The organism is Franzmannia qiaohouensis (genome assembly GCF_031451695.1).
GTDB lineage: Bacteria > Pseudomonadota > Gammaproteobacteria > Pseudomonadales > Halomonadaceae > Franzmannia > Franzmannia qiaohouensis.
On record NZ_JARWAM010000003.1, the window covers coordinates 113015 to 341204 of the forward strand.

Annotated in this window: 206 protein-coding genes, 11 tRNA genes and 1 pseudogene (2 of these 218 cut by a window edge); 71 read left to right on the forward strand and 147 right to left on the reverse strand. The window is 65.7% G+C overall.

Annotated features, from left to right (window positions below; all coding sequences use genetic code 11):
* Window positions 1-767 carry the 5' portion of a formate dehydrogenase subunit alpha gene (gene fdhF, locus QC821_RS04695; protein ID WP_309717692.1) on the reverse strand. 2074 nt of this gene lie to the left of the window's left edge, so the window shows 767 of its 2841 coding nt (coding positions 1-767); its start codon is at window positions 765-767; the stop codon falls past the left edge of the window.
* Between the two features lie 11 nt (window positions 768-778).
* The gene (locus tag QC821_RS04700; RefSeq protein WP_309717695.1) at window positions 779-2497 is read right to left on the reverse strand and encodes an NADH-ubiquinone oxidoreductase-F iron-sulfur binding region domain-containing protein; all 1719 of its coding nucleotides are present in this window, start codon (window positions 2495-2497) and stop codon (window positions 779-781) included.
* A gap of 273 nt (window positions 2498-2770) precedes the next feature.
* Between QC821_RS04700 and QC821_RS04705 the strand changes: the two genes are divergently transcribed.
* From QC821_RS04705 to QC821_RS04715, 3 genes are all read left to right on the forward strand, one after another.
* Window positions 2771-2968 (forward strand): CsbD family protein, encoded by a 198-nt coding sequence (locus QC821_RS04705; protein WP_309717698.1) that lies wholly within the window; start codon window positions 2771-2773, stop codon window positions 2966-2968.
* A gap of 50 nt (window positions 2969-3018) precedes the next feature.
* The gene (locus QC821_RS04710; RefSeq protein ID WP_309717702.1) at window positions 3019-3525 is read left to right on the forward strand and encodes a PRC-barrel domain-containing protein; all 507 of its coding nucleotides are present in this window, start codon (window positions 3019-3021) and stop codon (window positions 3523-3525) included.
* 248 nt (window positions 3526-3773) lie between these two features.
* Window positions 3774-5426: a BCCT family transporter gene (locus QC821_RS04715; RefSeq protein WP_309717705.1), complete on the forward strand. Its 1653-nt coding sequence runs from the start codon at window positions 3774-3776 to the stop codon at window positions 5424-5426.
* Window positions 5427-5486: 60 nt separating this feature from the next.
* Here QC821_RS04715 and QC821_RS04720 read toward each other — a convergent pair whose 3' ends face one another.
* From QC821_RS04720 to QC821_RS04730, 3 genes are all read right to left on the reverse strand, one after another.
* Window positions 5487-6209: a 3'-5' exonuclease gene (locus QC821_RS04720; protein WP_309717708.1), complete on the reverse strand. Its 723-nt coding sequence runs from the start codon at window positions 6207-6209 to the stop codon at window positions 5487-5489.
* A 5-nt stretch (window positions 6210-6214) separates the two neighbouring features.
* Entirely contained in the window at window positions 6215-8116 is a 1902-nt protein-coding gene (locus QC821_RS04725) for a DUF294 nucleotidyltransferase-like domain-containing protein (RefSeq protein ID WP_309717710.1), read from the reverse strand.
* Between the two features lie 178 nt (window positions 8117-8294).
* Window positions 8295-8699 (reverse strand): DUF4168 domain-containing protein, encoded by a 405-nt coding sequence (locus tag QC821_RS04730; protein ID WP_309717713.1) that lies wholly within the window; start codon window positions 8697-8699, stop codon window positions 8295-8297.
* Window positions 8700-9029: 330 nt separating this feature from the next.
* Between QC821_RS04730 and QC821_RS04735 the strand changes: the two genes are divergently transcribed.
* The 3 genes from QC821_RS04735 to QC821_RS04745 all read left to right on the forward strand — a co-directional run bounded on the left by QC821_RS04735 (window position 9030) and on the right by QC821_RS04745 (window position 12832).
* Entirely contained in the window at window positions 9030-9965 is a 936-nt protein-coding gene (locus tag QC821_RS04735; protein WP_309717715.1) for a DMT family transporter, read from the forward strand.
* 64 nt (window positions 9966-10029) lie between these two features.
* Entirely contained in the window at window positions 10030-10836 is an 807-nt protein-coding gene (locus QC821_RS04740; RefSeq protein ID WP_309717718.1) for an EAL domain-containing protein, read from the forward strand.
* A gap of 421 nt (window positions 10837-11257) precedes the next feature.
* Window positions 11258-12832 carry a BCCT family transporter gene (locus tag QC821_RS04745; protein ID WP_309717721.1) on the forward strand — a complete coding sequence of 525 codons (1575 nt, stop codon included), beginning with the start codon at window positions 11258-11260 and terminating at the stop codon, window positions 12830-12832.
* A gap of 177 nt (window positions 12833-13009) precedes the next feature.
* Here QC821_RS04745 and etfB read toward each other — a convergent pair whose 3' ends face one another.
* The 10 genes from etfB to QC821_RS04795 all read right to left on the reverse strand — a co-directional run bounded on the left by etfB (window position 13010) and on the right by QC821_RS04795 (window position 25687).
* Window positions 13010-13816, reverse strand: coding sequence for an electron transfer flavoprotein subunit beta (gene etfB / locus QC821_RS04750; RefSeq protein WP_309717724.1), 807 nt, complete (start codon window positions 13814-13816; stop codon window positions 13010-13012).
* Window positions 13806-15092 carry an electron transfer flavoprotein subunit alpha gene (gene etfA / locus QC821_RS04755; RefSeq protein ID WP_309717727.1) on the reverse strand — a complete coding sequence of 429 codons (1287 nt, stop codon included), beginning with the start codon at window positions 15090-15092 and terminating at the stop codon, window positions 13806-13808. Before etfA ends, etfB begins: the two co-directional genes overlap by 11 nt.
* Window positions 15092-17095, reverse strand: coding sequence for a (Fe-S)-binding protein (locus tag QC821_RS04760; protein ID WP_309717730.1), 2004 nt, complete (start codon window positions 17093-17095; stop codon window positions 15092-15094). Before QC821_RS04760 ends, etfA begins: the two co-directional genes overlap by 1 nt.
* 289 nt (window positions 17096-17384) lie before the next feature.
* A complete protein-coding gene (dgcA, locus tag QC821_RS04765; RefSeq protein ID WP_309717733.1) occupies window positions 17385-19460 on the reverse strand; it encodes a dimethylglycine demethylation protein DgcA in 2076 nt (691 codons plus the stop codon).
* Between the two features lie 24 nt (window positions 19461-19484).
* The gene (locus QC821_RS04770; protein WP_309717736.1) at window positions 19485-20030 is read right to left on the reverse strand and encodes a DUF5943 domain-containing protein; all 546 of its coding nucleotides are present in this window, start codon (window positions 20028-20030) and stop codon (window positions 19485-19487) included.
* Window positions 20031-20224: 194 nt separating this feature from the next.
* The gene (locus tag QC821_RS04775) at window positions 20225-21202 is read right to left on the reverse strand and encodes a dipeptidase (RefSeq protein ID WP_309717739.1); all 978 of its coding nucleotides are present in this window, start codon (window positions 21200-21202) and stop codon (window positions 20225-20227) included.
* Window positions 21203-21328: 126 nt separating this feature from the next.
* Window positions 21329-22048: a monofunctional biosynthetic peptidoglycan transglycosylase gene (gene mtgA / locus QC821_RS04780; RefSeq protein ID WP_309717741.1), complete on the reverse strand. Its 720-nt coding sequence runs from the start codon at window positions 22046-22048 to the stop codon at window positions 21329-21331.
* Between the two features lie 121 nt (window positions 22049-22169).
* Window positions 22170-23285: a choline metabolism transcriptional regulator GbdR gene (gene gbdR / locus QC821_RS04785; protein WP_309717744.1), complete on the reverse strand. Its 1116-nt coding sequence runs from the start codon at window positions 23283-23285 to the stop codon at window positions 22170-22172.
* A gap of 282 nt (window positions 23286-23567) precedes the next feature.
* Window positions 23568-24425, reverse strand: a complete 858-nt coding sequence (gene fghA / locus QC821_RS04790) for an S-formylglutathione hydrolase (protein ID WP_309717747.1) — start codon at window positions 24423-24425, stop codon at window positions 23568-23570.
* Between the two features lie 152 nt (window positions 24426-24577).
* Window positions 24578-25687: an S-(hydroxymethyl)glutathione dehydrogenase/class III alcohol dehydrogenase gene (locus QC821_RS04795; RefSeq protein ID WP_309717750.1), complete on the reverse strand. Its 1110-nt coding sequence runs from the start codon at window positions 25685-25687 to the stop codon at window positions 24578-24580.
* Window positions 25688-25849: 162 nt separating this feature from the next.
* On the opposite strand from QC821_RS04795, the gene QC821_RS04800 reads away from it, so the two are divergent.
* The gene (locus QC821_RS04800) at window positions 25850-26776 is read left to right on the forward strand and encodes a LysR family transcriptional regulator (protein WP_309717754.1); all 927 of its coding nucleotides are present in this window, start codon (window positions 25850-25852) and stop codon (window positions 26774-26776) included.
* On the opposite strand, the gene QC821_RS04805 is transcribed toward QC821_RS04800, so the two are convergent.
* Window positions 26773-27516, reverse strand: a complete 744-nt coding sequence (locus tag QC821_RS04805) for a Crp/Fnr family transcriptional regulator (protein WP_309717757.1) — start codon at window positions 27514-27516, stop codon at window positions 26773-26775. The genes QC821_RS04800 and QC821_RS04805 overlap by 4 nt on opposite strands.
* A 198-nt stretch (window positions 27517-27714) precedes the next feature.
* On the opposite strand from QC821_RS04805, the gene thpD reads away from it, so the two are divergent.
* Window positions 27715-28644 carry an ectoine hydroxylase gene (thpD, locus tag QC821_RS04810; protein ID WP_309717760.1) on the forward strand — a complete coding sequence of 310 codons (930 nt, stop codon included), beginning with the start codon at window positions 27715-27717 and terminating at the stop codon, window positions 28642-28644.
* Between the two features lie 42 nt (window positions 28645-28686).
* On the opposite strand, the gene QC821_RS04815 is transcribed toward thpD, so the two are convergent.
* A complete protein-coding gene (locus QC821_RS04815) occupies window positions 28687-30066 on the reverse strand; it encodes an L-serine ammonia-lyase (protein WP_309717763.1) in 1380 nt (459 codons plus the stop codon).
* Between the two features lie 167 nt (window positions 30067-30233).
* Between QC821_RS04815 and QC821_RS04820 the strand changes: the two genes are divergently transcribed.
* Window positions 30234-31163, forward strand: coding sequence for a LysR substrate-binding domain-containing protein (locus QC821_RS04820; protein ID WP_309717766.1), 930 nt, complete (start codon window positions 30234-30236; stop codon window positions 31161-31163).
* 73 nt (window positions 31164-31236) lie between these two features.
* On the opposite strand, the gene rpoD is transcribed toward QC821_RS04820, so the two are convergent.
* From rpoD to rpsU, 3 genes are all read right to left on the reverse strand, one after another.
* On the reverse strand, window positions 31237-33072 hold the full coding sequence (gene rpoD, locus QC821_RS04825) for an RNA polymerase sigma factor RpoD (protein WP_309717769.1): 1836 nt from the start codon (window positions 33070-33072) through the stop codon (window positions 31237-31239).
* 232 nt (window positions 33073-33304) lie between these two features.
* A complete protein-coding gene (dnaG, locus tag QC821_RS04830; protein ID WP_309717771.1) occupies window positions 33305-35110 on the reverse strand; it encodes a DNA primase in 1806 nt (601 codons plus the stop codon).
* Window positions 35111-35256: 146 nt separating this feature from the next.
* Complete coding sequence (gene rpsU / locus QC821_RS04835) at window positions 35257-35472, reverse strand: 30S ribosomal protein S21 (protein WP_016416934.1); 216 nt, start codon at window positions 35470-35472, stop codon at window positions 35257-35259.
* Window positions 35473-35758: 286 nt separating this feature from the next.
* Between rpsU and tsaD the strand changes: the two genes are divergently transcribed.
* A complete protein-coding gene (tsaD, locus tag QC821_RS04840) occupies window positions 35759-36805 on the forward strand; it encodes a tRNA (adenosine(37)-N6)-threonylcarbamoyltransferase complex transferase subunit TsaD (protein WP_309717774.1) in 1047 nt (348 codons plus the stop codon).
* A 93-nt stretch (window positions 36806-36898) separates the two neighbouring features.
* On the opposite strand, the gene plsY is transcribed toward tsaD, so the two are convergent.
* Window positions 36899-37519, reverse strand: coding sequence for a glycerol-3-phosphate 1-O-acyltransferase PlsY (gene plsY, locus QC821_RS04845; RefSeq protein WP_309717777.1), 621 nt, complete (start codon window positions 37517-37519; stop codon window positions 36899-36901).
* 138 nt (window positions 37520-37657) lie between these two features.
* On the opposite strand from plsY, the gene folB reads away from it, so the two are divergent.
* Both folB and folK read left to right on the forward strand, forming a co-directional pair.
* Window positions 37658-38017 carry a dihydroneopterin aldolase gene (gene folB, locus QC821_RS04850; RefSeq protein WP_309717780.1) on the forward strand — a complete coding sequence of 120 codons (360 nt, stop codon included), beginning with the start codon at window positions 37658-37660 and terminating at the stop codon, window positions 38015-38017.
* A complete protein-coding gene (gene folK / locus QC821_RS04855; protein ID WP_309717783.1) occupies window positions 38017-38547 on the forward strand; it encodes a 2-amino-4-hydroxy-6-hydroxymethyldihydropteridine diphosphokinase in 531 nt (176 codons plus the stop codon). Before folB ends, folK begins: the two co-directional genes overlap by 1 nt.
* Before the next feature lie 16 nt (window positions 38548-38563).
* On the opposite strand, the gene QC821_RS04860 is transcribed toward folK, so the two are convergent.
* The 8 genes from QC821_RS04860 to QC821_RS04895 form a co-directional block, all read right to left on the reverse strand.
* Window positions 38564-39706, reverse strand: coding sequence for a tRNA nucleotidyltransferase/poly(A) polymerase-related protein (locus tag QC821_RS04860; protein WP_309717786.1), 1143 nt, complete (start codon window positions 39704-39706; stop codon window positions 38564-38566).
* 2 nt (window positions 39707-39708) lie between these two features.
* The gene (gene glpE / locus QC821_RS04865; RefSeq protein WP_309717789.1) at window positions 39709-40038 is read right to left on the reverse strand and encodes a thiosulfate sulfurtransferase GlpE; all 330 of its coding nucleotides are present in this window, start codon (window positions 40036-40038) and stop codon (window positions 39709-39711) included.
* 31 nt (window positions 40039-40069) lie between these two features.
* Complete coding sequence (locus QC821_RS04870; protein ID WP_309717792.1) at window positions 40070-40879, reverse strand: symmetrical bis(5'-nucleosyl)-tetraphosphatase; 810 nt, start codon at window positions 40877-40879, stop codon at window positions 40070-40072.
* Between the two features lie 50 nt (window positions 40880-40929).
* Entirely contained in the window at window positions 40930-41319 is a 390-nt protein-coding gene (gene apaG, locus QC821_RS04875) for a Co2+/Mg2+ efflux protein ApaG (protein ID WP_309717795.1), read from the reverse strand.
* Window positions 41316-42122, reverse strand: a complete 807-nt coding sequence (gene rsmA, locus QC821_RS04880; protein ID WP_309717798.1) for a 16S rRNA (adenine(1518)-N(6)/adenine(1519)-N(6))-dimethyltransferase RsmA — start codon at window positions 42120-42122, stop codon at window positions 41316-41318. Before rsmA ends, apaG begins: the two co-directional genes overlap by 4 nt.
* A gap of 40 nt (window positions 42123-42162) precedes the next feature.
* Window positions 42163-43200, reverse strand: a complete 1038-nt coding sequence (gene pdxA, locus QC821_RS04885; protein WP_309717802.1) for a 4-hydroxythreonine-4-phosphate dehydrogenase PdxA — start codon at window positions 43198-43200, stop codon at window positions 42163-42165.
* Window positions 43201-43202: 2 nt separating this feature from the next.
* The gene (locus QC821_RS04890) at window positions 43203-44192 is read right to left on the reverse strand and encodes a peptidylprolyl isomerase (protein WP_309717805.1); all 990 of its coding nucleotides are present in this window, start codon (window positions 44190-44192) and stop codon (window positions 43203-43205) included.
* 102 nt (window positions 44193-44294) lie between these two features.
* Window positions 44295-46727, reverse strand: a complete 2433-nt coding sequence (locus QC821_RS04895) for an LPS-assembly protein LptD (protein WP_309717808.1) — start codon at window positions 46725-46727, stop codon at window positions 44295-44297.
* Window positions 46728-46890: 163 nt separating this feature from the next.
* Between QC821_RS04895 and QC821_RS04900 the strand changes: the two genes are divergently transcribed.
* The 3 genes from QC821_RS04900 to QC821_RS04910 are packed head-to-tail and all read left to right on the forward strand — an operon-like array spanning window position 46891 to window position 49015.
* On the forward strand, window positions 46891-47904 hold the full coding sequence (locus QC821_RS04900) for an aminoglycoside phosphotransferase family protein (RefSeq protein ID WP_309717810.1): 1014 nt from the start codon (window positions 46891-46893) through the stop codon (window positions 47902-47904).
* Window positions 47901-48578 (forward strand): N-acetylmuramate alpha-1-phosphate uridylyltransferase MurU, encoded by a 678-nt coding sequence (murU, locus tag QC821_RS04905; RefSeq protein ID WP_309717813.1) that lies wholly within the window; start codon window positions 47901-47903, stop codon window positions 48576-48578. Before QC821_RS04900 ends, murU begins: the two co-directional genes overlap by 4 nt.
* Before the next feature lie 17 nt (window positions 48579-48595).
* On the forward strand, window positions 48596-49015 hold the full coding sequence (locus QC821_RS04910) for an OsmC family protein (protein ID WP_076746554.1): 420 nt from the start codon (window positions 48596-48598) through the stop codon (window positions 49013-49015).
* 41 nt (window positions 49016-49056) lie between these two features.
* Here the strand turns inward: QC821_RS04910 and coq7 are convergent, their stop codons facing one another.
* The 5 genes from coq7 to phaR form a co-directional block, all read right to left on the reverse strand.
* Window positions 49057-49698, reverse strand: a complete 642-nt coding sequence (coq7, locus tag QC821_RS04915) for a 2-polyprenyl-3-methyl-6-methoxy-1,4-benzoquinone monooxygenase (RefSeq protein WP_309717820.1) — start codon at window positions 49696-49698, stop codon at window positions 49057-49059.
* 144 nt (window positions 49699-49842) lie between these two features.
* Window positions 49843-50184: a histidine triad nucleotide-binding protein gene (locus QC821_RS04920; protein WP_309717823.1), complete on the reverse strand. Its 342-nt coding sequence runs from the start codon at window positions 50182-50184 to the stop codon at window positions 49843-49845.
* Window positions 50185-50208: 24 nt separating this feature from the next.
* Entirely contained in the window at window positions 50209-51081 is an 873-nt protein-coding gene (locus QC821_RS04925; protein WP_095621737.1) for a phosphoribulokinase, read from the reverse strand.
* A gap of 126 nt (window positions 51082-51207) precedes the next feature.
* Window positions 51208-52494, reverse strand: coding sequence for a phosphoribosylamine--glycine ligase (purD, locus tag QC821_RS04930; protein WP_309717829.1), 1287 nt, complete (start codon window positions 52492-52494; stop codon window positions 51208-51210).
* A gap of 90 nt (window positions 52495-52584) precedes the next feature.
* Complete coding sequence (gene phaR / locus QC821_RS04935) at window positions 52585-53034, reverse strand: polyhydroxyalkanoate synthesis repressor PhaR (protein WP_076746549.1); 450 nt, start codon at window positions 53032-53034, stop codon at window positions 52585-52587.
* A gap of 120 nt (window positions 53035-53154) precedes the next feature.
* Between phaR and QC821_RS04940 the strand changes: the two genes are divergently transcribed.
* Window positions 53155-53868, forward strand: coding sequence for a 16S rRNA (uracil(1498)-N(3))-methyltransferase (locus QC821_RS04940; protein WP_309717836.1), 714 nt, complete (start codon window positions 53155-53157; stop codon window positions 53866-53868).
* Window positions 53869-53896: 28 nt separating this feature from the next.
* Here QC821_RS04940 and QC821_RS04945 read toward each other — a convergent pair whose 3' ends face one another.
* From QC821_RS04945 to QC821_RS04995, 11 genes are all read right to left on the reverse strand, one after another.
* A complete protein-coding gene (locus tag QC821_RS04945) occupies window positions 53897-55195 on the reverse strand; it encodes a lytic murein transglycosylase (RefSeq protein WP_309717838.1) in 1299 nt (432 codons plus the stop codon).
* A 92-nt stretch (window positions 55196-55287) separates the two neighbouring features.
* A complete protein-coding gene (locus tag QC821_RS04950; protein WP_309717841.1) occupies window positions 55288-55737 on the reverse strand; it encodes a DUF3429 domain-containing protein in 450 nt (149 codons plus the stop codon).
* 10 nt (window positions 55738-55747) lie between these two features.
* Window positions 55748-57163, reverse strand: coding sequence for a DASH family cryptochrome (locus tag QC821_RS04955; protein ID WP_309717844.1), 1416 nt, complete (start codon window positions 57161-57163; stop codon window positions 55748-55750).
* Window positions 57160-57312: a DUF2256 domain-containing protein gene (locus QC821_RS04960; protein WP_309717847.1), complete on the reverse strand. Its 153-nt coding sequence runs from the start codon at window positions 57310-57312 to the stop codon at window positions 57160-57162. Before QC821_RS04960 ends, QC821_RS04955 begins: the two co-directional genes overlap by 4 nt.
* A gap of 196 nt (window positions 57313-57508) precedes the next feature.
* Window positions 57509-57913, reverse strand: a complete 405-nt coding sequence (gene mnhG / locus QC821_RS04965; protein WP_309717850.1) for a monovalent cation/H(+) antiporter subunit G — start codon at window positions 57911-57913, stop codon at window positions 57509-57511.
* Window positions 57906-58175 (reverse strand): MrpF/PhaF family protein, encoded by a 270-nt coding sequence (locus QC821_RS04970; protein ID WP_076746542.1) that lies wholly within the window; start codon window positions 58173-58175, stop codon window positions 57906-57908. The genes mnhG and QC821_RS04970 overlap by 8 nt, the downstream gene beginning before the upstream one ends.
* A 28-nt stretch (window positions 58176-58203) precedes the next feature.
* On the reverse strand, window positions 58204-58677 hold the full coding sequence (locus tag QC821_RS04975; protein ID WP_309717859.1) for a Na+/H+ antiporter subunit E: 474 nt from the start codon (window positions 58675-58677) through the stop codon (window positions 58204-58206).
* On the reverse strand, window positions 58674-60236 hold the full coding sequence (locus tag QC821_RS04980; protein WP_309717861.1) for a Na+/H+ antiporter subunit D: 1563 nt from the start codon (window positions 60234-60236) through the stop codon (window positions 58674-58676). The genes QC821_RS04975 and QC821_RS04980 overlap by 4 nt, the downstream gene beginning before the upstream one ends.
* Window positions 60233-60580 carry a Na+/H+ antiporter subunit C gene (locus QC821_RS04985; protein ID WP_076746539.1) on the reverse strand — a complete coding sequence of 116 codons (348 nt, stop codon included), beginning with the start codon at window positions 60578-60580 and terminating at the stop codon, window positions 60233-60235. Before QC821_RS04985 ends, QC821_RS04980 begins: the two co-directional genes overlap by 4 nt.
* Before the next feature lie 60 nt (window positions 60581-60640).
* Window positions 60641-61072 carry a Na+/H+ antiporter subunit B gene (locus tag QC821_RS04990; protein ID WP_309717866.1) on the reverse strand — a complete coding sequence of 144 codons (432 nt, stop codon included), beginning with the start codon at window positions 61070-61072 and terminating at the stop codon, window positions 60641-60643.
* Window positions 61065-63401: a putative monovalent cation/H+ antiporter subunit A gene (locus tag QC821_RS04995; protein ID WP_309717869.1), complete on the reverse strand. Its 2337-nt coding sequence runs from the start codon at window positions 63399-63401 to the stop codon at window positions 61065-61067. The genes QC821_RS04990 and QC821_RS04995 overlap by 8 nt, the downstream gene beginning before the upstream one ends.
* A 325-nt stretch (window positions 63402-63726) precedes the next feature.
* Here QC821_RS04995 and QC821_RS05000 point away from each other — a divergent pair, with 325 nt between their 5' ends.
* Genes QC821_RS05000 through QC821_RS05025 form a run of 6 tightly spaced genes read left to right on the forward strand, consistent with a single transcriptional unit; the run spans window position 63727 to window position 69565 of the window.
* Window positions 63727-66519 (forward strand): monovalent cation/H+ antiporter subunit A, encoded by a 2793-nt coding sequence (locus tag QC821_RS05000; protein WP_309717872.1) that lies wholly within the window; start codon window positions 63727-63729, stop codon window positions 66517-66519.
* Window positions 66519-66860, forward strand: coding sequence for a Na+/H+ antiporter subunit C (locus QC821_RS05005; RefSeq protein ID WP_095621724.1), 342 nt, complete (start codon window positions 66519-66521; stop codon window positions 66858-66860). The genes QC821_RS05000 and QC821_RS05005 overlap by 1 nt, the downstream gene beginning before the upstream one ends.
* Entirely contained in the window at window positions 66857-68362 is a 1506-nt protein-coding gene (locus QC821_RS05010) for a monovalent cation/H+ antiporter subunit D (protein WP_422719865.1), read from the forward strand. Before QC821_RS05005 ends, QC821_RS05010 begins: the two co-directional genes overlap by 4 nt.
* Window positions 68359-68856, forward strand: coding sequence for a Na+/H+ antiporter subunit E (locus tag QC821_RS05015; protein WP_309717878.1), 498 nt, complete (start codon window positions 68359-68361; stop codon window positions 68854-68856). Before QC821_RS05010 ends, QC821_RS05015 begins: the two co-directional genes overlap by 4 nt.
* On the forward strand, window positions 68850-69119 hold the full coding sequence (locus QC821_RS05020; RefSeq protein ID WP_095621722.1) for a K+/H+ antiporter subunit F: 270 nt from the start codon (window positions 68850-68852) through the stop codon (window positions 69117-69119). The genes QC821_RS05015 and QC821_RS05020 overlap by 7 nt, the downstream gene beginning before the upstream one ends.
* 11 nt (window positions 69120-69130) lie before the next feature.
* Window positions 69131-69565 carry a Na+/H+ antiporter subunit G gene (locus tag QC821_RS05025; RefSeq protein WP_163500765.1) on the forward strand — a complete coding sequence of 145 codons (435 nt, stop codon included), beginning with the start codon at window positions 69131-69133 and terminating at the stop codon, window positions 69563-69565.
* Window positions 69566-69572: 7 nt separating this feature from the next.
* Here QC821_RS05025 and hemH read toward each other — a convergent pair whose 3' ends face one another.
* Window positions 69573-70646 carry a ferrochelatase gene (hemH, locus tag QC821_RS05030; RefSeq protein ID WP_309717886.1) on the reverse strand — a complete coding sequence of 358 codons (1074 nt, stop codon included), beginning with the start codon at window positions 70644-70646 and terminating at the stop codon, window positions 69573-69575.
* Between the two features lie 182 nt (window positions 70647-70828).
* Between hemH and QC821_RS05035 the strand changes: the two genes are divergently transcribed.
* The gene (locus QC821_RS05035; RefSeq protein WP_309717889.1) at window positions 70829-72418 is read left to right on the forward strand and encodes a cryptochrome/photolyase family protein; all 1590 of its coding nucleotides are present in this window, start codon (window positions 70829-70831) and stop codon (window positions 72416-72418) included.
* A complete protein-coding gene (locus tag QC821_RS05040) occupies window positions 72418-72816 on the forward strand; it encodes a thiol-disulfide oxidoreductase DCC family protein (protein ID WP_309717892.1) in 399 nt (132 codons plus the stop codon). Before QC821_RS05035 ends, QC821_RS05040 begins: the two co-directional genes overlap by 1 nt.
* Before the next feature lie 4 nt (window positions 72817-72820).
* Here the strand turns inward: QC821_RS05040 and QC821_RS05045 are convergent, their stop codons facing one another.
* The 15 genes from QC821_RS05045 to rnr all read right to left on the reverse strand — a co-directional run bounded on the left by QC821_RS05045 (window position 72821) and on the right by rnr (window position 87211).
* Complete coding sequence (locus tag QC821_RS05045; protein WP_095621717.1) at window positions 72821-73123, reverse strand: DUF6482 family protein; 303 nt, start codon at window positions 73121-73123, stop codon at window positions 72821-72823.
* A gap of 149 nt (window positions 73124-73272) precedes the next feature.
* Window positions 73273-73566 carry a hypothetical protein gene (locus QC821_RS05050; RefSeq protein ID WP_309717896.1) on the reverse strand — a complete coding sequence of 98 codons (294 nt, stop codon included), beginning with the start codon at window positions 73564-73566 and terminating at the stop codon, window positions 73273-73275.
* 71 nt (window positions 73567-73637) lie between these two features.
* Window positions 73638-75026, reverse strand: coding sequence for a replicative DNA helicase (dnaB, locus tag QC821_RS05055; protein ID WP_309717899.1), 1389 nt, complete (start codon window positions 75024-75026; stop codon window positions 73638-73640).
* A gap of 162 nt (window positions 75027-75188) precedes the next feature.
* A complete protein-coding gene (locus QC821_RS05060; protein WP_309717901.1) occupies window positions 75189-76697 on the reverse strand; it encodes a carbohydrate porin in 1509 nt (502 codons plus the stop codon).
* A gap of 293 nt (window positions 76698-76990) precedes the next feature.
* A complete protein-coding gene (locus QC821_RS05065; protein ID WP_309717905.1) occupies window positions 76991-77881 on the reverse strand; it encodes an SMP-30/gluconolactonase/LRE family protein in 891 nt (296 codons plus the stop codon).
* Window positions 77878-78483 carry a 2-dehydro-3-deoxy-6-phosphogalactonate aldolase gene (locus tag QC821_RS05070; protein WP_309717908.1) on the reverse strand — a complete coding sequence of 202 codons (606 nt, stop codon included), beginning with the start codon at window positions 78481-78483 and terminating at the stop codon, window positions 77878-77880. The genes QC821_RS05065 and QC821_RS05070 overlap by 4 nt, the downstream gene beginning before the upstream one ends.
* A 33-nt stretch (window positions 78484-78516) precedes the next feature.
* Window positions 78517-79464 carry a 2-dehydro-3-deoxygalactonokinase gene (locus tag QC821_RS05075; protein WP_309717910.1) on the reverse strand — a complete coding sequence of 316 codons (948 nt, stop codon included), beginning with the start codon at window positions 79462-79464 and terminating at the stop codon, window positions 78517-78519.
* Between the two features lie 5 nt (window positions 79465-79469).
* On the reverse strand, window positions 79470-80618 hold the full coding sequence (gene dgoD, locus QC821_RS05080) for a galactonate dehydratase (RefSeq protein WP_309717912.1): 1149 nt from the start codon (window positions 80616-80618) through the stop codon (window positions 79470-79472).
* Window positions 80619-80628: 10 nt separating this feature from the next.
* A complete protein-coding gene (locus tag QC821_RS05085) occupies window positions 80629-81378 on the reverse strand; it encodes a FadR/GntR family transcriptional regulator (protein WP_309717913.1) in 750 nt (249 codons plus the stop codon).
* Window positions 81379-81569: 191 nt separating this feature from the next.
* Complete coding sequence (gene rplI / locus QC821_RS05090; protein ID WP_076746522.1) at window positions 81570-82016, reverse strand: 50S ribosomal protein L9; 447 nt, start codon at window positions 82014-82016, stop codon at window positions 81570-81572.
* A gap of 15 nt (window positions 82017-82031) precedes the next feature.
* Window positions 82032-82883, reverse strand: coding sequence for a YybS family protein (locus QC821_RS05095; RefSeq protein ID WP_309717916.1), 852 nt, complete (start codon window positions 82881-82883; stop codon window positions 82032-82034).
* A 12-nt stretch (window positions 82884-82895) separates the two neighbouring features.
* The gene (gene rpsR / locus QC821_RS05100) at window positions 82896-83123 is read right to left on the reverse strand and encodes a 30S ribosomal protein S18 (protein WP_076746520.1); all 228 of its coding nucleotides are present in this window, start codon (window positions 83121-83123) and stop codon (window positions 82896-82898) included.
* Window positions 83124-83150: 27 nt separating this feature from the next.
* A complete protein-coding gene (rpsF, locus tag QC821_RS05105; protein ID WP_309717920.1) occupies window positions 83151-83558 on the reverse strand; it encodes a 30S ribosomal protein S6 in 408 nt (135 codons plus the stop codon).
* Between the two features lie 429 nt (window positions 83559-83987).
* The gene (gene rlmB / locus QC821_RS05110; RefSeq protein WP_309717923.1) at window positions 83988-84806 is read right to left on the reverse strand and encodes a 23S rRNA (guanosine(2251)-2'-O)-methyltransferase RlmB; all 819 of its coding nucleotides are present in this window, start codon (window positions 84804-84806) and stop codon (window positions 83988-83990) included.
* Window positions 84806-87211, reverse strand: a complete 2406-nt coding sequence (gene rnr, locus QC821_RS05115) for a ribonuclease R (protein ID WP_309717926.1) — start codon at window positions 87209-87211, stop codon at window positions 84806-84808. The genes rlmB and rnr overlap by 1 nt, the downstream gene beginning before the upstream one ends.
* A gap of 212 nt (window positions 87212-87423) precedes the next feature.
* On the opposite strand from rnr, the gene QC821_RS05120 reads away from it, so the two are divergent.
* The 4 genes from QC821_RS05120 to QC821_RS05135 all read left to right on the forward strand — a co-directional run bounded on the left by QC821_RS05120 (window position 87424) and on the right by QC821_RS05135 (window position 87899).
* A tRNA-Leu gene (locus QC821_RS05120) sits at window positions 87424-87510 on the forward strand.
* Window positions 87511-87576: 66 nt separating this feature from the next.
* A tRNA-Leu gene (locus tag QC821_RS05125) sits at window positions 87577-87663 on the forward strand.
* Between the two features lie 22 nt (window positions 87664-87685).
* Window positions 87686-87772 (forward strand) — tRNA-Leu (locus QC821_RS05130).
* Between the two features lie 40 nt (window positions 87773-87812).
* Window positions 87813-87899, forward strand: a tRNA-Leu gene (locus tag QC821_RS05135).
* A 106-nt stretch (window positions 87900-88005) separates the two neighbouring features.
* On the opposite strand, the gene QC821_RS05140 is transcribed toward QC821_RS05135, so the two are convergent.
* The 5 genes from QC821_RS05140 to coxB form a co-directional block, all read right to left on the reverse strand.
* The gene (locus tag QC821_RS05140) at window positions 88006-88863 is read right to left on the reverse strand and encodes a DNA/RNA non-specific endonuclease (RefSeq protein WP_309717929.1); all 858 of its coding nucleotides are present in this window, start codon (window positions 88861-88863) and stop codon (window positions 88006-88008) included.
* An 87-nt stretch (window positions 88864-88950) separates the two neighbouring features.
* Window positions 88951-89226 carry an Lrp/AsnC family transcriptional regulator gene (locus tag QC821_RS05145; RefSeq protein ID WP_076746515.1) on the reverse strand — a complete coding sequence of 92 codons (276 nt, stop codon included), beginning with the start codon at window positions 89224-89226 and terminating at the stop codon, window positions 88951-88953.
* 317 nt (window positions 89227-89543) lie between these two features.
* A complete protein-coding gene (locus QC821_RS05150) occupies window positions 89544-89888 on the reverse strand; it encodes a hypothetical protein (RefSeq protein ID WP_309717932.1) in 345 nt (114 codons plus the stop codon).
* Window positions 89885-92416, reverse strand: coding sequence for a cytochrome c oxidase subunit I (gene ctaD, locus QC821_RS05155; RefSeq protein WP_309717935.1), 2532 nt, complete (start codon window positions 92414-92416; stop codon window positions 89885-89887). The genes QC821_RS05150 and ctaD overlap by 4 nt, the downstream gene beginning before the upstream one ends.
* The gene (gene coxB / locus QC821_RS05160) at window positions 92413-93372 is read right to left on the reverse strand and encodes a cytochrome c oxidase subunit II (RefSeq protein WP_309717937.1); all 960 of its coding nucleotides are present in this window, start codon (window positions 93370-93372) and stop codon (window positions 92413-92415) included. The genes ctaD and coxB overlap by 4 nt, the downstream gene beginning before the upstream one ends.
* Before the next feature lie 108 nt (window positions 93373-93480).
* Between coxB and QC821_RS05165 the strand changes: the two genes are divergently transcribed.
* Window positions 93481-93957, forward strand: coding sequence for a DUF2231 domain-containing protein (locus tag QC821_RS05165; protein ID WP_309717940.1), 477 nt, complete (start codon window positions 93481-93483; stop codon window positions 93955-93957).
* A gap of 55 nt (window positions 93958-94012) precedes the next feature.
* Here QC821_RS05165 and QC821_RS05170 read toward each other — a convergent pair whose 3' ends face one another.
* On the reverse strand, window positions 94013-94432 hold the full coding sequence (locus QC821_RS05170) for a CopD family protein (RefSeq protein ID WP_309717943.1): 420 nt from the start codon (window positions 94430-94432) through the stop codon (window positions 94013-94015).
* Window positions 94433-94524: 92 nt separating this feature from the next.
* Window positions 94525-94995 (reverse strand): methylated-DNA--[protein]-cysteine S-methyltransferase, encoded by a 471-nt coding sequence (locus QC821_RS05175; protein WP_309717946.1) that lies wholly within the window; start codon window positions 94993-94995, stop codon window positions 94525-94527.
* 341 nt (window positions 94996-95336) lie between these two features.
* Here QC821_RS05175 and QC821_RS05180 point away from each other — a divergent pair, with 341 nt between their 5' ends.
* A complete protein-coding gene (locus QC821_RS05180) occupies window positions 95337-95651 on the forward strand; it encodes a high-potential iron-sulfur protein (RefSeq protein ID WP_309717949.1) in 315 nt (104 codons plus the stop codon).
* A 78-nt stretch (window positions 95652-95729) separates the two neighbouring features.
* Here the strand turns inward: QC821_RS05180 and QC821_RS05185 are convergent, their stop codons facing one another.
* From QC821_RS05185 to QC821_RS05200, 4 genes are all read right to left on the reverse strand, one after another.
* On the reverse strand, window positions 95730-97286 hold the full coding sequence (locus tag QC821_RS05185; protein ID WP_309717951.1) for a SpoVR family protein: 1557 nt from the start codon (window positions 97284-97286) through the stop codon (window positions 95730-95732).
* Window positions 97287-97309: 23 nt separating this feature from the next.
* The gene (locus tag QC821_RS05190) at window positions 97310-98590 is read right to left on the reverse strand and encodes a YeaH/YhbH family protein (protein WP_309717953.1); all 1281 of its coding nucleotides are present in this window, start codon (window positions 98588-98590) and stop codon (window positions 97310-97312) included.
* Window positions 98591-98605: 15 nt separating this feature from the next.
* Window positions 98606-100528 (reverse strand): PrkA family serine protein kinase, encoded by a 1923-nt coding sequence (locus tag QC821_RS05195; protein ID WP_309717954.1) that lies wholly within the window; start codon window positions 100526-100528, stop codon window positions 98606-98608.
* Window positions 100529-100725: 197 nt separating this feature from the next.
* On the reverse strand, window positions 100726-102738 hold the full coding sequence (locus tag QC821_RS05200; RefSeq protein ID WP_309717956.1) for an FAD-dependent oxidoreductase: 2013 nt from the start codon (window positions 102736-102738) through the stop codon (window positions 100726-100728).
* A 275-nt stretch (window positions 102739-103013) separates the two neighbouring features.
* Here QC821_RS05200 and QC821_RS05205 point away from each other — a divergent pair, with 275 nt between their 5' ends.
* Entirely contained in the window at window positions 103014-103922 is a 909-nt protein-coding gene (locus tag QC821_RS05205; RefSeq protein ID WP_309717959.1) for an alpha/beta fold hydrolase, read from the forward strand.
* Between the two features lie 55 nt (window positions 103923-103977).
* Here QC821_RS05205 and QC821_RS05210 read toward each other — a convergent pair.
* The 6 genes from QC821_RS05210 to QC821_RS05235 all read right to left on the reverse strand — a co-directional run bounded on the left by QC821_RS05210 (window position 103978) and on the right by QC821_RS05235 (window position 105357).
* Window positions 103978-104054: transfer RNA gene (locus QC821_RS05210), tRNA-Asp, on the reverse strand.
* Between the two features lie 4 nt (window positions 104055-104058).
* Window positions 104059-104135, reverse strand: a tRNA-Val gene (locus tag QC821_RS05215).
* Window positions 104136-104164: 29 nt separating this feature from the next.
* A tRNA-Asp gene (locus QC821_RS05220) sits at window positions 104165-104241 on the reverse strand.
* Window positions 104242-104318: 77 nt separating this feature from the next.
* Window positions 104319-104395, reverse strand: a tRNA-Asp gene (locus QC821_RS05225).
* Window positions 104396-104448: 53 nt separating this feature from the next.
* A tRNA-Val gene (locus QC821_RS05230) sits at window positions 104449-104524 on the reverse strand.
* Window positions 104525-104634: 110 nt separating this feature from the next.
* A complete protein-coding gene (locus QC821_RS05235; protein ID WP_309717961.1) occupies window positions 104635-105357 on the reverse strand; it encodes an alpha/beta family hydrolase in 723 nt (240 codons plus the stop codon).
* A 172-nt stretch (window positions 105358-105529) separates the two neighbouring features.
* Here QC821_RS05235 and ccoN point away from each other — a divergent pair, with 172 nt between their 5' ends.
* The 11 genes from ccoN to fnr all read left to right on the forward strand — a co-directional run bounded on the left by ccoN (window position 105530) and on the right by fnr (window position 116835).
* Window positions 105530-106954 carry a cytochrome-c oxidase, cbb3-type subunit I gene (ccoN, locus tag QC821_RS05240; RefSeq protein ID WP_309717963.1) on the forward strand — a complete coding sequence of 475 codons (1425 nt, stop codon included), beginning with the start codon at window positions 105530-105532 and terminating at the stop codon, window positions 106952-106954.
* A gap of 22 nt (window positions 106955-106976) precedes the next feature.
* Entirely contained in the window at window positions 106977-107585 is a 609-nt protein-coding gene (gene ccoO, locus QC821_RS05245; protein ID WP_095621681.1) for a cytochrome-c oxidase, cbb3-type subunit II, read from the forward strand.
* Between the two features lie 2 nt (window positions 107586-107587).
* On the forward strand, window positions 107588-107815 hold the full coding sequence (locus tag QC821_RS05250; RefSeq protein ID WP_309717966.1) for a cbb3-type cytochrome oxidase subunit 3: 228 nt from the start codon (window positions 107588-107590) through the stop codon (window positions 107813-107815).
* Window positions 107812-108750: a cytochrome-c oxidase, cbb3-type subunit III gene (gene ccoP / locus QC821_RS05255; RefSeq protein ID WP_309717968.1), complete on the forward strand. Its 939-nt coding sequence runs from the start codon at window positions 107812-107814 to the stop codon at window positions 108748-108750. Before QC821_RS05250 ends, ccoP begins: the two co-directional genes overlap by 4 nt.
* Window positions 108751-108906: 156 nt before the next feature.
* Complete coding sequence (ccoG, locus tag QC821_RS05260) at window positions 108907-110340, forward strand: cytochrome c oxidase accessory protein CcoG (protein WP_309717969.1); 1434 nt, start codon at window positions 108907-108909, stop codon at window positions 110338-110340.
* 2 nt (window positions 110341-110342) lie between these two features.
* Window positions 110343-110852: a FixH family protein gene (locus QC821_RS05265; RefSeq protein WP_309717971.1), complete on the forward strand. Its 510-nt coding sequence runs from the start codon at window positions 110343-110345 to the stop codon at window positions 110850-110852.
* Window positions 110853-110859: 7 nt separating this feature from the next.
* The gene (locus QC821_RS05270) at window positions 110860-113322 is read left to right on the forward strand and encodes a heavy metal translocating P-type ATPase (RefSeq protein ID WP_309717973.1); all 2463 of its coding nucleotides are present in this window, start codon (window positions 110860-110862) and stop codon (window positions 113320-113322) included.
* On the forward strand, window positions 113319-113549 hold the full coding sequence (gene ccoS / locus QC821_RS05275) for a cbb3-type cytochrome oxidase assembly protein CcoS (protein WP_163500790.1): 231 nt from the start codon (window positions 113319-113321) through the stop codon (window positions 113547-113549). Before QC821_RS05270 ends, ccoS begins: the two co-directional genes overlap by 4 nt.
* Window positions 113549-114250, forward strand: coding sequence for a sulfite exporter TauE/SafE family protein (locus QC821_RS05280; protein WP_309717976.1), 702 nt, complete (start codon window positions 113549-113551; stop codon window positions 114248-114250). Before ccoS ends, QC821_RS05280 begins: the two co-directional genes overlap by 1 nt.
* Before the next feature lie 348 nt (window positions 114251-114598).
* Window positions 114599-116014: an oxygen-independent coproporphyrinogen III oxidase gene (gene hemN, locus QC821_RS05285; protein ID WP_309717977.1), complete on the forward strand. Its 1416-nt coding sequence runs from the start codon at window positions 114599-114601 to the stop codon at window positions 116012-116014.
* 77 nt (window positions 116015-116091) lie between these two features.
* Complete coding sequence (fnr, locus tag QC821_RS05290) at window positions 116092-116835, forward strand: fumarate/nitrate reduction transcriptional regulator Fnr (protein WP_309717979.1); 744 nt, start codon at window positions 116092-116094, stop codon at window positions 116833-116835.
* An 81-nt stretch (window positions 116836-116916) separates the two neighbouring features.
* Here fnr and ttcA read toward each other — a convergent pair whose 3' ends face one another.
* From ttcA to QC821_RS05305, 3 genes are read right to left on the reverse strand one after another with little or no spacing between them, the layout of a single operon-like run.
* Window positions 116917-117795 (reverse strand): tRNA 2-thiocytidine(32) synthetase TtcA, encoded by an 879-nt coding sequence (gene ttcA / locus QC821_RS05295; RefSeq protein WP_309717981.1) that lies wholly within the window; start codon window positions 117793-117795, stop codon window positions 116917-116919.
* A gap of 57 nt (window positions 117796-117852) precedes the next feature.
* Window positions 117853-118470 (reverse strand): 3'-5' exonuclease, encoded by a 618-nt coding sequence (locus tag QC821_RS05300; RefSeq protein ID WP_309717983.1) that lies wholly within the window; start codon window positions 118468-118470, stop codon window positions 117853-117855.
* A 50-nt stretch (window positions 118471-118520) separates the two neighbouring features.
* On the reverse strand, window positions 118521-120332 hold the full coding sequence (locus tag QC821_RS05305; protein ID WP_309717985.1) for a putative nucleotidyltransferase substrate binding domain-containing protein: 1812 nt from the start codon (window positions 120330-120332) through the stop codon (window positions 118521-118523).
* A 496-nt stretch (window positions 120333-120828) separates the two neighbouring features.
* Here QC821_RS05305 and QC821_RS05310 point away from each other — a divergent pair, with 496 nt between their 5' ends.
* The 4 genes from QC821_RS05310 to QC821_RS05325 all read left to right on the forward strand — a co-directional run bounded on the left by QC821_RS05310 (window position 120829) and on the right by QC821_RS05325 (window position 127522).
* Window positions 120829-121089: a DUF4212 domain-containing protein gene (locus QC821_RS05310; protein WP_076746483.1), complete on the forward strand. Its 261-nt coding sequence runs from the start codon at window positions 120829-120831 to the stop codon at window positions 121087-121089.
* Between the two features lie 6 nt (window positions 121090-121095).
* Window positions 121096-122892: a sodium:solute symporter family protein gene (locus QC821_RS05315; RefSeq protein ID WP_309717989.1), complete on the forward strand. Its 1797-nt coding sequence runs from the start codon at window positions 121096-121098 to the stop codon at window positions 122890-122892.
* 108 nt (window positions 122893-123000) lie between these two features.
* The gene (locus tag QC821_RS05320) at window positions 123001-123504 is read left to right on the forward strand and encodes a hypothetical protein (RefSeq protein WP_309717991.1); all 504 of its coding nucleotides are present in this window, start codon (window positions 123001-123003) and stop codon (window positions 123502-123504) included.
* Window positions 123505-123577: 73 nt separating this feature from the next.
* Complete coding sequence (locus tag QC821_RS05325; protein WP_309717994.1) at window positions 123578-127522, forward strand: hybrid sensor histidine kinase/response regulator; 3945 nt, start codon at window positions 123578-123580, stop codon at window positions 127520-127522.
* A 226-nt stretch (window positions 127523-127748) separates the two neighbouring features.
* On the opposite strand, the gene QC821_RS05330 is transcribed toward QC821_RS05325, so the two are convergent.
* The 3 genes from QC821_RS05330 to QC821_RS05340 all read right to left on the reverse strand — a co-directional run bounded on the left by QC821_RS05330 (window position 127749) and on the right by QC821_RS05340 (window position 131339).
* A complete protein-coding gene (locus QC821_RS05330) occupies window positions 127749-128411 on the reverse strand; it encodes a LuxR C-terminal-related transcriptional regulator (RefSeq protein WP_076746479.1) in 663 nt (220 codons plus the stop codon).
* A 259-nt stretch (window positions 128412-128670) separates the two neighbouring features.
* The gene (gene acs / locus QC821_RS05335) at window positions 128671-130620 is read right to left on the reverse strand and encodes an acetate--CoA ligase (protein ID WP_309717998.1); all 1950 of its coding nucleotides are present in this window, start codon (window positions 130618-130620) and stop codon (window positions 128671-128673) included.
* 158 nt (window positions 130621-130778) lie between these two features.
* Window positions 130779-131339 (reverse strand): SprT family zinc-dependent metalloprotease, encoded by a 561-nt coding sequence (locus QC821_RS05340; protein WP_309718001.1) that lies wholly within the window; start codon window positions 131337-131339, stop codon window positions 130779-130781.
* A gap of 50 nt (window positions 131340-131389) precedes the next feature.
* Between QC821_RS05340 and QC821_RS05345 the strand changes: the two genes are divergently transcribed.
* Entirely contained in the window at window positions 131390-132025 is a 636-nt protein-coding gene (locus QC821_RS05345) for a YecA/YgfB family protein (RefSeq protein ID WP_309718003.1), read from the forward strand.
* 177 nt (window positions 132026-132202) lie between these two features.
* Here the strand turns inward: QC821_RS05345 and QC821_RS05350 are convergent, their stop codons facing one another.
* Entirely contained in the window at window positions 132203-133324 is a 1122-nt protein-coding gene (locus QC821_RS05350; RefSeq protein WP_309718006.1) for a phospholipase D-like domain-containing protein, read from the reverse strand.
* A gap of 116 nt (window positions 133325-133440) precedes the next feature.
* On the opposite strand from QC821_RS05350, the gene plsB reads away from it, so the two are divergent.
* Entirely contained in the window at window positions 133441-135861 is a 2421-nt protein-coding gene (plsB, locus tag QC821_RS05355) for a glycerol-3-phosphate 1-O-acyltransferase PlsB (protein WP_309718009.1), read from the forward strand.
* Here the strand turns inward: plsB and QC821_RS05360 are convergent.
* The 6 genes from QC821_RS05360 to ampD form a co-directional block, all read right to left on the reverse strand.
* Entirely contained in the window at window positions 135840-136607 is a 768-nt protein-coding gene (locus QC821_RS05360; RefSeq protein WP_309718012.1) for a class I SAM-dependent methyltransferase, read from the reverse strand. The two genes, plsB and QC821_RS05360, sit on opposite strands and share 22 nt — an antisense overlap.
* Before the next feature lie 5 nt (window positions 136608-136612).
* Window positions 136613-137317 (reverse strand): tRNA (adenosine(37)-N6)-threonylcarbamoyltransferase complex dimerization subunit type 1 TsaB, encoded by a 705-nt coding sequence (gene tsaB, locus QC821_RS05365; protein ID WP_309718015.1) that lies wholly within the window; start codon window positions 137315-137317, stop codon window positions 136613-136615.
* Window positions 137318-137411: 94 nt separating this feature from the next.
* Window positions 137412-138068, reverse strand: a complete 657-nt coding sequence (adk, locus tag QC821_RS05370; protein WP_309718016.1) for an adenylate kinase — start codon at window positions 138066-138068, stop codon at window positions 137412-137414.
* Between the two features lie 269 nt (window positions 138069-138337).
* Window positions 138338-140344 carry a pyruvate dehydrogenase complex dihydrolipoyllysine-residue acetyltransferase gene (aceF, locus tag QC821_RS05375; protein WP_309718019.1) on the reverse strand — a complete coding sequence of 669 codons (2007 nt, stop codon included), beginning with the start codon at window positions 140342-140344 and terminating at the stop codon, window positions 138338-138340.
* Window positions 140345-140426: 82 nt separating this feature from the next.
* On the reverse strand, window positions 140427-143099 hold the full coding sequence (aceE, locus tag QC821_RS05380; protein WP_309718021.1) for a pyruvate dehydrogenase (acetyl-transferring), homodimeric type: 2673 nt from the start codon (window positions 143097-143099) through the stop codon (window positions 140427-140429).
* Between the two features lie 306 nt (window positions 143100-143405).
* The gene (ampD, locus tag QC821_RS05385; protein ID WP_309718022.1) at window positions 143406-143984 is read right to left on the reverse strand and encodes a 1,6-anhydro-N-acetylmuramyl-L-alanine amidase AmpD; all 579 of its coding nucleotides are present in this window, start codon (window positions 143982-143984) and stop codon (window positions 143406-143408) included.
* 87 nt (window positions 143985-144071) lie between these two features.
* On the opposite strand from ampD, the gene nadC reads away from it, so the two are divergent.
* Window positions 144072-144926, forward strand: a complete 855-nt coding sequence (nadC, locus tag QC821_RS05390; RefSeq protein WP_309718025.1) for a carboxylating nicotinate-nucleotide diphosphorylase — start codon at window positions 144072-144074, stop codon at window positions 144924-144926.
* A gap of 1 nt (window position 144927) precedes the next feature.
* Window positions 144928-145647 (forward strand): tRNA (N6-threonylcarbamoyladenosine(37)-N6)-methyltransferase TrmO, encoded by a 720-nt coding sequence (tsaA, locus tag QC821_RS05395; protein WP_309718027.1) that lies wholly within the window; start codon window positions 144928-144930, stop codon window positions 145645-145647.
* A 28-nt stretch (window positions 145648-145675) separates the two neighbouring features.
* On the opposite strand, the gene QC821_RS05400 is transcribed toward tsaA, so the two are convergent.
* From QC821_RS05400 to dapA, 13 genes are all read right to left on the reverse strand, one after another.
* A complete protein-coding gene (locus QC821_RS05400) occupies window positions 145676-146539 on the reverse strand; it encodes a helix-turn-helix transcriptional regulator (RefSeq protein ID WP_309718029.1) in 864 nt (287 codons plus the stop codon).
* 245 nt (window positions 146540-146784) lie between these two features.
* Window positions 146785-147255: a nucleotidyltransferase family protein gene (locus tag QC821_RS05405; protein WP_309718031.1), complete on the reverse strand. Its 471-nt coding sequence runs from the start codon at window positions 147253-147255 to the stop codon at window positions 146785-146787.
* Complete coding sequence (locus QC821_RS05410) at window positions 147230-148210, reverse strand: XdhC family protein (RefSeq protein ID WP_309718035.1); 981 nt, start codon at window positions 148208-148210, stop codon at window positions 147230-147232. Before QC821_RS05410 ends, QC821_RS05405 begins: the two co-directional genes overlap by 26 nt.
* 39 nt (window positions 148211-148249) lie before the next feature.
* Window positions 148250-149527: a benzoate/H(+) symporter BenE family transporter gene (locus QC821_RS05415; protein WP_309718038.1), complete on the reverse strand. Its 1278-nt coding sequence runs from the start codon at window positions 149525-149527 to the stop codon at window positions 148250-148252.
* A 41-nt stretch (window positions 149528-149568) separates the two neighbouring features.
* The gene (locus QC821_RS05420; protein WP_263582807.1) at window positions 149569-150372 is read right to left on the reverse strand and encodes an enoyl-CoA hydratase/isomerase family protein; all 804 of its coding nucleotides are present in this window, start codon (window positions 150370-150372) and stop codon (window positions 149569-149571) included.
* A 26-nt stretch (window positions 150373-150398) separates the two neighbouring features.
* Window positions 150399-151928 (reverse strand): AMP-binding protein, encoded by a 1530-nt coding sequence (locus tag QC821_RS05425; protein WP_309718041.1) that lies wholly within the window; start codon window positions 151926-151928, stop codon window positions 150399-150401.
* Window positions 151921-152448, reverse strand: a complete 528-nt coding sequence (locus QC821_RS05430) for a (2Fe-2S)-binding protein (protein WP_309718044.1) — start codon at window positions 152446-152448, stop codon at window positions 151921-151923. Before QC821_RS05430 ends, QC821_RS05425 begins: the two co-directional genes overlap by 8 nt.
* Window positions 152432-153277, reverse strand: coding sequence for an FAD binding domain-containing protein (locus QC821_RS05435; protein ID WP_309718045.1), 846 nt, complete (start codon window positions 153275-153277; stop codon window positions 152432-152434). Before QC821_RS05435 ends, QC821_RS05430 begins: the two co-directional genes overlap by 17 nt.
* Window positions 153274-156264, reverse strand: a complete 2991-nt coding sequence (locus tag QC821_RS05440; RefSeq protein WP_309718047.1) for a xanthine dehydrogenase family protein molybdopterin-binding subunit — start codon at window positions 156262-156264, stop codon at window positions 153274-153276. The genes QC821_RS05435 and QC821_RS05440 overlap by 4 nt, the downstream gene beginning before the upstream one ends.
* Window positions 156265-156518: 254 nt before the next feature.
* Window positions 156519-157232: a phosphoribosylaminoimidazolesuccinocarboxamide synthase gene (purC, locus tag QC821_RS05445; RefSeq protein WP_309718049.1), complete on the reverse strand. Its 714-nt coding sequence runs from the start codon at window positions 157230-157232 to the stop codon at window positions 156519-156521.
* A gap of 44 nt (window positions 157233-157276) precedes the next feature.
* On the reverse strand, window positions 157277-158083 hold the full coding sequence (locus QC821_RS05450; RefSeq protein WP_309718051.1) for an MBL fold metallo-hydrolase: 807 nt from the start codon (window positions 158081-158083) through the stop codon (window positions 157277-157279).
* Complete coding sequence (locus QC821_RS05455; protein ID WP_309718053.1) at window positions 158083-159048, reverse strand: lipoprotein, NlpB; 966 nt, start codon at window positions 159046-159048, stop codon at window positions 158083-158085. The genes QC821_RS05450 and QC821_RS05455 overlap by 1 nt, the downstream gene beginning before the upstream one ends.
* A gap of 47 nt (window positions 159049-159095) precedes the next feature.
* Window positions 159096-159980, reverse strand: a complete 885-nt coding sequence (dapA, locus tag QC821_RS05460; RefSeq protein WP_309718055.1) for a 4-hydroxy-tetrahydrodipicolinate synthase — start codon at window positions 159978-159980, stop codon at window positions 159096-159098.
* A gap of 214 nt (window positions 159981-160194) precedes the next feature.
* Between dapA and QC821_RS05465 the strand changes: the two genes are divergently transcribed.
* On the forward strand, window positions 160195-160668 hold the full coding sequence (locus tag QC821_RS05465; protein ID WP_309718058.1) for a peroxiredoxin: 474 nt from the start codon (window positions 160195-160197) through the stop codon (window positions 160666-160668).
* A gap of 26 nt (window positions 160669-160694) precedes the next feature.
* On the opposite strand, the gene QC821_RS05470 is transcribed toward QC821_RS05465, so the two are convergent.
* Window positions 160695-161795: an AI-2E family transporter gene (locus QC821_RS05470; RefSeq protein ID WP_309718060.1), complete on the reverse strand. Its 1101-nt coding sequence runs from the start codon at window positions 161793-161795 to the stop codon at window positions 160695-160697.
* On the reverse strand, window positions 161792-162043 hold the full coding sequence (locus QC821_RS05475; protein ID WP_309718062.1) for a sulfurtransferase TusA family protein: 252 nt from the start codon (window positions 162041-162043) through the stop codon (window positions 161792-161794). Before QC821_RS05475 ends, QC821_RS05470 begins: the two co-directional genes overlap by 4 nt.
* A 108-nt stretch (window positions 162044-162151) precedes the next feature.
* On the opposite strand from QC821_RS05475, the gene QC821_RS05480 reads away from it, so the two are divergent.
* Window positions 162152-163603 carry a M48 family metalloprotease gene (locus QC821_RS05480; protein ID WP_309718065.1) on the forward strand — a complete coding sequence of 484 codons (1452 nt, stop codon included), beginning with the start codon at window positions 162152-162154 and terminating at the stop codon, window positions 163601-163603.
* On the opposite strand, the gene nadA is transcribed toward QC821_RS05480, so the two are convergent.
* From nadA to purL, 8 genes are all read right to left on the reverse strand, one after another.
* Window positions 163600-164628: a quinolinate synthase NadA gene (nadA, locus tag QC821_RS05485; protein ID WP_309718068.1), complete on the reverse strand. Its 1029-nt coding sequence runs from the start codon at window positions 164626-164628 to the stop codon at window positions 163600-163602. The genes QC821_RS05480 and nadA overlap by 4 nt on opposite strands.
* A 235-nt stretch (window positions 164629-164863) precedes the next feature.
* Window positions 164864-164939, reverse strand: a tRNA-Lys gene (locus QC821_RS05490).
* Between the two features lie 38 nt (window positions 164940-164977).
* Window positions 164978-165053 (reverse strand) — tRNA-Lys (locus tag QC821_RS05495).
* 121 nt (window positions 165054-165174) lie between these two features.
* The gene (rluB, locus tag QC821_RS05500; RefSeq protein ID WP_309718071.1) at window positions 165175-166032 is read right to left on the reverse strand and encodes a 23S rRNA pseudouridine(2605) synthase RluB; all 858 of its coding nucleotides are present in this window, start codon (window positions 166030-166032) and stop codon (window positions 165175-165177) included.
* The gene (gene scpB / locus QC821_RS05505; RefSeq protein WP_309718073.1) at window positions 166029-166832 is read right to left on the reverse strand and encodes an SMC-Scp complex subunit ScpB; all 804 of its coding nucleotides are present in this window, start codon (window positions 166830-166832) and stop codon (window positions 166029-166031) included. The genes rluB and scpB overlap by 4 nt, the downstream gene beginning before the upstream one ends.
* Window positions 166829-167743: a segregation and condensation protein A gene (locus QC821_RS05510; RefSeq protein ID WP_309718075.1), complete on the reverse strand. Its 915-nt coding sequence runs from the start codon at window positions 167741-167743 to the stop codon at window positions 166829-166831. Before QC821_RS05510 ends, scpB begins: the two co-directional genes overlap by 4 nt.
* Before the next feature lie 78 nt (window positions 167744-167821).
* Window positions 167822-169702 (reverse strand): DNA repair helicase RadD, encoded by a 1881-nt coding sequence (radD, locus tag QC821_RS05515; protein ID WP_422719912.1) that lies wholly within the window; start codon window positions 169700-169702, stop codon window positions 167822-167824.
* 8 nt (window positions 169703-169710) lie between these two features.
* Complete coding sequence (gene purL / locus QC821_RS05520; RefSeq protein WP_309718077.1) at window positions 169711-173640, reverse strand: phosphoribosylformylglycinamidine synthase; 3930 nt, start codon at window positions 173638-173640, stop codon at window positions 169711-169713.
* 157 nt (window positions 173641-173797) lie between these two features.
* Here purL and mltF point away from each other — a divergent pair, with 157 nt between their 5' ends.
* Window positions 173798-175267, forward strand: a complete 1470-nt coding sequence (gene mltF / locus QC821_RS05525; RefSeq protein ID WP_309718079.1) for a membrane-bound lytic murein transglycosylase MltF — start codon at window positions 173798-173800, stop codon at window positions 175265-175267.
* 24 nt (window positions 175268-175291) lie between these two features.
* On the forward strand, window positions 175292-177265 hold the full coding sequence (locus QC821_RS05530; RefSeq protein WP_309718081.1) for a GGDEF domain-containing protein: 1974 nt from the start codon (window positions 175292-175294) through the stop codon (window positions 177263-177265).
* Here QC821_RS05530 and tadA read toward each other — a convergent pair.
* Window positions 177262-177729, reverse strand: a complete 468-nt coding sequence (tadA, locus tag QC821_RS05535) for a tRNA adenosine(34) deaminase TadA (protein WP_309718286.1) — start codon at window positions 177727-177729, stop codon at window positions 177262-177264. The genes QC821_RS05530 and tadA overlap by 4 nt on opposite strands.
* Window positions 177730-177825: 96 nt before the next feature.
* On the opposite strand from tadA, the gene QC821_RS05540 reads away from it, so the two are divergent.
* On the forward strand, window positions 177826-178638 hold the full coding sequence (locus tag QC821_RS05540; RefSeq protein WP_309718083.1) for an acyl-CoA thioesterase: 813 nt from the start codon (window positions 177826-177828) through the stop codon (window positions 178636-178638).
* A gap of 146 nt (window positions 178639-178784) precedes the next feature.
* Here QC821_RS05540 and QC821_RS05545 read toward each other — a convergent pair whose 3' ends face one another.
* Complete coding sequence (locus QC821_RS05545; protein WP_309718289.1) at window positions 178785-179522, reverse strand: sulfite exporter TauE/SafE family protein; 738 nt, start codon at window positions 179520-179522, stop codon at window positions 178785-178787.
* A gap of 119 nt (window positions 179523-179641) precedes the next feature.
* The gene (locus QC821_RS05550; protein WP_309718085.1) at window positions 179642-180520 is read right to left on the reverse strand and encodes a bifunctional nuclease domain-containing protein; all 879 of its coding nucleotides are present in this window, start codon (window positions 180518-180520) and stop codon (window positions 179642-179644) included.
* Window positions 180521-180687: 167 nt separating this feature from the next.
* Between QC821_RS05550 and QC821_RS05555 the strand changes: the two genes are divergently transcribed.
* Window positions 180688-181416, forward strand: a complete 729-nt coding sequence (locus tag QC821_RS05555) for a YebC/PmpR family DNA-binding transcriptional regulator (RefSeq protein ID WP_309718091.1) — start codon at window positions 180688-180690, stop codon at window positions 181414-181416.
* Between the two features lie 19 nt (window positions 181417-181435).
* Here QC821_RS05555 and QC821_RS05560 read toward each other — a convergent pair whose 3' ends face one another.
* The 9 genes from QC821_RS05560 to QC821_RS05600 all read right to left on the reverse strand — a co-directional run bounded on the left by QC821_RS05560 (window position 181436) and on the right by QC821_RS05600 (window position 190363).
* Window positions 181436-182623: a M24 family metallopeptidase gene (locus tag QC821_RS05560; RefSeq protein ID WP_309718093.1), complete on the reverse strand. Its 1188-nt coding sequence runs from the start codon at window positions 182621-182623 to the stop codon at window positions 181436-181438.
* 49 nt (window positions 182624-182672) lie between these two features.
* Entirely contained in the window at window positions 182673-183512 is an 840-nt protein-coding gene (locus QC821_RS05565) for an alpha/beta hydrolase (RefSeq protein WP_309718096.1), read from the reverse strand.
* Window positions 183512-184093: a rhomboid family intramembrane serine protease gene (locus QC821_RS05570; RefSeq protein ID WP_309718099.1), complete on the reverse strand. Its 582-nt coding sequence runs from the start codon at window positions 184091-184093 to the stop codon at window positions 183512-183514. Before QC821_RS05570 ends, QC821_RS05565 begins: the two co-directional genes overlap by 1 nt.
* Window positions 184094-184157: 64 nt before the next feature.
* Window positions 184158-184349 carry a tautomerase family protein gene (locus QC821_RS05575; protein WP_309718102.1) on the reverse strand — a complete coding sequence of 64 codons (192 nt, stop codon included), beginning with the start codon at window positions 184347-184349 and terminating at the stop codon, window positions 184158-184160.
* A gap of 66 nt (window positions 184350-184415) precedes the next feature.
* Window positions 184416-185153: a creatininase family protein gene (locus QC821_RS05580; protein ID WP_309718105.1), complete on the reverse strand. Its 738-nt coding sequence runs from the start codon at window positions 185151-185153 to the stop codon at window positions 184416-184418.
* 243 nt (window positions 185154-185396) lie between these two features.
* Window positions 185397-187349, reverse strand: a complete 1953-nt coding sequence (locus QC821_RS05585) for a methyl-accepting chemotaxis protein (RefSeq protein ID WP_309718108.1) — start codon at window positions 187347-187349, stop codon at window positions 185397-185399.
* Between the two features lie 261 nt (window positions 187350-187610).
* The gene (locus tag QC821_RS05590) at window positions 187611-188471 is read right to left on the reverse strand and encodes a PA4780 family RIO1-like protein kinase (RefSeq protein WP_309718111.1); all 861 of its coding nucleotides are present in this window, start codon (window positions 188469-188471) and stop codon (window positions 187611-187613) included.
* Window positions 188472-188489: 18 nt separating this feature from the next.
* Window positions 188490-189890 carry an ATP-dependent RNA helicase DbpA gene (gene dbpA / locus QC821_RS05595; protein ID WP_309718113.1) on the reverse strand — a complete coding sequence of 467 codons (1401 nt, stop codon included), beginning with the start codon at window positions 189888-189890 and terminating at the stop codon, window positions 188490-188492.
* A gap of 101 nt (window positions 189891-189991) precedes the next feature.
* Window positions 189992-190363: a hypothetical protein gene (locus QC821_RS05600; protein WP_309718116.1), complete on the reverse strand. Its 372-nt coding sequence runs from the start codon at window positions 190361-190363 to the stop codon at window positions 189992-189994.
* Window positions 190364-190710: 347 nt separating this feature from the next.
* Here QC821_RS05600 and QC821_RS05605 point away from each other — a divergent pair, with 347 nt between their 5' ends.
* The 5 genes from QC821_RS05605 (at window position 190711) to QC821_RS05625 (ending at window position 195430) form a co-directional block, all read left to right on the forward strand.
* The gene (locus QC821_RS05605; protein ID WP_309718119.1) at window positions 190711-191022 is read left to right on the forward strand and encodes a hypothetical protein; all 312 of its coding nucleotides are present in this window, start codon (window positions 190711-190713) and stop codon (window positions 191020-191022) included.
* 188 nt (window positions 191023-191210) lie between these two features.
* The gene (locus QC821_RS05610; RefSeq protein WP_309718121.1) at window positions 191211-193037 is read left to right on the forward strand and encodes a 7TM diverse intracellular signaling domain-containing protein; all 1827 of its coding nucleotides are present in this window, start codon (window positions 191211-191213) and stop codon (window positions 193035-193037) included.
* 125 nt (window positions 193038-193162) lie between these two features.
* Complete coding sequence (locus QC821_RS05615; RefSeq protein WP_309718124.1) at window positions 193163-193429, forward strand: hypothetical protein; 267 nt, start codon at window positions 193163-193165, stop codon at window positions 193427-193429.
* Between the two features lie 593 nt (window positions 193430-194022).
* Window positions 194023-194814 (forward strand): diguanylate cyclase, encoded by a 792-nt coding sequence (locus QC821_RS05620; RefSeq protein ID WP_309718127.1) that lies wholly within the window; start codon window positions 194023-194025, stop codon window positions 194812-194814.
* A 226-nt stretch (window positions 194815-195040) separates the two neighbouring features.
* Complete coding sequence (locus QC821_RS05625; RefSeq protein ID WP_309718129.1) at window positions 195041-195430, forward strand: septal ring lytic transglycosylase RlpA family protein; 390 nt, start codon at window positions 195041-195043, stop codon at window positions 195428-195430.
* Between the two features lie 70 nt (window positions 195431-195500).
* Here the strand turns inward: QC821_RS05625 and yghU are convergent, their stop codons facing one another.
* Window positions 195501-196376 (reverse strand): glutathione-dependent disulfide-bond oxidoreductase, encoded by an 876-nt coding sequence (yghU, locus tag QC821_RS05630; RefSeq protein WP_309718131.1) that lies wholly within the window; start codon window positions 196374-196376, stop codon window positions 195501-195503.
* Window positions 196377-196691: 315 nt separating this feature from the next.
* Between yghU and QC821_RS05635 the strand changes: the two genes are divergently transcribed.
* Complete coding sequence (locus tag QC821_RS05635; protein ID WP_095621609.1) at window positions 196692-196898, forward strand: cold-shock protein; 207 nt, start codon at window positions 196692-196694, stop codon at window positions 196896-196898.
* A gap of 84 nt (window positions 196899-196982) precedes the next feature.
* Here the strand turns inward: QC821_RS05635 and QC821_RS05640 are convergent, their stop codons facing one another.
* Window positions 196983-198710, reverse strand: a complete 1728-nt coding sequence (locus tag QC821_RS05640) for a mechanosensitive ion channel family protein (protein WP_309718136.1) — start codon at window positions 198708-198710, stop codon at window positions 196983-196985.
* Between the two features lie 327 nt (window positions 198711-199037).
* On the opposite strand from QC821_RS05640, the gene QC821_RS05645 reads away from it, so the two are divergent.
* Entirely contained in the window at window positions 199038-199244 is a 207-nt protein-coding gene (locus QC821_RS05645; RefSeq protein WP_076746423.1) for a cold-shock protein, read from the forward strand.
* A gap of 147 nt (window positions 199245-199391) precedes the next feature.
* Here the strand turns inward: QC821_RS05645 and QC821_RS05650 are convergent, their stop codons facing one another.
* The 3 genes from QC821_RS05650 to QC821_RS05660 all read right to left on the reverse strand — a co-directional run bounded on the left by QC821_RS05650 (window position 199392) and on the right by QC821_RS05660 (window position 201047).
* Window positions 199392-199826: a hypothetical protein gene (locus QC821_RS05650; RefSeq protein WP_309718140.1), complete on the reverse strand. Its 435-nt coding sequence runs from the start codon at window positions 199824-199826 to the stop codon at window positions 199392-199394.
* A gap of 462 nt (window positions 199827-200288) precedes the next feature.
* Window positions 200289-200441: a metallothionein gene (locus tag QC821_RS05655; protein WP_309718143.1), complete on the reverse strand. Its 153-nt coding sequence runs from the start codon at window positions 200439-200441 to the stop codon at window positions 200289-200291.
* A 258-nt stretch (window positions 200442-200699) separates the two neighbouring features.
* Window positions 200700-201047, reverse strand: a complete 348-nt coding sequence (locus QC821_RS05660) for a helix-turn-helix domain-containing protein (protein ID WP_309718147.1) — start codon at window positions 201045-201047, stop codon at window positions 200700-200702.
* A gap of 635 nt (window positions 201048-201682) precedes the next feature.
* Between QC821_RS05660 and QC821_RS05665 the strand changes: the two genes are divergently transcribed.
* Window positions 201683-203470 carry a putative bifunctional diguanylate cyclase/phosphodiesterase gene (locus QC821_RS05665; RefSeq protein ID WP_309718150.1) on the forward strand — a complete coding sequence of 596 codons (1788 nt, stop codon included), beginning with the start codon at window positions 201683-201685 and terminating at the stop codon, window positions 203468-203470.
* 76 nt (window positions 203471-203546) lie between these two features.
* Here QC821_RS05665 and QC821_RS05670 read toward each other — a convergent pair whose 3' ends face one another.
* The 9 genes and pseudogenes from QC821_RS05670 to QC821_RS05710 all read right to left on the reverse strand — a co-directional run bounded on the left by QC821_RS05670 (window position 203547) and on the right by QC821_RS05710 (window position 210667).
* The gene (locus tag QC821_RS05670) at window positions 203547-204083 is read right to left on the reverse strand and encodes a GDYXXLXY domain-containing protein (protein ID WP_309718153.1); all 537 of its coding nucleotides are present in this window, start codon (window positions 204081-204083) and stop codon (window positions 203547-203549) included.
* Complete coding sequence (locus QC821_RS05675; RefSeq protein WP_309718156.1) at window positions 204080-205144, reverse strand: DUF4401 domain-containing protein; 1065 nt, start codon at window positions 205142-205144, stop codon at window positions 204080-204082. The genes QC821_RS05670 and QC821_RS05675 overlap by 4 nt, the downstream gene beginning before the upstream one ends.
* Complete coding sequence (locus tag QC821_RS05680; RefSeq protein ID WP_309718159.1) at window positions 205141-206124, reverse strand: DUF2157 domain-containing protein; 984 nt, start codon at window positions 206122-206124, stop codon at window positions 205141-205143. Before QC821_RS05680 ends, QC821_RS05675 begins: the two co-directional genes overlap by 4 nt.
* A 349-nt stretch (window positions 206125-206473) precedes the next feature.
* Window positions 206474-206737: pseudogene (locus tag QC821_RS05685) on the reverse strand (TGS domain-containing protein); the annotation flags it as partial.
* Window positions 206738-206862: 125 nt separating this feature from the next.
* The gene (locus tag QC821_RS05690; protein ID WP_309718162.1) at window positions 206863-208026 is read right to left on the reverse strand and encodes a CobW family GTP-binding protein; all 1164 of its coding nucleotides are present in this window, start codon (window positions 208024-208026) and stop codon (window positions 206863-206865) included.
* On the reverse strand, window positions 208023-208442 hold the full coding sequence (locus tag QC821_RS05695) for a Fur family transcriptional regulator (protein WP_309718165.1): 420 nt from the start codon (window positions 208440-208442) through the stop codon (window positions 208023-208025). The genes QC821_RS05690 and QC821_RS05695 overlap by 4 nt, the downstream gene beginning before the upstream one ends.
* A gap of 120 nt (window positions 208443-208562) precedes the next feature.
* The gene (locus QC821_RS05700; RefSeq protein ID WP_309718167.1) at window positions 208563-209462 is read right to left on the reverse strand and encodes an NAD(P)/FAD-dependent oxidoreductase; all 900 of its coding nucleotides are present in this window, start codon (window positions 209460-209462) and stop codon (window positions 208563-208565) included.
* Between the two features lie 83 nt (window positions 209463-209545).
* Complete coding sequence (locus QC821_RS05705) at window positions 209546-209995, reverse strand: Rrf2 family transcriptional regulator (RefSeq protein WP_309718170.1); 450 nt, start codon at window positions 209993-209995, stop codon at window positions 209546-209548.
* A 195-nt stretch (window positions 209996-210190) separates the two neighbouring features.
* Entirely contained in the window at window positions 210191-210667 is a 477-nt protein-coding gene (locus QC821_RS05710; RefSeq protein ID WP_309718173.1) for a phosphate-starvation-inducible PsiE family protein, read from the reverse strand.
* A gap of 157 nt (window positions 210668-210824) precedes the next feature.
* On the opposite strand from QC821_RS05710, the gene QC821_RS05715 reads away from it, so the two are divergent.
* Window positions 210825-211823: an NADP-dependent oxidoreductase gene (locus tag QC821_RS05715; protein ID WP_309718176.1), complete on the forward strand. Its 999-nt coding sequence runs from the start codon at window positions 210825-210827 to the stop codon at window positions 211821-211823.
* 149 nt (window positions 211824-211972) lie between these two features.
* Entirely contained in the window at window positions 211973-213733 is a 1761-nt protein-coding gene (locus QC821_RS05720; protein WP_309718178.1) for a sensor domain-containing phosphodiesterase, read from the forward strand.
* 27 nt (window positions 213734-213760) lie between these two features.
* On the opposite strand, the gene QC821_RS05725 is transcribed toward QC821_RS05720, so the two are convergent.
* The 5 genes from QC821_RS05725 to QC821_RS05745 form a co-directional block, all read right to left on the reverse strand.
* Window positions 213761-214147 (reverse strand): nuclear transport factor 2 family protein, encoded by a 387-nt coding sequence (locus tag QC821_RS05725; RefSeq protein ID WP_309718181.1) that lies wholly within the window; start codon window positions 214145-214147, stop codon window positions 213761-213763.
* Between the two features lie 209 nt (window positions 214148-214356).
* Entirely contained in the window at window positions 214357-215751 is a 1395-nt protein-coding gene (locus QC821_RS05730; protein WP_309718184.1) for a sensor histidine kinase, read from the reverse strand.
* A 74-nt stretch (window positions 215752-215825) separates the two neighbouring features.
* A complete protein-coding gene (locus QC821_RS05735; RefSeq protein WP_309718186.1) occupies window positions 215826-216980 on the reverse strand; it encodes an alpha/beta hydrolase in 1155 nt (384 codons plus the stop codon).
* A gap of 71 nt (window positions 216981-217051) precedes the next feature.
* On the reverse strand, window positions 217052-217750 hold the full coding sequence (locus QC821_RS05740; RefSeq protein ID WP_309718189.1) for a response regulator transcription factor: 699 nt from the start codon (window positions 217748-217750) through the stop codon (window positions 217052-217054).
* Window positions 217750-218571, reverse strand: a complete 822-nt coding sequence (locus tag QC821_RS05745; protein WP_309718192.1) for a MipA/OmpV family protein — start codon at window positions 218569-218571, stop codon at window positions 217750-217752. Before QC821_RS05745 ends, QC821_RS05740 begins: the two co-directional genes overlap by 1 nt.
* Before the next feature lie 155 nt (window positions 218572-218726).
* Here QC821_RS05745 and QC821_RS05750 point away from each other — a divergent pair, with 155 nt between their 5' ends.
* The 4 genes from QC821_RS05750 (at window position 218727) to QC821_RS05765 (ending at window position 225782) form a co-directional block, all read left to right on the forward strand.
* A complete protein-coding gene (locus QC821_RS05750; RefSeq protein ID WP_309718195.1) occupies window positions 218727-220256 on the forward strand; it encodes an efflux transporter outer membrane subunit in 1530 nt (509 codons plus the stop codon).
* 20 nt (window positions 220257-220276) lie between these two features.
* Window positions 220277-221437, forward strand: a complete 1161-nt coding sequence (locus tag QC821_RS05755) for an efflux RND transporter periplasmic adaptor subunit (RefSeq protein WP_309718198.1) — start codon at window positions 220277-220279, stop codon at window positions 221435-221437.
* Window positions 221434-224532, forward strand: a complete 3099-nt coding sequence (locus tag QC821_RS05760) for an efflux RND transporter permease subunit (RefSeq protein WP_309718200.1) — start codon at window positions 221434-221436, stop codon at window positions 224530-224532. The genes QC821_RS05755 and QC821_RS05760 overlap by 4 nt, the downstream gene beginning before the upstream one ends.
* 359 nt (window positions 224533-224891) lie before the next feature.
* Window positions 224892-225782: a LysR family transcriptional regulator gene (locus QC821_RS05765; protein WP_309718203.1), complete on the forward strand. Its 891-nt coding sequence runs from the start codon at window positions 224892-224894 to the stop codon at window positions 225780-225782.
* A 38-nt stretch (window positions 225783-225820) separates the two neighbouring features.
* On the opposite strand, the gene QC821_RS05770 is transcribed toward QC821_RS05765, so the two are convergent.
* Window positions 225821-226222 (reverse strand): RidA family protein, encoded by a 402-nt coding sequence (locus QC821_RS05770; RefSeq protein WP_309718205.1) that lies wholly within the window; start codon window positions 226220-226222, stop codon window positions 225821-225823.
* Between the two features lie 146 nt (window positions 226223-226368).
* Complete coding sequence (locus tag QC821_RS05775) at window positions 226369-227127, reverse strand: alpha/beta hydrolase family protein (protein ID WP_309718207.1); 759 nt, start codon at window positions 227125-227127, stop codon at window positions 226369-226371.
* Window positions 227128-227383: 256 nt separating this feature from the next.
* Here QC821_RS05775 and pdxR point away from each other — a divergent pair, with 256 nt between their 5' ends.
* A protein-coding gene (gene pdxR / locus QC821_RS05780; RefSeq protein ID WP_309718210.1) for a MocR-like pyridoxine biosynthesis transcription factor PdxR crosses the window boundary here: on the forward strand, window positions 227384-228190 show its 5' portion. It continues 669 nt past the right edge of the window; 807 of the gene's 1476 nt are visible here — the first part of the coding sequence; it begins with the start codon at window positions 227384-227386; its stop codon lies off the right edge, out of view.

A 228190-nucleotide genomic window follows, 5' to 3' on the forward strand; every position in this document is an offset into this window, starting at 1 on the left:
CACACCGAGTCGACCTGTCGGTCGGCCACGTGAGAGTCGCCGCGGCCCTGGGCGTCGATCAGCGTGGCCGGCATCAGCGCGCCGGTGGGACAGGCCTGGACGCATTCGCCGCAGGCCACGCAGGTGCTTTCGCCCATCGGGTCGTCGAAGTCGAAGACGATCTTGGAGGCCGCGCCGCGATGGGCGAGACCGATCACGTCGTTGACCTGCACCTCGCGACAGGCGCGCACGCACAGGTTGCACTCGATGCAGGCGTCGAGATTGACGTGCATCGCCGAGTGCGTGGCGTCATGGCCCTCGGCGTGCGGCAAGGCGTCGTCCCGCGCGGCGACATGATGCACCGTGGGCGCATCGCGCGCGCTGCGCGGCGGCAGCCACTCGCGCACCGCCGCGGCATCGATGGCCAGCTGGTCGGCCATGGCCCAGAAGTGGCTGGCGCGGTCTGGGCTCTGCTCACGCTCGGGCTGGTCGGCGATCAGCAGCTCCATGACCGCTTCGCGGGAGATTCGCGCGCGCTCGGAGCTGGCACTCTTGACCACCATGCCCGGCGCAGCCTGACGCAGGCAGCTCGCCGCCAGCGCCCGCTCGCCGTCGATCTCGACCATGCAGGCGCGGCAGTTGCCGTCGGCGCGGTAGCCGTGGGCATCCTTGTAGCACAGGTGAGGAATGGTCTCCCCGGCGCGCTTGGCTACCTGCCACAGCGTCTCGCCGGGATGGGCGATGACCTCGACGCCGTCGAGCGTCAGGCTGAAATTCTGTTCGCTCATGCTCATCTCCCTTAGCCCTTGACGATCACGTGCTGGGCGGCAAGCTCGTTGCGAAAATCCTTGAGCAGGCCCAGCACCGGATTGGGCGCCGCCTGGCCGAGGCCGCAGATCGAGGCGTCCATCATCACCTGGGACAGCCGCTCGAGGTCGGCGACATGCCACTCGTCGCGCTCGAGCAGGGTCAACATCTTCTCGGTGCCGACCCGGCACGGCGTGCACTGCCCGCAGGACTCGTCGGCGAAGAACCCCAGCAGGTTGGCGGCCGCGCCGCGCAGGTCGTCCCGGTCCGAGAGCACGATCACCGCCGCCGAGCCGATAAAGCAGCCCTCGGCCTGCAGGGTGTCGAAGTCCAGCGGGATATCCGCCTTGCTGGCCGGCAGGATGCCGCCGGAGGCGCCTCCCGGCAGGTAGGCAGCGAGGCGATGGCCGTCGGCCATGCCGCCGCCGTACTCCTCGACCAGCTCATTCAGGGTGATGCCCGCCGGGGCCAGGTGCACGCCGGGGCGCTTGACCCGCCCGGAGAGCGAGAAGCTGCGCAGGCCGCTGCGTCCGTGTCGGCCGTGGCCGGCGAACCACTCGGCGCCGCGCTGCCAGATCAGCGGGATCCAGTAGACGGTCTCGACGTTGTTGACCAGGGTCGGCCGGTCGAACAGGCCGCGCTGGGCGACGAACGGCGGCCGGTGGCGTGGCTTGCCGGGCTTGCCCTCCAGCGACTCGATCATTGCCGACTCTTCGCCACAGATATAGGCGCCGGCGCCGCGCCGCATCACCACGTAGCCGGGACTGATCAGGCCGACGGCCTCGAGCTCGGCGATCGCCTCGTGCAGCACGCGGTGCAGGCCGGGGTATTCGTCACGCAGGTAGATGTAGAGCGCCTCGGCGTCCACCGCCCAGGCGCTGACCAACGCGCCCTCGAGGAAGCGGTGTGGCGCCTGCTCCATGTAGTAACGGTCCTTGAAGGTGCCCGGCTCGCCCTCGTCGGCGTTGATCGCGCAGTAGCGCGGCCCCGGCTCCTGGCGCACGAAGTACCACTTCTTGAAGGTCGGGAAGCCGGCCCCGCCCAAGCCGCGCAGATTGGCCGCCTCGAGGGTCTGCATCAAGCTCTCGACCGTCACCTCACCATCGCGGCAGGCCTCAAGCAGCCGGTAGCCACCCTCGTCGCGGTAGGCATCGAGCCGCTGCCAGTCGACGGCCTCGGGATGGAAATGGCCGGTGTCGACCACAGTCTCCACCGCCTCGCGACTGGCGTGCAGCACATGGCGGTGGCCGACCTCGACCACCGGCGCGCTCTCGCAGCGGCCCATGCAGGGCGCACGACGCACGCGCACCTGGGCCGGGTCGGCGCCGGCCTCAAGCTCGCTCTGCAACGCCGCGGCGCCAGCCAGCTGACAGGACAGCGAGTCGCAGACACGAATGGTCACCGCCGGCGGCGGCGCCTGGTCGTCGTGGACCACATCGAAGTGTGCGTAGAAGGTGGCGGTCTCATACAGCGTCGCCATCGGCAGGTTCATGTAGGCGGCCAGGGCGCGCAGGTTGGCCATCGACAAGTGGCCGTGGTGGTCCTGGATCAGGTGCAGGTGCTCGATCAGCAGATCGCGGCGCTGTAGCGAGGGGGCGTCGCGCTCGTCGCCAAGCAGCACTCGCAGCGCCGTCAGCGCCTCGGGGGCCAGCTCGCGGCCGCGGGGCGTGCCGCGGAAGCGGCGCACGGGGGTCACGGGGGTCTCGGTCATGGGCGTGCTCGTTGTCGTTGAATCACTCATCGTCGTGGCAATGGCACCGGCCAAAAATGAAACAATTTGTTATCGTTGCATTGAAGTTCTATAAATCGGCATTATCTTTAGGGGTGCACGTCGCAGAAAGGATGCGCTGTCACAGCCAGTCTGCCATATAGCATAGCCGCTATGTTCGCCACACACGGCGAACGCCTCCCTGAAAACGACGTCAGGGTCGCGGGCAGGTCACGCTGCGGATACGGATCATGGTAACCACAAGGAGGAGCCACCATGAATTGGGACCAGATAGAAGGACGCTGGAAGGAATTTCAAGGCAAGGCCCGCGAGAGCTGGGGCGAGCTGACCGACGATGAGCTCGACCAGATCGCCGGCAAGAAGGATCGAATGATCGGTAAACTGCAGACCAAGTACGGCATTACCAAGGAAGAAGCGGAAAAACGCGCCAACGACTGGGCCGCCAAGCTGTAAACGGCACCCACACAGTGACACCACGAAAGGACTATCGAGGAGATCACAGCATGCGCAAGACCACTCTCGCACTCAGCATTTCTCTCGCCGCTGGCGGCATGGCACTGGCGAGTACCGCCCAGGCCGACGTCGAAGGCCTCTACTCGGCCGATGCGATCATGGATGCCGATGTTTATCTGGACAGCGATCCGGACGAGAACGTCGGCGACGTCGAGGATATCCTGCTCGACGACGACATGAGCGTTCAGGCCATCGTCATCGAAACAGGTGCCACCCTGGGTCTTGGCGGCCGCGATGTGGTGCTCGACAACGACCACTACCGGCTGGAAACCGAGACCGACGAAGACGGTGACACCGTGCACCGTGTGTATGTCGATGCCACCGCAGAAGAGTTCGCCGATCTTCCCGAGTACGATAGTGACTGGTGGGATCAGGCCCGCGAGAACGCTGCCGAGGCCTGGGAAGCCACTCGCGAGGGCGCCCAGAGCGCCTGGCAGCGCACCCGAGAAGGTGCCGAAAGCATCGGCGATACGGTCGGCGAAACCGTCAATAACTGATGTGATCCCGACCGACGCCGCTGTTAGGCGCCGCGCAACAGGCCCGCCATTTGGCGGGCCTGTCTTCGTGGGATAGTGGTCAGATATGGCGAGGTCGCTTAGGCGATATCGGCGCTGCGCGACCTGTCCAATAATGGCTCAGGTGTCGAATTCGTCTGAATCTTATCGGCCACTTGCCTGGCAATTCACTGGTAAAGCGTCACAATAACCCTGAGCCATCACAACATACGCACAAGGGAGATTTCGCAGTGGAAAAGAATTCTCAAGATCCCTCTTCCCAGGAGCGGCAAGAAGGCTCCGAAGGCATTCCCGCACCAGAAGGCCCCGCCAACCTGATCGATACCGACTATGTGATCGGTCAGGATAATACCAAGGCGTCGCCGATGGGTTTCAACGTCGACCTCCACGGCAAGGTATTCGGGATCTCCTCCCTCGTGGTGGTGTTCTTCGTGATCATCACCATGGCCCTGCAGGAGCAAGTGGCACCGCTCTTCAACGCCACCTTCGGCTTCCTGACCAGCAACATGGCCTGGTTCTTCCTGCTGGCCGCCAACATCTTCGTGCTCCTCTCGATCACGCTGATTTTCACGCCACTCGGCAAGGTGCGTCTCGGCGGACAAGATGCAACGCCGGACTTCAGCTATGCGGGCTGGTTTGCCATGCTGTTTGCCGCCGGCATGGGCATCGGCCTGATGTACTTCGGCGTCTCTGAACCCATGGACCACTTCCAGGCCGCACTCGGGGGCGTCGCTAGCGAGAACGGCGCGCGCACCGACTGGGCTCCGCTGGGCGGCGCCGAAGGCGACGAGGCCGGCGCCGTAGCGCTGGGCATGGCCGCCACCATCTTCCACTGGGGCCTGCACCCCTGGGGCATCTACGCCGTGGTGGCGCTGGCCCTGGCGCTGTTCTCCTTCAACAAGGGCCTGCCGCTGACCATGCGCTCGATCTTCTACCCGATCCTGGGGGAGCGCGTATGGGGCTGGCCGGGGCATTTGATCGATATCCTGGCGGTGTTCGCTACCCTGTTCGGCCTGGCCACCTCCCTCGGGCTGGGCGCCGAGCAGGCCACCAACGGCCTCAACGACCTGTTTGGCATTCCCAACACCAACACCACCATGGTGCTGTTGATCATGGGCATCACCGTCATCGCCATGGGCTCCATCCTGCTCGGCGTCGACAAGGGTGTGCAGCGCCTCTCCCAGCTCAATATGGGCCTGGCCTTCCTGCTGCTGGCCTTCGTGATCATCGTCGGCCCGACGCTGATGATCGCCACCGGCTTCTTCCAGAACCTGCTGGGTTACCTGACCAACCTGCCGGCGCTGTCCAATCCCTTCGGCCGTGAAGACGCCAACTTCAGCCAGGGCTGGACCGCCTTCTACTGGGCCTGGTGGATCTCCTGGTCACCGTTCGTCGGCATGTTCATTGCCCGGGTCTCGCGCGGGCGCACCGTGCGCGAGTTCCTGATCGCCGTGCTGCTGGTGCCGTCGCTGGTCTCGGTGCTGTGGATGACCTCCTTCGGTAGCGCCGGTATCGACCAGCTGCTCACCGGGACCTTCGATGGCGAGGCGGATGCGCTGTTCGTGATGCTGGCCGGCCTGCCGCTGACCGAGATCACCTCCTTCATCGCTATCGTGCTGGTGATCGTGTTCTTCATCACCTCGTCGGACTCCGGCTCGCTGGTGATCGACTCCATCACCGCCGGGGGCAAGGTCGACGCGCCCAAGCCGCAGCGTATCTTCTGGGCGATCATCGAAGGCGCCATCGCCATCGCACTGCTGCTCGGAGGCGGCCTGGCGGCGCTGCAGGCGGCGGTGATCTCCACCGGTCTGCCCTTCACCCTGGTACTACTGGTCGCTTGCTACGCCATCGTCAAGGGACTGATGAGCGAACCCCGCGGCTGACCCTCATCGACTAGCGCGAAAAAAAGGCGGCCCACGGGCCGCCTTTTTCATGCCTGACATTCAACTCCAGAGCTGGCCGATTGGCGTGCCCGGCTGATGCCGGGCAGCGATCTGCGCCTGCAGCAGCTCGGCGGTGGCCAGCGCGTCGATCAGCGCATGATGCCCCTGATACGGCGGCAGGCCGTAGCGCTCGCGGCTGTTGTGCAGGCGAATCGATACCGGCGGGCGTCCCATCCAGCGGCGAAAGCGCGCCCACAGCGACTGACGATGAATACGTGCTTCCAGCGACATGGTATCGATCATCGGGAAACGCAGGCTTTCTCTGCGCCGCGACTGCATCGCAGCGTCGAGGAACGGCCGCTCGATGTGCCGGTAGTGGACCACCACCAGACGCCCCGCCAGGGCGGCCAGCAGCTCATCGATGATCTCGTCGAGGTCCGGGGCATCGACGATCTCTGAGTCGGTGATGTGGTGAAAGGCCACCGATTGGCGCAACAGCGGACGCGGCGGACGCACCACCCAATAGCGGCGCTCGGCCAGGCGGATGCGGCTCAGGCTAAAGGGCACCAGGCCGATACTGACGATGGCATGGCGCCGTTCATCGAGACCGGTGGTTTCCATGTCCATGGCCACCAGCGGCGCTTCACCGATCGGCGTTTCCGGCGCCAGCTGGCTGGAGGCGAAGAAATCGGCCACGCAGGGGTCGCGGGCCTCACCGGCACGCCGTGCCAGGTAGTCGGGCCAGCTGGGAGTCGAGGGCTTTAGCGAACGCAACGAGAGCATGCCGATCAGCGCCGCGACGGCATGGGGTAGCGGAATTTGAGAAACTTCTGCGCATTGCTGAGCAGCTGGAAGGCGTCCTTGAGATGGTGACGCTCGCTGTCAGAGACATTGCTGGGCGCGATGTTGTTGTCGGGCTCCTGGTCCTCGCGCAGATCGATGGCCTGGTGGCGAATGCGCACCATCGACAGGAACTCGAAGGCGTAGCGGATCTTGTCGCCGGTGCCGGCCGGCAGCAGCTGGGTTTTGGAAATATCGTCAAGACGCTCGAAACTGTTCTGTGCCCGCGAGCCGCAGGCCAGGGCGTGCGCACGAATCAGGTCGACCATCGGCGCCGTGCCGCGGCGCTTGATATTGATGGTGTTGTTCTGCTTGCCGTCCTTCTCCATCACGAAGGTGCGGAAGAAGCCCAGCGGCGGCGTCCGGCCCAGGGCATTACGCGCCATGGCAGCGAGAAACAGCGGGCTCTCGGACGCCTTGCGGGCCACCAGGTCCTGCAGCTGCTCGACGAAGGCCTCTTCGCCATGCACGCTATCGAGATCGAAGAAGATCGAGCTGTGCAGCAGGTGCTCCGGATTGGGGTTATCGATCCAGTCGCTGAAGTAGCCCTTCCATACCGCCAGCGGCTGACGCCACTGGCGGTTGGTGGCCATGACGTCACCCTTGCAGTAGGTGTAGCCGCAGGCGTCGAGACCATCGCTGACGCGCTTGGCAAGGGTCGCGAAGTAGTCGTCATGCTGGGCCGGGTCGAAGCGGTCGTCGAGGATCAGGGCGTTGTCCTGGTCGGTGACGATACTCTGCTCGTTGCGCGCCATCGAGCCCAGCGCCATGAAGCAGTACGGCACCGGCGGTGGCCCCAGCTCCTCTTCGGCGAGTTCGAGCAGGCGGCGGGTAAAGCTGCGGCCGATGGTCGACAGCGCCGAGCCGACCATGTGCGAGTTGGCGCCCTCCTCGACCATCCTCACGAAGGCCTCGCGCACGTCGGGCTTGAGGCGCGCCAGGCCCTTGGCATCCGGTTGATGGAAGATGTTGCTGACCAGGTAGAGGCTGCTGTGGGTCTCGTAGCGAATGATGTCGGAGAGATGCAGCACGCCCATCGGCCGGCGCCGGTGGAGCACCGGCAGGTGATGCACGTTGTTGCGCAGCATCGACAGCATCGCCTCGTGCACCGATTTGTCGGACTGTACGCTGATCAGCCGTGAACTGACGATCTCGCCGACCCGGGTCGACACGCTAAGCCCTTCAGCCAGCACGCGGTTACGCAGATCCTGATCGGTGACGATACCCTTGAGGGTCCAGCTTTGCCCCTCAGGATCGTTGAACTGGTAGCGCGGGTCGCCTTCCTCCGTCGACAACACCAGCGCCGAGGAGACATTCTCCTCGTTCATGCGCTGTGCCAGCTCCTGAACGCTGGCACTCTCCTCGATCATCAGCGGGCGACGCGATACCAGCTTGCGCACCCGGGTGATCATCATGTCATTGCTCTTGTGCTGCTCCTCGACCGCCGCCTTGAGCCGCGTACGGCCAAATTCGACGAAATCGGCAAAGTGTTCGTCTTGGTCGCACAGCTCGCGGAACACGTCACCGGGAATGAAGTAGATCAGGGTGTCTTCGAGGGCCTTGGCGGGAAAATGCACCTTGCGGCTCCGCAACAGGCTGTAGTGGCCAAAGATGTCGCCTTCGCTGAGCCGGTTGTAGAGCTCGCCGTTGCGCCAGAAGATCTCCACCGCGCCGCTGCGGATATAGTGCAGGTCCTCGATGGCATCGCCGAGCTGCAATATATCGCTGCCAGCCTTGAAATAGGCAACTTCGATACGCCCGGCCACGCTATCGAGGTGCGCATCGCTCAGACCGTCGAAGGGGGCAAAGCGGGCCAGCTGCTCGCGAATCTCCAGCAGTTCGATGTCCATGTCCGCTCCCGGCCCGGCGTTATTGTTTGAAGTCTGATATTCCCGGCGCCTGCTGTAAAGCCGCCGGTGGGGATTGGCGTCGCCGTGAGCCATCCCGGCGTCGCCCAGACACGCCAAGGGCCGCTCAGTGGCGGCCCTTGACGCTCATGCTGTCGATGGGAGTCGACGCTGAGGCAGCTTACGACTGTTCAGCCATTTCCTGAACGCGCTGCATCATTTGCGGGTCTTGCTGGATGGTGTGGCCGATCGCATTGAAGGTATCGACGTCCAGACCGCTGTCTTCGACGACTTCGACCATGCGGTCATTGGCTTCCATGCGGACTTCCTGCTGGGTCGCCTCGTCTTCGGCGCCCTGCAGACGCTCAGTGTACTCCTGAGAAATCATGGCGATTTCCTGAGACGCATCGGCAAATTGCTGAAGCTCTTGATCGGAGAAATCCTGAGCGGGTGCCGCCTGCTGCTCCGGCGCCGCTGCGGGGTCTTGTGCAGGATCTTGGGCGGGATCCTGGGCGAAGGCTGCTTGGGCAGAGAACAAACCAGCAGTCAGCAGTGCTGCAGAGAACAGGGCAGTCATCCGTTGCATATCAATACCTCCAGAGTGTTGCTTGAATATGTGCCCCCCTGTGACGGCGGCGCACCAAGAGGGTTCATATTTTTCGAGTAACAGAAAGAAACAGACAATATCCATAATAGTTACAATAGTCGCAAAACACAGACGGGCGAGAGACTACCAACCTGCCAGCCCCGCTCCCATGGGAGTACCGGCAGCAAGCGGGCAACGGGATGCGATGAGTTATCACCTAAATATAGGGCCTTGGGCCACTCCGCAGCCGCCGCGGCTTTTCGCCACCGCAGCCAAGGCGTAACCTCTTCGCTCGATTGATCGCCCGCCTGGGGAACAAGGAACCCATCGATGCCCACCCAACATCCTCGCCACCTGGCCCTCGCCGCGATGCCGGTACTCTTCGTGCTGCTGTGGAGCACCGGCTTCATCGGAGCCAAGTACGGGCTGCCCTATGCCGAGCCCTTTACCTTCCTGTTCGTGCGCTTCGCCCTGACCCTGGCGCTGCTGGTTCCACTGGTGTTTTTCTTCAAAGGGAGCTGGCCGCGGGATGCCGCGCTGTGGGGGCATATCGCCATCAGTGGCCTGCTGGTGCATGGCGCCTACCTGGGCGGCGTCTTCTACGGTATCTACCTGGGCATGCCGGCAGGGCTTGCCTCGCTGCTGGTGGGCCTGCAACCGCTGCTTACCGCCGCGCTTGCCGGGCCACTCCTCGATGAGCGATTGTCGCGCTGGCAGTGGCTGGGACTGGGCCTCGGCCTGGTCGGTATTGCCATGGTACTGGGCAGCAAGCTCGACCCCGGAGCGGCACTGTTTCAGGGCTTTGGCCTGCCCGCCCTGCTGGCCGTGCTGGTGGCGCTGCTGGGGATTGCCTGCGGCACCCTCTATCAGAAGCGCTTCTGTACCACCATGCCGCTGCTCTCGGGCACCGTGGTGCAGTACCTCGCCGCCGGGGCCCTGCTCGGCGTAGGTGCGCTGCTGTTCGAGTCACGTCAGATCGACTGGACGCCGACCTTCGCGCTAACCCTGGCCTGGCTGGTCTGCATCCTGTCGATCGCCGCCATCCTGCTGCTCATGGCGCTGATCGAGCGCGGCGAGGCATCGCGGGTAGCAAGCCTGTTCTACCTGGTGCCCCCGGTCACTGCGCTGCAGGCCTGGTGGCTGTTCGGCGAGCATCTGCCTCCGACGGCCCTGCTGGGCATGGCAATCGCGCTTGGCGGCGTGGTGATGACGGTCAAAGGCAAGCAGCATGCAGCCAAGCGTGCAGCTAAAGTCCCGGGCAGATGAGCCGATACTAGAGTAATAGTCGTCTAACCTTATTATCAGATCGGCAAGAACACAGGAAACGCTCATGGGTCATTGCGCCAGGGTCGACAGCCAGTGCGGTCGCTGCGACATTCCACTTCCCTTCGATTTCACAATGGCCTTCCAGCCCATCGTCGATATCGAGTCCGCCAGCATTGTCAGCTACGAAGCCTTGGTGCGTGGCCCCGCCGGCGAGTCGGCCTACAGCATTATCTCCAAGGTCACCGACGATCTGATGTATCGCTTTGACCAAGCGTGCCGGGTCAAGGCCATCGAGCTGGCCAGCCGCCTGGGCATGCAGGAGCGCCTGTCGATCAACTTTCTTCCCAATGCGGTCTACGAGCCCAGCGCCTGCATCCAGGCCACACTGGAGGTCTCGGAGCGGGTCGGCTGGCCGACGGATCGAATCGTCTTCGAGATCACCGAGACCGAGCTGGTCAAGGACCGCCAACACCTGCGCGGCATCATCGACGCCTACCGCAACATGGGCTTCACCACCGCCATCGACGATTTCGGCAACGGCTACGCCAACCTGGACCTGCTTACCGACCTGCGCCCCGACAAGCTCAAGATCGATCGAGAGCTGGTCATGGGCTGCGACCAGGACTGTCGTCGGCAGGCCATCCTGCGCGCGGTGCACGGCCTCGCCAAGGAGCTCGATATCGGCCTGATCGCCGAGGGCGTCGAGACCCGCGAAGAGGCCCTGTGGCTGGCCCGTCAGGGCATCCAGCGCCAGCAGGGCTTCTACTATGCGCGCCCAGCCCTGGAGTCGCTCTGCCAGCACTCCTTGAGTGACGTGCTTCTCGACCTGCGCAGCGAGGCGCAGCAGCAACCCGGCATGCCGCAAGGCTGATCCGCCGCTGGAGCGCCAGCCCGAGCACGTCGGGCTGGAACGCTCGCTAACACCCGCACAACACCCAGCGAGGCATCGAGACTGCCCCGGTGGGTATCTGCATCACCGCCCCCGAGGGTCGCTCGGCCAATCCCACCTACCTCAAGACCCAACAAGACAACCGCAGGTCGCTTTCACGACACTGCCGCCGCCGCGTGGGCACAACAATGGCTAGGCTTTGTACGAAAAGTCGGCGAGCGATGGCCAGACAAGGCAAAAATCGGCGAAAAGACGGAGTTTACGGGGTGTAAATGAGTACTTTGAGCCGATTTTTAACGCCGTATGGGCGAGCGCAGGCAGTTTTCGTACAAAGCCTAGCCCGGTGTTGCGTCACAACCGGCACCCTGCAAGAGACGCCAATAACAACCCCAGAGGTAACCCCATGAACCATGACGAGGCGCCTATCCTGTCGCCTGGGCAAGACAATACCCAGGTGCTGGGGATGGACTTCCATCATCCCGTCTTTCCTCTCTCGGCCTTGGCCATCCTGGCCTTCATCCTCTACGCCCTGATCTATCCAGACGCCGCCAACAGCCACCTCACCGCCGCCCGCGGCTGGTCGATCGAGTACTTCGATTGGCTGTTCATGATGGCCGGCAACCTCTTCGTGCTGCTGTGCCTGGCGCTGATTGCCATGCCAGTGGGGCGCATTCGCCTGGGCGGCAGCAAGGCCCGGCCGGAGTACTCGACCACCTCCTGGTTCGCCATGCTGTTTGCCGCCGGCATGGGCATCGGCCTTATGTTCTGGAGCGTGGCCGAGCCAGTGGCCTACTACACCGACTGGTATGGCACCCCGCTCAATGCCGAAGCGCACACCCCGGCCGGGGCCAGCGCGGCGATCGGCGCCACCATGTTCCACTGGGGCCTGCACCCCTGGGCGATCTATGCCGTGGTGGGTCTGTCACTGGCCTTCTTTGCCTACAATCGCGGCCTGCCGCTTACCCTGCGCTCGGCTTTCACGCCGATCCTCGGCGAACGGGTACGCGGCTGGTTCGGCCACATCATCGACATCATCGCGGTGCTGGCCACCATCTTCGGCCTGGCCACCTCGCTAGGCTTCGGTGCGTCCCAGGCAGCGGGCGGTCTCAACTACCTGTTCGGCGTGCCCAATACCATCGGCACCCAGCTGGCCATCATCGTGGTGGTCACCACCGTGGCGCTGTTCTCGGTGTGGCGCGGCATCGACGGCGGCGTAAAGCTGTTCTCCAACATCAACATGATGATCGCCCTGGCGCTGCTGGTGTTCGTGATCGCCACCGGCGGCGTGCTGCTGTTCGTCAACAATCTATGGGGCACCACCCTGGCCTACGTTAGCCATGTCGTGCCTCTCTCCAACTGGGTAGGCCGCGACGATACCACCTGGTACCACGGCTGGACGGTGTTCTACTGGGCCTGGTGGATCTCCTGGTCACCCTTCGTCGGCATGTTCATCGCACGGGTCTCCCGCGGCCGCACGGTGCGTGAGTTCCTGATCGCCGTACTGCTGGTGCCGACCCTGGTCACCCTGGTGTGGATGAGCGCCTTCGGTGGCACCGCCCTGGACCAGTCGGCCGCCGGTGTCGGCGCCCTGGCCGACGGCATCAGCGACGTCTCGCTGGCGATGTTCCAGATGCTCGAGCAGTTGCCGCTAACCACCCTGACCTCCAGCCTGGCGATCCTGCTGGTGCTGATCTTCTTCATCACCTCGTCGGACTCCGGGTCGCTGGTGATCGACAACATTACTGCCGGCGGCAAGACCGACGCCCCCCGTGGCCAGCGTGTGTTCTGGGCAGTGCTGGAAGGCGTGATCGCGGGCATCCTGCTCTACGGCGGCGGTAGCACGGCGCTGGGGGCGTTGCAGGCGGGGGCCGTGGCCACCGGGCTGCCCTTCACCCTGGTACTGCTGGGCATGGCCTTCTGCCTGGTGAAGGGACTGCTGGAGGAGCAGCGCGGGCTGGCGACAGCCAAGCCGGCCTGATACGCAAGCGTCCCTTGCTGTAACGCCACAACCCCGGCCTCGGCCGGGGTTGTGGCTTATTGGCGCATGTGGCCAATGCTGAGCTGACGGCGTTGTCGCCTGCATAACGACAGCGGGTTAAACGCAATGACCCCGGCCTTGGCCGGGGTCATTGCTTGGTGGGTACTTCGGACAAGGCTAGCGCAGCACGCCCTCTTCTTTCAGCAACTTGAAGATCGCCTCGGCGCCCTGCTCCGCCGAGACACCTTCGAGTACCTGGCCGCTGCCGCCCTCCGCCTTGGCGGCGGCGGCCTTGAAGCGGTCCCGGGCCGAGGCCGCCTTGACGATCTTCAGGCGCTTGGGCCGCTTGCGCGCCGGCGTCAGCTGCCACTCGGCCAGTTCATGATCCGGTTCAGCAGCCACCGCAGTGGCCGCCAGCTCGCCCCGGCGAGCCGGGCCGAAGGCGCTCTGGCGCGCCGCCGGCGCCGCTTCATCCACGCTGATGATGGCCGGCAGCCGCACTTCGAGGCGACGCCGCTGCCCCCGGGGGAGGGCCTGCAGCAGCGTTGCCACGCCATTCTCCACCTTCTCCACTGCGGCTAGCCCATTGACCAGCGGCCAGCCCAGGCGCTCGGCCAGGGCATAGGGCAGCAGCCCCGAGCCCTCGCCGCGCTCGGCCCGGGCCCCGGTGATCACCAGCTGCGGCGGCGCCGCGGCCAGGTGCTCGGCCAGGGCCGGGATGGCATCGCAGCCCTCGGCCTGCTCGAGCAGGGTCAGGGTGTCCAGCCCCATGCCCAGGTAGCCACGCAGCGCCAGTTCGCTCTCCTCGTCGCGCGGGCCGGCGTGCAGCAGTCTCACCCGGCTACCGGGCAGCTGGCGTTCCAGGCCCAGGGCCAGCTCCAGCCCCCGGGCATCCTGATCGGCGCGGCGCGCCCGCCCGGTAATCGGATGACGCCCCACCGAGACCAGTACCGCCACCTCGACTCCCTGCTGTTCAGGCCGCATCGCGCTGTCCTCCTCGCTGCTGTTCCACCTTGGCCACCAGGGCGGCGAGGATCTCGGCGCTATCGCCGATCACCGCCAGGTCGGCGCGCTTGATCATGTCGCATCCGGGATCGAGATTGATGGTCACCACCTTGTCGCAGCGCTGAATGCCCTGTAGGTGCTGGATGGCCCCCGAGATGCCCACCGCCAGGTAGACCCGGGCGGTGACCCAGGTGCCGGTGGCCCCCACCTGGCGATCGCGCGCCATGAAGCCATCGTCCACCGCCACCCGGGAGGCGCCCTCCGTGGCGCCGAGCACCTTGGCGGCGTGGTGGAAGCCGTCCCAATCCTTGACGCCGTTGCCACCGGAGAGGATGAACTCCGCCTCGGCCAGCGCCACCCCGGCGGGGTCGACGGCGACCTGACCCAGGTCCTCGATCCGCGAGAAGGCACTGGGGATCGTCTCCGAGAGGCGCAGCGGCTCGGCGGCGTGTCGGGTCTCGTCCACCGGCTCGGCACACTCGGCCAGCGCCAGCGCGACCCTCGGCAGCGGGCGCTGGATATCCAGGCTGCCCGCCGCGCCGCGGGCGGTGCAGCGCCAGCCCAAGGGGGCCTCGCCATCGGCCTCGAGTTGCCAGACGCCGGTGGCAGGGCGCTGGTTCCTTCCCTCGCCCAGGCGCATCGCCAAGCGCCGCCCCAGGTCGGCCCCGCCCAGGGGCGAGTCGGGCAGCAGCCAGTGCCGCGGCGCCAGCTCCCGCTCCACCGCGCTGAGCACCGCCAGGCGCGCCTCGGGGGCGAAGCCGGCGTAGGCGTCAGCGTTGATGTGCAGCAGTCGATCGATGCCTGCCTCGCCAAAGGCATCTTCCTTATGCTCGCCGAAGACCACCGCCAGCACCGCGCCGGGGCGGTCAGGGTCGGCATCGGCCAGGCGCCGGGCCAGGCCCAGCAGATCCTTGTCGTGACCCGAGAGACGCCCGCCGGTCATGTCCGGCACCACCGCCACCAGGAAGGCGGGATCCTCGATGGTGACGTCGCGGCGGCTATCCTGGGCCGCCTGGCGGGTTGCACCCGCCGCATGACCGCCCTGCTGGGCACCGCTACGGTCGATGCGCTTGACGCCATTGGGGCCGATAAAGCCGATGGCGCGAGGGTTCTTGCGCATCACCCCGTTGGGCCCCATCCACTCTATCGCAGCCAGCGCCTGGCCCAGTTCGGCCAGCACGCTGGCGTGCTCGGGATGCAGGCGGTTGCGGGCGATCCACTCTTGGCGTGGATCGCGACGACGAATCTCGCTCATCAGGACACCTCCTCGGCGGTCGTCTTGTCGGCGGCGCGGCGGGGAGAATCGGCTGTCCCGGCGGCCGGATGTTCCCTGTGAGGATTCGCCACCAGGGCATCGGCCACCAGCTCGGCGATATCGCGCACCTCGGCGGGGCCGTCCACCACCCCCTCTAGCATGGCGGTGCACTGGGGACAGCCCACCGCCACCAGCTCGGCGCCGGTCTCGCGCACGTCGTTCATGCGCATATCGGGAATCCGCCGCTCGCCGGGAATATCGGTGATCGGCGCCCCGCCGCCGCCGCCGCAGCAGCGTGAGCGGAAGCCGGAGCGCTGCATCTCCTTGACCTCGATGCCCAGCGCCTTGAGCACGTTGCGCGGTGCCTCGAACTCGCCGTTGTAGCGGCCCAGATAGCAGGGGTCGTGATAGGTGACGCTGCCACCCTTCCAGGGTGCGAAGTGCAGGCGCCCCGCCTCGAACAGCTCGGCGATATAGGTGCTGTGATGACGCACTTCATAGTTTCCGCCCAGCTCGCCGTACTCGTTGCCGAGCACGTGGAAGCTATGCGGGTCGCAGGTGACGATGCGCTGGAAGCGGTATTTCGCGAGGGTCGCGATATTGCGCCTGGCCAGTGATTGGAAGGTCGCCTCGTCGCCCAGGCGCCGCGCCACGTCGCCGCTGTCGCGCTCTTCAACGCCGAGCACCGCGAACTCCACCTCGGCGGCGCGCAGCACCTTGACCAGGGCGCGCAGGGTGCGCTGGTTGCGCATATCGAAGGCGCCGTCGCCCAGCCACAGCAGCACCTCGGCCTGCTTGACGTCGGCCATCAGCGGCAGGTTGAGATCCGCCGCCCAGTGCAGCCGCGAGCCGGGATCGAAGCCGCCGGGGTTGTCGGTGGCGATCAGGTTGTCGAGCACCTCGGCACCCTTGTTGGGCGTATTGCCGTGCTCCAGGGTCAGGTGGCGGCGCATATCGACGATGGCATCGACGTGCTCGATCATCATCGGGCACTCCTCCACGCAGGCGCGGCAGGTAGTGCAGGACCACAGGGTCTCGGCATCCACCAGGGCCTTGCCTTCGAAAGCGACGATGGGTCCTTGCGGATCACCGCGGTGCTCTCCCACCGGTTTGCCAGGATAGGGGCTGCCGGCATAGGCCGCGTCGCTGCCGCCGGCCATGCCGACGACCATGTCCTGGATCAGCTTCTTGGGGTTGAGCGGCTGGCCGGCGGCGAAGGCCGGGCACACGGCTTCGCAGCGGCCGCACTGCACGCAGGCGTCGAAGCCGAGCAGCTGGTTCCAGGTGAAGTCGCTAGGCGTCTCGACCCCCAGCTTGGCGCCGGGATCGTCCAGGTTCAGCGCCTTGAGGCCGGTGGAACGGCCGCCGCCGAAGCGCTCGGCCCGGCGGTGAAAGGCCAGGTGCAGAGCGCCGGCGAAAGCGTGCTTCATGGGCCCGCCCCAGGTCATGCCGAAGACCATCTCGCCCAGGCCCCAGACCAGCAACGCGCTCAGCATCAGGGCCAGCAGCCAGCTGCCAGCGTCTTGCGGAAGCCCGCCGACCGTCGGCAGGGTGATCAGGAACACGCCCAGCGAGAACGCCATCAGGCTCTTCGGCAAGCGCATCCAGGGGCCCCTGGAGAGACGCGCCGGTGGATGGCGCCGCCGCTTGGCCACGAACAGGCTGCCCACGAACATGGTGGCGCTGGCCGCCAGCAGCAGCCCGCCAAGCACGGGCCCCATTCTTTCTGAAGCGCCGAGCCCCAGGCCATGCACCAGGATCATCAGCACGGCGGCAGCCACGAAGCCACCGGCGGTGGCCACGTGGGTATTGGAGATCATCTTGTCGCGCGCTACGACATGGTGCAGGTCCACCAGGTAGCGGCGCGGCAGGGCCGCCAAGCCCTTGAGCAGCGGCACGGCGGAGGGTCGCCCCTGGCGCCACAGGCGTATGCGCCGAATGGCGCCGATCGCCGCCAGGCCCAGGGCGGCGAAGATGAGTATCGGCAGTAGGGTCTCGAGCATCTCGCTCACCTCGCAGGCTAGAAGTGGTGGTTTGACGTTAGCGGCCTGACGGGGTCAGCCATCGCTTGTCGGCGCTATCAGCCGTGGGCCATCCACAAGCGCGCCGCGCGTTCGCTATTCCGACTCTCGACTGGCAACCTGCGGTCACGGCGTGGAAGGGCCATCCCTGGCCCCCACGCCTCTGCCGAATCCCTTCGGCAGAACCGCGTTGCGGCGTCTCGCCTCGGGCGAATCGCTGAAGGCGCGGCTTGTGCATACCCTCGGGCTGCACCCGACCACACATGCGCCGTCAGAAGTCCTTGCAGATCCGCAGCGCGTCGTAGATGGCCGCGTGGGTATTGCGCGGCGCCGTGCAGTCGCCCAGCCGGAACAGCAGGAAGCCGTCTGCCCCCGCTTCGCTCAGGCAAGGCTGCGCCTGGGCGGCGTAGAGCGCCTCCAGGTCCACCTGGCCACGGTTGCGAGACTGCTCCTTGAGGGCGAAGTAGAGCGCCTCGTCGGGCCGCACGCCGTTCTCCACCACCACCTGGTCGACCACCCGCTCCTCCTGGACGCCGGTGTACTCGTTCTCGAGCACCGCCACCAGAGAATCGCCCTCGCGATAGACCTTATGCAGCATCAGGTCGGAGGTCATGATCACCTCCTTCTCGTAGAGGCTGCGGTAGTAGGTCGGGAAGGTGGTGCCACCCACCGCCGCGCCGGGCTTGATGTCGTCGGTGACGATCTCGACCTTGGCGCCCTTGTCGGCCAGGTAGTCCGCCGCCGAGACGCCGGAGAACTCGCAGATGGCGTCAAAGATCAGCACGTTCTTGCCCGGCGCCACCTTGCCGGACAGCACGTCCCAGGTGCTGACCACCAGGCTCTCCTCGGCACTTTCCGCGTAGCCCCACTCAGGGTACTGGCTGAGGAAGGGCTGGCCGCCGGTGGCCAGCACCACGATATCCGGACGCAGGTCGAGCAGGGTCGCCTCATCGGCGCGGGTACCCAGGCGCAGGTCGACGTTGAGGCGCGCCAGCTCCAGCTGATACCAACGGGTGATGCCGGCGATCTGATCGCGCTGCGGGGCCTGGGCGGCGATGGTGATCTGCCCGCCCAAGGCCTCCTCGGCCTCGAACAGGGTGACGTCGTGGCCGCGCTCGGCGGCGACCCGCGCCGCCTCCATGCCACCGGGGCCACCGCCGACCACGACGACCTTGCGCTTGGGGCCCTCGCTCTTCTCGATGATATGCGGCAGGCCCATGTACTCCCGGGACGTGGCGGCATTCTGGATGCATAGCACGTCGAGGCCCTGGTACTGGCGATCGATGCAGTAGTTGGCGCCTACGCACTGCTTGATCTGGTCGACCTGGCCCATCTTGATCTTGGCGATCAGGTGCGGGTCGGCGATATGCGCGCGGGTCATGCCCACCAGGTCGACGTAGCCACCCTCGAGGATGCGCTGGGCCTGGTTGGGGTCCTTGATGTTCTGGGCGTGGATCACCGGCACGCTGACCACTTCCTTGATGCCCGCCGCCAGGTGCAGGAAGGGCTCCGGCGGGTAGGACATGTTGGGAATGACGTTGGCCAGGGTGTTGTGGGTGTCGCAGCCTGAGCCGATCACGCCGAAGAAGTCGACCTGCCCGGTGGCGTCGTAGTAGGCGGCGATCTGCTTCATGTCGTCGTGGGAGAGACCGTCCGGGTGGAACTCGTCGCCACAGATGCGCATGCCCACCGCAAAGTCGTCGCCGACCTCGGCGCGCACCGCCTTGAGCACCTCCATGCCGAAGCGCATGCGGTTCTCGAAGCTGCCGCCCCACTGGTCCTCGCGCTTGTTGACCCGGGGGCTCCAGAACTGATCGATCAGGTGCTGATGCACGGCGGAGAGTTCGACCCCGTCGAGCCCCCCTTCCTTGGCCCGGCGCGCGGCCTGGGCGAAGTCACCGACGATGCGCCAGATCTCCTCCTCCTCGATGGTCTTGCAGGTCGAGCGGTGCACCGGCTCACGGATCCCCGAGGGCGATACCAGGGTCGGCCAGTCGAAGCCGTCCCAGCGCGAACGGCGCCCCATATGGGTGATCTGGATCATGATCTTGCCGCCGTGCTGATGCACCGCATCGGCGAGATTCTGGAAGTGCGGGATGATGCGGTCGGTGGAGAGGTTCACCGAGCTCCACCAGCCCTGAGGGCTGTCGATGGAGACCACCGAGGAGCCGCCGCAGATGCACAGGCCGCAGCCGCCCTTGGCCTTCTCCTCGTAGTACCTGACGTAGCGGTCGGTGGTCATGCCGCCGTCGGTGGCGTGCACCTCGGCATGGGCGGTGCTGACCACGCGATTGCGGATGGTCAGCTTGCCGATCTGGATCGGCTCGAAGATTGCGTCGAATGCCATGGTTATTACTCCTCGCGCCCGGGGTTAGCGGGCGTCGCCTGCCAGCGGCTTGACCTCGAAAATGCCCACCTCGCAGCCCGGCTCGGCGCCACTCTGGGTCTGCTCGGCGACGGTGCGCAGCGCGCTGCCACGCGCGGCGAGGATCTGGTCCATGGCGCCGGCGAACCAGCCGGTGAACATGTACTCCTCCTTGTGCCCCGTCTTGCCCAGTTGATAGACGAAGGCGCTGTGCTCGAGGCGCACCCGGGCGGTGCCGGCGTCGAGGTCGATGGCCTCGGTGACGAACTTGCCCCAGCCGCGCTGGGAGAGCCGCTGCATGTAGTGCTCAAAGACGTCCACACCCTCCAGGCCGTGGCACTCGGCTTCCTTCTCGCACCAGTGCCAGGCGCTCTTGTAGCCGGCGTGGTAGAGGATCTCGGCGTACTTGTCCACGCCCAGCGCATCGGCGACGGCGGTGTGGTTGTTGATAAAGAAGTGGCGCGGCACGTAGAGCATCGGCAGGGCGTCGGTGGTCCACACGCCGGTCTCGCTATCCACCTCGATGGGCAGTTCGGGGGCCATCTTGGTCACGGTTGAATTCCTCGAAATCGTTGTTATGCAAGGTGAGCGGCGCCGGGGATAGGTCGTAGAGGGGGTCTTTTGCCATGGATGGCAAAAGTAGCGCCCAGGGAAGGGTTTACAGCGCCCCCTCATAGACCTATCGCCGGTTAAGCCGCGTCTTCGGGCCGTCGCTCCTCGCTACAGGGCTATCTCAGCCGCTATCGTCACTCGCCCCAAACATCCTTGAGTACCCGCACCCAGTTCTCGCCCATGATCTTGCGCACCTGGGGCTCGCTGAAGCCGCGGCGCAGCAGCGCCTCGGTGAGATTGGGGAACTCGCCGATGGTACGGATGCCCTCGGGGTTGATGATCTTGCCGAAACTGGTCAGGCGGCGGGCGTAGCCCTTGTCGTGGGTCAGCCACTCGAAGAAGTCCTGGCCGTGGCCCTGGGTGAAGTCGGTACCAATGCCGATGGCGTCCTCGCCGACGATATTCATCACGTACTCGATGGCCTCGACATAATCATCGACGGTGGCGTCGATGCCGGCGCGCAGGAAGGGGGTGAACATGGTCACGCCGACGAAGCCGCCGTGGTCGGCGATGAACTTGAGCTCCTCGTCGGACTTGTTGCGCGGATGCTCCTTGAGGCCCGAGGGCAGGCAGTGGGAGTAGCAGACCGGCTTCTGGGATTCGAGGATCACCTCCTCGGAGGTCTTGCCGCCCACGTGGGAGAGGTCGCACATGATGCCGACGCGGTTCATCTCGGCGACGATCTCGCGACCGAAGCCGGACAGGCCGCCGTCGCGCTCGTAGCAGCCGGTGCCGACCAGGTTCTGGGTGTTGTAGCACAGCTGCACGATGCCCACGCCGAGCTGCTTGAAGATCTCGACGTAGCCGATCTGGTCCTCGAAGGCGTGGGCGTTCTGGAAGCCGTAGATGATGCCGGTCTTGCCCTCCTCCTTGGCCCGACTGATATCGGCGGTGGTGCGCACCGGACGCACCAGGTCGCTGCACTCGGCCATCAGCTGGTTGGACTTGACGATATTGTCGACGGTGGCCTGGAAGCCCTCCCACACCGAGACGGTGCAGTTGGCGGCGGTGAGGCCGCCGCGGCGCATATCCTCGAGCAGCTCGCGGTTCCATTTGGCGATGATCAGGCCGTCGATGACGACGGAATCGTTATGCAGGTCGAGCGGGGACATGGGGATTGCTCCGGCAGTGACGTGGACTTGCCGGCAGCATAGCGCCGCCCTAGGCGCGGGCGACGCTTGGAAACGACGGGGGAAATCCCAAAAGCGTCACGGCTGTCGTAATCTCGATAGGCCCTGTCAGAGCTGCTCCAGGTAACTGGCTCCACCGAGGTTGTTCATCTGCTGGCGGATCCAGGCGCTGCGCCGCTCGACGTGGGCGCTGGGCTGCGAGGCGCTCCAGTTGCGCGGGCTGGGCAATATCGCCGCCAGGCGGCTTGCCTGGTGGGCGTTGAGCTGAGCCGCGGAGACGCCGAAGTAGTGCTGGGCGGCCGCTTCCAGGCCGAATACGCCGCTGTCCCACTCGGCGATATTGAGATAGACCTCGAGGATGCGCTCCTTGGGCCAAAGGGCCTCGATCAGCAGCGTGAACCACGCTTCGAGCCCCTTGCGCAGCCAGCTGCGCCCGGTCCACAGGAACAGATTCTTGGCGGTCTGCTGGCTGATGGTACTGGCGCCGCGCAGCCGCCCGCCCTGGCGGCTGGCTTCCCAGGCACGCCGCATTTCATCGACGTCGAAGCCGCGGTGATGCGGGAAACGCTGGTCCTCGGCAGCAATCACCGCCAGCTTGGCGTGGTCGGAGAGTTCGCCCCAGCCGCGCCACTGGTGCTCGATGCGGATCGGCTCGCGGGCCACCCAGGACTCGACCTTGCGCTCCACCATCACCATCGAGCCAAACACCGGCACCACGCGAAACAACAGTACCACCAGCAGCGACAGGGCGACGAAGCCGATCACGGCATACAGCAGACCACGCAGCACGCCGCGTAGCGAGACTCGGTGTCGCCAGGCCAGGGCCATAGCAGGACTCCTCGGATCGATGGCGCCGTGCGCCCGGAATGACCTATGCCGGCAGTATAACAAGCGTGCCCCGAGATTCGGGGCACGCTATCAACGCAGGGATAGTAAAGAGGCTGGCGGCCTAGAGCGGCACGCTGGCATAGGTCGGTTCACCACGGGCCTGGGCCAGCGCCACGACCGCGCTCGATACCAGCTCGGGGGAGGCGTCGGTCTGAGAGACGGGGTGGATCACGGCCACCTCCACGCGCTGGCCCGGGCGCGAGATACCCAGCCGCTCGTCCCGCGGCGGCATGCCGAAGTACTCGCGGTAGCACTTGGAGAAGTGCGGGGTGGAGACGAAGCCGCACGCTGAGGCGACTTCGATGATCGACATCGGCGTCTGCTTGAGCAGCTGCCGCGCCCGGGTCAGGCGCAGCTTGAGGTAGTAGCGCGACGGCGAGCAGTGCAGGTACTTCTGGAACAGCCGCTCCAGCTGACGCCGCGATACATCGACGTAGTGGGCCAGCTCGTCGAGGCCGATCGGCTCTTCCAGATTGGCCTCCATCAGGGCGACGATCTCCAGCAGCTTGGGCTGGGTAGTGCCCAGCACATGCTTGAGCGGCACGCGCTGCTGGTCCTGCTCGTTGCGCACCCGGTCGTAGATGAACATCTCCGAAATGCCCGCCGAGAGCTCGCGGCCATGATCACGACCGATCAGGTTGAGCATCATGTCGAGCGGCGCGGTGCCGCCGGAGGCGGTAGCGCGATCGCGGTCGATGGAGAACAGGCGGGTGGTCAGCGCCACCCGCGGGAAGGCTTCCTGCATGGCCGCCAGACACTCCCAGTGGATGCTGGTCTCGTAGCCGTCGAGTAGCCCCGCCCGGGCCAGCGCCCAACTGCCGGTACATACCGAACCGAGCCGGCGCGACTGGCGCGCTTGGGACTGCAGCCAGTGAACGTGTTCGCGCTGAACGCTGCGGTTGGGCCCCACCCCGCCGCAAACGATCACCATGTCGAGCGCCAGCGGCGTAGCGGTGGCGGCATCCGGGGTCACCTGCAGACCGTCACTGGCACGCACCGGTCCACCGTCGAGGCTCAGCGTATACCAGCGGTAGAGCTCACGACCGGCCAGCTGATTGGCCATGCGCAACGGCTCGATGGCCGAGGCCAGTGAGATCAGGGTGAAGTTGTCCAGCAGCAGAAAGCCCAGGGTCTGGGGTGCGGCTGGGGGTCGTGCGGCCTGGGGGGAAAATGTCATGGGTCACTCCAGCACGGTTGGCTTAGTGGCCGCCGGTACCACCGACGACCGCTGTTGTCGTTATTAGGTGTCGCTTGCCTGTCGCGAATAGGCACGTTTCCCGGCAATTTAATCGCATGGCGCCGTTAACACAGCTCAAATTTGCCTATCGCATTGCCGGGATGCAGTAATCTGCGACAATCGTGTCGCTAAGAGGCATGCGAAGGTCGCACCAGTCGCCGGACATCAACCAAGGACGCCGCTGCAAGGCAGCGGCGTCGCGGAGGGATAATCGCTGAGCGTTCAACGTTTCTTGAACAGGTGCTCGGCATGGTAGCGCAGGTGGTCCTCGATGAAAGTGGCGATGAAGAAGTAGCTGTGGTCGTAGCCAGGCTGGCGACGCAGCGTCAGTGGGTGGTCGTGCTCGGCGCACACCGCTTCCAGACGCTCTGGACGCAACTGTTCCTCGAGGAAGTTATCGGCCTCACCCTGGTCGATGAACAGTGGCTGTCGCGAGGCACCCTTGGCCACCAGCTCACAGGCATCGTACTGGGTCCAGCTACCCGGATCGTCGCCCAGGTAGTTGCTAAAGGCCTTCTTGCCCCACGGGCAGGCGGTAGGATTGACGACCGGGGCGAAGGCCGACACCGAGGCGTAGTGCCCCGGGCGGCGCAGCGACAGCACCAGCGCCCCGTGACCGCCCATGGAGTGACCGCTTATCGACTCGCGGCCGTTGACCGGGAAGTGCTGCCGCACCACCGAGGGCAATTCCTCGGAGACGTAGTCGTACATACGATAGTGCTTCGACCACGGCTCCTGGGTGGCGTTGACATAGAAACCGGCGCCACTGCCGAAGTCGTAGCTGTCATGCTCGCCTGGCAGGTCGGTGCCCCGCGGGCTGGTATCGGGGCAGACGATGGCAATACCCAGCTCGGCAGCCAGACGCTGGGCACCGGCCTTGTGCATGAAGTTCTCATCGTTACAGGTCAGTCCCGACAGCCACCATAGCAGCGGTACCCGCTCGTTTTCGGCCTGGGGCGGCAGGTAGATGGCAAAGATCATCTCGCAATCCAGCGCCCGTGAGTGGTGCTTGTAGCGCTTCAGCCAGCCGCCGAAGGACTTGTTGGCCGACACCAGCTCCAACTGTTCGCTCATGGTCATGTGGCGTTCTCCTCTAAGCCGATAAACCCCGGCCACCACTGGATAGCCGGGGAATTCCGCGCACTCTGATTCAGCAACAGCCGTGGCGCGTATTGCTCTAACGTTTCGCGCAGCGTCGGGCGCGTTTAACAGTCGCGCGGCAGCGGGCGCGTTTAAAAATGCAGCACAGTACGAATGCTCTTGCCGGCATGCAGCAGCTCGAAGGCCTCGTTGATCTGCTCGAACGGCATGTCGTGGGTGACGAACTCGTCGATCTTCAGCTCGCCGTTCATGTAGCGCTCCACGTAGCCCGGCAGCTCCGTGCGACCCTTGACCCCGCCGAACGCCGAGCCCTTCCAGACCCGCCCGGTGACCAGCTGGAACGGCCGCGTGGAGATCTCCTCGCCGGCCCCCGCCACGCCAATGACGATCGATTCGCCCCAGCCCTTGTGGCAGCACTCCAGCGCCGAGCGCATCACGTTGACGTTGCCGATGCACTCGAAGGAGTAGTCGACGCCGCCATCGGTGAGGTCGACGATCACTTCCTGAATCGGGGCGCTATAGTCCTTGGGATTGACGAACTCGGTGGCGCCGAACTGCTCGGCCAGCGTGAACTTGTCGGGATTGACGTCGATGGCGATGATGCGGCTGGCCTTGGCCATCTGCGCGCCCTGGATCACCGCCAGGCCGATGGCACCCAGGCCGAACACCGCCACGGTGGAGCCCGGCTCGACCTTGGCGGTGTTGAGCACCGCGCCGATGCCGGTGGTCACGCCGCAGCCGAGCAGGCAGATCTTGTCCAGCGGCGCCTGCTTGGAGACCTTGGCCAGCGACACCTCGGGCAGCACGGTGTACTCCGAGAAGGTCGAGCAGCCCATGTAGTGGTGCAGCATCTTGCCGTCCAGCGAGAAGCGGCTGGTGCCGTCGGGCATCAGGCCCTTGCCCTGGGTGGCGCGCACGCTGCCGCACAGGTTGGTCTTGCCCGAGAGGCAGAACTTGCACTTGCCGCACTCGGCGGTATAGAGCGGAATGACGTGGTCGCCGACGGCCAGTGAGGTGACGCCTTCGCCGACCTCCTCGACGACGCCGGCGCCCTCGTGGCCAAGCACCGCCGGGAAGTTGCCCTCGGGGTCGGCACCGGACAGGGTGTAGGCGTCAGTGTGGCAGACGCTGGTGGCCTTAATGCGCACCAGCACCTCGCCGGCCTTGGGCCCTTCGACGTCGACCTCGGTGACTTCCAGCGGCTTGCCGGCTTCAAGTGCGACTGCGGCGCGTGACTTCATTGGCGGACTCCTGTAGACCCGTGCGTCGAGGCGTGCGTCGGCGACTGCCGAGCGCCACGCCAGTGTCTTGTCAGTCTAGGTCAGGCATCGCCTCTGGATAAACTGGGCTAAGCTCATAAGATTATTGTCATCAAGCAATAATCCAACGGGGAAACCACCATCATGCAACGCTGGGATCGCATCGAGGCCTTTATCGAAGTCGTCCGGCTGGGCACCTTCTCGGCCGCCGCGCGCCACCTCAAGGTATCCAACTCCCACGTCAGTCGACTGGTCGGGCAGTTGGAGAACCAGCTCGGTACCCAGCTGCTCTACCGCACCACCCGCCAGATCCGCCTGACCGACGCCGGCGCGCTCTACTACGAGCACTGCCATCATCTGTTCGACGGCTTCCGCGAGGCCGAGGCGGCCATCGACGACCTCCAGCGGCGCCCCAAGGGCATTCTCAAGCTGACCTCGGCAACGACCTTCGGCGAGCGCTTCGTGGCCCCGCTGGTCAACGACTTCCAGCGCCTCTACCCGCAACTCGAGGTCTACATGCACTTCACCAATCGCCAGGTGGAGCTGATCGACGAAGGCTACGATATTGCCATCCGCATGGGGGTGCTCAAGGATTCGACGCTGATCGCACGACGCCTGTGCGAACGCCGCGAGTACGTGGTGGGGTCGCGGGAGTATTTCGAACAGCATGCCCGGCCACATTCGCTGGCCGAGCTGGCCAATCACCGCTGCCTGCTGGGGTCGCGGGACTTCTGGCTGTTCGATGTGCGCGGCTCACGCCGCGAGGTGAGGGTTCATGGGCCCTGGCAGGCCAACTCGGGACCCGCGCTGCTCGACGCCGCGCTCAAGGGGCTGGGGCTGGCACAGCTGCCGGACTACTACGTGGAGCCCTACCTGCAGTCCGGTGAGCTGGTCTCGGTGCTCGAGGCCTTCCAGCATACCGATACCGCGGTATGGGCGGTCTACCCGCGCCACCGCCATCTCTCGCCCAAGGTCAGGCTGCTGGTCGACCACCTGGTCGCCAATATCGGCGATCGCATCCAGCACTGCCACGACCACCCCGGGGTAGGTTTCCAGCCCCCGGCGCGCTAACCGACTTCGTCGAGCAACGGCCGCAGGCTATCGGTCAAGTAGCACTGGTCGAACTCACCCTCGTGGGCCAGCGCTTCCATATCGGGAATCAGCAGCTGGTGGCGGTCGCGATGCACCAGATCGTCCTCGCCCAGCGCGCTGAAGGTACGACTGACGTGCACCGGGCTGAGGCCGAGGATATCGGCCAGCTGCTCCTGGGAGAGCGGCAGCCGGAAGGCCGCGCCACCGTCGGGCTCGGTCTGACGCAGCCGCACATACATCTCGAGCAGGAAGTGCGCCATCTTCTGGCGCGCACTGCGCCGCGCCAGATTCACCAGGCGTTCGGTCAATAGCGCCTGCTGGCGGCTGGAGATCGCAAACAGCACCGAGGTAAGGGTGGTGGACTGGCGGAACAGCTCGAGCATGCGGGCGTGGGGAAAGTGGCAGACCACGCCATCCTCGATCATCTGCACGCCTGCCAGGCGCTGGCAAAATGCGAACTCGCGCAGGCCGATGATATCCCCAGGCAGATACACCTCGAGGATCTGACGGTTGCCATTCTCGAGATGCCGGTAGGAGTAGGCCCAGCCGGTACGCAACGTGCAGAACTCCGTTGCGCGATCGCCCTCTTCCCAGAGCTGGGCGCCGGCCTTGATCTCGGTTGGGCTCTGCTCCAGGTCGTTGAGCAAGCGCTTGTCGGCTTCCGATAACGAACAGTAGTGATTGAAGTGCCGAATGATGCAACTGTCTTTGTAGTCCACGACCGCCTCTCCCCTGATGACGATATCGAGCACTGCTGTCGGCGCTGGCGGCAATGCCGGAATGGCTGACGGGCGCTCTACCAATAGTATTGATTCTTAATAACTTGCGTTATATCCATCTCTCGACGCTCGCGTCAGCATGGCAGGCCATGTCAGTTCAGTGTCCGGAATGACACGATCAATACAAGGAGTTCTGCCATGACTTACGAGTCAGCAACATTCTCTACTATATCCCATAATTCACATACAACCGACTTCTATCCAACCCGCCTCGATAGGCCAGCAGCCCCCATCCCGCGCCGCTGCCCGATAATCCATACCGACCGCCCGGCCGGGCCACTCGACCAGGGGCACCTGGAACGCTTCGAGCGCGACGGATTTCTGTGGTTCGAAGGGTTCTTCGACACCGCCGAGGTCGCACCGTTCTTCGATGAGCTCGCTGCGCTGGAGGATGACCCGGCACTGCATGACGACGAACGCTTGATCCGTGACCCACGCTCGGGGGCCGTGCGCTCGGTATTTGCCATGCATGAGCTATCGCAGCGTTTCGCCAGACTGTTCGGCCAGCCGCGACTGCTCGACATGATTCGGCAGCTATTAGGCGGCGACGTCTATATCCATCAATCGCGGATCAACGACAAGGCCGGCTTCCAGGGCAGTGGATTCGAGTGGCACTCGGATTTCGAGACCTGGCACGCCGAGGATGGCATGCCCGGCATGCGAGCGATCAGCGCCTCGCTGATGCTAACCGACAACCTAGAGTTCAACGGGCCGCTGATGCTGGTACCGGGGTCACACCGGCAGTTCATCCCCACCGTGGGGCGGACACCGCCCAACCACTGGCAGGAGTCGCTCAAGGCCCAGGCGTTCGGCGTGCCGGATTATCAGACGCTAGACGGGGTGATCAAGCAGCACGGCATCCAGGCGCCGAAAGGGCCGGCCGGCTCATTGCTGCTATTCGACTGCAACACACTGCACGCGTCCAACGCCAATCTTTCGCCGTGGCCGCGCGCCAACCTGTTCTGCGTCTACAACAGCGTCGACAATGCGCTGGTGGCTCCTTTCGCTGCCGACCAGCCGCGGCCGGAGTACCTCGCCTCACGCCGGCCCTCCACGACAGCCGCTTAGCGTCGATGGCCCAAGGGGCGCCGCTTGGCGCCCGGGGGGGAATCAGCACTCGATGGCGTTGACGGCGAGACCGCCGCGGGAGGTTTCCTTGTACTTCTCCTGCATGTCGGCGCCGGTGTCGCGCATGGTGCGGATCACCTTGTCCAGCGAGATGAAGTGCTCGCCGTCGCCGCGCATCGCCATCTGGGCAGCGTTGATCGCCTTGACCGAGGCGATGGCGTTGCGCTCGATGCACGGCACTTGCACCAGTCCGCCCACCGGGTCGCAGGTCAGCCCCAGGTTGTGCTCCAGGCCGATCTCGGCGGCGTTCTCCACCTGGCCGACGCTGCCGCCCATCAGCTCGGCCAAGCCGGCGGCGGCCATGGCGCAGGCCGAGCCCACTTCGCCCTGGCAGCCCACCTCGGCCCCCGAGATCGAGGCGTTCTTCTTGCACAGGATCCCTACCGCCCCGGCGGCGAGCAGGAAGTCGACCACGTCGCGTTCGCAGGCGTCGGGCTGGAATTTCATGTAGTAGTGCAGCACGGCAGGGATGATGCCCGCCGCGCCGTTGGTGGGCGCGGTAACCATGCGCCCGCCAGCGGCATTCTCTTCGTTGACCGCCAGGGCGAAGACGTTGACCCAGTCCATCGCCGAGAAGGTCGTGGCTATCAGGCTGGGACTCTCGCCCACCGCCAGCAGGCGGCGATGCAGGGCCGCTGCCCGGCGCTTTACGTTGAGCCCGCCAGGCAGCACGCCCTCGGCGGCCAGGCCGCTATCCACGCAGGCGCGCATGGCCTGCCAGATCTGCCACAGACCGTCGCGGATCTCGGCCTCGCTGCGCCAGGCCTTCTCGTTCTCGAGCATCAGCTCGCTGATGCGCAGGTCATGCAGCCGGCACAGGGCCATCAGCTCGGCCGCGGAGTTGAAGTCATAGGGCAGCGCGGTGGTGTCGCTATCCAGTTCGCCAGCCTGGGCCTGACGCTCATCAATCACGAAGCCGCCGCCCACCGAGTAGTAGGTATTCTGATACAGCGGCTCGCTATGGCCATGGGCGACCAGGCGCATGGCATTGGGGTGATGCGGCAGGCACTCGTCGTGCCACTGCAGGTCGCGGGTCCACAGGAAAGGAACTGCCAGGCGGTTGTCGAGCAGCAGACTGTGGGACTCGAGCAACTCCTCGATGCAGGGTCCGATGACGGCAGGGTCGATGCGGTCGGGCTGCTCGCCCATCAGCCCCATGATCACCGCACGGTCGGTGCCGTGCCCCTCGCCGGTGGCCGACAGCGAGCCATAGAGATGCACCTCGATACGCGCCACCCGTTCGAGCAGCGCTCGCTCACGGAGCTCGTTGACGAAATCGCAGGCGGCGCGCATCGGCCCCACGGTATGCGAACTCGACGGCCCGACGCCGATCTTGAACAGGTCGAACACGCTGATGGACATCGCTCGGCTCCCCACTTGGCCCTCGGGCCTTTAGATCAGTTTGACTAAACCTCGGTAGCAACGCATCTTGCCTATCAAGGATAGCCTACGCATGGAAGCCATGTTCAATCAGGATGCGATGGGCGACAATCGAGAATATCTTGCCTTGGATATACTTAAACTAAACCATGAGCCGTTCACTCAATGCCCAGACCCACGCCTGGCTGAAGGTCTTCGCGGTCAGCGCCCGTCACCTCTCCTTCACCCGCGCCGCCGAGGAGCTGCACGTCACCACCGGTGCCGTCAGCCAGCAGATCAAGCAGCTCGAGGAGCGCCTCGGCTTCAAGCTGTTCCGACGCCGGCCGCGGCAGCTGGAGCTGACCGACGAAGGGCGCCGGCTGGCGGCGGTGGTCGACGATGCCTATCAATCGGTGGGGCTGGAGGTGAGGCGTCTGCGCAGCGGTGTCATGAGCGGCATCCTGCGCCTGCGCAGCGTGCCGTCGTTCCTGGCCAAGTGGTTGATGCCACGCCTGCCACGCCTGCAGGCACGCTTCCCCGACATCGAGCTGCAGGTGGTCGCCGAGGACAGCAACATCTCGCTGCGCGACGGCGACTACGATCTGGCCCTGGATCTCAACGACGGCCACTACCCGGGGCTCGCCATCACCCCGCTGATGGACGAAGTGATCTTTCCGGTTTGTGCACCGGCGCTGCTGCGCGGCAAGCCCTCGCTGTCCGCGCCCGAGGACCTGGCCTGGTACCCGCTGCTCCACGACGTCACCGCCTGGCGCGGTAGTCACGACTATGCCGAGTGGGAGCACTATCTGCACGCCATCGAAGCGCCCCACGTCAACGTACGCCGCGGCTACACCTTCAATCGCAACCAGCTGACCATGGAGGCGGCCATCTCCGGCATGGGCGTGGCCATTGCCCGCCAGACGCTGATCACCGGCGAACTCAAGAGCGGCGCGCTGATCGCCCCCTTCCCCCAGCGCGTGGCCACCGGCAAGCGCTACGGCATCGTCCACGCCCAGGGGGCACTGGACGATCGCCGCGTGTTGGCGGTACACGACTGGTTGGTAGAGGAGGCCCGGCGCTCGACGCCTGCGCAGGCGTAATCGACCCGCGGCACAACGCAAGACGCCCGCCACCTTGCGGCGACGGGCGTCTTGGGTGAGGCGCTAGGCGGCGTTATTCGTCGAGGAACGAACGCAGCGGCTCCGAGCGGCTCGGATGACGCAGCTTGCGCAGCGCCTTGGCTTCGATCTGACGGATCCGCTCGCGGGTAACGTCGAACTGCTTGCCGACCTCCTCGAGGGTGTGATCGGTGTTCATGTCGATACCGAAGCGCATGCGCAGCACCTTGGCCTCTCGGGCGGTGAGGCCGCCGAGCACGTTACGGGTGGCCTCGATCAAGCCTTCGCCGGTGGCCGAATCGATGGGCAGCAGCATGGTGCCATCCTCGATGAAGTCGCCCAGGTGCGAGTCGTCGTCGTCACCGATCGGCGTCTCCATGGAGATCGGCTCCTTGGCGATCTTGAGCACCTTGCGCACCTTGTCCTCGGGCATTTCGAGGCGCTCGCCGAGCTCTTCCGGGGTCGGCTCGCGGCCCATCTCCTGCAGCATCTGGCGCGACACACGATTGAGCTTGTTGATGGTCTCGATCATGTGCACCGGGATGCGGATGGTACGCGCCTGGTCAGCGATGGAGCGCGTGATCGCCTGACGAATCCACCAGGTGGCATAGGTCGAGAACTTGTAGCCGCGGCGGTATTCGAACTTGTCCACCGCCTTCATCAAGCCGATATTGCCCTCCTGGATCAGATCCAGGAACTGCAGGCCGCGGTTGGTGTACTTCTTGGCAATCGAGATCACCAGGCGCAGGTTGGCCTCGACCATCTCTTTCTTCGCCCGGCGCGCCTTGGCTTCGCCGATCGACAGCCGGCGATTGACCTCCTTGAGCTCGCCCACCGGCAGCTGGACCATGTCTTCCTCGAAGGCGATCTTGCGCTGGGCGCGGGCGATATCGCTGCGGAACGGGGCGAGACGATCACTGAACTTGGCGTTGGCGGCCAGGAAGTCGTCCATCCAGTCACTGCGCGACTCGTTGCCGGGGAACGACTTGATGAAGGTCTTGCGTGGCACCTTACCGCGCTTGACGAACACCTGCATGATGGCCTTTTCCTGCTCGCGGACCTGCTCGACGCTGATCCTCACCTGGCCCACCAGGCGCTCGAAGTGCTTGGGCACCAGCTTGATCGGCGAGAACAGCTCGGCCAGTCGCGCCTGCTCCTCGAGTGCCTGCTTGGACGTGCGACCATGCTTGGCGATGGCCGCCTGGACCAAGGCGTTCTGCTCGCGGATCTGCTCGAAACGCGCGCGTGCCTCCTCAGGGTCGGGACCGCCTTCGTTGCTGCTTTCGTCGTCTTCCTCGTCGTCATCTTCGTCGAGCTCGGACTCGGGTTCCGGCTCAGGCACTTCGGCCTCGGCCACCCCGGGAATGCCCTCGTCGGGATCGATGAAGCCGGAGAACAGATCGGACAGGCGGCCCGGTGCCTCCTCGTCCTGGGTGCCGTCATAGATCTCGAGAATCGACTCCACCGCACCGGGCAGATAGGCCAGCGCCGACATCACCTCGCGGGTGCCTTCCTCGATGCGCTTGGCGATCTCGATCTCGCCTTCGCGGGTCAACAGCTCTACGGTACCCATTTCGCGCATGTACATGCGCACCGGGTCGGTGGTGCGGCCCACGTCGCTCTCCACCGCGGCGAGCGCCGCCACCGCTTCTTCGGCAGCCTGCTCGTCGGTGGAGTGATCGGACATCATCAAGGTGTCTTCATCGGGGGCTTCTTCAACGACGCTGATGCCCATGTCGTTGATCATGCCGATGATGTCTTCCACTTGATCCGGGTCGGCGATATCCTCGGGAAGGTGGTCGTTGACCTCGGCATAGGTCAGGAAGCCCTGCTCCTTGCCGCGCGCGATCAACTCCTTCAGACGTGACTGCTGCTGCGCATTTCCAGCCATAGAAACCCTATCTCGACGAAGAAGAATGAAGCACCCAAACGGGTAGGCGAAGAAAATCGTAAAGCCGACCAGTATAGCTGCTAGCCATAGGGGTCCGCCAGTGATGCGTTTGCGCCAACGTTCAGGTGTGTTAGGTTGTTCGGTTAGGCTCGCGCCAGCGTTGCCCAGCTCCCCCTTAGATGGTGATGCTTGGCAACAATTCAACCCTGGCGCCAATAAACACCTTGGCCGTTCACTTCTCTGCCTCAGACAACAAGGTCATGAGGCGACGCCGCTCCTCGGCCGTCAACGTCTCTCCCTGACGCTTTCTTCCCAGCAATGCATCGATTTCCTGCTGGCGCGTCGGCTGCTGCCGATTGCGCTGGAAATAGGCCACCAGGCCATCCAGCTCGGCGCCGCGATTGACGCGGGGGATCAGCAGCTCACGATGCGCCAGCGCCGCCAGCCGCTCGCCCTCCTGGCTACCGTGAAAGTGCGCCAGCAGCACCTGGGCGCTGCGGTAGCCGCCGGCGCGGATCAGCGCGATCACCTCGCGACACAGCACACCGTCCGGATCACCCTCGGGGCACCAGTCGTCCCCCTCCGGCAGCCTCTCCACCAGCCCCGGCTCATGCACCAGCAGCTGCAGCGCCCGCGCCGCCAGGCTTAGCGCGCCCCGCGACGGCGCAGGACTCTCGCGGCGCCTCGCTTCATGAGGCTCGGCAGCGGCCGGCGGCGGCTCGACGGACGACTCGGGCGTGGCCAGCAGCGCCTCGAAGCGCGCCTGCTCGACGCCGGTGCGCTTGGCCAGCTCACTCAGCAGCAGCGACTTGAGCACTCCTTCCGGCAGCCTGGCCAACGCCTTGAGCACCTGGCTGGCGTAGCGCTCGCGCTCCTCGATGCGCGCCAGGTCCCGCCCCGCCGCCGCCTGATCGAACAGGAACTCCGAGAGCGGGCTGGCGCAGACCACGCGATCCTGAAAACCCTCGGCGCCTTCGTTGCGCACCAGCGTGTCCGGATCCTCGCCCTCGGGCAGGAACAGGAAGCGCGCCTGGCGACCGTCGATCATCATCGGCAGCACCGTTTCCAGCGCCCGGGTGGCGGCCTGCCGACCGGCGCGATCGCCGTCGAAGCAGAACACCACCTCGTCGACCATGCGGAACAACCGCGTCAGATGGTCCTCGCTGGTCGAGGTGCCGAGGGTGGCGACCGCGTTGCGAATGCCGAACTGCGCCAGCGCCACCACGTCCATGTAGCCCTCGACGATCAGCACCCGTTCCAGCTGGCGATGGGCCTGACGCGCCTCAAAGAGGCCGTAGAGCTCGCGCCCCTTGTGAAACACCGGCGTTTCCGGCGAGTTCAGGTACTTGGGCTTGGCGTCACCCAGCACCCGCCCACCGAAGGCGATGGTATTGCCCTTGACGTCGCGGATCGGGAACATCACCCGATCGCGAAAGCGATCATAGGTGCGGCCGCTATCTTCGCGGTGCACCAGCAACCCGTACTCTATCTGTACCGCTTCGCTGATGCCCTGCTCACCCAGATGGCGCTTCAGCGCCTCCCAGTCGTTGGGAGCAAAGCCGATGCCGTACTCCTCGACCACCTGGGGCGACAGGCCGCGACGCTCGAGGTAGCCGCGCGCCGCCTGCCCTTCGGGCATCTTCATTCGCTCACGAAAGAAGCTCGCCGCCAGCTCGAGCAGGTTGACGCCCTGCTTGCGCTTCTTCTCTCGGGCCTGGGCTCGCGGGTCGTCGGCGCCCTCCCGCGGCACTTCCATGCCCTGTCGCGCAGCCAGCTGCTCGACCGCTTCGGGGAAGCGCAGGTTGTCATACTCCATCAGGAAACGTAGCGCATTGCCGTGGGCGCCGCAGCCAAAGCAGTGATAGAACTGCTTGTCCTGACTGACGGTGAAGGACGGCGACTTTTCCTGATGAAACGGACACAGGCCCGAATGGTTGCGGCCACTCTTCTTGAGCTGCACGCGCTCGCCCACCACCTCGACCACGTCGACGCGGGCCAGCAGATCATCGATGAAGCGTTGCGGAATTTGCCCGGCCATGAACCTCAACGATCCTGAAACGCACACGCCAGCACTTGCCTGGGCATGGGCGGCGCGTGAAAAACAAGCGGCCACCGAATCGGCGGCCGCTTGGCGTCCCTCTTGGAACGGTCAGTCAACGCGACGTCGACCGCTCCCAGTACGGATCAATACAACCGTTCGAAACGCTTGCGCTCACGCTGCAGCTTCTTGGCGTGACGCTTGACGGCGGCTGCGGCCTTGCGCTTGCGCTCGGCAGTCGGCTTCTCATAGTGCTCGCGACGACGCACTTCGGAGAGAACACCGGCTTTTTCACAGGAACGCTTGAAGCGACGCAGAGCGACGTCGAACGGCTCGTTATCACGTACTTTGACAGAAGGCATTAAGCACTCACCTACCTTGGAATCATGAGTTCGGTTTGAACGCACGCCCTGGGGACCACGTCCCTCACGCGTTTCGTCACTGGCTGGCTTCGCCATGAAACATGGCAAGGCAGCAAAAGGGAGAAGCGAAAGAAAGAGTGCATCCCGGGCGCACGACCCAGTCTTACAGCGCACAGTAGTCTAGTCGTCGACTGCGGGGTTTGCAAATTTCCCGAGCAGACGCTGCCCCCAGCCACGCAAAGCACGTAGAATAAGCGCCCCACAGCGACCACGGAAGCCAGCCACGATGCGCGTACTGGGGATCGAGACCTCCTGCGACGAAACCGGCGTCGCCCTGTTCGACAGCCAGCGCGGCCTGCTCGCCGACGCCCTATATAGCCAGGTGGCAATGCATGCCGACTTCGGCGGCGTGGTGCCGGAGCTGGCCTCCCGCGACCACACCCGGCGCCTGCTGCCGCTGATCGACGAGGTGCTCGGCGAAGCCGGCCTGGGCCGCCACGACCTCGACGGCATCGCCTATACCGCCGGCCCCGGCCTGGTTGGCGCGCTGATGGTGGGTGCCGCCACCGCCCACGGCATGGCACATGCCCTGCAGATTCCGGTACTCGGCGTGCATCACATGGAGGGGCATTTGCTGGCACCCATGCTCGAGGCCGATGCCCCGGCCTTTCCGTTCGTCGCGCTGCTGGTCTCGGGCGGCCACACCCAGCTGGTCGAGGTGCTCGGCCTGGGCCGCTACCGCCTGCTCGGCGAGTCGCTGGACGATGCCGCCGGCGAGGCCTTCGATAAGGCCGCCAAGATGCTGGGTCTCGACTACCCTGGCGGCCCCCAGATCGCCCGCCTGGCGGAACACGGTGACCCCAAGCGTCTGCGCTTCCCGCGGCCGATGACCGATCGCCCGGGGCTCGATTTCAGCTTCTCGGGGCTCAAGACCCATACCCTGACCGCGATCCGTCAGCTCGATGCCGCCGGCGAACTCGACGACCAGGCGCGTGCCGACGTGGCCCGCGCCTTCGAGGAGGCGGTGGTGGATACCCTGGTGATCAAGTGCCGCCGCGCACTGGATGTCAGCGGCCAGTCACGCCTGGTGGTGGCCGGCGGCGTCAGCGCCAACCGGCGTCTGCGCGAGCGCCTCGACCGCGAGTGCGCCAAGCGCGGAGCCCGGGCCTACTACCCGCGCGGGCGCTTCTGCACCGACAACGGCGCCATGATTGCCTATGCGGGAGCCCAACGTCTGCTGGCCGGCGAGCACGACAGCGCCACCATGCTCGCCGTACCGCGCTGGCCGCTGGCGGATCTAACCCCGCCTGCCAGTACGCCAACCCCGCAATGATCGCGCTATTTATGTTCAGAACCCAGCGCCTATTGGCCGGCGAACGCGACAGCGCCACCATGCTCGCCGTACCGCGCTGGCCACTGGCGGCGCTTACTCCTCCGGCGGGTTAGTGCGCCGCTCGAGACGCGGCTCGCCGCCACGCCCCAGGCGGCGGATATTCCAGACATGGCGCGTCACCACCAGCAGCGCGAAGGCACTGACCACCCACACGTAGTCCGGGGCCAGCCACCAGCTGGCCAGCGGCGCCAGACAGGCCGTGGCCAGCGACGCCACCGCAGCAGTGCGCACCCTCCAGGCCAACAGCGCCCACAGCAGGGCGCACAGCAGCGCCACCCACGGCGTCAGCACCAGCAGCACGCCGAAGGCACTGGCTACCGCCTTGCCGCCACGAAAGCGATGCCACAGCGGATAGCTGTGGCCCAGCAGCACACCCAGGCCGACCAGCCCCTGGGCCCAGGCCGGCAGCGCCACGCCCTTGGCCAACCACAGCACCGGCATGCCCTTGGCGGCATCCAGCGCCAGCGTGGCCAACGCCAGGCGGGCGCCGTACAGGCGTAGCACATTGGAGAAGCCCGGGTTACGCGACCCGGCCAGTCGCGGGTCGCGCACTCCCGCCCAGCGGCAGACGCTGATCGCCCCCAGCCAGCCGCCGCAGGCATAGGCCAGCGCCATCAGCATCAGGGTAACCATCAGCAGTTCGACTAACGACATGGCAAGCGCGCCGCGGCGAAGGATGTCTCGATTCTGCCAGCCTTGCCCGCCCAGCGGTAGCCGTGCCTTCCTATCGTTGGCGACATGGCTACAGTACAATCGCCGCTCGTTCGTCAGACAGCAGGATGGGAGACAGGGATGCGCAGCGATCGAGTGATCATCGAATCACTGGCAGTGGAGACCGTGATAGGGGTCTACGACTGGGAGCGTGAGATCCGCCAGCGGCTGGTGCTCGACCTCGAGCTGGCCACCGACATCCGCGCCGCCGCCGCCGCTGACGATATCACCCTGACCCTCGACTATGCCGCCATCAGCCAGCGCATTGCCCGTTTTGCCGACGAGCAGGCATTCGCCCTGGTCGAGACCTTCGCCGAGCGCCTTGCCACCCTGCTGCATGACGAGTTCGCCATCGCCGGGCTGACGCTCACGGTGCGCAAGCCCGGCGCCGTGGCCGAGGCGGCCGCGGTAGGCGTGCGCATCGCGCGGGAGTGGTCCTGATGGCGCTGGTGACGGTCAGTATCGGCAGCAATATCCAGCGCGACCACCACGTGCGGGTGTGCCTGGACGCCCTCGCCGAGGGCTTTGACGCCCTGCAGATCTCGCGGGTCTTCGAGAGCGAGCCGGTGGGATTCGAAGATGGGCGCAATTTCTACAACCTGGTCGCGGCCTTCGAGACCCAGCTCGGCGTGGGCGAACTGCAGCGCTGGTGCAAGACCCTCGAATACGCCAACGGCCGGCGCAAGGACAGCCCCAAGTACAGCCCGCGCACCCTCGACATCGACCTGCTCACGGTGGGCGATGCCTGCGGCCTGGTGGACGGCGTGGCGCTACCCCGCGACGAGGTCGACAAACATGCCTTCGTGCTGCGGCCGCTGGCCGAACTGCTGCCCGACCAGCACCACCCGCTCAATGGCCAGCGCTATGCGACTCTCTGGGCACGCTTCGCCGAGAGCGAGCTGGCTCTCCAGCAGCCGCTGTGGCCGGTGGATTTCGTGTGGCAGGGCAGGACCATCTCCAGCGCCCGCTAGTCGACACGGGAACAGTTCACACCAGAGCGTCGGCGATCACCTGCCAGCGCCGCCGCCGCACCTCCTCGCCCAGCGCCTTGCCGCGATAGCCCTCCTCGAGCAGCAGCCGCGGCACCACCTGCTGGGCCAGCCGCCAGGCCAGCGCCAGGTCATCGGCCAGCGCAGGGCGCTCGAGGCTGACCAGCGAGATCAGCGGTACCACCCGCGCGCCGCGCCGCCAGGCATCAATGGCGTCCAGCCAGCTGAGGATCTCCGCTGCATCGGGATTTTCCTGGCGCCATAGCCCGCGGCTCAGCGCCACCTGCCGCGCCAGGTCGACGTAGGCATTGGGCAGCCGCAGGCGCTTGGCCAGGGCGTCGCGCTGATCGTCGGCGAGGTGCTCGACCAGCCGCGCCCAGCGCCAGCGCGGCAGTGCCCCGGCAAGGTCGTCGAGGGGCTCTTCCGGGACCCGCGCAAGGCGCGCCAGGGCAGCGGCGAGCTCATCCGAGTCGCCGCCGAGTTCTGGCATCAGCCGTGCCAGGGCGCCACAGGCATCGAGAATCGTGAAGTAGGCCGCAGGGTGCGGCTCGCCGAGGGCCTTTTCGGTTTCCCCCCAGACGCGTTCGGCGACCAAGTGAGCAAGCTCGCCGCTAGCCGCCAGCTCGCGCATCAGCGCCAGGGTCTCGTCGGCGATGGTAAACCCCAGCCCCTGGTAGCGCGCCAGAAAGCGCGCCGCGCGCAGCACCCGCAGCGGATCCTCGGCAAAGGCCGGCGACACATGGCGCAGCACTCGGGCCTCGAGGTCGTCGCTGCCGTGAAAGGGGTCGACCAGGCCACCGTCGGCATCCTCGGCCATGGCGTTGATGGTCAGGTCGCGGCGCGCCAGATCCTCTTCGAGGGTCACCTCCGGGCTGGCGTGCACCACGAAGCCGGTATAGCCGTGACCGGCCTTGCGCTCGGTGCGCGCCAGGGCGTACTCCTCGTGACTCTGCGGATGCAGGAACACCGGGAAGTCGCGGCCCACCGGCTTGAAACCGCGCCGCTGCATCTCCTCCGGGGTGGCGCCCACCACCACCCAGTCGTTGTCGTACACCGGCCAGCCGAGGCGTGCATCGCGCACCGCACCGCCGACCCGATAGACCTCGAGCCCAGCGGTGTAGCGGTCGCTGGCGGCGCCCATTGTCAGTGCGCCACCCGGGTCGGGTGGCGCTGCGCCCAGTCGCTGAAGCCGCCGTCGAGGCTATACACCTGTCGATAGCCCTGCCCGGCCAGCCAGGCAGCGGCCTGCTGGCTGGAGTGGCCGTGGTAGCAGACCACCACCAGCGGCCGGTCGTGGGGCGTCTGGTCGAGCAGCGCACCGGCGCTGGCGTTGTCGAGGTGGCGGCTGCCCGGGATGTGCCCCTGGGCAAAGCTCATCGGGTCGCGAATGTCGACCAGCGTCAGCGAGGCCTCGGCGTCGAGCCAGTCGGCTAGCGTGGTGGGGTCGAGGTGCTCGAAGGGGGTGTCGCTCATGGGTGTCTCCTGTGGCATGGCTGCTGCAGTCTCAGCGCTGCTGGCTGGGTACGCTGATACGTTCACCGCTATCGAGGTCGAGCGCCGTCAGGCTGCCGCCCCAGACGCAGCCGGTATCCAGGGCCTCGGCGCGCACCCGAGCGCCTGGCGTATGCCCCTCGAGGGCCGCCCAGTGGCCGAAGATGATCTGCGGGTCGTCGGCGCGCGGGTAGCTGAACCAGGGGGCAAAGCCCCGCGGCGCCGAGTCGAGGCCCTCCTTGGCGGCAAAGTCCAGGCAGCCGTCGGCGTCGATGAAGCGCATGCGGGTAAAGGCGTTGACGATCACCCGCAGCCGCTCGATGCCGTCGAGGTCGTCACGCCAGCAGGCCGGCTGGTTGCCGTACATCTGCTCGAGGAAGGCCCCGCCATGCTCGCTGCCCAGCCGTTGGCGCACTTCATCGGCCAGCCCCAGCCCCAGCGGCAAAGACCACTGCGGCAGGATACCGGCATGCACCATCAGCTGCTCGCCCTCGGCCACCGCCAGCGGCTGCTGCATCAGCCAGTCGAGCAGGGAGTCGCGGTCGGCGGCGGCGAGGATGGCGTCAAGGGTATCGCTGCGCTTGAGCGTCGCGCCACCCCGCGCCACCGCCAGCAGATGCAGGTCATGGTTGCCCAGTATCACGCGCGCCGCGTCGCCCAGGGCCCGCACTTCGCGCAGGCAATCGAGGGAGCCCGGGCCGCGGTTGACCAGGTCGCCGGCCAGCCACAGCTGGTCGCGATGCGGGTCGAACGCCAGGCGCTCGAGCAGTGCGACGAATTCGCGGTGGCAGCCCTGCAGGTCGCCAACGGCGTAGCGCGCCATGGTGCTCTCCTTGCTCTGCTTTGGGTGTCGGCGGCGGTGGCAGCCGGCTGTCAGTGTACCTGATTGGGCCCGGCCAGACGGAAGGGCGCAATGGCCACGTCGAAGGCCCGCTGGGCGGTGGTATCGATGCAGGTATAGGCGCCCTCCATGACCCCTACCGGGCCATCGAGGATCGCCCGGCTGGTGTAGCGGAAGGTCTGCCCCGGAGCGATCAGCGGCTGCTTGCCGACCACGCCCTTGCCGCGCACTTCCTGCACCTTGCCGCTGCCCTGGGTGATCTTCCAGTAGCGCGCCAGCAGCTGCACGCTGCTCGATGAATGGTTGTGCACGGTGATCGTGTAGCTGAACACGAAACGCCGCTCTTCGGGCGAGGACTCCTCCTCACGGTACTGCGGGTCGACGTCGACGTGTACGCCCTTGGGCAATGGCAGGCGGCTCATGGCGTGGCCTCCGCCAGGTGGTTGGCGATGCGCACGAACTCCTCGATGTGCAGCGTCTGGGGGCGTCGCGCCGGATCGATCTCCAGGCCCGTCAGCGCCTCGGCAGTGATGCGCCCCTTGAGATTGTTGCGCAGCGTCTTGCGGCGCTGGCCAAAGGCTTCGCGCACCACTTCGAACAGCATGCGCTCATCAAGGGCCGGGTGCGGCAGTTCAGGGTGCGGGGTCAGGCGCACGATGGCCGAATCGACCTTGGGCCGCGGCACGAAGGCCTCCGGCGGCACCACAAACAGCGAATCGACCCGGCAGCGGTACTGGGCCATGACCGAGAGTCGCCCCCAGTCGGGTCCGCCGGGCGTTGCCGCCAACCGCTCGACCACCTCCTTCTGCAGCATGAAGTGCATGTCGGCAATCGCCTCGCGCTGCTCGAGCAGGTGCACGATCAGCGGAGTGGAGATGTTATAGGGCAAATTACCCACCACCCGCAGCGGCTGGCCGTCGCCCTTGAGCGCGGCGAAATCGAATTTCAGCGCATCGCCCTCGTGGATCGTGAAATCCGGATAGTTGAAAAACTGCACGCGCAGCCCGGGGATGAGGTCGCGGTCGAGCTCGATGACCTCGAGGCGCCCGCCGGCGGCATCCAGCAGTGGCTCGGTGAGCGCCCCCTGCCCGGGACCGATCTCGACCAGGCGCTCGCCGTCGCGGGGAGCGATGGCACGCACGATGCGCGAGATGATGCCGGGGTCGCGCAGAAAGTTCTGGCCGAAGCGCTTGCGGGCCCGGTGTACGGGAGGGCGAGATGACATGCGGGTTGGCGTCCTCTATGGGTCAGGCGAAAATCATGGATCAGGCGCTAGCGGCCCGCGCGGCGGCCATCTCGGCAGCCAGATTGAGTGCCACCGCAAGGCTGCCGCCATCGGCGCCTCCGCTGGCAGCGAGATCGAGGGCGGTGCCGTGATCCACCGAGGTGCGCACGATCGGCAGGCCCAGGGTGATATTGGCACCGCGACCGAAGCCGGCGTACTTGAGCACCGCCAGGCCCTGGTCATGATACATCGCCAGCACCGCATCGACGCCGGCCAGATGGCGCGGCGTAAACAGGGTGTCGGCGGGTAGCGGGCCATCCAGGGTCAGCCCTTCGCCGCGCAGCGCCTCAAGGGTCGGGGTGATCACCTCGAGCTCCTCGCGCCCCAGGTGGCCATCCTCGCCGGCGTGGGGGTTGAGACCGCACACCGCGATGCGCGGTCGGGCGATGCCGAAATCGCAGCGCAGGTCGTGGTCGAGAATCCGCAGCACCCGGCCAAGTGACGCCGGGGTAATGGCATCGGCCACGTCGCGCAGCGGCAGGTGGGTAGTGGCCAGCGCCACCCGCAGCCCGGGGTCGCCCTGCCAGCCAGGCTGTCGGGCATGCAGCGCATCGTCGGTGGCCAGCATCATCACCACCTCGTCGATGCCGCAGGCGTCGCGCAGGTACTCGGTATGGCCCGTGAACTGCGTCCACCCGGCCTCGATGATCACGCCCTTGTGCAGCGGCGCGGTGACCATCGCAGCCGCGCACCCTTCGCGGCAGGCCGCAATCGCCACATCGAGACACTCGAGCACATGCCCGGCATTGGCCACCGACAGCGTGCCGGCCTGGCAGGGCGCCCTGAGGGCGACCGGCCAGAGCGATAGCCGCCCCGGCGCCATCTGCGGCGCCTCGCCGTCGGCCAGGGCCACCACTTCGACCGCCAGGTCGAGCTGCGCGGCACGCTGGCGAAACAGCTCGGGATCGCCGATCGCCAGCCACGGCCGCCCCACCTGGGCGCCGACGGCTGCCAGCCCAAGGATCAGGTCGGGGCCGATGCCGGCGGGCTCGCCGGCGGTGATCACCAGCGGGCGCATGCTTACAGGCGTACCTCGACGAAGGCATCGGCGCGGATTTCCTGCAGCCAGATATCCAACTCGTCGTTGGCCTTGCGCTGGAACAGCGCCTGGCGGGCCTGGTCGCGCTGATTCTGGCCGCTGGCCGACTGGCCGCTCTGCTCACGATCGAGCAGCTTGACGATATGGAAGCCGCTGGGGCTGCGCAGCGGCTGGCTGAACTCCCCCACCTCGAGCTGCGGCACCGCCTCGGCGAACACGCTGGGTACCTCACCGGCCTCGCGCCAGCCGATTTCGCCACCGTCGAGAGCCTGGCCGCCGTCGGACTCGGCGGCAGCCAACTGGGCGAAGTCGGCGCCGTGTTCCAGCTCACCGCGCAGCCGCTGGATGGTCTGCTGGGCCTCGCTTACCTGGTCGCTGGTCGGCGACTGCGGTAGCGCCACCAGGATATGCGCCAGGCGATAGCGCACCCCCTGGTTGGCCCCCTGCTGGTCGAGGTAGCGATCCACCTCGCGCTCGCTGACGTTGACCCGGCTGCCCACCTGGCGCTGCTGCAGCTCGCGCATGATCAGCTCACGTCGCACTTCCTCGCGCACCGCCGCCAGGCTCAGGCCGTCCGCCTCCACCGCATCGGCGAACTGGTCGAGGGTCATATTATTGCTCTCGGCGATCGAGCGCACCGCCCGGTTGAGCTCGGTGTCGTCGACGCTGAGGTTGGCGCTGCGCGCCATCTGCAGCTGGATCTCTTCATTGATCATCTGCTCCAGCACCTGACGACGCAGCGTCTGGTCGGGAGGCGAGTCGATGCCGCGACCGGTGAGCTGGCTGCGCGCCTGCTCCACTCGCTGCTCGAGCTCGCTGGCCATGATCGCGCCCTGGTTGACCACCGCCACGATTCGATCGAGCGGCTGAATCGACTGAGCCCAGGCGGCCGGCGCCAGCAACAGCAGGCCGATGGCCAGCATCAGCCAGCTTGTCACCGCGAGCCGCGGGGAGGAATGTCGACTGCGCATAGCTACCTCATTTACTCTCATCATTGACTCTCTGCTCGGCGTCCCGCTGCTAGGCGGGACACGATGTATCCATGCGCCGTTGCCAGGACAACGGCGGCGGCATTAGAACTGGGTCGCCCGATAGCCGGGGATCGCCTCTTCGAAATAGCTGTCCGCGTCGCGCCCAACGCCACCCAAGCCCTTGAACACGAAGCGCAGGAAGATACCGCGATCGGTGAAATCATCGTCGATCCTCGCCGTATCGTTGTCGTCGACCCATTCACGCCACACCAGCTGCAGCCCGTAGCAGCAGTCGTTCCACTGCACCCCGGCCAGCTGTTCCAGGGCCCGGCTGTTGGTATGGTCGTACGTGAAGCGTCCGATCACGTCCACTCGCGGGCTGATGCGATAGGCACCGGAGACATCGTACTCCTCACGGTTGTAATCAAGCCGGTCCTCTTCATCCAGCGACGGATCGAACCCTTCGAGTTCCCAGCGGTAGCCTAGGTTCAACACGTGGCCGCGCGGATCGCGATAGCGCAGGTCTACCGAGTTGCGCTCGGTGAGACGCCGCTGCTCATCGTAAAGCAGCTCGTAGCCGGCACTCCAGCGGTCGGTGACCTGCCAGTCGAGCCGGGTCACCACCGGCGAGCGGTCACGAGTGGCATTGTAGCGACGCTCGAAATTCCTCTCCGGGGGCAGGGTGTCGGGGTCACCGTTCATGTCGATGGTGCGATCATCGAAGTAGGTGGCCTGCCCTACGCCCAGCGAGAAGCGCTCGCGTCCGCTTTCATCGGCCAGGAAGCGAGTGCTGACGCCATAGGAGAGTCGATTGAGGTCACCAACCCGATCCGCCCCGGAGAAGCGATGCGGCGACCACAGCTGGTTCCAGGAGAAGGCTCGCTCATTGGTATCGAACTCGGGAAACTCGCTCTGGTCCCGGGCCGGCACGTAGGCGTAGTTGAGACGCGGCTCCAGGGTCTGGCGGTAGCCGTTGTCGCGCACGTCGAGTTCACGCTCGAAGATCAGGCCGGCGTCCACGGAGGTGACCGGCACGGTGCGTGTCAGACTGGTGTCGCGGTCGGTCTGGCGATCGCCATAGTCGACCTCGTAGGCGGTGTGCAGCATCTCCACACGCGGCTCGAGAAACCCCCAGCTCGGCTCGCCCCGCCAGCCGAATGCCGGCGAGAGATGCACACGCCCGCCGGTCGCCGACTCGCGCAGCGGCACGCGGGTTTCATCCACATCGCGCCAGAAGTAGGTGGCATTGGAGCGCCACTGCTGATAGAGCCCGTTATCCTGGCGCCAGGTGGCATTGGCGGTCAGGCTGGGGAGCCGATAGAAGGGCTTGTCGCGGTCGCGCAGCGGGTCCTCCAGCTTCTGGAAGCCCTGGGCACGCGCCTCGAGCCGCCACAGGCTGCCGCGATAGTCGAGCTGCGCCAGGCGCGGCATGTTCTCGGTCTCCTGCTCGCCGAAGTCACCGCCGTAATCCTCGAAGTAGCGGCCATCGCTGGCGCCGCCGTAGCGCAGCCGGTAGCGCAGCTGGGGAGAAAAACGCCCCTGATGCTGATAATCGATATACCAGCGATCCTCGCCTTCGAAGCGCCGGCTGGGGTTGTTGGGATCGCGCGCCGAGCCACCCTGATCATCGGCCAGGTAAGCACCTTCGATCTGGCCTTCGTCGCTGTCGAACAGGTAGCGGAACTCGCCCCCGAGCAGCAGGCCTCGATCGGAGATCCAGCGCGGGGTCAGGGTGGCGTCGTAGTTGGGCGCCAGATTGAAGTAGTAGGGCTGGGCGAAGTCCAGCGAGTTGCTGGAGATCCCCAGGGTCGGCCAAAGAAAGCCGCTCTGGCGCCGGTCATCAATGGGAAAGCGCACCCAGGGCCAGTAGAACACCGGCACGTCGGCCACCTCGAGCCGCGCGTGGCGCGCCGTACCGAAGCCGCTCTCCTCGTCGAGAACCACGTCGTTGCCGACCAGCTGCCATAGGTTGTCGCCGGGGTCGCAGGTGGTGAAGCTGGCCTCGGTCATGCGGTAGCGACCGTCGTCGAGGCGCTCGAGGCGCTGCGCCCCGCCGCGCAGGCGCTGGTCGTGCAGGACGTAGTGGGCGGTATCGACCTCGGCCTGGTCGTCGACCAGCGACAGCTCGGCGGCATCCCCGCGCAGCAGCAGGCCCCGGTCGCGCAGCGTCACCGGCCCCGAGGCGAAGGCGCGATCACGCTCGGCGTTGACCCTGACCCGGGGTGATTCGAGCTGGCTCTCGCCGCGGCGCAGCACCACCTCACCGCCAAGAATCGTCTCGCCATCCTCGCCGTAGCTGGCATCGTCGGACTCCGAGCGCGCCTGCTCCGGGCTCGGTGCAGCATCGATACGGTAGTCGGGCATCACGTAGCGCCCGCGGCACAGCGCATCGGCCGGGGCCTGCTCTCCCCACGGCTGCCAGTCGAGGCGCTCGGCCGGAAGCGGCGGCGGCGGTGCGGCGTGGGCCGTCATGACCCACAGGCCGGAGCCGCTGGCGAGCCCGACCAGGGCAGTCCAGGAGAGTCGCTTGCCCATGTTTCTCGATGTCCTTGGCGAGTGAAATCGGTATTATACAGAGCGCGTTACGGCTGTCGCCCGCGACTGGCCCTTATCGCCGTTGGCGTCTGGCTCAGCATGCGGTGGCGCCCGCGGCCCGTCAACCGCTGACACCGGCACGGCCCCTCGACCAGGAGTTTTCATGCCCCACACGCCTCGCCTCACCGCCCTGGCCAACTGGAGCGCGGCCCGCCACGGCCTAGCGGCGGGCAGCGTCGATCTGCAGCTGGCCGCCGGTGACGCCAGTTTTCGCCGCTACTACCGTCTGAGACTGCCCGACGGCACCACGCGGATGCTGATGGATGCCCCGCCGGCGCAGGAAGACAGCGCACCTTTTCTGCGCATCGCCGAGCAGTGGCGCGACGCCGGCCTGCCGGTGCCCCGTGTCCATGCGGCCGACCTTGAGCAGGGCTTCCTCGAGCTCGACGACCTTGGCGATGCCCCGCTCAACGCACGCCTCAGCGACGCCGCCTACGATGACGCCGAAACGCTGCTCGATGCGCTGCAGAACCAGGCGCCGCTGGACGGCCTGCCGGCCTATGATGCCGCCCTGCTCGGCCGCGAGCTCGACCTGTTCCCCGAGTGGTGCCTGGCTCGGGTGGTCGACCTCGCAGCGCCTGTCCAGTGGCCGGTCTGGCGTCAGCGCTTGATCGAGATGGCGCTGGCCCAGCCGCGGGTCGCGGTGCATCGCGATTTCGACGCCATGAACCTGATGTGCCACCGCGAGCAACTCTATGTCATCGACTTCCAGGACGCCGTGGCCGGGCCACTCAGCTACGACCTTATCTCGCTGCTACGCGGCCGCTACCGGCGCTTCGACCTGGACGATTTCGGGCGGCGCTGCGAGGCGTTTCGCCAGCGCGCCCTGGCCGACGGGCGCCTGACCAGCGACGAGGGTGCCAAGGCGTTTCGCCGCCAGGTCGACGCCATGGCCGCCCAGCGCTGCCTCAAGGTACTGGGTATCTTCTGCCGCCTAACCCTGCGCGACCACAAGGCGGGTTATCTGGCGCGCCTGCCGCACTTCGTGGCCCACCTCGAGGATAGCCTGGCGCCCCACGCCGAGTTCGCCGCTCTCGCTGACTGGCTGCAGGGTCAGTTCCAGCCGGCGCTGACAAGCGCGCTGCAGGCACGCGACGTCGAGGCAGCGTACCAATGAAGGCGATGATCCTGGCTGCCGGGTTCGGCACCCGCATGCGCCCCCTCACCGACCACTGCCCCAAGCCGCTGCTGCCGGTGGCCGGCAGGCCGCTGATCGTCCACCAGCTGGAGCGGCTGGCCGCCGCGGGCATCGATGATATCGTGATCAACGTCAGCTACCGCGGTGAGCAGATCATCCAGGCGCTGGGCGACGGTAGCGACTACGGCGTGCGCATCGCCTGGAGCCGCGAGGAGGCGCCGCTGGAGACCGGTGGCGGCATTCGCCAGGCGCTGCCGCTGCTCGGCGAGGCGCCGTTCCTGCTGGTCAACGGTGATATCTGGTGTGATGCCGCGCTCGACGCCATGCCGGCACTGGAGGGGGGCCTGGCGCACCTGTGGCTGGTCGACAACCCCGACCACCATCCGGCCGGCGACTTCCATCTCGATGCCCGTGGCGGCGTCCACGTCGAGGGCTCGCCGCGTCTGACCTTCGCCGGCCTCAGCCTGCTCGACCCGGCGCTGGTCGCCGACCAGCCGCCGGGCGCTTTCGCCCTGGCGCCGCTGCTCAAGCGTGCCATGGATGCGGGCCAGGTTCGCGGCCAGCACTTCCGCGGCACCTGGGTCGATGTCGGCACGCCGGCGCGCCTTTATGCCCTCGATGCCCAGCTACGACGCACGCCCTCCGCTCACTGAAACAGAAGGACCGCGATATGAAAGCCAGTGTCAAATGGACCGATGGTCGCCAGTTCGTTGCCGAGTCAGGCAGCGGTCACAGCGTGGTGATCGACGGCCCGCCGGACCACGGCGGCCGCAACACCGGCCCACGCCCGATGGAGATGCTGCTGATGGGTCTCGGCGCCTGCACCTCCTTCGACGTGCTGGAGATCCTCGAGAAGTCCCGCGCCCCGGTCAGCGACTGCGTGGCCAGCATCGAGGCCGAACGCGCCGACAGCGTGCCCAGCGTCTTCACCAGGATCCACGTGCACTTCACCGTCACCGGCCGCGGCCTCAAGGAAAAACAGGTGGAGCGCGCGGTGTCACTGTCGGCGGAGAAGTACTGCAGCGCCTCGATCATGCTCGCCCAGGGCGGCGTCGAGATCAGCCACGCCTATACCATCGTCGAGGAGTAAGGCAAGCGACCTGCCTCCAACGCCTCTGCCAGAGCCGCCGGTTAAATCCTGTAGACGCTCTGGGTCATGGCCTTGGAGACCAGCCGCATGCCCAGCTTGACCGGTAGCGGAAAGCGCGCACCGCCGGCCTCCAGTGCCCAGCGCTCGTGGTGCGCCTCGTCCTCGCGCATCTTCTCGAGGATCGCCCGCGAGCGGCGATCCGCCGCGGGCAGCTCGTTCAGGTGCTCGTCGAGGTGCTTGCCGACCTGCTCCTCGGTGGCGGCCACGAAACCCAGACTGACCCGGTCGCCCACCGCCCCAGCCATCGCCCCCAAGCCGAAGGAAGCGGCGTAGAACAGCGGATTGAGCAGGCTGGTACGGCCATCGAGTTCCTGCAGGCGCGCATCGCACCAGGCCAGGTGGTCGATTTCCTCCTGGGCGGCGCGCTCCATCTGCTCGCGGGTGTCGGGTAGCTTGGCGGTCAGGCCCTGCCCCTGATAGAGCGCCTGGGCGCACACCTCGCCGGTGTGATTGATACGCATCAGGCCCACCGTATGCTCGCGCTCGGCCTCGCTGAGCGACGCCTCGGGCAGCTCGCCAGCCGGCGACGGCCGCGCGGGCTGGGCGGCGTGGGGCACCAGGGTGCGCAGCACGCTATCGAACTGGCCGATCCACTGGTCGGTGGTGGAGAGTGGGCGTGACATGGTGGATGCCTCCTGGCAGGAATGATGGCCTTGGCCACGCAGCAGACGGCCGCCCAAGGGCGGCCGTCCGTTACTGCAGTTACGAAAGGTATGCACCGATGCGTCGCAGCGCTTGCTGGTGGCGCGGAGTCCGCGGAGCGCCGGCTAGCCAGCCGGCCAAGTGAAGCGGCGACCGCCCATCAGGTGCATATGTATATGGTAGACCGTCTGGCCGCCATTTTCATTGCAGTTCATCACTACCCGATAGCCCTCTTCGGCAAATCCCAGCTGCTTGGCCAGCTTGGCGGCCACCAGCGGCAGGCGCCCGACCAGCGCCTGATCCTCCTCGGTGAGATCGTTGAGGGTGGCGATCGGCTTCTTGGGGATGATCAGGATATGCGTCGGGGCCTGGGGGTTGATGTCGTGGAAGGCCAGCACCTGATCGTCTTCATAGACGATATCGGCGGGTACTTCGCGCGCGATAATCTTGCTGAACAGCGTAGACATGGGCGACTCCTGGCAAAGGTTCGGTCAACGAAAGCGCCGCTGGGCGAGCAGGTGGCGCAACAGCGGGGCGAGAATCAGCTCCATGGCCAGCGGCATCCGCGAACCGGGCACCACCAAGGTGTGCGGGCGGCTCATGAAGGCGTCCTGAATCATCGCCAGCAGGTAGGGAAAATCCACCGCCGAGGGGTCGCGGAAGCGGATCACCACGAACGACTCGGCGTCGGTGGGGATATCCTGCACCTCGAAGGGGTTGGAGGTATCCACGGTCGGCACACGCTGGAAATTGATATGCGTGCGCGAGAACTGCGGCTGGATATAGCGTACATAGTCGTGCATGCGCCCCAGGATGGTGTCGATCACCGCCTCCTGGGAGTAGCCGCGCAGCTTGGTATCGCGGTCGATCTTCTGTATCCACTCCAGGTTCATGGTCGGCGCGACCCCCACCAGCAGATCGACGTGGCGGGCGATATCCAGATCGGCGGTCACCAGGCCACCGTGCAGCCCTTCGTAGAACAGCAGGTCGGTGCCGCAGGGCAGCGGCTGCCAATCGGTGAAGGTGCCGACCTGATGGCCGGCCTCGACCATGCGCTTGTCTTCGGCGTGGATATAGTGCCGGTAGGTACCGGTACCCTGCTCGCCATACTCCTGCAGCAGCGTCTCGAGGCGATCGAGCAGGTTGGCCTCGACGGCGAAGTGCGACAGCTCGTCGGTGCGCTCCGGTTCCTCGCGAAACATCCGCGCCAGCTCATCGCGGGTATAGCGGTGGAAGGCATCGCCGTCGACGAAGGCGGCATGCACGTCCTCGCGGGCGAACATGCGCTCGAAGGTGCGCCGCACCGTGGTGGTGCCGGCCCCCGAGGAGCCAGTCACCGCGATCACCGGGTACTCGCGGGACATCAGTCGCGCCCCGCGCTGGAGTGACGGCGTAAGTGCCGGGTGGCAGCAATCATCATGGGCCTCTCCGGTTGTTGTTGTCAGCGGCAGCTGGAGTGCCGGCAAGCGAAGCGTTCAGGATGACGCCATTCATGCCTCGCGGGCAATGGCACGATAGGCGATATCGCGACGCAGCAGCACCTCGGGCCAGTCGATGGCCGCCGCGCCGCGGTAGGCCAGATCCCGCGCCTGGGAGACGCTGTCGCCCAGCGCGGTGACACACAGCACCCGGCCGCCGCTGGTCACCACGCGCCCCTCGGCGTCGCTGGCGGTGCCGGCGTGAAAGACCTTGCAGCCCGTTTGCTCGGCGGCCTCGAGGCCATCGATCACGTCACCCTTGCGATACTCCCCCGGGTAGCCGCCGGCGGCCAGCACCACGCCCACCGCCGCACGCGAGTCCCACTCGCAGCGCGCCGTGTCCAGTTCGCCGCGGGTCGCGGCCAGGCACAGCGCCGCCAGGTCGGACTGCAGGCGCAGCATGATCGGCTGGGTCTCGGGATCGCCGAAGCGGCAGTTGTACTCGATCACCTTGGGGTTGCCCTCGGCGTCGATCATCAGGCCGGCATACAGGAAGCCCACATAGGGGTGGCCCTCGGCGGCCATGCCCTCGACGGTGGGAGCAATGACCTGCGCCATGATGCGCTCATAGACCGCCGGAGTGACCACCGGTGCCGGCGAGTAGGCACCCATGCCGCCCGTGTTGGGGCCAGTATCGCCGTCGAAGGCGCGCTTGTGATCCTGGCTGGTGGCCATCGGCAGCACGTGCTTGCCGTCGACCATGACGATGAAGCTGGCCTCCTCGCCGTCGAGGAACTCCTCGATCACCACCCGCGCACCGGCATCGCCGAAGGCGTTGGCCTCGAGCATATCGCGGATCGCCGCCTCGGCCTCGGCCTCGCTCATGGCCACGATCACGCCCTTGCCGGCCGCCAGGCCGTCGGCCTTGATCACGATCGGCGCGCCCTTCTCGGCCAGGTAGGCCAGCGCCGGGGTTATCTCGGTGAAGGTGGCGTAGTCGGCGGTGGGAATCGCATGGCGCGCCAGGAAGTCCTTGGTGAAGGACTTCGAGCCCTCGAGCTGGGCGGCGGCCCGGCTGGGCCCGAAGATGGCCAGCCCAGCGGCCTGGAAGCGATCGACCACGCCCTCGACCAGCGGCGCCTCGGGACCCACGATGGTCAGCTCGATGGCCTGCTGGCGGGCAAATGCCTCGAGCCCAGCCAGATCATCGGCCGCCAACGCGACGTTTTCGAGCTTGGGCTCGCCGGCCGTACCGGCATTGCCCGGCGCCACGAAGACCCGCTCCACGGCAGGAGACTGGGCGACCTTCCAGGCCAGGGCGTGTTCGCGGCCACCGCCGCCGATGATCAGAACCTTCATCTACAGACCTTGCTCGACAGATTGATACGCAGGATGGGAAAGATTTTGGGCCGACAGTATGCCAGAAGCCTGGCAGGCTGTCGGCCGCCATTACTCCTCGTCGTCCTTGCGCTGCTGGCCCTGGTTGATGGTCTGCTGCCAGAAGCGCATGTTCTCCTCGGCCAGCTCGCGCATCAATTCCATCGGTGAATGGCGCATGGCCTGCTGCCATTGATCCTGCATGCGCTGCTGCTGCTCCATCATCAACCGCGTGCCCTGCTCCAGATAGCGCGCCAACGGCAGCGGCTGGGACATGGCATAGACCCGGATCAGCTGCTCCAGCAGGTCATTGGAGAACACCTCCGACTCGCCGTCGGCCTGCTCCTGCTCGATGATGATCGAGAGCAGGATGGTCCGCGTCAGATCCTCGCCGCTCTTGGCATCCTCGACGCGAAACGGCACCTCGTCGAGAATCAACCCACGCAGGTCCTCGAGGGTCACATAGCGGCTCTGCTCGGTATCGTAGAGACGGCGGTTGGCATACTTGCGAATCACGCGCACGGCGCTGCTCCTTTATCCATTGTTACGGGTATTGTGCACCGGCTGGCCGACCATGCAAACGAAACTCGCCCACGCTGGGGTAGACTACCGGCTGCCAGCCAGCCTTGATCAAGAGACACGATGAATCTGATACTGCTCGAAGCCGACGAATGGCAGGCCGATGGCCAGGCGCACATCGGCGACCCGCGACGCCTGCGCCACCTGCGCGAGGTGCACCGCGCCACCCCCGGCGACGAACTGACCCTGGGCCGGCTCGGCGGCGGTATCGGCCGCGGCCGCCTGGCCCGGCTCGACGCCGAGGGCGCCTGGTTCGAGTGCGACGCGCTCGACCAGCCGCCGCCTCCGGCGCTGGACATCGAGTTGATCCTGGCCCTGCCGCGCCCGCGCATGCTGGCCCGCAGCCTGGAACACGTCACCGCGCTGGGCGTCAAGCGCATCACCCTGCTGCATACCCGGCGCGTCGAGAAGAGCTACTGGCAGTCGCCGGAGCTGCACCCCGACAAGATCCATCAGCACCTGCTGCTGGGCCTCGAGCAGGCCCGCGACACCGTGCTTCCCGAGGTGCGCCTGGCGACCCGCTTCAAGCCCTTCGTCGAGGATTGCCTAGCCGATGACATCGCCGGGCGCAGAGCCCTGCTGGCGCATCCCGGCATGCCAGCGGCGTGCCCGCGGGGCCTTGAAGCGCCCGCCACCCTGCTGGTCGGCCCCGAGGGCGGTTTCATCCCCTACGAGGTCGAGCAGCTGCTGGCCGCCGGCTGCGAGGGCATCCACCTGGGGCCTCGCATCCTGCGCGTCGAGACCGCGGTGGTGGCGCTGCTCGCGCGGCTCGGCTGAGCGCCGATGCGCAGGACGTCGATGCGGCCTAGCGGCGCTGCAGCCGCTCCAGCAGGCTGACGGTCGCAAAGCCATCCGGCACCAGTCCTTCGGCGCGCTGATAGCTGCGCAGCCCGCTGCGGGTGTTGGGGCCGAACACGCCATCCGGGGTACCGGTATCGAAGCCGGCGGCGTTGAGGCGCTGCTGAAGTTCGCGCACCTGGCTGCGCGTCAACGGCTGCTCGCTGCGCGGCCAGCCCTGCACCACACCGCTGCGCCCGGCGATCTGATCGGCCAGGGTGCCCACCGCCAGCGCATAGCTGGTGGCGTTGTTGTAGCGCAGGATCGCCCGATAGTTGGGGCCGACCAGGAACGCCGGTCCGCTGGCCCCCGCCGGCACCACCACCGCCGCCTCGCTGAACGTCGGCAGGCTGCCACCGTTCACCGGGCGCACGCCGCGCTCGGCCCACTGCGCACTGCTCAAGCGCGTATCGTCGGCCTGGGAGTAGTCGAAGCCGCTACCCAGCCCGACCTCGACGCCCCACGGCTGGCCGCGCTGCCAGCCGGCCCGCGCCAGATAGTTGGCGGTAGAGGCCATGACGTCGGGAATGCTGCCCCAGATATCGCGCCGCCCATCGCCGTCGCCATCCTCGGCATAGGCCTCGAAGCTCGAGGGGATGAACTGGGTGTGGCCCATGGCACCGGCCCAGGAACCGACCATCTGCTCGGCGGCGATATCGCCCTGCTCGATGATGCGCAGCGCCGCCATCAGCTCGCCGCGGGCGAAGCTCTGGCGCCGACCGTCGTAGCCCAGGGTGGCCAACGCGTCGATGGTCGAGAAACTGCCGAAGTTGCCGCCGTAGTTGCTCTCGATGCCCCAGATCGCCACCACGATCTCGGCCGGCACGCCGTAGCGCTGCTCCATCTCACGAGCGGTGTCGCGATGCTCGGCGAGCTTGTTGCGGCCCTGGTTGATACGCGTCGAGGAGACCGCGGTGTCGAGGTATTCCCAGATCGGCCGCACGAACTCCGGCTGCGACTGGTCAAGCTCGATGATGCGCGGCTGGTAACGCACCTCGGCAAAGGCTTCGTCGAGGGTCGCCTGGGAGATGCCTTCGCTGCGCGCATGGCGCTGGAAGGCCTCGACCCAGGCCGTGAAGCTGGCCGGGCGCTCGGCGCCATTATCGCTGCTCGATGCGCCGCTGCTCGATGCCGTGCCGCTGTCGGTAGCGGTCTCGCTGGTCTGGGTCTCGGCGTCGTCGGCGGCGGCGGGCGGTGCCAGCTGTGCGCCGGACTGGCAGCCGGCAAGCATGGTGAACACCAGTGAAGTGTAGAAAAACTTACGCATGGCCATCCCTGTCAGCAGTTCCGAAATGAGTCAGTCTGTGACCGGGATCATCGCCCAGAAGTGCCCGCGGAACCAGTCCCGTTTGCCAGCGTTCAGCCGATTACGAGACGCAGGGCCATCAACACATGCCCGCCGGCGACGCACAGCGTCAGGGAGCGCCTCAGCGACCGGTACCATCCAGGCAGTCGCGCCCGGCTGGCCGGCTGACCTTCATAGGCATGGATCAACAGATATCCCGCCAGCAGGATCAGCGTGGCGGCCAGGTCAGGCAGCAGCAGCGCCGGCCAGGCGATCAGGCTGGGCAGCATGCTGCGCAGCATCCGCGAGGCAAAGGCTGCATCCTCGGGCGCATCCAGGGTCATTGCCACCCCCCACTGGATGCCGCCAAGAAACGATAGAATCACCGCGCTATAGAAGAGAAACGCGCTTATCGCCCACGCTTGCCAGCCAGCGGGCGCCACCCAGGCCATCAGCAGCGTAAAGGCAAAAGGCAGCAGGCCTGCAGCGCCCAGCCGGGTGGTCAATCGGGCTTGCAGCAGCATGGCATGCGCCTCACTCATCCGGTTCCACCGGCTCGGCACCACTCAACGCCGGGATGCGCCACTCACGCCAGGCCGATGGCTCGACCTGCGGCGCCGCAAAGCGCCCGGGGGCCGCCTGCCAAGGCTGATGGCGGGCCGGCCCCGCCGGCAGCTCCGCCAGCGACGGCAACCAATGGGCCACGTAGTGGCCTTGGGGATCGTAGTGCCGCGCCTGCTTGAGCACGTTGAAGTAGCGACCCTGGCGCGGGTCTCGACCGAGCCCCGCCACATAGCGCCAGTTGCCCCAGTTGCTGGCAACATCGTAGTCGATCAAGCAGTGCTCGAACCACGCCGCCCCCAGCCGCCAGTCAGCGCCAAGATCCTTGACCAGGAAGCTGGCCACGTTCTGACGCGCGCGGTTGGAGAGCCAGCCGCTGCTGGCCAGCTCGCGCATGGCGGCGTCGATGAAGGGGACGCCGGTGCTGCCCTCGCACCAGGCCAGCACCTCGGCGCCGGGCGTCGGCAGCTGTGCCGCCCCGAATAGCGTCGCAGCGTCCTGCCAGGCGGCCCAGTGAAAGTAGTCGCGCCACAGCAGCTCGAAAATCACCCAGTAGCTCGACTCGTTGGCGCCATGCTCCGCCTCCCAGGCTCGCACCTCGGCATGGACCTGACGGGCCGACAGGCAGCCGTGGGCGAGCCACGGCGAAAAGCGCGTCGAGAAATCCGCCCCCAGCAGCCCATTGCGGGTTTCCTTGTAGGTGGCGATGGCATTGCTGTCCCAGAGATAGTGGTTCAGCCGCTCATGAGCAGGCACTTCACCGCCCTCAAGCGCCATGCTGGCAGCAGGCCACTCCGCCGCCACGCTGCAGACCTTGTCGAGCGGCGGCAGGCCGCGCGGTGCACCGTCCGGCCACAGCGGCAGGGTCACCGGTGCCGGTCGAGGAGGCAGCACCTGCCAGTCACGCTCCATTCGGCGCCGGAAGGCGGAGAACGTCGCCGGTAGCCCATCCTCGCCAAACGCTAGCTGGGCGCGCTCGAACAGCATGCCCGACTCGCAGCGCTGCAGCCGGCATCGGTCGTCCAGGCGCTGGGTCAGCCTGTCGAGCTGGGCGCGCTCCTCGACGCCGGGCTCGTCGCGCACCAGCACGCGGTCGGCCGCCAGCCGCTGTGCCAGCTCGGCGACGACCTCCGCCGGGTCGCCGATGCGCACCAGCAGGTCACTGCCGCGCTTGAGCAACTCGCCACGCAGTGCCATCAAGCTCTGCCATAGGAAGCGCAATCGCGCCGGGCCGCAGCGGCTGGCGGCCTGCTGCGGCGCCCAGTCGCGCAGTTCACGAGCATCCAGCACATAGACGCAGGCCAGCGAGCTGGTGCCATCCAGCGCGCCGAACAGTGGATTGTCCGCCACCCGCAGGTCGTGACGCAGCCATACCACGGCGCAGCTCATGCCTGCCTCCTGGCGACACGTGCTTCGCGGCGGCAGCGCTCGCTGCAGTAGCGCACCTCGTTCCAGCAGCGCGCCCACTTGCGTCGCCATTGGTAAGGTCGCTGGCACTGCTCACACTGCTTGGATGGCAGATCGGCGGATCGACGCATGCTAATACTCGCTTGCACCCGGGGTGCCCGATGGACTGGCCGCCTGAACCAGGCGGGCCTCGGTGCCTATAGACCCAACACCTATACAACAGTGATATAAATCTACACCCTATGTACATAAAAAGACAGCCTTGCCCCCAACGCAAAAGGGCCACCCCTACGGGTGGCCCTGCTGTCGCTCATGGGCGTACTGCGTTCAGGGTTTGTCGGTATTCTTGGGCTGCCGGGCGGCGTTGGCCTCGGTCTCAAGACCGCTCTTGAGCTCGTGGGTCAGCGGGTCGTAGTTGGGCTTGAGCTCATCCTTGACCGTGCCGCTCCACAGCTTTGATCCGACGAAGTAGCCCGCACGGCCAATCACGTGGGCGGCCACCGGCGCGGTCATCAGGATGAAGGTGATGATGGCGAAGGCGCGTGCCACCACGCCGACTTCGGCGAAGTGCATGGCGACCGCCAGCATCACCAGGATCACACCCAGGGCCGCTGCCTTGGTAGTGGCGTGCATGCGCGTCAGCAGATCCGGCAGGCGCAGGATGCCCAGCGATGCCAGCAGCATGAACAGCGCGCCGACGATGATCAGCGTGCCCTTTATCACTTCAATCATCGCGGGGTCCTCCACGTTCCAGAAAGCGCGCGAAACCGATGGCGGACAGAAACGCCATCAGCGCGATGACGATCGCCGCATCGAGAAAGCTCGACAGGTCGGAGCTGATCGCATGTACGCCGACCAGGCCGACGATGATGCTGGCGAACAGTTCCAGCGCCACCACCCGGTCGGGCAGGCTGGGACCACGCACCAGGCGTACGAAGGCGAGAATCATCGCCAGGCCCATCAGCACCTGGCTTATCAGGATCACGGTATCCAAGGTCACTCCTCACAGGGGCGTCGAGCGGTCAACGGAACAGCGCCAGCGCTCGGCTCTCCATCTCTTGCAGGCTTTTGCGCAGCTCCTCCTCGTTGTCGAGGAACATGGCGTGAATGTAGAGCACCCGCTTGTCATCGGAGACATCCAGGCTCAGGGTCCCCGGCGTCAGCGAGATCAGGTTGGCCACCATGGTGATCTCGAGTTCGGTCTCGGCCTTGAGCGGCATCGCGATCACCCCCGGCTGCATGTGCCAAGGCGGGGTCAGGATATCGAAGGCCACCCGCATGTTGGCCATGATCAGCTCCTTGATGAAGAAGCCGATGAACATGATGATCCTGGGCACGCGCCCTGGGTAGCCCTTGAGCGCCGGCACTTGGGGCTCGATCAGCACCAGGGTGGCATAACCGAAGATCAACCCCACCACCAGGTTGATGCCGGTGAACTCGCCGCCCAGGATGACCCAGGCCAGCGCCAGCAGCAGGTTCCAGATCGCACCGGTCATGGATTCACCTCCAGGGCGTCACGCAACAGCACATCCTGATCCTCGCCCAGCACCGCGTCGATGTAGCCCTGGGAATTCATCAGCTGTTCGCCGGCCATCAGCATCATCTCCATCAGTGGCTGCGCGAAGACCCCGATCAGCACCGCAAACAGCGCCAGGATCGCCACCGGCAGGTACATCAGCCCCAGCGAGCTCTTGACCAGGCGTCCCTCGTCACCGCTGGGCGTAGAGGCTTCCGGCACCAGGTTGTCCTCGGGCAGCTTTTTCCAGAACACTTCGTTCCAGATCTTGACCATCGAGTAGAGGGTCATCAGGCCCACCGCCAGTGCTACCGCGGTGACCACGTAGGCCTCCGCCTCGATGCCGGCGCGCACGATCACGAACTTGGCAAAGAAGCCCGACAGCGGCGGCACCCCGGCCAGCGAGAAGGCCGACAGGAAGAACGCCACCGACAGCCACGGGCGCTCCTTGAACAGCCCGCCCATCTTCTTGAGCTGGTAGGTGCCCTGCAGCCGGTGGGTAATGCCGCTGATCAGGAACAGGTTGGTCTTGACGATGATGTTGTGCATGATCGCAAAGATCCCGCCGGCCAGCGCCAGCGGCGTAAACAGCGCCAGCCCAAGGATCATGTAGCCGATCTGGCTGACGATATGGAACGACAGGATGCGCCGGAACTCGTACTGCGCCGCCGCCCCCAGCACCCCGGTGACCATGGTCAAGGCCGCGCCCCACAGCAGGATGTCCTGCACATAGTCCATGGTCTGGTCAAACATCAGGGTGAACACGCGGAACAGCGAGTAGACCCCGACCTTGGTCAACAGCCCAGCGAACAGCGCCGATACCGCCACCGGCGGCGTGTGATAGGAGGCCGGCAGCCAGAAGAACAGCGGAAAGGCCGCGGCCTTGATGCCGAAGGCGATCATGAACATCACCGCCAGCACCTCGACCATGCCCTGGTTTTCGGCTTCGGCCAGGCGCTGGCCGATATCGGCCATGTTGAGGGTGCCGACCATGCCGTAGGTCAGGCCGATGGCTGTCAGGAAGATCACCGAGGCCAGCAGGTTGAGGGTCACGTACTTGATCGCCCCCTCCATCTGCGCCTTCTCGCCGCCGAGGATCAACAGCGCAAAGGAGGCCACCAGCATCACCTCGAACCACACGTAGAGGTTGAAGATATCGCCGGTCAGGAAGGCCCCGGCCACCCCCGCCAGCAGCAGGTGCATCAGCGGGTAGAAACCGAACTTCTCGTGATTGGGGCCGGTGGAGGCGAGCGAATAGATCGCCAGCCCCAGGCCGATGATGCCGGTCAGCAGGATCATGATGGCGCTGAGCATGTCGGCCACCAGACTTATCCCGTAGGGGGCCTGCCAGCTGCCCATGTGGATGACCACATAGCCCTCGCGGGAGACGCTGGTAATCAGCCACAGGCCAACCACCAGCAGCGCCAGGGTACCTGCCACGGCGATGAAGCGCTGCATGGGCCGCGAGCGCCAGAACAGCAGCGACAGCGCACCGGACAGCAGCGGAATGATAACGGGGAGTGCGACTTCGGGCCTCACGTGTCGGTATCCTTCATCTTGTCCAGATCATCGGCCTTGACGATTTCATAGGCGCGGCGAATCAGCACCACGGCGAAGGCCAGCACGCCGAAGGCGATCACGATCGCCGTCAGCACCAGCGCCTGGGGCAAGGGGTCTGCCACCTGGCCGGCCGGCGCCAGGGCGCCCTCGGGGATCAGCGGCGGCGCGCCGCGGGTCATTCCTGCCGAGGTGAAGATCAGCAGGTTGGCGGCGTTGGAGAGCAGCATCAGGCCGATCACCAGCTTGACGATCGAGCGCCGCAGCATCATGTAGATTGCGGTGGCGTAGAGCAGGCCTATGGCGAGCGCCATCAGCGGTTCCATGGCACCTCCTGAAGAGTCGGCGAGTGAATCGTCGGCGAGTGAATCGTCGGCGTCACGAGATCAAGGCTCATCCTTGTCCACCTCCATCAGCGTCATGATCGCCGCCAGCAGGGTGCCGAGCACCGCCAGGTAGACGCCGATATCGAAGATCAGCGGCGTCGAAGCCTTGAAGTCGATGCCCGGAATCTCCCACCACTGGGCGGTGAAGAATGGCTCGCCGACGAACCAGGCCGGCAGGATCGACAGCGTGCCCAGCAGCAGCCCCAGGCCGATCAGGTCACGGGGGTCGACCATGCGCAGCACTTCCTTGGTAGCACTCACGCCAAAGGCGAACAGGTAGAGGATGAAGGCGCCCGCCGCCACCAGGCCGGCGATGAAGCCGCCGCCCGGTTCATCGTGGCCACGCAGCAGCAGGAACACCGAGAACAGCAGCTGCAGCGGCATCAGCAGCCTTGCGGCGGTATTCAGGATGATGGTACCCGACTTAACCATCGGCAGACTCCTTGGCTCCTTTGCCCCCGTTCTTGGGCTCGGACTTGGGCGCGCGTAGTTTGAGCATCGCGATCACGCCGATCGCCGCCAGCGCCAGCACGAAGATCTCGCCCAGCGTATCCAGCGCGCGGTAGTCGACCAGGATCACGTTGACGATGTTGCGACCGTGGGCCAGCGGCACGCTGTTCTCGATCATGTAGCCGGACACCGGCACGAACTGGTTGCTGGCCACCACGGTTAGGATCAGCAGCATGATCAACACCCCCATCGAGCCCGCCACCACCAGGTCGCGGACCCGTTCCAGCGGCGTCGACAGGCTGGCGAAGCGCGGCAGCCGGAACAGCACCAGAATCAGCAGGATCACGGTCAGGGTCTCGACCAGCAGCTGGGTGATGCCCAGGTCAGGGGCGCTGAACAGGATGAAGATCAGCGCGATACAGAAGCCCATGATACCCACCGAGGCCACCGCCGCCAGCCGCGAGCGCGAGATACAGGCGAACAGCGCCCCGGCCACCATCAGCCCGGCCACCACCGCCTCGTGGAACTGCACGTCGAAGCTGATAGCAAACTCGGGGGCATGGCGCAGCAGCAGCGAATTGCCTACCAGGGCGATCAGCACCACCACCATCACCATGATGTAGTTGCGCATGTAGCCGTTCTGCAGCACCCGGGTCTGCCACTCGGAGACCCGCACGATGCCGTCCATCAGGTTCTCGTAGCCGGCCTCGGGGCCGTGGGCGAACAGCGGGTCGAGCCGCGCCAGGTTGCCACGCACCCGATCCCAGTGGCGGAACAGCAGGTAGCCCAGCGCCAGGCTGACCAGCGACATGATCAGCGGCAGGTTGATGCCGTGCCACAGCGACAGCGACACCGTCACCGGCTCGCCGGCCACCGCTGAAGCCGCCGCGGTAAGCAGGCCGGTACCAGCCAGCACCGGCAGCAGGCCAAACGCCAGCGTCAGGATGGCCAGCCCCACCGGCCCGGCGAGCATCGAGCTGGGCGCCTCATGGGCCGCCTTGGGCGTTTCGCGGCGCTCGCCAAAGAACGGCCGCAGCACCACGATGGCCGCCACGGCGATGGTGAAGATCGCCGCCGCAAAGCTGAGCAGGAAGATAACGGCGCGGAAGCTGCCGGCTTCGAGCACCGATTCGAACATCAGCTCCTTGCCGATGAAGCCGAACAGCGGCGGCACCCCGGCCAGCGACAGCGCCGAAATGCAGGCCACCAGCGCGGTGACCGGCATCAGGCGACGCAGCCCGCCCATGGCGGTGACATCCTTGGTGCCGGTCTCGTGGTCGAGGATACCGGCGACCATGAACAGCGCCCCCTTGTACAGCGAGTGGGCCAGCAGGAAGGTGACGAAGGCGATCAGCGCCCCCTCGGTGCCAATGCCCAGTAGCATGGTCAAGGTGCCCAGCGCCATGATCGTCGAGTAGGCCAGCAGCTTCTTGATATTGGTGTGACGCAGCGCCAGGAAGGCGCCGGTGAACATGGTCAGGGCACCAACCACCGACAGGATGCCGATCCACAGCTCGGTGCCGCCGAGTCCGGGGTGCAGCCGCGCCAGCAGGTAGATGCCGGCCTTGACCATGGTCGCCGAGTGCAGGTAGGCCGACACCGGCGTCGGGGCGGCCATGGCGTTGGGCAGCCAGAAGTGGAACGGAAACTGCGCCGACTTGGTGAAGGCGCCGCCCAGCAGGCACAGCAGCATCGGCAGGTAGAGGGCATGCTCGCGCAGCACATCGCCGCCGTTCAGTAGCTCCTGCAGCGACCAGCTGTCGCCGGCAATCGCCAGCATCACCAGCCCCGCCATCAGCGCCAGGCCACCGCCGACGGTGACGAACAACCCCTGGCGGGCCGACTTGCGCGCCTCAAGATCGGTGTGGTTGAAGCCGATAAGAAGATAGGAGGTGATGCTGGTCAGCTCCCAGAACACGAACAGCGTCATCAGGCCATCTGCCAGCACCAGCCCCAGCATCGACACCATGAAGGCGACGATCACCACATGGAAACGCACCAGGTCGGGGTGGCCCTTGAGATAGCCGCCGGCATAGATCAGCACGAAGGTACCGATCACCGTGATCAGCAGCGCAAACAGCATCGACAGGCCATCGAGCAGGAAGGTCAGGCTCATGCCCAGCGCCGGCACCCACTCCAGGCTGAACACCAGCACCTCGCCGCCCATTACCGCCGGCAGTTGGGTCAACAGCCACAGCGCCAGGGCGGCAGGATAGAGCGCAAGCACCAGGCTGGTTCGCGCGCCGCACCAGCGCTGCAGCAGCGGGGCGAAAGCGGCCAGCACGAAGCCTGAAAGCACGGCTAGTTGCATAACGCGGGTCTCTCCTTGTGGTCGTCGTCACCCGCGTTCGCAGGGCGGCACGTGGCGCAATGATATAAATATCCTACGCCTAATGATTAACTGCGGGGCGACATGCAAGCCTACAATGATGGGAGTAAAGCCTATAGAATCAACGTGATAGTTGGCAAGAAATAGCGGCACATCGCGCTAGAAGAATTCTCTGCCCTGTGCGCTTACCCCCTGTTTTTGCTGCACATTTATCGCTTGGCGCACTGTTCCCGGTGTCGCTATGCCACGACAATAACCCAACCGGCAACGCCCCAAGCGTGCCCCGCTGTGACGGGACCGATTCTCGATGTCGCTGCTCTGGATTCTCCTCGCCCCCGTGGCCGGCAGTCTGCTGCCACTGCTCGCCGCCCAGCGTGGCCGCTTGCTGCTTACCCTGACAGCCCTGGTTCCGCCGCTTCTGGCCCTGCTGCTGCTGGGCCTGACGCTGCCCGACTTGCTGGCCGGCGATATGCCGCACGTGCAGCTCAGCTGGATGCCGGCCCTGGGCCTCGACCTGGCACTGCGCCTGGACGGCCTGGGGCTGCTTTTCGCGCTGCTGATTCTCGGCCTAGGCAGCCTGATCATCGTCTATGCGGGCTACTACCTGCATCGCGACGAGGCCGACGCGCGCTTCCTTGCCTATCTGCTGCTGTTCATGGGCGCCATGCTCGGCATCGTGCTGGCCGACAACCTGCTGCTGCTGTGGCTGTTCTGGGAGCTTACCGGGCTCGCCTCCTTCCTGCTGATCGGCTTCTGGTCGAAGCTCAGCGATGCACGGCGCGGCGCGCGTATGTCGCTGGTGGTAACCAGTACCGGCGGCCTGGCGCTGCTGGCCGGTATCCTGCTGATCGGCCAGGAGGTCGGCAGTCTGGCGCTGGGCGACGTGCTGAGCGCCGGCGATACGCTGCGCGCCTCGCCCCACTATCCGCTGATCGTGGCGCTGGTACTGCTCGGCGCCTTCGCCAAGTCGGCACAGTTCCCCCTGCATTTCTGGCTGCCCCACGCGATGGCCGCGCCAACGCCGGTATCGGCCTTCCTGCACTCGGCGACCATGGTCAAGGCCGGCGTTTTCCTGCTGGCCCGCCTGACCCCGGCGCTGGGTGACACCTCGCTGTGGGCACTGTCGCTGTCGCTGATCGGCCTCGCCACCCTGCTCTACGGCGCCTGGTTCGCGCTCTTCGAGCGCGACCTCAAGGGCATCCTGGCCTTCTCGACCATCAGCCACCTGGGGTTGATCACCCTGCTGCTGGGCCTTGGCAGCCCGCTGGCGATCGCCGCCGCACTGCTGCATGTCCTCAATCACGCCCTATTCAAGGCGGCGCTGTTCATGAGCGCCGGCATCATCGACCACGAGACCGGCACTCGCGACCTGGGCCACCTCGGCGGCCTGGCCCGGGCCATGCCGCTGACCGCCACCCTGACGCTGATGGCCGCCGCGGCCATGGCCGGCCTGCCGCCGTTCAATGGTTTCCTGTCCAAGGAGCTGCTGCTCGCCGCGACCCTCGACAGCCGCCTGTTCGGCGGCCTGGGCGCGGCGGTCACGCTACTGGTGGGGCTGGCCGCACTGCTCTCGGTGGGCTACTCGCTGCGGCTGGCATATGGCGTGTTCTTTGGCCGCCACAGGAGCGATGCGCCGCTACCCCACGACCCGCCCCGCGGCATGCTCGCCCCGGGGCTGCTGCTGGCTGGCCTGTGCTTGCTGGTCGGCCTGCTGCCGATGACCCTGGCCGCACCGCTGGTCACGCTGGCCAGCCAGGCCGTGCAGGGCAACGCCACGCCGGCGCTCGACCTGGCCCTGTGGCACGGCCCCAGCCTGCCGCTGGCGATCAGCCTGATCGCGGTGCTTGGCGGGCTGCTGGCCGCCATGCGCCAACCCCAGCTGGCACGGCTGGTGGCACTGTTTCCGCGGCGCGACGCGCGCTGGCTGTTCGAGGCTGCGGTGATCCGCCTGACCAAGGCCAGCCTGTGGCTGACGCTCAAACTCGAGAACGGCTCGCTGCAGCGCTATCTGGCGCTGCTGCTGCTGACCGCCGTGGCCATGGCCGGGCTGGGGCTTAGCCAGGTCGAGCGGCTCACCGGCGAGCGCGGCGTGCAGCCGCTCGACGGTATGCTGGTACTGGGGGCAGCGCTGATGGTGTTCGGCGCCATCGGCAGTGCCCTGAGCCACCGCTGGCGGCTGGTGTCGCTGCTGATGCTGTCGGTGGTTGGGCTCTCCGTGGCGCTGACCTTCGTGCGCTTCTCGGCCCCCGACCTGGCGCTTACCCAGCTGTCGGTGGAAGTGGTGTCGATGATCCTGCTGATGCTGGCGCTGTTCTTCCTGCCCCAGCGCCCGCCGCCCTGGGTCTCGACCCGGCGCATCCTGCGCGACCTGCTGGTGGCCGGCCTATGCGGACTGGTGGTGGCCAGCCTTAACTATGCGCTGCTGACCCGCGAGAGCCAGAGCATCGCCGACTTCTTCCTGCGCGAGAGCGTACCCGGCGGCGGCGGCACCAACGTGGTCAACGTAATCCTGGTCGACTTCCGTGGCTTCGACACCTTCGGCGAAATCACCGTGCTGACCCTGGCAGGGCTTGCCACCTACAAGCTGCTCAACCGCATGAAACTGTTCATGCCGGCGGGTAACGTCGAGGGCATTCACTGGTCGCGACATCGCCATCCGATGATCCTGGCGGTGATCGCCCAGATCCTGCTGCCGCTGGCGCTGCTGGTGTCGGCGTATATCTTCCTGCGCGGTCACAACCAGCCCGGCGGCGGCTTCATCGCCGGCCTGATTACCGCCGTGGCGTTGCTGCTGCAGTACCTGGCGCGTGGCTACGACTGGACCCGCCAGCGGCTGCCGCTCTCCTACCCGCTGGTGGCCGTCTCGGGGCTGGCCATTGCCACTGCCACCGGGCTCGCCAGCTGGCTGTTTGGCTACCCCTTCCTGACCTCTACGTTCGGGCACTTCCAGCTACCGCTAATCGGCGAGATCGAGCTGGCCTCGGCGCTGCTGTTCGATCTCGGCGTCTACCTGGCGGTGGTCGGCGCCACCCTGATGATCCTGGTCAACCTGGGCCGCGTGACTACCGTGCATCGCCCCAGCATCGAGGAGGAGAACTGATGGAAGCGCTATTCGCCGCGGTGGTCGGCACCCTGACCGCCTGCGGGCTGTTCCTGATGCTGCGCGGCCGCACCTTCCCGGTGATCGTCGGCCTGACGCTGCTTTCCTATGCGGTCAACCTGTTCCTGTTCTCGATGGGCGGGCTCAACACCCACGCCGCCCCGGTGATCGGCGAGTCGCTATCGCCCAGCGACCCGCTGCCCCAGGCGCTGGTGCTGACCGCCATCGTGATTGGCTTCGCCATGACCGCCTTCATGGTGATCCTGGCGATTCGCGCGCGCAGCGAACTGGGCAACGACCACGTCGACGGCAAGCAGGGCGACGAGGAGCCACCGCGATGATCGCCCAGCACCTGCCTATCCTGCCGATCCTGCTGCCAATGCTGGCCGCGCTGGTACTGCTCGGCCTGCGCCTCGACGACGCGCGCCAGCGCCTGATCAGCACCGTAGCCACGCTGCTGCTGGTCGCGCTTGCCACACTGCTGGTGCTGCTTGCCGGCAGTGACGAGATCCGCCTCTATGCGCTGGGCAACTGGCAGGCACCGTTCGGCATCGTGCTGACCCTCGATCGCCTGGCAGCGCTGATGGTGCTTCTCACCGCGGTACTGGCGCTGGGCTGCGTGGCCTTCGCCTGCTCCGGCGAGGACGCCCAGGGCAGCCACTTCCACGGTCTCTTCCAACTCCAGCTGATGGGGCTCAACGGCGCCTTTCTGACTGGCGACCTGTTCAACCTGTTCGTGTTCTTCGAGATCCTGCTGCTGGCCTCCTACGCGCTGCTGATGCACGGCGGCGGCAAGGCTCGGGTAGGCGCCGGCCTGCACTACGTGGTGCTCAACCTGATCGGCTCGGCGCTGTTCCTGATCGCGCTCGGCGTTCTCTACGGCGCCACTGGCACCCTCAACATGCTCGACATGGGCCAGCGCATGGCGGCACTGGACGGCGACCAGGCGGCGCTGGCCACCACCGGCGCGCTGCTGCTGGTGGTGGTGTTCAGCCTCAAGGCCGCGGCGCTGCCGCTCTACTTCTGGCTGCCGCGCACCTATGCCGCCGCGCCGGCACCGGTGGCCGCGCTGTTCGCGATCATGACCAAGGTCGGTGTCTATGCGCTGCTGCGCGTGGAATCGCTGATCTTTGCCGGCACACCTGCCAGTGCGCCGGTCCAGACCTGGTTGTGGGTCGCCGGCCTGGCGACCCTGGCGCTGGCCACGCTCGGCGCGCTGGGCGCCCGCGACCTGCGCATGCTGGTCGCCTATCTGGTACTGGTCTCGGTGGGGGCCCTGCTGGCGGCCGTCGGCATGGGCCAGCGCGCCAGCGACGCGGCGCTGCTCTATTATCTGGTGCACTCGACGCTGGTCGCCGCCGCGCTGTTCCTGATCGCCGAACTGATCGACCGCCAGCGCGGCCAGGCCGGCACACGGCTGGTGTGCGGGCGGCGCCTGAACCAGCAGCGCCTGCTCGGCGGGCTATTCATGGTCGCCGCCATCGGCATGGTCGGCCTGCCGCCGCTGTCCGGCGCGCTGGGCAAGCTGTGGCTGCTGCAGGCGGCGGGAAGCGAGCAGGGCCTGTGGCTGTGGGCACTACTGCTGCTGGCCACGCTGGCCGCGCTAATCGCGCTGTCGCGGGCCGGTTCGGTGCTATTCTGGGCCAGCCACAAGGGCAAGCCGGACAACCAGCGGGTGCGCCCCGCGCAGCTCGCCGGGGTGCTGTGGCTGCTCGCCTGCCTGCCGCTGCTGACGCTGTTCGCCGGCCCAATCAGCGGCTACGCCGAGGCTACCGCCGCCCAGTTGGGTCGCAGCGAGGTCGTCTCGACACCACCGACCACCGGCACGGGAGTACGACCATGAGATCGCTGGGCAGACTGCTGCCAACGCCAACCCTGTCGCTGGTGCTGCTGGCAGTCTGGCTGCTGCTGGTGCGCAGCCTGTCTCCCGGCCAGCTGCTACTGGGCGCGGTGCTGGCCGTGGGCATCCCGCTGCTGATACGGCGCCTGTGGGATCCGCTACCGCGGGTGCGCAAACCCTGGACGCTGTGTCGCTTCGTGGCCCGCGTGCTGTGGGACATCCTCAAGGCTAACGTCGAGGTCAGCTACCTGATACTCAAGCCCGGCCGCGCCCCGCGACCGGGCTTCGTCGAATACCCGCTGCTGGTACGTGAGCCGCTGACCGTTACCCTGCTGGCCAATACCATCACCCTGACCCCAGGCACCGTCTCGACCAATATCCGCCTCGACCGCTCGTCGCTGCTGATCCACGTGCTCGACCTCGACGACGAGCAGGCGCTGGTCGAGGAGATTCGCAGCCGCTACGAGCGGCCGCTCAAGGAGATCTTCGAATGCTAGATACCGCGCTGTGGATCAGCCTGGCGCTGATCGTTGCCGCCCTGGCGATGAACGTGGTGCGCCTGGCCCGCGGGCCCGACATTCCCGACCGGCTGCTGGCCCTCGATACCATGTACGTCAACTGCATCGCGCTGATCGTGCTGCTGGGGCTGTGGCTCAACACCAAGGTCTATTTCGAAGCGGCGATCCTGATCGCCATGCTCGGCTTCGTCAGCACCATGGCAATCTGCCGCTACCTGTTGCGCGGCGATATCATCGAATAGGGGGCCATGGCATGGCGTTCTACGTATTTCTCGAATGGCTGATCGGCCTGCTGCTGATCGCCGGCGGTCTGTTCGCCTTCGTCGGCTCGCTGGGCATGCTGCAGTTCAAGGACTTCTTCATGCGCCTGCACGGGCCGACCAAGGGCACTACCCTGGGCATCGGCTGCATCCTGATGGCGTCGATGGTCTACTTCAGCGTGGTACAGCCGGGCCTCCACGTTCAGGAGCTGCTGATTACCCTGTTCCTGTTCATCACCGCGCCGGTCACCGGCCATATGCTGGCCAAGACCGGCCTGCACATGCACCTGCGCTACACCCGCGACACCCGCGGCTCGCCCCCCGAGCTACGCGACGAAGACGTCGGCCAGGGCCGGGTAGCGCGCCCGCCACGGCCGCGGCGCCCGGCCAGCGAGGGGCAGAAGCGCCGCTGGCGACTGCGCCGTTAGAGGAAACTTAGATCCAACCGCCGAGCTCGTTAAGCGCCACCTGCGCCAGCGCCTCGATATGGTCGTCGCGGTCGTTGAGGCAGGGCACGTAGGTGAAGTGTTCGCCACCGGCCTCGAGGAAGCTGTCGCGAATCTCCTCGTTGATCTCCTCGAGGGTCTCCACGCAGTCGGAGGCGAAGGCCGGCGAGACCACCGCGATATGCTTGTGGCCCTGGCGCGCCAGCTCGGCGACGTGGTCGACGGTGGGCGGGCCAACCCACTCTTCGGGCCCGAACTGCGACTGGAAGGCGGTGACGATCTGGCTGTCGTCCCAGCCCAGCCGCTCCTTGAGCAGGCGCGTGGTCTTCTGGCACTGGCAGTGGTAGGGGTCGCCTTCCATCAGATAGCGCTTGGGCACGCCGTGGTAGGAGGCCACCAGGATATCCGGCCGTGACTCGGCGGCGGCATAGGTTTCGTTGACCGAGGCCGCCAGGGCATCGAGGTAGGCCGGGTGCTCGAAGTAGGCCGGCACGGTACGAATCGCCGGCTGCCACTTGAGCTTCATCAGGGTGCGGAAGGCCTGGTCGTTGGCGGTGGCGGTGGTCGGCGAGGCGTACTGAGGGTAGAGCGGGAAGAACAGGATCTTCTCGCAGCCCTGGGCCTGCAGCCGGGTGAGCACGCTGTCGGTGGAGGGGTTGCCATAGCGCATGCAGAAATCCACCACCACCTTGTCGCCCAGCTCGGTCTTGAGACGTGCGGTGAGCTTAGCGGTCTGGTCGCGGGTGATGGTCAACAGCGGGCTCTCGTTTTTCTCCTCGTTCCAGATGCTGCGGTAGGCCTTGCCGGAGCTGAACGGACGCTTGGTCAGGATGATACCCTGCAGCAGCGGCTGCCACTTCCAGGAGGCGTAGTCGACGACCCGTTTGTCGGACAGAAACTCATTGAGGTAGCGGCGCATCGACCAGTAGTCGGTGGCGTCGGGGGTACCCAGGTTGGCGATCACCACGCCGATCTTGGCGCGGGCCACCGGCGGGTGGTCGGGTCCGGCATGGGCCAGCCGGCCCTGGCCCGGCTGGTCGAGTTTCACATCACTGTCTGACATGCATTGGCATCCTTATTGGGTCGCCGCGCTACGGTGGGCTAGGAACTGATTTGCCCTTCACCAAGTAACCGCAGTCGCCCTAAGTGGTATCGAAGTCGTCGAGGGGATTCTAGCATCCGGCTCGCCGCCGAGGAGAATCAGGTTATACTATCAGCATTATTTGTATAACTTCAGGTCAATTCATGTCCAAGCCCCTGCTGCTGGTGCTCGGCGATCAGCTCAGCCACGACCTCGCCATCCTGTGCGACGCCCCGGCCAATGCCGTGGTGGCACTGTGCGAGGTCAAAGACGAAGGCCGCTACGTGCCGCACCATCCGCAGAAGATCGCCATGATGCTGGCGGCCATGCGCCACTTCGCCGAGGAGCTGCGCCAGCGCGGCGTCAGCGTGCACTACAGCCGGCTCGATGACGACGACAATGCCCATAGCCTGATTGCCGAGGCCGAGCGCCTCGCCGAGCGCTACGCCTGCGACAGCATTCAGGCGGTACGCCCGGGGGAGTGGCGGCTATGGCAGGCGATGCAGGCGCGCCGCGACGCCGCCCTGCCCTGGCAGCTGCACGAGGATACGCGCTTTTTTACCACCCCAGACGACTTCGCCGCCTGGGCAGAGGGCCGCAAGTCGCTGCGCATGGAGTACTTCTACCGTGAACAGCGGCGCCGCAGCGGCCTGCTGATGGAGGGCAGCGAGCCGGCCGGTGGCAAGTGGAACTTCGACCACGATAACCGCCAGCCGCTCGCCGCCGATGCGGCGCCTCCCGCCCCGCCGCGGCATCGCCGCGACACCATCACCCGCGACGTGCTGGCGCTGGTGGCCGAGCACTTCGACGACCACTTTGGCGACCTGACGGGCTTCAACTGGGCGGTGACACGCCGCCAGGCGCTGGCCGACCTGCGCCACTTCCTGGCCAACGCACTGCCCGACTTCGGCCGCTTCCAGGACGCCATCAGCGACGCCGAGCCCTGGCTATTCCACTCGCGGCTCGCCCCGGCGCTCAACATCGGCCTGCTGTCGCCCCGCGAGGTGTGCGAGGCGGCCGAGCGCGCCTACCACGAGGGCCGCGCCCCGCTCAACGCCGTGGAGGGCTTCATTCGCCAGATCCTCGGCTGGCGGGAGTACGTGCGCGGTCTCTACTGGACCCAGATGCCCGCCTACAAGACCCGCAATCACCTCGCTGCCCGGCGCCAGCTGCCAGATTTCTATTGGAGCGGCGACACCGAGCTGCGCTGCCTCAGACGCGCTATCGAGATGACCCGCGACAACGCCTACGCCCACCATATCCAGCGGCTGATGGTCACCGGCAATTTTGCGCTGCTCTGCGACGTCGCTCCCGAGGCGCTGTGCGACTGGTACCTGGCGGTCTACGCCGACGCCTGCGAGTGGGTCGAATTGCCCAATACCCTGGGCATGGTGCTGCACGCCGACGGCGGCCTGATGGGCTCCAAGCCCTACTGCGCCTCGGGCAAGTACATCGATCGCATGTCCGACCACTGCCGCCAGTGTCGCTACGATCCCAAGCAGATTACCGGTACCCACGCCTGCCCGCTCAACAGCCTCTACTGGCACTTCCTCGAGCGCCACGCCGAGCGGCTCTCCGACAACCCGCGCATGGCGCTGATCTACGGCTCGCTGCGGCGCATGACCGACGCCAAGCGCGATGCCATCCGTCAGCAGGCCGAGGCGTTCCTTGCCCGCCTCGATGGCGAGGAGAGCTATGGCGGCGGCACCCAGCACCAGGCGCATCGCGCCGGCTACCACCAGGAGACCTCTTGATGTCACGCCATCGCCCCCTCGCCGCCCGCTCACCGGTGACGCTGTTCCACGACGGGCACTGCCCGCTATGCCAGCGCGAAGTGGCGTGGCTGGCGCGCCATCCGCGTCGCGACCGGGTGGCACTGGTGGATATCCAGGCCGACGGCTTCGACGCCGAGGCGCTGGGCAGCAGTTTCGAGACAATGATGGGTCGGCTGCATCTGCGCGACGCAGCGGGCGAATGGTTTGTGGGGATGGATGCCAGCCGTGCGCTGTATGCGGTGCTCGGCTACCGTCGGCTGGTGTGGATAAGCGGCCTACCGGGGCTGGCAAGCGCGTTGGACGCGGGGTATCGCTGGTTCGCGCGCCGCCGGGTGCGGCTGGGGCGCTGGTGGCAGGCGCGGCGCAAGGGCCGCTGAAGGCCTAGAAAACCAGCGGCATGCGCGACGACAGCGGGTCATGATAGTGGGCGTCGCGCCCGATCATCTCGTCGTGGGCCACGTACTGCACCAGGTAGGCGCGATGGATGCCGGCGCGCTTGAGCTCGAGGTAGATGTCGTCGAGGGCGCGAAACATCACCGGCTTGCCGCGCCGGCACAGCATATGGCGCTGCCCTTCCACGTCTTCCAGCTCGAGCTGATAGTAGCGGCTGCCGGCGTGGCTGATGACGCGAATCTCGAAATTGTCGTGGTCGGCCACAAAGGCCTTGAGATGATCGAACTCCATGGATCCAGCTCCCGAAAAATGACGACGATTGGTAGGTAAATAGGGGTGAGCATGGCGCCACCCGATGACAGCGTCGTGTCCCTACAGCGACAGATTTGTGACCCTGTCCAAGTCGTCAAGTTCCAGGCGCAAGTCGGCTTTCTACGTGCTTACTGATAGTCGGCAGGATCGATCGCCTTGCCCAGCGAGTTGCGATCGACCCAGTTGCCGGCCTTGGTCTCCTTGTAGCGGAACACCACCCGGTCGCCGACCTTGACCGGCACCTCGGAGTCCTCGGTCTGGTAGCTGTAGGTCACGCCGTCGACCACCAGCCGGTGGCGGTAGAGATCGGGCATGCCCAGCCACTCCTTGAACGGGCCTTCGCGCTCGAGCTCCTGGAGCTCGCCGCGTCCCTCGAGCTTGGGAATGCGCTTGCGGTTACCGCGTCGAAATCCGCCTGCCATGAGGCCTCCTGATTGCGGGTTGCGTGGGGCTCGGCATTATACGGGCTGGGCGCCGCGGCTCAAGGCCGGCCCTATTCCCCGAAGTGCTGGCCGTAGCTATCCGGGGCCAGATCCTCGAAGCGCGTGTACTTGCCGATGAACGCCATGTGCACCGTGCCGATGGGCCCGTTACGCTGCTTGCCGATGATCAGCTCGGCGAGCCCCTGATTGTCGGGATTGTCCGGATTATAGACCTCGTCGCGATAGACGAAGGCGATCACGTCGGCGTCCTGCTCGATGGCGCCCGACTCGCGCAGGTCGGACATCACCGGGCGCTTGTTGGGACGCTGCTCCAGCGAACGGTTGAGCTGCGACAGCGATACCACCGGGCAGCCGAACTCCTTGGCCAACCCCTTCAACGAGCGCGAGATCTCGGAGATCTCGCCGGTGCGATTCTCGGAGAAGCCGGGGATCTGCATCAGCTGAAGATAGTCGATCATGATCAGGCCGATATTGCCGTGCTCGCGAACGATGCGCCGCACCCGCGAGCGCATCTCGTTGGGCGACAGCGCCGCGGTGTCGTCGATGAACAGCTGCTTGTCCTTGAGCAGATTGACCGCCGAGGTCAGCCGCGGCCAGTCCTCGTCCTCGAGCTGGCCGGTGCGCACCCGAGTCTGGTCGATGCGCCCCAGCGACGACAGCATGCGCAGCATCAGCGATTCGGCGGGCATCTCCATGGAGAACACCACCACCGGCTTGTCGCTGGAGATCACCGCGTGCTCGACCAGGTTCATGGCGAAGGTGGTCTTGCCCATTGAGGGCCTTCCGGCAATGATCACCAGGTCGGATGGCTGCAGCCCCGAGGTCATGTCGTCGAGATCGCGAAAACCGGTCGACAGCCCGCTCATCTCGCCCTGCATGTTGAACAGCTCGTCGATGCGGTCCACCGCCTTGGCGAGCAGCTCGCTCATGCCGATCGGGCCGCCCGACTTGGGCCGCTCTTCGCTGATCTGGAACACCAGCCGCTCGGCCTCGTTGACCAGCTCGTCGGCGGGCCGCCCCTGGGGCGCGAAGGCACTCTCGGCGACCTGGTTGGCAGCCTGGATCAGTTTGCGCAGGGTGGCGCGTTCACGGACGATGTCGGCGTAGGCCCGGATGTTGCTCGCCGACGGGGTATTGCGCGCCAGCTCGGCGAGGTAGGCCAGCCCGCCCACGGTATCCAGCTGATCGCGGTTCTCCAGCGCCTCGGAGAGGGTCACCACGTCCAGCGGGTGGCCACCCTCGGCCAGGCCCTGCATGGCGTTGAACACCAGCCGATGTTCGTAGCGGTAGAAGTCTCCCCCCACCAGCCGCTCGGAGACGGTGTCCCAGGCCTGATTGTCGAGCATCAGTCCGCCCAGCACCGACTGTTCGGCTTCCAGCGAATGGGGCGGCACCTTGAGCGCGGCGGTTTCCTTATCGGTCTCTACGATGTCGTTCATGACGCTTCACGGCCTGAGGGAAGTCGGGACGGCTGGCGCGCCGGGTACTCGCGCCCAACCAAGGCGCATTCTACCCCAACCCAGGCGGACACTCCGAGCCGTACACGAAAATCCCCACGCCGAGGCGTGGGGAAGGATCGAAACAGCATGCCGGACGTGCGACTAGAACCAGGTCTCCATCTGCACTCCAAAGCTCCACTGGCCGCCGCTGAAGCCGTCGTTGCCGAACGAGCTGGCGCCGTAGTCGTTGAGTTCGCCGCTCCAGTCGGTGTAGGAGGCGAAGGCACGCAGCTCGGGGCGCTGCCAGAAGCCCCCCACCTGGGGCTTGAAGGTCGGTGCGATGGTGAACTTGCCGAAGTCGCCGCTGACCGCGTTACGGCCATCGAAGCCCTGGGGGTCGAAGTCCATGTACTGGTAGCTGGCCTCGTACTGCATCTCGAAGTTGTCGGTCAGCTCGTTGGCCAGACGCAGGTTGAAGCCGGCCCAGGTGTAGTCGTCGCCCTGCACGTAGCGATCCTTGCTGACCTCGGCGAGGATCGACGGCGCGAGGCGCCAGTTGGGCGTCAGATAGGTGGTGCCGTAGAGCCCGAGACGGGTGGCCTGGGCATCGTCGGTGAGGTTGCCGTCGGCGCCCAGCGTCTTGGCCTCGGCGCCGAGCCCCCGGCCGTGGATCAGCGCCGCCTTGAAGTTGCCCTCGGCGACGCCAAAGAAGCTATCGCCGTGGTAGGCGATCATGGTGTGGAAACCACTGTCGGCGGCCGCGTCGCCGCCCTCGAGCGCGCGCTCGTCGTTATCGGCAGCGGACAGCCCGCTGACCATCCACTGCCAGTTGCCGATATAGTTATTGGCGGTGAGGATCAGGCTGTCGGTCTCGCCGCTGCCCGGATCCTCGCTGCCGACCACGTCGAAGTCGCTGAAGCTGCGTCCATAGAGCGAGAAATTACTGCGCCAGTCGTCGGCCAGCTGGACGTCATAGATCCCCGCCCCGGTGCCGGCCAGGAACACGAAATCGCTGTCGATCCAGTGGATATCGAAGTTGTCGCGATCGAAGCGCTTGCCGGCCCAGATCGAGGCATCGGCAAAGGCGCCGGTAAAGCTCGGCAGGTCGCTCAGCTCGGCGTAGACCTGGCGCACGTTGAGGTTGGACTCGTCGGAGGTCCAGTCATTGCTGGTCGACACCGAGTCGGCGAGCATCATCCGATAGTGGGCGCGGGCGCCGTTGTCGTAGCGGGTCTTGTAGTTGAGGATCGCCTCGACGTAGGTGTCCGGCTCGTTGCCCAGCCGCCCCACGGCGCCACCCAGGCTGCCGGCCGGGGTCACGTAGGGACCGCCGTCGATGCTCTTGCGGTCCTCGCCGAGCAGCAGCCCGGAGCGGGCATAGCCGTTGAAGGAGAACCCCTCGTCACCGCTGGCCTGCCGCTCGACCCGGGCCAGGCGCTCTTCCAGTGCCGTCTCGCTGGAGCCGGTCTGGCCGGCGGGTGCGGCCTGGGCTTCGGCGAGCTCGGCGCGCTGTTCGGCGGCATCGGCACGCTGCTCGGCAGCGGCGATGCGTGCCTCGAGTTCCGCCAGACGCTGCTCGAGCGCCGAGTCGGCACTGGCCAGCCCCGTGGCCCCCAGGCTGGCGATGGCCACGGCGGTGACGAGTGGCGTCTTGAACATGGCTGCTTTCATGGATGCGCATCCTTTTATGCTTGTTGTGTAACGACAGCGGACGACTTAATCGATTAAGTCTCGCGACCTGAAACCAGGCCGCAGAATAGCTGCAGGGCTGGCGTGCAGTGCCCTACCGGGGTGTCGCAAGCCTGTTAGCGACGCCGTCCGCTCACCGCCACTCGAGGCATGCAAGAGTGGCTTGCGAGCAAACTTAATCGTTTAAGCCCACGACTGCAAAAAGCAATACGCAATATTACTACCAATGTCTAAGCGGTAGGCGTCGGCCTCAAGCTGGCAGCCTGCCACGAGGGCTAGCTCAGCCGCAGCGGCGGTTCGGCAAGGCCGCGGACCCCGGGGCGCGCGACGAACAGGCCGCCGGCCTCGGGCTGCTGCCCCAGGGTCTCGTCCGTCAGCCCCTGGCGAGCGGTGGTGATATACAGTCTATCCAGCCCAGGCCCAGCGAAGGCCGGACAGGAGGGCTGCGCGACCGGCAGCTGAATCGTTGCGACCAGGCGACCGCCGGGCGACAGCCGCACTACCTTGGCCGCTCCCCACAGCGCCAGCCACAGGTGGCCCTGGACATCCACCACCGCCCCGTCGGGATTGCCCGGCGCGGCGCTGAAGTCGGCCCAGGGGCTTGGCTCTCCCTGAGGCCAGCCGTCGCTATCGAGCGCCCAGCGCATGACCACTCCGCTCGGCGTATCGGTGAACCAGGCCCACTCACCGTCGGGCGAAAAGCAGATCGCGTTGGGAATCGTCAGCCCACTGCGCAACCGCGTCAGCTCGCCGCGATGCAGCCGGTAAAGGCTGCCGGCCCCCGCCTCGGCGGCCTTGCCCATGGTCGAGAACCATAGGCTTCCATGGCGATCGACCCGGGCGTCGTTGCTGCGCGTCAGCGGATTGTCGGCCTCGACGTCGCAGTAGCGTTCGAGGATACCGGTGGCCGGGTCGCAGCGGCTCAAGCCGTGCTCGCCGACCAGCAGCAGGCCGCCCTCCGCCAGCGGCGCGGCAAGCGAGAGCAGCTGGCCTACCGCGTGGCCGCCGGTCGCGCCGGAGGCCACCGCGAGCCAGTGCAGCCGACCGTTCAGGATATCGCACCAGTAGAGCCGCCCCGTGGCGGCATGCCACTGCGGGCCTTCACCCAGGCTGCAGCGGCTGTCGACGGCGAGCCTGGCCTGGTGCCGCGCGCCATGCTCGCTCATGAGGCCGCGGCCTGCCAGGCCGCCACCAGGGTGCGAGCCTGCTCGCCCACCTGACCGGCCGCCTGCCCCGGCCGGTAAAGCGCGCTACCCAGGCCGGCGCCATCGACACCGGCGGCGCGCCAGGCGGCGAAGTTGTCGACGCCGATACCGCCCACCGCGTAGAGCCGGGTGCCGACAGGCAGCACCGCGCGCAGCGCCTGCATGCCGGCGATACCCACCTGCACCGCGGGGAATAGCTTGAGCCCGTTGGCGCCGGCGTCGAGGGCATCGAAGGCCTCGCTGGGCGTGACCACCCCCGGCCAGCTCTGCATGTCGAGCCGTCGCGTCGCCTCGATCACCGCCGGGCGACAGTTGGGCGAGACCACCAGTTGGCCGCCGGCGGCGTGCACGTCGTGCACCTGGGCGGGGCTCAGCACGGTGCCCGCACCGACCAGCGCCCGCTCGCCCAGCGCCTCGCGCAGCCGCGCGATGCTGTCGAACGGCTGGGGCGAATTGAGCGGCACCTCGAGGGTCGTGATACCGGCGGCGAGTGCCGCCTCGCCTACCGCTACCGCTTGCTCGGGGGTAATGCCGCGCAGGATACCGATCAGGGGCAGTGTCATAGGGCAGTCTCCAGCAGATTCCATGATCAGGCCTCAGGCCTGGCGAGACGCCTGGGCCAGGCTCAGGCCGGCCAGCACGGCGGCCTCGCCGTCCAGGCAGCGGCTGGCGTGGCCCAGGGCCTCCAGCGCCAAGGCGTAGCGTGCGCACAGGCCGGCGTCACCGATCAGCGTGACCGGGGCCCCGGCATCCAGCTCACTGCCCAGGCCAGCCAGCTCCAGGCCGATGGTGAGCCCTGAAAGGCGCGCGGCCAGGCGGGCCCCACGAGCAGCGCCGCTGGGCAGCTCGCCATCCAGCAGATCGGCGCCACGCAGCCCGAACAGCGCCGCGCTATAGCGCCCCGGCGCGCTATGGCACTGGCGCACCGCGGCGACGAAGGCCTCGCGGTCACCGGCAGCACCGGGATCGTCGCTGCCGATCGAGTGCTTGAGCAGCGAGTGGCGGGCCAACAGGCCGTAGAGCTCACCGGTGATGCAGGTAGTGAAACGGGGCACTACGCCCCGCTCGATGCGCGCCCACTTGGCGTGGGTGCCGGGCAGGCAGACCAGCCCCGAGAAGCCAGGCTCGCGTGCCACCAGGCCGGCCAGCTGGGTCTCCTCGCCGCGCATCACATCGAAGGCACCCTCGCGGGTCTGGCACAGCCCCGGCAGCAGCCGCACGGCCAGGCGCGGATCAGAGACCGGCGCGCTCACTGCGCCACGCTGCAGGTCGTCCAGACGCGCCGGCAGCGGCAGGTAGGCGGCCTCGCGCCAGCCTTGTCGGGCACCGGCCATGCCGCACACCAGCACTGCGACGCGCCCGCTGTCGGGCAGCCAGCCGCCAATCGCGTCGAGCAGTGCCGCTTCGTAATCGCCGGGAGTGAGCGACAGCATGCCCCGCGGGCTGGCGGCCTGGGCCAGCACCTCACCTTGGGCATCCAGGGCCCAGGCGCGCAGGTTGCTGGAGCCCCAGTCGACGGCGATCCAGCTCAGGCGTTGGGCCACCGCGCTCACCATTCGGCCACCGAGCCATCGTCGTGGGTCCACACCGGATTGCGCCAACGGTGGCCGACCTTGGCGCGCTCCTCGACGAACGCCTCATCGATCTCCACGCCCAGCCCGGGGCCCTGGGGAATGGCGCAGAAGCCGTCCTCGATGGCCAGCGCCGACTTGTCGACCAGATAGTCGAGGACATCGTTGCCCTGGTTGTAGTGGATGCCCATGCTCTGCTCCTGGATGAAGGCGTTGTGGCACACCGCATCCAGCTGTAGCGAGGTGGCCAGGGTCAGCGGGCCCAGTGGACAGTGCGGTGCCAGCGCCACATCGTGGGCCGAGGCCAGGGCGGCGATCTTGAGCCCCTCGCTGATGCCGCCGCAGTGGGAGAGGTCGGGCTGGATGATATCGATCATGCCGTCGGCCAGCAGGTCGCGGAACTGGAAGCGCGTGTGCAGCCGCTCGCCGGTCGCCAGCGGATAGCCGAGACCGCCGGCGATCTGCTTGAGGCACGGCAGGTGCTCGGGGGCCACCGGCTCCTCGACGAACATCGGGTGGAACGGCTCCAGCTCGCGCAGCAGCGCCTTGGCCATCGGGCGGTGCACGCGGCCGTGGAAATCGATGCCGATACCGACGGCTGGCCCCACCGCCTGGCGCGCCTCGGCGACCCGCGCCACTGCCTCGTCGATCTTGTGGTGGGAGTCGACGATGGCCAGCTCCGGTGTGCCGTTCATCTTGAAGGCGGTAAAGCCCTGCTCGACCAGCGCCCGGGCCCCCTCGCCCACCTCGCTGGGCCGATCGCCGCCGGTCCAGGCATACATGCGCATCTTGTCGCGCACCGCGCCACCCAGCAGCTGATGCACCGGCACCCCGAGATCGCGCCCCTTGAGGTCCCACAGCGCCTGGTCGATGCCGGCGATGGCGCTCATCAGGATCGGACCGCCGCGGTAGAAACCGGCGCGGTAGAGGATGTTCCAGAGATGCTCGATGCGGTGCGGATCCTGGCCGACCAGATAGTCGGCGAGTTCATGAACGGCGGCCTCGACGGTGGCGGCGCGGCCCTCGATGACCGGCTCGCCCCAGCCGTAGCAGCCCGCGTCGGTCTCGATCTTGAGGAACAGCCAGCGCGGCGGCACCTGCCAGGTCTTGAGTCGGGTGATCTTCATGTGCGATTCCTCAGCATTCGTTCGACGGTAGGGTGTCGGCTTCCTCGGCGACGATGCCGAGGTCGATGGCGGTGCGCTTGAGCACCTCGCGTGCCGTCCGCTCGGCGGTCTGGGGTTGGCCTTCGCGGATCGCCGCCAGCACCCGGCCATGGCGCACCAGGCTATCGTCGAGGGTCGCAACGCTGTGCTGCGAGTGCTGGATCAGTGCCATAATGGAGGGCCGCAGCAGATGGCCCATCTGCCGCCACACCATATTATGGCTGGCCCGGTAGATGGCTTCATGGAAGGCCAGGTCGTACTCGACGTGGCGGGCGGCTTGCTGGGCGCTGGCAGTGTCGCGCATGCCGTCGAAAGCCTGTTCGATTGCCGCGATGTCGGCGGCCACCGCGGCGTTCGCGGCGAGGCTGGCAACCACCGGCTCGGCGGAGTAGCGGAAGGCAAAGATCTCACGCACCAGCTTGGGGTCGGGAGCCTCCAGCCCCGCCAACCACTCGCTCATCAATGGGTCGAGCAGGTGCCAGTCGCTGATCTGGCAGACCCGGGTGCCGCGCCCGGCGGTGCGCTCGATCAGGCCGGTGGCGGTGAGGCTGGCCAGCGCATTGCGCACCTGGTTACGGCTGACATCGAAGTGTTGGCACAGGTCCAGCTCGCGGGGGAAGACCTCGCCCGGCTGCCAGCTGCCGGCCAATAGTGCCTGGCCCAGCAGCCGCGCCAGGGCGTCGGCGCCGCCCTGGTGGCGGGGCAGGTGATCTAGCGACATGATGGCTCTCCGCGATGACAGGCCATCAGCCTATTAAATGTCTGACATTTTGACAAGCGCGACCAAGGCCGCAGGTGCTTTACACCGGCTAGACACGAGCAAGCCCCCGCAGCAGGGCTACGGGGGCTTGGGAGATGCCGGGCGCTGACGCCCGACGGCGGCGGACGAGCGCCGCCTATGGCGTATCGCGCTTACTCGGCGACCACGACCACGCGCACGCTGGTAGCGACTTCGGCATGCAGCTGCAGGTCGATGTCGTACTCACCGGTGGCACGGATCGGACCTTCCGGCATGCGCACTTCGCTCTTGGCGATGTCGATACCGGCAGAGGCGATCGCTTCGGCCAGGTCGCGCGGACCGATAGAGCCGAACAGCTTGCCCTCGTCACCAGCCTTGGAGACCAGCGACAGTTCGATTTCGCTCAGCTGTGCGGCACGCGCTTCGGCCTCGGCCTTGCGGTCGGCGGCCTGCGCCTCGAGCTCGGCACGCTGCGCTTCGAATGCGGCGACGTTGTCCTTGGTGGCCGGCACGGCGAGGCCGTAGGGCACCAGGTAGTTGCGGCCATATCCGGGCTTGACGGTGACCTTGTCACCCAGGCCACCCAGCTTGCCAATCTTGTCGAGCAGAATGACTTCCATCTCGTTAACCTCTTGTCAGTCGCTTCGGGCCAGGCGCCCGCGGAAGTCCACGAGCGAGTCGATGAAGGCCAGAAGCAGCACAATCAGAATCATGGGCCAGGTGGTTATCAGCAATACATAGAAGGCCACCAACCACAGCCCGTTCATCCCCTTTACACCAATAAAACCGTGTACCAGCGCAACACCGGCCACCAGTAGCGGTACCCAGCTGAGCATCGCCAGCGCCGGGATCCCCAGCAGCATGCCGATCACGCCCAGCACCACCAGCACCGCCAGCTCCTTGGGCGCCACGCGCAGGGCGTGGAACTCCTGGCGAAAGCCGCCGGGGTTATACAGCCCGGCCTGCCAGCTGCGCGCCAGGGCCAGGCAGGCTACCGCGGCCACCAGCACGATCAGGCCGGTCACCCCGCCGATCAGCAGCACCGCCAGGCGCTCGGTATCGAGCCCCTGACTGGCGAACTCGGTGAGCATGCGATCGACCTCGGCCGAGTTCTGTCGCACCTGTTCGAGCAGCGGACCGGCCCCACCAGGAGGCACGAACAGCCCCAACTGGACCATCGCCGCGCCGGCCAGGGCGCCGACGATCAGCGCCTCGCTCCAGCGCATCCGCGCGCGCAGCACGCTGGCCATCAGCGTGACCAGCAGCACCGTGGCCAGCGGAATGGCATCGCCCTGCATCCACCACCAGCCGGACGGCAGCGCTGCGGCGAGGATCACCGGCATCGCCGGTGCCAGGCCGTGACGCAGCGTCACCAGGGCGGCAATGGCGGCACTGAACCAGAACAGCCAGGGAACGACGGCGGCGAGTGCCGCGGCACCCACCGCATAGGGGGTGCCGCGCATCAGCCAGCGAGCGACGGGCAGCATCACGCCAATGGCTTACTGGTGGCTATCGGTGTACGGCAACAGCGCCAGGTAGCGCGCCCGCTTGATCGCGGTAGACAGCTGGCGCTGGTAGCGGGCCTTGGTACCGGTGATGCGGCTCGGTACGATCTTGCCGGTCTCGGTGACGTAGGCCTTGAGCGTATCGATATCCTTGTAATCGATCTGCTTCACGCCTTCGGCGGTGAAACGGCAGAACTTGCGGCGACGGAAAAAGCGTGCCATGAAAAAGTCTCCTATGGTCGTGCGAAATCAGTTGGCTTCGGCGGTTTCTTCTTCGTTCTCGTTTTCGTTCTCGTTCCGCTCGCGGGGCTTGTCCTCGCGACGCGGACGCTTGTCTTCCGCCGGCTTCATCATCGGTGATGCTTCGGTGATGGCTTCCTTGCAGCGCACGACCAGGCTACGCAGGATGGCGTCGTTGAAGCGGAAGATGTTCTCGATCTCTTCGAGGGTCTCGCCGCGGCACTCGACGTTCATCATCACGTAGTGAGCCTTGTGGATCTTGTTGATCGGGTAGGCCAGGTGACGGCGGCCCCAATCTTCCAGACGATGCACGGTACCGCCGCTCTCGGTGACGAGAGTGGTGTAGCGCTCGACCATCGCCGGAACCTGTTCGCTCTGGTCCGGGTGGACCATGAACACGATTTCGTAATGACGCATGCTAGCTCCTTTCGGTTTGGCAGCTTCCTGAGGCCTGACGTGGCACGACCAGGGGAAGCAAGGAGGTGATAGTGGAAACACTAATGCCCGCACGAAGGACGCACGGGCGCCAATATTCTAAGGACTAAAGGCAAATTTCGCAAGCTGGAGGGAGAGAAGTGTTGGGCTATGGCATATAGCTAGCAGCACCCTCGGGACTGATCCGCCGGTAGGCCTACGAGGAGGCGCTGTAAACCCATCCCTGGGCGCTACATTGCGCCCTGCTGCGCTCTCGCATCCTGCTTCGCTTGCAGGACCAGTGCTGGCCAGCCATGGCCAGCCCGTTCGGAGCAATGCTCCTCACCCATGGCGCAAACCTCCTCTTCGACCTACCGCCGGCGTCCCTCGCTAGCAGGCAGTGCGCCATTCTGGCAACTGCAATGAACGTGGCTATAACAAGACGGCACTCTGATGACGCTGGCGCACCGCCTCGAACAGGCAGACGCCAGTGGCCACCGAGACGTTGAGGCTGGAGACGCTGCCGGCCATCGGCAGCTTGACCAACCCATCGCAGGCCTCGCGGGTCAGGCGCCGCATGCCCTTGCCCTCGGCGCCCATCACCAGCGCCGTGGCGCCGCGGAAGTCGGCCTCGAACACGCTGGCGTCGGCTTCGCCGGCGGTGCCGGTGATCCACACCCCCAGCGCCTTGAGCTTGGCCATGGCCCGCGCCAGGTTGGTGACCTGGTACACCGGCACGCTCTCCGCCGCACCGCAGGCCACCTTGCGCACCGTGGCGTTGAGCGGCGCGGCCTTGTCCTTGGGTACGATCACGCCGTCGACGCCGGCGGCATCGGCACTGCGCAGACAGGCGCCGAAGTTGTGCACATCGGTGACGCCGTCGAGGATCAGCAGCAGCGGCGGCGGCGCATCGACCGGCCATGCCTCGAGACGCAGCCACAGAGAGGCCTCGCCCTCGGCGGCCAGCGGCGTACAGAACGCAACGATGCCTTGGTGGGCCGCCCCCTGGGCCAGCTCATCGAGCAGCTCGCGGGGCTGGCTTACCAGCCGTGCGCCGCGCTGCTGGGCGCTGTCGACCAGCTCGGCAAGCCGCGCCGCGGCACCGCCCTCCTGCACCCACAGCTCACGGGGGCGCTCGCCGCGCTCGAGCAGTGCACGCACCGCGTGCACGCCGTAGACCGCATCCAGGCCGCCGGGGGGCTGGGCTTTATTGCCTTTCGGTGACGGCTTGCGGCGCTTGTGTATCGCCATCAGCGCTTGCCACCGCCGCCCTTGGGTTTGCGGGGGCCGCGGCGGCGCCGCGACTTGCCGCCCGGCGCCTCGGCCTTGTCGCTCTTGGCAGCGTCCGGCTTGGCGCCGTCCGACTTGGCAGCGCTCGGCTTGCCACGCTTGGGCGTGCGCTTCGGCCGCGGCTTGTCGTCGACCAGGTCGAAGTCGAGCTTGCGCTCATCGAGATCGACCCGCGCCACCTGCACGGTGACCCCGTCGCCGAGGCGATAAGAGATCCCGGAGCGCTCGCCTTTGAGGCGATGCTTCTCGGCCTCGTAGTGGTAGTAGTCGGAGGGCAGCGAAGTGACGTGGACCAGGCCCTCGACATAGATGTCGTCGAGGCGCACGAAGATACCGAACTGGGTTACCGAAGCGATGGTACCGTCGTAGACCTCGCCGAGCTTGTCGGACATGAACTCGCACTTGAGCCAGTCCTCGACGTCGCGGGTGGCGTCGTCGGCGCGGCGCTCGGTCATCGAGCAGTGCTCGCCGAGCTCGATCATCTGCTCGAAGGTATACGGGCACCAGCTGCTCGGCGGATCCACCGGCGCGCCCTCGGCGCGCAGCACCGTGGCAGTCTGGCGCGGGCCGCGCACCACCGAACGAATCGCGCGGTGCACCAGCAGGTCCGGATAGCGACGGATCGGCGAGGTGAAATGGGCATAGGCCGGGTAAGCCAGGCCGAAGTGGCCCTCGTTGTGCGGCGAGTAGACCGCGCGGTTCATCGAGCGCAGCATCACGGTCTGGATGATGTCGGCATCGGGGCGATCCTTGATCACCTCGGCAAGCGCGCGATAGTCCTGGGGCGTGGGGTCATCGCCGCCGCCCAGCGACAGCCCGAGCTCGTTGAGGAACAGCCGCAGCTTGTCGAGACGCTCCGGCGTCGGCGGCTGGTGGATGCGGTACAGCGCCGGCAGGTCGTGCTTGTCGAGGAAGCGCGCGGTGGCCACGTTGGCGGCCAGCATGCACTCCTCGATGATCTTGTGGGCGTCGTTGCGTGAGCGCGGCACGATGTTCTCGATCTTGCGCTCCTCGTTGAACAGGATCGCCGTCTCGGTGGTCTCGAACTCGATGGCGCCGCGCTCGCTGCGTGACTCGCGCAGTAGGTGGTAAAGTGCGTGGAGATTCTCCAGCGACGGCACCAGCTCGCGGTACTCCTCGTGCAGCGCGGTGCGCTCGGGGCTCTCCTCGCTCTCGAGGATCTTGCCGACCTTGTTATAGGTGAGGCGGGCATGGGAGCGGAACACCGCCTCGTAGAAGCGGTAGCGGCTGATCACCCCGCTCTGGGAGATATTCATCTCACAGACCATCGCCAGGCGGTCGACGTCCGGGTTCAGCGAGCAGAGTCCGTTGGAGAGCAGCTCCGGCAGCATCGGCACCACCTGCCCGGGGAAGTACACCGAGTTGCCGCGGGTGTGGGCCTCCTGGTCCAGGGCAGTGCCGGGGCGCACGTAGTGCGAGACGTCGGCGATCGCCACCAGCAGCTTCCAGCTGCCGGACTTGGTTTTCCAGGCGCACACCGCGTCGTCGAAGTCCTTGGCGCTCTCGTCGTCGATGGTCACCAGCGGCACGTCGCGCAGGTCGATGCGGTGCGCCTTGTCCTCCTCGGCGACCTCGGCCGACATGCTGGCGATCTGGTCGAGCACGTCGGGCGGGAAGTCGGCGGGAATATCGTGGCTGCGGATGGCGATGTCGATCTCCATCCCCGGATCCATGCGCTCGCCGAGCACCTCGACCACCTCGCCCACCGGCTGTACCCGGGTCTCGGGCTGTTTGACGATCTTGGCCGAGACCACCTGGCCGTCCTGGGCGCCGCCGCAGGCGCTGTGGGGGATGATCACTTCCTGGGAGATGCGCGAGTTCTCGGGGATCAGCACCCCGAACTCATCGCTGTTCTGGCGGTAGACGCCGACGATGGTCTGGGTATTGCGGGCGATGATCTCGGCGATGGTCGCCTCGTCGCGGCCGCGGCGGTCGCGGCCACTGACCCGCACCAGCACGTGGTCGCCGTGGAACACGCGGCGCATCTGACGCGGCGGTAGCACCAGGTCGGGCTTCTTGCCGTCATCGCGGATCAGGAAGCCGAAGCCGTCGCGATGGCCAAGCACCTTGCCCTTGATCAGGTCGAGCTTGTCGATCAGCGCATAGGCGCCGCGGCGGTCGCGCAGGATCTGGCCGTCGCGCTCCATCGCCGCCAGGCGGCGGCGCACCGCCTCGAGCTGGTTGTCATCCTCGAGGCCCAGCATGCGGCTCATGTTCTCGTGGGTGATCGGCTTGCCGTAGTCTTCCAGTCGGGCCAGCAGGTATTCGCGGCTGGGGACGGGATTGTCGTACTTGTGGGCTTCACGTTCCGCGTGGGGGTCGTCGCTGAGCGTCCAATGAGTCATGCGAGGGGCGTCCTTGAAGAATTGCGCGCGAGGCACTGCGGGCGGGAGGCAATATTCGGTCGTGTTGTCAATGTCATGGCGGCAGTATAGCGCCGCCGCTCTCCACACCCAACCATTGCCGACCCGCAGTGCTCGCTGGCGTACCGAAAAGGCGCCCAGACGGCGCTCGGGGCTTGCAATTCACCGCGCAATCGGTATGATGCTGGCCACTTGCCCAGATGGCGGAATTGGTAGACGCGCTAGCTTCAGGTGCTAGTGTCCTTACGGACGTGGAGGTTCAAGTCCTCTTCTGGGCACCAATCGATGTCTTCGGATGTCACGGGATGCAAGTCCCACGCTCTTTATCAGCTCGACGGTTCATGTTCGCCCAGGTGGCGGAATTGGTAGACGCGCTAGCTTCAGGTGCTAGTGTCCTTACGGACGTGGAGGTTCAAGTCCTCTCCTGGGCACCACGCGAACATGACCACACGATACGCCCAGGTGGCGGAATTGGTAGACGCGCTAGCTTCAGGTGCTAGTGTCCTTATGGACGTGGAGGTTCAAGTCCTCTCCTGGGCACCACGCGTATCGTGCAGCAAGAGCCCCCTTCGATGTATCCGCTGCCCAGATGGCGGAATTGGTAGACGCGCTAGCTTCAGGTGCTAGTGTCCTTACGGACGTGGAGGTTCAAGTCCTCTTCTGGGCACCACTAACTACTACTAGTAGTACCCCCTCATATCTCCTCGACTCGCACCACCACCCCGCAACGATCAGGGTGGCGATTTCTCGTGCCTGCTCAGTGGGCACTGGCCAGGCTAGTCGAAGCGGCCCGGTAGCCTGGCGACCTCCTCCAGCGCCCAGCCGTCGCTGACCACCCGGCTCTCCAGTCGCTGCGCCGCGGCCGCGGGCAGGTTGGGAAAGAAATCCAGCCCGGTGCGCGCCTCGACCTCGTCAATGCTGACCAGGTAGTCGTCGAGGGGCTCATCGCCGGCGACCTCCTGGGGCATGATGAAGGCCAGCGCCAGCGGCTGCTCGGCGGGCACCACCAGGATCTTGTAGAAGGCCTCGGGCACCTCCACCAGCCCCACGCGATTGAAGACATTGTCCATGAATCGCTCGGGAAACACCGGGCCGGTGATCACCTGCACCACCCCGAAGCGCGGCACGAAATGGTCGATCACGACCTCCTCGAGGCGCTGCCAGAGGCGTCGGTTGAGGTCCGGACGCTGCGGCGAGATATTGCTCATCAGGAAGCTCTGCGCCTGGGCCTCGACGCCATGCACCGCGGCGATGGCGTAGTTAGGCGCCAGATGGCCGCGGTCATAGCCGCTGCCGAAGTAGCTATCCGGCGCAATCGGCCACAGGGTGCGCCAGTCGCGTTGAAAATTGGGCCGCGGGCCGGCTCGCGGATCCTCGACCTCATGCAGGGTATAGCTGACCCATAGCGGGTTGACGCGTAGATCCGACCAGCCGACCAGGAAGCCGTCGTTGCGCAGCACCCGATGCAGGCTGGTCGGCGTCGGCGACTCCCAGGTCGGCACCCCCATCCACACCAGTTGGTCGCGATATTCCTGCTCCTGGCTGTACCACAGGCCGGTGCCGACCAGCACGAATACCAGGCTGATACCGAAGCCGCGCGCCCGTCGGCGCCAGCGAGATATGCGTCGCTTCATGTAGTGAACACTTGCTGACTCTCGATCATCCGTGAAACGGGGCCACGCCGGAACGCACCACGTTAGCTAAAGCGCCCCAGTAAGTACTTACCAACCGACCGAGAACATCGTCTCCAGGTCGTGGCGCGAGTGTACCTGCATGGCATTGAGGGTCTCGGTCTCACGAATCCCCTCCACCTGGTCGAGGCGTTCGGTGACCAGCTGGGCCAGCCCCTCGAAGTCGCGGGTGCGGGCGATCGCCACCAGGTCGTAGCGACCGCAGGTGGAGAACACTTCGCTGATGCCCTCGACGTCGGCCAGGCGCTCGGCCACGGCCTTGATCTTGCCCTTCTCGGCGTTGATCAGAATCACGGCGTTCTGCATGGGTCGCTCCTTGAATGGGGGTAAAGCGGTGGCGGGATTATAGCAGCGTGGCGCGCTCGGCGTCCTTTGCGCAGGTAGGTAGCAGCTCGGAACTGATCCGTCGGCAGGCCTACGAGGAGGCGCTGTGAACCCATCCCTGGGCGCTACCTTGCGCCCTGCTGCGCTCTCGCATCCTGCTCCGCTTGCAGGACCGGTGCTGGCCATCCATGGCCAGCCCGTTCGGAGCGGTGCTCCTCACCCATGGCGCAAACCTCCTCTTCGGCCTGCCCCCGGCGTTCCTCGCGTCGATCACTGCCAGCACCTAGCAATAGTCACCGTTAGAGACACGGCGGCACGCCGATCACCGGAATCCCTACGAACAGCGTCGCCACCGCCGAGAACAGATACAGGCCGGCGGATACCGCGGCGACGAAACGCGGCCTGCCCAGCTCGTCGCGGGCCATCTGCAGGCAGGCCCAGGCCAGCCAGGCGAGCAGCGCCGTGGTCGCCGCGGTAAGCAGGCCCAGTACCACATTGATGGCAGTCAGCGCGCCCTGCTCCGGTGCCGGCGGCGCCACCGCACAGGCCACCGACAGCCCACCGTAGATCGCCACGAACCATAGGCTCCACAGCGTCAGCCCGATGACCAGGTGCAGCGGATGGGTCAGCGCCAAGCGGCTCATGCCCCACCTCCCAGCCACATCGGCATCGCCGCCAGGGCAAACACAACCACCCAGAAGACCACCAGATTATAGCGCCACAGCCGGGCCACCACGGCGGGTTCAAAGGGCGCCTCGGCGCTGACGTAGCCGTAACCGACCCGCAGCCCCTGCAGCAGGGTCAGTATGGTGCCCAAAGCGCCGTGCAGCAGCACATAGATCAGGCCAAGCAGCAGCACCGCGTCATGGGCCGTCTCGGTAGCCTCGAGGCCGGCCTGCCAGATCACCCAGATGAGCAGCGCCAGCTGTGCGCCGCCCAGTGCGGTGACCGCGAACAGCCCCGGGGCCAGACCTCGGTCATCCTGGCGGCGCAGGCCGCGCACCAGTTTTTCCAGCCACAGCGTACCGGCCGTCAGCGCCACCCCCGCCAGCACCATCAGCGGCAGCGACAGCGGCGAGGTGTCGGGCATGCTCCATTGCGGCGAGACCGTCCACAGGTAGAACCAGCCGAACAGGTACGAGAGGAAGAAGGAGCCGTTGGCGAGCAGCGCAATCGACATCGCCCAAAGCCCCGGGCCATCCATGGTTCGCGAGTGAAGCGGTGGGTCACCGGGCTGTACCTGGGCGTCGGGTGCGGCCTTGGGGTGTGCACCGTTCTCCCACGACCAGCGCAGCAGGAAGCCCACCGCCACCAGGGTGGCAAAGCCGGCCAGCGGATAGAGCCTCACCAGCAGGCACACGCAGACCACCGCCAGCGCCAGGGAAGCGAACAGCGGCCACCAGGAGTTGCCCGGCAGGTGAATGATCTCGCGCACCTTGCCGGTGAGCGGATCGCTGCCCCACAGCTCACGCCGGCCGTGGTCGATCACCGCCAGGTCGTGACGGCCCTCGGCGATGGTGCGCGGCAGCTCAGGGTCGTCCCACAGCGGATGGCGGCTGTCGACCCGCGGCAGGCTGGCGAAGTTGTAGGCGCTGGGCGGCATCGAGGTGGTCCACTCCAGGGTATCGGCGTTCCAGGGGTTCTGCGGCGCCGGCCGGCCGAAGCGGAAGTGCAGGGCGATATCCAGCAGCACCATGGCAATCCCCGCCGACATCACGAACCCGCCGATCGACGACAGCAGGTTGAAGATGTCCCAGCCCATCACCGTCTCGTAGGTATAGATGCGCCGCGGCATGCCCAGCAGACCGGTCCAGTGCATGATCAGGAAGGTCGCATTGAAGCCGATGAAGGTCAGCCAGAAGCCCCAGCGACCCAGGCGCTCGGAGGGCATGCGCCCGGAGAACAGCGGCAGCCAGTAGTAGAGCCCGGCCATCAGCGGGAACAGCATGCCGCCGACCAGCACATAGTGCATGTGGGCGACCACGAAGTGGGTATCGTGGACCTGCCAGTTGAACGGCACCAGCGCCAGCATCACCCCGGTCAGGCCGCCGCACACGAAGATGATCAGGAAACCGAGGACCCACAGCATCGGCAGCTTCATCACCGGTCGCCCCAGCCACAGCGTGGCCAGCCACACGAACACCTGGATCGCGGTGGGCACCGCCACCAGCATGCTGGCGGCAGAGAAGAACGCCTGGGCCAGCTGCGGTATGCCCACCGTGAACATATGGTGCACCCACAGCCCGAAGCTGATGAAGCCGGTGACGATGATCGCCACCACCACCCAGCGATAGCCGACGATGGGGCGCCCGGCGAACACCGGGATCAGCGTCGAGACGATGCCTGCGGCGGGCAGGAAGATGATGTACACCTCGGGGTGACCGAACAGCCAGAACAGATGCTGCCAGAGGATCGGGTCGCCGCCGGCGGCGACCTCGAAGAACGGCATGCCCACCGCGCGTTCCAGCTCGAGCATGATGCTGGCCAGGATCAGTGGCGGGAAGCCGACCACGATCATCAGCGCCATGGCCAGGATGTACCAGGCGAACAGCGGCATCTTGTCCAGCGACATGCCGCGGGTGCGGGTGCGCAGGATCGACACCACCAGCTCGACGCCGGCCGAGAGCGCCGAGATCTCGACGAAGGTGATGCCCAGCAGCCAGAAGTCGGAGCCCGGTCCCGGCGCGAACTCGCCGCTGCTCAGCGGGGTATACATGAACCAGCCGCTGTCCGGCGCCATCTCCAGGAACAGGCTCGAGGTCAGGATGATGCCGCCGAACAGGTAGCACCAGTAGCCCAGCGAGGTGAGGCGCGGGCAGACCAGGTCGCGGGCACCGATCATCTTGGGGATCATGTAGATCGCCAGCCCCTCGAGCATGGGGATGGCGAACAGGAACATCATCACCGTGCCATGCATGGTGAAGACCTGGTTATAGATCTCCGGCGACATGAACTCCTGGTCGGGGAAGGCCAGCTGGGTACGCACCAGCATCGCCAGGATCCCGCCGATCAGGAAGAACACCATCCCGGTGACCATGAAGCGCAGGCCCAGGGTGGTATGGTTGACGATGGTCAGCGCCTTGAGGCCGCGCGGGTTGCCCCACACCTCATGCATGTCCTCATGCAGGCGCTGGGGGTCTTGCGGCGTTGCCGTCTGGGCGGTGTCGCTCATGGGCTCAGGGTCTCCAGCCAGGCGCCGAGGTCATCCAGCGTCTCGGCGTCGAGGTGGTCGTGGGACGGCATGCGGTTACCGGGCTTGAGCTGCTGGTGGTGGCGCAGCCAGTAGCCGATGGCGCCCTCCTCCATCGCCAGGCGCCCGGCGCCGAGGCTGACGCGGTCGCCGATATCGCTGAGGTCGGGGCCCTGCTGGCCATCGCTGACCCCCGCCACGCGGTGGCAGCTGGCGCAGTGCTCGACGAAGGTATCGCGTGCCGCCTGATGATCGTCGGAGTGCTCGGGCGGCGCCTGGCGCTCGGCCAGCCAGGCATCGAAGTCGTCCCGCGGCATGGCTTCGACGTGGAGCTGCATGTTGGTGTGCTGGGCACCGCAGAACTCGGCGCACTGGGCGCCGAACACCCCGGCGACATCCGCCTCGAGGCGGATCACGTTGGTACGCCCGGGGATCATGTCGATCTTGCCGCCCAAGCGCGGTATCCAGAAGGCGTGAATCACGTCGGCGCCGGTCACATGAAAATCCACCGGCTCGCCCACCGGCATCATCAGCTGGTTCGACGTCACCACCTCGCCGCCCTCGGCATCCGGATAGCGCACCTCCCACCACCACTGATGGCCGATCACCTCGATGCGCTCTGCCTGCTGGCCGTCGGGCAGCGGCAGTGGCAGCATGCGCTGCCCGACGGGCACGCCGAAGGCCAGCAGTACCACGATCGACAACCCCGGCAGCAGCAGCCCGCCGCCGATGATCCAGCGCCGCGCGATGCGCTTTTCGTCGCGGCTCGAGCGCTCCGTGGGCCGGCCACCGCGGAAGGCGTAGAGCCACAGTGCGGTGATCACCACCAGCACCAGCGTCGAGAAGGCCAGCATGCCCCACCACAGCCAGGCCACCTCGCGGGCGGCCTGGCCGGCCGGGTCGAGAATCGAGCGATCGCCGCTGCAGCCGGCCAGCATGAGACCCAGCCACGGCGCCAGATAGCGCGCGCCACGGTTGACCCACCGCCGCGGGACGCGTTGAATGCCAGGTACCCCTACTGCACCGCTGGCGCAAAGGACGCGACCATGGCCAAGACCTCTCCCCCCAAGATTCCACAGCGTTCGATCAAGAGTCGTGCCTCCTTCGCCGGCCATCCGCTGCACCCGGTGATGATCCACTTCCCGGTGGCCGCACTGATGGCGCTGGTGGCCAGCGACCTGGGCTACCTGTTGAGTGGTGATCCCTTCTGGGCTCGTGCCAGCCTGTGGCTGGCCGGCGTCGGCGCCTTCGGCGGCTGGATCGCCAGCGTCGCAGGCATCATCGACCTGGTCACGGTCAAGCGCATTCGCCGCCTGATCACCGGCTGGAGCCACGCCATCATCGCCGTGATGATGCTCTCGCTGGCCTCGCTCAACTGGCTGTTCCGGCTCGACGACCCCAGCGACATGCTGCCCTGGGGGCTGGCCCTGTCGCTGATGACCGCGGCGATGATCGCCCTGGCCGGCTGGCTGGGCGGCCAGCTGGTCTACGAGCATGCGGTGGGGGTCGACGTCGACGACTGAGCGCGGCGGCCGAGTCCCTGGCGAGTGCTGCATTCGGCGTCTCCTCATGAGTGGGTCAGGCGAACGGCTTGGCCAGCACCAGTGCGATGACCGCCAGCATCAACACAGATGCGAGCGTGGCAATCAGCGCGCTCAGCGTCCATACGCCCCGCCAGTGCTCCTGCTCGACGCGCAGGATCAGCCAGCCGCACAGCGCATGGCACAACACCATGCCGACTACCGCCGCGAGCTTGAGCACCAGCCAGCCGCCGGCAAGGCCGTGAACCAGGAACAGCAGGGTGCCGGAGGCGATGGCCAGCAGCGCCGCCGGGGTGGCGGCACTGTTGAACAGGTAGCGGGGCATCGGTGGCGCGTCATGGTCGAAGCCGCCGTCGGCGCGCTGCCGCACGCTGGCCATCAGCAGGGCAGGCAGGTAGAGCAGGGCGCCGCACCAGCAGACCAGTGCGGCAATATGCACGAACTTGATCCACGGCATGGCGGCATCCTTGCGTAGCGATTCGAATCAAAACGTTATGCCAACACCCTACCCCAGCCACGGCCCCAGCGCCAAGCGCCAAGCGCCACCGCTCACCGCGACGGCGACTCGAGTGCCAGCAGCCGCGCCTTGAGCGCCTCGCCGCCGCTATAGCTGCCCAGGCCATCGGCCGCCACCACCCGGTGGCAGGGAATCAGCAGCGGCAGCGGGTTGGCGCCGTTGGCGGCACCGATGGCCCGCGCCGACCCGTCCCTCCCCAGCCGCTTGGCCAGCTCACCGTAGGTGCGCGTCTCGCCGTAGGGAATACGCAGCAGTGCCGCCCACACCTGGCGCTGGAAGTCGCTACCCTGGGGTGCCAGATCGAGACTGAAACTGCGCCGACGGCCATCGAGATAGGCCAGTACCTGGTCACGCGCGGCGGCGAAGCCGGCATCGTCGCGCTGCCAGTCGTCGCCGATCTCGAGGCTCGCCTCGCCGTCGAGCAGCACCAGATGCGCCAGGCCGTGTCGATCACCGGCCAGCAGAATCTCGCCGAACGGCGAGGCGAACTGGGTATAACGCATGACGTCTCCTTGACTCGATAGTGTGGCGTCGCGCCTGGCGCGACATCTCGACGCAGATTCGCGAAACGCCGGCCAGATGCTCTAGCATGAAGGCGAACTGCACGGCGTGGGTACTGTCACATACAGGTCGATGACGGGCTCGCTCGTTGTAGGATAGCGCCAGTCTCGCGCAATGTTCGAGGCCTGCGCTGCGGGGTAGCCAACGCTTACCCCTATCATAGAGGCGGACACCGCCCGACCATGGACGGCCCCTGGGTCGCCCTCAAGCACCGTGAAGGGAGTCTTCGCCGCCCCTGGCAGGGCGTAACGAAGCCCCAAATAAAGGATGATAAGGAGATACCATGGCTAACCAGAGTCGTCGTGACTTCATGCGTAACAGTCTGCTGGGCATGGCCGCCCTGCCGCTGGGTGCGGGTATTCTGTCGAAGAGCGCCTTCGCCGACAGCCTGCCGCGTCTGGACCCGAGCGCCCCCGAGGCCGAGGCCCTCAACTACGTGGAAGATGCCAGCGACGCCAGCGATCATCCCGCCTATGAAGAGGGCGAGCGCTGCGACAACTGCATGTTCTACACCGAGGCCAATGAAGGCTGTTCGCTGTTCCCGGAAAACAGCGTCGAGCCGGCCGGTTGGTGCCAGTCGTGGGTTGAAATGAGCTGATACAGCGTCGTTTCAGGCCACAAAACGCCGCTTCGTGCGGCGTTTTTTTATCTCTTGCTGCCGCCACGGCGGGGCATGTCAGGTCGAGTCCCGTCGCCCCTCCTCGGGCAGCGGCCACTGGTAGCGACGCACCACCTCACCCTCCTCCAGTGACTCCAGTTTCACCGTAAAGCCCCATAGCTGGTGAAGGTGGCGTATCACCGGGTAGACACTCTTGGCCAGCGGCCGGCGACGATCCTGGATGTGACGCAGGGTCAGCGAGCGGTCGCCGCGAATATCGGCGGCATAGACCTGGATATTGGGCTCACGCACCGACAGCGCATATTGTACCGAGAGCGCCTCGCGCACCCGCTGATAGCCGCGCTCGTCGTGTATCGCGCTGACCTCGAGCATTTCCTCCTGATCGTCGTCGACCACGCTGAACAGCTTGAGATCGCGAATCACCTTGGGCGACAGGAACTGCTGGATGAAGGACTCATCCTTGAAGTTGCGCATGGCGAAGTGCAGCGTTTCCAACCAATCGCTGTCGGCGATGTCGGGGAACCACTCGCGATCCTCGTCGGTGGGTGACTGGCAGATACGCTTGATGTCGCTGAACATGGCGAAGCCCAGCGCGTAGGGATTGATGCCACTGTAGTGGGGACTATCGAAATCGGGCTGGTTGACCACCGCCGTGTGCGACTGCAGGAACTCGAGAATCAGCCCCTCGTCGACCAGGCCATCGTCGAACATGCGGTGCATCAGGGTGTAGTGCCAGAAGGTCGCCCAGCCCTCGTTCATCACCTGGGTCTGGCGCTGGGGGTAGAAGTACTGCGCCAGCTTGCGCACGATGCGCACGATCTCGCGCTGCCAGGGCGCCAGCAGAGGCGCGTTCTTCTCGATGAAGTAGAGCAGGTTCTCCTGGGGCTCCGGCGGATAGCGCTGATGCTGATGCAGGCCGAGCGGGTCGTCTTCATTCGGCAGCACCGCTTCGGGATCGCTGCCGCCGAGATTGGGGATGGTCCGCCATAGGGTGTTGACCTGGGCCTGCAGGTAGGCCTCGCGCTCCTTCTGGCGCTGGGCCTCCTCGGCGGCGGAGATAGGCGAGGGGCGCTTGTAGCGATCGACGCCATAGTTCTGCAGCGCATGGCAGGCATCCAGCAGTTGCTCCACTGCCGTCACGCCGTGGCGCTCCTCGCACTCGGCAACGTACTTTCTCGCAAATACCAGGTAGTCGATGATCGAGGAAGCGTCGGTCCAGGCGCGGAACAGGTAGTTGCCCTTGAAGAAGGAGTTGTGGCCGTAGCAGGCGTGGGCCATCACCAGCACCTGCATCATCAGGGTGTTCTCCTCCATCAGGTAGGCAATGCAGGGGTCGGAGTTGATCACCAGCTCGTAGGCCAGGCCCATCTGGCCGCGCCGGTAGGCCTGCTCCACGGCCAGGAACTGCTTGCCGAACGACCAGTGGTGATAGCCCACCGGCATGCCCACGCTGGCGTAGGCGTCCATCATCTGCTCGGAGGTGATCACCTCGATCTGGTTGGGATAGGTGTCGAGGCGATACTCGTCGGCCAGCCGGGCGATCTCGCGCTCGAAGGTGTCGAGCACCTCGAAGTTCCAGTCCGATCCGCTGGCGATAGGCTTGCGTAATGTCATGCACTCTCCTCCCCGGGGTACCGTCAGGCCTCTTCGCGACGCCTGAACAGCTCGCGGAACACCGGATAGATATCGTTGCCTTCGACGATCTGACGCATGGCGAAGCGCGACGGGAAGCGCGCCGCCACCGTCTCGTACTCCTCCCATAGCGCCTGGTGGGCGTGGGGGGTGATCTCGACATAGGTGAAATACTGCAGCCGCGGCATCAGCGACTTGAGCAGCAGGTCGCGGCAGGTGGTGGAGTCGTCGTCCCAGTTGTCGCCGTCCGAGGCCTGGGCCACGTAGAGGTTCCATTGCCCCGCCGGGTAGCGGTCGGCGATGATCTCGTCGACCAGCGTCAGCGCGCTGGAGACGATGGTGCCGCCGGTCTCCCGGGAGTAGAAGAACTCCTCCTCGTCGACCTCCTTGGCCGCAGTGTGGTGACGCACGAAGACCAGCTCGACCTTCTCGTAGTTGCGCTCGAGAAACAGGTAGAGCAGCAGGAAGAAGCGCTTGGCGATGTCCTTGTGGGCCTGGGTCATCGACCCCGAGACGTCCATGATGCAGAACATCACCGCCTTGTTGGAGGGCTGCGGCTGATTGGTGAGATTGTTGTAGCGCAGGTCGTAGGTATCGATGAACGGCACCGCCTCGAGGCGCTTCTCGAGGCGCTCGATCTCAGCCTTGAGTTCCGCGATGCGCGTCGGGTTGCGCAGCACGGCATCCTTGCGCTCCTCGGCGTCGAGTGCCTCCTGGGCCTCGCGCAGGGCGCGGCGAATCGGCGCGCGCATGGCGATACGCCGCGCATGGGCCTCGCGCATCGAACGCACGATGTTGATGCGCGCCGGTACCCCGTCGCGGGAGATCCCGGCGCGCACCGGCCGCACTTCATCGAGGTCCTTCAGCTGCTTGCGCTCCAGGTGCGGCAGTTCCAGGCCGTCGAACACGAAGTCGAGAAACTCCTCGCGGGTCAGGCTGAAGGCGAACTCGTCCATGCCCTCGCCCTGGTTGGAGGCACCGCCCTCGCCGGCCCCGCCGCCTCCACCGCCACCCGGCCGGCGCAGGCGATCACCCTCGACGAACTCCTTGTTGCCCGGGGCGACGATGGTGCGCTCGCCGCCAGGGCCGTGCTGGAAGACCGGCTCGGAGATGTCGCGGGCGGGAATCGAGACCTTCTCGCCGCGCTCCATGTCGGTGATCGAGCGGCGGTTGACCGCCTCCTCCACCGAACGCTTGATATGCGTGCGATAGCGGTCGAGGAAGCGCTGCCGGTTGACCGCGCTCTTGTGCTTGGCGTTGGCTCGCCGATCAATGAAATAGGTCATGGCGACCTCCTCGGCCTACTGCGACTTGCGAACCCGCAGATACCACTCGGAGAGCAGGCGCACCTGCTTCTCGGTATAGCCGCGATCTACCATGCGGGCCACGAAGTCCTCATGCTTGCGCTGATCCGCCTGCGATGCCTTGGCATTGAAGGAGATCACCGGCAGCAGTTCCTCGGTGTTGGCGAACATCTTGTGCTCGATTACCCCGCGCAGCTTCTCGTAGGACTGCCAGCTGGGATTCATGCCGTTGTTCTGGGCCCGCGCGCGCAGTACGAAGTTGACCACCTCGTGGCGGAAATCCTTGGGGTTGGATATGCCCGCCGGCTTCTCGATCTTCTCCAGCTCCTCGTTGAGCGACTGGCGATTGAACAGCTCGCCGGTCTCGGGGTCGCGATACTCCTGGTCCTGGATCCAGAAGTCGGCGTAGGTCACGTAGCGATCGAAGATGTTCTGGCCATACTCGGAGTAGGACTCCAGATACGCCGTCTGGATCTCCTTGCCGATGAAGTCGACGTAGCGCGGCGCCAGGTACTCCTTGATATAGCGCAGGTAGCGCTCGTGGGCCTCCTTGGGCAGCTGTTCCTGCTCGAGGCGCTGCTCGAGCACGTAGAGCAGGTGCACCGGGTTGGCGGCGATCTCGTGATTGTCGAAGTTGAACACCTTGGAGAGGATCTTGAAGGCGAAACGCGTGGAGAGCCCGTCCATGCCCTCGTCCACGCCTGCCGAGTCGCGGTACTCCTGGATCGACTTGGCCTTGGGGTCGGTGTCCTTGAGGTTCTCGCCGTCATAGACCCGCATCTTGGAGTAGACGCTGGAGTTCTCCGGCTCCTTGAGCCGCGACAGCACCGAGAACTGCGCCAACATGCGCAGGGTATCGGGAGCGCAGGGCGCCTCGGCCAGCGACGAGTGCTCGAGCAGCTTCTTGTAGATGTTGATCTCTTCCGTGACGCGCAGGCAGTAGGGCACCTTGACGATGTAGACGCGGTCGAGGAAGGCCTCGTTGTTGCGGTTGTTGCGGAACGCCTGCCACTCGCTCTCGTTGGAGTGGGCCAGCACCACGCCGTCGAAGGGAATCGCGCCCATGCCCTCGGTGGGGTTGTAGTTACCCTCCTGGGTGGCGGTCAGCAGCGGATGCAGCACCTTGATCGGTGCCTTGAACATCTCGATGAACTCCATCAGCCCCTGGTTGGACTTGCACAGGCCGCCGGAGAAACTGTAAGCGTCCGGATCGTCCTGGGAGTAGAGCTCGAGCTGGCGGATATCCACCTTGCCCACCAGCGAGGAGATGTCCTGGTTGTTCTCGTCGCCGGGCTCGGTCTTGGAGATAGCGATCTGGTTGAGCCGCGACGGATAGAGCCTGACCACCTTGAACTGCGAGATGTCGCCGCCGAACTCCTTGAGCCGCTTGGCCGCCCAGGGTGACATCACGCTCTTCAGATAGCGCTGCGGGATGCCGTACTCCTTCTCGAGCAGCTCGCCATCCTCCTCGGGTGAGAACAGCCCCAGCGGCGATTCGAACACCGGCGAGCCCTTGATGGCATAGAACGGGACCTTCTCCATCAGCAACTTGAGGCGCTCGGCCAACGACGACTTGCCGCCGCCCACTGGGCCCAGCAAGTAGAGGATCTGCTTGCGCTCCTCGAGGCCCTGGGCGGCGTGGCGGAAGTAGGCGACGATCTGCTCGATCGCCTCCTCCATGCCGTAGAACTCGGAAAACGCCGGATAGCGGCGAATCACCTTGTTGGAGAAGATCCGCGAGAGACGGGAGTCCTTGGCGGTATCGATCACCTCGGGCTCGCCGATGGCCACCAGCATCCGCTCGGCGGCGGTGGCGTAAGCGGTGGGCTCGCTGCGACACAGTTCCAGATATTCCTGCAGGCTGATCTCTTCCTGCTGAACGCGTTCGTAGCGGTTCTGCACATGATCGAAGATGCTCATCGAAGCCTCCTTAAGCGCGGACCCTCGGCGGCAGCGTCGAACCTCTTGCCGGGCGAGGTGACTCTATCAGCGTAGACAGAATTAGGCGGCGCTGGTTGGATACCGGACGCCGCCGATTCAACGCTAGTCGTCCCGACGGGACCCGTTACCCCTCAGAGCGTAATTCCTCGAGCAAGTTCGTTGAATAGCGTTGAGGATTAGAGCCGCGCCGCCAGCCGCGTGCCCTGGTCAATGGCGCGCTTGGCATCCAGCTCGGCGGCCTCATCGGCACCGCCGATGATCTCCACCGCGACCCCCGCTGCCTGCAGCGGTGCTAGCAGCTCACGCACCGACTCCTGGCCGGCGCACACCACCACGCTGTCGACCTCGAGCAGGCGCGGCTCGCCGTCGCGGCGAATATGCAGGCCATCATCGTCGATGCCCAGGTACTCGCAGCCGGCCAGGCTTTCAACGCCACGCTGCTTGAGTGCGGCACGGTGCACCCAGCCGGTGGTCTTGCCCAGCCCCTTGCCGGGCTTGGAGGCCTTGCGCTGCAGCAGAAACACCTGGCGCGGCACCTCGGGACGCTGGCGCGGCTTGAGCCCGCCGCGCTCGGCGACGCCCAGGTCGACGCCCCACTCGTCGCACCAGGCGCGGGTATCCAGCGCCGGGTGGTCGACATGGGTCAGCAGTTCGGCGACGTCGAAGCCGATGCCGCCGGCGCCGATGATCGCCACTCGCCGCCCGACCCGCTCGGGGTGGGTGATCGCCGTGGCGTAGCTCATCACCTTGGGATGGTCGCTACCCGGCAGATCGAGGCGCCGCGGCCGCACGCCGCTGGCCAGCACCACGGCGTCGAAGTCGCGCAGCACATGGGCGTCGGCCTCGCAGTTGAGGCGCACCCGCACGCGGTGCTTGTCGAGCATCACCTTGTAGTAGCGCAGGGTCTCGTCGAACTCCTCCTTGCCGGGAATCTTGCGCGCATAGTTGAACTGGCCGCCGAGCTCGCCGGCTCGCTCGAACAGCGTGACCCGGTGGCCGCGACTGGCCGCGGTCACTGCGGTGGCCAGGCCCGCCGGGCCACCGCCGACCACCGCGATATCGCGCGGCTCGGCGGCGGGCTCGATGACAAGCTCGGTCTCGTGGCAGGCGCGCGGGTTGACCAGGCAGGAGGTCAGCTTGCCCTGGAAGGTGTGGTCGAGGCACGCCTGGTTGCAGGCGATGCAGGTATTGATCTCGGCGCTGCGCCCCTCGGCGGCCTTGGCCACCCACTCGGGGTCGGCGAGGAAGGGACGCGCCATGGAGACCATGTCGGCGTGGCCGTCGGCCAGCACCCGTTCCGCCACCTCGGGCATGTTGATGCGGTTGGTAGCGATCAGCGGAATCGACAGCTCGGCCTTCATGCGACGGGTGACCTCGCTGAAGGCCGCCCGCGGCACGCTGGTGACGATGGTCGGCACTCGCGCCTCGTGCCAGCCGATGCCGGTGTTGATCAGGCTGGCGCCGGCGGCCTCGATGGCCCGCCCCAGTGTGACGATCTCGTCCCAGCTGCTGCCCTCCTCGACCAGATCGATCATCGACAGCCGGAAGATGATCAGGAAGTCGTCGCCCAGGGTGGCACGGATGCGCCGCACGATCTCCACCGGCAAGCGCATGCGGTTCTCGAATGCTCCGCCCCAGGCGTCCTCGCGCTGGTTGGTGCGCAGGCACAGGAACTGGTTGATCAGGTAGCCTTCCGAGCCCATCACCTCGACGCCGTCGTAGCCGGCGTCGCGGGCCAGGCTGGCACAGCGCACGTAGTCGTCGATCTGCTGCTCGACCTCGTCACTGGAGAGCGCACGTGGTGTGAAGGGGTTGATCGGCGCCTGCAGCGCCGACGGCGCCACCAGCTCGGGGGAGTAGGCGTAGCGCCCGGCGTGGAGGATCTGCAGGCACAGGCGCCCGCCCTCGGCGTGCACCGCCTCGACCACCGGCCGATGACGCTCGGCCTCCTCGCTGCAGGTCAGCTTGGCAGCGCCCTGGAACACCGCGCCCTCGGGGTTGGGCGCGATGCCGCCGGTAACGATCAGCGCAACACCGGCGCGAGCGCGCTCGGCGTAAAAGGCGGCGAGACGCGAGTAGCCGTCCGGCGCCTCCTCGAGATTGGTGTGCATGGACCCCATCAGCACGCGATTGGGCAGCGTCACGCTGCCCAGGGTCAGGGGACGGAACAGGTGTGGATAGTCGGTCACGGTGGCTGCCTCGTTTGCGGCAAAATTCAAACAACTGTATGACAGTTCTGCGGTAGAGTGTAGACGAACCGCCCAAAGACTCAATCCCGACCAAGAGGGTGTTTACAAAAGTCACGAGCGAAGGCCAGGCAAGGCGAAATCAGCTGAAAAGGCGGAGTTTACGAGTGTGTAAATGAGCATTTTGAAGGTGATTTCAACGCAGCATGGCCAAGCGCAGTAATTTGTAGACACCCTCCAAGGCCGTAGCGGCATTTCATCATCGCCAAGGAGCCCACATGTCCGACCTTGCCGTCAGCCCCGTCGAGCGCCACGCCGTGCCCCTCGCACAGGGCGCCGTGCACCTCACCCGCTTTCGTCCGCAGGGCAGACCGCGCGGCTGCGTGCTGTGCTGGCACGGCGCCATCGAGTCGGGACGCATCTTTCACAGCCGCTCGGGCAAGGGCCTGGCACCGTGGCTGGCCCGCCAGGGCTATGAGGTATTCGTCGCCGACCAGCGCGGCCGCGGCGAGGCGCCGCCGCGGCCGGCACGTGGCATCACGCTGGACCAGACCGACGTCATCGTCGACGAGATCCCGGCGGCAATCGAGGCCTGCCTGACGCTGTCCGGCGCCGCGCGCCTGCATCTGGTCGCACACTCCTGGGGTGGGGTGCTGCTCGCCTCGAGCATGGCGCGCTCTGCGACGCTGCGCGATCGCGTCGCGCGCCAGGCCTACTTCGGTACCAAGCGTAGCGTGAAAAGCTGGACCCCACAGCGGCTGCTCTACGTCGACCTGATCTGGAAGGGGCTGGCGCCGCTGGCGAGAGGGGTGTGCGGCTACCTGCCGGCGCGGGCACTGCGCTGGGGTAGCGACGACGAGTACGCCGGCAGCCATCGTCAGGGCGCAGACTGGGTGCGCCCCAGGCCATGGGTCGACCGTCGCGACGGCTTCGACTACGCCGCGGCGCTGGCCAACGGCGGCCTGCCGCCGGTGCTGCACATCGCCGGTGCCGCGGATCGCGCCCTGGGCCACCCGGACGACGTGGCACGCTTCGCCGCGGAGTGCGGCCCACACCGCCAGCGCCACCTGGCGCTGGGTCGCGACCAGGGGCTCAGTCGCGACTACGGCCATCTCGACATGCTGACGCATCCCAATGCAATGCAGGAGGTCTTTCCGACGCTGGTGGAGTGGTTCGAGGAGGACTGACAGCAAAAAACCCCGAGCCGAGGCTCGGGGTCTGCAGAATTCGGGGTTGTCGATATGGCGGACCGGACGGGACTCGAACCCGCGACCTCCGGCGTGACAGGCCGGCATTCTAACCAACTGAACTACCGGTCCGCGATGGTGGGTGATACCGGATTCGAACCAGTGACCCCCAGCATGTGAGGCTGGTGCTCTAACCAACTGAGCTAATCACCCACGCGTACGACAATGAACAGGCACAGACATGGCGGACCGGACGGGACTCGAACCCGCGACCTCCGGCGTGACAGGCCGGCATTCTAACCAACTGAACTACCGGTCCGCATTGGCGATAAGGCCTGTCGGCCAGAGCGCGCATCTTGCCTGGTGCTGCTGGCAGCGAACTGCCGATTGGAAAACTGGCGGACCGGACGGGACTCGAACCCGCGACCTCCGGCGTGACAGGCCGGCATTCTAACCAACTGAACTACCGGTCCGCTGTGTTTCCTACGTATCCAAGCCTGCTGTCTCAGGCCCCATCGCTGGGCGATGGTGGGTGGTACTGGGTTCGAACCAGTGACCCCCAGCTTGTAAGGCTGGTGCTCTCCCAACTGAGCTAACCACCCCTCGGTACGTGGCGACGCATTCTACAGCGCGCGGTTTCGATGTCAACGCTTTTTGCATCATATCGGGCTCATCAAGAGCACCATCAAGCAGCCACGCTTTTGGTTGACTTTCATCGACTTGCCTGCATTGCCGTGGCGATCGCCTCGGCCGCCTCGCCGATCAGCGAGGCCTGGGTGCGACCCGACATCTTGCGCGGTTTCCAGTCGTGCTCGCCGTCTTCGAGAAAGTGCACCCGGGTCTGCGCCGGCAGCCGATAGCCTTCGATCTCGTCGCGAGTGCCGAACGGATCGCGGCTGCCCTGCAGCACCAGGATCGGGCAGCCCAGCAGCGGCCAGTGGGCGAGCCGGGTGGTGTCGGGCTTGCCCGGCGGATGAAACGGGTAGCCGCACAGGACTAGCCCGGGGGCCTCGTCACGCGCAGCAAGCAGGCTGGCCGCACGCCCGCCCATCGACTTGCCGCCCAGCCAGGGAACGGGCAGCGAATTATGTGACACGATGTCGCACCAGGCGGCCAGTTCGTCGACCAGTTTATCGATCCGCGGCGGCGGTCGGCGGCGCCCCTCCTGACGCATGCGACGCATGTAATCGAACTCCACGCCGAGCGCCTGCACGCCGTGCTCGGCAAGTGCCTCGCGCAAGCGTTGCATGAACGTGGAATCCTGCCCGGCGCCTGCGCCGTGGGCCAGTATCAGGCGCCCAACGCGTGCCTCTCCGGTGACCTCGAGACGGCCGTGAGCGACCACCTCGAGGGTGCCCTGACGCCCCTCGACGAGCCACTCCGCCACCTGCTGGGGTACTACGCCAACCTCATTTCGTCCCTGCCTGTGGGTCACGTTCATCTCCTGATAGGGTCTACGCTTAAGCGTCAATGGATGTTCAGCTTGGGCGGTGGCTGCGCTAGAATCGCCGCCCAGTATCTTGATCTGCATCATCACGGGGGCGTGCGCGCTCGGGCACACTAGCGTCCGGAACGTATCCCCCACTCGCGTTCGATGGGAACCTGACATGAGCACAGCATTTGAACACCCGACCTACAACTACAAGGTAGTTCGGCAGTTCGCGATCATGACGGTGGTCTGGGGCATCGTTGGCATGGCCATCGGTGTCCTCCTGGCTGCTCAGTTGGTCTGGCCGCAACTGAACCTCGGGCTGCCGTGGACGAGCTTCGGCCGCCTGCGCCCCCTGCACACCAACGCCGTCATCTTCGCCTTCGGCGGCTCGGCGCTGTTCGCCACCTCCTACTACGTGGTTCAGCGCACCTGTCAGACGCGCCTGATCTCAGACAAGCTCGCCGCCTTCACGTTCTGGGGCTGGCAGGCGGTGATCGTCGCCGCGGTGATCACCCTGCCGATGGGCTTCACCACCTCCAAGGAGTATGCCGAGCTGGAGTGGCCGATCAACATCCTGCTGGCCGTGGTGTGGGTGACCTACGCCGTCGTCTTCCTGGGCACGATCAAGATCCGCAAGACGCCACACATCTACGTCGCCAACTGGTTCTTCGCCGCCTTCATTCTCACCGTGGCGGTGCTGCATATCGTCAACAATGCGGCGATCCCGGTGACCATGATGAAGTCGTACTCGATCTACGCCGGCGCCATCGACGCCATGGTGCAGTGGTGGTACGGCCATAACGCGGTCGGTTTCTTCCTCACCGCCGGCTTCCTAGGCATGATGTACTACTTCGTGCCCAAGCAGGCCGAGCGCCCGGTCTACTCCTACCGGCTGTCGATCGTGCACTTCTGGGCGCTGATCATCATCTACATGTGGGCCGGCCCCCACCACCTGCACTACACCGCCCTGCCCGACTGGGCCCAGTCGCTGGGCATGGTCATGTCGATCATCCTGCTGGCGCCCTCCTGGGGCGGCATGATCAACGGTATGATGACCCTCTCCGGCGCCTGGCACAAACTGCGCACCGATCCGACCCTGCGTTTCCTGGTGGTGGCGCTGTCGTTCTACGGCATGTCGACCTTCGAAGGGCCGATGATGGCGATCAAGACCGTCAACGCGCTGTCGCACTACACCGACTGGACCATCGGCCACGTCCACTCCGGGGCGCTCGGCTGGGTGGCGATGATCACCATCGGCTCGATCTACCACCTGCTGCCAAGGCTCTACGGCCAGACCGAAATGTACTCGGTCAAGCTGATCGCCGTGCATTTCTGGCTGTCGACCATCGGTACCGTGCTGTACATCGCCGCGATGTGGGTCAACGGCATCCTGCAGGGCCTGATGTGGCGCGCCGTCAACGCCGACGGCACCCTGATGTACACCTTCATCGAATCGGTGGAGGCCAGCGGGCCCGGCTACATCGTGCGCTGGATCGGCGGCCTGTTCTGGATCACCGGCATGCTGCTGATGGCCCTGAACACCTACATGACCATCAAGCGTAGCACCGCTGCCCAGCAGCCGCTGCCGCAGACCGCCTGAGCAACCCGGGGAAGTCGTTAGCATGAAACACGAGATTGTCGAAAAGAACGTCGGCCTGCTCTCCGTGCTGATCCTCGTGGTGATCAGCTTCGGCGGCCTGGCCGAGGTCGTGCCGCTGTTCTTCCAGGAGGACACCACCGAGCCGGTCGAGGGCCTCGAGCCACTCTCGGCACTGGAGCTCGAAGGGCGCGATATCTACATCCGCGAGGGCTGCGTCGGCTGCCACTCGCAGATGATCCGCCCGTTCCGCGCCGAGACCGAGCGCTACGGCCACTACAGCGTGGCCGGCGAATTCATCTACGAGCACAACTTCCTGTGGGGTTCCAAGCGCACCGGCCCGGACCTGGCCCGTGTCGGCGGCCGCTACAGCGACGACTGGCACCGCGCGCACATGTACAACCCGCGCGACGTGGTGCCCGAGTCGATCATGCCGGCCTATCCGTGGCTGTTCGAACGCACCCTCGACGGCAACAGCACGCCGCGCAAGATGCAGGTGCTGCGCAGCATGGGCGTGCCCTACACCGACGAGGACATCGAAAATGCCACCGCCGAGGTGCGCGGCCAGCAGGAGATAACCGCGCTGATCGCCTATCTGCAGCAACTTGGCACCGTGCTCGAGGGCACTCGTTGATCATGGATACCGGAACCTTTCGCGGCATCATCACCTTTCTGGTGCTGGTTTCCTTTCTCGGCATCACCTGGTGGGCCTACTCGAAGCGCCGCAAGCCGGACTTCGAGGAGGCCGCCAACCTGCCGTTCGCCGATGACGATGAGCCGTCGCAAGACGCCAGCGCCCCGGCCCGCGAGCCTGACACTCGCGACGCCGAATCCCGTACCGACAAGGGAGACAAGAACACATGAGCAATCTCTGGGATGACTCCCTCTCCGGTTTCTGGAGCGCCTGGATCATCGTCATCACGCTGGGCACCATCGCCTTCAGCGCCTGGATCCTGTTCGCCAACCGCCGCACCGACAAGGTGCCCGACGCCGAGGGCAACGTCGAGACCACCGGCCACGCCGCCGACGGTATCGAGGAGTATGACAACCCGCTGCCGCGCTGGTGGTTCATGCTGTTCATCGGCACCATCATCTTCTCGCTGGGCTATCTGGCGCTCTACCCCGGCCTGGGCAACTTCCGCGGCATCCTTGGCTGGAGCCAGGTCGGCCAGTGGGAGGATGAGGTGGCCCGCGCCGAGGAGCGCTACATGCCGATCTTCGCCCAGTACAATGAGATCGAGATCCCCGAGCTGGCACGGGATCCCGATGCAATGCGCGTCGCCGAGCGCATCTACCAGAACAACTGCGCGGTGTGTCACGGTGCCAACGCCCAGGGCGGCTACGGCTTCCCCAACCTGACCGACGGCGACTGGCTCTACGGCGGCGAGCCCGACAACATCGTCACCAGCCTGGTGCGTGGCCGCAACGGCCTGATGCCATCCTGGCAGCAGCTCGGCGCCAACAACATCGAGAACGTCACCCAGTATGTGCTGGCGCTGTCCGACCTCGACCACGACGAAGAGCGGGCCAGCCAGGGTCAGCCGATCTACGCCGCCTCCTGTGCCGCCTGTCACGGCGCCGAAGGCCTCGGTAACCAGGCCCTGGGCGCGCCCAACCTGACCAACGACATCTGGCTCTACCAGGCACCGGGGCAGAGCGTGGCCGACTCGGTACGCCAGACGCTACGTAACGGCCGCAACGGCCATATGCCGGCCCAGGCCGCCTATATCGGCGAAGAGCGCGTCCACCTGGTGGCCGCCTACGTCTATAGCCTCAACCTGGACGACGACGCGGAGTAATACGTGGCTGGCGCCGCCTGGCGCCAGCGGCAAGTCATCCGGCAAGTGCGACGGTGGGTGCGGCCCGCGGTCGCACCGGCCTCTCTGGCCTCGTGTCGGCGGTACAATTCCCTTTCGCCTCCTGTTTCAGCGCCCCGTGCGCGCGGTGATATCGCCATGTCCGAGCGGATTCCCAGCCGAGACGTCACGCCCGACCCGGCAGTCGGCCAGCACCCGCCTGTCAGCGTGCAGCAGAACATGTACGCCAGTCGGCAACATATCTACGTACGCGAGATCAAGGGGCTGTTCCAGCGCCTGCGGCGCAGCGCCAACTGGGTGCTGATGCTGCTGTTCTTCGGCATGCCCTGGCTGACCTGGGGCGGCCGGCCGGCGGTGTGGTTCGACCTGCCGGCGCGGGAGTTTCATATCCTCGGCGGCACCTTCTATCCCCAGGAGTTCATGTTGCTCTCCTGGCTGCTGATCATCTGCGCCTTCGGACTGTTCCTGATCACGGTGTTTGCCGGGCGGGTGTGGTGCGGCTACACCTGCCCGCAGAGTGTCTGGACCTTTCTCTACATCTGGGTCGAGCATCGCCTGGAGGGCACCCGCAACCGCCGCATCAAGCTCGATCGCCAGCCATTCAGCGTCGACAAGGCCTGGCGCAAGACCGCCAAGCACATCGTGTGGCTGATGATTGCGCTGGCCACCGGAGTGACCTTCGTCGGCTACTTCACGCCGATCCGCGAACTGGTGGTGGCGCTGCCCACCCTCGAGGCCCACGGCTGGGCCTATTTCTGGGTCGGCTTCTTCGTGGTCTTCACCTACCTCAATGCCGGCTGGCTGCGCGAGCAGGTGTGCATCTACATGTGCCCCTACGCGCGCTTCCAGTCGGTGATGTTCGACCGCGACACCCTGATCGTCTCCTACGACACCGCCCGCGGTGAGCCGCGCGGTTCGCGCAAGCGCGATGCCGACCCCAAGGCCCAGGGCCTCGGCGACTGTATCGACTGCGAGCTGTGCGTGCAGGTCTGTCCTACCGGCATCGATATCCGCGATGGCCTGCAGTACGAGTGCATCAGCTGTGCCGCCTGCATCGACGCCTGCGATAGCGTGATGGACCGCATGGGCTACCCGCGCGGACTGGTGCGCTACACTACCGAACGGGCCCTCGAGGGAGGCAAGACGCATATCCTGCGCCCGCGCCTGGCCGGCTACCTGGCCGCGCTGCTGGTCATGATGGGCTTGTTCGCCTGGGCGCTGGGCGAGCGCGTGCCGCTGGAGTTCGACCTCGAGCGCGACCGCAACAGCCTCTACCAGCAGACTCGTGACGGCCGCATCAGCAACGTCTATACCCTCAACGTGCGCAACCTCGACGACCGCGAGCATATCTATCGCATTTACGTCGACGGCCCCGAGGGGCTGACCCTGGTCGGCAACGACACCCTGCGCATCGGTGCCAACAGCTCGCGTATTGCGGCCATCGAACTGACCCTCGATCCCGAGCAGATCGACATGCCGAGCAAGACCATTGAGGTTCGCCTGGTATCGCAGAGCGATGCCAGCATCAGCCAGACGCGCGAGTCGCGCTTTATCGGACAGATCAGGAGATAGTCTTGAGCACCACCCCCGTCACCCCCTGGTACAAGCAGTTCTGGCCTTGGCTGCTGCTCGGCCTGCTGTTTACCTCGATCACCGCCAGTTCGACCCTGGCGGTACTGGCGATACGCTCCGCCGACGGCATGGTCCAGGAGGACTACTACGAACACGGCCGAGCGATCAACATGGTGCTGGCCAAGCAGCAGCGTGCTGCCGACCTCGAGCTCGTCGGCGACCTGCGCATCGACGACCAGACCGGCGATATCACCCTCGACCTGGCCGGCGACGACCGTCCCGAGCGCCTGGTCCTGCAGCTGCTGTTTCCGACCCGCGACGACCGCGACCAGACCTTTATCCTCGAGCACGTACGCGACGGCCGCTACATCGGCCAAGCCGAGGAGCGGCTGGTCTACCGCTGGTACCTGCAGCTGCAGCCGGATCACGAGACGCCGGAGTGGCGCCTGAGCGGTGAAGCGACCTTCCCGGTCGACGACGCCGTATCGCTGGCCCCGGGCGGCCCTGGTTAAACCCACCATGAGCGAGACCCTCGCCGTCGAGGCGCCCAGCCACTGCTACCACTGCGGCAGCGAGGTGCCCCCTGGCGCTCCCTGGCAGATCCGCCTCGACGAGCAGCGCCACGCGCTGTGCTGCCCCGGCTGCGAGGCGGTGGCGCATGCCATCGTTGACGGTGGCCTGGCCAGCTACTACCGCTTTCGCACCGAGCTGCCCGAGCGCCCCGACGACCGTCAGGCGGTCAAGGCCGAGACCTGGGCGGTATTCGACGACCCCGGCCTGCAGCAGCAGTTCGTGCACCCCGATGGCGACGGCGTGGCCGCCACCCTGGCGGTGGACGGCATCACCTGTGCCGCCTGCGCCTGGCTGATCGAGCATCGCCTCAACGCCCTCGACGGCATCACCGCCAGCGCGGTCAACCTCAGCCATCATCGTGTGCGGGTCAGCTGGGATCCGGCGCGGGTGTCGCTGTCGCGGATCCTCGCCGAGATGGCCGCCATCGGCTATAGCGCCCAGCCCTATGAGCCCGACGCCGCCCAGGCGCGCCTCCAGCACGAGGAGCGCATGAACGTGCGGCGGTTGATCGTCGCCGCGGTGGGCATGATGCAGGTGATGATGTTCTCGGTGCCGATCTACGTCGCCGAGCCGGGCCAGATCAGCGCCGACTTCTACGCCCTGTTCCACTGGCTCTCCTTCGCCCTGACCACGCCGGTGGTGCTGTTCTCGGCCCAGCCGTTCTTCCGCAATGCGCTGCGCGACCTGCGCACCCGCACCCTGGGCATGGACGTGCCGGTATCTATCGCCATCGGCGGCGCCTACCTGGCCAGCGGCTACGCGGTGATCTTCGACGTCGGCGAGGTCTACTTCGATTCGGTGGCGATGTTCACCTGCTTCCTGCTGTTCGGCCGCTACGTCGAGGCCCGCGCGCGGCGCCGCAGCGGCCACAGCGGCAACGCCATGTCCGGTGCCCTGCCGCTGTCGGCGGTGCGCCTCACCGCGGACGGCGAGGAGCGCATCCTGCCCGCCAGCCAGCTCAGCCCCGGCGACCTGGTGCTGGTCAAGCCCGGCCACAGCGTGCCCGCCGACGGCGTGATCGAAGCCGGCGAGTCGAGCCTCGACGAGTCGATGCTCAGCGGCGAGTACCTGCCGGTCACCCGCGGCATCGGCGACACCGTCACCGGCGGCAGCCAGAACGTCGAGAGCCCGCTCACCGTGCGCGTCACCCACGCCGGCCGCGAGGCGCGGGTGGCGAGCATCGTCGACCTCACCGACCGCGCCTTCACCAGCCGCCCCAAGATCGCCGAAGCCGCGGCGCGCATGGCCCACCTGTTCGTGCTGCGGCTGCTGGTAGTGGTGGTCGGTGTGGCCGCGGTGTGGTGGTTCATCGACCCCTCGCGGGTGCTGTGGGTAACGCTGTCGGTGCTGGTGGTGACTTGCCCCTGCGCGCTGGCACTGGCCACCCCCACCGCGCTCACCGCCGGCCACGGCCAGCTGCGCCGGCGCGGCGTGCTGGTGACCCGCGCCCACGCCATCGAGGGGTTGTCCCAAGCGACCCGGGTGATCTTCGACAAGACCGGCACCCTGACCCGCGGCGAGATGCAGCTGGTCGACACCCGGCCGCTGGGTGAGCAGCGCGACGCCGCCCGGCTGCGCCAGCTGGCCGCCGCCCTGGAGGCCCACTCGGAACACCCCATCGCCCGGGCGTTTCGCCCTCACCGGCTGGCCACGCTGCGCGCCAGCGAGGTAGTCAGCCGCCCCGGACTGGGCCTCGAGGGCGACATCGACGGCCTGCGATATCGCCTCGGCAAGCCGGCCTTCGCCGCCCCCGAGCACGACCTCGAGCCACCCAGCGACGGCCAGTGGCTGCTGCTCGCCGCCGCCGGCGAGCCGCTGGCCTGGTTCGGCCTGCGCGACCACCTGCGCGAAGACGCGGCGGCCACCGTGGAGGGGCTCAAGGCCCAGGGCCTGGCGGTCAGCCTGCTGTCGGGGGACACTCCGGCCTCGGTGTCGGCGCTTGCCGCCCAGCTCGGCATCGACGACTGGCAGGCCGCTGCCAGCCCCGAGGACAAGCTGGCGCGGATCGAGGCCTACCAGGCCGACGGCGAGCAAGTCATCATGGTCGGCGACGGCATCAACGACGTGCCGGTGCTGGCCGGTGCCGACGTCTCGATCGCCATGAACGGCGCCACCGATCTGGCCCGCACCAGCGCCGATGCCGTCTTGCTCAGCCCCCGCCTGGGGCGTATCGTCGAGGCCATCGAGCTGACCCGCGCCACGCGCCGGATCATCCGCCAGAACCTGATCTGGTCGGTGTGCTACAACGCCTCGGCGCTGCCGATTGCCGCGCTGGGCATCGTGCCACCCTGGGTCGCTGCGCTGGGCATGTCGGCGAGTTCACTGGTGGTAGTGGGCAACGCCCTACGCCTGACCCGTATGCAGCCGCGCAGCCCTGCATCGCCCACCCCCTCACCGGAGCCCGCATGACGATTCTCTATCTGCTGATTCCGCTGACGCTGATCCTGCTGGCCCTGGCCGTCTGGGCGTTCTTCTGGGCGGTGCGCAACGATCAGTTCGAGGATCTCGAGGGCCCCGCGCACCGCATCCTGTTCGACGAGGACGAGAACGACCTCACCCCCGAGGAGCGCCAGCGCCGCCGCGACCAGGCCGCCGCCCGAGACGCCTCGCGACAGCAGGACGACCCGCCGCACTGATGGATCCCACCGGCCTCGACCTACCTCCGCTGGCCGCCGCCTTCGTGTTCGGCCTGCTCGGCGGCGCCCACTGCATCGGCATGTGCGGCGGCATCATGAGCGCACTGACCTTCGCCGTACCGCCCAGCATGCGCCACCCGGCGCGCCTCAGCGGCCTGCTGCTGGGCTACAACCTGGGCCGCATCGCCAGCTACATGGTCGCCGGCGCGCTGGTCGCCGGCCTCGGCACCCTGATCGGCGGCCTGGCCGGCGGGGTACGCCTGGTGTTCCAGGGGCTGGCGGCGATCATGCTGATCCTGATGGCGCTGTACATCGCCAACTGGTGGAAGGGCCTGCTCGTGGTCGAGCGGCTTGGCCGACGCCTGTGGCGCCATATCGAGCCCTTCGGCCGTCGCTTGATGCCGGTGGTCAAGATCCCCCAGGCGGTGGCCCTGGGTGCGGTGTGGGGCTGGCTGCCGTGCGGGCTGGTCTACTCGATGCTGGCCTGGAGCCTGACCCTGGCCAGCCCACTGCAGGGTGCAGCGCTGATGGCTGCCTTCGGGCTCGGCACCCTGCCCGCGGTGCTGGCCACCGGCATGGCCGCCCACAGCCTGGCGCGGCTGATCCGCCACCCCGCCACCCGCGCGGTGGCCGCGCTGAGCATCATTGCCTTCGCGCTCTGGCAGCTATGGCGGCTGGTGCCCGGCGCCACCGGCCACTGAGTGATTAAATAACCAGAGCAGCTACCACCGGGTCGGCTCCGCGGCCATAGTGAGGGACGCCGGGGGCAGGTCGAGGCCAGTGGTTGAGCGGGTCTGCGCAGCTAGCTAGCAGCACCGCTCAGGACTGTTCCGGCGGCAGGTCTACGAGGTGGCGCTGTAAACCATCCCTGGGCGCTACCGATGCCATCCATGGCATCGAAACCCCCTCTCCGACCTGCCACCGGCGTCCTTCGCTAAGTGCAGCGCCGATAGCCTGGGTACGAATGCGCGGCAACTTGATCCAACGCAAGATCGTCGCGCCGCGCCGGCGCTAGCATGGGCGCAAGATCCTCGTCAGGAGTGCCCACCATGTCTTACGCCACGCCCATCGCGCCGCCCCAGGCGGCGGCGTCCTCCGCCTGGGACGAGGCGCTGATTCGCCGCTACGACGTCAGCGGGCCGCGCTACACTTCATACCCTACCGCGCTGTCGTTTCACGACGGCGTCGGCGCAGAGGCGTTGACCGATGCGCTGACGCGCAGCAATGCCGGCGGCCGGCCGCTGTCGCTCTACGTGCATGTGCCGTTCTGCCGCAAGATCTGCTTCTACTGCGCCTGCAACAAGATCGCCACCAAGAATACCCGCCTGGCCGAGCCCTACCTGGCCAGGCTAGACCGCGAGATGGTGCTCGCCGCGCGGCATCTGGACACCTCAAGACCGGTCAGCCAACTGCACTGGGGCGGCGGCACCCCAACCTTCCTGACCCTCGACCAGATGGGCGACCTGGTCGACCGTCTGGATAGCCGCTTCGGGCTCAGCAGCGACCCCAAGCGTGACTACGCCATCGAGATCGACCCCCGCGAAGCCAATATGCTGACCCTGCGCCACCTGCAGGCGCTGGGCTTCAACCGCATCAGCCTCGGCGTCCAGGACCTCGACCTGCGGGTCCAGAAGGCCATCAACCGCGTGCAGCCTCGCGTGCTTACCGAGACCCTGGTCGACGAGGCACGGCGACTGGGGTTCCGCTCGCTGAACATGGACCTGATCTACGGCCTGCCCCACCAGACCCGCGACAGCTTCGCCGCGACGCTCGAGCAGGTCATCGACATGGGCCCGGCACGGCTCTCGGTGTTCAACTACGCGCACATGCCACAGCGCTTCGCGCCGCAGCGGCGCATCAGCGAGGCCGACCTGCCCAGCGCCGAGGAGAAGCTCGCCATCCTGCGCACCACCATCGACATGCTCGAGGCCGCCGGCTACGTGCATATCGGCATGGACCACTTCGCGCGCCCCGACGATAGCCTCGCCGTGGCCCAACGCCAGGGCACCCTGCAGCGCAACTTCCAGGGCTACTCGAGCCACGCCGACAGCGACCTGGTGGGCCTCGGGGTCTCGGCGATCTCGCGGGTCGACGACCTCTATGCCCAGAATCCCAGCGACCTGGCCGGCTACGAGGCAGCGCTCGACGCCGGACGCCTGGCGACCCAGCGCGGCGTGCGCCTGAGCCAGGACGACCTGTATCGCCGCTACGCCATCGAGCGCCTGATGTGCGACATGCACCTCGACCTGGCCGAGCTCGGCACCCGCTTCGGCATCGACGCCGAGCGCTACTTTGCCGACAGCCTGCGCCAGTTGGAGGGTGCCGAACGCGACGGCCTGATGATGCGCCGCGGCCTGACCTTGACGGCCACCCCGATCGGCAAGCTGCTGATTCGCCACCTGGCGATGGCCTTCGACGCCCATCTCACGCCTGGCCAGGGGCCGCGCTACTCGAGGATCCTATGAGCTCACCGGAAAGTATTCTTTGCCGTAGCGCCATGATCCACCATACTGAGGGCAACGCCACCACCCAGGAGGAGGTCATGCCAGCCCCCGCCACCGCTCCAAGAAGCGCACGACTGCACGAGACGCGCTGCCAGACCTGCAGCCTGAGCTCACTGTGCCTGCCGCTGGCTCTGGAGCTCTCCGACGTCGACCAGTTCGACGCCATCATCCGCCGTCGCGCGCCACTCAAGAAGGGCGAGACGCTGTTCCGCCAGGGCGAGGCGTTCACCAGCGTGTTTGCGGTGCGCTCGGGCAGCCTCAAGCAGCTGGCCAGCGAGGGCAACGGCGAGGACCAGCTGACCAACTTCTATCTGCCCAGCGAGCTGGTCGGCCTCGACGCCATCGACGACGAGCTGTACCCCGGTACGGTCACTGCCCTCGAGACCACCACGGTGTGCGAGATCCCCTTCGACCGCCTGGACCATCTCTCCGAACAGTTACCGGAGCTGCGCACACAGCTGTTTCGCAGCATGAGCAAGGAGATGCGCGACGACCGCCGCATGATGCGCCTGCTATCGCGCAAGACCGCCGACGAGCGCCTGGCCAGCTTCCTGATCGGGCTGTCGAATCGCTTCCGCCGCCGCGGCTACTCCGCCTACAGTTTCCGGCTGTCGATGTCGCGCGCCGACATCGGCAACTACCTGGGCCTGGCAGTGGAAACCGTCAGCCGCATTCTCGGCCGCTTCCAGCAGCAGCAGCTGGTGTCGGTGGCCGGCCGCGAGGTCAATATCCTCGACCTGTCGGCACTCGAGTCTCTCGCCGAGGGCGACGGCTGCCTCTAGCCATCTCCGACCGCGAAACCGACAGCGCCCCCGCCGAGTGATCGGCGGGGGCGCTGTGCATCTGCATCGCAGAGTCTGCGACTAGGCCTGGCGGGCCAGGTCCAAGGCCTCGATCCGATTGGCCTGGCGCTGGGCCTGCTGGTCCTCGAGCCCGGCGAAATCGAACAGCTCGCGGTCGGCGAGCTGCGACGGCGCCACGTTGGTCACCGCCTTGAACATGGTCTCGAGCCGCCCGGGGTGCTTGGCCTCCCACTCAGCGAGCATCTCCTTGACCACCTGGCGCTGCAGATTGGGCTGCGAGCCGCACAGGTTGCAGGGAATGATCGGGAACGCCATGCGCCGGGCGAACTCGGCGATGTCCGCCTCGCGGCAGTAGGCCAGCGGTCGGATCACGATGTTCTTGCCATCGTCGGCGAGCAGCTTGGGCGGCATCGCCTTGAGGCTGCCGCCGAAGAACATATTGAGAAACAGCGTCTCGAGAATATCCTCGCGGTGGTGGCCCAGCGCCACCTTGGTGGCACCGATCTCTTCGGCGAAGCCGTACAGCGAGCCGCGCCGCAGCCGCGAGCAGAGCGCGCAGGTGGTCTTGCCCTCGGGGGTCTTCTCCTTGACCACCGAGTAGGTGTCGCGCTCGAGGATATGGTAGTCGACGCCAGCGGCGTCGAGATACTCGGGCAATACGTGTTCGGGAAAGCCGGGCTGCTTCTGGTCGAGGTTAACGGCGACCAGCGAGAAGTCCACCGGCGCGCTGCGCTGCAGGCTGCGCAGGATCTCGAGCATGGTGTAGGAGTCCTTGCCACCGGACAGGCAGACCATGACCTTGTCGCCGTCGCGGATCATGCCGTAGTCGATGATCGCGTTGCCCACCTGCCGACGCAGGCGCTTCTGCAGCTTGTTGAACTCACGCTTGTCGCGGGCGTCGCTGACGCCCGCCGCCTGGGGAGGAAGTATCTCGGACATGATCGCAGCATCGGGGCCGGAAATGGTCGGCCATCTTACCATCGCCGCGCAACGACGTCAGTCGCCGCGCATCGCCCCCTTCTCCAGGCGCAGGTACATGAGCGCCGCGGTGACCGCGTCGCCCAGCGCGGTATGACGGCCGATCACCGGCACGTCGAGGGCCTTGGCCACCGCCTCGAAGCGCAGGTTGGGCTCGATCTCGGGATGCGCGCGCCGCAGGTCACGCACGTAGCGCTGCGAGACTTCGATCAGCGAATTGGGCAGGTCGAAGCCGAAGCGCGGGCGCAGGTGGCGGTTGAGTATCGCTATGTCGAAGTCCAGGCACCAGCCCATCAGCGGCCGGTTGCCGATGAAGTCGAGCAGCTTGTCCAGCGCCTCCTCGACGCAGTCGCCACCGGCCAGATCGATGCCGCGCAGGCCGTGGATACGGATCGAGTCGCCGTTGAGGCTGGCCGGACGCTGCAGGCGCAGGTCGAGAGACTCGCTGGTCAGCACCCGGCCGTCGCGTACCTTGACCGCGGCGATCGATACCAGCTCGGCACTGCGGGTATCGAGACCGGTGGTCTCGCAGTCGATGGCCACCATCTCGTTGCCGGTATAAGGGTGAAACAGCCAGCCATACTCGCCTTCGGCATGACGACGTCGGTCGCTGGCTCGGCGCAGGGCGCGCAGCATGTGAACCTCCATGGCTCGGTTATCGTCGTTGTTCAGGCCGAAGCGGAGCCTCAGCTGTATTCCAGATGAAAGCGCTGTGACAGCCGCTGCTTGAAGTCCTTGACCATGTGCAGCGCCTCGCGCAGCAGGTCGCGCTCCAGCGACGAGAGCTGCTGTACCACCACCCGGTTGGCATCCTCGCTGTCGCCGTCACGCTCGAGCTGCTGACGCAGGCGCAGCTCGGTGAACAGCGCCAGCGCCTCGCCCAGATCCTCGGCGAAATTGGCCTCGAGGCGGCCGTCCTCGGCCAGGGCGTCGAGCCGGTCGAGGGTCGAGGTGGCGCGAATGCCGCGCTCCAGCGCCAGGGTGCGAACACCGTGGACGATGGGAAAGATGCCGCCCTTCTTGATATCGATGCCGTGCTGGGGCTTCTTCAGCGAGCCGAACAGCGTCAACGGCGTGGAGAAGCGCAGCGCGGTGCGCGCGAAATAGGAGAGCAGTATCTCGTCGCGACGGCAGCGCTCGAACAGCTCGTCGCGCACCTGCTCGAGCAGTGCGGTCTGACCCGCCACGGCGTGGGCGTCGAGCATGATGGCGAGCTTCATCAGGCTATCGCCGTCGCGGCGTGCGGCCCAGCGCGCGATGCGCTCGCGCCACTCGCTGACGCTACCCACCCAGTCGGGGTTGGAGACCATGATATTGCCCGGGCACGGCGGGTAGCCGAGGCGAATCAGGGTCTCGGTGACCTCGCGCATCTGCGCCTCGCACTCCGGCCAGGCGTGGCCGTCGGCCAGGATCAGCGCATTGTCCTGGTCGGTCTTGAGAATCTGCTCGCCGCGCCCCTCGCTGCCCATCACGATCAGACAGCTGGCGTCGCGATGCACCTCGTCGATGGCGAAGCCCCACGCCTTGGCCATGATGCGGCCATTGAGAGCCGCCAACAGGCCCATGGCGAAGCGCAGCTTGACCCCTTGGGCCATCAGCGCACGCACCAGCTCCGGCGTACGCGCGCTGGCACGGGCCAGCTCGTCGAGGCTATCGGCCTGCTCGACCTGCAGGCTGACCACGTAGCTGCGGCTGGAGAAGAAGCTCAGCACGTCGGTGAGCTCGACCACGCCCACCGGCTTGCCCTCCTCGACTACCACCACTCGTGCCACCTCGTGACGGGTCATGCGCACCAGCGCCTCGAACAGATACTGCTCGGCGCCGGCGGTGACCAGTTCGAAGTGCGCCACCTCGATGGCCGGGCGCTGCTGGTCCAGGCCCTCGATGACCACGGCATTGAGCAGGTCGGTCTTGGTGACCATGCCGAAGCGCTCGCCGTCGCACACCAGCAGGCTATCGGCGTGGCTGGCATTGAGCGTGCTCACCGCATCGAAGATGCTGGTCGCCTGGTCGACCACCAGCGGCTCGCGCATGCATTCGCCGATGCGCGCCAGCATGAAGCCGGCCATGGTCACCCCGCCCTCGGCGCGGCGCTCGGTGAGCAAACGCGCCTTGTGGGTCAGGCTCTGGCGGAAAAACTCGGCAAACGCCGGGTAGTCATCGCACAGCCGCTGGAACAGCGCCTTGGGCAGCAGATAGCAGAGGCTCTCCTGCTCGGCCTGGAAGCGATAGCGGCTCTTGCCATTGAGGATACTGATGGCACCGAACAGGTCGCCGGCGGTGTAGTGGCCGATCCGTGATGCCGCTGCCGGCATGGTCGGGTCGAGCTCAGCTACCTCGCCCTTGTGGATCATGAACACGAATTCACCGGGCTGGCCGGCATCGAGGATCACTTCCTGGGTATCGAAATAGGCCAGGTCGACGCCGCCACGCACCCGTTCACGTCCTGCGTCATCGAGCAGCGTGAACGGCGGCTGGGAAAGATCGACATCGACCATGGTAGCAACCTCGAAAACGCGTAAGACTTTCCGCTCGCATACTTAGGGTTAACCCTGCCTTACTTATATTTTTGATATCTGTAGAATACCAAAGCCAGTCCCCTAGCCGACAGCTAGACTATCGTTCAATGGGGCGTCGCCTTTGGTATAAAGTTCCGCCAAGCGACGCTATACCATCGTCCTATAGTGCCTCGCCCAGCCACCCAAGTTATTTTCGGCATTCAAAATAAGGCTATGATTTAAAAGAAAAAAGAATCTACGAATAAACATCAACAAAAGGCGTGATACCAAAGTCTGGGATTTATTTTTAGGCATCTATTGACCACTATCAGTCATGAATCATGCAGGGCAATCTCACGTAGATGACAGGGTAGACGTTAGTCATATGCTTTTGGATGACGACAAGACCAACGTTCGATAGGTGCGATTGCCTTGCCAGGTCACACCAACTCTCATCACCACACCAACACTTCCAACACACGTGGAGAGCTTCACAATGGCAGATGATAAATCCAATGCCGCCGCATACTGGAAGGCGAACGTGCGCTTGATAACCGGTTGCCTGATCGTCTGGGCGCTGGTGTCATACGGCTTCGCCATTCTACTGCGTCCGCTGCTGTCCGGTATTCCTGTCGGCGGGACCGACCTGGGCTTCTGGTTCGCCCAGCAGGGCTCCATCCTGACCTTCATCGGCATCATCTTCTTCTATGCCTGGCGCATGAATAAGCTCGATGCACAGTTTGGCCTGGGGGAGTAACCAGACATGAGTCAGTTTGCCATCAACCTGCTGTTCGTCGGGGCCTCGTTTGCCCTCTACGTCGGCATCGCGATCTGGGCCCGCGCGGGCTCGACCAAGGATTTCTACGTCGCCGGCGGCGGCGTGCATCCCATCACCAACGGCATGGCTACCGCCGCCGACTGGATGTCGGCGGCCTCGTTCATCTCCATGGCCGGCCTGCTGGCCTCCGGAGGGTACGCCAACTCCAGCTTCCTGATGGGCTGGACCGGCGGCTACGTGATTCTGGCCATGCTGCTGGCCCCCTACTTGCGCAAGTTCGGCAAGTTCACGGTGCCCGACTTCATCGGCGACCGTTTCTACAGCACCCCGGCGCGCATCGTCGCGGTGGTGTGCCTGGTCGTTGCCTCGGTGACCTACGTCATCGGACAGATGACCGGTGCCGGTGTGGCCTTCTCGCGCTTCCTCGAAGTCAGCAACACCTGGGGCATCTGGATCGCTGCCTTCATCGTGTTCCTGTATGCGGTCTTCGGCGGCATGAAGGGCATCACCTACACTCAGGTGGCCCAGTACATCGTGCTGATCATCGCCTACACCATTCCCGCGGTATTCATTGCGCTGCAGCTGACCGGCAACCCGATCCCGATGTTCGGCATGTTCAGCACCCACACCGAATCGGGCCTGCCGCTGCTCGAGAAGCTCAACTCGGTGCTCAATGAGCTCGGCTTCCGCGACTACACCGCCGACGTAGACAACAAGCTCAACATGGTGCTGTTCACCCTGTCGCTGATGGTCGGTACCGCGGGCCTGCCCCACGTCATCATCCGCTTCTTCACCGTACCCAAGGTCGCCGATGCGCGCTGGTCAGCCGGCTGGGCGCTGGTGTTCATTGCCCTACTCTACCTGACCGCACCGGCAGTAGCCTCAATGGCGCGTCTCAACCTGCTGACCACCGTCTATCCGGACGCTGCCGGCCAGGTCGAGAACTACGAGGAGGCGTTGGATAACGCACTGATCTACGAAGAGCGCCCAGAGTGGATCCGGACCTGGGAAGAGACCGGCCTGATCGAGTTCACCGATCTCAACAACGATGGCCGCATCCAGGTCTACAACGACGCCAACCCGGACTTTGCCGAGACCGCCGCCGAACGTGGCTGGGAAGGCAACGAGCTGGAGGTCAACAACGACATCCTGGTACTCGCCAATCCGGAGATCGCCAACCTGCCGGGCTGGGTCATCGGCCTGATCGCCGCTGGCGGTATCGCCGCTGCCCTCTCCACTGCAGCCGGTCTGCTGCTGGCGATTTCCTCGGCGATCAGTCACGACCTGATCAAGAAGACCATCAACCCCAATATCACCGAGAAGGGCGAGATGCTGGCGGCACGCATCTCGATGGCGGGGGCCATCCTGCTGGCGACCTACCTGGGTCTCAACCCGCCGGGCTTCGCCGCGCAGACGGTGGCCCTGGCCTTCGGGATCGCCGGCGCATCACTGTTCCCGGCACTGATGATGGGGATCTTCTCCAAGCGCGTGAACAGCAAGGGCGCCGTGTCCGGCATGCTGGCCGGCCTGGTCGCCACCCTGCTGTACATCTTCACCTACCTGGGCTGGCTGTTCATCCCCGGCACCAACATGCTGCCGAACACCCCGGACAACTGGATTCTGGGTATCTCGCCGCTGTCGTTCGGTGCCGTCGGCGCGATGATCAACTTCGCCGTGGCCTTCGCGGTGTCCAATGCCACCGAGGAGCCTCCCCAGGAGATCCAAGATCTGGTGGAAAGCGTGCGCTATCCGAAAGGTGCTGGTGGTGCCATCGACCACTAAGCCATAATGGCCCCCGGCGCCAGGCGCCGGGGCTCGTTCACCGCAACACGTCGGGCTTCCCCCAGGGAAGCCCGACTGCTTTCAGAAAGGTACCTTATGATATGGCACTTGATTGCAGCCGCCTTTGCCGGCCTCGGCGCCGCCGGTGTCGGGCTGCTGCTGCGCTTTCTCAGCGGCAAGCGCTTGCCGCGCTGGATCATCCCGGCCTGTGCCGGCCTCGGCGTGCTGGGCTATCAGATACATCACGAATACACCTGGTTGAGCCACAAGCAGCATCAGCTCCCCGACTCTACCGAGGTGGTGGCGGTGGAACACGGCGGCGCGTTCTGGCGGCCGTGGACCTACGCCTTCCCCATCGCCAACGCCTTCGAGGTGGTCGACCAGGCCAACATGTCGGTCACCGAGAGCGACGGTGAGCGCCTGGTGGAGTTCATCCGCTACCGCTTCGAGCGCCACCACATGGATCTGGTCAGCCACCAGGCCTACCTGATGAACTGCACCACTCAAGAGCTGGTGCCGCTGACTGGCGAGCCGCGCCGACCGCAGCTCGCAGCGCTGCGCAACCTAACCGACGACGAGCCGCTCTACCGGGCGGTGTGCGAGGCCGGCTGAGCGCCGACGGCGGCCACCACTGCTACCCGCCGCGCCATTGCTCTAGAATGCTCGCAGACCAAGGGGAGGATGCATGTTCGCCGGCTGGCTGCTGATCGCCATTTCACTGACCTACATCGCGGTACTGTTCGCCATCGCCTGGCGCGGTGACCGCCATGCCCGGCTGCACGGTGCCAGCCGCCGGCGCCCGGTCATCTACAGCCTTGCCCTGGCCATCTACTGTACCTCCTGGACCTTCTACGGCGCGGTGGGCGAGGCGGCAACCTCGGGCTGGTCGTTCGCCAGCATCTTCGTCGGACCAATCCTCACCTTCCTGCTGTTCTGGCCGGTATTGGCCAAGATGATTCGCGTCGCCAAGCACCAGAACGTCACCTCGATCGCCGACTTCATCGCCTCGCGCTACGGCAAGACCCAGTCGCTGGCCGCCTTCGCCAGCCTGGTGGCACTGATCGGCACCCTGCCCTACATCGCCCTGCAGCTGAAGGCGGTATCGACCTCGTTCATGGTGCTGACCGATACCTCGGACATGACCCGCACGCCGCTATTCGCCGACACCGGCTTCTACGTGGCGGCGGTGATGGCGGTGTTCGCGATCCTGTTCGGTACCCGCCATACCGACGCCACCGAGCACCACGAGGGGCTGGTGCACGCTATCGCCTTCGAGTCGCTGGTCAAGCTACTGGCCTTCCTGATCCTCGGCGCCTACGTCACCTGGGGGCTGTTTGGTGGGCTCGGCGACCTGCTGGGCCAGGCGGAACAGCAGATGCAGCTGCAGCAGCAGCTCGCCGCCCAGGACTTCGGCCGCAGCTTCTGGGCCCAGACCCTGCTCGCCATGCTGGCGATCTTCTGCCTGCCGCGGCAGTTCCACGTCGCGGTGGTAGAGAACACCCACCGCGACGATGCCACCAAGGCGCGCTGGCTGTTCCCGCTCTACCTGGTGGCGATCGGCTTCTTCGTGCTGCCGCTGGCCGCCGCCGGCCTGATCATGTTCCCCGGCGGCGACGTCGAGCCGGACACCTTCGTGCTGGCCATCCCCATGGCCGCAGGCAACGAGCTGCTGACCCTGCTGACCTTCATCGGCGGCTTCTCGGCGGCCACCGGCATGGTGATCGTCGCCGCGGTGGCGGTGTCGATCATGATCTCCAACGAGATCGTGATCCCGGCGCTGTTCCGGCTGCGCTGGTTCGACACCAAGCCCCGCGACTACGGCCGCCTGGTACTGCGCGCACGGCGCATCACCATCGTCGCCATCCTGGCGCTGGCCTACGGCTTCCATCAGCTGATTGCCGAATACGGCACCCTGGCCTCCACCGGCATGCTGTCGTTCGCCGCCGCCGCCCAGTTCGCCCCGGCGCTGCTCGGTGGGCTTTACTGGAAACGCGGCAACCGCCTCGGGGTGATCGTCGGCATGAACATCGGCTTCGGCATCTGGGCCTACACCCTGCTGATGCCGACCCTGATTACCGCCGGCGTGCTGCCCCAGGCGTGGCTGGTCGGCGGCCCGCTGGGCATCAACTGGCTGGCACCAACCCAGCTGTTCGGCCTCAATATCGGCGATAGCTTCACCCACGGCGTGATGCTGTCGCTGGGCCTCAACCTGTTCTTCTATATCTTCGTCTCGCAGATGACCCCGCAGCGGGTGGTCGAGCGCATCCAGGCCTCGCTGTTCGTCGACAGCGTCGAGACCCGCCAAACCTCGGTCAACCGGCCCTGGACCGGCGCCACCACGGTGGGCGACCTCAAGGTGCTGTGCGAGCGCTTCCTCGGCGCCGGCCAGGTGTCGCGGGCCTTCGAGGACTACGCCCTACGCACCGGCAAGCCGCTGGAGGATACCGCCCGCGCCTCCATCGACGTGATCCAGTTCACCGAGCGTTTCCTGGCCTCGGTACTGGGGGCGTCGTCAGCGCGCATCGTGGTCAACTCGGCGCTGCAGGGCCGCGGCATCGGTATCTCGGACGTGATCTCGATCGTCGACGAGGCCTCCCAGGTGCTGGAGTTCAACCGCGCCCTGCTGCAGGCCACCATCGAGAACATCAACCAAGGCATCAGCGTGGTCGACCAGAACCTGCGCCTGGTGGTATGGAACCAGCGCTACCTGGAGCTGTTCCGTTTCCCCGACCACCTGATCCGGGTCGGCGCGCCGATCGACAAGATCTTCCGCTACAACGCCCACAACGGCGAGTACGGCCCCGGAGACCCCGAGGAGCACGTCGAGCTGCTGATCGACAACATCCGCCAGGGCCACCCGCACCGCTACGTGCGCTACCGCCAGGACGGCACCGTGCTCGAGGTGCAGGGCAACCCGATGCCCGGCGGCGGCTTCGTCTACACCTACCAGGACATCACCCAGCAGAAGCGCATCGAGGAAGCGCTGATCCGCTCCGAGAACAATATCCGCATCTACACCGACAACGTGCCGGCGCTGATCGCCTACTTCGACAAGGAGTGCCGCTACCTCTTCACCAACCGCGCCTACGAGCAGGCTTTCAACATCGACCGCAACGCGGTGATTGGCGAGCGTGTCGACGCGGTGATGCCGGCGCACATCGCCCGCGACCGCGCGCCGTGGATGAAGCGCGCCCTGGCCGGCGAACGGGTCAGCTTCGAGATCTCGCTGGACGACGGCGAAGGCGGCACCCGCTACATGCTGGTCACCTATACGCCACACTTCGGCGACAGCGGCACCATCCTGGGTTTCTTCTCGCTCTACCAGGACATCACCGAGCGGCGCCTGGCCGAGATCGCCTTGAAGGAGACCAACGAGAACCTCGAGGAGCGGGTTCGCGAACGTACCCAGGCGCTGTCGGAAGCCAACGCCGCGCTACGTCAGGAGAACCGCGTGCGCGCCGAGGCCGAGCAGGCGCTGCGCCAGGCCAAGCAGGTCGCCGAGGACGCCAACGCCTCCAAGACCCGCTTCCTGGCTGCTGCCAGCCACGACCTGCTGCAGCCCCTCAACGCTGCGCGGCTGTTTACCTCGGCACTGGCCCAGGAGGTCGACGCCGAGGACATGAAGCGTACCATCGGGCATATCGACAACTCGCTGCAGGCCGCCGAGGAGCTGCTCGGCACTCTGCTCGATATCTCCAAGCTCGATGCCGGCGCCCTGACCCCGCGGCGCAGCCACTTCGCCCTGGCCGATATCATTCGCCCGCTGCGCGCCGAGTTCGAGGTAATGGCCGAGGAGCGCGGCCTCGACCTGATGGTGGTCACCACCGGCTGCTGGGTCGACAGCGACGCCCAGATGCTGCGCCGCATCGTGCAGAACTTCCTCTCCAACGCCATTCGCTACACCCAGCAGGGTCGCGTACTGCTCGGCTGTCGGCGCCGCGGCGGGCGCCTCTCCATCGAGGTCTGGGACTCCGGCCCCGGGATCCCCGAATCGAAGCTCTCGGAGATCTTCCAGGAGTTCCGGCGCCTCGATCAGGCCTCGCGCCACAAGGAGAGCGAGAAGGGCCTGGGGCTGGGGCTGTCCATCGCCGACCGCATGAGCCGGGTCCTCGACCACCCGATCCAGGTGCGCTCCTGGGAAGGGGTCGGCACGGTGTTTTCGGTCAGCGTGCCGCTGGTCGCCGCCCAGGCGCCGCGTGACAGCGACGAGGAGCGGCCGTCGCGGCGCGGCGGCAACAAGCTGGCCGGCGCCAAGATCATCTGCATCGACAACGAAACGCTGATTCTCGAGGGCATGAAGGCGATGCTCAGCGGCTGGGGTTGCGAGGTGTTCACCGCCACCTCGATCGGCGGCGCCAAGTCGATCCTGCGTCACCTGGAGGGCGACCCGGACGCCATCCTCGCCGACTACCACCTCGACAACGAGGTCACCGGGATGATGGCGCTGGAGGCCCTCGCCGAACGCCTCGACGGCGCCGTGCCGGGCATCGTGATCACCGCCGACCGCACCGACGAGGTCGCAGAGGAAGTGCGCCGCGCCGGCTACCAGCTGCTGCTCAAGCCGGTGCGCCCGGCGGCGCTGCGCGCCCTGCTGACCCGCACCCTGCAGGCCAGCCGCGCAGGACGGTAGTAAGAAGGTAAATGTCCACGACACAGCGGCCTCGGGGACAGAGCGAAGCGGGGGTTCTGCGCCATGGATGGCGCAGGTAGCGCCCAAGGATGGTTTACAGCGCCCCCGCGTAGGCCTGTCGCCGAGAAAGCCGCGAGAACAGACTGACCACGAAAAACCCCACCGGACTCGACATCCGATGGGGTTGGGTCAGCTATCTCGGCTGGCGCGCCCGAGCAGTTGGACGCTAGGACTCGACCTTGGGCGGTTCGACCTCGAGCTTCTGCGCAGCGATCACCGCCTGGGTCCGCGAGTGCACGCCCAGCTTGCGCAGGATCGCCGTCACGTGGGCCTTGATGGTGGCTTCCGAGACGTTGAGCTCATAGGCGATCTGCTTGTTGAGCAGGCCTTCGGTGAGCATGTTGAGTACGCGGAACTGCTGCGGCGTCAACGAGGCGATGGCTTCGGCGAACTTGGTCTCCTCCTCGTTGGACTCGCCCAGCGCCTCGGCCAGCTCCGCCGGCAGCCACACTTCTCCGTCGAGGATCTCGCCCACCGCTTCAGCGATCAGCGACAGCGACGATGACTTGGGAATGAAGCCCGAGGCGCCGTAGTCGATGGCGCGCCGCACCACGTAGGGCTCGTCGCTGCCCGAGACCACTGCCACCGGAATATCGGGCATCTGGCCGCGCAGCTGGATCAACCCGGAGAAGCCGTGCGCCCCGGGCATGTGCAGGTCGAGCAGGATCAGATCGGCGTCCGGATGCCGCGTGACTACCTCGGTAGTCGCCTCCATGGTATCGGATTCGACGATTTCGGCCTGGGGTGCCAGCTGTCGCAGCGCTTGGGTCAGGGCCGCACGGAACAGCGGATGGTCATCGGCGACGATGAATTTCTGGGCAAAGGCCATTGAGACTCCTCCGGTTCCTCTTATTGCGAACGCGCGGCCATTGCCAACGCGCGGCCGCCCCCTCGGCGCCTAGGGGCGGGTTCGCCATTGTTACACGGCATGTTACCCCATGGCGATGAAGAATCCCAAGCCCGCATATTCAATCCTGCGCGCTGGCATCGGGCACCGCCGTTAGACATGAAAATGCCGGCTTGTTACGGCCGGCATTTTCTCTATCCGGCGGCGCTGTTCACCTGGCGCTCACCGGTCGGCGCCGCGCTCAACGGTTAGCGCGATTCTCGATCAGGTCGTCGACCACGGTGGGATCGGCCAGGGTGCTGGTATCACCCAGGCCGTCACACTCGTTGGCAGCGATCTTGCGCAGGATACGGCGCATGATCTTGCCCGAGCGCGTCTTGGGCAAGCCCGGCGCCCACTGGATGATATCCGGCGAAGCGATCGGCCCGATATCCTTGCGCACCCACTGGGTGAGCTCCTTCTTGAGCGCATCGCTGGGTTCGCTGCCGTCGGTCAGGGTCACGTAGATATAGATGCCCTGGCCCTTGATATCGTGGGGGAACCCCACCACGGCGGCCTCGGCCACCGCCGAGTGGGCGACCAGCGAGGACTCTATCTCGGCGGTACCCATGCGGTGCCCGGAGACGTTGAGCACGTCGTCGACACGCCCAGTGATCCAGTAGTAGCCATCCTCGTCGCGGCGGCAGCCGTCGCCGGTAAAGTACATGCCCTCGTAGGTCGAGAAATAGGTCTGGACGAAGCGCTCGTGGTTGTTCCAGATGGTCCGCGCCTGGCCCGGCCAGGCATCTAGGATCACCAGGTTGCCTTCGGTGGCGCCCTCAAGGATGTTGCCTTCGTTGTCGACCAGCGCCGGCTGCACGCCGAAGAACGGCCGTGTCGCCGAGCCCGGCTTGAGGTCGGTGGCGCCCGGCAGTGGCGTGATCATGATGCCGCCGGTCTCGGTCTGCCACCAGGTATCGACGATCGGGCACTTGCCGTTGCCGATCACGCGGTGGAACCACTCCCAGGCCTCGGGGTTGATAGGCTCACCCACCGAGCCCAGCAGCCGCAGGCTGGTACGCTTGCTGGAGTCCATGACCTTGTCGCCGTGGGCCATCAGTGCGCGGATCGCGGTGGGCGACGTGTACAGGATGCTGACGTTGTGCTTGTCGATCACCTCGCCCAAGCGGCCGTTGGTGGGGTAGCTCGGCACCCCCTCGAACATCAGGGTGGTGGCGCCGTTGGCCAGCGGCCCGTAGACGATATAGCTGTGGCCGGTGACCCAGCCGACGTCGGCGCTGCACCAGTAGACCTCGCCCTCCTGGTAGTCGAAGACGTACTGGTGGGTCAGGCTGGCGAAGGTCAGGTAGCCGCCGGTAGTGTGCTTGAGGCCCTTGGGCGCGCCGGTGGAACCGGAGGTGTAGAGGATGAACAGCGGATCCTCGGCGTTCATCTCCTCGGCGGGGCAGTCGCTGGACTGCTGGTCGACCAGCTCGTCGAACCACACGTCGCGACCCTCGTGCCACTCGATATCGCCCCCGGTGCGCTTGACCACCAGTACCGATTCGGCGACGTCGGTGCCGTCGCGGGTCAGGGCGGCGTCGACATTGTCCTTGAGCGGCACCTGCTTGCCACCACGGACCGACTCATCGGAAGTGATCACCAGCTTGGACTGCGAGTCGATGACGCGCTGGGCCAGGGCGTCCGGCGAGAAACCACCGAACACCACCGAGTGGATCGCGCCGATCCGCGCACAGGCCAGCATCGCCATGGCCGCTTCGGGGATCATCGGCATGTACAGGGTAACCACGTCGCCCTTCTTGACGCCCAGCGACTTGAGCGCATTGGCCAGCTGGCAGGTCCGCGCGTGCAGCTCGCGGTAGGTGATGGTCTTGGACAGGTTGGGGTCGTCGCCCTCCCAGATGATCGCCGGCTGGTCGCCGCGCGTCGCCAGATGGCGGTCAAGGCAGTTGGCCGAGGCGTTGAGGGTGCCATCCTCGTACCAGCGGATGTCGACGTTGTCGGAGGCGTAAGAGGTGTTCTTGATCTTGGTCGGCGCCTTGATCCAGTCGAGTCGCTTGGCCTGCTCGGCCCAGAACGCATCGGGTGCATCGACCGACTGCTGGTACATTGCCAGGTATTTTTCGTTGTCGGCCCAGGCATTGGCAGCGAACGACTCGCTCACCGGATAGACATGCTGCTGTTCGGTCATCGATTAACCCCTGTCCATGAGTGGTTATGGAATGACGATTGCCGACGGCGAATTTTGCTGCAGCGCGTCGACCCTAAAAACACACCCAGCATATACCCCTGCAGGGCGTCCGCCTTTTAGACATTGGTATTAACAAATAACCATTTAACAACAGTAACTTATGACGATTTTTCGTCAGCCTCACCGGGCGCATAGACCAAGGTCTGAGCACAATGTCGACAACGATAGCGGCTGCCGCGCCGGGCCAATGCATGGCGACGCGCAGTAAAGAAGTGGGCGCGACAGGCGCAGCGATAGCAGTGCGGCGCGGGGCTCGCACGGCTGACATCGAAGCGGTGGGTGACGTGGGGCTCGCGGGCAAACAGCCGGCGCATCACCGTCTGCCACTCGCGGCCATGGGGCCTTGCACGCGGCCCGTCGTCGAGGTGCTGGACCAGCCAGTGGGCCATCTCGTGGGGCACCACCTCGGCCAGGAAGGCATGGCGGTTCTCGGCGTAGAGGCGCGCGTTGAAGCGCAGCCCGCCGCGGCCGAAGTGGGCCTGGCCGGCACTCTTGCCGCGTAGGTCGCACCACACTCGCGGCCGCGGCAGGTCGGGGTGCACCTCGCGACAGCGCTGCCAGGCGGCCTCGACCTGGGCCTGCAGGCAGGCCTCGAGCTGTGTGGCATCGAGGCCCTCGAGATAGTCGCGAGAGGGAACGGGGAGCGCTGAAAAGGTCATGGGGTGCTAGAATGACCGGCCAATTCGCCGCCGTCCAGCCAGAGAGTCCCATGTCCGATACGCCGCCCCCCCAGCCGCTCCTCGACGATGACGCCCTCGACCGTCTCGATGACTTCCTCGCCTCGGAGCGGGTCGGCGAAGACGCCCTCGATCTGATCAGCAGCCACGGCTACCTGGTGGCACTGGCGGTGGCGCCGCGCGAGCTCGATCCGGCGGTATGGATCGGCGAGCTGTTCCACGGCGAGCCGGCCTTCAGCGATGACGCCGAGCGCGACGAGATCATCGGCCTGCTCGAAGCGCTCAAGGCCAACGCCGTCTCAGCCCTTGAGCAGGGCCTGCTGCCGGAGCTGCCCTTCGAGCTGACCCTGGCCGGCCTGCCCCCCGAGGAGACGCCGATCGGCGACTGGTGCGCCGGCTTCATGGAGGCGGTCTTCCTCGACGAACCGGCCTGGTTCGACGGCGACGAGGAGGGGGCTGCGGCGCTGCTGCTGCCGTTCATGGCGCTCTCGGGGCTGTTCGATGATGAGCCCGACATGGCCGAGATGGTCGATCCGACGCGCCTCGAGGGGCTGGTCCAGCAGTTGCCCGAGCTGGTACTCGACCTCTACCTCAACTACCGGGTGCCGCCGGAAAAGCCCAAGCCCACCCCGCGCAAGAAAGCCCGCGGCGGACGCGGCAAGCATTAAGAGGGAAGAGGGAAGAGGGAAGAGGGAAGAGGGAAGAGGGAAGAGGGAAGAGGGAAGAGGGAAAATAGCCTAGCGTCCCCTCCCCCTAAACAAGGTTTTTCTTCACTCTTCCAGCGGCGCAGCCGCGATCTTCTTCAGGCGCGAAGCGCCGCTTTTATAGCTCCCGGCGAAGCCGGGTTAGCGCAGCCGCGTCAGCATCCCGTCGAGGCTGCCGAACAGCCACTCCTTGAGGCGCTGCAGGCGCGGCCGCTGGGCCCACTGCACGGGATCGATCTCGTGGCTGGTGGTGAAGTTGCGTTCGAACAGCGCCGCCACGTCCTGGGCGAAGCGGCGATCATCGACCTCCTGGTTGGCCTCCAGGTTCCAGTGCAGGCTCCAGTGGTCGAAGTTGCACGAGCCCAGGGTGCACCAGTCGTCGGCCAGCGAGAACTTGGCGTGGATGAAGGTCGGCTGGAATTCGAAGATGCGCACCCCGGCGCGCAGCAGGCGGCCGTAGAAGCGCTGCCCGGCGTAGCGCACGCCGGGATGGTCGTGGGCGTCGCCGGGCAGCAGCAGGCGCACGTCGACGCCGCGCCGCGCGGCCCGCGCCAGCCGTCGGCGCAGCGACAGCGTCGGCACGAAATAGGGGGTGCAGATCCAGATGCGCTGGCGCGCCGACGAGACCTGCTGCTGCAGCGAGTGGCGAATCGCCTGGTAGCGATAGCCCTGCCCCCACACCACGCGGCCGCGCATGCCCTGGTAGTCGTCGCTGTCGTGGGGGGCGACCGCCAGCTGGCGCACCAGCCGCGCCGCACCGTCGCCGCGGGTCAGCGGCGAGTCCCAGACCCGCGAGAATAGCCGCACCCAGTCGGCCACCACCGGCCCCTCGATACGCACCGCCACCTCGTACCAGGCGTCGAGGAACTCATCCACGGCCCCGAAGCCGCCGGTAAAGGCCACCTCGCCGTCGACCACCACCAGCTTGCGATGGTCGCGGCTGAGGTTGCGCGCCAGCGAGTGGAAGCCCAGCGGGTTGAAGAAGCGCAGTGCCACGCCGCGCTCGCGCAGCTCACGACGCTCGTCGTCAGCCAGGCCCATGCCGCCGTAGCCGTCGAGCATCAGCATCACGCGGACCCCGCGCTCGGCGGCGCGCCCCAGGGCATCAATCAGGCCACTGGCCAGCCGCCCCGACTCCATCAGGTAGAGCTCGATGAGTATCGATTCCCGGGCCGCCTCGATGGCGCTGAACATTTCCGGAATGAAGCACTTGGCCTCTGCCAGCAGCGTGAAACGGTTGCCCTCTCGCCATACCCCGCGCATGCACATCCTCCCCGTGGTCAATCGGCATTGACGCACGTTTGCCGGCCCAACGAAAGCTGCAGGGCGGCCCGCGCCGCCGCTATACTGGTGCCGACATCCCGCGACAAGGCAAAGGAATGGCCGCGAACGCCCTGCGACACCCGCTACGCTGGCTGCTATCACGCTGGGTCGAGGTACGCCTGATCGAACCCGACCCGGCGAGCCTGGCCCTCGACCCGGCACTGCCCACCCTCTATGTACTGCCGCATCCCGCCAGCTCCGATGCGGCGCTGCTCGGCGAGCTGTGCCGCCAGCACGGCCTGCCCGACGCCGATGCCACCCTGTCCCTGGCCGGACGGGCGCACCCTGCACGCCTGAGCCTCAGCCCGCCTCGCCGAGGCTGGCGGCGCCGCACGCACCGCGCGCCCTTCCTCGGCGCGCTGCAGCACCTCGACCACGCCGCGGGCAGCGATGTTCAGCTGGTGCCGGTGAGCATCTTCTGGAGCCGCGCGCCGGGCAAGCGCTTCGGCCTGGCCAAGCTGCTCGCCGACGATGACTGGCAGCTGGTGGGGCGCCTGCGCCGGCTGTGGTCGATACTGGTCAACGGCCGCAACGTCGAGGTGCACTTCGGTGCGCCGCTGCGCCTTGCCGAGCTGCGCTACGGACGCGACGATGCGCTCACCAACCGCAAGGCGGCCCGCCTGCTGCGGGTGCACTTCCGGCGCATGCGCAGCCGGGTACTGGGCCCCGACCTCTCCCACCGCCGTACCCTGGTCGACGGCGTGGTGGCAAGCCCTGCAGTGCGCCAGGCGATTCAGGAAGTGGCCATCGCCCAGCGGCGTTCGCCGCGACGCATCGAGCGCCGTGCGCGGCGCTATGGGCTGGAGATCGCCTCCAACATGTCCTACCCGGTGCTGCGCTTCATGGACCAGTTGCTGACGCGGCTGTGGAACCGTCTCTACGACGGCGTCGAGGTCCAGGGGCTCGCACGAGTCAAGGCGCTGGCCGGCGACCATACCCTGGTCTACGTGCCCTGCCACCGCAGCCACGTCGACTACCTGCTGCTCTCCTACGTGCTCTACCGCGACGGCCTGATGCCGCCCCATGTGGCCGCCGGGCGCAACCTCGACATGCCGCTGATCGGCGGGCTGCTGCGCCGCGGCGGCGCCTTTTTCCTGCGCCGCAGCTTCAAGGACAACCGCCTCTACGGGGCCGTGTTCAACGAGTATCTTCACCGCCTGATCGCTCGTGGCCACCCTCTCGAGTACTTCATCGAGGGCGGGCGTTCGCGAAGCGGCCGCATGCTGCCACCGCGGCCTGGCATGCTGGCCATGACGCTGCGTTCGCACAGCCGCGACGCCAGCCGACCGCTGGCCTTCATTCCGGTGTATATCGGCTATGAGCGCATCCTCGAGGGCGGCAGCTATCAGCGCGAACTGCACGGCGGCAAGAAGCGCAAGGAGTCGCCGCTGGGACTACTGCGAGTCGCCAGGCAACTGCGCGAGCCCTTCGGCCGCGTCGCGGTCAGCGTCGGCGAACCGCTGATCGCCGACGCCTTCCTCGACCATCATGCCCCTCGCTGGCGCCACGAGCACAGCGCCCGCCCGAACTGGCTGAACCAGGCGGTACCGGCGCTCGGCGACGAACTGGCACGGCGCATCAACGCCGCCGCCACCCTCAACGCCGTCAATCTGGTGGCCCTGGTACTGCTGGCCACGCCTCACCGCGCCATCGAGACGCGGCTGCTGTCCCGTCAGTTGGCGCTGCTCGCAGACTGCTGCCCGGCCACGCAGCGCCCCACCGGCGACCCCGCCCAGTGGATCGCGCGGGTCGCCGAGCTCGGAATGGTCCAGCGCCGCGACCAGGCCCTCGGCGAGCTGGTATTGGCCAGCAGCGACCAGGCCGAGCGGCTCAGTTGGTACCGCAACAATGTGCTGCACCTGTTCGCCGGCCCGGCGCTGGTGGCGTTTGCCTTTCGCAACCACACCACCCTGCACCAGGGTGAGCTGATCGAGCGCCTGGCGCCGGGCTGGCCGATCATCGCCCGCGAACTCTTCCTGGCGGTACCCGAGGACCTCAGCGAGACTCTCGGCCAGGCCGTCTCCCAACTGGCCGACCAGGGCCTGCTCAGCCATGACGGCGAACGCTGGCAGCGCCCGGCCCCGCATCTCGAGGCCTTCGAGCAGCTGCGCCTGCTCAGCCAGCTGATCCAGCCGACCCTGGAGCGCGGCTACCTGCTGCTCAACCTGCTACTGGCTGCGCCCAGCGGCCGGCTGAGCCGCGACGACCTCGCCGAGCGCGGCCGCCAGCTCGCCGAGCGCCTGGCGCTGCTGTCGGGACTCGATGCGCCGGAATTCTTCGATCAACGGCTGTTCGCAGGCCTGGTCGACAGCCTGATCGAGGAGCGCTGGCTATGGCAGCAGGATGAACGGCTATGCTACGACGCGCGGCTGGTCGACGCCGCCCAGCGTGCCCGCGAGCTGTTCGACCCGGCGCTGCGCCAGCGCCTGATGCAGCTCGCTGCGACACCCGAGGTTCAAGCCGACAGCGAGCGATGAACGTAGAGGTCGTAGCGGCTGGTCTTGCCTTCGATGGCGTGGCCAGGCGCGGGGCCGGCAATGGGTGGCGCCTTGCGCGGTCGCTTGACCGCTACACGGTGGGTGGCGACGTCCAGCGCCGCCTCGAGCAGGCGCGGTGCATCGCCATCGTCGCCGGCCAGCTCGCGGAATATCCGCATCTCTTTCTTGACCAGTGCCGACTTGTCGCGGTGCGGAAACATCGGGTCGAGGTGGATCACCTGGGGGGAGAAATGCGCTGCGGCGACCAGCGCCGCCAGCTCGCGGGCGGCATCGCCGTGGGCCAGCGCCAGGCGGGCGCTGATCTCGGCGAGCTCGGGCTCGCTGGCGGCGCGGTTGAGGCCATCCTCGAGCAGGGCAGCAATTGCCGCGACGCGCTCGATCATCAGCACTCGCGCGCCGAGGCTGGCGAGCACGAAAGCGTCGCGGCCCAGGCCCGCAGTGGCATCGACGATCGACGGTGCCGCGGCCTTGCCAAGCCCACAGGCCTTGGCCACCAATTGCCCACGCCCGCCGCCGAAGCGACGCCGATGGCCAGCCTTGCCGCCCACGAAATCGACCTTCAGCGGTTTGCCATAGCGGCCTTCATCGCCGGCCAGCACCAGTGCCCCGGCGTCGCGCAACAGCCTCAGCCCGGCGTGCTGCTCGGCCTGCCAAGCCAGGCCATAGCGGGCGGCAAGGGGCTCGAGGCCCTCGCCGCAGACCATCACCTCAGCGCTGTCGGCCATCGCCTTCAACGGCTCTTCTGCCACGCCACCTGATCGCGCAGGTAGACCGGCTGAGCGGCCGCCGCCGCGCCGCGCTCGCCGGCGGCGTAGCGCTGGGCGGCCAGTCGCACCAGATCCTCGGCGGCGGGCTGCCAGTCGTCGAGATGCTGGCTGATGCCGGCCTGCAGGCTGGCGTGCATCGACGGCCATAGCGCCCAGCCCGAGCCGACGCCGACCCAGTCGGCCTCCTCATGCCCGGGCGGCAGCGTCAGCCGCTCGGGGGGCATGACCGCCTCAGCGGCCAGCGACGTCAGCTCGCCGTCCTGGCAGCGGTAAGCCCCCACGTAGATCTCGCCCATGCGCGCATCGAGGGCCGGCAGCACGTAGCGCAGGTGCAGGCGGCGATGGCCGGCCAGCGCCAGGGCGGCCAGGGTCGAGACGCCCAGCAGCGGCTTGTCGAGGCCGTAGGCCAGGCCCTGGGCGGTGCCCGCGGCGATCCGCAGGCCGGTGAAGGAGCCGGGGCCGTGGCCGTAGGCCAGGGCGTCGAGGTCGGCAAGCGCCACGCCCGCCTCGGCCAGCACCTCGTCGACCATCGGCATCAGCCGCCGGGTGTGTTCACGGGGCGCCTCGACGAAACGCGTCACGACGTCGGCATCGCGCCCGGCGGGCTGGTGCCAGAGGGCCACGGAACAGGCGGTCGAAGAGGCGTCTAACGCCAGCAGGGTGGGCATGGGGCATCGCTCTCGGTGGGCAAATCGAACGCCGGGATTATACGCCAACGGCCCGCAAAATGCGGGCCGTTGCAGCTACCAACAACTGGCTGGGTCAGCCCTCCAGAGCGTCGATCACCTGGCGGGTAATGTCGTTGACGCTGCCCACGCCTTCCACACGGTGGTAGGCCGGCGCGGCCTCGGGATCCTGCTCGGCCCACGACTGGTAGTAGTCGACCAGCGGCGCGGTCTGCTCGTGGTAGACCGCCAGGCGATTGCGCACCGTCGACTCGCGGTCGTCGTCGCGCTGGATCAGCGCTTCGCCGGTGACATCGTCCTTGGCGTCTTCCTTGGGTGGATTGTATTCGACGTGGTAGACACGCCCTGAGCCGGGGTGCACACGACGTCCGGCGAGGCGCTTGACGATCTCCTCGTCGGCCACGGCGATCTCCAGCACGTGGTCGAGCTTGACCCCGGCCTCCTTCATGGCATCGGCCTGGGGAATGGTGCGCGGAAAGCCGTCGAACAGGAAACCGTTCTCGCAGTCCGGCTGGGCGATGCGCTCCTTGACCAGCGCGATGATGATGTCGTCGGACACCAGCCCCCCGCTGGTCATGATCTCCTTGACCTTGAGCCCCAGCTCACTGCCCTCCTTGACCGCCGCACGCAGCATGTCACCGGTGGAGATCTGCGGAATCTTGAAACGCTCGCAGATGAACTGGGCCTGGGTGCCTTTGCCGGCACCCGGGGCGCCCAACAGGATCAAACGCATGGGTACTGCTCCTTGAACGAGTTGAAAACGTTTTTATAAATGTGGGTAATGAACAGAGGTAAGCACAGTTAGCGCGACAATACCCCGCGCGAGACGCCTAGACAAGCCGACCATTCGCCGAAGAGCCCTGCCACTTTTTATAAAAAAGCTTTCAATACATAAGGTTGAACAACAAGTTGCACTTTGGTCTGGCGCCCGCCGCTCGCCTTGGCGGTGGCCCATACGCAAGACGGCGCCCGCAGGCGCCGTCTCGACTACCGCGCGCTGCCTTACATCAGCAGGCGGCGGATATCGCTCAGCAGCTGTCCCAGCAGCGCCGTGAAGCGCGCCGCATCGGCACCGTTGACCGCACGGTGGTCGTAGGACAGGCACAGCGGCATCATCAGCCGCGGCTGGAAGGCCGCGCCATCCCATACCGGCTTCATCTGCGCCTTGGAGACCCCCAGGATGGCGACCTCCGGGGCGTTGACGATGGGCGTGAAGGCGGTGCCACCAATCGAGCCCAGGCTGGAGATGGTGAAGCAGCCACCGGTCATCTCCTCGCGCTTGAGCTTCTTGGTCTGCGCCTTCTTGGCCAGCTCGACGCTCTCCTTGGCCAGCTCGATCAGCGACTTCTGGTCGGCGTTGCGGATCACCGGCACCATCAAACCGTCCGGGGTGTCCACCGCCAGGCCGATGTGGACGTACTTCTTCCACACCAGGGTCTCGCCGTCGGCCTTGAGGCTGACGTTGAACTGCGGGTACTGCCGCAGGGCGAAAGCGCACGCCTTGATCAGGAACGGCAGCGGCGTGAGCTTGGCGCCCTGAGCCTCTGCCTCGGCCTTCATCGACTTGCGGAAGTCCTCCAGCTCGCTGATGTCGGCTTCGTCGAACTGGGTGACGTGGGGCAGGTTGACCCAGCTGCGGTGCAGGTTGGTGGCGCCCATCTTCATCAGGCGGCCCATCGGCTTCTCTTCGATCTCGCCGAACTGGCTGAAGTCCTGATCGGGGATCGGCGGAATGCCACTGCCACCCGCGGCGGGAGCCGCCGCTGCCGGCGTCTCGGCCTTGCCGGCCATGACCTGCTTGACGTAGGCCTGGACATCCTCCTTGAGCACCCGCTCCTTGGGGCCGCTGGGCTTGACCAGCCCCAGGTCGACGCCCAGCTCGCGGGCCAGCATGCGTACCGCCGGGCCGGCGTGAACCAGCTTGCCGTCGCGCGGCTTGTGGGCCGCCATCTGCGCCTCGGGGCTCGGCGTGCCGGCCGCTGACGGCGCCGGCTTGCTGGCCTTGGGCGCCTCGGCCTTGGGTGATTCAGCCTTCGCCGCGCTCGGCTCGGCCTTGGCTGCCGGCTTGCTGCCCGCCACCTCGATATAGCCGATCAGATCGCCCTCGGAGACCGTATCGCCCTCCTTGACGGTAAGCTCCAGCAGCTTGCCCTTGTAGGGGCTCGGCACGTCCATCGAGGCCTTGTCGGACTCCAGCGTGATCAGCGGGTCTTCCTCGTCGATCTCGTCACCGGCACTGGCAGCGATCTCGATGATCGGCACATCAGAGGAGCCGGACAGATCCGGCACGCGGATCTCCTTGCGCTCCGGCTCGCCGGATGCGGCCTCTTCCTGCTGCGGTTCGGGCTCAGCGGCCTGTTGCTGGGGCTCGGCGGCAGCCGGCTCCTGGGCCTCATCGCCGCCCTCGCCGCTAACTTCCATGGTGCCGATCACGTCGCCTTCGGAGACCGTATCGCCCTCCTTGACGCTAAGCGAGACCAGCTTGCCGGTATGCGGGCTGGGCACATCCATGGAGGCCTTGTCGGACTCCAGGGTGATCAGGGTGTCCTCTTCGGCAACCTCGTCGCCTGCCGAGACGGCTACCTCGATGATCTCGACATCGCTGGAGCCGCCCAGGTCGGGCACCTTGATCTCGACGGTCTGCTTGCCGCCAGCGCCGGACTTGGCCGCCGGCTTCTCCTTGGCGGGGGCCGGCTCGGCCGCGGCCTGCTCGCCGCTGGACGCCTTGCTCGCGCCCTGATCGGCGCTGCCGGCATCACTGTCGCCGCTGCCCTCCGCTTCCAGCTCGACGATGTCGTCGCCTTCGGAGACCGTATCGCCCTCCTTGACCAGCACTTTGAGTACCTTGCCGCCCTTGGGCGATGGCACGTCCATGCTGGCCTTGTCGGACTCCAGGGTGATCAGGGTGTCTTCGGCCTCGATGACGTCGCCTGCGGACACCGCGATCTCGATGATTTCGACATCGGTGCTACCGCCGATGTCGGGGACTTTGATGATTTCGCTACTCAAGGTCGCGCTCCTTCCAAATCGTGCTCGGAACCGGCGGGCCTATGGCGGCACGCCGCCGGTTCCAGATCAGCGGGTCAACGGCTCACACCATCAGCGGGTTAGGCTTCTTGGGATCGATGCCGTACTTCTTGATCGCCTCGCTGACCACCTTGCGGTCCAGCTCGCCGCGGTCGGCCAGCGCCTTGAGCGCAGCCACGGTAACGAACTTGCGATCGACCTCGAAGAAGTGACGCAGCTTCTCACGGGTGTCGGAACGCCCGAAGCCATCGGTACCCAGTACATGGTAGTCGGTCGGCACCCAGGCGCGGACCTGGTCGGCGAACAGCTTCATGTAGTCGGTGGAGGCGATGGCCGGGCCCTTGCGCCCTTCCAGGCAGGTGGTGACGTGGGGCTTGCCCGGCTCGTCCTCGGGGTTGAGGAAGGCCTGGCGATCCACCTCGAGGGCTTCGCGGCGCAGCTCGTTGAAGCTGGTCACGCTCCAGATGTCCGCACCGATGTCCCACTCCTCCTTGAGCATCTCGGCGGCGGCTTCGACCTCGCGCAGGATGGTGCCTGAGCCCAGCAGCTGGACGTGGCCCTTCTTGCCCTGGGTCTCGCGCAGCAGGTACATGCCCTTGATGATGTCCTCGCGGGGCACCGTCTCGAGCTCGGGATGCTCGTAGTTCTCGTTCATCACCGCCAGGTAGTAGAAGCAGTTCTCCTTGTCGACGAACATGCGCTTCAGGCCGTCATGTACGATCACCGCCACTTCGTGGGCATAGGTCGGGTCGTAGCTGCGGCAGTTGGGGATGGTCGAGGCCAGGATATGACCGTGGCCGTCCTGGTGCTGCAGCCCCTCGCCGTTGAGCGTGGTGCGACCGGCGGTGCCGCCGACCAGGAAGCCGCGCGCCTGCAGGTCGCCGGCCGCCCAGGCCAGGTCGCCGATGCGCTGGAAGCCGAACATCGAGTAGTAGACGTAGAACGGCAGCAGCGTCAGGTTGTTGTTGCTGTACGAGGTGGCGGCGGCGATCCACGCCGACATGGCGCCGGCCTCGGTGATGCCCTCCTCGAGGATCTGGCCCTTCTGATCCTCGCGATAGAACATGATCTGGCCTTTATCCACCGGCTCGTACTTCTGGCCTTCGGAGGTGTAGATACCCAGCTGGCGGAACATGCCCTCCATGCCGAAGGTACGCGCCTCGTCGGGGATGATCGGCACAACCTTCTTGCCAACCTTCTTGTCCTTGACCAGGCCGTTGAGGACCCTCACGAAGGCCATGGTGGTGGAGACTTCGCGGCCCTTGGAACCGCCCATCTGGGAGGCGAAGGTCTTGTCTTCCAGCGCCGGGATCTCGAGCGCCTCGAAGTCGTTGCGGCGCTGCGGCAGATAGCCGCCCAGGCGCTCGCGCTGCAGGTGCATGTACTTCATTTCCGGCGAGTCGTCGTCGGGCTTGTAGTACGGCACCTCCTTGAGCTGCTCGTCGGAGAGCGGAATGCCGAAGCGGTCGCGGAAGCGCTTGAGGGCCTCGTACTCCATGCTCTTGAGCTGGTGCGCCTCGTTGGCGGCCTCGCCGTCGCCGCCACCCATGCCGTAGCCCTTGACGGTATGCGCCAGGATCACGGTGGGGCGGCCGTTGGAGTTATTGACCGCCGCGTGGTAGGCGGCATAGACCTTGTAGGGGTCGTGGCCGCCGCGGTTGAGCTTCCAGATGTCCTCGTCGGACATGTCCTTGACCAGCTCGGCGGTCTCCGGGTACTTGCCGAAGAAGTGCTCGCGGGTATAGGCGCCGCCGTTGGCCTTGTAGTTCTGGTAGTCGCCGTCGACCGCCTCATCCATGCGCTTCTGCAGCACGCCCTTCTTGTCCTGCTCGAACAGCGGATCCCAGAAGCGGCCCCAGACCACCTTCTGCACGTTCCAGCCGGCACCGCGGAACACGCCCTCGAGCTCGTCCATGATCCGCGAGTTACCGCGCACCGGGCCGTCGAGACGCTGCAGGTTGCAGTTGATGACAAAGATCAGGTTGTCGAGCCGCTCGCGGCTGGCCAGGTGAATGGCACCCAGCGATTCCGGCTCGTCGCACTCGCCGTCGCCCATGAAGCACCAGATCTTGCGATCGTGCATGTCCTTCATTTCGCGGGAGTGGAGGTACTTCATGACGTGGGCCTGGTAGATGGCCTGGATCGGCCCCAGCCCCATCGACACGGTGGGGAACTGCCAGAAGTCCGGCATCAGCCACGGGTGCGGATAGGAGGAGAGGCCGTCGCCGTCGACTTCCTGACGGAACTTGTCCATCTGGTCATGAGTGAGGCGACCCTCGAGGAAGGCACGCGCATAGATGCCCGGCGCCACGTGGCCCTGGATATATACCAGGTCACCCTCGAAGTCGCCGCTTGGGGCGCGGAAGAAGTGGTTGAAGCCCACGTCATACAGCGTCGCCGCCGACATGAAGCTGGCGATGTGGCCGCCCAGCCCCGGGTTGGCGCTGTTGTTGCGGATCACCTGGGCAATGGCGTTATAGCGTATCAGCGAGCGAATGCGCCGCTCCATGAACAGGTCGCCGGGCATGTGCGCTTCGCGATGCACCGGGATACTGTTGCGATGGGGGGTCGTCACCGAGAAGGGTACCTGCATGCCGTCACGACGCAGGCGGTCGGCCAGACGGCTCAACAGGTATTGGGCGCGATCTTCGCCCTCGCGATCCAGGACCGATTCCAGGGATTCCATCCATTCCGTGGTTTCGACCGGATCGAGATCTTCTCTTGCCTCCAGACTCATAGACGTCTCTCCGAATGAAGATATTGTGTCGGTCTGCCCTCACCGCAGTGATGTGGAGGGGCATGTGGCGCTCTTCAGTGCGGGCATGACCTTCTATGGGTCATATCTCCGGAAAATCGTGCTGTAATTTGGTTACAGCGGGGCGCGTAGAAAGCCCGTCGTAGGCCGATGAAGATACCGCAAAGCCTGGCCCCTGCCAATTGTAACCGTCATGGAAATCGATTCCATATAAAATATTGCGCCGCAGCACAAGGCCTTGCGACCCCTACCCCAAGCCTAGACGAAAAGTGCCAACATGTAGTGTTACTACATGCAATCCAGCAGACAGCGGCGCATGAAGGCCCAGTCGAAGGCCGGTCCCGGGTCGCTCTTGCGCAGCGGGGCGATCCGCGCATGGCCGGTGATGCGGCCCGGCGTAAGCGCCGGATAGTGCTCGCATAGGGCCGTGATGATCCGCGCCAGGACACGATACTGGGCCTCGCGGTAGGCCGACACCTCATCGCCCTCGAGCTCGATGCCGATACTGAAGTCGTTGAGCTCGACCCGCTCGCAGCGACGCTGAGGATCGAACCAGCGTGAGCGGCCAGCGTGCCAGGCGCGCTCGTCGAAGGGCACGAACTGCACGCACTCGCCGTCGCGGCGGATCAGCAGGTGCGCCGAGACTCGCAGGCCGGCAATACCGGCAAAATAGGGATGCGCCGCGGGATCGAGGCGATTGGTGAATAGCCGCTCGATATCGCCGCCGCCGAACTCTCCCGGCGGCAGGCTGATCGAGTGCAGCACCAGCGCCGAGACCTCCCCAGCGGGGCGCGCATTGCGATTGGGCGAAGGCAGGCGTCGGGCGGCGTCGAGCCAGCCCTCGCGAATGTCGGCAGCTCGCGTCACGGCTGATTCCTATGGCTGAATTGCCTATACTGACGGGCATTGTCGCACACCCCGACCTCCCACGTTCACCCTGCATCAAGGCCTGTCATGCACTATCAGCAAGCCCTCGCCGAAGAGATCCGCCAAGCCGCCGCCCGGCTGCTCGCCGAAGACGTCGGCCCGGGCGACATCACCGCCCAGTTGATTCCCGCCAACCAGTGGGCCAAGGCCAGCGTGATCAGCCGCGAAGACGCCGTGCTGTGCGGTGTGGCCTGGGCCGACGAGGTGTTCCGCCGCCTCGACGCCAAGGTCAGCCTGAAGTGGTTGGCCGCCGACGGCGATCGCCTCAGCGCCGGCCAGCCATTTCTCGAGCTGGAGGGGCCGGCGCGCAGCCTGCTCACCGGCGAACGCGCCGCGCTCAACCTGCTGCAGACGCTGTCGGCCACTGCCACCCGCACCCGCCACTACGTCGACCTGCTCGAGGGCACCGGCGTGCGCCTGCTCGACACCCGCAAGACGCTGCCCAACCTGCGCCTGGCGCAGAAGTACGCGGTGACCTGCGGCGGTGGCCACAATCATCGCATCGGCCTGTACGACGCCTTCCTGATCAAGGAGAACCATATCGCCGCCTGCGGCGGGATCGCCGCGGCGGTCAGGGAGGCCCGCGATATCGCCCGCGAGCTACCAGTGGAAGTCGAGGTCGAGACCTTCGATGAGCTCGACCAGGCGCTGGACGCCGGCGCCGACGTGATCATGCTCGACAACTTCACCCTGGAGGCAATGCGCGAGGCAGTCGCACGCACCGCAGGGCGGGCCACCCTGGAGGCCTCGGGCAACGTCGATGAGACCACCCTGCGCGCCATCGCCGAGACCGGCGTCGACTGCATCTCCAGCGGCGCCTTGACCAAGGACGTCAAGGCCATCGACCTGTCGATGCGTATTCTCGAGACCCGGACCGCCTGAGGTGGGACCGGCGAGTTTCATCCTCGAGGCCATCGGCCATATCGAAAGTGACTTCCGCGACAAGTTCGGCGTGCCCCGCCAGCCGGGGCTGGCTCCCGCCGCCCGCGCCCGGCTGGTACTTCACGGCGACTACGCCGACCCGCTGGCGGTACGCGGCCTGGATGGCTGCAGCCATGTGTGGCTGACCTTCATCTTCCACCACAGCCCCGAGCGCTGGACGCCGCTGGTGCGCCCGCCGCGGCTGGGCGGCAATGCCAAGCTCGGCGTCTTCGCCACCCGCAGCACCCACCGCCCCAATCGCCTGGGGCTGTCGCTGGCCACCCTCGGTGCCATCGACACCCGCCACGGCGTGGCCCTCGAGCTGCACGGCTGCGACCTGGTCGACGGTACCCCGGTGCTGGATATCAAGCCCTACTTGCCCTGGGCAGAGGCGCTGCCCGACGCCCGGGCCGGCATGGCCCCGGACGCCCCGCCACGCTATGCGGTGCGCTTCTGCCAGGATGCCGTGGATACCCTCGAGCAGCGCAGCGACAGTGGTTCGCTACGCGCCCTGATCGAGCAGGTGCTGGCCCAGGACCCGCGCCCCGCCTACCACCGCAAAACGGGTGACGCCGAGCGTATCTACGGCGTGCGGCTCAGGGATGTTGACGTGCGCTTTCGGGTGGAGCATGACGGCGAGCCAACATGGATGCACGTGATAGAGCTGGTGACTCTCGGCTAACGGGCCAGACTGGAGTGACCGGTTACAGTTACGAAATGAGCCTATCCGTATAGCTGTCAGTCACCTTCTGGTACTGGCTGGGCGAGGCACCGATATGGCGGCGAAAGAAGCGCGTGAAGTGGCCCTGTTCAGAGAACCCCAGGGACTCCGACAGATTGCCCAGAGTGCCGGAGCGATTGTCGGACAGACAACGAAACGCCATCTGCATCTTACCGATATTGGCGAACATCTGCGGCGTCATGCCGGTGTTCTTCTTGAACAGGGTAAAGAAGTGCGCCCGGGAAAGGCCGCACTGCCGCGCGATGCCTTCCATGTCCAGTTCACCCTGTGGATGGTTGAGAATGAACTGGCTCGCCTGGCGAATGCGAGCATCATAGAAGTCGCTGGCGACACCCACTCGTAACTTGGCCAAGTGGCGCCAGTCGGAATGTTTCTCGGTGATCCCGATCAGCAAATCGAAAAGCAGCTCTGCCAGCCTGTCCTGAGGCACAAACCCGAAAGAGAACATGGCATCGATCAGCAAGTCCGCATGATCCCGCATGCGGGGCGTAAGTTCGATGCAGGGGCTGGGGAAGAAGTCGGGGCGACCACTCAGTGCCATTCCACGCTGCAAGGCCGCCAACCAGCTTGGCTCGATGTAGAGGGCCAGGATCAGAGTGTCGGCGGCACCGCTCTGGTGATCGTAGAAGTGCGGCTCCCAGGCGTTGATGAGCACCGCCGTCCTGTCGGTTAGCGGCAGCCGGCGATCACGTACCGAGAAGTACGTATCCTCCCCGGAAACCTTAAGCAGTACATGGCATTCGGAATGGGCGTGGGGCACCAGCGACTCATCCATGTCCAGCAGGGCAACGCGACCAAACTCGCCATGCAAGATGCGGTGGGCACTCGACATGACGTCCTCGTCAGTGGAAGTGTAAGGCATGCTGATACAAGCCAGCGTACCATCTCTTACTCGCGCACCGGCCACAGCCAGACCAAAGTCGCATGGCAACCCACTCAGCGGCCATTATGCCTTCCCCAGGCAAGATCTAATGGCCGGTCCACATCCTGCACGACGCCCGGGTCCTGAACCTCGATCTCGATACAGGCATCCCGATGCCGCCGCACCACGCTGCGAGCTCCCTCGTCGTCGGTCAGCTACTCGAGCGAGCCCCAGAAACACCGGCCGAACAGCACCGGGTGACCACCCTGCCCTCGATAGAAGAGACGCACAATCGTTCGATCACTAGCCCTTGAGCACAATAGAGCAAAGGTGTCCGCGCTCAACCAAGGCATATCGCCCAGCATCACCGCCACCACAATGGCTTGGCTCTCGGTACTCAGAGCTCGGATGCCGTCGGCGAGGCTGGCCCCCATGCCTTGTTCTGCCGTCACGGCAACGATAGTGCCGCTATCCCTGGCGATGCCCAGATGGACGGGATCGTCCTCGATGGCCAGCACTACTCGAATCTCGTCGAAATGTGGCCGGAGACTCGCCAGCGTGGCGGCCAGGAGCGGCCCCTGCTGTGGCAGGTGCGCCAAGCGCTTGTCGTTGCCGAAGCGGCGCGCCCGACCGGCTGCCAATACTAGGGCAACGACGGCGTCAGAGGACATCTCGGGCTTTTCCATGGTAGACCCGCACGATATCGGCCACCACGGCCAGGGCAATCTCGGTCGGGGTCTTACTGCCTAGGTCGAGGCCGATCGGCATGTGGATGCGATCGATATCGGCCTGGGACAGCCCACCGGAACGCAGCAGCCGTGTGGCGCGGGCATCCGAGGTCCGGCGCGAGCCCATCACACCGATATAGAAGGCCTCGGTACGCACTGCCTCGATCATGGCCAGATCGTCGATGCGCGGATCGTGGGTCAAGGCCACTACCGCGGTTGCCGCATGGCAGCCCCCGGCGGCGATGAAGGCCGATGGCAACTGCGGCACCACCGTCACCCCGTCGATACAGAGCCCTTTTCGCATCTCCGGGCGAGGGTCACAGACGATCACCTCGTGGCCCAACGCCTGGGCGAAGCGAGCACAGGCCTCAGCCACCGGCGAGAGGCCGGCCAGCAGCAGGCGCAGCACGGGGCCGATACGGATTTCGACGGACGCAGGCCTGCGCACCACGCATGGCCCCTCGGCAACGTCATCATCGCGAGCCTGAAAGGCACTGGCACCGGCCTCAACATCGACTCGTCGCACCAGTCGGCGCTGCCCCTGCAGGGCCTGGTACAGCGCCTCGAGGTGCGCCAGCCAGGTGGCGTCGGGGGCACGGTGCTCGATCAGCACCTCGAGCACACCGCCGCAGGGCAGGGCGAGACGGTGGCTCTCCTCGCGACTTTCACCATAGCTACGCAGGGTCACCGACCGGTCGAAGTAGCCGGCGACAACTTCCTCGAGGAAGGCCTCCTCGACACAGCCGCCGGATAACGAGCCGACATGGTGACCATCGCGCCGGGCAACGAGCATTGCGCCCGGCGCCCGGGGTGACGAGCCGTAGGTCGCCAGCACCGTGCACAGCCAGATCGGGTGCCCCTCACGAACCCAGGCCAATGCCTGGGTGATCACTTGATGATCGAGGTCACGCATCGCTCCGCCCTCTCATGGCCACCGGTGGTTCAGCCGCGTTCAATCGGCCACCCGGGTCGTCTCGGTGTCGGGATCCAGTGTCTTCTCGCCCAACAGCAGGGAGATGGCAATGCCGCATACCAGCGCCCAGAACGGCGAGCTGATGCCCAACAGACTGATATTGCTCATCGCCACCACCAGAGCCACGAAGGCACCAACCTGGTGGCCGCGGTGGCTCGAAAAGGCATGCTGGAAGGCGGCCAGCAATACCCCGATCATCGCGAGGCCGGCCACGCTGCCTATGAGGGCACTGGGCAGAGCCAGGATGAAGGGTACCGCCGCACCGGCAAAGAGCCCGAAGGCACAGAACAGCACGCCATTGACCAGGGTGGCACCATAGCGGGTGCTCTTGTCGTCACCGGCCTGCTCCGAGGAGCAAATGGCCGTCATCGGACCAGCGATATTGGCGTTGTGGCCGCCGAGGAGGCCGGCGAGCATGCCACCGATGCCGCTAATGATGGTCATGGCATTGACCGGGGGACGGTACTCCTCGGCCAGCAGTACCCCGGTGGCCTGGGCGTTCTCGGCCCCGATCACCAGCGCCGCCAGCGGCACGGAGATGGCCAGGAAGGCACCCAGGGTGAAGCTCGGCGCGGTGAACTGAGGTGCCACGAAGGCGATGTCCACCTCGGCGGGCTGAACGGCCCCCATGGCGAAGGCCACGATGAGCCCAACCACCGCGGCCACCAGTACCGGCGGCACCGACTTGACGAAGCGTGAGCTGAGGAAGAAGGCCACCACCGCCGTGCCGGCGATCCAGGGTGCGGCCCCCACCGCATTCACCGCCCCGATGCCGAAGCGGATCAAGGCGCCCGCGATCATCGCCATGACGATCGGCATCGGTAGCCAGCGCATGATCCGCCCGACCACCCCGCTAATGCCCAGCGCCAGTACGATCGCCCCACTCATGATGAAGGCGCCGACCGCCTCGTTGAAGGGAATCGTCGCCAGGGCGGTGATCATGATCGCCGCCCCGGGAATCGAATAGGCGCCGGTAATCGGCTGACGATAGCGCAACGCCATGAATAGACTAATCAGGCCACCGAGAAAATAGATGGCAAACAGCCAAGCCACGGTCTGGCCATTGCTCAGGTTGCCGGCCTCGGCGGCACTGATCACGATCAGCGCCGGCCCCGAGCAACCGAACAGCGCTGCGACGGTGCCTGCACTGATCGACTTGGCCGTGAAGACCCGAGTCAGGTCCTTGAGCAGCGGACGCTTGGCGTCCAGGGCTGCACCTGGCGTGGGGCTGACCCCGTTGCTGTCGTGTGCTTGCATGATATCTCTCCAGGGGTTGTTGTTATGCAATGGGGTACGGGTCATTCACCGGTGAAGACGGCCCGGCGCTTGCCATGGAAGGCTTCGACACCCTCGCGGAAGTCGCTGGAGGTGCGCAGCCGGCTGTAGCAGTGACCTTCCATCTCGATGGCCACCGACAGCGTTGCATCCTCGTTGTCGTTGATCAGGCGCTTGGCGGTGCGCTGGGCAAGCGGCGAGAAGCCGCGCAGCTCATCCACCAGCGCCTGGGTAGCGCTCTCCAACTGATCATCGGGCACGCACTCGGTGGCGATACCCCACGCCAGTGCCTGGGCACCGCCGATGCGCTTGGCGCGCATCACCATGTGCTTGGTCCGGGCGATGCCGATGATCTTTTGCAGTCGGGCCGAGCCCCCGGAACCCGGGATCTGCCCCAGTTTCTGCTCCGGCAGGGCATAGAGGGTCGTCTCGGAGGCGATGCGGAAATCGCAGGCCAGCGACAGCTCGAAGCCGACGCCGAAGGTGTAGCCACGGTTGGCGGCGATCACCGGCTTCGAGCAGCGCGCCGGGGCGGCCACGTTGTCGGCGAGTTTCGAGACATGCTCGGGCGAGGCCTCGAGGAACCCCTTGATGTCGCCACCACTGGAGAAGTGTTCGCCCTCGGCGCGCAGCACGATGACCCGCACGCCGTCATGGGCGTCCAGTGCCTCGAACACGCGACGCAGCTCGTCGCGCTGGGGCATCGAGATCACGTTGAGCGGTGGACGGCCGAGGATGATGTCGGCGCGCTCGGCCTCGGCATCGACCTGGACCCTGAAGCCGTCGAAGTCGCTGGCCAGGATGGTGTTCACGTCGGTAGTAGTCATGTCTTGGTTCCTTGTCGGTTTGCTGGTCAGTGGGGTTGTACGCTGGGGGTATCCTGTTCGCGCAGTACGCGGCGCAGGATCTTGCCCACGGGGGACTTGGGAATCTCGTCGACGAAGACGTAGCGCCGCGGGCGCTTGAAGCGGGCCAGGCCACAATCGACGCAGTGCCGGTCGAGTTCGCCCTCATCTATGGCCTGTCGGGCCTTGACGAAGGCGGTGACCACCTCGCCCCACTGTTCGTCGGCCAGCCCCACCACCACGACCTCTTCCACCTGGGGGTGCACCGAGAGCACATTCTCGATCTCCACCGGGCTGACGTTCTCGCCGCCGGTGATGATCAGGTCATCGACCCGCCCCGTGACGAACAGGTCGCCGTCGGCGTCGAAGTAGCCGGTGTCGCTGGTGAAGTACCAGCCCTCCTTGAGCGCCTTGCGGTCGGCATCGGGGCGGTGCCAGTAGCCCTGGAAGGCCTCGTCGCCGGCCATGTCGGCGATGATCTCGCCCTCTTCCCCCACGCCCAGGATCGCGTCCGGCGACTCGGCGCCCACCCTGACCACCCGGATGCGCTGGTTGAGCGACGGCCGCCCCGACGACCCCGGCTTGTCACTGGCCCGTTGGTCGATGGTGAAGGTATAGATCTCGGAGCTGCCGTAGTGGTTGACGAACAGGCTGGGCTGGAAGGCCTCCTGAACCCGTGCCATCAGCCCCGCACTCATCGGCGCGCCGGCGAAGCCCAGCTTGTCGACGCTGACCACCCGTGACGGTGAGAACCCGGGATGCTCGATGAGCATGTGGTAGAGGGTCGGCACCAGATAGAGGTTCGTGACGCCCTCACGTTCGATGGCGTCGAGCGTCGCCGCGGGATCGAACTTCGGCACGCAGACGAAGTGGCCGTCGATCAGTGCCATCGACAGCAGCGAGCGCACGCCCATGGTGTGATAGAGCGGCATCACGCCGAGGGTGCACTCGTCGTGGCGATAGAGGTTCTGGGCCACATGGGCCAGCGCTGCGGCACGCTCGGCACGATGCAGGCGTGGCACGCCCTTGGGCTTGCCACTGGTGCCCGAGGTGTAGAGCATCAGCGAGACATCCTCGGCATCGGCACGCAATACCAGCTCACCGTCCACACCGAGCAGGGCGTCGAAGTCATGGGCACCGAGGTCCTCGACCCCTCCGGCAGTGATACGTGGCAGCCGCTGTGCCTCGGGACAGCCGTTCACCGCTTCGGCCACCGAAGCGTCATAGGCGAGAGCCTTGACCTCGGCATCCTCGATGCAGTAACTCAGATCCCGGGCCGTGGATCGCCAGTTGAGGGGGGTGACCACGATCCCGGCGAATTGGCAGGCCCAGTGCAGGGTCGCCATCTGCCAGCGGTTCTGCATCACCACCAGCAGACGGTCCCCCTTGGCCAGGCCCATCGCTTCGAGGCTCCTGGCCACGCTCTGGATATCGGCGAACCATTCGGCATAGGTCTTGCGTAGCTCGCCATCGGAAATGGCGATCGCCCGAGGGCGACGCTCCACCGAGACGAGAAAACTGCGACCAAGATCAAACATCGTTGTTCTCCTGTTGACTGTCAGGCACGGCCGCCTCGCGGTGCGTCCGGGCCACTTCGAGTACCGCCTGGACCATGCCGGTATAGCCGGTGCAACGGCACAGATGACCCGACAGCATGTCGCGCACCTGGGCCTCGCTGGGGTCGGCCACTCGGTCCAGGAACTCCTCGCAGGACATCAGAATGCCTGCGGTGCAGAAGCCGCACTGCAGGGCGTGATGACGCCGGAAAGCCTGTTGCAGATCGGAAAGGCCCTCCTCCCCTGCCAGCGACTCGACGGTGTCGAGCCGCCGACCCTCGGCCTGTACCGCGAGCATCAGGCAGCTGCGGCTGGCACGACCGTCGACACGCACCGTGCAGGCCCCGCACACGCCGTGCTCACAGCCCACGTGCGTGCCGGTGGCCCCCAGCTCGTGACGAAGGAAGTCACACAGCTGGGTACGGGGCTCGGCGTAGCCGCTGCGCTCGCGGCCATTGAGGGTCAGGGTCACACGAATGCGCTGGTCAGCCCTGGCGTGCATGGGCGCTCTCCTCGTCACTTGGCCCGCCGGCGATCAACTCCCGGCCGAGCTCACGGATCAACTGGCGGCGATAGGCCGCCGTGGCATGGGCATCGTCCTCGGCGCCCAAGGACCAGGCGAGGGCGTTGAGGGCCTCGCTCGGGTCATCGTGGCGGGCGAACTCGCGACTCACTGGGCGATCTGCGACGCCACCCACGCCGAGGGTGACGCGGTCGCTGTCGATCACCGCCGCCAGCGCGACAATGGCGAAGTCACCATGGCGCATGGCCACTTCGTGGAAGCGGTACTCCGCGCCCGGCCTCGCCAGGGGAAACCGCACCTCGGTGATCAGCTCGTCGGGGTGGCGGTCGGTGGTCAGTACGCCCTGGAAGAAGTCGCGAGCCGCCACCCGCCGCACCTTGCCGCGCCGGTTCTCGAGCACCACCTCACCTCCCAGGGTGGCCAGACACAGCGGCAGCTCGGCGCTGGGATCGGCGTGGGCGATCGAGCCGCACACCGTGCCGCGGTTACGGGTCTGCCAATGGCCGATCCAGGGCATCGCCTGGGCCAGCAACGGGACCGCCCCGGCGAGACCGGGGTACTCGAGTAGTTCGGCCTGGGTCACCCCGGCGCCCACGGCCAGATGGTCATCACGACGCTCGATGTAGTGCAGGTCCTCGATACCCGCGATATCGATCAGCCGCTTGGGCTGGGCCAGGCGCATGTTGAGCACCGCCATCAACGACTGCCCCCCGGCGATCAGCCGAGCGTCGTCCCCAGCCTCATACAGCAGCTCGCAGGCCTCGCGACGGCTCGACGGGCGCAGATAATCGAAAGCAGCAGGTTTCATGAGCGACCTCCCCGGCCGGCGAACAGGACCTTGAGGCGCTGCCACAGCGACAGCCGTGGTGCGGCGCCGCCCATGCGCTGGGCCAGGCGAGCGAAGATCTGGCCGATGATCATTCGCGAGGCGCTTTGCAGCATGCGCCCGCCCACCGAGGCGACCTTGCCGCCCACGGCGGCGTCGTAGTCGTAGTCGAGTCGTGTCTGGCCGCCCTCGATCTCGGTCAGCCGAATTTGCGCACTGCCCTCCGCCGAGCCCATGGCGCTGATGCCGGCCCCGGAGAGCCGCAGAACGTGCGGAGGGTCGAGGTCGGAGAGTGCCACCCGCGCGTCGAAGCGCGCGCGGATCATCCCCACGCCGACGGTGACATCGGCGCGGTAGGCGTTCTCGCCGGTAAGTTCCAGGGCATGGCAGCCAGGGATGATCGCCTGCAGGGTCTCGGGATCGAGCAGGGTGTCGAAGACTGCCTGAGGGCTGCCCGGCAGCGTCACCGAGTCGCTGGCGGTGAGCCGCGAGCCGCCACCAGATGCGGGAGCCGTCTGATCCTCGCCCACTCCTTTGGGCCGCGGAGGCTCCTCGATGCCGATCAGAGTGCGCACCTTGGACGGTGTCAGCGGCAACTCGATGTCCGCGATGCCCAGCGCATCGGCCACGGCATTGGCGATGCACACCGGGGTGCTCATGTTGTTGCCCTCGCCGACCCCCTTGGCACCCAGCGGGGTGAACGGCGACGGCGTCTCCCTGTGCAGGATCAGTGGTTCAGGCACCTCGACGCTGGTCGGTACGAGGTAGTCAGCGAAGGTGCCGGACTGGAAGCTGCCGTCATCACCGTAAGCGAATTCTTCCATGAGAGCGGCACCCAACCCTTGGGCGAAGGCACCGCGCACCTGGCCGTCGACAAGATCCGGATTGAGCATACGCCCGGCATCGTGGAGCGTGACGTAGCGGTCCAGATGCAACTTGCCGGTGATCCGGTCGATCTCTACACCGCAGTAGTCGAAGATGAAGCCATAGCACAAGGAGCTGTTGATCAGGTCGTTGTCATCCGGGGCAGCCAGTTCGGGCGGCGACCAGAAGGCCGTTTCGCGAAGCCCACCCGGCTCGTTATCCGGTAGCGTCCCCGGCGCCCAGTGGGTAGCACCAGCGAGACGCGCAAACGGCATCGACAACTCGCTGTCTTCCACCAGTACGCGGCTGGCAGCGAAACGGACACGCTCGACATCGACGTCCCATTGGGCGGCGGCGATACCGGCCAGGCGCTCACGCACCTTGAGTGCCGCCAAGTAGACCGCACCGGCCACGGCACCGGAAAAGCGGCTGGAGTAGTTGCCCGAGGCGATCGACCAGGCGTCCTTGCCAGTGTCGAGTTCCACATTGACGCTGATCGACTCCAGCGGCACCCCAAGTACCTCGGCGATCACCTGGGCGACCACCGTGCGATGGCCCTGCCCCTGAGGGGTCGAGGAGACATGAGCGCTGATGTCACCAAGCGGCCCCACGCTGATCGTCGCGGTGCTCACCGCCCCGTTCTTGGGACCGGCCTTGCGCCGCTCCTCGGGCGTCATGGCGGTGGTGATATACCCCATGTTGGAGATCGAGGGTTCCACCGCCACGGTATAGCCTATGCCATAGAGCCGCCCCTCGCGCCGTGCCGCCTCACGGCGCGCCAGCAACTCGTCCAGCCCGCCTTCACGAACACCCTGTTCTACCGAGGCGGGATAGTCGCCGGAGTCGAGCAGAGCCCCGGCCGCGGCGCGGTAGGGGAAACTCCCGGACGGCACCAGGTTGCGGCGGATCACCTCGAGAGGATCGAGGTCGAGTTCCACGGCGATGCGCTGCATCAACCGCTCGAGGGCGAAATAGACCTGGGGGCCGCCGAAGCCACGGTTGAGTCCCGTAGGCGTCTTGTTGGTCAGCGCGACGCGGTTGCGCACGGAGAGATGTTCGATGGCGTAAGCACCGGTAAGGTTGCCGTGCATGCGATAGAAGGTGGCCGGCTCAGGAGCGCGCAGATAGGCCCCGCAGTCGTCGACCTGATCCCAGTGCAGGGCAGTGACACGACCGTCATGGGTCACCGCGGCTTCGATCTCGGTCACTCGATTGGTGGCCGAAGAGGCGCCTTGCAGGTGCTCGAGACGATCCTCCACCCACTTGACCGGGGCGCCGGCCTTTCGTGCGGCCAGGCCCATCATCACCACATAGGGAAACACCCCCTGTTTGATGCCGAAGCTGCCCCCGGAGTCCGGCGGGGTACGCAGGCGCAGGCGGTTGCCGGGCACCTTGAGTGCACGGGCCATCACCGAGTGCAGTGCGTAGGGGCCCTGAAAGTTGGAGAGCACATCATAGCTAGCATTCGCCGGGTCATACTCGGCGATCACCACATAGCACTCCATCGGCGTACAGGAGCTGCGCGGGACACGCACCTTGATCGAGATGCGGCGCTCGGCCTCGGCGAAGGCTCGCTCGGGGTCGCCATAACGGAAGTAGCGCTCGCTGACCACGTTGCTGCCCACCGCCTCGTGAAGCAGCGGGGCGTCTTCGGCGATAGCCGTTTCGGTGTCCACCGCAACGGGCAGCGTCTGGTACTCGACGCGGATGGCGTCAAGGGCATCCTCGGCGAGGTAGCGGCTCTCGGCCATCACCACGGCGACCGGCTCGCCGACATAGCGCACCTTGTCGACCGCGAGGCACCAGTGCTCCATGGGCTGGCGCACGCCTACGGGAAACGGCTGCGCCCAGCGCTTGATATCCTCGCCGGTGAGTACGGCGTGCACGCCGGGCATGGTCAGCGCGGCTGTGACATCCACCTGGGTCAGGCGTGCATGGGCGTGGGGTGAGCGCAACACCGCGGCATGCAGGGTGCCCGGCATAACCGCAAGATCATCGGCGTAGCGGCCATGGCCACGCAGCAGGGTATCGTCCTCGACGCGCTGCTGCCGACGGCCAATCTGGCCCGACTGACCCTCCCGCATGGTTGGCTCGAAATAGTTCATTCAGCTCTCCACGATGGCCGTGTCGGAATCAGTTGCCATCTAGAGAGGAGTCTATGGAGCGATGCATCGCTCGGCCTTGCCCGGCGGGCTGGAGTTTGGCCCTGGCATCGGCTGATTTACCCGAGAGTCTGAATTGCTACCAAAGGATAAGGAGCCGTCAGCAGAGCAGATACGCGCCTCCCGAATACAGGAAGGCGGCCCTGGGGCCGCCTTCCTGTCATGACGCTGGAATGTTTCTTCAGCAGATGGCTGACTCAGTCGAAATCGACGCCAATCCGCCGGCCGACCTCTTCGTAGGCCTCGATCACGCCGCCCAGCCCCTGGCGGAAGCGGTCCTTGTCGAGCTTCTCGCGGGTCTCGGCGTCCCACAGCCGGCAGCCGTCGGGGGAGAACTCATCGCCGAGCACGATCTGGCCGTGGAATAGCCCGAACTCCAACTTGTAGTCGACCAGCAGCAGGCCGCCGTCGGCGAACAGCGCCTTGAGCACATCGTTGACCTTGAAGGTCAGCGCCTTCATCTCGGCGAGCTGCTCGGGCGTCGCCCAGCCGAAGCTCTCGGCCAGCGACTCGTTGATCATCGGGTCGTGCTGGGCATCGTTCTTGAGGAACAGCTCGAAGGTCGGCGGGTTCAGCTCGATGCCCTCCTCGACCCCCAGGCGCCGCACCAGGCTGCCGGCGGCGATATTGCGCACCACGCACTCCACCGGGATCATCTCGAGCTTCTTGACCACGCACTCGGTGTCCGAGAACAGGCCGTCGAAGTGGGTGGGAATGCCCGCCGCCTCGAGCTTGTGCATGATGAAGGCGTTGAACTTGTTGTTGACCATGCCCTTGCGCGCCAGCGACTCCATGCGCTCACCGTCGAAGGCGCTGGTGTCGTCGCGGAAGTGCAGGATCATGCGCTCGGGATCGTCGGTGTGGTAGACCGACTTGGCCTTGCCGGCGTAGAGCTGTTGACGCTTTTCCATGGGAGCGGTCTCCGCAAAAAATCACTGTTGAGTCAAGCGGCCGATCAGGCGATGCGCTGCCAGGCCAGGCCGTGATCCTGGGCGGCCACCGAGAGCCGCGAATCGTCGCCGTCGAGCAGCGGCGTCAGGGTATCCAGCACGCGCTCGGGGCAGTTGTTATGTTCCGAAAGATGCGAGCAGACGATGCGCTGCAGCCGGTCGAGCCCCAGGCGCGGCAGCAGCGCCGCGGCCTGGACGTTGGCCAGGTGCCCCCAGTCGCCGCCCACGCGACGCTTGAGGCTCGCCGGATAGGGCCCCTCGGCGAGCATCTGCACGTCGTGGTTGCACTCCAGGACCAGCGCGTCGCAGCCGTGGAAGGCCTCGGCGACGTGGGCGGTGGGATGGCCGAGGTCGGTCAGCACGCCGAGGCTGCGGCCATGGGCATGGAAGCGAAACTGCACCGGCTCGCAGGCATCGTGGGGCACCGTCACCGGGTCGATCTCCAGGCCGTTGATGACGAAACGCTGCTGCGGCGTGACCCAGTGGTGGTGAGGTAGCGTGCCGAGTCGGCCGCTACGCATGGTACCGGGCGTCAGATAGACCGGCAGCCGATAGCGGCGCGCCAGCGCGCCGACCCCACGCACATGGTCACCGTGCTCGTGACTGACCAGTATCGCATCGAGCTGCGAGGGGTGCAGGTCGAAGCGCGCCAGGCGCTTCTCGGCTTCGCGCATGCCGAAACCGCAGTCGACCAGCACCCGGGTCTCGCCGTCACACACCAGGGTGGCGTTGCCCTTGCTGCCACTGCCCAGCGAGGCAAAGCGCAGTACCGCCGAGGCATGCTGGGCGCGCCCCTCCTCCACGTCCGACATCAGCGCAGCAGGGCGGCAACGCGGTCGAGCAGCTCACGGGTGTCCTCGGCGGTAAGCTCCTTGTCGCTCTCGTTGGTCACCCGTACCCGGGTCTCGCCGCCGGGCGCCTGGTCGAGGCGCAGGCGCAGCCACTGGGCGGTCTGGCGCACATCGGGACTGAACACGATGGAGAACACCCCGCGGTTGCGTTCGCTGGCGGTCATGTACTCGAGCAGGAAGTCGCGGTTGGCCTCATCGCTCTCGAGCAGCAGCTCGCGGTTCTCCTGGGTGAAGTTGCGCGACAGCTGATACTCCATCTCGGCCCAGGCGCGCTCCATGTCGGCGGCCAGCAGCAGCTGCCAGCTATCGTCGCTGCGTTCCAGGCGCACGGTCTCCTGCTGCTGCTGTGCACGCTGGGTCGCCAGCGCCGAGGCACTGGCGGTGCGGCTCTCGGCGGTCAGGAAGTCGTTGAGGGCGTCGAGACACTGGGTGTGCACGGCACCGCCCTGCTCGCAGCGCACCTCGGTGGCGCCGCTGCGCACCCCGGGCTGCAGGGTGAAGGTCGCCTCGCTGGTGGCCAGTACGCCGCGCTGGGGGCTGCTATCGGTCACGCTGAGCCCCTGGCGGCGGCTAAAGTCCTCGACCCGCGGCCACACGTCGCCGGCATCGGCGTTGACCAGCAGCCAGCGGTCGCCACCTGATTCGCGGCGCTCGACGAAGTCGCGCTGGCCGCCCCGTGCCACCGCATCGGGGCGCGGCGCACGGAAGCGGCCGTCGCTGGCGACGAACTCGCCGCGCGCCTCGGGCACCGGCATGATATCGCGGTAGCGGCTCTGGTCGCGGGTCTCGGGCAGCACCAGCGGCCGGCCCTGCTGCGCCTCGGCGTAGTCGATATTGCGGTCGTGAAAATAGCCATCGCGGGCGCAGCCGGCGGTCACCAGAGCGATCGATACGACGAGCGGCATCCATTTCAGCGCAGGGTTCATGCATCCACCTTGTTGAGAGTCCACGGGAGCTGTCAGCGGTACGTCATTCAGTCGTCGATGACGCCGGCCAGCTGCAGCGCTTCGCTGACCGTGGAGTGATATTTCTCGGACAGCCAGGTCATCGGCAGGCGAATGCCGGCCTCGGCATAGCCCATGCGGTTCAGCGCCCACTTGACCGGGATCGGGTTGGACTCGATGCCCAGATTGGTGTGCAGCGGCATCAGCCGGGTGTTGATCGAGTGCGCAGTCTCGGTATCGCCGGCCACCGCCGCAGCGCACAGCTCGTGCATCGCCTTGGGGGCGACGTTGGCGGTCACCGAGATATCGCCATGGCCGCCCATCAGCATGAAGTCGCAGGCGGTGGCGTCGTCGCCGGAGTAGAGCTTGAAGTCGCTGCCCTCGAGGCGGCCGATCAGGTCCTCGGCGCGCTCCAGGTTACCGGTGGCATCCTTGAGACCGATGATGTTGTCGATCTCGGCCAGGCGCAGCACGGTCTCGTTGTAGAGATCCGAGCAGGTGCGCCCCGGCACGTTGTAGAGAATCACCGGCAGGTTGGCGCCTTCGGCCACCGCCTTGAAGTGCTGGTACAAGCCTTCCTGGGTCGGCTTGTTATAGTAGGGACATACCGACAGGCAGTAGTCGGCGCCCACTTCCTTGGCGTAGCGCGCCAGCTCCACCGCTTCGGAGGTGGCATTGGCCCCGGTCCCGGCAATCACCGGAATCCGCCCCGCCACCTCTTCCACCACCGTGCGGATCACGTCGAAGTGCTCGGCGAAGGACATGGTGGTCGGCTCGCCGGTGGTGCCGGCGGCGACGATGGCGTCGGTACCGTTCTCCAGGTGGAAGTTGACCAGGCGGCGCAGCGCCGGCCAATCGATCTCGCCGGTCACCTTCATTGGCGTCGCCAGGGCAACCATACTGCCTGTGATCATGCTCTGTTCCTCTCGAAAACCGTGGCCTGCCAGCGCTTTTCCCGATCGTAAATCCTCGGGGACAGGCATTCAGGGGCTAGATGGTACTCAGGCGGCGAAAGTCTGTACAGAACCCGATGCGAGTCAGTGACGATTGCCGACGCGGCGCTTTACAGCGCGCGGCGGGTTGCGTGTAATCGTAGCGCGTTGTTTCACTCAGCCTAGAGGAGCTCCCATGAGCGTCAGCCCCGGCCAGCACGTGCCCGATTTCACCGCCGCCGCCACCGGCGACACCACCATCACCCTGTCCGAACTGCAGGGCCAGCAGGTGGTGATCTACTTCTACCCCAAGGCCAGCACCCCGGGCTGTACCACCGAGGGTGGCGACTTTCGCGACCACAAGGCGGCCTTCGACGCCGCCAACACCGTGATCATCGGCGTCTCGCGCGACGGTCTGCGCGCCCAGGAGAACTTCAAGGCCAAGCAGGGCTTCAATTTCGCGCTGATCTCCGACAAGGACGAGGCAGTGTGCCAGCTGTTCGACGTTATCAAGCTCAAGAAGATGTACGGCAAGGAGCATCTCGGCGTCGAGCGCAGCACCTTCCTGATCGATGCCGACGGCAAACTCGCCCAGGAGTGGCGCGGGGTCAAGGTCAAGGGCCACGTCGAGGAGGTGCTCACGGCGGCCCAGGCGCTGCACGCCGGCTGAGCCGGCCGGCCCCGCCGCGGCGGGGCCTACTCCTCGGAGAGCGACTCTACCGCCACGTGGTGCTCGCGGCTATCGAGGCCTCGCGGCCAGGCCACCACCAGCGCCTTGAGCAGCGTCGCCAGCGGAATCGCGAAGAAGATGCCCCAGAAGCCCCACACCCCGCCGAAGAACAGCACTGCGACGATGATCGACACCGGGTGCAGATTGACCGCCTCGGAAAACAGGATCGGCACCAGCACGTTGCCGTCCAGCGCCTGGATGATGCCGTAGGCGATCAGCACATAGACGAACTGGTCGCTCATCCCGAAATGGAAGCCGGCCACCGCCGCCACCGGCAGCGTAGCCACCGCCGCGCCGATGTAGGGCACCAGCACCGAGAGCCCCACCAGTACCGCCAGCAGCGCCGAATAGGGCAGCCCGAAGTAGGCGAAGGTCATGAAGGCCACGGTGCCGACGATGATGATCTCGATGAACTTGCCACGCACGTAGTTGGCGATCTGGTCGTCCATTTCGTTCCAGATGCGCGTCATCAGCGAACGCTTCTGCGGCAGCAACGACAGCGTGAAGCCGACCAGGCGATCCTTGTCCTTGAGCATGAAGAACACCAGGATCGGCACCAGCACCAGATAGATGATCAGCGACAGCACGTTGCCCAGCGAGGCCAGTGAAAGGGTCAGCGCACGCTGGCCGACCTGGGTCATCTCGCGCCCGGCCACGCCGATCCAGTTCTGGATCTGGTCGGGAGTGACCAGCTGCGGGTAGCGCTCCTGGAGGTTATCGAGCAGCTGCTGGCCGGCGGCGAACATGCGCGGCGTCTCCTGGACCAGCCCCACCAGCTGGTTCCAGATCAGCGGCAACAGAATGAAGGCGATCGCCAGCAGCAGGCCAATGAAGCCCAGAAACACCACCGATACCGCCAGCAGATGAGGCACACGGCGGCGGGTCAGGGCGTTGACCGCGCCCTGCAGCAGAAAGGCGATCACCAGTGCGGTCAAGAACGGCGCCAGCATGCGGCCCAGCCAGATCACCACGGCGAAGCCGAGCACCAGCACGATCAGCAGGATCACCGCCTCTTCGTCGGAGAAGTAGCGTTCGATCCAGCTCTTGAACAGCGCACGCATGGTCATGCCGAAGCGGCTCCCGGTCCCTTGCGAATCCAGTAGACGTAGACTTCGTCGCGGGTCTCGCGGGCCACCAGCTCATGATCGCTATGGCTGGCAAAGGTCTCGAAGTCCTGCCAGGAACCGGCATCGGTGGCCTGGACCTCTAGCAACTGGCCGGGCGCCAGGCGCGACAGCGCCTGCTTGGCCTTGAGCAGCGGCAAGGGACATGGCAGGCCACGGGCGTCGAGCTGATTATCTGGTTGCAGGGCCATGCGATCTCCCGAAAAATGACTGAAGCCACTGAGATTTAAAGGCACTTTGCCGAGTGAATCAATGTCCGATGAGCAGCACTGCGCTCGCCCCCTATGCCGAGGATGGTCATGTTGCACGCCTTGAAGCCCTGTCTTGCCGCCGCTGGCCTGGTACTGGCCAGCCTGCTGCCGAGCTCCGCCCATGCCGTCGATGACTACGGCCTGCCTCAGCTTGGCAGCGGTGGAGCCGGCGCTGCTGGTGCCGAAGAGTACCGCCTGGGGCGCGCCTGGCTGCGCCAGTTTCGGGCCCGCGCGCCGGCCTGGCAGGACCCCATCACCCAGGATTACGTCGAGTCGGTGATCTCGCGCCTGCTGCCGCACAGCGACCTCACCGACAACCGTACCACAGTGACCCTGGTCGACAGCCGCCTGCTCAACGCCTTCGCCGTGCCCGGCGGGGTAATCGGGGTCAACTCGGGGCTGTTCGCCTTCGCCGAAGAGGAAGATGCCTTCGCCTCGGTGATCGCCCACGAGCTCGGCCACCTCTCCCAGCGCCACTATGCACGCCAGGTGTCCCGCGCCGAGCAGACCCAGGTGCCGGCCATGGCGGCGATGCTGGCCGGCATGCTGATCGCAGCCGGTGGCGGCGGCGATGCCGGCATCGGCGTGGCCATGGGCTCCCAGGCCGCCTTCATCCAGGACCAGCTGGCCTATTCGCGGCGCTTCGAGCAGGAGGCCGACCGCATCGGCCTGCAGGCCATGGCGCGGGCCGGCTACGACCCGCAGGCGATGGTGCGCATGTTCCGCTCGATGCAGCGCATGGCCTCGCTGCAGGGCGGCAACCCGCCGGAGTTTCTGCTTACCCACCCGGTCACCGAGTCGCGGATTACCGATACCGAGGCTCGCGCCAGCCAGCTTAGCGCTCGTGAGCGTCGCGAGGCTGGCCCACGCTACGACCTGGTGCGCGCCAGGGCGCTGGTCTCGGTCAACCGCGACAATCTCGACCAGGCGTCGGCACGTCTCGCCCAGGGCAACCCCGAGCCGCAGGTCAGCCGCTACCTGGAGGCGCTGATTGCCGCCGAGCGCGGCAACCACACCAGCGCCCTGGAAACCCTCGACGCCCTCGCCAATCAACTGCCGGACCTGCCAATGCTGCCGGTCACCGCCGCCGAGGTAGCCTACGACGCCGGCGACTACGCTGCTGCCATCGAGCGCAGCCGCCGGGTGCTGCGGCTGATGCCCGACTACGCGCCGGCCAGCCGCGTGCTTGGCGAAGCGCTGCTGCAGCATGATCCGGAGGAAGCCTATCGCGTGCTGCGTGATCTCAGCGATCGCCGCCAGGAGGATCCGCAGGTATTTGCGCTACTGGCCGAGGCGGCCGGGCGCAGCGGACGCGACGGCTGGGGCCACCTGGCGCGCGCCGAGCACCTGCAGCTCACCGGGCGCATGGACAGTGCCATTCGCCAGCTGCAGGTGGCCCGCGACAGCGCTCGCCAGGCCGGGGACAGCAGCCTGGAGAGCCGCATCGAACAGCGCCGCGAGGCGTTTATGGGGTATCGCGAGGCGCTGGAGAGGTTTTAGGGCTGGAAATTCAGCATCCGCTCCAGCGGCTTGAGGGCCGCTAAGCGCAGCGCGTCGTCGACGAATATCTCGCCGCTGCCGTGGCGCAGGGCGCCGGCCAGGTTGTCCAGCGCGTTCATCGCCATCCACGGGCAGTGTGCACAGCTCTTGCAGGTCGCGCCGTTGCCGGCGGTGGGCGCCTCGAACAGCGTCTTGCCGGGTACCGCCTGCTGCATCTTGAAGAAGATGCCGCGGTCGGTGGCGACGATCAGCTTGTCCTGGGGCAGCTCCTTGGCCGCCTTGATCAGCTGCGAGGTGGAGCCGGCCACGTCGGCCAGGCCAACCACCGGCGCCGGCGACTCGGGGTGCACCAGCACCGCGGCGTCGGGATACAGCGCCTTGAGATCCTGGATGCCCTTGGCCTTGAACTCCTCGTGGACGATGCAGGCGCCGTCCCACAGCAGCATGTCGGCGCCGGTCTGCTTCTGGATATAGCCGCCCAGGTGCTTGTCCGGTGCCCACAGGATCTTCTCGCCGCGGGCCTGGAGGTGCTCGATCACGTCCACCGCGATGGACGAGGTCACCACCCAGTCGGCGCGCGCCTTGACCGCCGCCGAGGTATTGGCATAGACCACCACGGTGCGCTCCGGATGCTGGTCGCAGAAGGCCGCGAACTCATCGGCCGGGCAGCCGATATCCAGCGAGCAGGTCGCCTCCAGGGTCGGCATCAGTACGCGTTTTTCCGGCGACAGGATCTTGGCGGTCTCGCCCATGAAGCGCACCCCGGCCACTACCAGGGTCTCGGCCTCGTGGCGGGCGCCGAAGCGGGCCATCTCCAGGGAGTCGGCCACGCAGCCGCCGGTCTCTTCGGCGAGCTGCTGGATGGCATCATCGGTGTAATAGTGGGCGACCAGCACGGCGTTGTGCGCCGTCAGCAGTCGCTTGATTTCATCGACGCGCGCTTCATCCTCGGCGGGAATCCGCGTCGGGCAGTAGGCGCGGGCCAGGTGCTCTTGCACCTCGGCGCGGGAAGTCATGATCGTCATCGTGTCTACCACTGTGACTGGCAGGGGCTCCCCCTGCATGTACCAGGTGTACCGTGACGGGCTCTCTGCCCGGCGGCACACGCCAGAAGACAGTATTCCTCGGCGTCTCCCGCCGCGTCTGTCTTGCCCTATTCTAGACCACAACGCCGCCGGATTGCTCCCCCAAGGTGCACGAAAGTGTCCACAAACGAAAACGCCCCGACGCTTGGAGCGCCGGGGCGTTTCGAACACATTCTGGTGGGTCGTGTAGGATTCGAACCTACGACCAATTGGTTAAAAGCCAACTGCTCTACCAACTGAGCTAACGACCCGCAACCGTAAACAACGGGTGCTTACGCAGCGGCGGATATGGTGGGTCGTGTAGGATTCGAACCTACGACCAATTGGTTAAAAGCCAACTGCTCTACCAACTGAGCTAACGACCCGCCGCCATCTGACGACAGGGGCTACGTCATGTTTCCCCTCCCGACAGGGCGCACATATTACCCACAGCACCCCTTGATGACAAGCTTTTTCGTGCCAACCACCGAGCAATCCGTTCCCATCTCAGGACTTGCGGGTGCCCTTGGGCTTGCGCATCGCCTGCACCGGACGCCGCTTGTTCTTGTCGCGGCTCCAGCGGTTCTTCTCGTCCGGCGTCAGCTCCGGCACCTTGCGGCTGGCAAGCCCCGCCAGGGTCGCGAGATCGTCGACCTCGTCCTGGGTCAGCTCGGTCCACTCGCCGGCGCGGGCCCGCTTGTCGAGGAAGATATTGCCATAGCGCACCCGCTTGAGGCGGCTGACGGTGAGCCCCTGGGATTCCCACAGCCGGCGCACCTCGCGGTTGCGGCCCTCCAGGATCACCACGTGGAACCAGGTGTTGATGCCCTCGCCGCCAAACTCCTGGACGTCGCTGAAGCGCGCCGGGCCGTCGTCGAGCATCACCCCTTCGACCATCGCCACCACCTGCTCGCGGCGCACCTCACCCATCACCCGGACCGCATATTCGCGCTCCACTTCGGTGGAGGGGTGCATCAGCTTGTTGGCCAACTCACCGTCGGTGGTGAACAGCAATAGGCCGCTGGTGTTGATATCCAAACGACCGATGGCGATCCAGCGCTCGCCCTTGAGACGCGGCAGGCGCTCGAACACGGTGCGCCGCCCTTCCGGATCCTTGCGCGTGCACAGCTCACCCTCGGGCTTGTTGTACATGATCACCCGTCGCGGCGTCTCGTCGGCGCCGCGCAGGGTCACCGGGCGGTCGTCGAAGGTCACCTTGTCGCGCATCTCGATGCGATCGCCGAGGGTCGCCAACTTGCCGTTGACCTTGACGCGCCCGGCGCTGATGGCGGTTTCCATCTCGCGGCGCGAGCCCAGGCCGGCGCGCGCCAGGACCTTCTGCAATTTTTCAGTGGTAGTCGTCATGAGTCTTCTGACATCTCGTCTGTAGAGGATTCCACGCCCCCGCGTCCGTCATCGGCGACGCTCTCGGGGGCGCGTTCGGCAAGGCGGGCTTCGAGATCGGCGAAGCTCAGCCTGGGCCGCGTGGACGCCGTCCCGGCGTGTGATTCTGCGTCGACCGTCCCGGTCGTCGCCTGCTGCGGTGGTGCATCCTGCTCGGCCGCTGCGTGCTGCTCCGCGGCGCCAGGGTTATTCTGCTCGAAGCTGGCATGCAGCGCGTCGAAATCCTTGAGCTCGTGCATCGGCGGCAGCGCATCCAGCGTCTTGAGGCCAAAGTCGTCGAGGAACTGGCGCGTGGTGGCATACACCGATGGCCGCCCCGGCACATCGCGCTGGCCGACCACGCGGATCCAGCCACGCTCGGCCAGGGTGCGCATGATCGAGCTGCTTACCGCCACCCCGCGCACCTCCTCGATATCGCCACGGGTCACCGGTTGGCGATAGGCGATCAGCGCCAGGGTCTCGAGCAGCGCCCGCGAATAGCGCTGCGGGCGCTCATCCCACAGCCGCGACACCCACGGCGAGAGCCGCGAGCGAATCCGCAGCTGAAACCCCGAGGCGGTCTCGATCAGCTCCAGGGCGCCCTGGTCGAGGCGCTCACCGAGTCGCGCCAGCGCCGCGCGCAGCTCGCTACGCGGCGGCCGCTCATGGTCGTCGAACAGCGCCTCGAGCCGCTCCGGCGAGAGCGGCTCGCCGGCGGCCAGCAGCGCCGCCTCGAGAATCTCGTCCAGGGGGCTCACCGGGTCGCTGATGCGCTTGTTCATGATGGCGGTAGCGCTTCCTCGTGGTCGAACGGGCTCTCGCCCGCCTCGTGTTCTGCGTCGTCGTGGACCTCGCCAGCGTCGCCGGCCAGGCGCGCACGCACGTGGATCGGCGACAGCGGCGCATTCTGCACGATCTCGATCAGCGCCTCCTTGGCGAGCTCGAGGATCGCCATGAAGGTCACGATCACCCCTGCACGCCCCTCCTCGAGGGTGAACAGCGCCTCGAAGGGGGTGTAGTGCTGATGCTCGAGCCGCGCCATGATCGCCAGCATGCGCTCGCGGGTCGAGAGCACCTCGCGGCTGATCTGGTGCGACTGGGTCAGCTCGGCGCGGCGCAGGATACCCGACAGCGCCGCCAATAGCTCGTCGAGTTCGACCTCGGGATGAATGACCCGCGACTCCAGCGGCGGCAATCCGGCCTGGGCGGGAAACCAGTCACGCCCTAGACGCGGCAGTTCGCCCAGGGTCTCGGCAGCATGCTTGAGCCGTTCGTACTCCTGCAGGCGGCGGATCAGCTCGGCCCGCGGATCGCCCTCGTCGTCTTCATCATCGCCCTTGGGCGGTCGCGGCAGCAGGGTACGCGACTTGATCTCGGCCAGCATCGCCGCCATCAGCAGGTACTCGCCGGCCAGCTCGATCTCCATCGCCTTCATCAGCTCCACGTACTCGATGTACTGGTGGGTGATGGCGGCCACGTCGATGGTCAGGATATCCAAGTTCTGGCGTCGGATCAGATAGAGCAGCAGATCCAGCGGCCCCTCGAAGGTCTCGAGGAACACCCGCAGCGCCTCCGGCGGAATATACAGATCCTCCGGCGGCGCGTAGACCGGCTCGTCGAGGACCCGCGCGAACAGTTCGCCCTGCTGCGGCGTGGGGGGGTCCTCGATGGCGGTGGTGGGCGTCTCGCTCACGCGTGGCCTGGCCTCCTGGGGCGTCTATCGGCATAGAGTGTCGATCAAACGTGCAGTCTAGCAAGAGACGTACGCCGCTCACAGCGTCGCGCTGTCGGCGCGGCGATAGCGCCCGCGGTAGTCGAACAGCTTCTCGCGCACCTGCCAGTGGCGGCCGACCTTGCGACCCACCACGAAGTCCGGGGCGCGCAGGCGGCGCTGCTCGTCGATCACCTCTTGCGGGCTGGTGGGACGCCAGGCGCCCCCCGGCGCACGCAGATGATCGCGCAGGAACACAGCATGGAAGGCGCCGCGCTGGGCCGGGGTCTCGAGGGCGAACCACTCGACCAGGGTGGCGCCGTCCTCATCGTGGTAGGTGACCTTGAGGCGCGGCATGCCGCGGCCGTTGACGGTGGCCTCGAGCTGCATGCCGGCCACCCGCAGCACCCGAGCATCCTTGAGCCTGAGCGCCGCCTTGAGCTTGTCGTCGGCGTCGACCAGCAGCGTCTGGCAGCCGTGGCAGCGCCGCGCGGCGATGTCGTTCTCGGCGCCGCACTCGCCGCACACCTTGAAGCGAAAGCGGAACGTACATTGCGTCATCGCCGGCGTTGATGTTGCGCTTTTAGCGCGGCTTCGGGCGCTATTGATAGCGTGGCTTCGGGCGCTATCGACAACCAGCCCCTGGCAGCGGCGGCCGTAGTGCTCGATCACCAGCTCGCCGTCGCGCTTGCCCCAGAACAGGTTGGCGTGGCCGCACTCGGGGCACTCGACCTGCACCGGCTCGGCGTCGGAGGCGGGCTTGGGTGCGCCTACCTCCGGGGCGTAGAGATCCCAGGGGTTGCCGGCGTAGTCGAGAATCAGGCAGTCCTGCTTGCCCGGCGCCAGGCGCAGGCCGCGGCCGACGATCTGCTGGTAGAGGCCCACCGACTCGGTGGGCCGCAGGATGGCGATCAGATCGACGTGGGGCGCGTCGAAGCCGGTGGTCAGTACCGCCACGTTGACCAGGTACTTGATCTCGCGGCCCTTGAAGGCGGCAATGATCGCCTCGCGCTCGCGCCCCGGGGTGGCGCCGGTGATCAGTGCCGCCTCGTCGGCGGGCAGGTAGCCGAGGATCTCCTCGGCGTGGGCCACCGTCGCGGCGAAGATCATTACCCCCTGGCGCTCGGCGGCCTGCTCGACGACGTTGGCGATGATCCCCGGGGTGGCGCGGTGACCGGCCACGACCCGGTTGAGCTCCTCCTCGCGGTAGAGACCGCTGGCCGCCGGCGCCAGCGCCGAGAAGTCGTAGCCGGCCACCGCCGCGTCGATGCGCCTCGGCGGCGCCAGGTAGCCCTGCTTGACCATCAGCCGCAGCGGCTGCTCGAACACGCAGTCGCGAAAGAAGCACGTCTCGTCGCCACGCACCATGCCGTGATGGTGGCGGTGATAGATGAAGCCCTGCCCCAGACGGTAGGGCGTGGCAGTGAGGCCCAGTACCTTGAGCCGCGGATTGCGCCGCTGCAGATGATCGATCACCCGGCGGTAGCTCGAGTCGTCGTCCAGCGAGACCCGGTGGCACTCGTCGATCACCAGCAGCGTAAAGGCACCCTGCCCCGCCTTCTCTGCGTCGAAGGCGTCGAGGTTCCGGACCACCGACTGCACCGAGCCGAACACCACCTGGCGACCGCTCTCCTTGCGCCCCAGGCCAGCGCTGAAGATGTCCGCTTGCAATCCGTAGGCGAGGTACTTGGCGTGGTTCTGCTCGACCAGCTCGCGGACGTGGGCCAGCACCAGCACCCGGCCCCGGGCCAGGCGCGCCAGCTCGGCGATCACCAGCGACTTGCCGCTGCCGGTGGGCAGCACCACCACCGCCGGGTCATCGCCGGCACGGAAATGTTCGACCACCCGGCCTACCGCCTGCTGCTGGTAGGGGCGCAGCGCCGGCGGCGAAGACGGCGAAGGCGGCCCGTAGGCCGCCTTGTCGGGGTCGTGCTGTGCCACGCGGAGGCTCAGCCGAGCCACACCCGGGCGTTGCGGAACAGCCGCAGCCAGGCGCCGTCCTGGGTCCACTCTGCCGGGCGCCAGGAGTTGGTCACCGCCCGCGCCACCCGCTCAGGGTGCGGCATCATGATGGTGACCCGGCCGTCCGGGGTGGTCAGGCCGGTGATGCCCGACGGTGAGCCGTTGGGGTTGGCCGGATAGCGGCTGGTGACCTGGCCGTAGTGGTCGACGAAGCGCAGCGCGATCTGGCTGCTGCCCTGCATGGCGCGCAGGTGGCCGCTGTCGCGGAACTCTGCGCGCCCCTCACCGTGGGCCACGGCGATCGGCAGCCGTGAGCCCTGCATCCCGGCCAACAGGATCGACGGGCTCTGTTCGACCTGTACCATCGATACCCGCGCCTCGAACTGCTCCGACTCGTTGCGCACGAAGCGCGGCCAGTTGTCGGCGCCGGGGATCAGCGCCTTGAGCTGGGAGAGCATCTGGCAGCCGTTGCAGACGCCGAGGGCGAAGCTGTCGTCGCGCGCGAAGAAGGCAGCGAACTGCTCGCGGGCGCGTTCATTGAACAGCACCGACTTGGCCCAGCCGCCGCCGGCGCCGAGCACGTCGCCGTAGGAGAAGCCGCCGCAGGCCACCAGGCCCTTGAAGTCGTCCAGCGCCACGCGTCCGGCGAGGATATCGCTCATATGCACGTCGACCGCCTCGAAGCCGGCACGGTCGAAGGCCCAGGCCATCTCCACCTGGCCGTTGACGCCCTGCTCGCGCAGCACCGCCATGGCCGGCCGCGCGGTGTTGACGAAGGGCGCGGCGATATCCTCGTCGACGTCGAAGCTGGGCTGCGCCGAGAGGCCCGGGTCGCGGTCGTCGAGCAGGCCGTCGAACTCGCTCTTGGCGCAGTCGGGGTTGTCGCGCAGCGCCTGCAGGCGATAGCTGGTCTCTGCCCAGGTGCGCTGGGTCAGCAGGCGGGTGGTCTCGAGCAGCGGCTCCTCGAACAGCGTCACCCGCACCTGGTCGTCGTAGCGCGGCCGGGCGATCACTCCGCAGGTCTCGATACCCGCGGCGGCGAACTGCGCCAGCACCTCCTCGGTGTACTGGCGGTTGACCTGGATCACCGCGCCGAGCTCCTCGGCGAACAGCGCGTTGAAGGCGTCCACCGGCTCGTCGATCAGCCAGTCGAGCTTGATCTCGAGGCCGGCATGGGCGGCGAAGGCCATCTCCAGCAGCGTCACCAGCAGGCCGCCGTCGCTGCGGTCGTGGTAGGCGAGCAGCTTGCCGTCGCGGTTGAGGCCCTGGATGACCTCGAAGAACGCCTTGAGGTCCTCCGGGTCGTCGACGTCGGGGCACTCGTCGCCGACCTGGCCGTAGACCTGGGCCAGCGCCGAGCCGCCGAGGCGGTTCTGGCCGCCGCCCAGGTCGATCAGAATCAGGTCGGACTCGTCCTGGTCGAGGTTGATCTGCGGCGTGAGCGTCTTCAGCGCATCGTTGACCGGCGCGAAGCCGGTAATCGCCAGCGACAGCGGCGCGGTGACGCTCTTCTCCTCGAGCTCGCCCTTGGCATTCTCCTCCTGCCAGGCGGTGCGCATCGACATCGAGTCCTTGCCCACCGGGATGGCGATACCCAGCGCCGGGCAGAGTTCCATGCCCACCGCGTGGACGGCGTCGTACAGGGCCTGGTTCTCGCCGGGATGGTCGGCGGCGCTCATCCAGTTGGCGGAGAGCTTGATATCGCCGAGCTTGGCGATCGGCGCGGCGGCCAGGTTGGTGATCGCCTCGGCCACCGCCAGCCGCGCGCTGGCGGCGGGGTCGATCAGCGCCACCGGCGGCCGCTCGCCCATCGCCATGGCTTCGCCGGCATGGGTATCGAAGCTCGCCGTGGTCACCGCCACGTCGGCCACCGGCACCTGCCAGGGGCCGACCATCTGGTCGCGGGCCACCTGGCCGGTGATCGAGCGGTCGCCGATGGTGATCAAAAAGCTCTTGGAGGCCACTGCCGGCAGCCGCAGCACCCGGTCCAGCGCCTCGCGCAGGTCGAGGTTGTCGAGCATCACCCCGGACAGCACCCGCGACTGGCGCTGGAACTCGCGGGTCATCTTGGGCGGTTTGCCGAACAGCACGCTCATCGGCAGGTCGACCGGCGTGGTCTCGAAGTGGCCATCCGCCACCGTCAGGTGATGCGCCTCGCTGGCCTCGCCGACCACCGCATAGGGGCAGCGTTCGCGGGCGCACAGCGCCTCGAAGGTCTCGAGGTCGTCGGGTGCCACTGCCAGCACGTAGCGCTCCTGGGCCTCGTTGCACCAGATCTCCAGCGGGCTCATGCCGGGCTCGGCGTTGGGGATCGCGCGCAGTTCGAAGCGGCCGCCGCGCTCACCATCCTTGACCAGCTCGGGCAGGGCGTTGGACAGCCCGCCGGCGCCCACGTCGTGAATGAAGCGGATCGGATTGGCATCGCCCAGCGCCCAGCAGCGGTCGATCACCTCCTGGACGCGGCGCTCGATCTCGGGGTTGTCGCGCTGCACCGAGGCGAAGTCGAGGTCGGCGCTGGAGCTGCCCGAGGCCATCGACGAGGCCGCCCCGCCGCCCAGGCCGATCAGCATCGCCGGGCCGCCCATCACGATCAGCTTGCCGCCGACGGGGATCTCGCCCTTCTGCACGTGGCCATCGCGGATATTACCGTAGCCGCCGGCGAGCATGATCGGCTTGTGGTAGCCGCGCCGCTCGACGCCGTCGTTACCCAGCGCATCCTGCTCATAGGTGCGGAAGTAGCCGGCCAGGTTGGGGCGGCCGAACTCGTTATTGAAGGCGGCGCCGCCGATCGGCCCCTCGAGCATGATCTCGAGGGCCGACTGAATGCGCTCCGGCTTGCCGTAGTCGAAGGCTTCCCAGGGCTGCACGAACTCGGGGATGCGCAGGTTGGAGACGCTGAAGCCGGTCAGGCCCGCCTTGGGCTTGCCGCCGATGCCGGTGGCACCCTCGTCGCGGATCTCGCCGCCGGCGCCGGTGGCTGCGCCCGGATGCGGGGCGATGGCCGTGGGGTGGTTGTGGGTCTCCACCTTCATGAGGATCTGGATCGGCTCCTCGACGGCGGCATAGCGGGCGCGCTCGCCGGCCTCACCGGTCAGCGGCGCGGCGAAGAAGCGCGGCGCCGTGGTGCCCCGGATTACCGCGGCATTATCGCTGTAGGCGGAGAGGATGTCGTCCGGCGAACAGGCGTGGGTGTTCTTGATCATCTTGAACAGCGAATGCGGCTGCGCCTCGCCGTCGACCACCCAGTCGGCGTTGAAGATCTTGTGCCGGCAGTGTTCGGAGTTGGCCTGGGCGAACATCATCAGCTCGACGTCGGCCGGGTTGCGGCCCAGGCCCTGGAAGGCCTCGAGCAGATAGTCGATCTCGTCCTCGGCCAGCGCCAGGCCGAGCTGGCGGTTGGCCTCGGCCAGCGCCTCGCGGCCGCCCTCGAGGATGTCGACCTGGCCCAGCGGCGCCGGCTCGTGGTGGGCAAACAGTCGTGCTGCATCGCTTGAGTTGGCCAGCACCGTCTCGGTCATGCGGTCGTGGAGGGTGGCGACGATGGCCTCGAAGGCGTCCTCCGAGAGGGTACCGCTCAAGCGCACCCGATAGGCGACGCCGCGCTCGACGCGGCGCACCCTGGCCAGACCGCAGTTACGGGCGATATCGGTGGCCTTGGACGACCACGGCGACTGGGTACCGATACGCGGCACCACCAGAAACAGGTGGCCCTCCTGTGGCGCGCCGGCCTCGCTGCCGTAATCGAGGAGGCGTTCGAGCAGCTGACGCTGGTCGTCGTCGAACTCACCGTCGTGGTCGACGAAGTGAACGTACTCGGCGTGCAGCGCGTCGACGTCGGGAACCCGGGCGCGCAGGGTGGCCAGCAGCTTGGCATGTCGGAAAGCAGATAGGGCGGGCGCACCTCGCAGTTCAAGCATGGTCGATCGAGCCTCTGGTGAAAGCGAAATGAGGGCCGCGGCCGGCGGCAATGAGCGCACATGATACTGGAAAGCACCCGGGGCGCGAAATCCGCGCAGGTGACAGCCCGAGCCGCGGCCGTTATCGTGAAGGGTCTCATTGCCAATCGTCTCCTTCATGCCCAAGGCCGTTGTGACCCATTTGCGCCGCCACCCGCGCGGCTATCTGCTGACGTGCGTTGGTATCGCGCTGATGTGGCTCGCGCTGCCGCAGCCGCCGCCAAACAACGCCCAGTGGGATGCCATTCAGGCGCGCGCCTTCCTCGCCGTGCACACCCGCAACACCCCGACGACATATTACGAAGGCCGCCACGGCCCCACCGGCTTCGAATACGACCTGGCACGGCGCTTCGCCGAGCACCTCGGGCTCAGCCTGTCGATGGATGCCGAACCCAACGTCGAGCAGGTACTCGAGTCAGTGCGCCAGGGCCACGCCGACATCGGCGCCGCAGCGCTGCCGCTCGACCTGCGCCGCTCCGGGCTGATCTACAGCCGGCCGATCCTCACCCTGCAACCGCTGGTGGTCTACCGCCGCGGCCTGCCGCCGGTGCGCGATATCGACGACCTGCGTGGCCTGACCATCGCCAGCATCCGCGGTTCGGGCACCGGGCAGGTGCTGCGCGAACTGCAGCAGGAGCTCCCCGAGCTGAGCTGGAAGGAGTCCGATGGGCTGGAGGTAGCCGACCTGCTGCAGCGTATCGAGGCCGGCAGCCTCGACGCGGCAGTGGTCTACCAGCACCAGTTCAAGACCAACCGGCTGTTCTTCCCCGAGGTCGAGCTGGGCTTTCCCCTCGGCGAGCCGCTGTCGATGGCCTGGGCCTTTCCCGCCGGCCAGGGCGCGGCGCTCCAGCAGCGCGCCCAGGACTTTCTCCACGACCTGCAGCGTGACGGCACCCTCGATGAGCTGATCGGCCGCTACTTCGGCCATGACGACTACCTGGAGTATGTCGGCGCACGCATCTTCATCAGCCATGTGCGCGCGAAACTCCCCGAATACGCCGACCTGTTCCGCCAGGCGGCGCGCGACAGCGGCTTCGACTGGAAGCTGCTCGCCGCCCTCGGCTACCAGGAGTCGCACTGGGACCCCGAGGCCACCTCGCCCACCGGGGTGCGCGGTCTGATGATGCTGACCAACCCCACCGCCGAGGAGCTCGGCGTCAGCGACCGCCTCGATCCGGCGCAAAGCATCGACGGCGGCGCCCGCTATTTGCGTCAAATGAAGGAACGTCTACCCGACTCAATCAACGGTGACGACCGCCTGTGGATGGCCATGGCGGCCTATAATGTCGGCTTGGGGCACTTGTATGATGCACGCAAGATCGCCGAGCAGCGCGGCGGTGACCCCAACCGCTGGGCCGACGTGCGCGAGGCGCTGCCGCTGCTGCAGAACAGCGAGTGGTACAGCCAGACCCGCCACGGCTATGCACGCGGCGGCGAGCCGGTCATCTATGTGCGCAACATCCGCCGCTACTACGAGATTCTCGACTACGTCGACCGCAGCCAGCAGCAGTTCCATCAGCTCAACGAGCGCCTGCCGGACGACGATGACGACAGCCACCTGTTCGATGTCGTCCCCCCGGTGCTCTGATACCGCCACGCCACGAGGAAGTGCATGACGCGAATCGGCCCCCTGCTGGCCCTGACGCTAGCGCTGCTGACGCTGCTGCGCCAGGATGCCGAGCCGGCCCAGCACGGCAGCGCCGTGCTGCTCGCCGTGCTGGCCGTGGGCCACTGGCAGCCAGAGCGCGGCTGGCGGCTGCGCGCCTGGCTGCTGAGAGCACTGCTGCTGGTGTTGCTGCTGGTAATGGCAAGCTACCTGCTGCCCGAGTACTGGCTGAGTATCGGCCACTGGAACGCCTGGCTGAGTGCGCTGCCGGGCGACATTGACTACCGCTGGCGCCCGCCGGCACTGATGACCCTGGCCCTGCTGCTGCTCGCCGCCAGCCTGCAGTTGAACCTGCGCCTGGCCCTCGGCGCACCGCTGCTGCTCACCCTGAGCGGCCTTGCGCTGCTCACCCAGGCCCTCGACCAGCTGTGGGCGACCAGCATCTGGGTGCTCGACCACGCCGCATCGCCGTCGCTGCTGGCCGCCGCCGGCTGCCTGCTGGCGGTTCAGGCCAGCCTGCTGATTCAGCGTCGCCGTGAGCAGCTACCCGGGCTGCGCCGCCCGCTGCTCGCAGGCCTGGCGCCGGGCCTGGTGGCACTGCTGTTCTGGCACCAGCAGACCACCCTCGAGGACCGTCGCCAATATCACGCCAGCGCCGCCCAGAGCCGTGCCCTGGCCGAAGACTTCGAGCGTGAGAACGCCGACCACCTCGCCGCCATGCGCCGCTTCGTCAGCTTCTGGGAGCTCTACGACGCGCCACCCAGCGAGGCGGCCTGGGCCCGCCAGGCCAGCCGCTACCATCAGGACTACCGCTACTTCCTGAATATCGCCTTTATCCTGCCTTCCAGCGAAATCATCCGTGTCTTTCCCTTGGCCGGCAACGAGAACGCCCTCGGCGCACGCCTGTTCGACGACCAGCCCGCAGGACGCCCCGCCCTGAGCGAGGCCTTGATTCACGGCCGCGAGGGCAGTACTGGCGCCATCGACCTGCTGCAGGGCGTGCCCGGCATCATCCACTACCTGCCGGTGCGCAGCAGCAACGGTAACGAGATCCTCGGCGCCACCGCCATGGTGGTCAGCCTGCCGGCGCTGCTCGACACCCTGTTCGACGGCATCGATACCCGCGCCCAGGCGCTGCGCCTCTACGCCGGTGAGCAGCTGCTGGGCGAGGTTGGCCGTCTCGACGACCGCGTCAACTGGCGGCACCGCTTCAGCATCGACGTTGGCGGCCAGCCACTGCTGCTCGATGCCCTGCCCGGACGCAGCGCATTGCTGATGCAGCGCGCCCGGCTGCCGGAGGTCGGGCTACTGATGGGGCTGACCTTCGCCTATCTGCTGTACCTGGTGCTGTTTGCCTACCAGCGCCTCGCCGGCCAGCATCGTGCCGCCCACCACACCAATCAGGAACTGCGCCGCGAAGTGCAGGCACGCAGCATCCTGCAGCGAGAGGTGGAGTGGATGGCGCGCCACGACGAGCTCACCGAGCTGCCCAACCGCCGGCTGTTCATGGAGACCCTCGACGCCAACGCCGAACGGCGGCCGCTGAGCGTGCTGATCTGCGATGTCGACCACTTCAAACGCATCAACGATCATCTCGGCCACCTCGCAGGAGACCGCTACCTGCGCCACATTGGCGAGGTCGGTCGCGAGGTGATCGGCGAGCAGGGGCTATTCGCCCGCTACGGCGGCGAGGAGTTCGTCGCCTGCCTGCCGGGTAGCGACGCCAAGCAGGCCGAGCAGCTCGCCGAGCGGCTGCGCCAGGCCATTCATCAGGCCGACCTCCTCCACCACGACGGCCAGCGGCTCAGCGTCAGCATCGGCATTGCCACCCAAGTCCAGGGCGCGCTGGATATCGGCCAACTGATGCAGGTCGCCGACGAAGCCCTCTACGGCGCCAAGGCAGGCGGCCGCAACCGCGTGGTCAGCGGTCGCCCGTTGACGCTATCCGACGGCACCTGCGACCCGCTATCAACGCGCTAGCCATCCGAGGGCGCGCGGCGCGCGGCGAAGAACTCGCGTAGCAGCCGCTTGGCCTGGGCCGCCAGCAGTCCGCCTTCGACCTCGACGCAGTGATTGTGCCAGGGCTGGGCGAACAGATTGGCGCGCGACTCGACCATGCCGGTCTTGGGCTCGGCGGCACCATACACCAGCCGTGCCAGGCGCGCGTGAATCAGCGCACCGCTGCACATCATGCACGGCTCGAGGGTCACGAAGAGGGTGCAGCCATCGAGGCGATAGTTGCCGAGCCTGGCGCAGGCCGCCCGCAGCGCCTGCACCTCGGCGTGGGCGCTGGGGTCATGCTCGGCGATCGGCGCATTGAAGCCGGCGCCGATGATCTCGCCGGCGGGGTCCACCACCACCGCGCCCACCGGCACCTCCCCCGCCGCCAGCGCCAGGCGCGCCTGGTCCAGGGCGCGGTGCATGTAGAAATCGTCGCTGCGCATCGCCATCGGCCACTCGAATCCTGATAAAATGAAACAACCGTATGAGCGCCGCCGTCGGCCGCTCGACTCGTCCCGATCCACCCTGAGGAGTCTGACATGTCCCGCGCCCTGGATGACCTGGTTGCCCTGCTAGGCCTGGAAATGATCGAGGAAAACCTGTTCCGAGGCCACAGCCAGGATCTCGGTTTTCCCCAGCTGTTCGGCGGCCAGGTGCTCGGCCAGGCGCTGTCGGCGGCCAGCCAGACCCTCGACCCGACGCGCCGGGTGCACTCCCAGCACGGCTACTTCCTGCGCCCCGGTGACCCCAAGCGCCCGGTGGTCTATCAGGTCGATGCGGTGCGCGACGGCGGCAGCTTCACCACCCGCCGGGTCACCGCCATCCAGCGCGGCAAGCCGATCTTCTTCTGCAGCGCCTCCTTCCACGGCGAGGAGCAGGGCCACGCCCACCAACTCGACATGCCCGCCCTCGACGACCCCGACACCCTGATCGCCAACGGCGCCAAGGTGCAGAGCTTCGACGGCCACCCCATCGAGTTCCTGCACCTCGACGACCAGTATCAGCCCGGCCAGGCGGCGCGCAAGCAGCTGTGGTTCCGGCTCGCCGGCGAGCTGCCCGACGACGCCGCGCTCAATCGCTATCTGCTCGCCTACAGCTCGGACTTCAACCTGCTGACCACCAGCCTGGTGCCGCAGGGCGTCAAGTTCGGCGACCCGCGGCTGCAGATCGCCAGCCTCGACCATGCGCTGTGGTTCCATCAGGACGTCAAGATCAACGACTGGCTATTCTACGACATGGACAGCCCCTGGGCCGGCGGCGCGCGGGGCTTTGCCCGCGGCAGCATCTATGACCGCCGCGGGCGGCTGGTCGCTTCCAGCGCTCAAGAGGGGCTGACCCGTATCCGCGACTGACTAGGGAAGCACGGCATAAATGTCTGCGCGGGCGAATCACTGCGTTGCGCGGTGCGCGAAATCCTCACCTATACCCCATAGGCTCCGGTTTCTGTGCTCCGTGCGCCTTGTACTTCATCCCGCTCGCCGATTTATTCAGCGCTTCCTCAACCGCGGATGATCAGTACCAGCCCCTGGATGAAGTAGAAGGCGCCGATGGCGGTGACGATCCAGCGCGTCCAGGCGCGGAAGTTGGCATCGGTAAGCCGCGCCAGGATACGGTTGCCGGTATGAGTGCCGAGCATCGCAAAGGGCGCGGCGAGCAGGATGATGCCCCACTCGCCGGCGCTCAGCGCCAGCGCCGAGCCGAGATAGAACAGGATCTTGATGGCATGCGAGACCACCTGGATCATCGCCTTGGTGGCGACGATCTGGCGGCGATCCATGCGCGAGCGCACGAAGAAGATATCGATCAGCGGCCCGGAGACCCCGGCGGCGATGGTCAAGCCACCCGAGACGACCCCGCAGGTCAGGGCATGGCTGGGCCGCGCTGCATCGAACTGAAACCAGTAGCGGGGCATCCACACCAGGATCGGCATCAGGCCAATAAGAATCGAGACCGTCGCCGCATCCGGCGAGTAGCCGATCCACAGCAGCAGACCCGCCGCGACCAGTACGCCCAGGGTCATCAGCACCACGATCCGCCAGACGATGAACTGCCGCGACAGCCAGGCCCGCGAGCCGTTGGCGGTCATTTGGATCACCCCGTGCACGGCGATCGCCGTGGTGGCCGGGAACAGCAGCAGCAGAAACCACAGCAGCACCAGGCCGCCGGCCATGCCGAACACGCCCGACAGCATCGAGGTAAGAAACACCACGGCCACGAAGGCCGCTCCAACCAGCATCGACACGGCGGCTCCTGTTAACGACAAGCGGCCGGCGTAGACATGCGCCGGCCGCTGAGCGTCAACAGTTTATATTAGCGCGCTATGTTTCGCGACGCCGACGCTTGGACATAACAGCGCTAGAGGCGAATACCCGGCTCCTCGTCGGCTTGCGGCGCACCGCGTCCGCGCGGCCGCGGTGTCGGCACGTCGGTGGAGAGCGCCAGCTCGTGCACCTCGCCCTCCTGCCAGTAGCGCAGCTGGGCTTCTTCATCGGCGGGGGTGTCGCGCACCAGCTCGAGGAAGTGCATCGGCGACGAGGGCACCTCGTCGTTGACCGCCAGCAGCAGCGCCCCCGGCGCCATGCCCGCCTCGTCGGCGGCGCCGCTGACGTCACTGACCAGCAGGCCCTCATCGTCGGGCAGGCCGAGGGCATCGCGCAGGTCGTCGCTGACGCGGGTCACGGTGATGCCGAGTGCCGCCACCACCGTGTCCTCCAGCCCTTCGTACTCGATCTGCCGCGCCGCCTCACGCACCTCGGGCGCCACGTGAATGGTCGCCCCGGCCTGCAGCGCCAGCGCCAGGGCATCGCTGGGCCGGCTGTCGATACGCACCGGATCGCGCCCTTCGACCTCGAGTTCGAGCATGCCGAGGAAGGTGTTGTCCTGCAGCGCATCGACATATACCCGCGTCAGGTTCGCTTGCAGGCCATCGATGACGTCATTGAGCAGCTCATGGGTCAGCGGCCGCCGCGGCCGATCACCGCGCAGCGCGCGCAGGATGGCATCGGCCTCATTGGGGCCGATGAAGATCGGAATCACGTCCTCTCCGCCCGGCTCGCGCAGCAGCACCACCGGCGGCCCCATGGCCCCCGCCACCCCCACCGTGGCAATCTCCACCTCGATCATCTCATCGGGGTCGGCGGCCAGCTCACGGGCCACCGCCAGGCCGGCGGCAGTGCTCAACATCACGCCCATCAGCAGCGACGCCAGCAGGCGTCGTGGTAACAACCTCAGCATGCTATCTCCTTGGTGGCCTCATCGATCACCGCTTAGGCCACATAAGGTGTGTTCGGGTTCAGGATGGCACTCATCGGCGGGACCCGCCATGCGGCAAATAACCCTGTTCCCGCTGCGGCTTGTTGAGTAACATTCTGGCCGTATTGATGAGCAGACAGGACAACGATATGGGCAGGGCCTTCCAGAACCGCAAGGAATCCATGGCCAAGACGGCCGCCGCCAAGACCAAGGTCTACAGCAAGTACGGCCGCGAGATCTACGTGGTCGCCAAGCAGGGCGGTACCGACCCCGCCGGCAACCTGAGCCTGCGCGGCCTGATTGAGCGCGCCAAGAAGGACCAGGTGCCCAGCCACGTGATCGAAAAGGCCCTCGACAAGGCCAGCGGCGCCGGCGGCGAGGACTTCTCACCGGCCCGCTACGAGGGCTTCGGGCCTGGCAACTGCATGGTGATCGTCGACTGCCTGACCGACAATCCCAACCGTACCTTCGGCGACGTGCGCGCCTGCTTCACCAAGACCAAGTGCAAGATCGGCACCCCCGGCAGCGTCAGCCACATGTTCGACCACTGCGCCATCCTCGCCTATCACGGCGACGATGAAGAGGCGGCGCTCGAGGCGCTGATGGAGGCCGATGTCGATGTCTCCGACATCGAGAACGAGGACGGCCAGATCACCGTGTTCGCCCCGCACACCGAGTACGCCAAGGCCAAGCAGGCGCTGCTCGACGCCTTCGGCGAGCTCGACTTCGAGGTCGACGAGATCCAGTTCGTGCCCCAGACCCCCACGCCCATCGAGGGCGACGACGTGGCGCTGTTCGAGAAATTCCTCGATATGCTCAACGACCTCGACGACGTGCAGAACGTCTTCCACAACGCCGAGCTGCCCGCCGAGGCCTGATCCGTGCCAGCCTGCCCTATCAGGCAGGCAGCTCGCGCAGGCGCCAGTCGTTGTCGGTCAAGGCGACCCCGCCGCGCTCGGTGACCAGCACCGTATCGCTGAGGCCGATCCCCCAGCGGCCGGGCAGCCGCAGGCAGAGCGGCAGGTGAAAGACCATGCCGGCCGCGAAGCGGTGCGCCTGTCCGCTGGCAATGTAGCCGGTGCCCTCGACCCAGCTGGGCGGGAACTGCGCCCCCACCGCATAGCCGAACACGCCGGAGTGGAAGAGCGTCTCCTGCCACCCCGACAGCACCGCCTCGGCGGCTCGGGCCGCGGCATCGAAGGTCTCTCCCGGCTGCATGTGGCGACACAGTGCCTCGCCCAGCTCACCGCACAGGTCGGCCACGGCCTGCATCTCATGACTCGCTTGCCCGGCGATGGCGGTGCGCATCATCGGCGCGGTGTAGCGCTGATAGGCGGCGCCGAACTCGAGGAACACCGGGTCCCCCGCCGCGATTACCCGGCGCTTGTGGTTGACGTGGATCACGCTGATGCGTTCACCGCTGGTGACGATCGGCTGCAGGCTCATGAACTCGCTGCCCGCGGCGAGCAGCGCCTGGGCGCCCTCCGCCGCCACCTCGTTGTCGGTCACGCCGGGGCGAATCACCGCCATGGCCGCCTCGAGCCCCGCCGAGGTAATCCGTGCACTCTCCCTGAGACAGGCAAGCTCGGCATCGCTCTTGACGATACGCACGCCATCGAGCAGCGCCCCTGCCTCGTGGAATCGCTCGGCCCCGAGCCGCGCCGTGAGCGCCGCCATCACGCCCTGCCGCAAGCCCGCCTGCCAGCCATCGATCCCCACCTGGGCACACGGCGCCAGCAGGTCGCAGAGCGGGTCGATGACCTCGTCGGGATTCTCCCAGCGGTAGCCGATGATCTCGTCGGCGCGGGCCGTGACCACCGCCGCCCCGGTCTCGATGGAGGCCACCTGCAGCACCAGCCGCTGGGCGGTACACACCAGGCAGGCGTGCACCGAGACCTCGAAGGTGTGGTAGCCGGTGAGATAGTTGATATCGGCGGGGTCGGTGAGCAGCAGCGCCTCGAGGCCCTGCCGCTGCATTGCGGCGCGCACCTTGCTTAGCCGCGCCTCGTACTCGTCGGTGCTGAAGGGCAATTCGCTGCGCGCCAGGGTCGCGGCAAGCGTGTGGCGATAGGCGGTGTAATCCATGGCACACTCCGGTTATCCGTCTTCTCAGACGCACCTAGAGTGTAGAAGCTCAGCGGGGGCGTGACAGGCCAGCGTCGTCGGCCAGGAAGGCGTCGATACCCTCCAGGTAGTCGGCCTCGCTATCCACGAAGCCGGTGTTGTGACCGCCGCTGATCGTCAGCAGCTGCTTGGGGTCGTTGGCGGCGCGGTAAACCGCCTCGCCCTCGTCGTAGGGAATCACCTCGTCGTCGCGGCTGTGAATCACCAGCAGCGGCGCCGAGATCCGGGTCACGTAGCGCTCCACCGGGTAGTCGATGCGCGCCAGCCAGCGCGCTGGCAGGAACGGATAGAGCCGCTGAGCCAGCTCCGGCACCGAGCGAAACGGCGACTCGAGGATCACCGCCGCAGGGGACGCTTGGTGCTCAACACTTGCCGCGAGCTCGGCGGCCACCGCGGCGCCCAGCGAGCGGCCAAATACCACGACCTCATCGGGCGCCACCCCCGCCTCATCCTGCAGCCACTGCCAGGCGGCGCGGGCATCCAGCGCCGTGCCGGCTTCGGACGGACGGCCCTCGCTGCGGCCATAGCCGCGGTAGTCGATGATCAGCACCGAGAGTCCCAGGCGCTGGAACTGGGCGATGCTCTCCAGCCGGTGGGAGATATTGCCGGCGTTACCGTGGAAGAACAGCAGGCTGCCGCGGGGCTCGGGGGCGGGTAGCCACCAGGCATCGAGGGCCAGCTCGTCCTCGGTGGTGAGGGTCACGTCTTCCCACGCCAGGCCGCGCTCGGCCGGGGTGGCGACATGCTCGCGGCCGGCGTGGGGCAGATACAGCAGGCGCTCCTGGAAGGCCCACATCAGTGCCACCACCAGCAGATAGACCGCTGCCAGCGAGAGCAGGACACGTATCATCAGATCAGCTCACCGGGATAGGTCGAGGCCATCAGCCCGAGCATAAAGATTACCCCCCAGGCACCACCCCACAGATGGGCACTGTGATTGACGTTGTCATCGACGTGACGCTGCGCCCACAGTGAGTAGAACACGTAGAGCGCGGCGAAGGCGATCGCCGGCACCGGCACCACGAACACGAACAGCAGCGACCAGGGCCGCAGCAGTATGTAGGCGAACAGCATCGCCGCCACCGCTCCGGAGGCGCCCAGACTCAGGTAGCTGGCATCGCCTCGGTGGCGCAGATGGGTCGGCAGGATCGCCACCAGCAGCCCGGCGATATAGAACAGCACGAACCCCAGCACCCCGATATGCGGCACCAACACCAGCTCCATCACCGTGCCGAACACGTAGAGAGTGATCATGTTGAAGGCCAGGTGCATGAGGTTGGCGTGTATCAGCCCGTGGCTGACCAGGCGCCACCACTGCCCCCTCACCACGCCGGGTGGCCAGTAGATCAGCGCCCGCTTGAGTGCCGGCAGCATCCAACCCAGTGCCGAGACGAGCACCGTCAGGGTGACCAGCGTCAGGGTCACGTTCATGGGTCTGTTAGCAAGATAACCATGAGCGCTGTGACCGCATCGGCCGCATTAGGTGCCGAATCGCTCAACCGGGCGAACGGTCGCAGCCCATCACCCCTCCCTTGGCCCATCCTTCGCCATCGATCTCATTGAAGAATACCTGCACCGACTCCGGCTTGAGGTCATAGACCTCGACGAAGGCTTGGGTAACGCGCCGGGCGAGTTCGCGCTTCTGCGCCAGGTCGCGGGGAAACTGCTGGATGGTAACGATCGGCATGCGGGGCTCCTCGAGGCGGGTGAAACGCCATGGTCCGACGAAAAGGTGGCGCCTGGCAATCTCCGCTCACTCAGCCAGGAACGCCCGATAGGCCTCCCAGGCATCCTCGACGCCGGTGTCGAGGAAATCCTTGCCGTGCTCGACCCGGGCCAGCGTGGGGTCGGAGCCCATGCGCCCGTCGGGGAAGCGCCTGCGAAAGGTATCGGCATCGCAATCGGCGCTGCCCTTCGGCGCCAGCCGCGGCGACATCGCCACCGACTTCTCGACCCCGGCGGCGTACCACGACAGCGCCACCTCCGAGGCGGTGGCGTGGCTGCCTTCGGCATCGCCGTACAGCGACTGCGCCAGGTCGCGCCCACGCCGCCCGCTGAACCAGCTGTACAGCGACAGGTTCAGCGGCCGGTCGTCGCCGGCCAGGCTGCGCGTGGTATAGACCTCGGCGAAGGCGGCCTTGACGGTGGCGATGTTGCCGCCGTGGCCGTTGAGGAAGAACACGTGGGTGAAACCGTGGCGGGACAGCGACTCGATGGTGTCATGCAGCACCGCAATCAAGGTGCTGGGGCCCAGGCTCAGCGTACCCGGAAAGGCCAGGTGGTGCTGGGCCATGCCGATATTCTGGGTCGGCGCCACCAGCACGTCGTGGCGCTCCCCCAGGGCCCAGGCGATCGCCTCGGGGCAGATCGCATCGGTGCCGATCAGGCCGTTGGGGCCATGCTGCTCGGTGGAACCGATCGGCACGATGATCCCCGTGTGACGGCTCAGGTAGGCCTCGACCTCCTGCCAGGTGGCGTGCTGCAGTCGCATGGCGGCTCCTCGACAAGGTTGACAAGTAACATCAGGACAAGCGCAGATAGTCAGCATCGCTCAGAACTGATCCGTCGACAGGCCTGCGAGGAGGCGCTGTAAACCCTCCCTGGGCGCTACCTACGCCATCCATGGCGTAGAACCTCCTCTTCGGCCTGTCCCCGGCGTCCTTCGCTCAGGGGCAACTGCGATTGTGATTCATCCCCCCACCTTAGCAGCAAACTGCCGCCCGCCAAGCATCCCTCAGTAGCTCGGCAGCGCCGCCTGCCCCTCTTCGACCTTGAAGCGCTGAATCAGCTGCGCCAGCTCGCGGGCCTGGTCCTTGAGCGACTGGCTCGAGGTCGAGGCCTGCTCAACCAGCGCGGCATTCTGCTGGGTGACCTCCTCGAGCTGACTGACCGCCTGGTTGATCTGCTCGATCCCGGTGGACTGTTCGGTGGCCGCAGTGGCGATCTCGCCAACGAAGCTGGTGACCTGCTTGACGCCGTCGGCGATGGCCAGCAGCTGCTGGCTGGCGTCGGCGACCAGCGTCTCGCCCTCGTCGACCTTCTCGACGCTGGCGTTGACCACTGCGCGGATCTGGTTGGCCTCGTCGGCACAGCGCCCGGCCAGCTGGCGCACCTCGGAAGCCACCACCGCGAAGCCGCGGCCGTGCTCGCCGGCACGCGCCGCCTCTACCGAGGCATTCAGTGCCAGCAGGTTGGTCTGGAAGGCAATCGCATCGATCGCCTCGATGATGCTCACCACCCGCTGGTTGGCGTCCTTGATCGCCTGCATGGCGGCCGCCGCCTCGGTGCCCACGCTGCCGGCCTGGCGCGCCTTGTCGTCGAGTTCCCGCGACAAGCGCTCGGCCTGGGCGGCGGAATCGGCGGTCTGGCGCACGGTGGCGGTCATCTGCTCGATGCTGGTGGCGGTCTCGACCAGCGACGAGGACTGCTCCTCGGTGCGGCTGGCCAGGTCCTCATTGCCCTGGGCGATCTCGCTGCTGGCGGTACTCACCGACTCGGCGGTGCCCTTGATGTCGTGCATCATGCGCCGCAGGTTGGTCTGCATCTCGTCGATGTGCGCCAGCAGGCTGGTGGTATCACCCGGCTTGACCGGCACCCGCATGGTCAGGTCGCCGTCGACCACCCGGCGCACCACGTCGCTGGCCTGCTGGGGGTCGCCGCCCAGCGTCTTGACCACCGAGCGCACCACGCCAAGGCTGACCAACACCGCCACTAGCGCGATCACCGCGGTCATCGCCACCAGCAGCCAGAACACCCGGTTCACCTCGGCCAGCGCCTCACGCTCGGGCATCTCGACCACCAGTCCCCAGTCGAGCCGCGGCAGATAGCTGAAGCTGCCGATCACCGGCGTGCCAGCGGCATCGCGATACTGACCAACCCCGGCCTCGCCCGCGGCCACCGCTTCGGCTGCGCGGGTGGCAAGGGTGCTTTCGCCCTCGCCCAACGACGCCACCGGCGTTACCGGGGTGCCGTCGCTGGCCAGCAGGAAGGTGTCCGAGCTGCCGCCCAGCGACATATCGGCCATGCGCTCGAACAGCACGCCGAGACGCACCGCGGCGCGCACCACCCCTACCACGTCGCCACCATCATCATAGACCGGCACCACCACGTTGCTGATCTGGTTGCCGGTTGCCCGCGACACCAGCGGCTGTGAGAACACCATCTCGCCTTGGATGGCCTGCTGGAACCAGGCGCGGTCGGCGACCGCGAACTCCGCTGCCACGCTCGGCGACATCACCTCGACACCGCCGTCATAGCTCACCCCGGACACCCCGTGGCCGTCCGGCCCAACGAAGAAGATAGTGTCGTAGAAGCCGTCCTGGGCGGCGATCTGTGCCAGCAGGTGGTCGATCTGCTCGACCTCTACCCGGCGCACAGGATCGAGCCCGGCGATATAGCGCATGTCGTCCTGGCGCGCATCGAGCCACTGGCTGAACGACTCGCTCATCATCTCGCCGGTGCCCTGCAGCTGGTTGATAGTCGCCTGGGTATAGGACTGGCGATATTGCAGATATACCAGGCTGGCGACCACGATCACCGACACCAGCACCAGTGACACGATCATCAGCGTCAAGCGTCCGCTGAACCCCAGGCGACGACCTTTGTTAGGTTTTATTTCATTAGCAGCGTACTGATTACCCCGGTCATGGTGATAATCATCGGGGGACGGCGTCAGCATTTTATTCATGGTGTAGTTCCTCTGCGAGTCGGCGAGGCGCCGGCAGGCCTGAGCGCGTCAGGCTGCCGGGTCGTTATTATCGAGTGGTGATGATCTTGCTTTGTTTGATTATCGGCACTCACCGCGCAGACTTTAGGCGTATACCAGAGGCGTGTTGCGTATAACGCTTAATCGTTATAGCCAGACTTCGCAATCGATTAAGCACTTATATGAAGCATTAATATTATAAATATTAGGAAGGATATTTGAGCCCGCGTTTGATTGCAGGGCTCAATGCTCGTCTTGCTGCTCGTCGGCCAGCGCCGCCATGCGCTCGGCGTGGGCCTCGCGGGCGTCTTCGATGACCTCGAGCAGCTGGTCGACGTCGACCGCGCGGGTGTCGGGGGTAAAGCAGCCGGTCAGCGGCGTGTCCGGCTGCAGCTCGCCGCCAGCATAGAGTGCCCAGATCTCCTTGCCGTAGTCGGTGTCGAGCAGCGCCGGCGCGAAGCGGCCGAAGTAGCGGCGCATGTTGTCGACGTCACGCTCGAGCATGCTCGCGGCGCTGTTATTGCCGGCGGCGTCCACCGCCTGGGGCAGGTCGATGATCACCGGACCGTGGGCATCGACCAGCACGTTGAACTCGGAGAGGTCACCGTGCACCAGGCCGGCACACAGCATGCGTACCACATCGCGCATCACCTGGGCGTGATAGTCGATGGCCTGCTCGGCGCTCAGGCTCACATCGTCCAGCCGCGGGGCGGCGTAGCCTTCGGCGTCCTGGATCATCTCCATCAGCAGCACGCCGTCGACGAAGCCAAACGGCTGCGGCACGCGCACCTCGGCCGCCGCCAGCCGGTAGAGCGCATCGACCTCGGCGTTCAACCAGGCCTGCTCCTGCTCCTTCTGGCCGTAGCGGGTCTTCTTGGCCATGGCGCGCGTGCGGCGGCTGTTGCGATCGCGGCGCCCCTCCTGATACTGCGCGGCCTGCTTGAAACTGCGCTGCTTGGCTTCCTTGAAGACCTTGGCGCAGCGCAGCGCCTCGCCGCAGCGCACCACGTAGACCTGAGCTTCCTTGCCGCTCATCAGCTGGGTGACGACCTCATCGATCATCCCATCCTCGATCAGCGGCTGTAGACGTTTGGGTATTTTCATGGCCCTAGTGTGGCATATTCAGTGGCGAATTCGGCGTACGCGAACGCGACGCCCCTTGAGCGGGTCGGCGCTCAGCTTGGCCAGGGCCTGCTCGACTACCTCGCGGCTCACCGCGACATAGGCGCTGCGCGCCAGCACCTTGATCTTGCCGACCTGGTCACCTGAAATACCGCCCTCGCCGGTCAGCGCACCCAGTATATCGCCGGGGCGCAGCTTTTGCTGCTTGCCGCTGCCGAGCTGCAGGGTGGCCATCGGCGGCGCCACCGGCTCGCGCTCTAGCACGCTGCGCGGCGGCAGCGTCGCCTGCTCGAGGGGCGCGCCGAGAAACTCGACGAGGCGCTCGAGGCGGTAGCTTTCGGCCTCGCTGACCAGCGTGCAGGCAACGCCGGAATCACCCGCGCGCCCGGTGCGCCCGACCCGGTGGACGTGCACCTCCAGGTCGCGGGCGATCTGGTAGTTGAAGACCGCATCCAGCGCGGCGATATCCAGCCCGCGGGCCGCCACGTCGGTGGCCACCAGGATCGAGGCACTGCGGTTGGCAAACAGCACCAGCAGCCGGTCGCGGTCGGCCTGCTCGAGGTCGCCGTGCAGCGCCAGGGCGCTGAACCCGGCGTCGCACAGCGCCGCGGCCACCTCATCGGTCTCGCGCTTGGTGTTGCAGAACACCACGCTCGAGGTGGGGCGCAGTGCCAGCAGCAGGCGCCGCAGGGCGTCGAAGCGCGCCGCCTCGTCGGCGACACGATAGACACGCTGGTCGATACTGCCGGCGTCATGGGTCGAGGCGATCTCGACGCGGGCCGGCTCACGCAGCAGCACCTCGGCCACCGCCTTGACCGCCTCGCTGTAGGTGGCACTGAACAGCCAGGTCTGGCGGCGCGGCGGGGTCTCGGCAACGATCGCCTCGAGCGACGCCTGAAAGCCCATGTCGAGCATGCGGTCGGCCTCATCCAGCACCAGCGTTTCGAGGCCGCGCAGGTTCAGCGAGCCCTTGCGCAGATGCTCTTCGACGCGCCCCGGGGTACCCACCACGATGTGCGCGCCGTGGGCCAGCGAGCTGAGCTGCGGGCCCAGCGCCGCGCCGCCGCATAGCGTCAGCACCTTGACGTTGGCCAGCAGCCGCGCCAAGCGGCGCAGCTCCTCGGCGACCTGATCGGCCAGCTCGCGAGTCGGACACAGCACCAGCGCCTGCACGCGAAAGCTCGTCACCTCGAGCCGCGACAGCAGCCCCAGGCCGAACGCCGCGGTCTTGCCAGAACCGGTCTGGGCCTGGGCGATCAGGTCGCGTCCGGCCAGCATCGGCGGCAGACCCTCGGCCTGTACCGGCGTCATGCGCTGGTAGCCCAGCGCCTCGAGGTTGGCGAGCAGCTCGGGGGCCAGCGGCAGCGCGCTGAAATCAGCGTCGGCGGGGGCATCGGACACGAAGTAGTACCTGCAGCGAGAATGCGGGCGGCGAGAATACCAGAAAGCGCGGCGTGGGTGCCGAGCGGCGGTGTAATTTCGACGTGGTATTTGAACTCCTATCAGCTATCCGGCAATCGCTCGACGCCATCGACCAGCAAGGTGGCGACGCCGTCCACGACACGCAGGGTCACGGTCTGCATCGGGGTCACCTCCCCGTGCGTCACGTCGTCGAGGCGCAAGCGGCCGTTGCGCACCTCCAGCCGGTGGCCGTTGACGGTCACTGAGGCGTTCTGGCCGCTCACCGAGCTCTCTGATCGCGAACTGCCGCCGGACACCGAGCTGCTGGACGCGCTGCTGCTCGAGGCGCTGCTGGAAGTGACCGTGGTGGTGCTGGAGCTGCTGCCCGACGAATCGCCCTCTCCAGCCGTCGCCATTGCCGGCCAGGCCAGCGCCAGGGGCGACAGCCACAAGGCCCATCTGTTGCGTTTCATCATACACTCTCCCATGGCATGCCAGGCTTCACTTAGTCTGGCACACAAGATTATGCTGCATTGCAGCAAGATCAGGACTAGAGTAAGGGTGTAGCCCACAGGAGGGTCAACGCCATGCACCTTACTTCAACCATTACCCATCCAGCAGATCAAGACGTCTTCGACCACTGGCTCCATCACGCCGAGTATCTGCGCGCCGCTACCGATGCACTGAGTGAATATCTAGACTAAAGCCGCTCGGGCAAGCGCTGGGTGCGCAAAGCCTGCTATGATGGCCCGGTAACATCGTCATGCACGGAGAAGACACCACGATCGATCATTCTTTCCAAGCCCTACCGGAGGTTCTCATGAAGGTCTATAAACCTGAGTGGCACTGTACGTTTAGCGTAAACGAGAGCGCAGAACAATCCGCCAGCTGGAAAGAGCGCATCGCCTGGCTGATGCGAGATATCGCAGACAGGTTGGACGGAAGCGGTAGAACGATCAAGATTGACTGTGACGTCACCCCCGGGGTGAGTCGTCAGGACGTGGATAGCTGCCTCGGCAAGGGCTTCGAAGTGACCCAGAGCCTATTAATGCAACTCGCCCATCAAGCGGCATGTGAAGACGTCATGCGCGATGCCAAGGCAGAGCTGTTCGAGGAAGACTACCAGCACTGACCTCAGTCATTGTCCGATGTAACGCGGTGATATCGCCCCACCCTGCCCCGGCAGCGTGGGGTGTTTCGTTTATGCCCCCGGCGAACGGCTCCACGGCATCCCGGCAGTGCAAAAAGTGCTAAAGGTATCGTGCCGGCGACCGTTAATCCCTGTATGGATGCCGCATCCCCATAACACGAGACTGCCTATTGAAGCCCGCCGTGCGCTTTCGACTGCCCTCACGCCTGCTGGCCGGCGTGCTATTGGGGCTCTGCTGGCTCACCCAGGCAGCGCTGGCCGATGTCCCGACGCTTGCGCTCAGCGAGGCGCAGGACCGCTATGCGCTCGATCCCTACACCGCGCTCGTGGCCGACACCCAAGGCGACCTGACGCCCGACGCTCTGCTTACAGAGCCCATCGACTTCAGATTGGCCCAGCAGCGCAGCGACCTGCACCTCGGCTATACCCAAGCACCGGTATGGCTGCGCAGCGAGTTGCATAACGCGAGCGACGCGGCGCAGCAGTGGATCGTGCAGTTCGAGTACCCCTTCCTCGACTACGTCACGCTGCACATCGTCCGCGACCAGACCAGCGAGGTGCTGAAGAGTGGCAGCGCCGTACCCGTTGGGCAGCGCGCCATGGCCCACCGCCAAGCGGTATTCCCGCTGACGCTGACAGCAGGAGAAGAGGTCACCCTGCTGGCGCGGGTGGAGTCTCACGGCAGCAAGATGCTGAGCGCCAACCTGCTCAGCCCCGAGCGCTTCTACACCAGCAACGACCGCCAGAACTTCTGGCTGGCGACCTACTTCGGCATGCTGCTGGCACTCGGATCCTACAATCTGCTGCTGTACTTCGGCCTCAGAGAACGGGTCTTCCTGCACTATGCGCTGTTCGTGTTCAGCTTTACCCTGGCGATCCTCACCTTCAACGGCACCGGCACGCTGATCTTCTGGAGCGCGCTTGGCGAGCACAGCGGTCGGTTGGTCACGCTGGGCTTCACCCTGGCCTCGGCGATGGCCACGCTGTTCGCCCAGAGCTTCCTCGACACTGCGACCTACAGCCCGCGCTGGCATCGCCTGCTCGGCGCGTTTCGACTATGGTGCTGGCTGGCGGTGGCCATGGCGCTGCTGCTGCCGATGCAAGCCGCACTGCAGATCATGGATGTCACCGGATTCAGCGCGGCGCTACTGTTGCTGAGCTGCGCCATCAGCAGCAGTCTGCGCAAGGTTCCCGGGGCCCGACTGTTCGTACTGGCCTGGTCGATATTCCTGCTTGGCGCTTCGGTATTCGCGCTGCGCAACCTCGGCATCCTGCCGTCCAACTTCATCACCCTACACGGCATCCAGATCGGCTCGGCGCTGGAGATGCTGCTGCTCTCCTTCGCCCTGGCGGCACGCTTCAACAAACTCAAGCGACAGAAGGAGCAGGCCCAGGCCGAGATGCTCGCCTCCCTCAAGCGCCATGAGGCCGCCCTTGAGCAGAAGGTTGCCGAGCGTACCGCCGAACTCGAGGCCATGGCGGCAAGCGACATGCTCACCGGGCTGCTGAATCGCAACGGCCTGGCCCAGTGCGCGGCCTCGGCACTAGAGCGCAGCCGCCGCATGCAACAGCCACTGGCGCTACTGATGCTCGACCTCGACGACTTCAAACCGATCAATGACCGCTTTGGCCACGCCGTCGGCGACCTGGTGCTGCAGCGCGTGGCGCGCCGAATCGCCATCCAGGCTCGTGCCGGCGACCACTGCGCGCGCTTCGGCGGCGACGAGTTCATCGTGCTTGCCGAAAACTGCGGTGATGAAGCCGACATGGCCGAGATGCGACAGCGCCTCGCCGAAGCCATCACCGCGCCCATTGCGCTCCCCAACGGCAGCCGCGTCAGCGTCGGTGTGAGCATAGGCAGTAGCTGCTATGACGGCGGCACGCCGGACTTCGAAGAGCTGCTGCGTCAGGCCGACATTGCCATGTATCGCACTAAGCGCCAGGCCAGCGATGGTCGTCAGGAACAGCCCGGGGCGCCTGAAAAACCCGAGAAATAGCGACGAATAATCGCCCTGATGGCTCTATTGAAACTCCCTGCACCACACTATAGTGAAGATTGAGGCAACGCCTTGCGCCTCACCTACTACCACTGTAACGCCGTTACTTTCAGGAGTGACTTAACATGGGTGCCCCGGACGCGTCCTGCGACCTGCCTGCCGAGCCACTTTCCACCGTTTACCCTATGGTCGATACCACTCACCTTGCCATCGATGCCGACCTGTTGCGCCGCCTGGCAAAGGCCAAGGCACGCCTCGACCGCCTCGAACAGCAGACGCGTTCCCGCGATGATACGGCGCTGGCCGCTGCGCGGATCGAGTTCTCGCTAGCGTCACGCGCGCTGGCAGATGCCCTTATCACTCAGGATGCCCGCCTGGCTGTCGATACCTGAACCGCTTAGACCCCACTGTTGCCAAACACCAACAGGGCAATCGCTTGTTTTATAGTGATAAACTCCAACCCCTGCCAGAGTCGTTGGCATTCGGAGACACTTAACAAGCGATTCTCGGTTCTTGCTCGCCGCCTGTCGCCAAAGCGCCCCTAGCCTTTCGGGCTATCCCCTTGTTTTATCAATTATCCACGACCACCTGGAACGAATTTCGCTAGTAATCTGCGACTGGAAAGTCGATTCGTGCCCGGCCGCGGTCTCAGTGAGACCTGTGATGGTGGGCCACGCGGATGAGTGCAGCAAGGATGCTTTCACTTAAACCCTCTGGAACAAGCAACCTGTTCACTCTTTTCTTCGTCATGACGCTGCGGCCTCCAGGCGCTACGTGGTAGTGCGCCTCATGCCACGCCCCGTCAGCGATGTGCGTCACTTTGGCATTCCATTACGCCCGCAGCCGCGGACTTCGTATCGAGACGCCTGACATGAAAAGAACACCACCTAGCCCCATAGCGACCAATCTAAATGTGCTGCTTGTCGGTACGCTCCTCGCTCTCAGTATTGCTCCCGTCGTGGCCTCATGGTTCAAGCAGCGAAACATGCCGACGGCCAACACCGCCGCGACCTTGCATCCCGAAGTACTCATCAGCATCGCCTTTGTAACAGGGGTGGTACTCGTCCTGATAGGCATCGTGAGGCCGCTATATCGCGCCTATCAGATACGCGAAGAGAACCTGCTGAGCCTGGAGCGGAAACATAGGAAGCTTACCGCTCGCAACCGGCAACTGGCACACCAGGTATGCATCGATGGCCTGCTTGGCATCACCAATCGGCGCGAATTCGAACAGCGCCTGTCACGCGAATGGCAACGCGCCATCCGCGAACAGCACCCCCTCAGCCTGCTGCTGATAGATGTCGACCACTTCAAGGCTTACAACGACAGCTATGGCCATCTGCAGGGCGATGCCTGCCTGAAGCGCGTGGCTCAAGCGTTGCAGGAAGCAGTGGGGCGCTCGGGCGATACCGTGGCCCGCTACGGGGGAGAGGAGTTCGCCATACTGCTGCCCAATACCGAACAGTGCGGCAGCCTCGACGTGGCCCGGCAGGTGCACGAGAGTCTCGCCCGCCACGCCATCCCCTTTGCCGACTCCTCCTGCTCGGCGTTCGTCACTGTCAGCATCGGCGCTGCCAGCATGTCACCAGGACATCGGGATCACGGTCACGACCTGATTCGCTGCGCCGACAAGGCCCTCTACGCAGCCAAGCACAACGGTCGCAACCGGACCGAAGCCTTTTTACCCGCGCGCCTTGTGACGTCCAGCAAAAGCAATGGCCAATGCGCTGCCAGTACCGGGCCCCAGGCTCTCCTGCACGACAAGCGCATTGCATGACCGCGCCCGAGACGCAGCCGGCACTTCTTCGCTTGGCATCAAAGGCTTATCTCGCACTTGCAGCATTTTGACCATCACGGCTGATTTTCGTCATTTTGTTGCCATCATCGTCGATCTTCACGATAGGTTGCCAGACCCGGCCAGGGCGGTTACTATCCCGTAGACTTATGGCCCCCTCATCGCATCGGTGGACACACGGCCAACACGAGATCCGTGAGGTATCATCATGGGACGCCAATCCCAACTTCTGCTCACCTGCTGCCTGACGGCCCTGTTGACCGTCGGACACGCCCACGCGCACCAGGTCGAGCCCGACGAGCCCCAACTGGGCATCGCCTCCTACTACAGCGACCGCTTCCAGGGTGCCACTACCGCCAGCGGCGAACCTTTCGACCAGCAGGCGCTGACTGCCGCCCACCCCACGCTGCCTCTGGGCACCACTGTCGTGGTCACCCGGCCGGACACCGGCAAGGAAGTGGAAGTACTGATCAATGACCGCGGGCCCTTCATCGACGGCCGCATCATCGACCTCTCCAAGCGCGCCGCACGCAAGCTCGACATGCTGCATCGCGGCGTGGCGAGAGTCGAAGTGATTCCGGTCGCCACCCCGAACTGACGCTCGGCACGGCGGCACGGCAACGCGCCCGCTACCTGGCCAGGTAGCGGGCGCGTTGCGTTAAACGGATTCAAGCACCGGACGTCAGCTTGTCCTGGGTCTTGCGCTCGAAGTCGCTGGCGTCGTGACGCTCATGGAGCTGCATCTCCAACTCGCCGAAGGTGCGATTGACCATCCGCCCGCGCTGCACCGCCGGACGCGCATCGATCGCCTTGGCCCAGCGCTGCACGTGCTGGTACTCCTGGACCTGCAGGAACTCGCCGGCATCATACAGCCGCCCCAGCGCCAGCTGGCCATACCATGCCCAGTTGGCAATATCGGCGATGGTGTAGTCATCGCCGCCCAGATAGCGGCTCTCGGCCAGGCGCCGATCGAGCACATCGAGCTGACGCTTGGCCTCCATGGCGAAGCGGTCGATGGGATACTCCAGTTTCTCCGGCGCGTAGGCATAGAAGTGGCCGAAACCGCCGCCAAGATAGGGCGCGCTGCCCATCTGCCAGAACAGCCAGTTCAGCGTCTCGGTACGCAGCGCGTGATCGCTGGGCAAGAACTCGTCGAAACGCTCCGCCAGGTAGAGCAGGATGGCGCCCGACTCGAACACCCGGGTTGGCGCGGGGGTGCTGTGGTCCATCAACGCGGGGATCTTCGAATTGGGGTTGACCCCGACGAAGCCACTGCCGAACTGGTCGCCCTCGCCGATATCGATCAGCCAGGCATCGTACTCGGCATCTTGATGGCCAAGCGCCAGCAGCTCCTCGAGCAGCACCGTCACCTTGACCCCATTGGGCGTAGCCAGCGAGTAGAGCTGGAAGGGATGCTTACCTACCGGCAGCTCCTTATCGTGGGTGGGGCCGGCGACCGGGCGATTGATGCTGGCGAAGGTGCCGCCGCTGGCCTTTTCCCAGGTCCAGATGCACGGTGGTGTGTAGTCGTTTGATTGGCTCATGCCGGCTCCTCAGCGAGTGATGTGGTCGTGTCCTGCGACAAACGATAGCCTGTTAAGGTTTCATTCGCTAAGCGTCGCGCCGCTGCGGCGTTCCGCTTGCCACCTCCGGCTGCCGATAAAATAAAACCGAAACCCTTTGACCCGCACCCTTAGGCATGACACTGTGGTGCCAGTTGGTTAGCAAGCAAGCATAGTTCCAGAAGCATTCGAATTCTTTCGGCAGCCTGTAATTGTATTCCTTGTTTTACCCGCTACTTATCATCTGGGTAACACCAGGATTGTATTGCAAAGCGCTAAGCGCGAAAGGATTTTATTATGACAACTGGCACAGTTAAGTGGTTTAACGATTCAAAAGGTTTTGGCTTTATCGCTCCGTCTGACGGCGGTGATGATGTCTTTGCCCATTTCTCCGAAATTCAGTCCGAAGGCTTCAAGTCCCTGCAGGAAGGTCAAAGCGTCTCGTTTGACGTGACCCAGGGCAAGAAAGGCCTTCAGGCGTCGAATATCAAAGCAATCGCCTGATCTAACGATCTGACGATTTCGTCGAACCTCCGGGTTCGACAGCAGGGCCCGCTTCGGCGGGCCCTGCTGCGTTGTGGCTAGCGGCTAACTTGGCTCACGCGCATCTGGATGCCCGCCCTTGGCGATATCATGCTGACTGAGCACGACTATCTCCCGCGGCCACCACTCGGGGTGGTTGTCACGAATGAAGGCCATCAGCCTTTCGCGGACATTCATTTCCGCTATCCAGCCGGCGAAAGGATCCGAGGCCATGAGATAGCAGGAGACTGTCTGGGTCCTTTCGCTCTGGCCGGTGACATAGCAGCAAAGTTTGTGGTGTTCGATGACGTTGTCCTCCTCCTTGGCGAACGCCATGAACTTCTCCCTGATAGCCTGGATGTCGGCGCTCAAATGGAGCACCAACTCCAGCGTCTGGCACATCTTGGCGCCCTTTACCGATAGGTTCTCGAAGGGCCTGGAGACAAAGTACGTCACCGGCACGATCAAGCGCCGCTCGTCCCAGACCCTGAGCCGTATGAAGGTATAGAAAATGCCCTCCACGTAGCACCACTGCCCTTCGAACATCACCAGGTCGCCGATGCGTATCGGCTTGGCCAAGGACACCTGGAACGACGAGAGGATATTACCCAGCACCGCCTGGCCCGCGATACCTACCAGCACGGTCACGACACTGGCCGACGCCAATAGCGACATGCCCAGCGTCTCGAAGAGCTGGATCTGGCTCAGTACATAGACGGCAACCGCAACCACCGTGATCAGGATGATGATCCGGCGCAGCGCATAGAGCGTAGTCAGCAGCTTGCGCTCGTCGCGGGGCTTGGTGTCGTCGATCTCCCCGGCGATCCGCCTAGTGACTTTGAGCATAAGAGTGTCCACCAGGCGCAGCGCAATCGTACCGACACCCCAGGCGATGAGGATGATCAGCAAGACCCGCATGAAGGTGGTGGCAACGGCCGTGAAGGAGACAACATAGTCGAGCATGGCCTGGGCTACGAAAGCCATGACCAGCAGAGCCATGGGGACGCGGATCCTGCCGGCGAAGATACTCGGTGCACCACTCGGAGACCAGTGCGCCAGCAGGCCGACCAGACCGTAGACCCCCCACCCTACCAGGCCGATCACTAGCAGGAAGAGCGGGATCGCGATCCACTCCCAGATCTGCAGCATGCCGAGCGTCGCCTTGAAGCGCTCCGGGATGAATGCCTCCAGCAGCGACGGACCGAACGCCTCGTAGAGCACGGGAATTGACGCGACGCTATCGGGAGTGATCAGCCAAACCGGGTCCTCGTCCTCGACTCGATAGCGGGCCAGGCGGATATCGTAGGTATCACCCTCGACATCGAGCGAAGCGAGCTCGAGATTTCGACGTGGCTGACCTACCTGCGGGTGCTGCCCTGACGGATCCTCGATAGCGGCATCAGGGCGCCCGGAAAGGTCAGAGGCATTCAACTGCTCACCACGCTGCAGCACCTCGGCCAGCTGTCTAGCCAGCGCTGCCCCCCTCTCTCGCTGCTCTGCAGGATCCAGCTCGCCAAGGTTGAGCAAATGCGCCGCAGCGACAAAGTTCTCCTGTTCGGTAAGCTCCAGAAAACTGCGGACTGTCTCGCGTGGTGTTTCCCGCCGGAGCTGTTCCGGCGCCTCATCGAGCCCGGCATTGATGGAATCGATAAGAAGCCACTGCCCCTCTTCGCTATCTCCTTCATTCGCGTCCGTGCCCTGCGACATCTGGGCCACCCCGGGCCCAGCAAGGAGGATGGCCACTGCCATTGCGGCCCATACTGCCAACAGCCGCCTTGCGCCGTTTCCTGTCATGACATTCTTCCTTATTGAAGCCGACCGCTGTCTCTTCCGTCAGACAGCGCTGCTCGGGGTTCGCCGCCCCCAAGGCTGTTAGCAGTACAGCTCACCGACGACCGCTTCGTCCAGCCGTAAGTGGGGTGTTAAATGCCAATAATCAAAAAAGACTTTGACCCGAGCTAATAACCGTGACACCGTAGGTGCAGCAGGTTAGTTAACGGTAAGTAATTCAGTAATGTACGATTTTCTTCGGCAGTCTGTAATTTTATCTCGTTCTACCCGCTGTTCATCTGGGTAAAACCAGTAATATTGCAAGGCGCTAAGCGCGAAAGGATCGACATTATGGCAACTGGCACAGTTAAGTGGTTTAACGACGCAAAAGGTTTTGGCTTTATCGCACCGAGCGACGGTGGTGATGACGTTTTTGCCCACTTCTCCGCCATTCAGGCAGAAGGCTTCAAATCCCTGGAAGAAGGCAGTTCCGTCTCTTTTGACGTGACCCAGGGCCAGAAAGGTCTTCAGGCCTCGAATATCAAGCAACTCGCATAACCTAACGGTTAACGAGTCTTCGAACCCCCGGGTTCGATATCAGGGCCCGCCTCGGCGGGCCCTGATGCGTTGTGGCTACTGGAAAACTTGGCCCTGGCCAGGAGATGCCATGACCTACTCCTGGAAGCACTCGATCCGGACGGTGCCTCACCGCCTGGTCAGCGCCGCTCGCCGCAGGCAGGCCAGATGCAAAAACGGCACCAGCAGCGGGCTGGCAAAACTGCCCGTCGCCACGATGATCACACCCTCCGGCGCCGCCCAGCCTGCCTCGATCAGGCCCACCAGCAGCAGCGAGACGCTCAGCAGTCCAGCGCCCAAACAGGCAGCCCGCCACCACCACAGCGCCCCAATCAGTCCCTCATCGCAGTGCCAGAGGTAGGTAATCGCCAGCCGCCACAGGCCGAAGATCCCCAGGTAGCCCAGCAGCAGGAAGTGCAGGATCGCCAGCTCTTCCAAGCGCCAGGGAAACCCCACCGTCATTAGCAGAGCCAGGCTGAAGAAGAGACAGAACAGGCTCGCCGGCAGCGCCAGCACGAGCAACTCGGCAGCAATCAGGATGCGATGGACGCTTTCTCTGTTCATGTTGCGATAAGGACCGATTCAAGGGTGTGATACTCGCCGCAGTGCCTCTACATACCCCGCGGCAATCACAGAGATGCCAGGCAATCTGCTACACCGGCCAGCCCCACCAAGCGCTGACCAGCTCGCATACTACACCATCGCGTATTAAATCATCGGCAGGCCCTTCGAGGCGAACGGCTTCCTGGACACGGGGACCCATCAGGGGGGGGGCGACCAGCGGCACGCATGATGCCGACGAACTGGCCGACCTACTGCCCTTCAAAACGGAGTGGACACGCCATCGTCCATGAAATGATGGCGCACTAAATGGGGATGCACCTCTGGAGCGCCTGTTTCAGGCGCATACGGCTATCACCCAACGTAGATCAGGGCCCGCTTCGGCGGACCCTGATACGTTGTTAGGCCATTCTGCTCGCCGCAGCTAGGCCAGATGTAAAACCCGCAAGGAAAATAACCCCGGATTTACCCGCACTTGCAGTCATGACCGCAGTCGACCGAACCGTCGGCATGACCGCTGGCACAGGACTGGGAGCAGTACAGCTTGCCATCCTTCTCGATCGAGCTGCGATCGACTGCACACTTGCACTTAGGGCATGCACACTCTTGCTGAGACATCACGAACCTCCTTGGCTGTATGTACTCTCCAATAGCATAGTCCGGTCAGGCGGTGTTATGTAATTACGTTTAGGCGGGGAGTTATTGTCTAGGTGCGGACCAGCACCTCCCCACGACATTGCCGCGCCTACTCTCATAACTTAAAATCCACCACTGGCGTGTTATGATATTTCAACTCATAAGCAGTATTTCTTGCATGACCTCACCGTAACGCACGCGCATAATAGTGCACAGCAGGCGCAATATATGCGATTATTTTCAATCTACCCTCAGCCTGATGGTCAATTTTTCCACAACATCCACAACCAATTGGCGATCGCTTGGCTTTAGAGGCGACAACAACTGTTTCACTCTACTTGCCTGATCATCGACATGCGAGCTGGCCTGGCCGAGCAGCTCGGCGGCTTCGCAATTTAAAATCTCAGCAAGTTCAATTAAACGCACAATATTGGGAATTACCCGTCCACGCTCGATACGCGAAACGGCTTCATTACCAACGCCTAAGCGCTCAGCAACTTCTTCCTGGGTCAGTTGACTGAGAACCCGCTGTTTGGCAATGGCTCGGCCAATACTGCCTGCTAGCCGTTCCTGTTCAGTTTTATTCACAACGCCCTCCATGTAGACCTAGATGGTTGAGGAGCGACCTATTGACATGAAGGACTGTTTAGGTTGAATATCACCCTATTGGGTTGAGCTAGAAGCACACATTTACACTATGCATTTTTTTGATACCCGATGATACATACAAGCCTGCCAGCGTGCCACAAGAACGCTAGGTTTCAGAAAGAAATACTGGTTTTTTACAATTTTTCAGTTTCTTACGCTGATGTAAAAGGGGCTTCTATGCGGAATAGCTGATGAACTTCGCGTTCAGCTAAACAAGAAAAATGTAACAGAGGGAAATTTTTTTTAATCGGAAATGGGCCACAGGCTTACATTCCGAAAAATGCTTTCAATTATTGGCGTTATGGATGTCAAGGAGGGGGCGGCATGAGGGATGTGAGACGATCAACGGCTGATGCTAAGTCCCCCTCCATCATCGAGCCAGGTGACAACTCGACACCCTTTGCTATTGGTCCCGCTGCATATGGCTCTCAACCGGGAGCGGGCTAGTAATTCACAACCTGCGTCTCGCCCTATGGCTGACACATAGCACAGTGGCAGGGAGTTCATGCAGGCAGTAGTGACCATGACATAACAAGCGGGCGCTGAAATGAGCTGGACAACACAATGAGGCTCTGATGAACACCATTAATGAGCAACGACGACTTCATCACGCCGTTGTTAGCGTCGCTACCGCTGTATCTGGAAAAAATGACGAAGCGTTTCTGCATCAGCTCACCGTTCATATGGCTGAGGCGCTATTTGCTGACGTCGGGTTCATTGCTCTTCTCGACAAGCAAGATCCTGATATTGCACACACGCTGACGCTGTATGTTAATGGCCAGCACCAGGACAATTTTGCCTACTACCTACCCGGAGTTCCATGCCATAAGGTGATGGTCGAACAGGAGTGCATTGTTCATGAGGGCGCTGCCATCATGCTGCCAGCCGAGACCAACGGCGCGCTCTCTTGGGTGAATGGATATGTAGGACGTAGACTGGATGATAGCCATGGGCAGCCGCTGGGTCTTATCGGCGTGATGTTCAAAAAGCCGCTGAGCGACGTCAATATTGTGCGTAATGTGTTGCAGATTTTTGCCGCCAGGACCGCATCAGAGCTCGAGCGTCAGCAAGATGAAGCACGAATACGCCAACTAGCCTTTTGTGACCCCGGCACTCAATTACCTAATCGTGCCGCCTTTATGCGCCATCTAGAGTACGTCCTGACTAACCATCAACCGTCAAAGACAGCTCTACTACTACTGGATCTTAACCATTTCAAAGAGATTAACGACACCGCTGGTCACGATTTGGGAGACTCGGTCCTAAAGACTATAGCTGATCGCTTCTCCGCATCGTTAAGTACGGGCGAATTCTTGGCCCGTTCAGGTGGTGATGAATTTATTGTCATTTGCCCAACGGCAGGTGAGGTTGGCGCACTCGCCACCGCTCGACGGCTTTGCGATAGTATTGAACTACCAATTGTAGTAGAACAGCACTCTTTCCAAGTTTCCGTGGGAATCGGTATTTCACTTTATCCAAGGCATGCGGTAACGCCTCTCGAACTGTTGAGACGCGCTGACATTGCCATGTATCAAGCGAAGCGTGAAAAACTCCCCATTTGCATATTCGAGCCTTGGATGGAGCGTGTCGTCTCCGAACAACTACATATCGCCAAACGCCTTGCCTCTGCCATAGCAGGAAAAAGGCTGAGCCTGCACTTTCAGCCTCAGGTAGATTTACATAGCGGCAAGTTGATTGGCGCCGAAGCCCTTTGCCGATGGGTTGACGAGGAGCTTGGCAACGTATCGCCGGGCAAGTTCATTCCCATCGCCGAAGAGCGCGGCATGATCGTCGCACTTGGCCATTGGGTCATCGAAGAAGCCTGCAGGCAGCTTGCCGCGTGGCATCAGCAAGGTCAGGACATGCCGGGACAGTTGGCAATTAACATTGCAGCCATCCAGTTTGAAGAAGACGACCTGGTCACCCACTTGTTCAACAGCTGCACCCACTTCGATGTCCCCCCATCTAAACTCAGTCTGGAAATTACCGAAAGCGGTATCATGGGCAATCCCGAAAAAGCCATCTCCATGACAGAAGTGTTGAAGAGCAAGGGGCTAGGGCTGTCGATCGATGATTTTGGAACCGGATACTCATCGCTGGCTTATCTAAAGCGCTTTTCTGCAGATAAAATAAAAATCGATATCTCTTTCGTCCGCGACATGCTGATTAGCGACAATGACCGTGCCATTATCGCAACGATCATTGCTATGGCGAACACACTTGGGATGGAGACGATTGCGGAAGGCATTGAGCACCAGGGTCAGGCAAGCGCATTACTCTCGATGGGGTGCTCTCAGGCACAGGGGTACTACTTTGACCGGCCATTGACGGCCGAGCAGTTTGCCCAACGCTGGCTCTCCTAGGCATTGCCTGAAACATCAGCAAGCGCAAGGCCAGTCCTGTTCCCGATGCACCACCCCACGCCCCTCGCCGTGCCCCCTACCGCGCCATCTCTCCGAGCCGCTCGAGCTCACCATCGTGCAGGGATACGAGCAGCGGCTCGCCGCGCTGGTTGACGCGAAACTGGCCGTAGCGGGCAAGCTCAAAGCGTTCGGCGTGGCCCTCCTGAAAGAAGAAGGCGTCGGTGGCAAAGCGCACGCGGCCGTTACGCACGCGATAGCGCAGGCGCATCTCATCCTCTTCCAGCGCCTGTTCGCCGCCATCGAGACGTTGGAAGTCGGCGACGTGCTGCGCATCCAGCTGGACGACCACATGGCCATCGGCGGCCAGCGGCTCGCCGCTCTCCGAGCGCTGGGCACCGCGCGCCTCGCTGATGCGGTTGGCGAGTTCGAAGTTCAGCGCCATGTAGTCGCCCTGCATCAATGAGCGCGGATCTACCGGCGCCAACTCGAGATACACCACCTCGCCTTCGGCGAGGTGGCGCTCCTTGGCCCAGATCGCCCAGTTGACCAGCGCCAGGACCACCAGGGTGGCAACCACCACCAGGCCCCGGCGCCGCTTAACGGAGGACATCATCGCACCACCTCCCCGTCACCCCGTCGCCCCCAGCGCTGCAGCCCCCAGCGCAGCGCCAGCAGCAGCACGCCCAGCGCCAGCAGCGTCGCCGACTTGGTCAGCAGCGTGACCTCCAGCCAGTAGTAGTAGTTGGCCGTGGCCAGCAGCAACAACAGCACGCCAAGCGCGATGATCAGCCGGTGAGCGATGGCAAATCCCAGCGTGATCACCACTACCGCCTGGCTAAGGCCATGGGCCTGCAGCGAGAGCAACATGACGACGACGGCGGCGCCATAAGCCGCCATCCGCACGCGAGGTGCCATGGCGTGCGCCTCGCGTTGGAAGATATGGCGGAGCAGCAGCAACAGCCCCAGCGTGGCCAGTGCATCGCCCATCCAGGGCGCCAGCCAGGCCAGCACCAGGCCATCCCGATGAAGCTCCATGAGCAGCGACTGGCCGGAATACTCCATCACCTGAATGGCCAGCAGGCCCAGCAGCAGGCCATGGCCCAGTGCCTGGCACTGGCGCATTCGTGCCGGCCAGCGAAACTCGTTGAGCCACAGCGCCACGGCTACCAGCAGCATCAGGCCGCCGGCGATGGGCGCCGCCGAGAGGCTCTCGCTCAAGGCCATGTAGAGCGCCAGGCTCGCGGCCAACGCCGACAGGGCGCGATGGGTAAGGCTCGGCATGACCAGGGCGAGTATCACCTGGAGCAGCAGCAGCGCCCACCACAGGCCGGCGGTCTGATTGACCAGGGCATGGGCCAGCGCCCAGGCCACCAGCAGCTGCCCGCAGAGACTTGCGGCCAGTCCCAGGTGCTCCACGAAATCGCCGCCGTTGCCACGCAGCAGCGCATAGGCGCCAGCGATCAATACCAGCCCCAGCGCGGCAGCGGCAATACTGCTCTCGAGTATGAACACCATCCCCATGCCAATGAAGCCGAGCAGGAACAGCGCCGCCAGCCACCCCGAGAACGCCTGCAGCGCGCGTACGAACCAGGGCGGCTCGATGGCTGGCGCCGCCTCGCCTTCGGCCAGCGTAATGCCAGCCCGGTCGAGCCTCTCTCTCAGCGATTCCGTCATGCCGACATCTCCCGATGCAGCCGCTTGAGCCAGATCACCGCCATGGCCCCCATGCCCAGCACCGCCATCGCCAGCACCAGCAAGCCGCCCGGATCCCCCTGGCGCATGAAATAGCGCCCGATCCAGGCGGTCACCACCACGATCACCGACAGGCAGCCCCCGGCCAGCATGAAAAGGTCGGCTCGCCAGTAGCGATACACGACGTAGAGCACCGCCAGCCAGGCGGGATAGACCAGTGCGGCAGCCGAGAAGCCCGACCGCTCATCGAAGAGCCAGGCGAGCACCAACAGCGTCACAGGGACGCCGCTGCCCAGCGCCAGCAGGCACGTGGCCCAGCCGGCCGACAGCCATCGCCAGCGCCGCGCACCCAGCTCCCACACCACCAACGCCGAGGTATTGAGCACGAACAGCCCCCACAGGGCGGCAGCGTCACCGATGAAGAAGGGGCCGAAGGCGCCGCTCCAGGTACGGAAATAGAGCGCCACGGAGAGGTTGAGCAGGCCGAGCCACAGGACCCACAGCGCATCGAAGCGCGCCACCAGCGCCCAGGGCAGCATCAGTAGCGCCCAGATGCAGAACAGTTGCCAGGGGTCGGCTCCGGTCTGGTAGACCTGTCCAAACAGCGCCAGCAGCACGCCCAGCAGCAGCGTGGCCGCCGTCAGCGCCGCCCGCGCGACCATGCGTTTCACAACGCCACGCCCCTCGGCCCAGCAGTAGACGGCAATCGCCGCCACCAGCGCCACTTGCACCAGCCCGAAGCGCAGCCAGCGGGGCATCTCGCTCCAGTTGTAGGCGACCAGGAACATCACCGCGAAGACCAGCGCCAGCGTACCCAGCCACAACAACAGCCGGTCCACGAACAGGCCCCAGGCCCGCCCCGACGGATGCAGCCCGGAGAGCGCGACCGCCTGCCCCACCTGCCCGGGGGGTATTGCCCCCTGCTCGATCAATGCCGCCAGCTCACGGCGAGTAGAAGCCATGTCGTGTCCTTACGTAGTGTCCCATATCCGGTCCGAGACCAAACCTCATCCTAGTGCGGCATCTTGCGGAAATAAAATGATACGACATAACACTTTAATGCTGTCCCGCGCTCTGCTACTGCCTCGGGCCCCTTCTCACTTCTTTCTAGCCGTCGAGAAAGTGCCGGACTCCTGCTGGGGTGAGGCCCCCTGCCGGGCAAGCTGATAGGAGAGCCCATCAACACGCCTCAGCCGGCCTAAGCAACATCTCCATCAAGGCAGTACCGCCACCGGCCCCTCATGGAGCCGGTCGTTTTTCTGCACCGACGATGCACTCGCCTTATCAGACGACCTCGCGCTGGCCGCTGGGCTGCAGCCGTTCGAGCAGGGCCGCCATGTCTTCCGGGGTAAAGGAGCGATCAAAGGCGATGTCGTAGTAGAAACCGTCCTCGATCACCGGGCCGATCACCTTGCCGGCAACGGTATTGCGCGCCAGGCCCGGACCAATCGCCGCCGCCACCTCGGCGACGCTGGTAGGGGGCGCAAAGCGGCGCTGCGCGCCATCCGGCAGGGTGATGACAATGCTCACAATGGGCGTATCGAGCTCTGTCACTTGTTGTTGCGGTTGGCGCATTCCTTGGACTCCTGCTAGTGATAGCGGCCTAGCGCGCTGGTGCCGTGATGACGTGAACCGCATCGCCTCGTAGGGCGTTGTAAAAGCAGCCGGGGCGTCCGGTATGGCAGGCAGGTCCTTCCATGTCACCCAACCTCACTCGCCCGTCGTTCGGCCCCGTCACACTCACCGAGCGCCTGGCCAGGCTGATTCCCAGCGGGCTGGAAGTAGTCGAAGAGTTGCGTCACCGCCTCGGGCGTCACGCCGTTGGTGATGAACACGAAGCGCGAGACACCGTCGCGGCACGCCTCCACCGGCAGTGGCTCTGGAGGGTGAAAGATATGCTGCACGCCGTGCAGGGCCAGCGGCTTCTCGCGCCCAACCAGCTTGACGATGGCCTTGACGCGCAGAATCTTCTCGCCCAGCAGTGACATCAGCAGGTCCAGCCAATCCTCGAGTTGCTCGGCGGGAATGGGCTCCTCGACGCTGAAGCAGAAGGTGCGGATCCGCTCTCCGTGGCGGCTGAGGTCGGGGTTGGCGTGGGGCGAGGCGCCGGCAGCTTGCATCATCGGCACCAGGGTCCCGCTATCGGGCGGAGCCAGCCCAGGGGCCGACGAGACCTGCTGGTAGGACGCGGCGCCCAACCAGCGTTCTGCCGAGTAACGCTCGGCGGCCAAGCCCTCCCCGGTGACATACTCGGCCGGCAGATCGCCATGCCGCACCTGCAACTGCTCGGCGGCCGGGTTGATGGTCGCCAGCTGGCTGGCGAGCCGCGACAGCTGTTCCTCATCGACCAGATCGGTCTTGGTGATCAGCAAGCGGTCGGCCACCGCCGCCTGGCGCTGGGACTCGCGGTGGGCGTTCAATGTCGAGATGCCGTTGGCGGCATCCACCAGACATATCACGCCATCCATGAAGAAGCGCTGTGCCAACCAGTGGTCGGTCATCAGGGTATGCAGGATAGGCGCCGGATCGGCCAGTCCGGTGGTCTCGATGATCACCCGCGAAAAGGGGGCACTGCCCTCCCGCTCAAGTGCCTCGCTGGCCTCCTGCACGGTGCGGCTCAAGTCGCCGCGGATGGTGCAGCACAGGCAGCCGCTGCTCATTTCCACGACGCTATGCTCATCGCTCTCGGCGAGCAGTCGATGATCCAGGCCGATATCGCCAAACTCATTGATTACCACCAGCGCGCCCTGCATGGCGGACTGGCGAACCAGACAGTTGAGCAGCGTGGTCTTGCCGCTGCCGAGAAAGCCGGTCAACACCGTGACGGGCAGTTTGCTGTCCTGGCCAAATACGCCTTGATTCATGGTTTCACCCTCGAGTGGCGAGTGGATTCGGGAAGCGCCGACGCACACTGCGAGCAGGTGCCATGGATCTCGATGGTCGTGCTGCCGGGTGAAAAATCTCGGCGCTCGACCATGTACCCCAGGCTCGAGCTCAAGGCGCTATCGATGAGCTCGTCGATATTCCCGCAGTCATCGCAGATGGCAAACGCGGTCACCCCGTGCCGGCACTCCTTGTGCCGGCAGGCGACGTAGGCATTCAGCGTTTCCAGGCGGTGAGCCAAGCCGTGACGAATCAACACATCCAGCGCGCGATAGACCTGGGTCGGCGCCGAGAATCCATCACCACTCAGGCGCTCAAGCAAGGCATAGGCCCCCAACGGGGCCTCGGCACTGCGCAGTACCTCAAGCACGCGCTGCTGGTTAGCGGTCAACGGCATGGTCGCTTCCATGAATGGATAGAGTCGCACTGCTGCTGAGATATATACGTTATAACATAACAATATTATCTGCCACTTTCATCCCCGAGCCATCGCAAGGCCACACATCGCCTGGTCGGGCTATGCCAAGCCGAACATCAGCGAGCGATGCGCAGAAAGCCCTGCCATGGCGCCGTCGGCGACGGCAAAGGTCACCGAACCTGCAGCGCGGGCGATATCGCCGCAGGCGAAGATGCCGGGGATCGACGTGGCCTGCATCGCATCGGTCTTGATGACACTGCCCAGCGGCGTCTCTTCCAGCGCAAAGCCGGTTTCCGCAACCAGCGGGCTGAGACGCAGCCGCGGCGCCACAAACACGCCGGCAAGGGGGACCTGGCGCCCGTCGCTCAGCACCACCTCCACCCCCTCGCCCCGACCGGCCTGAAGACGCGACACTAAACCGCGTTCGATGCGGGTACCGCGCGCGTCCAACTGGGCCAACTGGTCCGCCGTTGGCTCGAAGGCCGCGTTCAAGAACAGCGTGGTGGTACCCCAGTCCGGCAGCATCAAGGCTTGATGCATCGCCATCTCGGAGGACGCCAGCACGCCGATAGCCGTCTGGCCAAGCTCATAGCCGTGGCAGTAGGGGCAGTGAAAGACGCGCGTTCCCCACTGCTCGGCCAACCCGGGAATGTCTGGCAGCTCATCGGTCACGCCTGCCGCCAAGATGGTGCGGCGTGCCTGGAAGGTGCCTCCGTCGGCCAGGCCGACCGTGAAACCCTCCGCCTCGCCGCTAATCGACGCCACCCTGCCCGAGCGCCACTCCACCGTGGGGTACTCCATCAGCTGACCGCGTGCATCGGCTGCGATCTCTTCGGGTGGCGTGCCATCCTGGGACAGAAACCCGTGGGAGTGCGCGGCAAAGCGATTGCGCGGCTCGCCCGCGTCCACCACCAGTACCTGCTGTCTCGCCCGCGCCAGCTGCAGGCCCGCCGCCATTCCCGCATAGCTGCCGCCGATAATCACCGCATCGAACATCATGTCTCGTTCCTCGCCGAACTTAATGTATCTTCAATTGATACATTAAAAGGCGCAGGCGTCAATATGCCGTCGCAGTGGCTCAGTCAGTGAGTGGGGAACCGATAGCCTTGGCGGGTGGCGATCTCATCGAACTGGCTCGCCAGTTCGGCCAGTGTTACCGACCCCAAGCGCTCGATCAGCAACGCCTCCGCTTCACGCATGGCATCGAAGATCGCCTCGTTGACCACCTGCTCGACCACGCAATCGGGGTTGTCGCGGTCGGTGCCGATGGCAAAGATGCGTGGCCCGCCGACGGCATGGTGCACATCCAGCAGGGTAACGCGGTTCAGGTCACAGCCGATCCGCCAGCCACCATGGCGGCCTTTCTCGGCACATACGTAGCCCGCCTTGCGCAGGCCCGCCATGGTGCGCCGCACCACCGCGGCATTGGTGCCGAGCATCACCCCAATCTGTTCGGACGTGATGGGACCATCCTGACGCGCCATGTGCAGCAATACATGCAGCATTCGGGAAAGGCGGCTATCGGTTCGCAAGGAGGACGTGCCTTTGGCGAGAAATGAGAGGGGTAGACTAGCATGCCGATAGCGCCACGGAAGAGGCCCCTATGGCTCCCCGACCGCGCGAGCGGCCAGGGCATGTATATTTCACCGGCTGGAATCGCGGTGAGCGGGAGGTGGATGCACTCGACGCCCTTACCAGCGGGTATTCGGCAGCGAGATGGCGAGGATCTACTCCTGTTTTCCCACCAGCCAGTGGGTGACGCCCAGGGCCAGTACGATGGCAGCAATCGCCAGCATCTCTTGGGCCGATATGGTCGATATATCCAGGATGATCACCTTACGGGCGATCGCCATAAGCGCAGTGGCAATAACCAGCCGAATGGGTAACACATTGGTACCCAAGTAGAGCCGAATATTGATGAATATTTCCACGGCGATCAACACCACCATAAAGGCACCGAATATCACGAAGATATCGCTGACTTCAAACAGAAGGACAGGTGGAGAGATAAACTTGCTGTAAAGCACATAGATCACATCCAGGACGCCCCAGATGATCACCAACACCATCAATACGGCCAGTACTTTGATGGCATAGCGAATAACAAGGTGAAGCTTACGAATCAGCGCGTCTTCATGCTCCTTGGGAAGCTCGTCGTGCAACAGCTGAGGAAGTTTGGGGTCTACCTTGTTGTCGTTAGCCATCGCTCACCCTCGTGGCGGAGTCGGTTGGGCACCACAGCTGCATTAAAGCCTAGCCATGCGTGGAAAGCCAAAGCAGACCCGATGATCCGCAGATTGGCCCGCGTTGCACCCCCTGCCCTAGACTGGCAGGTTCATTCTTGAATCAAGGAAGACCACGATGCAGTCACGCTACTTCACCATCAACGACGTCCCCCAGGGCACACCCGGTCGCGAGCTGTTCGAGCTGCACGAAACCGCGCTGCCGGATCTCGCCGAGGGCGAGGTGCGCATCCGCAACAGCTGGCTGTCGGTGGACCCTTACATGCGCGGGCGCATGAGCGGCGTGAAGACCTACATCGACCCCTTCACCCTCGGCGAGCCGCTGGAAGGCGCCGCAGTTGGCGACGTCATCGAGTCTCGACATCCGCGCCTGGCCGTCGGCGACAAGGTACGCCACATGGCCGGCTGGCGGGATATCGCCCAGCTGCCGGGCGACCAGGTCGAGCCGCTGCCGGGCATCGAGGTCCCCGAGCAGGCCTACCTCGGCGTGCTCGGCATGCCGGGCATGACCGCCTGGACCGGCCTCAACCAGATCGCCGGGATGCAGCAAGGCGACAACGTACTGGTCAGCGCCGCCAGCGGCGCGGTGGGCTCGCTGGCCGTGCAGTTGGCCAAGGCCCGCGGCGGCACCGTGGTGGGCATCGCCGGGGCGCCCGAGAAGCTCGAGTGGCTTGCGTCCCACGGCATCGAGGCGGTGAGCTATCGCGACCGCAACGCCCAGCAGCTGACCGAGGCGCTTCAGGCGGCCTGCCCTGAGGGCTTCGACGTCTACTACGAAAACGTCGGCGGCGTGTGCCTGGAGGCGGCGCTCAACACCCTGCGCACCGGCGGTCGCATCGCCGTGTGCGGGATGATCGCCCGCTACAACGCCGAGGGGCCGGCTCCCGGACCCAGCAACCTGGCCATGGTGCTGATCAAGCGCCTGCGCATGCAGGGGTTCATCATCTTCGACCACTGGAACGACTATCCACGCTTCCTGGAAGAGGTCGGCCCGCAGGTCGCCAATGGCGAGATCGACTACGCCGAGACCATCGAAGAGGGCCTCGAGCGCACACCGGATGCCTTCCTGGCGCTGTTCGAGGGCGCCAACACCGGCAAGATGCTGGTACGGCTCTGAGCTAGACGCTGAGCCATCATCGAGGGGAGGCGCGCAGGCCCGTTCGGGCCTGATGACATTGCACGATGCCGATAGCGTAGATCTATTAGGCGGCCTGCTACCCTAGTGATAGTCAGCCGCCACTTTTCCACGAGGTCAGTATTACGTCGATGAAACACCCCGAGCAGGCCCGGCTTTTCGCGCTCAAGCAGCTCAATCTCCTCGATACCGCGCCCAGCGATAGCTTCGATCGCATCACACGCATGGCCAGCCAGCTGTTCGGCCTGCCGATCTCTGCGGTGTCGCTGACAGATAGCGATCGTCAGTGGTTCAAGTCGCGGGTCGGCGTCGATCATCGCGAGATACCCCGGGATAAGGCGCCCTGTGCGCAGGTCTGCGACTCTGCCGAGGTCCTGGTCATTCCCGATTTGCTGGCCTCGAACTACTATCAAGACAGCCACCTGGCCAACACCGGCATCCGTTTCTACGCCGGCGCACCGCTGACGACCCGCGAAGGCCAGACCCTGGGCGCCATGTGCGTGCTTGGCACCGAGCCCCGCGACATCACCGAGCAGGAAAGGGCCTCACTGGTCGACCTTGCCGCCATGGTCATGGCCCAGATCGAATTGCAGCATGCCTTTGGCAGGGTCGACCCGCTGACCGGCCTGGCGAATCGAAGTCAGTTCAGCGAGGACCTTCAGGATCTAGCCCTCGACTCCCCCGGCGAGCCGCGTGCCGCGCTCTTTACGGAGGTGGTCGAAGCCAGCCAGCTGAGCGCCCTGCACCGCACCATGGGGTCCGGCTTCCTCGACGAACTGGCGCAGGTATCCGCCCAGTGTATCCAGGAAACCATTGGTCTCGAGTCGCCGCTCTACTACCTCGGCAGCTGCCAGTTCGTGCATCTGCTGCCGGTGGACAGCCATGCCAGCCTGATTGAGCATGCCCTCAACCTGCGCCAGCGTCTGATGGCCCTGGAGTCGGCGCGTGACGTGTCGGTGCTGGTGCGTCCGGTGGTAGGTATCGCCTCGTTCGAGCTCGGCGAGACCGCCGCGCCTGATATTCTGCGCAGCGCCCATGCGGCAAGCCTCGACGCGCGCCAGATGGGCCAGGGCGCCGGTGTGTTCTCCGCGGCACTGGAAGAGCGCTTCCAGCGCAGCAGCATGCTGCTCGCCGATATCGGCCGCGCGCTTAAGACTGACGACGAACTCTACCTGGTCTTCCAGCCCCGCGTGTGGGTGGCCAGTGGCGACTGCCAAGGTGTCGAAGCCCTGCTGCGCTGGCGACATCCCGAGCTTGGCGAGGTGTCGCCTGCGGAATTCATACCCCTGATCGAGAACACGCCCATGGCCCGGGCGCTGACGGACTGGGTGGTAAACCGGGCGATCCGCCAGGCAGCGCTCTGGCATGCAGAAGGCAGGCCACTGCGGGTCTCGATCAATGTCTCGGCGACCAATCTAGAGGAGCACGACTTTGCCCAGCGGGTGTTGGAAAAGCTCCGACAGGCCAACCTGCCCGCCGACGCCATCGAACTGGAAGTGACCGAGAGCGCCCTGATTGGCAAGGGCCAGGCCGCGGCGACCCAGCTCGATGCGCTGATCGCAGCAGGCATCCTGATCGCCATCGACGACTTCGGCACCGGCTACAGCAGCCTCTCCTACCTGCACGAGATACCGGCGAACATCGTCAAGATCGACCGCTCGTTCATCGCCCACCTGGAAGAGGATGCGCGGATCCAGACCCTGGTCGGGTCGATGATCCGCATGGCCCACGACCTGGGCTACAGCGTCGTCGCCGAGGGCGTGGAGAACCAAGCGGCGCTCGACTGCCTTAGCCAACTGGGCTGTAACGAGGTGCAGGGCTATCTGCTCGCCAAGCCGCTGCCGCCCCGCGACCTGGAGACCTGGCTTGCCAAACGGAGCGGGGGCCAGTAACGGCTGAAAGGCGGCGACCTCCACCTACTACTTTGGCGTGATCGCCTCGATGAGATGCGCCCTCCCCGCCGGAGCCGAGTAAGGCTCCGGCCAGTATTCGACCAGCCGGGTGATCTTGCCCTTCTCCACCGTGAAGAATGAGATGGCCGTAGCCGACTGAACGCCATCGGTGATGGCGACCTCCGTCACCACGTCATCATCGCCCTCGACGAACCGATTGGTCGTGAACTGCCAGCGGCCGTGGGCCGGATATTCCGCATTCATCTGCGCGAAACGCTCGCCGCCGCGGATGCGCTCATTGGACTGCGGCCATTCGAGAACGAAATCCGGTGCGAGCACCGCCACCACCGAGTAGAAATCGTTGGACGCCATCAGCTGCCAGAACTCACGCACCACCTCACCTGCCGTTTTCATCCTGTTCTTCCTCTTGGTGTCCTGGCACGACCAGCCACGATCATCCCCTAGACCTAACGACTACAGCCATCATTGTTCTGTGCGCCCTAAGGCCTATCGAATACCGCTCATTACGACTGGCGATTCCAACGGCGTGATACCCGAGGCCAGATCATGGGCGAGACGCAGCCACACTACCGTGAACAGGTTTGCAACTTAGCGAGCGCTTTTCACCCCTCCCCATTCGACAGCCGAAATCGTAGCCCCGGTTCGGCCTGCTCGGCCGTGAGGTGCCAGCCGTGCGCCATAGCAATCTCCTGGCAGATGGCCAGGCCTAGCCCAGCCCCGTGGTCTCGCCGATGCTCAGCACGCCAGAAGCGTTCGAACAGCAGCGGCAGTTGTTCTGCATCCACGCCGGGGCCTCTGTCCCGTACGGTCACCGTATCGCCCTGGATCTCCACGCTGACGGAAGTCTGCGCGGGCGCATGTTGGATGGCGTTCTCCAGCAGGTTCTTCAGTAAGGTGAAGCAGGCCGCGCGGTCCGCTCTCCATTGCACGTCGCCGACAGCACGCACCGCCAAGTGCACGTCGGCGATTTCCGCCATGCGCTGCAAATAGGAAGCGGCATCGTGGGCGACCTCCTGCATCCTGACGGTGGTGAAGTGATAGTTGTGCGCCTCGCTGGCTTCGGCCAGGAGCAGAAGCTGCTGCACCTGGCGGGTCATGTACTCGACGTCGCTCAATAGCGAGTCGCGGTCGTTCCTGCCCCCCTCCTTTAACTCGATCTGGGCGCGGATCAGAGCCAGTGGTGTCTTCAACTCATGCGCCGCATTGCCAAGAAACTCCTGCTGCACGCGGTAGCCGCGTTCTAGGCGTTCCAGGGCTCGATTGAAGCTGTCCACGAGAGGGGCGATCTCCGCGGGCACCGCTTCCGTCTTCAGCCGGGCATCAATGGAGCGCGGCGAGATGGCTGCCGCGGACTCTGACGCATCTCGCAGCGGCTTGAGGGTGTAGCGCAAGGTAATATAGGCACACAGGCCGAAGGCGAAGAACAGCACAAAGCCGAACACCATGACGCCGGCGATCATACGCGGCAAGGCAACTTTATGGAGGATATCCATGAACCGTGCGCTGGCGACGAACTGCAGGTACCACCTTCGCCCATCGTGCTCGAGGGGCTTCGTGGCGCCGTAGAAGGTATTTCCCTCGTGCTCGAAGGTAAAGCTCCCGCGGGCCAGTCGAAGGAGGTCGCCGTCATTCGGCCAAAAGTTTTCTCCCCTACTCGAGAAGGCAACCACGTTCCCGGCGTCATCCAGAATTCGATACGCTGTTTCGCGTTGTGGTCCTTCGTACAACCAGGCGCGATCGTCCATGCTCGAGTCGAAGCCGATGGGCCTGCCGCTGCTATTGAACTCAATGTTTTTCACCAGCTCATCCGCAGCGTCGGCCAGGTCCATCCGCGCCAGTACGTTACTCTGATGCAGCACGAGCAAAGCAATCACCAGCAGCATGATGCTGAGTACCATCCCCGCCACATAGGCCAGCAGCACCTTCAAACTGATGCTATTAAACGGCAACATCTTCACGAAGCGCATAGCCCAGCCCCCGAGGTTGTTGACGATCATGCACATGACAGCACTCCATGAGACCGGCGGATGCGCTAGTACCAGGAGTTCCTTCGCATTGAGTGGAGGGAGCGTCAACTATCACCTGTCACCTCGCGGATACTGTCGAGGAGATCGCGGAAGTAGGGATTCCAGGTCAGGCGAGCATGGTATCTTTCCGCTGCGCCCTGTCCCCACGCTCCGAACCACAAAGCTTCGGAATCCTCGGGGAGGGGGATGCCGTCCTGGCCGTTGTCAAAGATGATATGGCTGCCCTTCTCACCGTAATAAGAGTTCTCGGGTGCAAATAGCACGTTCATATGGGAAAAGGTGCTGATACGCTGTTCGGGCAGGTTGCTGGTCAGTGCGGTGATACGAGGATCGTCAAGTTCCTGAGGGGTGTCGCCGTACCAAACGAAGCGTGATTGTTGATTGGGAAAGCGGATTTGAAAGGCGTCGAGCGTCGCATTAGGGTCAAGTACGCTGTCATGCTGGCTCATGCTAATCAGGACGGGTTTATCAAAGCGTGCCGTTTTTAGGCTTTTTTGTACGGTTCTGACCGAGCGGTAATAGAGGGCGGCCCCACGTGTAGGCAGGGACTGGTAGGTGACGATATTATCTTCCTCATCGACATCCACCCAGTCCCACAGATAGGAAATGGCCGGGGCGAGAAAGAGATAGCCATTATCGGGATAAAACCCAGGGGAAAATAGCAGCAGCCCGGCAACATTCTCGTCGTTCAACGCATGGGAGGTAACCAGATTCCCCCCGGTCGAGAAGCCGCCAAGCCAAAGTTCATCGACCTCGGCTCCCAGCAGGTTTGCATGGTGGGCAACGGCTTTTTCCCAATCATCGTTATCGGGCAGCATCAAATCAGCGGGACGGGTGCCGTGGCCAGGCAGAAGGATAGAGCGAACCAGCCAGCCATCATTCGCCATGGCGGTGGCAACATCGCTGAAATACCATGGACTTGCGCCCAGCCCATGAACGAACAGGATGCCCCGTTCGGCCGGTTTGTCGGGGCGTCGTTCGAACGGCGTATTGAGCTGGATTTCGAGGTTGCGGTCGTCACTGAGGAAGGCGCGGTTTTCGGCAATCCAGGCGCGAGTGTCGCGCACATAGTGATCGAAACGTTCCTGATCATAGGCCGGCAGGTTGTCGGAAGGTTGAAAATGGGGGTAATCCGGCGGCATGGCGCAGGATGCCAGGAACAACAATGTGGAAAGCAGTAAGCCAAGGCGAGGCAGCATAAACCCTCCATCAAAGTGTGCTTGCCATCTAACAGAAAGCCACATCGGCCTGCAGGACTTTCAGTCGCAGGCTATTCAGCGGCAACATCTTCACGAAGCGCATAGCCCAGCCCCCTGACGTTGACGATCCGCTGGCACGAGCCGATGGCAAGCAGTTTGCGACGCAAGCGGTGCAGGGCCACGTCCAGGGCGTTCGGTGTCACCGCCTCGCTCAGCCCCCAGGCCGCCGCTTCCAGCGCGCTGCGGCGCACGACCTCTTTGGGCCTGTGCAAGAGCAGCTCCATGATGTGCAGCTCCGCCGGGGCGAGAGTGACGCTCTGGTCACCGCGGCACAGCACGCCGGCTGCGGGGCGCAGGGTGAGATCGCCGTGGCTGGGATCGAGCTGTTGGAACGCCACGGGGCGACGTAGCAGTGCCCGGACACGCGCCACCATCTCGTCCATGGCGAAGGGTTTGGGCAGGTAGTCGTCGGCGCCGGCTTCGAGCCCCTGCACCCGGTCATGTAGCGCATCACGTGCCGTCAGCACCAGGCAAGGCATACCGAGGCCTGCTTTGCGCAGTCTCTGCAGCAGGACGAGGCCATCCCCATCCGGCAGCCCCCGGTCGAGAATCAGTGCATCGTAGGGCATCTGCTGAATGGCAGCCCATGCGCTGTCGATGCGGCCGGCCGCGTCGGCGGCGATGCCGGCGGCGATGCCGGCGGCTTCCAGCCCCTTGCACATCAGCCGGGCCAGCCGGTCGTGGTCCTCGACCAGGAGTATGCGGCTCATCAGAAGCGGTAAATGTAGCCAAGAGACACGCTATTGGTGGTCGAGCGATCCACCAGCGGGCTGTCCTTGATCTCATCCGGCAGGCTCGTCACTTCGACACTCATGAGCACCGAGTGGTGCTTGTCGAACATATAGACGCCACGCACCCCCGTCTCGATGCTCATAGCGGACTCGCCTATATAGGTGGGGCGGTCGATGCGCGCCTCGCTGTCGCTAACGCCGAAGTAGTAATCGACGGTTTTATCGTCCTGCCAGCTCGCCCCCACATGCGGGGTAATCAGAACATGATTGCCGAAACGCCACGTTCTTTCCAGGCCGAGATTGACGACCTGGCCGCTGCTGTTGCCTGACGCGTCGGCAAGCCATTCAGCGCTGACGTCAACCAGGTCGCTGCTCCACTCCACCTTGCCGCCTGCCCAGAAGCCGCCCTTGCGCTCGTCCATACCGTTGAGGATCGGGGCGTCGTCCTCCTTGTAGCCGCTACCGTCGTACTTGCCAACGATGCCGAAGTTGAGCCGCTGAGAGTCGCTGATGTCGAGACTCGGCAGCTTGAATTCGATTCGGGGGCCAAAGAGGTGAATGTACCGGTTCTCCACCTGCAGCAGCGGTATGGGGGTGTTGTCCCGGTCGATACCGGCGTAGGGCTCCTGCCTGCTCACAACGCCGAGGCCCAGCCCCCAGGTGGTGGAAGACGGCTCCGAGGTCGGCTCCTGGGCCATGGCTGCCAGCGGGATGCACAGCCCAGCGGCAAGCGCGGATGCAGCCGCCATGCGTGAGACAGAGGCAGGGGAGATCGAATCAAGCGGATACGGTAGAGGCATGAGCGTTTCTCGTGTGCTGTTAAAAGAAGCTCACTTTCGCCGCCGCGCACTTACGGAAAACTTACCGAAAACACGCGATCGTGCCGATCCATCAGTAAGACTTCTGAAAGGCGCCTCGGCGGACAGTCTCGTCACATGAGAGACGAGGACACCGCATGCTCCCACTCACCAATGACATTGCCGTAGCCTTTCTGCCCCGCCGACAGCGTGCGGCAGCCATCAAGGCGCTGCCCGGCAGCAAGCCGCGGTTGCTTGCGACCTGGCTCATCACGACAGCCGCCGCACTGCTCACCGGCTGCGCGTCGATCATGCCCCAGGCTCTACCCGAAACCGAGCCCGGCAGCACCGCGGCGCCCGTTGCCGGGCAGTGGCATGCACCGTTGCCCCACGGCGGGCAACTGACGGACCTGAGCCAATGGTGGGCCCAGTTCGACGATCCCCTGCTGCTGCATCTCATCGAGGCCGGGCAGCAGGTCAGCCCGACCGTGGCGCAGGCATCCGCGCGCCTCGCCGATGCGCAAGCCGCACGCGTTGAGTCAAGGGCCGCCCTGCTGCCTTGGCTGGATGCCAGCATCGGCGCCAGCCGGGGGCGGCCGGGTCTGGATGCACCGGTCGCCACCGAGTCGTCGGCAGGCTTGCAGCTCGGCTGGGAGCTGGACCTGTTCGGCGCAGGCCGCGCCGCCGCCAACGCCGCGCAAGCTCGGCTCGAGTCCAGCCGGTCCGGCTGGCACGACGCCCGGGTCTCGGTCGCGGCAGAAATTGCAACGACCTACGTCGAGCTACGCGCCTGCGAGACCCAGGTCCAGCAGGCCGAGATCGATGCCCAGTCGCGGGCGCGGACGGCGCAGATCACCCGCCTGGTGGCAGACAAGGGCTTCCGCCCCCCGGCCGAGGCGGAGCTGGCGAATGCCAGCGCGGCCCAAGGCAACGTAACGCTGATCGAGCAGCAGACGCAGTGCGATCTGCTGATCAAGGCATTGAGTGCCCTGGCGGCGCAGGACGAAGCGGCGCTACGGCGCGAACTGGCCACGGCAACCGGCCGGCTGCCACGGCCGGCCGAACTCGCGGTCACGACGATGCCGGCCGAGGTGCTGGCGCAACGCCCCGATATTCACGCGGCAGCGCGTGACGTGGTGGCGGCGAGCGCCGATTCGGACCAGACGCGGGCGCAGCGCTGGCCTCGCATCACCCTGGCCGGAAACATCGGCACGACGCGCATCGCCAGCGGGGGCATCAGCACCAATGGCAGCGTATGGAGTATCGGGCCAGTGACGGTAACGCTACCGCTGTTCGACGGCGGTACGCGACGCGCCAATGCGCAAGCGGCACGCGTTCGCTACCAGGCCGCCACCACCATCTATGCCGCGCGACTGCGTGAAGCGATCCGCGACGTCGAGGACGCGCTGGTCATGCTGGACAGCACGGCCAAGCGCAGCGAGGACGCGGCCAGCGCCGCCGATGGATTCGCGCGCTCCTTTGAGGCCACCGACGCCAGCTACCACGCCGGTATCGCCAGTCTGTTCGAACTCGAGGATACGCGCCGCAGCATGGTGGCCGCACAGAGCGCCGTGATCGAACTGCAGCGTGAGCGAATCACCGCCTGGATCCGGCTGTATCGCGCGCTAGGCGGTGGCTGGCCCGCAACCGAAGTGCATGCCGCATACAGCGAAGCAGCGGTTCAATGAACGAACCAAGGAACACCATGATGAGCAAACCACGTTCATTCGCGGCCGTCGCGGTCGTTGCGATGGGCTTAACCGCAACGCTCGCCTGGGTCATGTATGACGCCAGGGTCGCGGAGGATGAAACCATAACGGTCGCGCAACCCGCACTGAGCGTGGCAGTCACCACGCCTCGACCCGCCATGCTGCCCACCACGCTATCCGCAAACGGAGACATCATGGCCTGGCAGGAAGCCAGCATCGGCACCGAGGCAAACGGCCTGCGCCTGGCCAGCGTCGAGGTCAACGTCGGCGATATCGTCCAGCGTGGCCAGGTGCTCGCGACGTTCGCGTCCGATACGGTGAACGCCGAACTCGCGCAGAGCCGCGCCGCCGTCGCCGAGGCCGAGGCGGCGCTCGCCGAAGCCGCGGACAACGCCCAGCGCGCCCGGGAGCTACAGGCAACAGGCGCGATGTCGGCACAGCAGATATTCCAGTACATCACGGCAGAGCGTACTGCGCAGGCCAGGCTGGAATCGACGCGAGCCGTCGAGAACTCGCAGCAACTCCGTTTGGCCCAGACCCAGGTGCTCGCCCCCGACGATGGCGTGATCTCGGCCCGCAGTGCCACGGTCGGCGCAGTGCTGCCCGCGGGTCAGGAACTGTTTCGCCTGATCCGGCTCGGTCGGCTGGAATGGCGGGCCGAGGTTGCCGCTTCCGAGCTGGAGAGGCTGCAGCCCGGCCAGAACGCCTGGGTCACCCTGCCGGGAGGTCGCGAGCTGGAGGGTCGCGTGCGTACGATCGCGCCGCTCGTGGATACCGCCACCCGCAATGGCCTGGTCTATGTCGATCTACCGACAAGCGAAGCCGCCCGGGCGGGCATGTTTGCGCGCGGCAAGTTCGGGCTGGGAACACGCCCGGCCCTTACCCTACCGCGATCCGCGGTGCAGATCCGCGACGGCTTCGGCTATGTGCACCGCGTCGATGGCGACGGTCGGGTGGCGGAGTCGAAAGTTGCCCTGGGTCAGCATACGGGGGACCGGATCGAAATCCTCTCTGGGCTTGAGCCCGACACCCCGGTCGTCGCGTCGGGTGGGGCCTTCCTCGGCGACGGCGATCGCGTAGAGGTGGTCGAGGGGCTCGGCGAGGAGATGATCGAAAGCACGGAGAGTGTGGCGATCTCGCTGTCGGAGTGGCAGCCATGACGCTCAATACCTCCTCCTGGGCGATTCGCAACCCCATTCCGGTCGCCCTGCTCTTCGTGCTATTGACCTCGTTGGGGCTTATGTCCTTCAGGGGCATGGCTATCCAGGACTTGCCGGATGTGGATATCCCCCGGGTGATCGTCTCCGCCTCGCTGCCGGGGGCAGCCCCCGCCCTGATGGAGACCGAAGTCGCCCGCAAGATCGAGAACGCCATCGCCACGGTGGATGGCGTCAAGCACATCACCACCACGCTGACCGATGGACACGCCGAGATCGGCATCGAGTTCCTGCTGGAAAAAACCATACAGGAAGCGGTCGATGAGGTACGCGACGCCGTCTCTCGCATACGCTCGGACCTGCCTGCCGAGCTGCGTGACCCGGTCATTCAGAATCGGGGATTCTCCGAAGATCCGCTTCTGCTCTATACGGCAACCTCATCCCAGCTAGACGAGGAGGCGCTATCCTGGTTCGTGGATGACCGGGTCACCAGAGCGGTGTTGACCGTTCCCGGTGTGGGCTCGGTAAAGCGGATCGGCGGCGTCGATCGCGAAGTCCGCGTGGAGCTGCACCCGGATCGCCTGCTGGCATTGAACACGACGGCACTCGATATCTCGCGCCAGCTGCGCCAGGCACAGCTGGAAGCTCCCGGTGGACGCGCAAACATCGGCGGCGCCGAACAGGCCGTGCGCATCGTCGCCAACGTCGCATCGGCGGCCGAACTGGCGGCGATGGAGCTGGCGCTCAGCGACGGCCGCCGCATTCGCCTCGACCATGTCGCGAGCGTCACCGATACCGTGGCCGAGCGGCGTACGGCGGCGCTTCTCGATGGGGTGCCCGTCGTCGGTTTCGAGATGACCCGGGCACGAGGCTACGGCGAGGTTGACGTGGCCGAAGGCGTGCAGTCCGCCATCGCGGCCTTGCAGGCGCAATACCCTCATGTCGAGATCGAGGAAGCCTTCAACTTCGTCGAGCCTGTCGTGGAGAATTACCAGGGCTCCATGCGCCTACTGTTCGAGGGCATGCTGCTTGCCGTACTGGTGGTGTTTTTGTTCCTGCGCAACTGGCGCGCGACGCTGATTGCCGCCGTGACGCTACCGCTGTCGATCATTCCCACCTTCGGCCTCATGCACCTGATGGGCTTCTCGCTCAACGTCGTGACGCTACTGGCACTCTCGCTGGTGATCGGGGTACTGGTGGACGATGCCATCGTCGAGATCGAGAACATCGAACGGCACCTGCTGATGGGCAAGCCCCCGCGTCGGGCCGCAATGGACGCGGCGGCGGAGATTGGCCTGGCGGTGGTCGCCACCACCTTCACGCTGATTGCCGTTTTCCTGCCCACGGCCTTCATGAGCGGTACGGTGGGACGCTTCTTCTTCCAGTTCGGCTGGACGGCCTCGGTGGCGGTGCTGTTCTCGCTGGTAGTGGCACGCCTTCTCACGCCGATGATGGCCGCTTACCTGCTGCGCAAACCCCGCCAAGGTCATCAACAACCGCAGTGGATTGCCTACTATCTGGTCGGCGCCAGCTGGTGCCTGCGCCACCGCAAGATAACCCTCGTCGCGGCGGCAGCATGCTTCGCCAGCGGCCTATGGCTGGCATCGACCCTGCCGGGCGCCTTCATACCGCCCGACGACAACTCCCAGACCCAGGCGACACTCACCTTGCCGCCCGGAAGCACCCTGCCGGAAGCGATGCTGCTTGCCGAGCAAGCGCGGGCAAGGCTTGAGGAGAATCCCTATGTCACGCGTGTTTTCGCCGCCGTCGGGGGCGCATCAAACAGCAGCGATGCCGAGGTGACCAGCCTGGTGCTGACCGTGGGCCTGGCGGACCGTGCCAGCCGCGCGGGCATCAAGCTGCAGGCGATCGAGCAGCAGCTGCGCGGTGCACTCGCCACGCTTCCCGGTGTACGCACCCGCGTGGGAGCCGACGATTCGGGAGATACCTATGAGCTGGCGCTGGCCGGTGAGAACAGCAGGGTGCTCGCAGAGCATGCCCGGCAGGTCGAACGGGAGCTACGCGCCGTTCCCGGCCTCGGCGCCGTGAGCTCGACGGCCAGCCTGGTCAGGCCCGAACTCATCGTACGCCCCGATTTTGCCCGCGCCGCCGACCTGGGTGTGTCGGCCCTGGCCATCGCCGACACGCTGCGCATCGCCACGCTGGGCGACAACGCCGAGGATCTGCCCAAGCTGAACCTCAGCGAGCGGCAGGTGCCGATGATGGTGCGCCTGTCGGATGTCGCCCGGCAGGACATCGCGACCCTCAGGCGTTTACCCGTCCCCGGTGCGCGGGGAATGGTGCCGCTCGAAAACGTGGCGTCTCTCGAATGGAGCAGTGGGCCAGCGGAAATCACCCGCTACGACCGCCTGCGCAACGTCAATTTCGAGGTAGTGCTGCAGGGTCGGCCCCTGGGGGAGATAGAGCAGATCGTTCAAGCGCTGCCCAGCGTGCGCCAGCTACCGCCAGGCATTCACCAGGCGGCGGCAGGCGATGCAGAGGAAATGGCTGAAGTGGCAGCGGGTTTTGGTGTTGCCATGCTGACCGGCGTCCTGTGTATCTACATGGTGCTGGTGCTGCTGTTCGGGAGTTTCATGCAGCCAATTACCATCCTCGTGGCATTGGTGCTCTCCGTCCCGGGCGCTTTCCTGGCCCTGTTCCTCACCAGTTCGGCCCTGTCGCTTCCCGCGATGATCGGCATGATCATGCTGATGGGCATTGCCACGAAGAACTCGATCCTGCTGATCGACTACATCATCATCGCGCGCCGGGATCACGGCCTGAATCGCTTGGATGCGATCATCGATGCCTGCCGTAAGCGTGTCCGGCCGATCGTGATGACCACCCTCGCCATGGGCGCCGGCATGACACCGATTGCGCTCGGCTGGGCGGGAGACCCCAGCTTCCGGGCCCCCATGGCCTTCGTCGTGATCGGCGGGTTGATCACCTCGACGCTGCTGAGTCTGCTGGTCATCCCGGTGGTCTACAGCTGCCTGGACGATGGGGTGCGATGGGTAACGCACTGGAGGGCGCAACGGGCCAACCGGCGCCTCGCAGGCGAGCGTATGACGTCCTCAAGCATCGATCGGCAAAGGTGACCGGCAACCAGCCTGTCCCTGCGCCAGAGACTCATGGGTATCGATATCGAGCACCGCCAGGCCGCGTGAAATTCCCTCGAGTCCCGGCCAATTGGCAGTTTCGATCCGCTGCAGCCCAGAGACCCGGGGGTGAAGACATCAAGGCACGCACTATTATCGCGTTTTATAACCATGCCCTCATGCTACGTTTCAAACTGAAACGCGAGAGGTAACTTATGAATTCGCTCAAGCAGGCTGTCTGGGTTTATACCAGCCGTATCGCAACGAGCAGGCGCCTGAACCGGATACGATAGCTAGGCCTACGCCAAGGGCGCGAACTCACCCAACGCAGGCCCGCTCATACCAGCAGGATGACGACATTGAACCAACTACTCGCCATGCGGGCGTTCGTCCGCGTCATAGAAACGGGCTCTTTCACGCAGGCGGCGGATTTCCTGGCACTGCCACGCTCGACATTGAGCAAGCTGGTGTCCGATCTGGAGAGCCATCTCGGCATCAAGCTGCTGAACCGCACGACTCGCACGGTAACGGCAACGTCGGATGGGCTGGCATATTATCAGCATGCAGCGCGGCTGGTGGCTGAAGTGGATTCGCTGGACAGCGATATCCGCAGCAACGGACTAACACCCAGCGGACACTTGCGCATCGATGCACCCTCCTCGTTCGCCACCAGCCTGTTGATCCCGGCCATGGCTGACTTCCAGCGAGAATATCCCGATATCAGCGTGGCGCTGGGCGTCAGCGACCGGGCAGTCAACCTCGTCGGTGAAGGCGTGGACTGCGTGATTCGCGCAGGCCGGCTCGACGAGCTGTCGATGGTGGGGCGCCAGCTCAACGACCTGGATTACGTGACCTGCGCGGCGCCCGGTTATCTCGAACGACATGGCGTGCCATCGCATCCCACAGAACTCGACACAGGCCACACGCGACTTGGCTATTTCATCGCCGCGACGGGCAAGCCGATACCGCTACTCTTCGAGAAGGAGAACGAGCGATTCGAGATGGTCCATAGCGACTATGCCGCCAACGATGGCAACGGCCTGATGGCGATGCTGCTCGCCGGGCTCGGCGTTGGGCAGCATTTTCGCCGCTGCGTGCAGCCGTACCTCGACGCTGGCGAACTGGTGCCGGTGCTGGGCGAGTGGTCCCGGCCGGGCATGCCGTTCCATATTCTCTATCCTCCCAACCGACACCAGACCGCCCGGCTGAAGGTCTTCATCGAGTGGTTACTGGCCACCTTCAACGACTAGCCGGCAACTCAACGCAGCCGCGAGTCAGCATCGGCGGGTCAGGCAACGATCGCTGTCACACGAATCTCGACCCGCATCGTTGGCAGCCCCAGCGCCTCGACACCCGTCTGCGTCCAGATCGGTGCATGGCCGGGTATGTAGTGTCGGTAGAGCCGCGACATCGTCTCGTTCACTTCCTTCGGAAAGCCACCAACGTGGTAAGAGTTGACGTGGATGACGTGCTCCCAGCCGGCACCGGCGGTCTTGAGCGTTCGCTCAACGTTACGGAACGCCTGCTCGATCTCCTCAACCAGCGATTCAGGGATCTCGAAGTCATCGTTCCAACCGCCCTGCCCGGATGTCTCCACCCGGTTGTCGACCTTCACGGCTTGCGAGTAATACAGCAGATCCAGCGCCTTCTCCCCGTAGCCAGGCGTCACAAAGAACTCGCGCTTGCTCATCGATGCTTCCTCTTGCGTAGTGGATGGCGACCGATGCTAGGGCACCATCACCCGGGGCAGAAGACGCAAAATATGCCATCACTATCCATGCTCATGGACAATCGGCTCATGCTCAAGGCGCTCCTCTCACGTTATCCCGCCATGCACTAGCCAAGGTGCCGCTCAAAAAAGTCGATCAACAGTTCATGGTGGCGATTCTCGCCTTCGCTTCCCGGCAGGTGGTCCTCGCCCTCGTAGTAATGGACTTCAGGCTGGCGCTCGTGGGCCAGGAGTCGCTTCTCCAGTCGTTTCGTCATATCCACCGACCAAAGCCTGTCCTTCAACCCGTGGGAGAGGAACAGCGGCCCAGGGTATCGCTCGACTTCGATCGGCGTCGTGGGCAATAACCCTTCAGAGCTCTTCTTCCAGGTCCAGGCACGCTTGCCAACGTCCCAGGCCTGCCAGCCGGGATCGCCGGAGTCGCGAAAACTGCGCGCATCGAAGCCTCCGCACACCACATCGGGCGGGCTATGCGCTGCAATCGCCTCGGGAATCCCTGGCATAGCATCCTTGGCCATCAAAGAGGCAAGCAACAGGGCGTGCTCGGCACCACGCGAAACACCGTAGAGGCCGACTCGCGGCCCGACGAAGGGAAAGTCGCGCAGCGCAGCCAGCGCCTGGGCGGTGCGATCGAGTGGGCAGTCGACGATATGCCCGGCATTCCAGGCGTTCCCCCCGCTGGAGTAGCCGAACGGGAAGGCCAGGAAGCCTTGGGCAGCCAGAATTGCCGCATTGCGGTGACTCCACCCCGACCAAGCGCCTTCCGAGCCGTGCAGTACCATGACGGCGGGGAAAGGCCCCTCCCCGGGTGGCCCATAGGTGGTGCCCCACTCCGGGATCAGGCGCCTGACGATTTGCAGTGGCATACGTGTTCTCGCTCCTTGATCAACACTGATTCATATTAGTCATTGACGATGACAAGGAACCGGTGATCACGCAACCTGGCCAGTGACGTCGGCCTGACAGGCTGCCGGGCCAAAGCACACTGGGATCGGTCCTTGCTCCGCTATTGACGATGCCAGAAGCTGATACGGCAAAGTCTTGCAGGCCTGTGCGATCATGTACGGTCAGCCGTCGCTGCGGCAACGCCATGGCGGATTCCAAGGGGCAGACAAGGACACCATGTCAAACCACAACGCGGCCAGCCTGTCGATCAGCCTGGAGCCAGATTCCGGCGTGCCAGCACACCGACAGATCCATGAGCAAATCCGCCTGCTGATCGAGTCGAGGCGTCTGCCCATCGGCGCCCGGCTGTCCTCCTCCCGGCGGCTGGCAGCGGAACTTGGCGTCTCACGGATGACCACCCAGACCGCTCTGGACAGCCTGCTGGCCGAAGGCTATCTGGTGTCGGCCCCGCGCCGGGGATTGTTTGTCGCCGAGCACCTGCCGCTGTCAGCAGCGCCAGACGCTGCCAGCCTACCGACGCACATATCCGCCAGGGACTCCGTTCGCGACATCATCCGTTTTGAATCCGGTGCTGCGGTGGCGGACTTTCCGAATCAGGCTTGGCGACGCTGTCTGCGCCAGAGTTGGCTGAACCCCTCACTCGAGTTGATGGAAGGCACACTGCCCGGCGGCTACCCACCCCTGCGCTCGGCGGTCGCCGACATGCTCTACTCGTTGCGCGGCCTGCGCTGTGCCCCCGAACATATCCTGATTACGGCCGGCAACCGGGATGCCCTGACGCTAGTGCTCAGCACCCTGCGCCGATTGCATCCCGAGCGCTCATCGGTGTGGCTCGAAACCCCCTGCTACCCGCCGGCGCTCAACGGCCTGCGTGGCCTGGGGCTGAAGCCCAAGCCGTTGGAGGTAGACAGCGAGGGGGCACAGATACCCAACGCCTCGGGGGATCCGTCACAATCCACAGCCAGCCTGGCAGCGCTGGTCACACCGGCCCGGCAATACCCACTGGGCCACATGATGAGCGCA

Coding starts and splice junctions, on each gene's coding strand:
- QC821_RS05645 (WP_076746423.1), top strand. CDS start 199,038: ATGGCAACTGGCACAGTTAAGTGGTTTAACGACGCAAAAGGTTTTGGC.
- mtgA (WP_309717741.1), bottom strand. CDS start 22,048: ATGGCCCTGGCCTGGCGACACCGAGTCTCGCTACGCGGCGTGCTGCGT.
- QC821_RS05775 (WP_309718207.1), bottom strand. CDS start 227,127: ATGCCACTGCAAATCGTCAGGCGCCTGATCCCGGAGTGGGGCACCACC.
- QC821_RS05340 (WP_309718001.1), bottom strand. CDS start 131,339: ATGACCTTTTCAGCGCTCCCCGTTCCCTCTCGCGACTATCTCGAGGGC.
- purL (WP_309718077.1), bottom strand. CDS start 173,640: ATGCTTGAACTGCGAGGTGCGCCCGCCCTATCTGCTTTCCGACATGCC.
- QC821_RS05310 (WP_076746483.1), top strand. CDS start 120,829: ATGGCAGATGATAAATCCAATGCCGCCGCATACTGGAAGGCGAACGTG.
- QC821_RS05575 (WP_309718102.1), bottom strand. CDS start 184,349: ATGCCGATCGTTACCATCCAGCAGTTTCCCCGCGACCTGGCGCAGAAG.
- rsmA (WP_309717798.1), bottom strand. CDS start 42,122: ATGTCATCTCGCCCTCCCGTACACCGGGCCCGCAAGCGCTTCGGCCAG.
- yghU (WP_309718131.1), bottom strand. CDS start 196,376: ATGAGCCAATCAAACGACTACACACCACCGTGCATCTGGACCTGGGAA.
- coq7 (WP_309717820.1), bottom strand. CDS start 49,698: ATGTCACGCCCACTCTCCACCACCGACCAGTGGATCGGCCAGTTCGAT.
- QC821_RS05070 (WP_309717908.1), bottom strand. CDS start 78,483: ATGACACTGCCCCTGATCGGTATCCTGCGCGGCATTACCCCCGAGCAA.
- QC821_RS05770 (WP_309718205.1), bottom strand. CDS start 226,222: ATGAGCAAGCGCGAGTTCTTTGTGACGCCTGGCTACGGGGAGAAGGCG.
- QC821_RS05560 (WP_309718093.1), bottom strand. CDS start 182,623: ATGGATTACACCGCCTATCGCCACACGCTTGCCGCGACCCTGGCGCGC.
- QC821_RS05745 (WP_309718192.1), bottom strand. CDS start 218,571: ATGCCTCTACCGTATCCGCTTGATTCGATCTCCCCTGCCTCTGTCTCA.
- QC821_RS04795 (WP_309717750.1), bottom strand. CDS start 25,687: ATGAAGTCACGCGCCGCAGTCGCACTTGAAGCCGGCAAGCCGCTGGAA.
- QC821_RS04995 (WP_309717869.1), bottom strand. CDS start 63,401: ATGCAACTAGCCGTGCTTTCAGGCTTCGTGCTGGCCGCTTTCGCCCCG.
- QC821_RS04900 (WP_309717810.1), top strand. CDS start 46,891: ATGCCCCACACGCCTCGCCTCACCGCCCTGGCCAACTGGAGCGCGGCC.
- QC821_RS05005 (WP_095621724.1), top strand. CDS start 66,519: ATGGAAGCGCTATTCGCCGCGGTGGTCGGCACCCTGACCGCCTGCGGG.
- fnr (WP_309717979.1), top strand. CDS start 116,092: ATGCCAGCCCCCGCCACCGCTCCAAGAAGCGCACGACTGCACGAGACG.
- QC821_RS05410 (WP_309718035.1), bottom strand. CDS start 148,210: ATGCGTGACCTCGATCATCAAGTGATCACCCAGGCATTGGCCTGGGTT.
- QC821_RS04975 (WP_309717859.1), bottom strand. CDS start 58,677: ATGACCGGTGCGATCTGGAACCTGCTGCTGGCGCTGGCCTGGGTCATC.
- folB (WP_309717780.1), top strand. CDS start 37,658: ATGCGCAGCGATCGAGTGATCATCGAATCACTGGCAGTGGAGACCGTG.
- QC821_RS04870 (WP_309717792.1), bottom strand. CDS start 40,879: ATGGCGCGCTACGCCGTTGGCGACCTGCAGGGCTGCCACCGCGAATTC.
- tadA (WP_309718286.1), bottom strand. CDS start 177,729: ATGCGCAGCGACGATTTCTACATGCACCGCGCCCTGGACCAGGCGCGC.
- QC821_RS05555 (WP_309718091.1), top strand. CDS start 180,688: ATGGGCAGGGCCTTCCAGAACCGCAAGGAATCCATGGCCAAGACGGCC.
- rluB (WP_309718071.1), bottom strand. CDS start 166,032: ATGACGACTACCACTGAAAAATTGCAGAAGGTCCTGGCGCGCGCCGGC.
- purD (WP_309717829.1), bottom strand. CDS start 52,494: ATGAAGGTTCTGATCATCGGCGGCGGTGGCCGCGAACACGCCCTGGCC.
- QC821_RS05045 (WP_095621717.1), bottom strand. CDS start 73,123: ATGGAGTTCGATCATCTCAAGGCCTTTGTGGCCGACCACGACAATTTC.
- QC821_RS05205 (WP_309717959.1), top strand. CDS start 103,014: ATGTCCGACCTTGCCGTCAGCCCCGTCGAGCGCCACGCCGTGCCCCTC.
- rnr (WP_309717926.1), bottom strand. CDS start 87,211: ATGACTCATTGGACGCTCAGCGACGACCCCCACGCGGAACGTGAAGCC.
- QC821_RS05655 (WP_309718143.1), bottom strand. CDS start 200,441: ATGTCTCAGCAAGAGTGTGCATGCCCTAAGTGCAAGTGTGCAGTCGAT.
- QC821_RS05065 (WP_309717905.1), bottom strand. CDS start 77,881: ATGAGCGAGCATGGCGCGCGGCACCAGGCCAGGCTCGCCGTCGACAGC.
- QC821_RS05635 (WP_095621609.1), top strand. CDS start 196,692: ATGACAACTGGCACAGTTAAGTGGTTTAACGATTCAAAAGGTTTTGGC.
- QC821_RS05755 (WP_309718198.1), top strand. CDS start 220,277: ATGAGCAAACCACGTTCATTCGCGGCCGTCGCGGTCGTTGCGATGGGC.
- QC821_RS05625 (WP_309718129.1), top strand. CDS start 195,041: ATGGGACGCCAATCCCAACTTCTGCTCACCTGCTGCCTGACGGCCCTG.
- QC821_RS05600 (WP_309718116.1), bottom strand. CDS start 190,363: ATGAAACGCAACAGATGGGCCTTGTGGCTGTCGCCCCTGGCGCTGGCC.
- QC821_RS04940 (WP_309717836.1), top strand. CDS start 53,155: ATGAATCTGATACTGCTCGAAGCCGACGAATGGCAGGCCGATGGCCAG.
- purC (WP_309718049.1), bottom strand. CDS start 157,232: ATGGAAAAGCGTCAACAGCTCTACGCCGGCAAGGCCAAGTCGGTCTAC.
- QC821_RS04800 (WP_309717754.1), top strand. CDS start 25,850: ATGCAACGCTGGGATCGCATCGAGGCCTTTATCGAAGTCGTCCGGCTG.
- QC821_RS05570 (WP_309718099.1), bottom strand. CDS start 184,093: ATGAACGTGACCCTGACGCTGGTCACCCTGACGGTGCTCGTCTCGGCA.
- QC821_RS05170 (WP_309717943.1), bottom strand. CDS start 94,432: ATGCCGTGGATCAAGTTCGTGCATATTGCCGCACTGGTCTGCTGGTGC.
- QC821_RS05530 (WP_309718081.1), top strand. CDS start 175,292: ATGACGCGAATCGGCCCCCTGCTGGCCCTGACGCTAGCGCTGCTGACG.
- QC821_RS05650 (WP_309718140.1), bottom strand. CDS start 199,826: ATGAACAGAGAAAGCGTCCATCGCATCCTGATTGCTGCCGAGTTGCTC.
- QC821_RS04730 (WP_309717713.1), bottom strand. CDS start 8,699: ATGCAACGGATGACTGCCCTGTTCTCTGCAGCACTGCTGACTGCTGGT.
- QC821_RS04815 (WP_309717763.1), bottom strand. CDS start 30,066: ATGTCCATCAGCGTGTTCGACCTGTTCAAGATCGGCGTCGGGCCGTCG.
- rpoD (WP_309717769.1), bottom strand. CDS start 33,072: ATGGCTGGAAATGCGCAGCAGCAGTCACGTCTGAAGGAGTTGATCGCG.
- QC821_RS05475 (WP_309718062.1), bottom strand. CDS start 162,043: ATGGCCCTGCAACCAGATAATCAGCTCGACGCCCGTGGCCTGCCATGT.
- QC821_RS05000 (WP_309717872.1), top strand. CDS start 63,727: ATGTCGCTGCTCTGGATTCTCCTCGCCCCCGTGGCCGGCAGTCTGCTG.
- ccoN (WP_309717963.1), top strand. CDS start 105,530: ATGAGCACAGCATTTGAACACCCGACCTACAACTACAAGGTAGTTCGG.
- QC821_RS05440 (WP_309718047.1), bottom strand. CDS start 156,264: ATGAACTATTTCGAGCCAACCATGCGGGAGGGTCAGTCGGGCCAGATT.
- QC821_RS04720 (WP_309717708.1), bottom strand. CDS start 6,209: ATGCTCTCGTTGCGTTCGCTAAAGCCCTCGACTCCCAGCTGGCCCGAC.
- QC821_RS05025 (WP_163500765.1), top strand. CDS start 69,131: ATGGCGTTCTACGTATTTCTCGAATGGCTGATCGGCCTGCTGCTGATC.
- QC821_RS05760 (WP_309718200.1), top strand. CDS start 221,434: ATGACGCTCAATACCTCCTCCTGGGCGATTCGCAACCCCATTCCGGTC.
- QC821_RS05315 (WP_309717989.1), top strand. CDS start 121,096: ATGAGTCAGTTTGCCATCAACCTGCTGTTCGTCGGGGCCTCGTTTGCC.
- acs (WP_309717998.1), bottom strand. CDS start 130,620: ATGACCGAACAGCAGCATGTCTATCCGGTGAGCGAGTCGTTCGCTGCC.
- QC821_RS05300 (WP_309717983.1), bottom strand. CDS start 118,470: ATGCTGCGCGCCCTGCGCCGAGCCAGCGACCGACGTCGTCATGCCGAA.
- QC821_RS05420 (WP_263582807.1), bottom strand. CDS start 150,372: ATGACTACTACCGACGTGAACACCATCCTGGCCAGCGACTTCGACGGC.
- mnhG (WP_309717850.1), bottom strand. CDS start 57,913: ATGATTGAAGTGATAAAGGGCACGCTGATCATCGTCGGCGCGCTGTTC.
- QC821_RS04760 (WP_309717730.1), bottom strand. CDS start 17,095: ATGCTCGAGACCCTACTGCCGATACTCATCTTCGCCGCCCTGGGCCTG.
- etfB (WP_309717724.1), bottom strand. CDS start 13,816: ATGCGGCCTGAACAGCAGGGAGTCGAGGTGGCGGTACTGGTCTCGGTG.
- QC821_RS05620 (WP_309718127.1), top strand. CDS start 194,023: ATGCCGACGGCCAACACCGCCGCGACCTTGCATCCCGAAGTACTCATC.
- QC821_RS04890 (WP_309717805.1), bottom strand. CDS start 44,192: ATGCGCAGTCGACATTCCTCCCCGCGGCTCGCGGTGACAAGCTGGCTG.
- QC821_RS05175 (WP_309717946.1), bottom strand. CDS start 94,995: ATGCGTTATACCCAGTTCGCCTCGCCGTTCGGCGAGATTCTGCTGGCC.
- QC821_RS05750 (WP_309718195.1), top strand. CDS start 218,727: ATGCTCCCACTCACCAATGACATTGCCGTAGCCTTTCTGCCCCGCCGA.
- QC821_RS05565 (WP_309718096.1), bottom strand. CDS start 183,512: ATGATACGTGTCCTGCTCTCGCTGGCAGCGGTCTATCTGCTGGTGGTG.
- QC821_RS05415 (WP_309718038.1), bottom strand. CDS start 149,527: ATGCAAGCACACGACAGCAACGGGGTCAGCCCCACGCCAGGTGCAGCC.
- QC821_RS05020 (WP_095621722.1), top strand. CDS start 68,850: ATGCTAGATACCGCGCTGTGGATCAGCCTGGCGCTGATCGTTGCCGCC.
- QC821_RS05150 (WP_309717932.1), bottom strand. CDS start 89,888: ATGAGCCGCTTGGCGCTGACCCATCCGCTGCACCTGGTCATCGGGCTG.
- QC821_RS04820 (WP_309717766.1), top strand. CDS start 30,234: ATGAGCCGTTCACTCAATGCCCAGACCCACGCCTGGCTGAAGGTCTTC.
- QC821_RS05140 (WP_309717929.1), bottom strand. CDS start 88,863: ATGAAGCGACGCATATCTCGCTGGCGCCGACGGGCGCGCGGCTTCGGT.
- rpsF (WP_309717920.1), bottom strand. CDS start 83,558: ATGCGTCATTACGAAATCGTGTTCATGGTCCACCCGGACCAGAGCGAA.
- QC821_RS05465 (WP_309718058.1), top strand. CDS start 160,195: ATGAGCGTCAGCCCCGGCCAGCACGTGCCCGATTTCACCGCCGCCGCC.
- QC821_RS05405 (WP_309718031.1), bottom strand. CDS start 147,255: ATGGAAAAGCCCGAGATGTCCTCTGACGCCGTCGTTGCCCTAGTATTG.
- QC821_RS05735 (WP_309718186.1), bottom strand. CDS start 216,980: ATGCTGCCTCGCCTTGGCTTACTGCTTTCCACATTGTTGTTCCTGGCA.
- aceE (WP_309718021.1), bottom strand. CDS start 143,099: ATGAGTCTGGAGGCAAGAGAAGATCTCGATCCGGTCGAAACCACGGAA.
- apaG (WP_309717795.1), bottom strand. CDS start 41,319: ATGAGCCGCCTGCCATTGCCCAAGGGCGTACACGTCGACGTCGACCCG.
- QC821_RS05305 (WP_309717985.1), bottom strand. CDS start 120,332: ATGGTCGATGTCGATCTTTCCCAGCCGCCGTTCACGCTGCTCGATGAC.
- QC821_RS05740 (WP_309718189.1), bottom strand. CDS start 217,750: ATGAGCCGCATACTCCTGGTCGAGGACCACGACCGGCTGGCCCGGCTG.
- QC821_RS05545 (WP_309718289.1), bottom strand. CDS start 179,522: ATGCTGGTTGGAGCGGCCTTCGTGGCCGTGGTGTTTCTTACCTCGATG.
- QC821_RS05425 (WP_309718041.1), bottom strand. CDS start 151,928: ATGTTTGATCTTGGTCGCAGTTTTCTCGTCTCGGTGGAGCGTCGCCCT.
- QC821_RS04775 (WP_309717739.1), bottom strand. CDS start 21,202: ATGTCCCCGCTCGACCTGCATAACGATTCCGTCGTCATCGACGGCCTG.
- glpE (WP_309717789.1), bottom strand. CDS start 40,038: ATGAGCGACACCCCCTTCGAGCACCTCGACCCCACCACGCTAGCCGAC.
- QC821_RS05280 (WP_309717976.1), top strand. CDS start 113,549: ATGGATCCCACCGGCCTCGACCTACCTCCGCTGGCCGCCGCCTTCGTG.
- QC821_RS04710 (WP_309717702.1), top strand. CDS start 3,019: ATGCGCAAGACCACTCTCGCACTCAGCATTTCTCTCGCCGCTGGCGGC.
- QC821_RS05585 (WP_309718108.1), bottom strand. CDS start 187,349: ATGAATAAAATGCTGACGCCGTCCCCCGATGATTATCACCATGACCGG.
- dnaB (WP_309717899.1), bottom strand. CDS start 75,026: ATGAACGACATCGTAGAGACCGATAAGGAAACCGCCGCGCTCAAGGTG.
- QC821_RS04895 (WP_309717808.1), bottom strand. CDS start 46,727: ATGGGCAAGCGACTCTCCTGGACTGCCCTGGTCGGGCTCGCCAGCGGC.
- QC821_RS04705 (WP_309717698.1), top strand. CDS start 2,771: ATGAATTGGGACCAGATAGAAGGACGCTGGAAGGAATTTCAAGGCAAG.
- coxB (WP_309717937.1), bottom strand. CDS start 93,372: ATGCTGGCCGGCTGCAGCGGCGATCGCTCGATTCTCGACCCGGCCGGC.
- mltF (WP_309718079.1), top strand. CDS start 173,798: ATGCCCAAGGCCGTTGTGACCCATTTGCGCCGCCACCCGCGCGGCTAT.
- QC821_RS04725 (WP_309717710.1), bottom strand. CDS start 8,116: ATGGACATCGAACTGCTGGAGATTCGCGAGCAGCTGGCCCGCTTTGCC.
- QC821_RS05430 (WP_309718044.1), bottom strand. CDS start 152,448: ATGCACGCCAGGGCTGACCAGCGCATTCGTGTGACCCTGACCCTCAAT.
- QC821_RS04735 (WP_309717715.1), top strand. CDS start 9,030: ATGCCCACCCAACATCCTCGCCACCTGGCCCTCGCCGCGATGCCGGTA.
- QC821_RS05095 (WP_309717916.1), bottom strand. CDS start 82,883: ATGCTGCCCGTCGCTCGCTGGCTGATGCGCGGCACCCCCTATGCGGTG.
- QC821_RS05085 (WP_309717913.1), bottom strand. CDS start 81,378: ATGTCGCTAGATCACCTGCCCCGCCACCAGGGCGGCGCCGACGCCCTG.
- QC821_RS05720 (WP_309718178.1), top strand. CDS start 211,973: ATGAAACACCCCGAGCAGGCCCGGCTTTTCGCGCTCAAGCAGCTCAAT.
- QC821_RS04945 (WP_309717838.1), bottom strand. CDS start 55,195: ATGCGTAAGTTTTTCTACACTTCACTGGTGTTCACCATGCTTGCCGGC.
- QC821_RS05010 (WP_422719865.1), top strand. CDS start 66,857: ATGATCGCCCAGCACCTGCCTATCCTGCCGATCCTGCTGCCAATGCTG.
- QC821_RS05690 (WP_309718162.1), bottom strand. CDS start 208,026: ATGAATCAAGGCGTATTTGGCCAGGACAGCAAACTGCCCGTCACGGTG.
- QC821_RS05345 (WP_309718003.1), top strand. CDS start 131,390: ATGTCCGATACGCCGCCCCCCCAGCCGCTCCTCGACGATGACGCCCTC.
- QC821_RS05605 (WP_309718119.1), top strand. CDS start 190,711: ATGAAGGTCTATAAACCTGAGTGGCACTGTACGTTTAGCGTAAACGAG.
- QC821_RS05710 (WP_309718173.1), bottom strand. CDS start 210,667: ATGGCTAACGACAACAAGGTAGACCCCAAACTTCCTCAGCTGTTGCAC.
- QC821_RS05350 (WP_309718006.1), bottom strand. CDS start 133,324: ATGCGCGGGGTATGGCGAGAGGGCAACCGTTTCACGCTGCTGGCAGAG.
- QC821_RS05680 (WP_309718159.1), bottom strand. CDS start 206,124: ATGGCTTCTACTCGCCGTGAGCTGGCGGCATTGATCGAGCAGGGGGCA.
- rlmB (WP_309717923.1), bottom strand. CDS start 84,806: ATGGCGATACACAAGCGCCGCAAGCCGTCACCGAAAGGCAATAAAGCC.
- QC821_RS05195 (WP_309717954.1), bottom strand. CDS start 100,528: ATGAGCATCTTCGATCATGTGCAGAACCGCTACGAACGCGTTCAGCAG.
- dapA (WP_309718055.1), bottom strand. CDS start 159,980: ATGATCACAGGCAGTATGGTTGCCCTGGCGACGCCAATGAAGGTGACC.
- QC821_RS05695 (WP_309718165.1), bottom strand. CDS start 208,442: ATGCCGTTGACCGCTAACCAGCAGCGCGTGCTTGAGGTACTGCGCAGT.
- folK (WP_309717783.1), top strand. CDS start 38,017: ATGGCGCTGGTGACGGTCAGTATCGGCAGCAATATCCAGCGCGACCAC.
- QC821_RS05330 (WP_076746479.1), bottom strand. CDS start 128,411: ATGGCCTTTGCCCAGAAATTCATCGTCGCCGATGACCATCCGCTGTTC.
- ccoG (WP_309717969.1), top strand. CDS start 108,907: ATGTCCGAGCGGATTCCCAGCCGAGACGTCACGCCCGACCCGGCAGTC.
- QC821_RS04985 (WP_076746539.1), bottom strand. CDS start 60,580: ATGGAACCGCTGATGGCGCTCGCCATAGGCCTGCTCTACGCCACCGCA.
- dgcA (WP_309717733.1), bottom strand. CDS start 19,460: ATGGCATTCGACGCAATCTTCGAGCCGATCCAGATCGGCAAGCTGACC.
- QC821_RS05035 (WP_309717889.1), top strand. CDS start 70,829: ATGTCCAAGCCCCTGCTGCTGGTGCTCGGCGATCAGCTCAGCCACGAC.
- ccoO (WP_095621681.1), top strand. CDS start 106,977: ATGAAACACGAGATTGTCGAAAAGAACGTCGGCCTGCTCTCCGTGCTG.
- QC821_RS04910 (WP_076746554.1), top strand. CDS start 48,596: ATGAAAGCCAGTGTCAAATGGACCGATGGTCGCCAGTTCGTTGCCGAG.
- murU (WP_309717813.1), top strand. CDS start 47,901: ATGAAGGCGATGATCCTGGCTGCCGGGTTCGGCACCCGCATGCGCCCC.
- fghA (WP_309717747.1), bottom strand. CDS start 24,425: ATGACCATGAGCGAACAGTTGGAGCTGGTGTCGGCCAACAAGTCCTTC.
- QC821_RS05185 (WP_309717951.1), bottom strand. CDS start 97,286: ATGACATTACGCAAGCCTATCGCCAGCGGATCGGACTGGAACTTCGAG.
- QC821_RS05325 (WP_309717994.1), top strand. CDS start 123,578: ATGTTCGCCGGCTGGCTGCTGATCGCCATTTCACTGACCTACATCGCG.
- QC821_RS05360 (WP_309718012.1), bottom strand. CDS start 136,607: ATGGCCGACAGCGCTGAGGTGATGGTCTGCGGCGAGGGCCTCGAGCCC.
- QC821_RS05165 (WP_309717940.1), top strand. CDS start 93,481: ATGGCCAAGACCTCTCCCCCCAAGATTCCACAGCGTTCGATCAAGAGT.
- QC821_RS04745 (WP_309717721.1), top strand. CDS start 11,258: ATGAACCATGACGAGGCGCCTATCCTGTCGCCTGGGCAAGACAATACC.
- tsaD (WP_309717774.1), top strand. CDS start 35,759: ATGCGCGTACTGGGGATCGAGACCTCCTGCGACGAAACCGGCGTCGCC.
- gbdR (WP_309717744.1), bottom strand. CDS start 23,285: ATGACATTTTCCCCCCAGGCCGCACGACCCCCAGCCGCACCCCAGACC.
- nadA (WP_309718068.1), bottom strand. CDS start 164,628: ATGACGATCATGACTTCCCGCGCCGAGGTGCAAGAGCACCTGGCCCGC.
- ccoP (WP_309717968.1), top strand. CDS start 107,812: ATGAGCAATCTCTGGGATGACTCCCTCTCCGGTTTCTGGAGCGCCTGG.
- adk (WP_309718016.1), bottom strand. CDS start 138,068: ATGCGTTTGATCCTGTTGGGCGCCCCGGGTGCCGGCAAAGGCACCCAG.
- rpsR (WP_076746520.1), bottom strand. CDS start 83,123: ATGGCACGCTTTTTCCGTCGCCGCAAGTTCTGCCGTTTCACCGCCGAA.
- dnaG (WP_309717771.1), bottom strand. CDS start 35,110: ATGGCCGGGCAAATTCCGCAACGCTTCATCGATGATCTGCTGGCCCGC.
- QC821_RS05455 (WP_309718053.1), bottom strand. CDS start 159,048: ATGAACCCTGCGCTGAAATGGATGCCGCTCGTCGTATCGATCGCTCTG.
- tsaB (WP_309718015.1), bottom strand. CDS start 137,317: ATGCCCACCCTGCTGGCGTTAGACGCCTCTTCGACCGCCTGTTCCGTG.
- QC821_RS05435 (WP_309718045.1), bottom strand. CDS start 153,277: ATGAAACCTGCTGCTTTCGATTATCTGCGCCCGTCGAGCCGTCGCGAG.
- ctaD (WP_309717935.1), bottom strand. CDS start 92,416: ATGAGCGACACCGCCCAGACGGCAACGCCGCAAGACCCCCAGCGCCTG.
- QC821_RS05730 (WP_309718184.1), bottom strand. CDS start 215,751: ATGATCGTCAACAACCTCGGGGGCTGGGCTATGCGCTTCGTGAAGATG.
- QC821_RS05540 (WP_309718083.1), top strand. CDS start 177,826: ATGTCCCGCGCCCTGGATGACCTGGTTGCCCTGCTAGGCCTGGAAATG.
- QC821_RS05060 (WP_309717901.1), bottom strand. CDS start 76,697: ATGAAAGCAGCCATGTTCAAGACGCCACTCGTCACCGCCGTGGCCATC.
- scpB (WP_309718073.1), bottom strand. CDS start 166,832: ATGAACAAGCGCATCAGCGACCCGGTGAGCCCCCTGGACGAGATTCTC.
- QC821_RS05470 (WP_309718060.1), bottom strand. CDS start 161,795: ATGACCATGCGTGCGCTGTTCAAGAGCTGGATCGAACGCTACTTCTCC.
- QC821_RS05725 (WP_309718181.1), bottom strand. CDS start 214,147: ATGAAAACGGCAGGTGAGGTGGTGCGTGAGTTCTGGCAGCTGATGGCG.
- QC821_RS04860 (WP_309717786.1), bottom strand. CDS start 39,706: ATGGGCGCCGCCAGCGACCGCTACACCGCTGGGCTCGAGGTCTATCGG.
- QC821_RS04925 (WP_095621737.1), bottom strand. CDS start 51,081: ATGTCCCGCGAGTACCCGGTGATCGCGGTGACTGGCTCCTCGGGGGCC.
- QC821_RS05615 (WP_309718124.1), top strand. CDS start 193,163: ATGGGTGCCCCGGACGCGTCCTGCGACCTGCCTGCCGAGCCACTTTCC.
- QC821_RS05250 (WP_309717966.1), top strand. CDS start 107,588: ATGGATACCGGAACCTTTCGCGGCATCATCACCTTTCTGGTGCTGGTT.
- QC821_RS04990 (WP_309717866.1), bottom strand. CDS start 61,072: ATGGTTAAGTCGGGTACCATCATCCTGAATACCGCCGCAAGGCTGCTG.
- QC821_RS04950 (WP_309717841.1), bottom strand. CDS start 55,737: ATGCTGCTGCAAGCCCGATTGACCACCCGGCTGGGCGCTGCAGGCCTG.
- plsB (WP_309718009.1), top strand. CDS start 133,441: ATGGCCGCGAACGCCCTGCGACACCCGCTACGCTGGCTGCTATCACGC.
- QC821_RS05670 (WP_309718153.1), bottom strand. CDS start 204,083: ATGATGTCCTCCGTTAAGCGGCGCCGGGGCCTGGTGGTGGTTGCCACC.
- QC821_RS05180 (WP_309717949.1), top strand. CDS start 95,337: ATGGCTAACCAGAGTCGTCGTGACTTCATGCGTAACAGTCTGCTGGGC.
- QC821_RS05675 (WP_309718156.1), bottom strand. CDS start 205,144: ATGACGGAATCGCTGAGAGAGAGGCTCGACCGGGCTGGCATTACGCTG.
- QC821_RS05270 (WP_309717973.1), top strand. CDS start 110,860: ATGAGCGAGACCCTCGCCGTCGAGGCGCCCAGCCACTGCTACCACTGC.
- QC821_RS05715 (WP_309718176.1), top strand. CDS start 210,825: ATGCAGTCACGCTACTTCACCATCAACGACGTCCCCCAGGGCACACCC.
- QC821_RS05550 (WP_309718085.1), bottom strand. CDS start 180,520: ATGCTGAGGTTGTTACCACGACGCCTGCTGGCGTCGCTGCTGATGGGC.
- dgoD (WP_309717912.1), bottom strand. CDS start 80,618: ATGAAGATCACCCGACTCAAGACCTGGCAGGTGCCGCCGCGCTGGCTG.
- QC821_RS05190 (WP_309717953.1), bottom strand. CDS start 98,590: ATGACCTATTTCATTGATCGGCGAGCCAACGCCAAGCACAAGAGCGCG.
- QC821_RS05050 (WP_309717896.1), bottom strand. CDS start 73,566: ATGGCAGGCGGATTTCGACGCGGTAACCGCAAGCGCATTCCCAAGCTC.
- QC821_RS05040 (WP_309717892.1), top strand. CDS start 72,418: ATGTCACGCCATCGCCCCCTCGCCGCCCGCTCACCGGTGACGCTGTTC.
- QC821_RS05580 (WP_309718105.1), bottom strand. CDS start 185,153: ATGCGACTGCAGCACGCCACCTGGCAGGAGGTCGAGGCCTACCTGAGC.
- hemH (WP_309717886.1), bottom strand. CDS start 70,646: ATGTCAGACAGTGATGTGAAACTCGACCAGCCGGGCCAGGGCCGGCTG.
- QC821_RS05665 (WP_309718150.1), top strand. CDS start 201,683: ATGAACACCATTAATGAGCAACGACGACTTCATCACGCCGTTGTTAGC.
- pdxA (WP_309717802.1), bottom strand. CDS start 43,200: ATGCGCCCGCTGGTGATCACCGCCGGCGAGCCCGCCGGCATCGGCCCC.
- ccoS (WP_163500790.1), top strand. CDS start 113,319: ATGACGATTCTCTATCTGCTGATTCCGCTGACGCTGATCCTGCTGGCC.
- QC821_RS04740 (WP_309717718.1), top strand. CDS start 10,030: ATGGGTCATTGCGCCAGGGTCGACAGCCAGTGCGGTCGCTGCGACATT.
- thpD (WP_309717760.1), top strand. CDS start 27,715: ATGACTTACGAGTCAGCAACATTCTCTACTATATCCCATAATTCACAT.
- QC821_RS04700 (WP_309717695.1), bottom strand. CDS start 2,497: ATGACCGAGACCCCCGTGACCCCCGTGCGCCGCTTCCGCGGCACGCCC.
- QC821_RS05400 (WP_309718029.1), bottom strand. CDS start 146,539: ATGTCGAGTGCCCACCGCATCTTGCATGGCGAGTTTGGTCGCGTTGCC.
- rpsU (WP_016416934.1), bottom strand. CDS start 35,472: ATGCCTTCTGTCAAAGTACGTGATAACGAGCCGTTCGACGTCGCTCTG.
- QC821_RS05145 (WP_076746515.1), bottom strand. CDS start 89,226: ATGCAGAACGCCGTGATTCTGATCAACGCCGAGAAGGGCAAGATCAAG.
- etfA (WP_309717727.1), bottom strand. CDS start 15,092: ATGAGCGAGATTCGTCGTCGCGATCCACGCCAAGAGTGGATCGCCCGC.
- QC821_RS04955 (WP_309717844.1), bottom strand. CDS start 57,163: ATGAGCTGCGCCGTGGTATGGCTGCGTCACGACCTGCGGGTGGCGGAC.
- hemN (WP_309717977.1), top strand. CDS start 114,599: ATGTCTTACGCCACGCCCATCGCGCCGCCCCAGGCGGCGGCGTCCTCC.
- plsY (WP_309717777.1), bottom strand. CDS start 37,519: ATGTCGTTAGTCGAACTGCTGATGGTTACCCTGATGCTGATGGCGCTG.
- QC821_RS05590 (WP_309718111.1), bottom strand. CDS start 188,471: ATGAAAATACCCAAACGTCTACAGCCGCTGATCGAGGATGGGATGATC.
- QC821_RS05700 (WP_309718167.1), bottom strand. CDS start 209,462: ATGATGTTCGATGCGGTGATTATCGGCGGCAGCTATGCGGGAATGGCG.
- QC821_RS05450 (WP_309718051.1), bottom strand. CDS start 158,083: ATGTCGGACGTGGAGGAGGGGCGCGCCCAGCATGCCTCGGCGGTACTG.
- QC821_RS04920 (WP_309717823.1), bottom strand. CDS start 50,184: ATGTCTACGCTGTTCAGCAAGATTATCGCGCGCGAAGTACCCGCCGAT.
- QC821_RS04960 (WP_309717847.1), bottom strand. CDS start 57,312: ATGCGTCGATCCGCCGATCTGCCATCCAAGCAGTGTGAGCAGTGCCAG.
- ttcA (WP_309717981.1), bottom strand. CDS start 117,795: ATGTCCGAGATACTTCCTCCCCAGGCGGCGGGCGTCAGCGACGCCCGC.
- rplI (WP_076746522.1), bottom strand. CDS start 82,016: ATGGAAGTCATTCTGCTCGACAAGATTGGCAAGCTGGGTGGCCTGGGT.
- QC821_RS05640 (WP_309718136.1), bottom strand. CDS start 198,710: ATGACAGGAAACGGCGCAAGGCGGCTGTTGGCAGTATGGGCCGCAATG.
- QC821_RS05480 (WP_309718065.1), top strand. CDS start 162,152: ATGTTGCACGCCTTGAAGCCCTGTCTTGCCGCCGCTGGCCTGGTACTG.
- nadC (WP_309718025.1), top strand. CDS start 144,072: ATGCACTATCAGCAAGCCCTCGCCGAAGAGATCCGCCAAGCCGCCGCC.
- QC821_RS05015 (WP_309717878.1), top strand. CDS start 68,359: ATGAGATCGCTGGGCAGACTGCTGCCAACGCCAACCCTGTCGCTGGTG.